We start from the raw sequence: 227453 nt of genomic DNA on the forward strand, positions 1-227453 counted from the left end.
GGTCAAGGACCTGGTGCACGACGGCTACGACCTGGCGATACGGATAGGCCGGCTGACCGACTCCTCGCTGATGGCGCGCAAGCTGGCGCAGCGCCGCCACCACGTCTGCGCGTCGCCCGACTACCTGGCCCGCTGCGGCGAGCCGCGGCGGCCGCAGGATCTGCAGCATCACCAGTGCCTGCAGATAGGCAAGGAAGGCTGGCATCTGCAGGTGAACGGCCGCCGCCAGACCTTCCGCGTGCAGGGGCGGATGCGCTGCAGCACCGCCGCGCCGCTGGCCGAGGCCGCCGTGCGCGGCATGGGGCTGGCGCAGCTGCCCGACTACTATGTGGCGGCCTACCTGGAGAGCGGCGCGCTGACGGAAGTGCTGGCCGACTACGCGGAACCGGAGGAGGGCATCTGGGCGCTGTATCCGCACAACCGCCAGCTCAGTCCCAAGGTGAGGCTGCTGGTGGATTTCCTGGCCGACAGCCTGGCCGGCGGCGCTTGCCAAGGCGGCGGTCCGCGACAATAATCGCCCATTCTTTTGCGGGAGCGCGGCGATGGTGATAGCGGAATCTAGAGTGGAATGCATGGTGGTGCACCGGGTGGGCAACCCCACGCGCGGCGAGCCGCTGCAATTGTCCGAGCGCACCACGGCGGTGGACGAGGCGGTGTCCGGCCTGCTGCTGGACGGCTATCTGAAGGGCATCGTGTCCGATCGCAAGAAGCACCAGTTCGTCCACGAGACCGATCTGAACCTGAACGAGGTCTACCACTACACCCGCCAGTTCTTCCGCGGCGAGGTCGATTTCCTCGAGGTGTCGCAGCGCATCGCCAAGCATCTGTACGGTCGCTCGCAGCACCCCAACATCAGCGCCGGCGACCTGCTGGTGATCCAGTTCGCCGGCTTGTCCGACGGCGACCGCGAGGTGCGCGCGCTGGGCGTGTTCAAGTCCGAGATCCGCGACGATTTCCTGACCATCATCGAGGGCGGCGGCGTGTTCGACATCAGCCACGCCTCCGGCATCAACCCGCGGCTGATCGACAAGGGCGCGCTGATCCTGGAGCATGGCCCGACGGTGTACGCGGTGGATAGATTGAGCCGCGAGGCCAAGTTCTGGCTGGACGATTTCCTGAAGGCGCTGCGGGTGCCGGACAAGGCGTCCAGCAGCAAGATGCTGGCCAGCGTGGTGGAGCAGCTGTCGGGCGAGATCGAAGATCCGGTCGAGCAGGCGCGCTTCAAGGACGAGCTGCTGACGCTGGTGGAAAGCCAGCCGGAAGAGGTCCAGGCCAAGGCGCTGACCGCCGCCGCCGAGCGCTTCGTGCCGCGCGAGCAGGTGGAGGTGGCGCTGGGCAGCGCGGCGGAATCGTACGGTTTCGAGCTGGACGACGAGGCGCGGCTGCCGGCCAAGGGCGTGGCCAGGCAGTTGGAAAAGACCTTGTCGCGCTACGGTGTCGGCCACGGCATCAGCGTGCTCTTGCCGTCCGGCGTCACGCTGAAGAATATCCAGTCGCAGAACGACGGCGAGGGCGGGCTGACGCTGACGCTGTTCCTGAACAAGCGCGACCACTGATTTCCTGCCCATTCCAATGACGGCGGCGGTCGCGGAGCGGCCGCCGTTTCGCATTCAGCGCGCGGCCAGCCACAGCGCCAGCAGCGGCGCCAGGTTGAACACGAAGACCAGGATCTTGTACAGGCCGATGCCGCCGTAGTTGAGCAGGTCGAACGCCGGTTCGGATAATCCGAACCAGCGGCGGTGCAGCCGGTACAGCCGGCCGCGACAGAAGAAGAACAGGCAGAACCAGAGAATCAATACTGCGTAGTGGACGAGCAGGCTGACCAGCAGCAGCCGTTCGGCGTAGGCGATGTCCATGGCGGCTTTCCCGGCGGAAGACGCTTCCAGCATAGCCCTTCCAGGCGAAACGCCCCGCGTGGGCGGGGCGTCCGGGAGCGCTTCAGGCCTGCAGCGCCAGCGTGCCGCTGCGGCCGGGGATCTCCCCCATCACCACCCGGCCCGTCGGCAGCGCGGCGAGGTCCTGGCTGTCGAACAGATCGACGCAGCTGACCAGCTGATAGCCCTGCCGCTTCCAGCCGGCGAGCAGGCGCTCGAACGTCTCCATCAGCCGCATGCCTTCCAGCTCGGCGTGCAGCGTATAGACATGGCCGGTGGCGGTTTCGGCCTCGGTCAGTTTCAGCAGATGCTCGTGGACGTTGTCGCTGGTCAGGCCGTCCAGGCCGATCAGCTCGTCCAGCGTCGGCAGCGTGGTCGGCAGTTGCGGCACGCCCAGCGGCCGGCCGGCGGCGTCCAGCGGCTGGAACGGGTGGCTGCCGCGGCCGTCGGACGCGTAGCGCATGCCCAGCTCCTGCTGGTAGGCCAGCGCCGCGTCGTTGATCTGCCAGCCGGCGGCGCCGTGGGTGCGGGCGTCCTCGCCGAAGATCTCGCGGAAGCGCCTGGCCGCCTTGTGCATCTCGGCGCGGGTCCAGGCGGCGTCCTTGCCGGCGACATAGTCCTGCCACTTGATGTGGTCCCAGCAATGGATGCCGACCTCGAAGCCGGCGTCGCGCACGCCGCGGAGCAGATCCGCCTCGCGGCGGCCTATGTCCGGCCCCGGCAGCACGGTGCCGTACAGCAGCGTGCGTATGCCGTAGTGCTCGACGACCGAGGTCCGCGACACCTTGGACAGGAAGCCGGGGCGGAACACGCGCTTGATCGCGCGGCCGGTGTGGTCCGGTCCCAGGCTGAACAGGAAGGTGGCGCCGGCGTCGTGCCGCCGCAGCGCCTCCATCAGCCGCGGCACGCCTTCGCGGGTGCCGCGCCAGGTGTCGACGTCTATCTTCAGTGCGAGTTTTTTCATTGTTCTGGGAGGTTCAAGTGTTCGGAATCGCCGGCGAGTTTACCGCGCGGCGCGCTTGCCGTGCGGTTTTCCGAACGCCGTGGCCAACACGGAGGCGATAAAAGCGCTCTTGGCGTCGGTATAGGCGGCGCGGTCATCGCCGTGGTTTTGCGCCAGTTTCCGCTTCAAATCGGCATAGCGTTCGGCGAGATGGCTGTCGGCGCGCAGCGCGTCGCGGAAGGCCAGCTTGTCGCGCCAGAAGTCGCTGTCCAGCGCCACTGCGTGCAGATGGACCTCGCGCGGATGGGCGGCTGGTTTGGCGAAGTAATGTCGCTCCGGCATCGCGGTCGCCATCTGCGACTGAAGATGGAAGCCTACGGTTTGAAGCGTGGGGATATAGGGTGTGATGTCGGTCAGAACCGGCAGGCCCAGCATGATGTCGATGATGGGTTTGGCGGCGAGGCCGGGCACCGCGGTGCTGCCGATGTGTTCGATGATGCAGGCGTCGGCCAGCGGGCCGAGGGCGGACAGTATCTGCTGGCGCTCAGTCAGGAAGCGTTGCAGCCAGGCCGGGGCGTAGACACAGATGTCGATGTGGGTTGTCATGGCGGTCTATGTGGTGCTCTTGGGCAAGACTATTTGCGGGTGGCTTGGATGAGGTGAATTTTTTGTCGATCGCCACCCTTATCCCCTTCGGCCCGTGCCGGCAAAACAGCTAGAGGCCAGGGGGGGTTAAGCCGCCGTTTTTTTGATCGGCGGCGCCTGGACTCTGGCTGTTTTGTCGGGGTTTCTCGGGCTGAGGGGTCGCCTAGGGGTGTCGGGGAGCTGGCGAGACAGCTCCCTGACCTGCCCGGCGGGCAGTCCCGCCATGTAAATATCGGTCCGCGTAGCGGACACAAGAGGCTTGATCAGGCATTAAAAATGCCGCCGACCTCTTTCGGGGGTGAGCGGCATGCTGACGGACCGAACCTCGGCTGGCGCCGATATTACTCCGACAGATCGCGGCTGGCCGCCACCTGGTCGCGGTAGTAGTCGTAGATGCCCTTGAGCGCGTCGGCCATCGTCACCGTCGGCTTCCAGTCCAGATCGGCCATCGTGTTGGCGATCTTCGGCACGCGGTTCTTCACGTCCTGGTAGCCGTTGCCGTAGTAGGCGCCGGACGTGGTTTCCACCACCTGCACCTTGTCGGCGTTCAGCTGGTATTCCGGGTAGACGCGGGCCAGGTCGATCATCATCTGCGACAGCTCGCGGATCGAGTAGTTGTTGGCCGGGTTGCCGATATTGTAGATCTGGCCGGAAGCCTTGCCGTCCTTGTTCTCTATGATCTTCATCAGCGCGGCGATGCCGTCGTCGACATAGGTGAACGCGCGCTTCTGGTGGCCGCCGTCGACCAGCTTGATGGTCTCGCCGCGGACGATGTGGCCGAGGAACTGGGTGATCACGCGGCTGGAGCCTTCCTTCGGCGTGTTGATGTTGTCCAGGCCGCCGCCTATCCAGTTGAACGGGCGGAACAAGGTGTAGTTCAGGCCTTCCTGCATGCCGTAGGCGTGGATCACGCGGTCCATCAGCTGCTTGGAGCAGGAGTAGATCCAGCGCGGCTTGTTGATCGGGCCGCAGATCAGCTCGGAGTTTTCCGGATCGAACTCGTCGTCGTGGCACATGCCGTAGACTTCCGAGGTGGACGGGAACACCAGGTGCTTCTTGTACTCGACGCACTGGCGGACGATGGGCAGGTTGGCCTCGAAGTCCAGCTCGAACACGCGCAATGGATTGTTGACGTAGGTCGACGGCGTGGCGATGGCCACCAGCGGCAGCACCACGTCGCACTTCTTGACGTGGTATTCGATCCACTCCTTGTTGATGGTGATGTCGCCCTCGAAGAAGTGGAAGCGCGGATGGTCCTTCCACTCGGCCACGCGGTCATCGTGCATGTCCATGCCGTAGATGTGCCAGTCGGTGGTCTCGATGATGCGCTTGGTCAGGTGGTGGCCGATGAAGCCGTTCACGCCCAGTATCAGTACTTTTTTCATTGGATGTCCTCAACCGCCGTCGGGCGGAAAATCGAATTCGGTAATCGGTTCACAGCGTCAGCGCGCCGGAGGCTACGCGGGCGGCGAAGTTGTCGGCGGAGAGCGGCTGGCCGTCCAGCTCCGCCTCCAGCACCGCCAGGCGGCCGCCGTCGGCGCAGTGGAGCCACAGTTTGCCGTCGGCGCAGCAAAGTTCGGCGCGCTCGGTCGGCGCGGCGTTCCCGGCCCGCAGCGTCTTCCACAATAGCAGGCGGCCGGCCCCGGTGTCGGCGAAGGCGCCGGGGAAGGGCCGGGTCAGCGCGCGGACGAAGTCGTGCAGCCGTTCGGCCGGGGCCAGCGCGTCGATGCGGCCGTCCTCGGGCTTGCGGCCGCCGAAATAGCCGCCCTGGCTCAGATCCTGCCGCACATGCGGCGCGCTGCCGTCTATCAGGCCGGGCAGGCTGCGCCACAGCACCATCTCGGCGGCCACCGTCACCTTGGCGAACACCTCGTCGGCGGTGTCGTCCGGCAGGATCGGCACCGCCATCTGGTCGACGACGGGGCCGTTGTCCGGCTTGACGTTCATCTGGTGCAGCGTGGCGCCGGTCTCGCTCTCGCCGTGGATGATCGCCCAGTTGATCGGCACCCGGCCGCGGTACTTCGGCAGCAGCGAACCGTGCATATTGTAGGCGCCGCGCTTGACCGCTTCCAACAGCGGGGCCTTCAGCATGTGGCGGTAGTAGAAGGAGAACAGGAAGTCGGCCTGCGCCGCGCGCACCCGCTCGACGACTTCCGGCGCGTTCGGATCGTCCGGCGCGATGAAGGCAATGCCGTGTTCCTGCGCGACCTGGGCCACACTCTCGAACCAGATATGCTCCTCCGGATTGTCCTCGTGGGTGACCACCAGCGCGACATCGACGCCGCGGCCTATCAGCGCTTTCAGGCAGCGCACGCCGACATTGTGGTAGGCGAAGACGACGGCGCGGCTCATGGCGTTTCCTTCCGCTCCAGCACCGCCTGGATCACGTAGCGCGGACGCGAGCGGACTTCCTGGTAGATGCGGCCGATGTATTCGCCCAACAGGCCGATGCCGAACAGCGCGATGCCGATCAGGAAGAAGGCGACGGCGAACAGCGTGAACACGCCGCCGACTTCCGGACCGAGGATCAGCCGGCGCAGCAGCAGGTAGACCACCAGCAGGCCGGAGCCGGCCGACACGCCCATGCCCAGCAGCGAGAACCACTGCAGCGGCATCAGCGAGAAGCCGGTCATCAGGTCGAAGTTCAGCCGGATCAGGCTGTACAGCGAGTATTTCGATTCGCCGGCGAAGCGCTCCTCGTGGCCGACGACGACTTCGGTCGGATTCTGCGAGAACTGGTAGGCCAGCGCCGGGATGAAGGTGTGCAGCTCGTTGCACTGATTGATGGTGTCGATGATGCGGCGGCTGTAGGCGCGCATCATGCAGCCCTGGTCGGTCATCTTGATCCGGGTCAGCTTCTCGCGCAACCGGTTCATCGCCCGGCTGGCGACGTGGCGCCACAGGCTGTCGTTGCGCTGGCGGCGGATCGAGCCGACGTAGTCGTGGCCCTTGTCCATCTCGGCCAGCAGCACGGCGATGTCCTCGGGCGGATTTTGCAGATCGGCGTCCAGCGTCACCACGCGTTCGCCGCGGCTGTGCTCGAAGCCGGCCAGGATGGCCCGGTGCTGGCCGAAGTTGCCGTTGAACAGCACCACGCGGGTGACGTCGGGGCGCAGGCCGAACTGGTCGCCCAGCATCGCCGCGCTCTTGTCGCGGCTGCCGTCGTTGACGAAGACGATCTCGTAGCGGAGGTTCAACGCGTCCAGCGCCGGGTAGAGCCGGTCGAACAAGGCCTGCAACACGTCCTGCTCGTTGTAGACCGGGATGACCACGGAAAGGTTGATGTCGGTATTCATGTTTTTCAGTGTAAAACGGCGCGCAGCACGGCGCTGACGGTTTGGCAGACGCGGATCACGTCGGCGTCGCGCATCGCCGGGAACAGCGGCAGCGTCACGGTGCGCGCGCCGATGTCCTCGGCCGCCGGATATTGTCCTTCGGCGCCGCCCCGTTCGCGGAACAGCGCGAACAGATGCATTGCCGGGTAGTGGACGCCGACGCCGATGTGTTCGGCCTTCATCCGCGCGATGAATTCGCCGCGGTCTATGCTCATCTTCTCAAGCGGCAGCAGCGGCTGGAACATATGCCAGTTGCTGTTTTCGAAGTCCTCCGGCGGCAGCTCGCAGCCCAGCGAGCGGTCGAAGTGCCGGAAGTACAGGCGGGCCAGCTCGCGGCGACGGGCGTTGAAGCCGTCCAGCTTCTTCAGCTGGCCCAGGCCGATCGCCGCGGCGATGTCGGTGAGGTTGGCCTTGCCGCCCAGCACGTCGACGTCCATCGTGCCGTCCGGCAGCCGGGTGACGCCCTGCAGCCGCAGCTTCTCGAACAGCCGCGCCTCGTCGGCGTTGTTCAGCACCAGGCAGCCGCCTTCGCCGCTGGTCATGTTCTTGTTGGCGTGGAAGCTGAACGACACCAGGTCGCCGAAGCTGCCGATGGACCGGCCGTTCCAGCCGGCGCCCATGGACTGGGCGGCGTCCTCGACCACCCGCAGCTTGTGGCGGTCGGCGATGTCGTACAGGCGGTCCCGGTCCACCGGCAGGCCGGCCAGATCGACCGGGATGATGGCGCGGGTGCGCGGCGTGATCGCCGCCTCGATCTTGTCCAGGGCTATATTGCGGGTGACCGGATCGGCGTCGACGAAGACCGGCGTGGCGCCGACCTTGAGAATGACGTTGGCGGTGGCGATCCAGCTCAGCGGGCAGGTGATCACCTCGTCGCCGGGACCGACGCCGGCGATCTGCAGGGCCATTTCCAGCGCGGCGGTGGCCGAGGCCGCCAACCGCACCGGACGGCCGCCGCAAAAGGCCGACAACTCGGCCTCCAGCTGCTGGCAGCGCGGACCGGTGGTGATCCAGCCGGAGCGCAGCACCTCGGCCACGGCGGCGATGGTGTCCTCGTCTATCGCGGGACGGGTGAAGGGCAGGAATTCCATGTCGGACCTTTGCGAGAATCAGCTGCGGGCGACCAGCACGACGCCGACGATGATGACGGCGATGCCGATCAGCTTCTGCGCGCTGAGGGCCTCGCCGAACATCCAGTAGGCCAGCATCGCGTTGACCACATAGCCTATCGACAGCATAGGGTAGGCGACGCTGACCTCGACCCGCGACAGCGCCATGATCCACACCACGACGCTGACCGCGTAGCAGGACAGGCCGCCTATGATGGGCAGATTGGTGGCCAGCGACCAGCCTATCGGCAGCGCGTTGGCGGCGGAGAAGTCGAAGTGGCCGATCTGGCGCACGCCGGCCTTCAGGCACAGCTGGGCGGCGGCGTTCAACAGCACGCCGAACAGTATCAATCCGAATTCAATCAGTTTCATTCATTCCTATCCAAAGCTTGCTCCCCTCTCCCCTCCAAGGTGAGGGGCCGGGGGAGAGGGGCCTAAGGCTTGGCTATCACCAGGCGCCGCGGATCCCGGTAGATCACCTTCATCGGCAGGCCCTGCCGCAGCAGCAGCGAGTAGGTGTCGTCGGTCAGCATCGCCACCGCCTTCGGCGCGGCGCGCCAGGCTGCGGTGAATTGTTCGATACGCGGCATCCAGCGCCGCGGCTCCTGCGCCTCGCCGAATTCGAACTCATCGACGAAATCCACCAGCGTCACCGGCCGGCCGACGTAGTAGGGGAAGGTCTGGTCGTAGTAGCGCACCGAATAGACCTGGGCATCGGCCGCCAGATACGGGCGGATCTGGGCGACGATTTCCCGGCTGCCCTTCAGGCGGCCGTAGCTGTCGTGGCCGCAGGCCGCCAGCGTCACAGCGGCCAGGCTGCCGAAGGACAGCGCGGCGGCAGCCGCCAGCAGCCGGCCGCGCCCCAGCGCACGCCAGGCGCAGACGGCGCCGATCAGGAAGACCGCCGCGCCGGCGGCGATGAAGCGGGCGAACGGGATGATCACGTCCGGCGGCGAATCGACGCTGGCGAAGCGGCCGGCGAACGGCCAGGCGGCCAGCAGGGCCAGCCACAGCAGCGCCGGCGCGATGAGGTGTTTCTTCAGCTCGTTCGGCGCCATACGCGACAGGCTGTGCGCCAGCATCAGCGCCAGCGCCGGGAACATCGGCAGGATGTAGGAAGGCAGCTTGGAGCTGGACTTGCTGAAGAAGGCGAAGATGAACACGCTCCAGATCAGCAGCAGCCGGCCGACGCGCAGGCCGGCGGCGCGATCGGCCCAGGCGTCCTTGACGATGCGCGGCAGCAGCGTGGTCCACGGCAGCAGGCCCAGGATCAGATAGGGCACGAAATACCACGGCGCGCCGGTGCGCTTGTGCTCGGTGGTCAGGAAGCGCTCGAAGTGCTCGCGGATGAAGAAGAAATGGGCGAAGTCCGGGTTGCGCTCGGAAACCAGCACGAACCACGGCGCGGTCAGCGCGAAGAACAGCGCGAGCCCGCTGAGCCAGTGCATCCGCTTCCAGAACGACCATTGCCAGTTGACCAGGCTGTACAGCACCAGCGTGGCGCCGGGAATCAACAGGCCGATCAGGCCCTTGCTCAGCGTGGCGCCTGCCATCGCCGCCCAGGTCAGCCACATCGCCCGGCGCGTCTCCTCGCGGTCGGCCCCCTCGCGCTGCGCCAGCAGGAAGCCGCACAGCGCGGCAGTCAGGAAGAAGCTGACACCCATGTCCAGCGACAGGAAATGGCTGTTGGCGACGATCCAGACCATGCCGCCGGCGGCCAGCGCCGCGTAGCGGCCGGCGTCGACGCCCCATAGCCGGCGGGCGGTCAGCGCGACCGCGGCCACGCTGAGGAAGCCGGTCAGGCCCGGCCAGAAACGGGCGGCGAATTCGTTGACGCCGAAGGCGGCGAAGCTGGCCGCGCCGGCCCAGTACTGCAGTATCGGCTTCTCGAAATACAGCAGGCCGTTCAGCCGGGGCGTGATCCAGTCGCCGCTGTGCAGCATGAACAGCGAGATCGTCGCGTAACGGCCTTCGTCGGCGTGGATCAGGCCGCGGTAGCCGAGGCTGCCGAACCAGATCAGCGCGAACAGCAGCCAAAGCGCGATCTCCAGCGCGCGCGGCACGACGGTGGCCTTGGTGTTTTGCATCGGTATTCCGGAATCCCTTGAGCAAATGATGCGAGCGAACTCGCTAGGATACCCGATCCGGCCGCCGCTGTGTGCAAAGGGGCCGGGCCCGCGGCCCGCGGACCGGTTCTCAGACCCAGTCGCGCGGCGGCAGGAAGTCGGTGTACAGCCGGGCCTCCGGGCTGCCGGGCTCGGGCTGGTAGCCGTATTCCCAGCGCACCAGCGGCGGCATCGACATCAGTATCGACTCGGTGCGGCCGCCGGACTGCAGGCCGAACAGCGTGCCGCGGTCCCAGACCAGGTTGAACTCGACGTAGCGGCCGCGGCGGTACAGCTGGAACTGGCGCTCGCGGTCGCCCCAGGCGGCGGCCCGTCGTCTGGCGACGATGGGCAGGTAGGCGTCGAGATAGCCGTCGCCGACGGCCCGCATGAAGGCGAAGCTCTTGTCGAAGCCCCATTCGTTCAGATCGTCGAAGAACAGGCCGCCGACGCCGCGCGCCTCGTTGCGGTGCTTCAGATGGAAGTATTCGTCGCACCAGCGCTTGTAGCGCGGGTAGACGTCGGCGCCGAACGGCTGGCACAGATCGCGCGCCGTCGCGTGCCAGTGCACGACGTCTTCGGCCACCGGGTAGAACGGCGTCAGGTCGAAACCGCCGCCGAACCACCATACCGGCGCCTCGCCGTCCTTCTCCGCGATGAAGAAGCGCACATTGGCGTGGCTGGTCGGCACATGCGGATTGGACGGATGGATCACCAGCGACACCCCCATCGCCTCGAAGCGGCGGCCGGCCAGCTCCGGCCTGTGCGCGGTGGCCGAGGCCGGCAGCGCGTCGCCGTGGACGTGGGAGAAGTTGACGCCGGCCTGCTCGAACACCGCGCCGGCGGTCATCACCCGGCTGCGTCCGCCGCCGCCGGCTTCGCGGTTCCAGGCGTCCTCGACGAAGCGGCCCTGGCCGTCTGCCTGTTCCAGGGCGGAGCAGATGCGGTCTTGAAGGTCCAGCAGAAAGGCTTTTACGGCATCGCTGTGCGGGTGGCTCATGGCGGCGTCTGTCTCGCAGGGAAGTAGGGGCCGATTGTAGCAGAGCTGCCTGGCGGGATCGCGGAGATGAGGGGGAGGGGAAATGAAAATTGCCCGCCGGGAGGCTAATGCCAGTCAGCGTTAACTGACTGGCATTACGCTGGCGGCGGGCGTTCTGACGACGGGGAGGGGGCTCAGGCTGCCGCGAATGCGGTCCAGCCGCAGGCTTGCTCGACGCGTTGCGGGCGCGGCGCGCTGTTGAAGAACTTCAGGCTGCGCTGCAGCACCTCGGCGCGTTCGTTGTCGACCATCACCATGTGGTAGCTGTTGGACAGCGGCATGAAATCCACCGGGCCGCCCAGATGCTGCACCAGGTGGTGGGCGGAGCGCGGGCTGGTGATGTCGTCCTCGTCGGCGTGGACGATCAGCGTCGGACAGGTGATTTCGGCCAGCCGCGACATCAGCTGGCGGCGCAGGCGGTCCACCTCGCGTATGCACATCAGCGGGATATAGGCGTAGTGGAAGCGGTCGCCGCGCTCGAAGCGCTGCTGGATCGCCTTGCGGATGCGCGCGTTCTTGATGCCGAACGGCGAGACTTCCGGCACGCGCATCTTCTGCGCCAGTCTCGGAATGCGGTAGACGATGTGGCGGGCCCAGGTCATCTTGGGCAGGCTCCAGCCGTCGAGGAACATCGGCGGCGCGTACAGCGCCAGCCTGTCCTGGTGGTTTTCGCGGCGGGCCACTTCCAGCGCCACCAGTCCGCCCAGGCAGACGCCGGCCAGATGCACGACCTTGTGCCTGGCCTTCAGCGCGCGGTATTCATTGCGAATGCTTTCCACCCAGTCCTCCCAGCCTACGCCGAGCAGGTCTTCCGGCGAGCCGCCGTGACCGGGCAGCACCGGGGAGTGGGTAACGATGTCGGCGTCTTCCAGCGTGCGGCCCAGCGCGCCCAGATCGTAGGCGGTGCCGCCGAGGCCGTGTACCAGCAGCGCCGCCGGTCGTGAGGAAACCATTCTGTATATTCCTGATATTGCGATAATCGGCATTATCGGCAAGCGGGCGCAAGCAGTCTGTGGGCTTCCTGTCGGCGCTTTGTGACGATGAGTGACTTATATCGTCTCGGGGGCGGGCTGCGCAATGATCATGCGGAAGCGCGCGCCGCCCAGGTCGCTGGGGCCGGCGCTGGCCTGACCGTTGTGGTGTTCGGCGATCAGCCGTACGAAGGACAGGCCCAGGCCGTGGCCGCCGGTGGCGCGGTCCCGGCTGCGGTCCAGCCTGAGGAACGGTTCGAAGACCTTGTCGCGGTCTTCGGCCGGTATGCCGCAACCGTCGTCGTCGACCTCGATGATCAGTTGCGCGCCCTGGTGGTAGACCGTCATCCTGACCTGGCTGTGCGCGTACTTGAACGCGTTCAGCAGCAGATTGCGGGTGGCGATGTACATCAGCTTGCGGTCGAAGGCGCCGCCCTCGCGCGGGCAGTCCAGCGACAGCGTCAGATCGGCCGGCTTCAGCGGCGTCACCAGGTCGATCAGATCGTCGAACCAGTCGAACAGGTCGACCTCCTCCAGGTGCAGCGGCACTTCGCTGCGCTTCAGCTTGGCGAACTCCATGCTGGTGCTGATCAGCTCCTCCAGTTCCAGCATGTCGCGCTCCATGCCGTCGCGGTAGCGTTGCCACTCGGCCGGATCCTCCTCCTCTTCCAGCATCGTCAGGCCGAAGCGCAGACGTGCGATCGGCGTGCGGATCTCGTGGGCGATCGCGTGCGAAAGCGCCTGCCGCGTTTCCAGCTGGCGTTCCAGCCGCGACGCCATGCTGTTGAAGGCCAGCGGCAGCGGCGCGAACAGCCGGCTCTTGGCCGAGCGGGCGCGGGCGCTGAAGTCGCCCTCGGCGAACACCTCGGCGGTGCGCCTGACCTCCAGCAGGTCCTTCCACAACGGTTGCAGGCTGAAATAGAGCAGGGTGCCGAAGGTGGCGCCGGACAGCAGCATCCAGATCAGCAGCACCTCGATGTCCTCGCTGATCCAGTTGCTGTCGCTGGACTGCATGTCCAGCGGCCCCAGCACCAGCAGGCGCTTGTCCGAAGGCATGGCGACGTAGAGCAGCTGCTTGTCGATGTCCAGGTAGGGCTTGCCCTGGCGCAGCAACGGGCGGGCGGCGGCCTCGTCCTCGTCCGGCAGCCGGTCGGCCAGCCGGATCGGGTAGCTGAAGCGGCTGGCGATCGCGGCCAGCTCGGCGTCCCAGCGCTGCGGCGGCTGCTTCTGCAACTGTTCGCGTATCAGCGTGACGGTGCCGTTCATGAACTGCACCTTGCCGGCCTTGTCGCTGTTCTCGTACAGCTTGGTGACCAGGAAGCCGAAGCCGATGATGATCAGCAGCTCCACCAGCATGGTGGCGAGGAAGTAGCGGGCGAACAGCGTGCCCAGCGACGGTTTGAACCAGCCGCGCAGGTTTTTCGGCATCGCCTATTCCCAGTCGCTGCGGGAGAACAGATAGCCCTTGCCGCGCACCGTCTTGATCCGCGCGGGCGCGTCCGGATTGTCGCCCAGCTTGCGGCGCAGCCGCGAGATGCGGGCGTCTATCGAGCGGTCCAGACCGTCGAAGCCTATGCCGCGCAGCTCGCCCATGATGTCGTCGCGCGACAGCACCTGGCCGGCGTGGGTGGCCAGCAGCCACAGCAGGTCGAACTCGGCGGTGGTCAGCTCGATCTGCTCGTCGCCGAGCAGGGCCTCGCGCGTGCCCTGGCTGATGCTGAACTGGCCGAAAGTGATGCTGTCGCTGTCGGCGGCCGCGTTCTGGCTGTCGGCGCGGGCGCCGCCGCTGCGCCTGAGCAGCGCGCGGATGCGGGCCAGCAGCCGGCGCGGCTCCACCGGCTTGGCCAGGTAGTCGTCGGCGCCCAGCTCCAGGCCGAGGATCTCGTCGACGTCCTCGTCGCGCGCGGTCATCATCAGGATGCGGCCGCCGTAGTGCGGCCGCACGTCGCGGCAGACGTCGAAGCCCTCCTTGCCCGGCAGCATCACGTCCAGCACGACCAGGTCGGGGCGCGCCTCCAGGATGGCGGCCGGCGCGGTGTCGCCGCGGCCGTGCAGGCTGACCTGGTAGCCGTGCTTGGTCAGGTAGGCGGCCACCAGCTCGGCCAGCCTGGCGTCGTCTTCGACGATGAGGATATGTTGTGCCATTGCGTCGGTGCTTTGAACAGGCTCTCGTTGATGCGTCGGGGAAAATAGTAACACGCGTTCGGGCGCTTGGCAGGCTTGTGTTTCCGCCGACATGCCGACAGAATCAATAGTGTAGAACCACACCCGGACGCAGAGCCGGCAGATGGGCTGCCGCCGCGCAAGCTGGGGGAGATAGAGAACAGGGACTTCCTTATGCAACAGATCAAGCAGTGTGTCGTCTGGCTGCTGGTGGCGCTGGCGGGGGCGACCGCCTTCGCGATGGTGGCCTTGAACCGCGGCGAGACGATCAACGCGGTGTGGCTGGTGGTGGCGGCCTTGTCGGTGTACGCGATCGCCTACCGCTTCTACAGCCGCTTCATCGCCGACAAGGTGCTGGAGCTGGACGCGCGGCGGCTGACGCCGGCGGAGAAATTCAACGACGGGCTCGACTATGTGCCCACCAACAAGTGGGTGGTGTTCGGCCACCACTTCGCCGCCATCGCCGGCGCCGGCCCGCTGGTCGGCCCGGTGCTGGCCGCTCAGATGGGTTATCTGCCCGGCACGCTGTGGATACTGGTCGGCGTGATGCTGGCCGGCGCCGTGCAGGACTTCCTGACGCTGTTCCTGTCGATGCGCCGCGACGGCAAGTCGCTGGGCGAGATGATACGGCAGGAGCTCGGGCCGGTGGCCGGGGTGATCGCCTCGATCGGCGTCTTGATGATCATGGTGATCCTGCTGGCGGTGCTGGCGCTGGTCGTGGTCAAGGCGCTGGCCGACAGTCCTTGGGGCACGTTCACCATCGCCTGCACGATACCGATCGCGCTGTTCATGGGCGTGTACAGCCGCTTCATCCGGCCGGGCAGGATAGGCGAAGTGTCGGTGCTGGGCTTCGTCCTGCTGGTGCTGGCCATCGTCTACGGCGGCGACGTCGCCAAGAGCGCCACGCTGGCGCCGCTGTTCACGCTGAAGGGCACGACGCTGGCCTGGACGCTGATAGGCTACGGCTTCATCGCCTCGGTGCTGCCGGTATGGCTGCTGCTGGCGCCGCGCGACTACCTGTCCACCTTCCTGAAGATAGGCACCATCGTCGGCCTGGCCATCGGCATCGTGGTGGTGGCGCCTCAGCTGCACATGCCGGCGCTGACCCGCTTCATAGACGGCAGCGGTCCGGTGTTCGCCGGCAATCTGTTCCCCTTCCTGTTCATCACCATCGCCTGCGGCTCGGTATCGGGCTTCCACGCGCTGGTGGCTTCGGGCACCACGCCCAAGCTGATCGAGAGCGAGAGCCATGCGCGCATGGTGGGCTACGGCGCGATGCTGGTGGAGAGCTTCGTCGCCATCATGGCGCTGATCGCCGCCTGCGTGCTGGATCCGGGCGTCTATTTCGCGATGAACAGCCCGGCGGCGCTGATAGGCAAGACCGCCGTCGACGCGGCCCAGGCGATTTCAGCCTGGGGCTTCGTCGTGACGCCGGACACGCTGACCCAGCTGGCCGCCGACGTCGGCGAGCACAGCGTGCTGTCGCGCGCCGGCGGCGCGCCGACGCTGGCGGTCGGCATGGCCCACATCCTGTCCGGCGTCATCGGCGGCAAGACGATGATGGCGTTCTGGTACCACTTCGCCATCCTGTTCGAGGCCCTGTTCATCCTGACCACCGTCGACGCCGGCACCCGCGTGCTGCGCTTCATGATCCAGGACCTGCTGGGCATCTTCATCAAACCGATGGCCGACACCGAATCGTGGGCGGCCAACTTCGTCGCCACCGGCCTGGCCGTCTCCGCCTGGGGCTATTTCCTGTACCAGGGCGTCGTCGATCCGCTGGGCGGCATCAACACGCTGTGGCCGCTGTTCGGCATCGCCAACCAGATGCTGGCCGGCATCGCGCTGACGCTGGCCACCGTGGTGCTGGTGAAGATGCAGAAGACGCGCTATGTGTGGGTGACCGCGTTGCCGACCGCCTGGCTGCTGCTGGCCACCCTGACCGCCGGCTGGCAGAAGCTGTTCGATTCCAGCCCGAAGATCAGCTTCCTGAGCCACGCCGAGAAGTTCTCGGCCGCGGCCGCCAACGGTCAGCTGCTGGCGCCGGCGAAGAGCATGGCGCAAATGCAGCAGATCATCTTCAATGATTATGTGGACGCCACGCTGACCGCGCTGTTCATGGCGGTGGTGCTGGCGATGCTGGTGTCCGGCATCCACGTGATCCGCAAGTCGCTGGCGGTCAAATGGGTGACGGCGAAGGAGGTGCCGGCGGTATACCGGCAGGGAGGCGCCAATGGCTGAGTGGTGGAGGGCGGCGGTGCTCACCGCCCGCTTGATGGTGGGGCAGCGCGACTACGATCTGTATGTCGGCCGCCGCCGTCGTTTCGATCCGGAGGCGCAGGTGATGAGCCGCGAGGAATTCTTCCGCTATTGCCAGGAGCAGCGCTACGGCGGCAAGAGCGTCAAGAAGTGTCCGTGCTGATCGGATGGATTCAAATGCAAACCGCCCGGCTTTGGCCGGGCGGTTTGCATTGGGCGGATCAGTCTGCGTGGGTGCTGAGGGGCAAACCGCCGGCCCCGGCGTAAAACACGAGCAACTCCACAGCCTCGTCGCCAGTGACGCCTCGATGCGGGGTGCCGACCGTTTCGGCCAGCGTGTCGCCCGCATGCAGTTGACGCCGATGCTTGCCATCGCGGGTTTCCACCGTCAGGGTCCCCTTGACGACATAGGCGGCATTCGGCGATGGGTGGCTGTGCCAGGGAAGGCTGGAATGGGCGGGAATGATGATACGCACCAGCGTCAGCTCTGGCTTGCCGGACGGGTAGGCCTTGTAGGGCTCGCCGTCCCAGGATTTTTCCGTCTTGAGCAGGGTTTGCATCTGCACCGTTGCCTCATCCGCGGCGAGAGTCAGGGACGGTGTCAGCAGCGCGGCAAGGAGGGCGAGGGACAGTTTGATCGAGCGGTTTTTCATGCATTTTCCTTATCGTTTACGCAGCACGTATCCGTTGTCGGTGAAGCGAAGGAGAAACGAAAGTCCCCCGCAAGGGGGGGACCGAAAATGCTAGGTGAAGTTCAGCGCAGCAGCGCCAATACGCCTGCGTTGATCAGGCCGCCGCCTACGATCAGCCAGCCGAAGAGCGCGCTGGCCAGCAACAGCGGCTTGGCGCCGGCCTGGCGTATCGCCGAGACGTGGGTGGTGACGCCCAGCGCGGCCATCGCGGCGGCCAACAGCAGATTGTCCAGCGCGATGATCCGCTGCAGCAGCGGATGCGGCAGCAGGTTGAAGGAGTTGAGGCCGGCCACGACGAGGAAGGCGACGGCGAACCAGGGGATGGAGATGGCCTGCTTTTCCTGATGGCCGCCGCTGTGCTTGTTCGCCAGCCAGGCCGACAGGCCGATCAGGAACGGCGCCAGCATCATCACCCGTATCATCTTGGTGATCACCGCGGTGTTCATCGCCGCGTCGCTGATCGATTTGCCGGCCGCCACCGCCTGCGCCACCTCGTGGATGGTGGAGCCGGCGAACAGGCCGTAGCTGAACTCGGAAATGCCGAGGTGGCGCACCGCGTCGTACATCAGCGGCCACAGGAACATCGCTGCGGTGCCGAACACCACCACGGTGGCGACGGCCACCGCCACCTTCTCGGCGTGAGCCTTCACCACCGGCTCGGTGGCCAGCACCGCGGCCGCGCCGCAGATCGAGCTGCCGGCGCCGATCAGGATCACGCTCTGCTCGTCCAGGCCCAGCTTCTTGCGGCCCAGCCAGAATGCCAGCAGGAAGGTGGATGTCAGCACCAGCGCGTCGATCAGCACGCCGGAGAAACCCACCGCGGCGATGTCCTGGAAGGTCAGCTTGAAGCCGAACAGGATGATGCCGGCGCGCAATAGCTTCTGCTTGGCGAAGGTCACGCCGTGGTGGCTGGGTTCGGCGACGAAGCGGTAGACGGTGTTGCCGACCAGCATGCCGCCGATGATGGCGATGGTCAGCGCGGAGAAGCCCAGGTTTTTCATCGCCGGCAGCTCGGCGGCCCAGATGCCGGCGCCGGCGAGGCCCAGCGACAGCGCCAGGCCGGGAATCAGGTTGCGATATTTGGTCATATGCTAATGCCTCTTTGATATATGTCCAAGATACGCTACTGTTGATAAGTAAAAAAACGGATAAAATTAATAGATATCATTAATAAAACTGCTTAGGAGCCGGCATGAGCCTGCGCATCAGCCTGAGGGAGCTGGAGGTGTTCGCCGCGGTGGCGGAGTCGGGCACGGTGACCCGGGCGGCCGAGCGGGTGGCGCTGACGCAGTCAGCGGCCAGCCAGGCGCTGGACAAGCTGGAGCAGGGCCTGGGCGCCAAGCTGTTCGACCGCGTCGGCCGTCGCCTGCTGATCAACGAGCACGGGCGGCTGCTGCTGCCGCGCGCCCGCGCGCTGCTGGACGCGGCGGCCGACGTGCAGGACTTGTTCCAGGGCGGCGAGCTGGCGCTGCGCATCGGTGCCAGCACCACCATCGCCAACTACCTGCTGCCGCCGCTGCTGGCCGCTTTCCGCCGGGATTGGCCGCAGGCGCGGCTGGAGCTGGAAGTGGCCAATACCCGAGACATCGTCGAGGCGGTGGCGGCCTTCCGCGTCGATTTCGGTTTGATAGAAGGGCCGTGCCACCATCCGGAGCTGCTGGCCAGCCCGTGGCGGCAGGACGAATTGCTGGTGTTCGCCGCCGCGACCCACCCGCTGACCGGGCGCAAGGTGGCGGTGGTGGAGCTGGCCGAGGCGGAATGGATATTGCGCGAGGCCGGCTCCGGCACCCGCGAGGAGGTGGAGCGGGTGCTGCTGCCGCATTTGATGCGGCTGTCCATCAGCATGGAGCTGGGCCACTCGGAGGCGATCAAACACGCGGTGGCGGCCGGGCTCGGCGTCAGTTGCCTGTCGCGGCACGTGGTGGCCGACTTGCTGGCGGCCGGCAGCGTGGTCGAGGTGGACGCCGACCTGCCGCGGCTGACCCGGACGCTGTATCGCGTCCAGCACCGGGACAAGGCGATAGGCCGGGGCATGGAAGCCTTCGGCCGGCACCTGCAATGAAAACGGGCAAGACCGTCAGGTCTTGCCCGCTTGCATTCCGAGGCAAGGCGCGCCGCCGCAGGCAGTGCTTATCGCACGACCAGGCGGCGCAACGCGGCATCGGGGCTTCTCTTGTCCTGTCCTAGTGCGCGCCGCTGTCGCCGCCGGATGCCGTGAACGGCGGCTTGGCGAACCAGACCAGCCCGATCAGCAGCACGAACAGGATGCCCGAGACCCAGAAGATCTCGTTGGCCGCCATGATGTAGCCCTGTTTGGTGATCTGCAGCTGGGTCAGCGCGTGTTGCTGGCTGTTGCCCAGGCCCAGCCTGCCCATCGTGTCGAACCACGACACCGAGGCCGGATCGTATTGCGTCACGTGCTCGGTCAGCTTCGAGTGGTGCTGCGCCTCGCGGCGGTCCCACATCGTCGTCGTGATCGAGGTGCCTATGCTGCCGGCCAGGATGCGCAGGAAGTTCGACAGGCTGGACGCGCTGGCGATCCGCGACGGATGCAGGCCGGACAGCGTGATCGTCGTCAGCGGCATGAAGAAGCAGGCCACGCCTATGCCTTGCACGACCTGGGGCCACACCACGTAGGAGAAGTCCATGTCGGTGTTGAAGTTGCTGCGCCAGAAGAAGCAGATCGCGTAGACGCTGAAGCTGATCGTCACCAGCCAGCGCATGTCCCAGCGGTGCGCGTTCTTGCCGATGATAGGCGACAGCACCACCGGGATCAGGCCTATCGGCGCGGCCGCGAGGCCGGCCCAGGTCGCGGTGTAGCCCAGCTGGGTCTGCAGCATCAGCGGCAGCAGCACCACGGCGCCGAAGTACAGCATGAAGCCCAGGCTGATCGCGATGGTGCCGACGGTGAAGTTGCGCTGGCTGAACAGCGACAGGTCGACGATCGGGTGTTCCTCTCCGAGCTCCCAGATCACCAGATAGACCAGGGACAGGAAGGCGACCACGGCCAGCGTGACGATCTCGGCGGAGTTGAACCAGTCCAGCTCCTTGCCGCGGTCCAGCATCATCTGCAGCGAGCCGACGCCGACCACCAGCAAGGCCAGGCCGAGCTTGTCTATCGGCAGGTCCACGATGGCGGTTTCGCGCGGCTTCAGGATGCGCCAGGAGATGAAGGCCGCCGCGAGGCCCACCGGCACGTTGATGAAGAAGATCCAGCCCCAGTGCCAGTTGTCGCTGATCACGCCGCCGAGTATCGGGCCGAACACCGGCGCGACGATCACCGTCATCGCCCACAACGCCAGCGCCATGCCTTTCTTGGCCGGCGGATAGCACGACAGCAGCAGGCTCTGCGACAGCGGAATCATCGGACCGGCCACCGCGCCTTGCAGCACGCGGAACAGGATCAGCATTTCCAGGCTGCCGGACATGCCGCACAGCCAGGAAGTCAGCACGAACAGCAGCGTGGAGGCGGTGAACAGCCTGACCTCGCCGAAGCGCTTGGCCAGCCAGCCGGTCAGCGGCACGGCGATGGCGTTGGCGACGCCGAACGAGGTGATCACCCAGGTGCCCTGGCTGGTGGCGGCGCCGAGGTTGCCCGAGATGGTGGGCAGCGCCACGTTGGCGATGGTGGTGTCCAGCACCTGCATGAACACCGACATCGACAGCGCCAGCGTGATCCAGACCAGTTTCGAGCCGGTCAGTGGCGGATGGTTCATCGGGGCGTCCTCAGTTGGCGTTGGCAGCCAGGATTTCCGCCACCAGCTTGTCGGCCTGCTTCAGGTCCGGCAGCGTGCCGTTGTGCTCGCTGACGACGGCCGGCGGCGCGGCCTCGGCCAGCGACTTGCCGTCCTGGTTGCTGGTGTCCACCACCGCGTCTATCGACAGGCCGACGCGCAGCGGATGCTCGCGCAGGTCCTTGGCGTCGAGGGCGATGCGCACCGGCACGCGCTGAACCACCTTGATCCAGTTGCCGGTGGCGTTCTGCGCCGGCAGCAAGGAAAAGGCGCTGCCGGTGCCGGCGGACAGGCCCTGCACCTTGCCGTGGTAGACCACCTTGCCGCCGTACAGGTCGGACTTCAGCTCCACCGGCTGGCCGATGCGGATCTTGGCCAGCTGGCCTTCCTTGAAGTTGGCGTCCACCCACAGGTTTTCCAGCGGCACCACGGCCATCAGCGGCGTGCCGGCGGCGACGCGCTGGCCGACCTGCACATTGCGGCGGGCGACGGTGCCGGTCACCGGCGACTTGATCTCGGTGCGCTGCAGCGCCAGCCAGGCTTCCTTCAGGCGGCTGGCGGCCGCCTTGACCGCAGGCTGCTGCGCCAGCGCGTCCTTGCCGACCAGCGCCAGGCCGGCTTTTGCCTGTTCCTGCGCGGCCGTCAGCGCGGCCTGGGCGGCGGCGGCGGCATCGGCGGCGTGGCCCAGCTCCTCGGCCGACATCGCCTCGCTGCCGGCGATCTGCTTGCGGCGCTTCAGGTCGGCTTCGGCGCGGGCCAGCTCGGCCTTGCGCAGCGCCACCTGGGCGTCCAGCTGCTGGCTGTTGGCCATCAGCTGGCGGGTCTGGCGCACTGTCTGGGCGAATTCGTTGCGGGCGCGCTCGAAGGCCAGCTGGGCGTCGCTGTTGTCGTAGCTGACCAGTACCTGGCCGGCCTTGACCGTGATGGTGTCGTCGACCAGCACCTTGGCGACGGTGCCGCCGACTTCCGGCGTCACCTGAACCAGGTGGCCGCCGACATAGGCGTCGTCGGTGTCTTCCTGGTGGCTCAGCACCAGCGCCCAGTAGGCGCCGTAGCCGATGGCGATGGCGGCGAACACGGTGGTGGCCACCAAGAGATTGCGTTTGCGGCTTTGCGCGGTTTCTACTTTCTGATCCATTTCGATGTGTCCTTAGCGGGAGGCGGGCTGTGTGGCGAAGCCGCCGCCCAATGCGGTGTTCAGGGTGGCCCAGGCCAGGCGGTTGGCCGCCTTGGCGTCGGTGTAGGCCGATTGCTGGTTCAGCAGCGCGTCCTGGGCGTCGAGCAGCGACAGCTTGTTGACCAGGCCGGCGCGCAGGCGGGCGGCCATCGCGTCATTGGCCTTGCGGCTGCTGTCCAGCGCGCTCTGCGCCTGCTTCAGCTGACGCTGGCTGTTCTGCCAGCCGGACACCGCGTCGGCGGCGTCGCGCAGCGCGTCCAGCACGGTCTGGTTGTATTGCTGCACCGCCATGTCGTAGCCGGCCTGTTGCTTGGCGAGGTTGGACTGCAGCTGGCCGGAGTGGAACAGCGGCAGGCTGATGGCCGGCATCAGGCCCCACAGCGTCGATTCGCTTTTCCACAACTGATTCAGTTCCAGCGAGCTCTGTCCGGCGAACACCGTCAGTTTGACGTTGGGATAGAACTCGGCGCGGGCCTCCTTGACCGAGCTGTCCGTGGCCTCGACGCGCGCGCGCTGGGCGGCGATGTCGGGACGGCGGCCCAGCAGATTGGCGTCCAGGCTGTCCAGTTGCGGGGCCGGCGTGGTCTCCAGCTTGCCGGCCTTCAAGCCGGCCTGGGTCTGGGGCGCCTGGCCGGTCAGCGCCGCCAGCGCGTGGCGGGCGCGCTCGATGTCGTTGTCCAGCGCGCTTTGCTGTTGCTGCAGCTTCTCGATCGAGACTTCGTTGCCGCGCTGGTTGTCGCCGGGCAGCAGGCCGGCGTTGATGCGGGCCTGGGTCAGCTTCTGGCGGCTCTGGGCGACGGCGAGGCGCTGCGCCAGCAGTTCGGCCTGCGCCTGGCTGCGCTGCAGCTGGGTGTACTGGGCGACGACGGCCTGGGTCAGCATCAAGCGGGTCTGCTGGCCTTCATAGGCGATGGCCTGTTGCTGGCCGAGTGCGGCGCTGACGGCGGCGTGGTTCTTGCCCCAGAAGTCGAATTCCCAGCTGCCGACCAGCGCCGCGGTGTAGGCGGTCAGGTAATCCTTGTGCAGCAGCGGCTTCAGCGGGTCGTAGTGCAGGTCGACGGCGTTGGCGGTGGCGTCCAGCTGCGGGCCGTCCTTGCTTTCGACGATGCCGACGGCGGCGCGGGCCTGGCGCAGCCGGGCGGCGGCCAGCTTCAGCGACGGCGAGTCCTTCAGCGTGGCTTCCACCAGCTGGTTCAAGGCCGGATCGTTCAGTTGGCGCCACCAGTCGGCGGCGATACTCTGCTGGCCGGATGCGGCCAGTTGAAGCTGTTCGGCGCTCAGGGTCCGGTCGGGGACGGTATCCGGGCCGAAGCTGGCGCAGCCGCCGAGCACGGCGCTGATCAGCAGCACCCCGGCGGTCTGTGGCCAAGATTTCTTGTTCACCTTGTCGGTCTCCATCAATGATGCATGCATTGCTGTGATATATCTGGTGATAATCACACAGGTTACTATTTGGCCGAAAAAAGCGGGGTCAACCACCCAGCTTGCTGAGCAGTTTGCGCATCAGCTTTTCCATCTGCTGTTTTTCCTCCTCGTCGAAGTCGACCCACAGCTGGCGGTGGATTTCACGGGAGTACGGCAGCAGGCGCTCTACCAGCGCGATGCCGGTCGGCGTCAGTTCCAGCACGATCTTGCGGCGGTCCTCGGCGCTGGAGGACCGCGCGGCCCAGTCGTTCTTCACCAGCTCGTCGGCGATGCGCGTGGCGTTGGTGCGCGACGAATCCAGCGTCTCGCTGATCTCGGACGGATTCAGCGTCTGGTTCGGACAGGCGTACAGCGCCAGCAGGGCCATCCAGAGGGTCTCGTTCAGGCCGTGCTGTTTCAGCGTCTCGCACATGTGGCAGGACAGACGCGGCACGATGTGGAAGATCAGTCGGGTCAGGATCACTTCCTGGCGCGGCACGCCGGGAAAGCGCGCCTGTACTCGATCGACCGCCTGTTCCAGTTGGGCAAAGGACTTGTTTGGGCTCATACCGCATGATAGTAACGTGCGGTACTATTTAGCAAGAAATAATAACCTCACTAATTAATAAGGCGCGCCGGCTGTGGCGTAATGTCAACGGAATGGACGTGGAGAGGCGGGGAGGCCGGAGAGCGCCGGGCCGCTTTCAGCCGGCGCATGGCTTTGTCAAACGTCTGTCGCGGTGAGCGACACTGCGGCGAGCCGCTTTCCCCGCCCTGCATCCGGCAAAAAACGGCCGATGCCGGAAAAAGATCGTGAACAGGTTCTCATTCGCCCAGCAGCGTCAGGACCTGCTCCGGCGGGCGGCCGATGACGGCCTTGTCGCCGACGATGGCGATCGGGCGTTCGATCAGATTGGGATTGTCCACCATGGCGGCGATCAGATGCCTGCGCTCCAGCGTGATGTCGTCGAGGTAGAGATCGGCGTACTCCTCCTCCTTCTTGCGCATCAGCTCGCGCGGCTCCAGGTCGAGCAGCGTCAGCAGGCGATCCAGCTCCTCATGGCTGGGCGGGTGTTTCAGGTACTCGACCACCTCGACCTCGGCTCCGGCCTCCTCCAGCAGCGCCAGCGCGGCGCGCGATTTCGAGCATTTGGGATTGTGGTAAAGGCGGATCATGTCGCTTCTCCCTGGTCTGCGGTGCCTGGACGGCCGCGGCGCGGCGGCCTCTGTCGTTGTGGAGTGGGAAGATGGCGGCATCGTGGCATGAAAGCGCGGCGCTGCCAAGCGCTGGCGTTTGGCAAGCGCCGCGCTTATCGTTAACATGCCGATATTACTTATCATTCTCGCGTCATGTCCGCTCCCTCGCGCAGTCATCTCGGTCTGGCCTTCCTGTTGGCGGCCCTGTCCACCCTCGGCCCCTTTTCCATCGACACCTTCTTGCCGGCGATGCGCGCCATCGGCGACAGCCTGGCGGCGTCGCCGCTGCAGATGCAGCAGGCCCTAACCGTCTACCTGTTCTGTTACGCGCTGATGATGTTGTGGCACGGCTCGATTTCCGACGCGATCGGCCGCCGGCCGGTGGTGCTGGTCACCTCGCTGCTGTTCGGCCTGGCCTCGGTCGGCTGCGCGCTGTCGCAGAGCCTGGGCGCGCTGCTGCTGTTCCGCGCCCTGCAGGGCCTGTGCGGCGGCGCCGGCCTGGTGGTCGGACGGGCCATCATCCGCGACAAGCTGGACGGCACGGCGGCGCAGCGGTTGATGTCGCAGGTGACGATGCTGTTTTCCCTGTCGCCGGCGATCGCGCCGGTGGTCGGCGGCTGGCTGTACGGCGCCTTCGGCTGGCATTCGATCTTCATCTTCATGGGACTGATCGGCTTCGCGCTGTTCGCGCTGTGCTGGTTCGGCCTGGAGGAGACCCATCCGGCCCATGCGCGCCAGCCGCTGCGCGCCCGCCAGTTGCTGGCCAATTACTGGCAGGTGGCGAGGGCGCGCGATTTCCAGCTGCTGACCGCGGCGGTGTCGTTCAACTTCGCCGGCTTCTTCCTGTATGTGCCGTCGGCGCCGGTCTTCCTGATGCAGCATCTGCATCTGGGGCCCAGCCAGTTTCTGTGGCTGTTCGGCCCGGCGGTGTGCGGCATCATGTTCGGCGCCTATCTGTCGGGCCGGATGGCCGGCCATTTCAGCCAGCGGGAGATCGTGACGCGCGGCTACTGGCTGATGTTCGCCGCGGCGGGCCTGAACCTGGCCTACAACCTGTCGGTCGACCAGCTGACGCTGCCATGGGGGGTGCTGCCGCTGGCGTTGTACACCACCGGCATGTCCTTGGCGGCGCCGTCGATCACGCTGAACCTGATGGACCAGTTCCCGTCGCTGCGCGGCACGGTGTCGTCGTTGCAGGGATTCTTCCAGACCATGATGTCCAGCCTGGTGGCCGGAGCGCTGGCGCCGCTGGCCTGGGCCAGCCCCTTGAGGCTGGCCGGATCGATGTGCGCGCTGTTGGCGCTGGGCTTCGTCTGCCGCATGTGCTATCGGCGGCGGATGCGCGCGCGGGGCGGCTGAGCGCGCCGCTCAGCTTTCGCCGCGCAGCGCCAGCGCCGGCCGGCCGTCGCGGCGCTGGCGGCCCTGCTCGGACAGCTGCGCGCGTAGCAGCGCCGCCGCGACGCCGATCACCGCGCCGGCGAACAGCGCCATCAGCATGATCATCGCCCGCTTCGGGCGGCTCTTCCTTTCCGGCACCACCGCCGGATCCAGCACCTGGATCAGAGAGGAATCCTTGGATTCGTCTATCCGGGCCAGCTCGTACTGCTTGGCCAGCAGCTCGAAGATGGTTTCCTGGTATTTGACGTCGCGCAGCCGGCGCAGGTATTCCAGCCCGCTTTGCGCCACCTTGCCGGTCGGCACCATCAGGTCGCCGCCGCTGCTGTTGCCGGTCTCCAGCTTGGCCAGCTGCTCGCGCAGGCCGGCCAGTTCCTGCTCGGTGCGGATGTACAGCGGGTTCTGCGCGGTGGCGTAGCTTCGCATCGCCTCCAGCTGGACCTCCTTGGCGGCGATATTGGCGCGCAGCTGGGTGACCGAGCCGACGATGGCCGGCAACTGGCCTTCCAGCTGTATCATGCCGGTCTTCTCCTGGGTCTTGCGCAGCGCCGCCTCGGCATCGGCCAACAGATCCTTGGTCTGTTTCATCTGCTGTTCGAAAAACAGCCGGCGCTTGGCGGCGTCGGTGACCGCCAGCGACTGGTTCACCGTCTTCAGCTCGTCGACATAGCCGTTCGCCAGCGAGGCGGCGAATGTCGGATCGGCGTCGTCGACGCTGATGGTGATCAGGCCGTCCTTGCCGCTGCTGAATTGCGAGAGGGCGCGCAACTCGATGCGGGTGCGGTCCTGGGACCGGATGTCGTAATGCCGCTTCAGCTGGAAGCGCCGGATCAGCCCGTCGGCCACGGTGCGGCTTTGCAGGATGCCGATATAAAGGTCGTTCGGCGTCTTCAGGCCGGCGAGGGTGCCGGCGCCGCCGGCCAGGCCGCCCAGCTGGCCCAGCAGCATGCCCATGCTGTTGTTCTGCTGTTGCGGCGGCATGATGGTGGCGGTGGCGGTGAAGACCGGCCTGGCCGCCAGGCAATAGATCAGCGCCAGCGCGCCGAACAGCAGCGTGCTGGCGACGACCCATCGCCGGTGCAGCCACAGCCGGTTCCATACCGTCAGCAGATCGACTTCATCGTTGCCCTGCGCCGGATTTGCGGTTTGCATCTGCGTCTCCTTGGCTTTTACTTCAGCACTTTCAGGCCGGCCGCGCCGAGGCCGAACTGGTAGAGGATGGACGTCCACTCCTTCAGCGACTGCGTCCAGCTGCCGGCGTTCAGGTCCTCCGGCACGACGATGGTGTCGCCGGGATTGACGCGCTGACCGTTGATGCCGGTGAACCAGCCGCCGTTGTTGCTGCTGGCGACGGTGCCGTCGGCGCGCAGCACGTAGGTGGACGATTTGTCGCCGCTGTCGACCACGCCGCCGGCCAGCCCCAGATAGTCGCTGACCGAGCGCTGCGGCCGGTAGATGAAGGCATTGCCCTGATAGACGGCGCCCAGCACGTTGACGGTGCCGGGGCGGCGCGGAATGTCCACCTTGTCGCCGTCCTGCAGTTCGAGATCCGGCAGATCCTTGACGGCGGCGCCGCCGTCTTTCAATTCCAGTACCACCCGGCCTTCGGCCTTGACGGTACGCAGTTTGGCGGCGATCTGCCGCTGACGCTCCACTTCGGCGCTGACCGAGGCGATGGCGTCCTTGTCGGTCAGCTTGGACAGCCGGCCGGCGGCGCTCTGCTCCAACTCCTTCTCGAAGCGGGTGGCCACCTCGTCCAGCCGCTGCTGCTGCATCTGTCGTATGCTTTCGCGTTTCAACTCGGTGGCGAACACATAGCCGTCGTCGGTGACGCCGCCCAGCCGCATGATCAGCTGGCGCAAGGTTTCGCCCTTGCGGATCTGGAAGGTGCCGGTATGCGAGACCTCGCCGCCGACGCTGACGTATTCGTCGGTTTTCAGCACGCTGACCGGCTGGGCGCCCGGCGAGTGCAGCCGGAAGATGTCGCCGGCCCGCAGCGGAATGGCGGCCAGATCGCCGTCGGCATCGCGGGCTCTCAGCAGGTTGACGAAGCGGTTGTCGACGCTTTTCTCCACGACGACCTCCTTGCCTTCGGCCGTGGATTCCAGCCCGCCGGCCCAATGCAGCAGGTCGCCGGCGGTTTCGCCGCGGCGGAATTCGTAGATCGCCGGCGTCTTGACGTCGCCGAGCAGCGCCACCCGAGGGCCGGCCGCCGGCACCTGGATCACGTCGCCGTCGCGCAGCGTCTGGTCAGTCGATTTGTCGCCGTTGACCAGGATGGCGTACAGGTCCACCCGGGCCACCGTCTTGCCGTCGCGCACCAGCGCGACATTGCGCAGGCTGCCGCTGTCGTCCGGACCGCCGGCCTTCAACAGCGCGTTCAGCAATGTACTCATCGCGTTCAGCGTATAGCTGCCGGGCTGGCGCGCGTGCCCGACCACGTATACCTGGACCGAGCGGCTTTGCAGCAGGCTGACGCTGAGATCGAAGTTGTTGAATACCCGGCTGACGCTCTTCTTCAGCACGCCCTGAAGATCGCGGTAGCGCACGCCTGCCACCGCGATGCTGCCGACGCGGGGCAGGTAGACGGCGCCGTTGCGGTCCACCGTCAGCGTCAGGTCGATGTCGACCATGCCCCAGCCCTTGACCTGCAGTTGGTCGCCGCTGCCTATCACGTAGTCCGGATTGACCTGCACGCCGTCCGGCGCGTCGAAGTTGTTGCCCGGATTGAGAAAGAGGCGGCTGCCGAACAGCGGCAGCGTCTGCTCGGTGGCCTTCTTGACGAAGTCAGCGAACGGCGGCAGTTTGGGTTTGCCGTCGAACGGGTTGATTTCATAGCCGTTGTCGTCCAGATAGCGCCTGGGGTAACCGTTGCCCGGCGGCATCCCCTGCTGGCGTAAGCCCTGTTGCGATTGCGGATTGCGTTCGCCGCCGACGGGGATCGCGCCGGCCGGCAGATTGCCTATGGACGGCAGGCCGTTGGCGTTGTCGGTCTCGTAGCCGGGCATCGTGGTGTTCGGATAGCTGACATTGGCGTTGGCGTTGCCGGCCGCGTGCAGGCCGGCGCTGCCGGCCAGCAGGCACAAGGCCAGCAACGATTTCGCTCCCGATTTCAGAATGCTCGCAGTCATGATTGGTATCCCCGCAATGGTGGCTTTATCGGAGTGGGACATCGATACGGACCCCCACCTGTTTTGGACCGGCGGTCAGGCCGCCGCGGTAGCGGCTATCGTCGCGCTGGGCCTGCCATAGCCAGTTGCCTGTCAAATAGCCGAGCAGGCCGCCGACGACGACGTCGGACAGCCAGTGATCGCGGCTGGCCAGCCGCCCGCCGGCGCCCAGCGCCGCCGCGCCGTACAACCAGGGCTGGTCGTATTCCTTGGCGAACGGCGTGACGGCGGCGAACAGCATGGCCGAGTGGTTGGAGGTGAAGCTGCTTTGCAGCCGGGACTGACCGGACGGCTGGCCGCGCCACGGACTGTCGCTGTCGCCGGGACGTTGGCGGTTGACGGCGAATTTCAGCGCCGCGCTGCCGGCCAGCGCGGCGGCGCTCGATTCCAGCGCGATCAGGCCGGTGTTGCTGAGCCTGTCGTCCCCGAGCGCGAAGGCGGCGCCGGACAGCGCGGCGGCGGCGTAGGGCAAGCCCTTGCCGACGCGGCCCCAGTCCTTCATCAGTCGATTGTCCTGATGGTTCTGGAATGCGCGGTTGATCGGGCGGTCGAGTCCGGCGGCGGCCAGCGACAGTACTGCGGCGGTGCCCAGCGCGGTGGCCTTGTCGTCGAACTGCAGCCATTGCCGGCCGCTGTCCTCCAGCCGCAGCCTGACCATCGGCCACGGGTGGTAGCTTGGTTGCGGCGGCGTCACCTGCGGCAGGCTCTGCTCGTCGGGGCGCTCGGCGAAATTGCCCAGGCCGTCGTAGGCGTCGACGTCGCGCCTGGGGTCGCTGACGATGTCGTACAGGTCGCCCGGCGTCATCACCATCTGGCCGACGTCGCGCGTCCATGGCGACAGCGAGAAATCGCCGACGGTGCGCGCGTCGAAGGTCAGCAGGCTGTTCAGCGGGATCGAGAAGAACAGGCCCTTGTCGTAGTAAGGCTTGGACGGCGTGCCCGGGCTGGTGATGTCGTGGCCGTTGGTCTTGGTGTACCAGAAACCGGCCTCGACGCCGGAACGGAAGCGTCGCTTGAATTCCACGCGCGCGCCGTCGTCCTTGGCCAGGAAGCGGCCGGCGCGCACGGTGGCGGTGACGCCCAGCGGCAGCCGGTAGTGCATCGAGGCGATGGCGGTGACGGTCCGGTAGTCCCGCGTGCCGAACCAGCCCTGATAATCGCGCTGCTGCAGCGCATCCACCGCCAGATCGACTGCCCAGTTCCTGTCCGCGCCGGGGTAGTACAGCACCTGGCCGCCGGCGCCGCGGAACATTTCCTCGTAGATGCCGGCCGAGGCGCGGGCATAGACCTCGGGGCCGAAATTCATGTATTGGTTGATCAGGAAGCGGTTGAGCTTGGGCGTCTTGACGCGCTTGTAGTCGGCGATGTCGGAGCGCACGTGCGGCAGCAGGCTGTTGGACGGTTGCGTCACCGCGGTGATGGTGTTGTAGAGGTCGGCGCTGAGCCCGCTGTCCAGATACAGTCCCCGGCCCAGCCTGCGCTTGTAGTTGGCCTCGGCCATGATGTCGTAGTGGAAGGCGCCGCTGGGGTCGTTGAAATACACGCCCATCTTCGGCGCCAGATGGAAGCGGTTGTCTTCCGGATCGTTGCTGGTCACCTGGACCAGATCGCCTTCCTGGTTGGTCAGCGCATTCACCGCGATATCCTCGCGCAGCGCCGTGGCCAGGTTCCTAGCCTCCAGCGGCTGCAGCTCCTCGTCGCGGCCGGGCTTGATGCTGACGGTCTCCAGGAAGCGCGCCCGCGGCGTCTTGCCCAGCAGGTAGTCGTTGAGCACGGCCATGTCGTAGAAGCTGTAGGTGGCGATCGGCTGTTCCAGCTCGGTGTAGACGACGCGGATCTCGCGGGTTTCCAGCGGCGCGAAGTACCGGGCGGTGCGCACCGCGCGGCCGACCGCGCGGCCGACATTGGAGATGCGGCTGTTGCTAAGCTCCAGCACCAGCGTGTCGCGCTGCATCGCGATGCGGATGTTCTTGTAGTCCTGCCTGGCCAGCGATTCGGCCAGCAGCCGGGCGCGGTCCGGCTCCTCGCGCCATTGCGCCAGCGTCGGCCGCGACGGCAGATCCGGTCCGCCGCCGAAATAGGCCGGTTCCTGGATCTTGGGCACGAACTCCTTGACGTTCAGCGGGATGTCGATTCGGGCGTTGATGCTGGCGTGGCTGCGCTGATGCGCCAGTTGCAGCCCCAGCCAGCCCCATTGGTATTCGATACCGACGGCGGGACCTTTCTTGCGCTGGGCGGCGAAGGTGCTGACTTCGTACGGGTCCTTGCGGTAGTCGTTGGCGTCGTATTCGGCCACCAGCGACCAGTTGGGCAGGAAGCCGGGCGTGTAGCGCACGCCGCCGAACACGCCCTGTATGCGGCCGCTGCCGTAGCCTATCGAAGTTTCCAGGCCGGGCATCCAGTTCTTGCTGGCGACCAGGTACTTCCCTTTCCACAAGCGGTTGCCGACGATGTCGGCGGCGCCGACGGCGATCTCCGGCATCAGGGCCGACTCGTCCCACAGCTTGAATTTGAGATCGATCGCCTTGTCCTTGTAACGGCCGTAGCCGCCGCCGTAGGCGGGATCGTCGAAGCCGGGAATGCCGGAGATGGAGGTATAGCGGCCGGAGACCTCCAGCCACGGCAGCACGGTGGTGGATGTCCATAGGATGCCGTACGGCTTGTCGTAGCCGTAACCGAGGCTGAAGGTGCCGTCGTCGCCGACCCGGGCCGACGGCATGTTGATATAGCCTATCTGCCCGGTCAGCGACGGCTGCGCCAAAGCGCCGCAGGCGAACAGCAGCGGCAAGCCCCCTTGCAACATTCCTGCGGACAGATAGCGTCTGGATCTGTTGTGCATTACAGCAGTCCGGGTTTATTGGATGCAGCTGTCGCTGCTTATTGCAAGCCTGCCGGAATAGGCGGCCCCCCTGGTCGGTGCGCGGCGCCGGGATCGCAAGAGGGCGGGAGGAGAGTATCGGACGATCAGGCGCGGCGTACGCGTTGGCGATGCCGGGTGGCCTGGCTTCCTGTGCAGCCCCTTGGATACGTCGGCGAGCCGGCAGCCTGCGCTGCCTGACGCACGTCGATTCAGCCTTATTGAAAATCGTTTGCCGAGAAAGCCGGCTTATTTGTAATTGTCGCCAGGCGCCGACGGAACATCCGCCGGACCGCCTGGCGCGTACAACGATGCTGCTGTCGTCGCCCGCACCTAGTGGTGGGTGGCGGCGGAGTGGCTGGACGAGGAGTTGCTGTTGCTGGAGACGGCCACGGCGGCGGCCACGGCGGCGCCGATGGCGGCGATGGTGCCCACGCTGAGGCCGGCGATGCCGGCGGTGGTGCCGGCGACGCCTGCGGTGCCGGCGGTGGCCGTGCCTGCGGTACCGGCGCTGCCGGCGCTGCCGGCCGTTCCGCTGGTGCCGGCTGCGCCGGTTTCTTCAGCGGCGAAGGCCGGGGCGGCCAGCGCGGCGGACAGGGCGATGACGATGAGGGGTTTTAGCAGCATGACGAATCCTTTGCTCGAAATGGAACGACGGAAACCATGAAACTTTCACTACTCACCACTGATGGTATGTGAAAAATCACATTTTTCAAGCCCAATCCTATGACAGATGTGTGAATGGCGTCGGCCGGCCGTGCTCAGTCCAGCCAGAAGTCGGCACGTCGGCGATGCGCCAGCAGCAGCCGCTGAAACACCGCCGGATCCTTGGTATACGTCAATTCCCCGCTGGTCGGTTGGTACAGGTCCTGCAAGCGGGAAACCCAGAAGCGCAGCGCGGCGGCGCGCAGCATCACCGGCCAGGCGTCGCGCTCCTCCTGGCCTAATGGCCGTTCGGATTGGTAGCCGGCGAGCAGGGCGCGCGCCAGTTCGTCGTCCAGCTCGCCGTCGTCGCGGCGGGCCCAGTCGTTGACGGCGATGGCCACGTCGTACAGCAGGATGTCGTTGCAGGCGTAGTAGAAGTCGATGAAGCCGGCGATCGCGTCGCCGTTCATCAGCACATTGTCGCGGAACAGGTCGGCGTGGATCACGCCGGCCGGCAGGTGGTCGAAGCGGTGGCCGTCCTGGAACTGGATTTCCTCGCGCAGCGCGTCGGCCAGTTCGGCCGGCAGCTGCGGATACAGCTGCTGGGCCGTGCGGCACCACCAGCGCGGTCCGCGCGGATTCTCCATCCTCAGCGGAAAGGTGGCGCCGGCCTTGTGCATCTGCGCCAGCATTTCGCCGACCGCGCGGCACTGGACGGCGCTGGGGCGCTCGACGTCGGCGCCGTCCAGGCAGCTGACCAGGCAGGCCGGCTTGCCGGCCAGCGGCGAGGCGAAGCTGTCGGTGTGGTCGGCGATGGGCGCCGGGCAGCCGACGCCGTGCTTCGCCAGATGGCTCATCAGCGACAGGTAGTACGGCAGTTCGTCCAGCCGCAGCGTTTCGAACAGCGTCAGCACATAGCGGCCGTGGGTGGTGGTGACGAAGTAGTTGGTGTTGGTGATGCCCGCCGCAATGCCCTGCAGGTCCAGCAATTGGCCGAGCGCGTAGCCTTGCAGCCATTGCTGAAGGCTGTCGCGGCCGACCGTGGTGTAAACCGACATGCCGCCTCCGTCAGAAACGCACCAGGACCCAGCGCGGGATCACGATGCGAGTGGCCGGATCGATCTGTTTCATCACGCCGGAGCCGTTGTCGTCTATCAGGTAGTAGGGCACGCCGTGCGACGGCGTCACTTTGACCATGTACAGCTGGCCGTTCAGGCGATACTCCTCGATCTTCTCGTCGCCTTTCTGGATCAGGCGGACCTCCGGTTCCGGTTCGGCGGCCGCGGCCGGGCTGATCGCCGGCGGCGGGGGCACGACCGCCTTGGCCGGCGCGGAGGCGTCGGCGGCGAAGGCGGGGGCCAGAGGCAGCAGAAGAAGCAGGGCGGTGAGACGGCGCATGGTTTGTCCTTTTTGTATATTTGGTCTTGGCGTCCGTCCACGGTCGGGGAACGACCGTGGACGGACGATTACAGATTGAGCAGCTGCTCGCGCTCTTCGGGCAGCGCGTCGAAGCCGCGGGTTTCGTAGTGCTTGAAAATGGTGTCGACGATCTGCTGCGGATCGTCTATCAACTGGATCAGGTTCAAGTCGTCGGGATTGATCATGCCCTCGCTGACCAGGCGCTCCTTGACCCAGTCGAGCAGGCCGGCCCAGAACTCGCTGCAGCACAGGATGATCGGGATCTTGCGGCTCTTGCCGGTCTGGATCAGCGTCAGCGCCTCGAACATCTCGTCCAGCGTGCCGAAGCCGCCGGGCATCACCACATAGGCGATCGCATGCTTGACGAACATCACCTTGCGGCTGAAGAAGTGGTTGAACTTGACCGCCAGGTCCTGGTAATCGTTGGGCTTCTGTTCATGCGGCAGCACGATGTTCAGCGCAACGGACGGACTTCTGCCGTAGAATGCCCCCTTGTTGGCGGCCTCCATGATGCCGGGACCGCCGCCGGATATCACCGAGAAGCCGGAGTCGGACAGGCGCCGCGCCACATCCTCGGTCAGTTTGTAGTATTTGTGATCGCGCGGCGTGCGTGCGCTGCCGAATATGCTGACGGCCGGCGTGATGCCTTGCAGCTCCTCCGCCGACTCGACAAACTCCGACAGGATCTTCATCACGTGCCAGGCTTCGCGCGAGCGGAAGCGCTGCATCATGGCGTGACGGTCGCTGGTCTGCGGTAATTTATCGGACAAGCTCATACTCTGCCTCTTATGAAAACATTGTTATTGATCGACGGCTCTTCTTATTTGTACCGCGCCTTTCACGCGATGCCCGATTTGCGATCCCCGGATGGCCGCCCGGTGGGAGCTGTCTATGGCATGGTCAACATGCTCAGGCGGCTGGAGAAGGAGGTTGAGTTCGATTATAGCGCCTGCGTCTTTGACGCGAAGGGCAAGACCTTCCGCGACGACCTGTACCCCGAATACAAGGCCAATCGCCCGTCCATGCCCGAGGAGCTTGCTTCCCAGATTACGGCGGTCCACGACGTGGTGCAAGCGTCCGGCTGGCCGATGCTGGTGGTGCCGGGCGTGGAGGCCGACGACGTGATCGGCACGCTGGCGCGCACCGCCGCCGCCGCCGGCATGAAGGTGATCGTCTCCACCGGCGACAAGGACATGGCGCAGCTGGTGACGCCGGCGGTGACGCTGGTCAACACCATGACCAACGAACTGCTGGACGAGGCCGGCGTCAAGGAGAAGTTCGGCGTGCCGCCCAGCCTGATCATCGACTATCTGACGCTGATAGGCGACAAGGTGGACAATGTGCCCGGCGTCGACAAGTGCGGGCCGAAGACCGCGGTCAAGTGGCTGGAGGAATACGGCAGCCTGGACGCCATCGTCGCCCAGGCCGCCAGTGTAGGCGGCAAGGTCGGCGAGAATCTGCGCGCGGCGCTGGACTGGCTGCCGATGGGCAGGCGGCTGATCACCATCGATTGCGAGGTCGATCTGGCGGCGGACCTGCCGCAAGGCCTGCCGGGCCTGCAGCACGGGCAGAAAGACAAGCCGAGGCTGGCCGAGCTGTTCAAGGACCTGGGCTTTCGCACCTTCTACCGCGAAGTGACCGAAGGCGAGGAAATGCCGGCGGTCGCCCAGCGAAGCGAGGATGCGCCCGCCGCGGCTCGGGGCGGCGAGGCCCAGGGCGACATGTTCGCCGAACCGGCCGCGCCCGCGGTATCGGTCGCCCAGCCCGAAGGCGCCTTGGCGCGCCATTACGAAACCATCCTGACCGAAGCCCAGCTGGACGCCTGGCTGGCCAAGCTGATGTCGGCCGAGGTGGTGTCGTTCGACACCGAAACCACCAGCCTCGATCCGATGCAGGCGCGCATCGTCGGCGTCAGCTTCTCGGTGGAGGCCGGCCATGCCGCCTACCTGCCGCTGGAGCACCATTACGCCGGCGCGCCGGAGCAACTGCCGCTGGATGCCGCTCTGGCCAAGCTGAAGCCGTGGCTGGAGGACGCAAGCAGGAAGAAGTGCGGCCAGAACCTGAAGTACGACTGCCATGTGCTGGCCAACCACGGCATCGCCCTCGCCGGCATCGTCGACGACTCTATGTTGGCCTCCTACGTGCTGGAAAGCCACCAGCGCCACAATATGGACGACCTGGCGCGCCGCCATCTGGGCGAGAACACCGTCAGCTACGAGGACATCTGCGGCAAGGGCGCCAAGCAGATCGGCTTCGGCGAGGTCGACGTCGACATCGCCGGCAACTACTCGGCCGAGGACGCCGACATCACGCTCAGGCTCAACCAGTACTTCGCAGGCGAGCTTTCCGGCGATCTGGAAAAGGTCTACCGTGACATCGAGCTGCCGGTGGCCGAGGTGCTGTTCAAGATGGAACGGCACGGCGTGCTGATAGACCGCGACAAGCTGGCCGCGCAGAGCCACCAGCTGGGCAGCCAGATGCTGGAGCTGGAGCAGCGGGCCTACGAGCTGGCCGGCCAGCCGTTCAATCTGAACTCGCCTAAGCAGCTGCAGGAAATCCTGTTCGGCAAGCTGGCCATCCCGACCAAGGGCGTCAAGAAGACGCCCAGCGGCGGCTATTCCACCGACGAGTCGGTGTTGGAGCAACTGGCGCTGGACCATCCGCTGCCGAAGTGCATCCTGGAATACCGCGGCCTGGCCAAGCTGAAGTCCACCTATACCGACAAGCTGCCGACGCTGATTTATCCACAGACCGGCCGCGTGCACACGACTTATGCACAGGCGGTGGCGATCACCGGCCGGCTGGCCAGCAACGACCCGAACCTGCAGAACATCCCGGTGCGCACCGCCGAGGGCCGGCGCGTCCGCGAAGCCTTCATCGCGCCGGCCGGCTGGCAGATCGTCTCGGCCGACTATTCGCAGATCGAGTTGCGCATCATGGCCCACCTGTCCGACGACGAGGGCATGCTGAAGGCCTTCGCCAGCGGCGAGGACATCCACCGCGCCACCGCCGCCGAGGTGTTCGGCGTCGAGCTCGCCGCGGTCACGTCCGACCAGCGGCGCGCCGCCAAGGCGATCAACTTCGGCCTGATCTACGGCATGAGCGCGTTTGGACTCGCCGCCCAGCTCGACATCGAGCGCAGCGCCGCCCAGCAGTACATCGACCGCTACTTCATGCGCTACCCGGGCGTGGCCGAATACATGCAGACCACGCGCGAGAAGGCGCGGGAACAGGGCTATGTCGAAACGGTGTTCGGCCGCCGCCTGTACCTGCCGGACATCAAGCTGAGCAACCCGGGCCGCCGAGCCGGCGCCGAGCGCGCGGCGATCAACGCGCCGATGCAGGGCACCGCCGCCGACCTGATCAAGCTGGCGATGATCGCGGTGCAGGCCTGGCTGGAGCGCGACGGCTTGCAGAGCAAGCTGATCATGCAGGTGCACGACGAACTGGTGCTGGAAGTGCCGGACGCCGAACTGGAACTGGTCAAGCGCCGTCTGCCGGAAATCATGGCCGGCGCCGCCGAGCTGAAGGTGCCGCTGCTGGCCGAAGTCGGCGCCGGCGGCAGCTGGGAGGCCGCGCACTGAGCCGGCATCGATGTTGCTGAAATGAGAACGGCGCCGTCAGGCGCCGTTTTCGCGTCCATCCCGGCCTGCGCTTTGGGCTGGATTTCCGTGTCGACAGCAGGGCTTTGGTACAGGTATCGATGGTGAAGCGCGGGCCCGGCTTCCATAATCATTCCCTCCTGCATGGACGTTGGAGTGTTGCGATGGGCCGGATGCAGCAGGCCGGACTGAACTGGCTGGAGTTGACGGCTGCGCTGGCGATCGCCGCCATCGTCGCCTGCCTGGCCTGGCCCGAAATGGCCGCGGCGCGGGAGCGGCAGTCGCTGCGAGGCCATGCGCTGGCGCTGCTGGGCGGCCTGGACCATGCCCGCGGCGCGGCCTTGCAGCGCAAGCGGCCGGTCCACCTGTGCGCGGCCAATCTGAAAGTGAACCGGGAGTTGCAGGGCTGTTTGCCGCCGGACCGGGGCGACAGCCAGTCGTGGCCCGAGGGCGCGCTGGTGTTCGTCGACAAGGGGGTCGGCAACGGCCGCTACGATCGCGGCGAGCGGCTGCGGCTGGCGATGTTCGACGGCGGCAGGATACGCGTCAGCGGACCGACGCGCGTGCTGACGCTGAGCGCGGAGGGGCGCCTGCAGGGCGCCCGCCCTCTGGTTTTCCTGCTGCGGGGGCCGAGCCAATGCCTGCGGCTGACCGTGGGCGCCGATGGCCGGGGGCGGTTGGGCGAGATCGGCGATGGCTGCGTCTGAGCGCGGCTTCGGCATGGTGGAGGCCTTGCTGGCGCTGACCATCTGGGCGGTGGCGATGCTGGCTTTGGCCGGCGTCCAGGGGCGCATGCTGCTGGAAGCGCGCGACGCGGAGGCGCAGGATCGGATCGAAGAGGCGGTGTCCAATCTGGCCCAGGCGATGCATTCCGGTCCGGAGGCCTGGCTGCCGCATTATCTGGAAGGCGCCTACGACGACGATGGTCGCCCGGCGGCGGACTGCGTGGCCGATTGTTCCGCCGAGCAGTTCGCCGCCGCCGGCCTGGCCCGCTTCCGGCGGGAGTTGCGCGAGATCGGCCGTGGCGTCAGGGCCAGCGGCGTCGTCTGCCGCGCGGACCGCCGTACGCGTCCCCGGCAGGGCGCGCCCGCGTGCGACGGTCGCGGGCCGCTGGCGATAAGGGTGGCGTGGCGCAGCCGCCGCGGCGGCGCCTGGCGGGAACATGCCGGTGTCTGGCCCTTGCAACCGTAGCCGGCTGCGCGGTTCGCTGCTGCTGGGCATCTTGCTGGCGGCGGCGTTGACTTCGCTGGTACTGGCCCTGTCGCTGGCGGCCCTGGCGGCGATACAGCGCGAGGCGCGCGACGCCGAGCACCGGCTGAGCCGGCGGCAGGACGCGCGCTGGGCCGCGCGGGAGCTGGCGCGGGACCTGCTGCGGCATGGCCGCTTCGGATGCGGCGTCAGGCCATGGCAGGCCGGCGATTTCGCCGCCGGCGCATGGCATTTGCGGCTGCCGGGGCGGGAACTGGAAATCGGGCGTGTCCGGCACGACGCGGCGGGACGGCTGGAGGCGGTGGAACTGGCCGGGCCGGCGCCAGGCATCTGGCGGTCCTGGCCGCGCTTATGGCTGGGCGATTGCGGCAGCGCCCGCGAGCTGGGCGGCAAGGACGCCTACTGGCGGGGCGAGGCCGCGGCGCCGACGCTGCGGTTGACGCCGGCGCTGCCGGTGTCGCCGGCGGACGATGGCGTGCATCTGCCGTCGCTGCAACTGTGGCTGCCGCGGGAGAGGCGCTACCGGCTGGCGGCCGGCGGGCGCGCCTATCAATTGTTGGTGCGGGAGCGGGACGGCGGGCCGGCCGACGGCGAAGAGCGGCTGTTGCTGGACGGCGTGCACAGCCTGAGCCTGCAACTGCTGGTGGCCGATGGCTGCGGGGAGACGGCGCGCTGGAGCTGGCGCGCGCCGTCCGATTTGCGTTCCGGACGGCCGCCGCAGGCGGCGAGGCTTGGACTGGCATGGTATGCCGGCCGCGGGGAGGATGAGGTGGATCGCTTGAGCCATGATCTGGCGCTGGAACCGGCTTACGCTTGCCGGGAGGCGTCGTGAGCCCGGCGCGCCATGGCGGCGGCGCGCTGCCGCTGGTCCTGTCGCTGCTGGCGGTGCTGGGGCTGCTGGTGCTGTCGTCGTCTCAGCAGCTGGTCAGCGTCCAGCGGCAGGCGGACAACGCGCAGGACAGGCAGCGGGCCCAGTTGCTGGCCCGACGGGCGCTGAGGGGCGCCGAGCAATGGGTGTGGCGAATGGATCGCCGGCTGGCGCTGGCCGCGGCCGATCCCGGCGAGCTGTACGGCGAGGGGCGGCTGTTCTCCCCCGGCTGCAGCGGGCCCGAGGGCCGCGGCTTGTGCGAGCCGCAGCAACCGCCGCAGCGACGCCGCCTCGACGGCCATCCATTGCTGCACCCGTGCGGCCGCAGCAGGGAATACGCGCTGGAGGACATGGCGCCGCAGACCGGTTGCCCGCATCGGGTGCGCAGCGGCGCGCTCAGCTGGGCGAATCCGCGCTATGTGGTGGAACTGGTCGACCCGCGTTTCGGCGCCGCCGGGGACAGGGGCCGGCTGTACCGGATCACCGTGCGGGCCTGGGGGCATCATCCGTTCAGCGTGGCCACGCTGCAAAGCTGGTACCGCGTCGGCGGGGAGGCCGAGCCGGGCAGGCGATTGTCGTGGATGGAGGTGGCGGAATGAGGCGCGGCGGCGGCTTCAGCCTGACGGAACTGCTCAGCTGCCTCGCGATCGCGGCGGTGCTGGTCGCGCTGGCGGTGCCCGGCTACCGGCAGTATCTGCAGCGGGCGCGGCTGGAGGAGGCCAGGGCGGCCTTGATGGAGAACGGCCATTTCATGCAGCGCTGGTACCGCTTGCGCGGCGCCTATCATCAGGACGGGCCGCCGGCCTGGCCCCTGTTGCCGGTGCTGGATACCGCGGCCTTCGTCATCGGTTTCAGCAGCGTGGCGCCGTCGTCGGACAATATCGATCAGGCCAGCTTCATCATCGAGGCCAGGCCGAAGACCGGTTCCGGCCTCGAGGAATGGCTGCTGAAGCTGGACCAGGACGGCAATATCCGCCAGTGCCGGCAGCAGGACGGCGTCGAGAACTGCCGGCTGTAGCGGCTCAGGCTTTCTCCGACGCCGGATCGTCGCCCCAGGGGGCTACCCGGACCAGCAGCATCATGCCCGGTATCGCCAGCGCGGTGCACAGGAAGAAGAAGGAAGTCCAGCCGACCGAGTCGACGATGTAGCCGGTGGCGGCGTTGGCAAGCGTCCGCGGCACCGCGGCCAGGCTGGTGAACAGCGCGAACTGGGTGGCGGTGTAGGCCGGGTGCGTGCTGCGGGCGATGAAAGCGACGAAGGCCGCGGTGCCGAGGCCGACGCCCAGCGCCTCGAAGCCGATGACCACCGCCAGCATCGCCAGCTGTTCGGCGCCGACGCTGTCGAAGCGGCCGTAGCTGGCCAGCCAGGCGAAGCCGAGTATCGACACCACCTGAACGGCGCCGAAGGCCCACAGCGCGCGGTTGATGCCGAGCTTGATCATCCACAGCCCGCCGAGCAGGCCGCCGATCACCGCCGGCCACAGCCCGGCGTGCTTGGCCACCAGGCCGATCTGCGATTTGGCGTAGCCCATGTCCAGATAGAACGGCGTCGCCAGCGAGGTGGCCATGCTGTCGCCCAGCTTGTACAGAAAGATGAAGCCGAGTATCCACAAGGCGTCTCGCCAGCCCCGGCGGGCGAGGAACTCGTGGAACGGCTCCACCACCGCTTCGCGCAGCGTCTTGGGACTGCCGGAGGTCTGAGCCGGCTCCTTCACCATCAGCGTCATCGCCGCGCCGGGCAGCATGAACAGCGCGGTGACGACGAAGACGCTGCCCCAGTCCAGATGGTCGGCCAGGATCAGCGACAGCGAGCCCGGCACCAGGCCGGCCAGCCGGTAGGCGTTGATGTGCACGGTATTGCCGAGGCCGAGCTGGGTGTCGTTGAGGATCTCGCGGCGGAAGGCGTCCAGCACGATGTCCTGGCTGGCGGAGAAGAAGGCCACCGCCAGCGCCAGGCCGGCGATGCTCCAGATGTCCTGGCGCGGATCGAACAGGCCGAACAGCGCCAGCGCGGCCAGCAGCGCCAGCTGGCTGGCCAGCATCCAGCCGCGGCGGCGGCCCAGCAGCGGCAGCGCATAGCGGTCCAGCAGCGGCGACCACAGGAATTTCCACGTGTAGGGCAGGCCGATCAGCGCGAACAGGCCGATGGACTTCAGGTCGACGCCCTCGCTGCGCAGCCAGGCCGGCAGCAGGTTGAGCAGGGTGTACAGCGGCAGGCCGGAGGCGAAGCCGGTGAACACGCAGACGAGCATGGTGCGCGAGAACACGTCGCGCCGCCAGTTGATGGTGGCCAGGGTCATGTGCTTGTTGTCGTGGTGGTGGACGGGCCGTCCGCGCCGGTGCGCGGACGGATGTCGGCGGAGGCGGGCGAGGGCCCGCCGGGGACGGTCTCAGCGCCGCAGCGCCTGGGCTATCTTCTGGTCGGTCTTGTACTGGCTGAGCGAGTATACCGACCACAGCGCGGCCGGCAGCCAGCCTATCAGCGTCAGCTGCAGGATCAGGCAGAACAGGCCGGCGAACGGCCGGCCTATGGTGAAGAACTGCAGCCAGGGCAGGAAAATGGCCAACAACAGGCGCATGCGTCTCTCCTATCGCGATCCGGAATCAGTCGCGCGCCACCCGGTAGAATGCCAGGCTGCCGCGCAGGTTCGGCAACAAGGATACCCGCTTGCCCTTGTCCATGACCACCCTTTCCCTCACCCGGACGCGGTTCTTGGCGCACAAGGCCTCGAAGTCGCCCAGCATGCACCAGTGTATATTGGGGGTGTCGTACCACTGGTACGGTATGGTGTCCGACACCGGCATCCGGCCCTGCAGTATCTGCCGGCGGTTCTGCCAGTAGCCGAAATTGGGGAAGGTGACGATGGCCTCGCGGCCGACGCGCAGCATCTCGTTCAGTATCGCCTCGGTATGGCGCATCGCCTGTATCGTCTGCGACAGCACCACGTGGTCGAAGCGGTGGTCCTCGAAGTCGGCGAGGCCGGTTTCCAGGTCGCCCTGGATTGCGTTGACGCCGGCGGCGACGCAGCGCACCACATTGGCGACGTCCAGGTCGACGCCGTAGCCCAGCACCCGTTTGTCGCGCTGCAGCGCCGCCAGCAGCTGGCCGTCGCCGCAGCCGAGGTCCAGGACCCGGCTTTCGGGGGCGATCCAGTCGGCGATCAGCCTGAGGTCGGGGCGGAGAGTCTCGATGGCGCTCATGCGTTCACCTCCTCGGCGACGCGGTCCAGGTAGGCGCGCATCAGGTCGACATACGGTTGGTCGGTCATCAGGAAGGCGTCGTGGCCGTGCGTCGATTCGATCTCGGCGTAGCTGACGCGCTTGCCGGCGGCGATCAAGGCCTTCACCGTCTCGCGCGATCGTTCCGGCGAGAAGCGCCAGTCGCTGGTGAAGCTGGCCACCAGGAACTGCGCCTGGGCCGGCTTCAGCGCCGCCGCCAGATCGCCGCCGCAATCCTTGGCCGGATCGAAGTAGTCGAGCGCCTTGGTCATCAACAGATAGGTGTTGGCGTCGAAATAGTCGGAGAACTTGTCTCCCTGGTAGCGCAGATAGCTCTCGATCTCGAATTCGACGTCGTAGCCGAAGCGGTATTCGCCGGAGCGCAGCATGCGGCCGAATTTCTCGCCCATGCCGTCGTCCGACAGATAGGTGATGTGGCCCAGCATCCGCGCCAGCCTGAGGCCGCGGCGGGGGACGGCGCTTTGCTGGTAGAAGTCGCCGCCGTGGAATTCCGGATCGGTCAGTATCGCCTGGCGCGCGACGTCGTTGAAGGCGATGTTCTGCGCCGACAGTTTCGGCGCCGACGCGATCACCAGCGCGTGGGCGACGCGTTCCGGGTAGGCGATGCTCCAGTGCAAAGCCTGCATGCCGCCGAGCGAGCCGCCGATGACCGCCGCCCAGCGCGCGATGCCGAGACGGTCGGCCAGCCGCGCCTGCGAGGCCACCCAGTCCGGCACCGTCACGACCGGGAAGGCCGATCCCCATGGCCGGCCGGTGGCCGGATCGACGCTGGACGGGCCGGTGCTGCCGTGGCAGCCGCCCAGATTGTTGACGCCGACGACGAAGAAGCGGCGGGTGTCTATCGGCTTGCCGGGGCCTATCATATTGTCCCACCAGCCGACGGACTTGTCGTCGTCGTGGTAGCGGCCGGCGACGTGGTGGTGGCCGGACAGCGCGTGGCAGATCAGGACGGCGTTGCTCTTGTCGGCGTTCAGTTCGCCATAGGTTTCGAAGCGCAGCTGATAGCCGGGCAGCGCGGCGCCGCTGGCGAGCGGCAGGGGGGCATCGAATACGGCATCCTGGGCCGCGACGATGCCTACCGAACAGTTGGTGTCGGTCATGAGGGCCTCTTCTATTTGTCCGCGTCCGCCGCCCTCTGCCGGGGCTGGTCTGGATACGGTCTCCTGCGGCTACCGGTCGATTATATCCATTTGGGGTCTTTTTGCGAGCCGAGCGGCCTTCCGGTGGCGTTTCCCGCGGGAGCCGGCGGCGATGGCCGGGCTGTCGACGCTTGCGCGGCAGCATGGCGCGCCGGGATAATCGGCCGGGTTTTCGTCACGGTCGCCATCATGTTCGGACGCCTGTTCAAATTCTTTGTGCTCTGCCTGCTGCTGTGGGCCGCGGCCCGCTGGCTGTTCGGCCCGGGACAGCGTCGCGCATTGCGCGAGCTGGTATCCACGCTGGCGATCGCGCTGCTGCTCAGCGCCGGCGTGTTCTGCATCTTGTACTGGCTGGGATGGCATCAGCTGTAGGGCGGTTTCCGCCTCGGCGCCGGCGATCGGGAAGCGAGCCGCTGCGCCTGCCGGACGCCCTGCCGTGTCTGCGCGCGGGCCGCGGATGGCGGGCATGGGCATGAAAAACCGCCCGGGAGGGCGGTTGAAGAGGCTTATTTGGCTTCGCTGGCGGCGGGCTTGTCCGCCGCGGTGTCGAGATCGGTGCGCTTGCCGCCGATGAATTTGACCAGGTTGGCCGCCCAGTGGTTGACGATGGGGTGGATTTCGGCGCCGAACTGAGTCTGTTTGTAGTTCAGATCCACGCTGGAACCGTAGCGCAGTTGGTAGCCGGTCGCATCGTAGACGACGTCGAGCACCAACTCATGGTTGCCTTTGACGTGCTTGAGCGACAGTTTGCCGGGCTGGTCGGCTACGACGGTCCAGTCCAGCATCGCGCCGGCCTTGAGGATGGCGTTCTTGTTCTGGTTGATGTCGCCGTTTTCTGCGGCCAGCGCGATGCGGCCCGGCAGCGCCAGCGGTTCATGGCGGGCGAAGGCGGGTTGGCAAAGCAGGAAGCCGAACAGGGTCAGGGCGAGTGCGATGAGCTTTTTCATGAGACGGATTCTAAATCAAGGGAAAGAAAACCCCGTGATGCGGGGGCTGGCGCGGCAGGTCTGGGCATGTCCGCAGCATCTGGCGATTTTATCAGAACCACGGGCTCGGTCATTGCATGCATTATTGTCAATATTGAGATTGTCGTGAGATCGTCGGCTTGCTTGAACGGATGTCGGCATCGACTGTCAGAATCGGCATCTTGATCCGACCAAGTGGAAACGACAGGAGCACCGCCATGCTGATCAGGAAACCCGCCGACTGCTTGCCGTCGGAAATCACGCCGGAAACCGTTTATTTCAATCGCCGCGCCTTCATGCTCGGCGCCGCCGGGCTGTTGCTGTCGGCCGAGGGGGGCGCCGCCCTCAATGCGAAAAAGAGCCCGCTGTCGCAGCTGGCCGCCAACGACAAGCCCAATTCGCTGCGCGACATCAGCAGCTACAACAACTTCTACGAGTTCGGCACCGACAAATCCGACCCGGCCGCCAACGCGCATACCTTGCATACCCGGCCGTGGAGCGTGCTGGTCGACGGCGAGGTGGCCAGGCCGCGGCGCTTCACCATCGAGGAGCTGCTGAAATTCCCGCTGGAGGAGCGCGTCTACCGGCTGCGCTGCGTCGAAGGCTGGAGCATGGTGATTCCCTGGGTGGGCTTCCCGCTGGCCAGCCTGATCAAGCAGATGAAGCCCACCTCGCGCGCCAAGTACGTGGCGTTCGAGACGCTGCAGCGGCCCAGCGAAATGCCGGGCCAGCGCCAGGCGGTGCTGGACTGGCCGTACCGCGAAGGCCTGCGCATCGACGAGGCCATGCATCCGCTGGCCATCCTCGCCGTCGGCCTCTACGGCAATACGCTGCCCAATCAGAACGGCGCGCCGATCCGGCTGGTGGTGCCGTGGAAATACGGTTTCAAGAGCATCAAGTCCATCGTCCGCATCCGGCTACAGGAAGCGATGCCGGCCACCAGCTGGAACCTGGCCAACGCCCATGAGTACGGCTTCTATTCCAATGTGAATCCGGATGTCGACCATCCGCGCTGGAGCCAGGCTTCCGAGCGCCGCATCGGCGAATTCTTCAAGCGCAAAACATTGCCTTTCAACGGCTACGCCGAGCAGGTGGCCGGCCTGTACCGCGGCATGGACCTGAGGAAGAACTTTTGATGACGATGCTGCGCATGAAACTGCCCGCCTCTTTGGCCGACCGCCGCCTCGCCGTCGGCAAGGTTTTGTTGTTCATCGTCTGTCTGCTGCCGCTCGCGCGCGCGGCGTGGATCGTGATCATGGGCGAAGCGGTGAACCCGGTGGAGTTCATCACCCGCTCCACCGGCACCTGGACGCTGGTGTGGCTGCTGGCCACGCTGTCCATGACGCCGCTGCGTCGTCTCAGCGGCCAGGCCTGGCCGCTGCGGTGCCGACGGATGCTGGGCCTGTTCGCCTTCTTCTACGCCAGCCTGCACTTCACCACCTATGTCTGGCTGGACCAGTTCTTCGACTGGCCGCACATCCTGAGGGACATCGCCAAGCGGCCGTTCATCACCGTCGGCTTCGCCGCCATCGTCTTGATGTCGCCGCTGGCGCTGACCTCCACCCAGGGCTGGATGCGGCGTCTGAAGCGCAACTGGGGCAAGCTGCACCGGCTGGTGTACCCGGTGGCGGTGCTGGCGGTGGTCCATTACTGGTGGCTGGTGAAGAAGGACATCACCCTGCCGCTGATCTACGCCGCCGTGCTGGCGGCGCTGCTGGGCCTGCGCGTCTGGTGGCGCGCGCGCAAGGCTTGATCCCGCCGCTTGGCAAGGGGGCGGGCGGGTTTTAAAGTGTGGCGTTTTGTATCGGAAAGAACGTCATGTCCAGCAAGGCTCCCGTCACCCAGGCCATCCGCGTGCTGCGCGAGCACAAGGTCGATTACACCGAACACCTGTACAAGTACGAGGAAAAGGGCGGCACCACGGTGTCGGCGCGCGAGCTGGGCGTCGACGAGCACGCGGTGGTGAAGACGCTGATCATGGAGGACGAGAACCGGCGGCCGCTGATCGTGCTGATGCACGGCGACCGCGAGGTCGGCACCGGCATGCTGGCCAAGCAGGCCGGCGTCAAGAAGATCCAGCCCTGCGATCCGAAAACCGCCGACAAGCACAGCGGCTACCAGGTCGGCGGCACCAGCCCCTTCGGCACCCGCCACGAGATGCCGGTGTATATGGAGGCCAGCATCGCCGAGCTCGACATCATCTATATCAACGGTGGCAGGCGCGGTTTCCTGATCGGCCTCAGTCCGCGGGAGGTGATCCGCGTGTTACAGCCGACGCTGGTCCACGCGGCAGCGTAGATTCGACGAGGCGCTGGTAGATCGTCTTCAGGCTGCCGTCCTTGTCCATCTGCGCCAGCTCCCTGTCGAAGTCCTCGCGTATCCGCGTCGCCTGCGGATAGCTGCGCGAGAACATCAAGCCCAGCGGCGTGTCCTTTTCCGCCGGTATCGGGATGTAGCCGAACTCCTGCTCATGCCCCGGCATCACGCGGCGTATCAGGAACAGCCCGCGTTCCCGCACCATCGGCACCAGGTCCAGATGCCCAAGCTGCAGCAGCCGCAGTGCGTTGACTTCGTCGCTGGTCAGCAATGTGTTCAGCTTGTGTTGCTGAAACAGCGGGATATACCAGTAACCGAGCTGGATGGCGATACGGTAGCCGCGCAGCTCGTCCAAAGACTTGAACTGTTGCGGCGGATGCGGCATCCGGGGCTTGTAATAGAACAGATAGGTGCTGGGCGACATCAGCGGGGCGGAAAAGTCGAAATCCTTTTCCCGCTCCGGCGTCGGCCGGTAGGGGAAGGCTGCGGCGACCTTGCCGGTCTTGGTCTGCCATTCGGTCTGCGGCCAGCTCTGGAAGGTCAGCTGCACCCGGTAGCCGGCGCGGCGGAACACTTCGCGGACGATTTCGGTGAATACGCCCTGGGCCGGCAATTGCTGGGAGACATAGGGCGGGTATTCTCCGGTGGCCAGTTCCACCGTCGGTTCGGCCGCCGGCGCGCGCGGCGCCAACGTCAGAGCGAAGGCGGATAGCAGCAGACGCCACATGGCCATTCCTTGGAAGGCGGAAATACTGTGTTATCGCACAGCCTTCCGCCTTAACCAAGGCCTGGGGGCCGTTCATAGCCTTTATTGCCAGCGGGGGAAGCGGTCGCCGCCGGAAAAGATCGTGAACCGGTCCTTACCACCACCAGAACATGAAGCCCCAGGCGCAGTCGACCAGCGCCAGTGCGCCGCAGAACGGCAGCAGCGCGATCCAGCGGTGCAGGCCGTCGTTCCAGCGCGCCAGGATGGCGCGCGCCAGGTACAGCGCCCACAGATTGGCGCCGGCGAGCAGCGCGAGGCGCGCGTCGTTGACCCAGTGCATGCCGAAGCCCTCGGCCTTCAGCAGCGTCACCGTCAGCGCCGACAGGCCGAGGAAGACGCCGCAGCCGGCCAGCGGGATCAAGGCCTGCGCCAGATGATGCAGACGCTGCGTCCGCCAGCGGCCGGACGCGAGCACCGCCAGCGCCAGGGCGACGAGGATGCCGCTGCCGAGAACCAGCGCGGTGGCGGCGACGTAGGCGATCAGCGCCATGCCGTCCAGCCAGGAGAATACATCGTTGTGCTGAGGATAATGGGTCAGCAGCCACCACGGGGCGCCGGTGTCCAGCGGCCACATGATGTCGCGGTCCACCAGCCATTCGGCGGCGGCCTGTTTCAGCGCGACGAACCACGGGCTGACGGTCCAGTGGAAGGCGCCCATCGCCACGCCCAAGAGACCGTAGGCGATCAGCGCGGTCTGCCAGCCGTCGGCCTCCTTCTCCGCGACGCGGACCACCTCGTCGCTGGACGGGCGCAGGCTCAGGTCTATCGCGCCGCGGTGATCGCTGCAGCGGCCGCACATATGGCAGCCGCTGCCGCCCTGCATATGCCTGAGCGGTTGCAGCGGCGCGCAATCGACGGCCGGCGTCCGCTGATGGGAGGCCTTCCAGGCGGCCTCGTCGACGCGGTAGTACAGCGGCGCCAGCTTGGACAGCAGGCCGAACACGCCGTTGACGGGGCACAGGTGGCGGCACCAGGCCCGCTTGCCGCGGGTATAGACGAAGCCGACGGCGACGGCGGCGACGGTGGAGCCGCCCAGCACCAGGAGGGCGGCTTTCGGATACTGGTAGACGCTGACCAGCTGGCCGTAGACCGTGGTCAGCACGAAGGCGACGAAGGGCCAGCCGCCCCAGCGCATCCAGCGCGGAATCGGTTTGCCCATGCCCTTGCGTGCCGCCCATTCCGACAAGGCGCCCTCGGGGCACAGCACGCCGCACCACAGCCGGCCGAACAGCACCATGGACAGCAGCACGAACGGCCACCAGATGCCCCAGAACACGAACTGGGCGAAGATGGTCAAATTGTCCCACATCCGCGCGGTGTCTTCGGGAAGCGCCAGGCAGGCCGGCACGATCAGCAGGAAGGCGTAGACCAGCACCACCGCCCATTGCAAGCGGCGCAGCAGGGTCGCGTGATCGCGCAGCCAGTCGCCCGCGAGCGCCAGCAGGCCGCGCGGCCGGCGCTCCGGGCTACAGGAGCCGGCGCCCGACGGGGCGGCGACGATGGGGATCACCCGCTGCGGCGGGCGGGCGGGACGGCCGGCTTTCATGCCGAGGCCGCCTGGCGGCGGTTGCGCCATTGGAACAGCGCCCAGATCGCCGCCCAGAACAGCGCGTAGGCGATCAGGCTCATCAGCGCCGGATGCGAGCGGTAGCCGGTCAGCGCGGCCACCAGGCCGCCGACCGGGCTCATGTCGTCAAGCAAGGCCGAGCTGTCCCACAGCGGGTCGATCAGCGGCGGCAGCAGGTCCATAGACATCAGCCGCTCGACGCCGTTGAGGAACAGCGAGGCGCCGAGCAGCAGCAGCATCACCTCGGTGACGCGGAAGAACAGCCGCCACGACAGCACCTTGCCGCCCAGTTGCAGCAGATAGAAAGTCAGGAAGGCCAACGCCAGGCCGGCGAGGCCGGCCACGCCCATCTTGGCCAGCTCCATGCCGTGGGCCTCGGCCAGCATGCCGTACAGGAAGACCACGCACTCGCTGCCCTCGCGGGCGATGGCCAGCGCGGCCAGCACCGTCACGCCCCACCAGTTGTTGCCGGCGGCGCGTTCAGACAGGCCGCTCTCCAGTTCCTTCTTCAGCGTGCGGCCGTGCTCGCGCATCCACAGCACCATCTGCACGATCAGCGCCGCGGCGATGAAGACCATGCCGGTCTGGAAGTAGTCCTGCGCGCCGGCCATCAGCGTGCCGGCGGCGAACAGCGCGACGGCCAGCGCCACCGCCATCGCCAGGCCCAGCGCGACGCCGCCCCACAGATAGGGCTTGCCGGCGCGGCCGGCCGGGTTGTGGTTCATCCAGGCGTTGAGGATGCCGACCACCAGCAGCGCTTCCACGCTCTCGCGCCAGACGATGAAGAGAACCTGTCCCATTGCTTGTTCCTTGTCAGTATTACTTGGCGACGATCACGCCCTGGCCGGTCTTCGGATGGAAGTCGTCGAAGAATTTGTACTCGCCGGGGGAGAGCGGCTGGAACACCAGGAACGATTCCGCGCCGGGACCGAGCACCTTTTCCTTGCGCAGCGGGATGCTTTCGAATTCGGCCGGCGTCTTGCCGACGTTCATCACTTCGATCTTGAATTTCTTGCCGGCCGGCACCATCAGCCGGGCGGGGTTCAGCTGGCCGTCCTTCATTTGCAGCTTGAACACGGGCATGTCGTCGGCGAGGGCCGAGGCGGAAAGCAGGCCGGCCAGCAGGGCGGCGGCCGTCAGGCGCAGAGAGGTCATCGAAGTCGTCGTTCCGGAATGAGAAACAGCGCGGGTCTCGTGCCCGCGCCGTTTCATTGTATCGAAATCAAGAATGCTTTGCGTTCACATTCTCGATACGCGGATCAATAGCCGCCCTTCTTGCCGATGCCGGCGTAGGTGAACTCGTAGTTCACTTCGAAAGGCTTGAACCACGGGCCGACGCCGGTTTCCTTGTCGACGTGGCGGCCGAAGTGGGCGTGCTCGTTGGCGGACGGCGGCATGATGGTGTATTTCAGCTTGTATTTGCCCGGGCCCTGCAGCTTGACGTTGTCGCCGTAGTGCGGGCCGTCGTTGGCCACCATGGGCATCAGATCGCCCTTCTGGGTCTTGCCGCCGATCTTGGTCAGTTCGTATTTGACCACCAGGTACGGCATCCAGGCGCCTTCCTCGAAGCCGTTCGGATTGTTCTTGGTCGCGTGGATGTCGGCTTCCAGGTGCACGTCGGACGCTTCCGGCTTCAGCATCATGCCGTCCGGCTCCATCTTGGTCGGCTGCAGATAGACGGCGCCGATTTCCATGCCGTTCTTCAGGGCGGGCTTGCCGATCGGGTATTCCTTGGCCATGGCGGCGAAGGAGGCGGACAGGGCGACGCTGGCGATGGCCAGCTGGCAGACAAAGCGACGCATTATGTTTTCCTTATAGAATGGCCCGCGCGTACAGGGCGCTGAAATGCATGATAATGCTAGTAATTATCGTTTGCAAATTTGCCGGCGCGGCGACGGCCTGGTGTCGCGGCGAAACAATTATTTAAATGTCATTTTACGTGCGATAAAGAGGCGCCATTGGATTATAGCGCCGATTCGGCATGGCCATGCCGCCGGTGGGGAATAGAGGGCTGAGAGGAGAGCGGCGCGCCCGCGCGGGCGCGCCTCCGAGATGCGGACTCAGGCCGCCTTGCGGCGCAGGTCGGGCAGCGCCATCGCGACGACGCCCAGCAGCGGCAGGAAGGAACACAGCAGGTAGACGAACTCTATGCCGCGGCTGTCGGCCAGTTGGCCCAGCACGGCGGCGCCGATGCCGCCTATGCCGAAGGCGAAGCCGAAGAACATGCCGGACACCATGCCGACCTTGCCCGGCAGCAGCTCCTGCGCATAGATCAGGATGGCCGGGAAGGCCGAGGCGAGGATGAAGCCTATCGGCAGCGACAGCATCGCGGTCCAGAACAGGCTGGCGTGCGGCAGCATCAGCGTCAGCGGCGCGACGCCGAGTATCGAGAACCAGATCACCCGCTTGCGGCCGATGGCGTCGCCTATCGGGCCGCCGAGCACAGTGCCGGCGGCCACCGCGAACAGGAACATGAACAGGTAGAGCTGGGCCGACTGCACGCCGACATGGAAATGGTGTATCAGATAGAAGGTGTAGTAGCTGGTGATGCTGGCCAGGTAGAAGTGCTTGGAGAACACCAGCAGCAGCAGGATCAGCAGCGTCAGCTTGACCCGCGCCGACGACAGGTCCGGCCGGGAGACGGCGGCCTGTTTCTTAGCCTGGCGGTGCTGGTGCGAATACCACTGGCCGACGCGGTACAGCACATACATCGCCAGCAGCGCGGCCAGTCCGAACCAGGCGACGCTGTGCTGGCCGAGCGGAATGACGATCAGCGCCGCCAGCAGCGGGCCGGTGGCGCTGCCGGCGTTGCCGCCGACCTGGAATATCGACTGGGCGAGGCCGGGCCGGCCGCCGGAGGCCATCCGCGCGACGCGCGACGATTCCGGGTGAAAAATGGACGAGCCGGTGCCGATCAGCGCCGCGGCCAGCAGCAGCAGCGCGAAGCTGCCGGCATTGGACAGCAGCAGCAGGCCGGCCAGCGTCGAGCCCATGCCGAACACCAGCGAATACGGCTGCGGCCGCTTGTCGGTGTAGATGCCGACCACCGGCTGCAACAGCGAGGCGGTGCACTGGTAGGTGAAGGTCATCAGGCCGATCTCGGCGAAACTCAGGTGGTAATTGCCCTTCAGCAGCGGATACAGCGCCACCAGAAGGGATTGCAGCATGTCGTTGAGAAAATGCGAGAAGCTGATGGCGCCCAGCACGCGGAAGCGCGTGTCCTGGGTCGGGGCGAGGGTCTGGCTGCTGGTGGTCATCAAACGGTGCTCGATACGGTGGGTCGCATGATGCTAGCAAGCGTAATCGCGCCAGTCCTGCGAAAATGAGGCAATCATCTTGTTGAAAGAGGCAGAGTGGACAGTTTCGACCATCTGAACGAGTTCGACCTCGGCCTGCAGCCGGTCGTCGGCAAGCCGCGCGACTATCCGGCCGGCCTGGAGACGCCGCGCCACAACCATCCGACCGCCCAGCTCTTGTGCGCGGTGGAGGGCCTGATGCTGGTCGGCACCGAGCGCGGCCAGTGGATCGTGCCGCCGACGCGGGCGATCTGGCTGCCGATAGGCACCTGGCACGAGGTCAGGATGGTCAGCGCGGTGCGGATGCGCAGCATCTACGTCCGGCGCGACCGGCTGGCCGGCCTGCCCGAGGACTGCTGCGTGCTGGAAGTGTCGCCGCTGCTGCGCGAGCTGGTCGTCGCGGCGATGACGGTCAAGGCGCCGTGCGCGCCCGGCGGCCGCGACGAGCGGGTGATGGACTTGCTGCTGAACGAGATCCGCCGCGCCGAGGTGCTGCCCTTGTCGCTGCCGCAGCCGGCGTCGCCGGCGCTGCGGCAGTTGTGCGCGGTCTGGCTGGAAAAGCCGGACGACGCGCGCGGCGCGGCCGAGTGGGCGCGCGAGCTGGCGCTTGACCCGCGCACCCTGCAGCGCCGCTTCCGCCGCGAGACCGGCCTGAGCTTCGGCCAGTGGCGGCGCCAGGCCAGGCTGATGCTGGCCTTGCAGCGGCTGGCCTGCGGCGACAGCGTGTTGAAAGTGGCGCTGGACCTCGGCTATGCCAGCCCCAGCGCCTTCGCGACGATGTTCAAGCGCGAGCTGGGCGCGCCGCCGAGCAGCTTCTTCGCCGCGTCCTGATGTGGACTTTCTTTCTCTTGTGGAAGGGGGACCGGGTAGGGTGCGTCACCCCAAAAGGGGCGACGCACCGAATGTGTCCGCTTCGCGGACGATGTTTTAGACGCCGGTTCCGCCCGGCGAACGGGCGAGGGGGGCTGCGCGGCCAGCCCCCCTGCACCCCCAGGCCGCCCCTCATCGCGCGAAACCCCGGCAAAAAAACGCCGGACGAGGCGCCGCCGGAACTAGCCGCGCGCTAACGTCGCGCGGCGTCGAACAGCCGGCGTCTTAAAACCTCGTCCGGCGCTTTTTTACCGGCGCGCTCCGAAGGGGACAGGGGGCGCGTCGCATCCGTTCTAAACATCTGGGATAGGGGTGCAATGAAATACTCCACCCCCGATTCGATAACTTGGAACCGAACCGACGCACCCCATCCCCATCAGCGCAAGCCGGCTCCGAAGCCATTCCCAAGGTTTTAAGCCGCCAACTGTTTGAGCGGGGCGACGTTAGCGCCCCGCGAGTTGGGCGGCGCCTTGGGAATGGCTTCGGAGCCGGGGTTTCGCAGCGCTGTTGGGGCGGCCTGGGGGTGCAGGGGGGGCTGGCCGCGCAGCCCCCCCTGCCTGCCCGGCGGGCAGCCCCGCCATGAAAATTATCATCCGCGAAGCGGATTCCATTCACCACTACATCATTTCACCGCCAACTTCACCGCCAGCTCCGCCAGCCTTTTCCCCTGCGCCAGCGCCAGCGCCTTCTCGTGTTCGCTGATCGGCTGGCGATTGTCCAGGCCGGCGACGTGGCTGGCGCCGTACGGCGTGCCGCCGCTCTGCGTGGCGGCCAGCGCCGCTTCGGAATAGGGTAGGCCGGCGATCACCATGCCGTGGTGCAGCAGCGGGATCATCATCGTCAGCAGCGTCGACTCCTGGCCGCCGTGCATCGAGGCCGAGCTGGTGAACACGCAGGCCGGCTTGCCGGACAGCGCGCCCTGCATCCATTCGCCGCTGGTGCCGTCGAGGAAGTATTTCATCGCCGCGGCCATATTGCCGAAGCGGGTCGGGCTGCCCAGCGCCAGGCCGGCGCAGTCGACCAGGTCCTGGCGCTCGACATAGGGCGCGCCGTCGTCGGGAATGGAGGATTCGACGGCCTCGCAGACGGCGGAGACCTTGGGCACGGTGCGCAGCCGCGCCTGGCAGCCGGGCACGGCGTCCACGCCGCGGGCGATCAGCCGCGCCAGCTCGCGGGTGGAGCCGTGCTGGCTGTAATACAGCACCAGGATGTCTAGCATGATGACCTCGTGTAGCGTTCGATCGCCGCATGATAGGGCAAAGCGGCGAACCTTGCCTCATCGCCGCTTTGGCTTTACCTTTGCGCCCATGCAAGTCCAACGCCTAGAACCCTATTTGGGCTTCGCCCGCTTCCTCTCCCGCCGCATGGGAGGCCTGCGCGTGCTGCAGGTATCGGGCAGCCTGACCTTCACCACGCTGCTGGCGCTGGTGCCGCTGTTCACCATCGCGCTGACGGTGCTGTCGGCGTTTCCGGTGTTTTCCGACTACAGCGCCCGCTTCAAGATCATGCTGCTGTCGACGCTGGTGCCGGAGTTCGCCGGCAAGGTGATCACCGTCTACATGCGCCAGTTCGCCGACAACGCCGAGAAGCTGACCGCCGCCGGCATCGTGATGCTGGGCGTCACCGCGCTGATGCTGATGTCCACCGTGGAGCGCACCTTCAACGCGATCTGGGGCGTGCGCCGCGGCCGGCCGTGGCTGCAGCAGAGCATGGTGTACTGGACGGTGCTGACGCTGGGGCCGCTGGTGCTGGGCGGCGGCCTGCTGTCGTGGCGCTGGCTGTTCCGGGTCACCCGCTTCGAGAAGAATCTGCCGGTACTGGCCAGCCTGGTCGAGGCCGGCGGCAGCATCGTGCTGACCGCGCTGGTGCTGTCCTTGCTGTACCGCATCGTGCCCAACCGCTTCGTGCCCTTCCGCCACGCGGCCTGGGGGGCGCTGGCCACGGCCTTGCTGCTGGAGTGCACCAAGGCCGGCTTCGGCTTCTATATCGGCCAGATCGCCAGCTACCAGCTGGTCTACGGCGCCTTCGCCAGCATCCCCATCTTCCTGCTGTGGGTCTATTGCCTGTGGCTGGTGGTGCTGGCCGGCGCGGTGTTCACCTCGGCGTTGTCGTACTGGGAGGGCGGCGCCTGGCGCCGCCGCAACGAGCCGCACCGCCGCTTCCTCGACGCGCTGGAAGTGCTGCTGCTGCTGGACCGGGCGCAGACGCGCGGCGAGGCGCTGACGCCGCCGCGGCTGCGGCAGGCGGTCAAGGTAGGCTACGACGAGCTGGGCCTGGTGCTGGACCGGCTGGCGCAGCGCGGCTATGTGCAGAAGGGGCACGGCGACGCCTGGGTGCTGATGAAGCGGGTGTCGGCGATCTCGCTGGCGGAGTTGTTCGAGCTGTTCGTCTACCGCCGCGACGGCGGCCGCGGTGACGCGGTCGACGCGACGCTGTCCGAGCTGCTGGGGCCGCTGACCGACCAGCTTCAGGCGGTGACGGTCGAGGACTTCGCCCGCCGCGTCGGGCAGAAGTAGGCGGTATTGTCGTAGAAGGCCGGATCCTCGTTGCCCGGCCACCAGCCCGGTATGCCCAGCAGCGGCAGCGGGCACAGCGCGCGGGGCGCCGGCAGCTCGGCGTCGTCGTCCAGCAGCGCCGCCAGCCTGGCGTCCAGCGCCAGCCTGCGCGCCGCGTCGTCCAGCGCGAAGAAGCCGTCGTCGACCTCGACGATCCAGGCCTTGCCGCACCAGCCTATATGCGGCGTCAGTCCCATTTCCATCACCGCGTGGCCCAGCGTGAACGCGTCGACGCGCCGCCCCCAGTCGGCGCGCCGCTCGACGAACAGCCGCCTCCATTGCATATCGTCCAGCGCCCGGCCTAGCGCCGGATCGGCGACGGCCACGATCACCCCGCACTCGTCCAGCAGCGTCGCGGCGTCGCGCAGCGGCCCGCGCTTGGCCTCGCCGCCGGCGATCGCGCGAAGGTGGCGCCGGTTCAGCGCCGCCTTCGCGAGCGGCCAGGCCAGCCAGGCGAGCGCGTTGAACCAGTCGTGCCAGTTGTCGCGGCGGGTCGGCACTTCGCCGGTCGCGCCGATATGGCTTTCGTAATAGGCCTCGGGTTCCAGTTCGCAGACGAAACGCAGGCCGGACGGCAGCGGCGCGCCGCCGGCGCGGGCGGCCGCGAGCAGCGCGTCGTAACCGGCCTGGTCGGGCCAGCCGGACAGCGGCGGCACCAGGTGCCGCACCGGGCGGTACAGCGGATGATCGAGATAGTCGGTATGCCAGCGGTCCATGGCGGGAGCAAAAGGCGGCATTCTAGCCGGAAACCGCAGACGGCGGGCTGGCGCCTACGATGCGGTTGCGGCCGTCGCGCTTGGCCTGGTATAGCAGCTTGTCGGCGCGGCTGAGCACCTCGTCGATGTCGTTTTCGCCGGGCTGCCGCTCGGCCACGCCGATGCTGACGGTGTAGGTCAGCGGACCGTTCTCGGTCGGCACCTCGGCCGCGGCGACGGCGGCGCGCAGCCGCTCCGCCACCATCAGCGCGTCCTCGGGCCGGGTGTCCGGCAGCACGGCGGCGAACTCCTCGCCGCCGAGCCGGCCGCACAGGTCGCTGGCGCGCAGCGTCTCGCGGCACAGACCGGCGAAATGGCGGATCACCGCGTCGCCGACGGCATGGCCGTGGCGGTCGTTGATCTCCTTGAAATGATCAAGGTCCATCATCATCACCGCCAGCGCAGACGGATGGCGGCGGCTGCGTTCGAATTCGCGGCCGGCCAGCTCGATGAACTGGCGGCGGTTGTGCAGCTCGGTCAGGCTGTCCTGCGTTGCCAGCCGGTACAGCTGCTTTTCGTGCACATGGCGCTGCAGCGCGATGGCGACGATGTGGGTGCTGCGATGGGCCAGCGCCAGCTCTTCCGCCGTCGGGCTGCGCGGCTCGCGGTAATAGCTGGCCAGCGTGCCCAGCAGCCGGCGGTCGCTGGAAAAGATCGGCACCGACCAGCAGGCGCGCAGGTCGAACGGCCGCACCTTGTCCAGCGCGTGCGCCCACAGCGGGCTGTTCAGGATGTCGTCGACGACGATGGTGCGCTTCCAGTGCGCCGAGGTGCCGCAGGAGCCGTTGGACGGGCCGATGGCCACCCGTTCCACCAGCTTGCGGTAGGCCGGCGGCAGATTGAGCCCGGCTCCGAAGCGCAGCGACTGGCCGTCGCCGTCCAGCAGCATGATGCTGCACATGCTTTCCGGCTGCTGCGATTCCAGCATCTGGCAGATCTGTTCCAGCGTCTGCGCCAGCGGATGGTTGCCGGCTATCATCTCCAGCACCGCGTTTTCCTCGGCCAGCAGCCGCTCGCCCTGGCGGCTGGCGGTGACTTCGCGGTCCACCGACAGGATGGACTTGAGCATGCCGGCGCTGTCGAACTCGGGGAAGAGGCGGATCTCGAAGGTGTGGCGCTGGCCGTCGCGGAACAGGTCCAGCTCGAAGCTGCGCGCCTCCCAGCTGTTGATCAGCTGGCGGCATTCCTGCTCGAAGCGGGTGCTGGCCTCGTCTGTCCAGCCTTTCTCGCGCGGCGTCTTGCCCAGGTGGTCTTCCAGCGGGAGATCGGAGAAGCGCGACACGCTGCGGTTGATGAACAGGCAGTGCAGCTCCAGGTCGTAGCGGGCGATGATGTCCTCGGAATTCTCCACCAGCGTGCGGAACTGCTGCTCGCGGCGCAGCATCGCCGCCTCGTCGTGCTTGCGGGCGGTGACGATGCGGCAGATCGCGGTGAGCCGGCTGACCTTGCCGGCGCGCCAGGCCGGCTGAAGCGTCAGCTCCAGCCACTCCCAGTGGCCGCTGTAGTGGCGGACGCGGAATTCGTGGCCGGCCTCCGGCATGTGGGGCGGCAGCTCCAGCACCTGGGCGAAGCGCGGCCGGTCTTCCGGATGCAACAACAGCAGCCAGCGGGGGAAATCCATGTCCCGGGTATGGGCCGGCATGCCGAGCAGCCGCTGCAGCGAGTGCACGCTGCCGCGCATGTGGCGGCGCTGCAGGTCGAATTCCAAGAGGCCGAGGCTGGCGTCCTGCACCGTGGCGCGCGCCTGGCGGTGTTGGCGACGGCTTTGCAGCCATAGCGCGGTGGCGGCCAGCGCCAGCAGCCAGCCGGCTTGGGCGGCGAGCGGCGCGCCATGGCCGTTGCCGGCCTGCGCCGGCTGCGCCCAGAGCGGCAGCAGGCCGCCGAGCATGGCCAGGGCCGGAAGGAATGAACGGTGAATCAAACAGCGCTCCACGAAAACGGCGGCGGGTCGAAACAGGAATTCTGACATCAGCGGCGGGGTGTTCCGCGCGGCGCCAGTCGCGCCGCGAGCCAAGCGTCGTATTTATGCAACAAATACAGTATGCTTGATGACGAAAGGGCGGAAGATTCCGCGATGGCAAGCAAGTTGGCTGGCGCACGCTACACGGCGGCGCGGGTGTGGGGTGTTCGAATGGATTTCTTTCCGATTTTTCTGAAACTGGGCGGCCAGCGCTGCCTGGTGGTCGGCGGCGGCGAGGTGGCGCTGCGCAAGGCGCGTCTGCTGCTGGCCGCCGGCGCCAGCCTGCAGGTCGCGGCGCCGGAACTGGTGCCGGAGTTGGCGCAACTGGCCGAACGCGGCGAGCTCGAGCATCTGTCCGGTCGCTACGCCGCCGGACAGCTGGACGGACAGCGTCTGGTGGTGGCCGCCACCGACGACGAGGCGGTCAACCGCCGGGTGGCGGCCGACGCCGAGGCGCTGGGCGTGCTGGTCAATGTGGTCGACGACGCCGAGGCGTCGCGCTACATCAGCCCGGCCGTCATCGACCGCTCGCCGCTGATGATAGCGGTGGCCAGCGGCGGCAGCGTGCCGGTGCTGGCGCGCTTGATCCGGGCCAGGCTGGAGAGCCTGATCCCGGCCGGCTACGGCCGGCTGGCGCGTTTCGGCGCCTCCTTCCGCGACGCGGTCAAGGCGCGCTTCCCCGATGTGGACGGTCGGCGGCGTTTCTGGGAGACGGTGCTGGAAGGACCGCTGGCCGAGACGGTGATGAACGGCGACGAGGCGGCGGCGCGCAAGGAGATGGAGAAGCGCATCGCCGCCGGCGGCGACGTCGGCGCCGGCGCGGTCTACCTGGTGGGCGCCGGGCCGGGCAATCCCGACCTGCTGACCTTCCGCGCGCTCCGACTGATGCAGCAGGCCGACGTGGTGCTGTACGACAAGCTGGTGGCGCCTGCCTTGCTGGATCTGGTGCGGCGCGATGCCGAGCGGGTCTATGTCGGCAAGGCGCGCGCCAATCACGCGCTGCCGCAGGACGACATCAACCAGCTGATGGTGGATCTGGCGAAGCAGGGCAAGCGGGTGCTGAGGCTGAAGGGCGGCGATCCGTTCACCTTCGGCCGCGGCGGCGAGGAAATCGCCACGCTGGCCGAGCACGGCATCGCCTTCGAGGTGGTGCCGGGCATCACTTCGGCCAGCGGCGCCGCGGCCTACGCCGGCATTCCGCTGACGCACCGCGATTACGCGCAGTCGGTCACCTTCGTCACCGGCCACAAGCAGGACGGCACGATACAGCTGGACTGGCCGGCGCTGACCCGGCCGCAGCAGACGGTGGTCGTCTACATGGGCGTGTCGACGGCGGCGGAGCTGTGCCGGGCCTTCGTCGAGCACGGCCGCGCGGCCGGAACGCCGGCCGCGGCGGTGGAGTGGGCCACGACCGAGCGGCAGCGCACGGTGTGCGGCACTTTGTCCAGCCTGCCGGGTCTGATGGCCTCGCACGGCATCGCCTCGCCGGCGCTGATCATCGTCGGCGAGGTGGTGGAATTGGCGGACAAGCTGGCCTGGTACCGCCGCAGCGAGAATTCAGCTGTTACAATTCAGGAAGATTGATCGCGCGGATGCGCGGGCCCGGCCCGCGCAGGTTCGAGCTTTGCTCAAAATAACGCGGCAGGTAAGTCTGTTCCGCCGCACCACATTCGAAGACTCAGGCATGGTAGGTGTTCTGATAATTGCACATGGAGACCTGGGACGCAGCCTGGCCGATTGCGCCAAGCACATCCTGGGCCGGGAGCCGGAAAATCTGGCTGTGATGGCGGTGGACAAGACCGAGGACCCGGAGCGCAAGCTGGCCGAGGCACAAAGCCTGGTGGACGGACTGGATCATGGCGATGGCGTGGTGGTGCTGACCGATATGTACGGCGGCACCCCCTCGAATATCGCCAGCAGGCTGATCCGGCCTGGCCGCGTCGAGGCGGTGGCCGGTGCCAGCCTGCCGATGCTGGTGCGTGCGTTGTGCTACAGCAGCCAACCGCTGGAGATCGTCGTCAGCAAGGCGATCACCGGTGGTCTGGAAGGCGTGCTTTATATTATTCCGGGGGAAGGTAATGCTGCGATCTGAAGTCGAAATCATCAACAAGCTTGGCCTGCACGCGCGCGCGTCCAGCAAGTTCACCCAATTGGCCAGCCGCTACAAGAGCGATATCTTCATCGCCCGCAACAATCGCCGCGTCAACGGCAAGAGCATCATGGGCGTGATGATGCTGGCGGCGGCGAAGGGCGCCCGGGTGGAGCTGGAGGTCAGCGGCGAGGACGAGCAGCAGGCGCTGGAGGCGCTGATCGCGCTGATCAACAATCGTTTCGACGAGGCGGAATGACGCGCCATTGAGTGGGAGGCCGGCTTGCCCCGGCTTCCAGGGAGCCCGCTTGGGGCTGCCGACCGGCATCAGCGTGCCGTCCGGGACGTGGGCGGCGACAGACGGTCGGGCGGCGCCCTCAGGGCGGAGACAACGGCAGGCATAGCACAATAACACCGGCCTGCCGGAGGAGGGGGCAATGAGCATCATCCTGCACGGTGTGGCCATCGGCGGCGGCATCGCCATCGGACGGGCCCACCTGATTTCGCGCAGCATGGACGATGTCGCGCACTATCTGCTGGAAGAGGATGAGATTCCGGCGGAAAAGACGCGCTTCGACGAGGCGGTGAGGGCGACCCGCAAGGAGCTGGAAATGCTGTGGGGCAGCATTCCGGAGAACGCGCCGGCCGAGCTCGGCGCCTTCCTGTCGCTGCACATCATGCTGCTCGGCGACGTCACCATCTCGCGCGAGCCGCGCGAGATCATAGAGAAGCAGCACTGCAACGCCGAATGGGCGCTGAAGCTGCAATGCGACCACCTGGTCGAGCAGTTCGACGCCATCGAGGAAGACTACCTGCGCGAACGCAAGAACGACGTGCTGCAGGTGATAGAACGCATCTTCAACAATCTGGACGGCGACGCGCCGCAACTGCCGGCGCCGGAGGATCTGGTCGAGGACCACATCCTGGTCGCGCACGACCTGTCGCCGGCCGACATGGTGTATTTCAAGGATTCCAACTTCGCCGCCTTCATCACCGACGTCGGCGGCGCCACCTCGCACACCGCCATCCTGGGGCGCAGCCTCGACCTGCCGTCGGTGATCGCGCTGCACCACGCCCGCGAGCTGATACGCGAGGACGAGATGATCATCGTCGACGGCCAGCAGGGCGTGGTGATCATCAATCCGGACGCGCTGGTGCTGGCCGAGTACCGCCGCCGTCAGCGCGCCTGGCGCGGCGCGCGGCGCAAGCTGTCGTCGATACGCAAGTCGCACGCCGTCACCCGCGACGGCACGGTGATCGAGCTGTACGCCAATATCGAGCGGCCGCAGGACGTCGAGGACGTCCGCGAGTCCGGCGCCGTCGGCGTCGGCCTGTTCCGCAGCGAGTTCCTCTTCCTCGGCCGTGACACGCTGCCGACCGAGGACGAGCAGTTCGAGGCCTACCGCCATGTGGCGGTGGCGCTGAAGGGCATGCCGGTCACGATACGCACGATGGACCTGGGCGCCGACAAGAGTCCGAAATGGCTGAACCACTGCCAGGCCGACAATCCGGCGCTGGGCCTGACCGGCATCCGCTTGTGCCTGGCCGAGCCGCTGATGTTCCGCGCTCAGCTCAGGGCGCTGCTGCGCGCCTCGGTGCACGGCAAGATCCGCGTGCTGTTCCCGATGGTCAATTCGCTGCCGGAGCTGAGACAGGCGCTGGCGCAGTTCGAATACGCCAAGGAGGAGCTGCGCGACGAGGGCATCGCCTACGCCGACGACATCGAAGTGGGCGCGATGATAGAAATCCCGTCGGCGGCGCTGGTGGCGGGCAGCTTCACCAAGCATGTCGACTTCCTGTCGGTGGGCACCAATGACCTGATCCAGTACACGCTGGCGATAGACCGCAACGACGACACCGTCAGCCATCTGTACGACCCGATCCATCCGGCGGTGCTGAAGCTGATCCTGCACACGATCAAGACCGGCATCAAGGCCGACGTCCCGGTGTCGGTATGCGGCGAGATGGCCGGCGACGCCAGGCTGACCCGATTGCTGCTCGGCATGGGCCTGCGCAAGTTCTCGATGCATCCGGCCAATCTGCTGGCGGTCAAGCAGCAGGTGCTGACCAGCCATCTGGGCGAGATCGCGCCCGTCGCGACGCGCATGCTCAGATCGGAGGACCCTGATAAAATAGCCGATCTATTGCAACTGCTGAATGCAGAGCCGGGTGAATAGCCCGGCTTTTTTAATCGATGCTCAACGACCCTATCGACCTCGCCGCCGTTCGGCGCGCGCTGGTGATCAAGCTGCGCCATCACGGCGACGTGCTGCTGGCCTCGCCGGTGTTCTCCGCGTTGCGGGCCGAGGCGCCGCAGCTGGAAATCGACGCGCTGGTCTATCACGACACCCGCGAGATGCTGAGCCTGCATCCCGACATCAGCGAACTGCACACGATAGACCGCGCCTGGAAGAAACGGGGACCGCTCGGCCAGCTGCGCGCCGAGCTGGGGCTGCTGGCGCGCCTGCGCGCGCGGCGCTACGACCTGGTGATCACGCTGACCGAGCACAACCGCGGCGCCTGGCTGGCGCGCCTGCTCGCGCCGCGCTGGGCGGTCGGGCCGGATGGCCCGTACGGGCGGTTCTTCCGGAAGAGCTTCAGCCATCGCTATCTGCAGGTGCCGGGCAACCGCCGCCACACGATAGAAGTCCATCTGGACGCGCTGCGCCGCATCGGCGTTTATCCGTCCGAAGAGCAGCGCCGGCTGGTGCTGGTGCCGGGCCACAATGCCGAGGCGACGCTGGCGGCCAAGCTGGCCGAACGCGACTTGGCGCCCGGCGGCTATGTGCTGGTGCATCCGACCTCGCGCTGGTCGTTCAAGAGCTGGCCTGCCGAGCGGATGGCGGCGCTGATCGACGCCCTGACGGCCCGCGGCGAGCGGGTGGTGCTGTCCGCGGCGCCCGGCGCCGAGGAAATGGCGATGATCGCCGACATCGAAGGCCGGCTGGCGAGGCCGGTGGCCAGCCTGGCCGGCCAGCTTTCGCTGAAGGAACTGGCGGCGGCGATAGACCGGGCCCGTCTGTATATCGGCGTCGACTCGGTGCCGATGCATATCGCCTCGGCGATGACGACGCCCTGCGTGGCGCTGTTCGGACCGTCCGGCGACATCGAATGGGGGCCGTGGCGGGTGCCGCACCGGGTGGTCCGCGCCGAGCTGCCGTGCAGGCCCTGCGGCAACGCCGGTTGCGGAGGCGGTTGGCGCAGCGAGTGCCTGGAGCGCATCGGCGTCGACCAGGTGCTGGCGGCGGTCGACGCTTTGCAAAAGGAAACACAATGAAGCGTCTGGCCATCGTCAGGCAGAAGTACAATCCGGCCGGCGGGGCCGAGCGCATCGTCAGCGCCATCATCCGCCAGTTGCGGGGCAGGGACGGCATCCAGCCGGTGCTGATCAACCGCAATTGGGAGGCGCTGGACGGCGTGGAGGCCGTCAGCGTCAAGCCGTTCTATCTGGGCAGCGTCTGGCGCGACTGGGGGTTCGCCGGCGCGGCGCGGCGGGCATGGCGAAGCCTGGGCGCCGATCTGGTGCAGTCGCATGAACGCATTCCCGGCAGCCATGTCTATCGTGCGGATGACGGCGTGCATGCCGCCTGGCTGGCCGCCCGCGTGCGGCAGAAGGGATGGCGGGCGCGGCTCTCCATTTGTTTCAACCCGTATCACCACTACATGTTGCGGGCCGAGAGGCGGATGTACCGCCACCCCGATTTTCGCGCGGTGATCTGCATCTCCGAGATGGTGAAGCAGGATGTGATCCGCCATGCGGGCATTCCGGCCGAGCGTTGCGAGGTGATACACAACGGCGTCGACAGCGAGCACTTTTGTCCGGACGCCGCTCGCGCCGGCCGCGACGAATTGCGCGGCAGGCTAGGCATTCCCGCCGACGCGCCGGTGCTGGTTTATGTCGGCTCGGGCTTTGCCCGCAAGGGGGCGGCCCAGGCGATACGCGCCATCGTGCCGCATCGCGAGGCGAGGCTGGTGCTGGTCGGCAGCGACAAGCAACTGGAGCGCTACCGGCGGCAGGCGCAGAGCCTGGGCGTGGCCGAGCGGGTGTATTTCCAGGGCGCGCAGCGCGATGTGCGCGCCTATTACGGCATCGCCGACGGCTTCATCCTGCCGTCGGTGTACGAGCCGTTCGGCCTGGTGGTGGCCGAGGCGATGGCCTGCGGCCTGCCGGTGCTGACCAGCACCCGTTGCGGCGCCGGCGAGCTGGTCGATGAGGACGAGACCGGCTGGCTGGCGGCGCCGGATGACGACGCGGCCTGGCAGCGCAATGTCGGCCGTTGGCTGGCGGCGCGCGATCGCTGGCCGCGAATGGGCGAGCGGGCCCGGCAGCGGGTGCTGCCGTTGACCGAGGCCGCGATGGTATCGCGAATGCTGCAGTTGTTTGAACGCCTGCTGGGGGCCGCCTGATCGGCCCGGCCGGTCCGGCGATGGAGTCGATTTGATGGATAGCACACGATGAGGCCGGGGCGCTTTCCCGGCCGTTTATTGATTTTCGCTGCCTTGTTCCTGCGCCTGTTGGCGCAGCCGTGGCGTCGCCGGCCGGAGTCCGGCTCGGTGCGCCGGGTGCTGGTCCTGCATCAGTTCCTGCTGGGCGACGCCTTGATGGCGACCAGCTTGCTGGCGAAGGCGCGTCAGCGCTTTCCTGACGCCGAAATCGCGCTGGCCTGTCCGCCGGCGCAGGCGCCTCTGTACGCCGGACGGCCCTATGGCGTGCGCCCGCTGGCCTGGCAGCCGCGCGATTTCGCGTCGATCCGCCGGCTGTTCGCCGAACCGCGATTCGATATCGTCTATCTGATGGGGGAGAACCGTCTGAGCTTCCTCGCGCGGGCGCTGGGCGCGCGCTGGGTAGTCGGCTTCGCCGGCGAGGCGCCGGCCTACAAGAACTGGCTGGTGGACGAGGCGGTGCCGTACGCGGCGGAGCCGGAGGCCTGGACCGACACGGCGTCGCGCTTGATAGACGGACCGGAGCCGGCGCCGTTCGATCCGGCCGATTGGCCGCTGGAGGCCCAACTGCCGATGGCGCTGCCGTCGGACTACGTGGTGCTGCATGTCGGCGCCAGCTCCGCCACACGCTATTGGACCGCCGCGGCCTGGAATCGCGTGGCCCAGGCGGTGCGCGCCGGCGGTTGCCGGGTGCTGTGGTCCTGCGGTCCGGGCGAGCAGTCTTTGCTGTCCGGCATCGAGGTCGCCGAGCGCGATGTCCTTGTCGCGGGGACGCTGAACCTGCCCCAACTGCGCACGGTGCTGGCCCGCGCCCGCGCCTGCGTCTGCCCGGATACCGGCATCGCCCATCTGGCCAAGGTGGCCGGCGTGCCGTTATTGATGTTGTTCGGCCCGGGCAGCGAGACGCTGTTCGGCGCCAGCCGGTTTTTCCGCAATCAGGTCTGCCTGGGCGCCGGCCCGGCCTGGTTCCCCTGCCGCGGGCAGAACAGCGTCCATCATCGCGAGGTCGAATGGGCGCTGCGCTGCGGTCGCAAGCTGGGCGAGCGCGAGGGGGAATGCCGTCGCGCCGCCTGCATGGAGGCGATAGACGTGGACGATGTTATTCGGAAATTGATGGGATTGTTGGCATGAGAGTTGATTTGAGACGGCTGTTGCAGCTCGATACCGTGCTGGTTGCGCTGGCGCTGGTGTTTCTGACGATGGCCAATGTGTCGCATACCGTGGCCTTGCGCTACGCCATCCTCGGCGTGCTGCTGCTGGCCTGCCTGCCCGATTTGAGGGTGGATCGGCCGCTGCGGCTGCCCGCCCTGCTGTTGGGCGGTTTCGTCGCCTACGCGGTCTTGCACGCGGTCCTGCTGTCGCATTGGACCGAATACGCGCTGACGGAAATCTACAGCCAGCTGCTGATCGGCGCGCTGTGGTTCGTCGTCGGCGCGATTCTGTTCCGCCGCCGCCTGCCGGTGTCCATCATGGACCTCGTGGTGATGGCCGGCATGTCGCTGGCGGCGGTGGAGTTCCTGCACGGCGCCTACCAGTTCTGGACGAGCGGGGAGTGGCCGTACATGGTGACGTTCACGACGGAGACCAAGCTGGAGTTCACCTTTTTCATGAATTTCGTGCTGGCCTTCGTCGCCACCGCCTTCTGCTTCGACGGGACCGGCAAGGAGCGTCTGTCCTGCCTGCCGCGTTGGGCGCTGGCGGCGATCGGCCTGCTGATCCTGTTCGTCAGCCTGAAGGCGGGCGCCCGCAACGGCATGATAGGCCTGGTCTATCTGTGCTTCTCCATGCTGGTGATTTTCATGTTGTTCGACGGGGCGAGGCTGGGCTGGCGCAAGGCGGTCCTGCTGGCGGTCCTGGTGGTGGCGGCCGTCGGCGCCGTGGCCGGCTATGCCTTCAAGGAGGACACCCGGAACCAGGTTTTCCTCGAATCGGCGCGCGCCGGCTGGAATTATCCCGCGACCAAGGCCTGGTTGCGGATAGCGCCTTATCCGCTGATGCATGACGGCCGGACGGTCGACGAATCGGCCTACGAACGGGTGGCGTGGATACACAGCGGGCTGGATTTGATCATCGCGCGTCCGGAAGGCTACGGTTTCGCCCGCAACGCCTTCTCGCTGGCGCTGTCGGAAACCGGCCATCCGAACAATGTCGGCCACAGCCACAGCGGCTTCATCGATTGGGGCGTGGGCCTGGGGCTGCCCGGACTGTTGCTGTGGCTGGCGTTTTGCGCGACCCTGCTCGGCTTTGGCTATCGGGCCTTCCGCCAGCGGCGGGAAATCCTGGGCCTGATGCTGATGCTGGTCACCGCCGGCTATCTGGGCCGAATGCTGATGGAGAGCGTCAACAAGGACCACATGCTGTATCTGTTCCTGTTCACCGCCGGGGCGCTGCTGGCGGAAATCCACCGGCGCGATCCCGCCCTTGCCGCCGGTAACGGCGGCCAAGCCCGGCAAATGATATAGAATCTAGCGCTCGAAACAGGAAGTCCGCCCCACCATGCGTGATCTAGCACAATTCACCGTTGGCGAGTGGCTGCGTCTGCAGCCCTGCCAAGACGCCTTGAAGCAATGGCGCAACGATATCTGGCAGCGCCATTACCAGTCGCTGCGCGCCGAGGGGCAAGCGTCCTTTCTCGACGGATTGGCCGGCCAGGCGCAGGGCCTGGGCCTGGTGGTGGCTTTCGAGCAGCCGTGGGCGCTGAACTGGCAGCTGAAGATGGCGCGCGTCCATCTGTCCGACATGCGCCTGCTGGTGTTCGACAATTCCAGGCGTCCCGAGATGCGACGCCAGATCGCCGACGTGTGCCGCGCCAACGAGGTGCCCTATCTGGGCCTGCCGGCGAATCCCACCCGTCACGTGAACCGCTCGCATGGTTTCGCGATGAACTGGATCTACCATAATGTGGTCCGGGAACTGCGGCCGGCGCATTTCGCCTTCATCGACCACGACATGATACCGGTGCTGGACAGCTCGTGCTTCCGTCCGCTGGCGGCGCAGCCGGTGTACGGCCTGCCCAACGTCAGCGAATGGGCCTGGCAGCTATGGGCCGGCTACTGCGCTTTCGACGGCGCTTTCGTCGAAAATCGTGCGCTGAACTTCTTGTATGATTTTTCCAATGGCCTGGATACCGGCGGACGCAATTGGCGTCCGGTGTACCGGACGCTGCCGCGTGAGCAACTGAAGATGGCGGACCGGGCCTTCCCGGAAGTGGCCGATCCGCTGAGCGGCGCGCTGGCCAAAGTCGAGATGATAGACAACAGCTGGTTCCATATCGGCAATATCAGCTATAACAATGTTTTCCAGCAGAAGGCCGAACTTTGCCAGAACCTGGCGTCGGCGCTGGACGAGGGGGCGACGTGGCTGGAATTGTGCCCGGCCATGGCCGTCGGTCGATCGGAATAGGATACTAGATGGTCAAGCACTCTCTCCAATACAACTGGAAAGTCTATAGGCGGCTGCTGGGCTACCTGCTCGGCTATTGGCAGGTCCTGCTGTTGTCGGTGCTGTCGATGATGCTGGCGGCGCTGACCGAGCCGGCGCTGGCGTGGCTGATGAAGCCGCTGATCGACGGCGGCTTCGTCAACAAGGACCCGCATACCATGGTCTGGGTGCCGATGGCCATCGTCGGCGTCTTCCTGGTGCGAGGCCTGACCAGCTTCGTCAACGAATACTCCGCCAGCTGGCTGACCGGCCATCTGGTGCAGACCTTGCGCCAGCAGATGTTCGCCAAGCTGGTCCGCCTGCCGGTGCCTTATTACGACGAACACCAGTCGGGCCGGCTGATGTCGCGCATCGCCTACGATGTCAATCAGGTCACCGAGGCCGGCTTCAACGTGATCACCGTCACCGTGCGGGACGGCGTCACCGCCTTGTCCCTGCTGAGCCTGCTGTTGTGGATAGACTGGCAGCTGACATTGATCTGCCTGGTGGTGATGCCGGCGGTGACGTGGTGCATGCGGGTGGTCGGCAAGCGGCTGCGCGGCCTGGCGCGTGAAAACCAGCAGAGCATGGCGCAGATGACCCAGATACTGGGCGAGAGCATAGACGGCCAGCGCGTGGTCAAGGTGTACGGCGGGGAAGGGCAGGAGATCGCCCGTTTCAACCACTCGGCCGAGTCCCTGCGGCGCAACCAGGTCAAGCAGAGCGCCGCCAGCTCGGCCAGCACCGGGATCACCCAGTTGCTGATCGCCTGCGCGCTGGCGGCCATCCTGTATTTCGCCGCCTTGCGCGCCCAGCACGGCAATTTCAGCGCCGGCGGCTTCATGACCTTCCTGACCTCGATGATGGGGCTGTTCGCGCCGATCAAGCGCATCACCGGCGTGTCGCAGGCGATGCAGCGCGGCCTGGCGGCCGCCGAGTCGGTGTTCGCGTTCCTGGATACCCCGGAGGAGCCCGACCATGGCCGGCGCCTGATGCCGCAGACCCGCGGCGAGCTGGCTTTCGACGGCGTCTCCTTCCGCTATCCGGGTTCGGAGCGCATCGCGCTGCAGGACATCGAGCTGACGGTGCGGGCCGGCGAGACGGTGGCCTTGGTCGGATCGTCCGGCAGCGGCAAGACCACGCTGGTCAGCCTGGTTCCGCGCTTCTACGAGCCCGACGCCGGCCGCCTGCTGCTGGACGGCGTGCCGCTGACCGACATCCCGCTGGCCGATCTGCGCGGCCACATCGCGCTGGTCAGCCAGGACGTGCAGCTGTTCAACGACAGCGTGGCCGCCAACATCGCCTATGGCCGGCAGGGCCGGGTCCCGCGGGAGGAGATCGTCGCGGCGGCGCGCGCCGCCAATGCGCTGGAGTTCATCGAGGCGATGCCGGAAGGCTTCGACACCATGATAGGCGAGAACGGCGTGCGGCTGTCCGGCGGGCAGCGGCAGCGGCTGGCCATCGCCCGCGCCTTGCTGAAGAACGCCCCGCTGCTGATCCTGGACGAGGCGACCTCGGCGCTGGACACCCAATCGGAACGGCTGGTGCAGGCGGCGCTGGAAAACCTGATGCAGAACCGCACCACCATCGTCATCGCCCACCGGCTGTCGACGATAGAGAACGCCGACCGCATCGTGGTCATGCACCAGGGGCGGCTGGCCGAGCAGGGCAGGCACCAGGAGCTGCTGGCCAGGGGCGGCCTGTACGCCCGTCTGCACAGCCTGCAGTTCCGCGAGCAGGACGAGGCCTGAGCGCCCGCCCGAACGACAAAAGGCCGCGATTGCGGCCTTTTGTCTTTGGCGGAGCGTTACAGCTCCATCGAGAACAACGGATCCTGCGGGTCCAGTTGGCGGCCGTTCTCCTGGATGGTGCGCCATACCGGCTGTCCCTGCACCTGTTCCCGCACGTCGCGGGCCAAAAGCGCGTAGGCCTTGCGGTTCCTGTCCCGCGAGTAGACGCGCAGCAGGGCCACCTTGGCGTGCAGATTGTCGGGGTCGTCTTTCAGGGAATCCTTCAGGACCCGCACCGCTTCGCGGGTGCGGCCGTAGGCGAGGTAGACTTCGGCTTCCCCCACCGGATCAATGCCGCGATGGGTCGGCTTGGTGTATCGCAGGCGTCGCCAGAACTGGCGCAAGGAATAGTAGACAAGCATCAGGGCCAAGCTGCTGGCCAGTGCCGTAAAAACATCCATTCTGTTTCTCCCCCTCGGTGGTACAACATCTTATGTAGTCTGTTGATTATTCTGACGAGGAGGGCGGCTTGGCAATCCGTATAAATCCGTAAGCCGCCCGGCAGCCCGGAATCAGTTGTTCGCCCGCAACGTCCGCTCCAGCAGTTCGGGCGCCAGGCCGGGCTGGATCACCGCCCGGCCCAGTTCGCGCAGCAGCACGTAGCGTATCGTGCCGGCCTCCACTTTCTTGTCGTGCGCCATCAGGCGCAGCCATTGCTCGACGGGCATCTGCGGCGCACGGACCGGCAGGCCGGCGGCGGCGATCAGCGTTCTCACCCGGTCGACGTCGGCGGCGGACAGCCAGCCCAGCTCGGCCGACGCGGCGGCGGCCAGCACCATGCCGGCGGCGACGGCCTCGCCGTGCAGCCAGACGCCGAAGCCGAGGCCGGCCTCGATCGCGTGGCCGAAGGTGTGGCCCAGGTTCAGCAGCGCGCGCACGCCGTTTTCCTTCTCGTCCTCGGCGACGATGGCGGCCTTCATTTCGCAGCTGCGTTTCACCGCGTATTGCAAGGCCGCGCTGTCGCGGGCGCGCAGCGCGGCCATATTGTCCTCCAGCCAGGCCAGGAAGTCGGCGTCGCCGAGCAGGCCGTACTTGATCACCTCGGCCAGGCCGGCCGACAGCTCGCGTTCCGGCAGCGTCGCGAGCAGGTCCATGTCGGCGATCACCGCTTTCGGTTGGTAGAAGGCGCCTATCATGTTCTTGCCGAGCGGATGGTTGATCGCGGTCTTGCCGCCGACCGACGAATCCACCTGCGCCAGCAGCGTGGTGGGAATCTGGATGAAGGGCGCGCCGCGCTGGTAGCAGGCGGCGGCGAAGCCGGTCATGTCGCCGATGACGCCGCCGCCCAGCGCGATCAGCGTGGTCTTGCGCTCGGCGTTGCCGGACAGCAGTGCGTCGAAGATCAGGTTCAGCGTCTGCCAGTCCTTGTGGACCTCGCCGTCGGGCAGCGTCACGGCGACGCAGGACACGCCGCGGGCTTCCAGCGCCTGTTGCAGCCGGGCCAGGTAGAGCGGGGCGACGGTTTCATTGCTGACGATGGCCGCTTTCGGCAGCGGCAGGTGGGGCAGCAGCAGATCGACCTGTTCCAGCAATCCATGGCCAATATGTATCGGGTATCGGGTATCGGGCAGGATCAGGTCGAGGGTGATCACGAATCAGCTTCCTTGGCTTGGATGGCGAGCCTGCAACTGGTCCACCAGGCGGGCGACCAGCAGGTTGACGTTCTGTTGGGTGGTGTCGACGATGATGTCGGCGATTTCGCGGTATAGCGGATCGCGTTCGTTGAACAGCGTTTCCAGCTTGGCGCGCGGGTCGGCGATCTGCAGCAGCGGGCGGTTCTTGTCGTGCTGGGTGCGGGCCAGCAGATCGTCGATGGCGGCGCGCAGATAGATGACGGTGCCGTAGCGCGCCAGCACCTGGCGGTTCTCCTCGCGCAGCACGGCGCCGCCGCCGGTGGCCAGCACGATGTCCTGCTGGCGGGCCAGGTCTAGGATGACGCAGGCCTCGCGATTGCGAAAGCGCAGTTCGCCCTCGATGTCGAAGATGGTGGCCACGCGCACGCCGGTGCGCGCCTCGATTTCCTGGTCGGAATCGTAGAACGTCTTGCCGGTGCGGCGCGCCAGCGCCCTGCCCACCGTGGTCTTGCCCGCGCCCATCAGGCCGACCAGAAAAAAGTTGCCTGCCAATTTCTCCATGGCAGGCATTGTAGCCGATAGCCGTCGGCTCTGTCTTGGCCCCGTCAGCTGCCGGCGGCGATCAGGTCGTTGACCACTTTGGGCGTGATGAAGATCAGCAGTTCGCTGCGTTTGTCCACCTTCTGCGTGCTGCGGAACAGCGCGCCCAGCAACGGTATGTCGCCGAGCAGCGGCACCTTGTTGGTCACATTGTCCAGCTGCTGCTGGTAGATGCCGCCTATCACCACGGTGCCGCCGTTGTCGACCAGCACCTGGGTGACGATCATCTCCGTGGTCAGCGACGGCGTGCCGTTGACCGTCTGCTGGAAGTTGGCGGAGTCCTTGTTGACGGTGACGTCCAGCAGCACGTGGTTGTCCGGCGTGATCTGCGGCTTCACCTTCAGGCTCAGCACCGCCTTCTTGAACGATACCGAGGTGGCGCCGCTGGAGCTGGCCTCCTGGTAGGGGATTTCGGTGCCCTGCTCGACGGTGGCCTCCTGCCGGTCCGAGGTCATCACCCGCGGGCTGGAGATGATGCGGCCCTTGTCCTCGGCCTGCAGCGCCTGCAGCTCCAGGCCGATGATGCCGGACTGGCCGACGCTGTACAGCGCGGTCAGCGAGCCGGCCGGGTTGCTGATCGGCAGGTTGACGCCCGGCGTCACCGCGTACGGCGTAGGCGTCGCCGACTTCACCGGCGGAATGCGGCCGTTGGCGTTGGTGATGGAGTTGGCGAGGCCGCTGCCGCTTAACAGGCCGGTGCTGCCCACGCGCTCGTAGGCGAGGCGCACGCCGAGATCGCGTTCCCAGTTGTCGGTGGCTTCGACGATGCGCGCCTCGATCAGCACCTGCTTCACCGGGATGTCGGTCTTGGCGATGATGTCGCGCAGCTTGTCGATCACGGTGCCGATGTCGTTGACGATCACCGTATTGGTCTTCGGGTCGATCAGCACGCTGCCGCGCTCCGACAGCAGGCTCTCCTTCTTGCCGGAGGTGTTGTCGCCGTCCAGCACCTTCTTGAAGTCCTCGGCCGAGCGGTAGCGCAGCACGAAGGTTTCCGAGCGCAGCGGCTCCAGCGTCGCCAGTTGCTGGCGCGCTTCCTGCAGCTGCTTGTCGCGCGCCAGGAGTTCGTCGCGCGGGGCGATCTGTATGATGTTGCCGTTGCGGCGCTGGTCCAGGCCCTTGGTCTGCAGGATCAGGTCCAGCGCCTGGTCCCAGGGCACGTCCTTCAGCCGCAGCGTGATATTGCCGCTGACCGAGTCGCTGGTGACGATGTTGAGCCCGGTGAATTCGGCGATCACCTGCAGCACGGTGCGCACTTCGATGTTCTGGAAGTTCAGCGACAGCTTGTCGCCCTTGTACTGCGGCTTGCCGCTGCCGGTGTCGGCGACCAGGTCCGTCGACGGGCGGCGCACCTCGATCACCAGCTTGCCGTCGGTCTGGTACGAGGAGTAGTCCCAGTCGCCCTGCGGCATGATCAGCAGCCGGATGTTGTTGCCCTGGTTGACGGCGTCCACCTTGGCCACCGGCGTGCCGAAGTCGGTGACGTCGAGCCGGCGCACCTGCTGGCGCGGCAGCGCGGCGCCGATGACGTTCACCACCAGGTTCTTGCCGTCGCGGCGGATGTCGACCGGGGTGTTGGGGGCGGGCAGCGTCAGCGCCACCTGGCCCTCGCCGTTGCGGCCGCGGCGGAAGTCCAGGCTGGCGTCCGTCGACGCGCCGACCATCGGCGACGCCGGGTTCTGCAGCGGCAGCTGCTCGACCGGCGTGGCCCCCTGGCCCGGCGACAACGAGCCGTCCAGCGTCAGCAGCAGCTTGTTGCCGCTGAGCACGCTGCGGTAGGAGGCGTTGCGCGCCAGGCTGAGCACCAGCCGCGAGCGGCCGGTGGCCTCGACGGCGACGGCCGACCGCACCAGCGCGCTGTCGATGTTGACCGCAGGCTTGGCCAGCTTGACGCCGGTGTCGGCGAAGTCCAGCGCGATGCGCGGCGGATTGGACATGGCGAAGCTGTTGGGCCGCACCGCCGGCCCGTCGAAGGTGATCTGAACCGTCTGCTGGTTGCCGTCCACCTTGCCCATCTCTATCGCGGTGATGGCCGGCCCCGCCGACGCGGCTTCCGCTGCCAGGCCCAGCGCCAGCCCGCCCAGCAATGCGATGGAAAACTTGTTCATTTGTTCTGCCCTTGTTCGTCGAGATGCAGGCTGCTGTCGCGTTGCACCCATTCCCCATTCAGGTCTTCGACGGTTTCGGAAAGCATGACTTGGGATTCGTCGATGGCGGTGACCTTGCCGAAATTGGGACCGATGTAGTTGCCGGTCTGCACCCGGTAGATCGAGCCTTCCGGCGTGCGGATCAGCGCGTACATCGCATTGCCGCGTCTGAGCGTGCCCACCATGGCCAGCTTGTCCAGCTCATAGTTTTCCAGCGCTTCGCGCGGCCGCTTCAGGTCCGGGGCGTTGGCCGAATTCTGCGTCTTGCCGGCCTGCAGCTTCTGCGCGTTGAACGGGTCCATCAGGTCGAAGGCCTGATAGGTGAACGGCTTGTAGGTCTGCACCTGGGGCAACGGTTCGATCTGGCCGCGCAGCCCCTGGCTGTTGGTGACCATCCAGGCCTTCAGGTCTTCGGTGCCGGGGCCGCCGCAGGCGCATAGCAGCAGCGCCAGGGGAAGCAGTCGGACCAGTCGTCTGTTCATCGCGGCGGCCCCCTCACTTGGCCGGCGCCGGCGCCAGTCCCGCCCGTTCGCTGGGCTCCAGCGCGCGGTAGGTGTGGGCGGTGGCGTCCATGGTCAACCGGTTGTCCTTGCCGTTGCTCGGATTGAGGCTGATGTCGCTGATGGTGACGATGCGCGACAGCTGGGCCACGTCGTTGACGAAGGCGGCCAGGTCGTTGTAGCTGCCGGACAGGCGGATGGTGATCGGCACTTCGGCCATTTCCGCCGAGCGCGTCTCGGTGCCGGGCTTGAACAGATCGAACTGCAGGCCTCGGCCGATGCCGGCCTGGTTGATCTCGGTCAGCAAGGTGTCCATGTCGGACTTGGTCGGCAGTTGTTTCAGCAGCGCGCCGAACGACGCGTCGATTTCCTTCAGCTGCTGCTGCAGCGCATCGAGGTTGACCGCCTGGCGTTTCTTGTCGATGAAGGTCTGCTTCAGCTGCTCCTCGTGCTGGCGCGCCTGGTTCAGGTGCTCGTTCTGTTCGCCGAGCACGAAGAAATACCCCAGCCCGATCACCAGCAGCGACAGCAACAGCAGCATCAGACCCTGCGCCTGCAGCGGCCAGTTGGGCATGTCCTTCGGGTCGAGCGCGCGCAGTTCGTCCAGCGTCATGGCTTGGCTCCCGGTGGTTTGCCGCCCGGCGGCGCGGCCGGGGTCTGCCGCAGGCTGGCGTTCAGGGTGAAGGCGCTGACGCGCTGGTTGTTGACGATGGTGGCCGACACCTCGACCAGCACCGGGGCCTCGAAGCTCTCCGATTGGCCGAGCTGGCGCATATAGCCGGACACGCGCGCGCCGGACTGGGCGTAGCCGGTCAGCGTGACCTGGTTGCCGGTCTGCTTGAAGGTGCGCAGATAGACGCCGTCCGGCGTCTGGCGGACCAGTTGGTCGAACAGGTGCACGGCCTCGTTGCGGCCTTCCTGCAGCCGTTCCACCAGTTGCTTGCGCGCCAGCAGGTCGTCGCGCTGCTTCTTCAGCTTGCCGATGTCCTTGATCTGGCCGTCCAGCCTGCCGATCTCGGCCTGCAGAAACTGGTTGCGCGCCTCCTGCTGCGCGACCTGGTGGTCCAGCACCAGATAGGCCGCCATCACCAGCAGCAGCGAGACCGCGGCGGTGGCGCCCAGCATCAGCTGGAAGCGCAGCCGGTGGGCGGCCTTCTTCTGCTCGCGGTGGGGGAGGAGGTTGATCCGTATCATTCAGTCGAACCTCCGGAGTGCGAGGCCGCAGGCGATCAGCAACGAAGGCGCGTCCATCAACAATTCCTTCAGCCTTATCGTCGGTGACTGCACCATGGTGGTGAACGGATTGGCGATCATGGTGCTGATCTGGGTGCGGCCGGCCACCGCGTCGTCGAGGCCGGGCAGCATGCTGCAGCCGCCTGCCAGCAGGATGTAGTCGACGCGCAGGTACTGGGACACGCTGACGGTGGTGTAGAAGAACTGCAGCGCGCGCTGGATCTCCTGGGCCAGCGAGTCGATGAACGGATGCATCAGCTCCGGCTCGTAGCCGTCGGGCAGCGCCATGCTGCGCTTGCCGTTCTCGGCCTCGTCGAAGCTGATGTTGTAGCGGCGCTGGATGTCGCGCGTCAGCTGGTGTCCGCCGAAGGCCTGCTCGCGATAGTAGATCTGCTGGCTGTTGCGGATGATGTTGCAGTGGATGCGGGTGGCGCCGATGTCGAACAGCGCGAAAGTCTGGTTCATGCCCTGATCGGGCAGCTGTTGCTGGATCTGCTCGAAGGCGGTCATCATCGCGAACGACTCGACGTCGACCACCTGGGCGCGCAGGCCGGCCATCTCGACCACCGCCACCCTCTCCTCGACCTTCTCCTTGCGCGCGGCGCACAGCAGCACTTCCAGGTCGTCTATGCTGGACGGCGACGGGCCGAGCACCTGGTGGTCGAGATTGACCTCGTCGAGCGGGAACGGAATGATCTGGTTGGCCTCGGACTCCAGCATCTGGTCGAGGTCCTCGGTCTGGCTGACCGGCACCAGCAGCTTCTTGTAGATGGCCATCTGCGTCGGAATGGCGATGGCGGCGCTGCGTATCGGGCTGCCCAGCCGCTTCCAGGCGTGCCGCAGCGCTTCGGCGATGCCGTCGATCTCCACCAGATTGCCGTCGTTGACGGCGTCCTTGGGCAGCGACTCGATCACATAGCGCTCGACCTGGTAGTTCTTGCCGTTTTTGGACAGTTCCACCAGCTTGATCGCGGTATTGCTGATATCCAAGCCCAGCAGCGGCGCGTTGCGGGATTTCCCGAGTCCCAGTTGTGCGAGCCACGGCTGTCCGAACCTCAGTTTGTCGAATAGCATCTGCGCCTCAATCCCGTCTCTTCGCAACAGAATTTCGAACTGTTGCCGCCATTGTTTGTCTTGTTGGCTTTCACAAGACGTTATAATCCGGTTTCCAGTGAAAGCCCATCGTAAATATGCTCAGACGATTTCTTGCAATATTGGCAGGCGTGTTTCTTGGCGGCGTGGTACTGCTGGCGGGCGCCGCAGCCATTGCTGTCATCATAACCTACCCGCGACTGCAAAGCCTTGATGTAATCACCGATTACCGGCCAAAAATCCCGCTTCGCGTCTATTCCGCCGACAACCAGCTGTTGGGCGAGTTCGGCGAGGAGCGCCGCTCCTTCTCCCGCATCCATGAAGTGCCGCAGCTGATGAAGCAGGCGGTTCTGGCCGCGGAGGACGAGCGCTTCTATCAGCATAGCGGCATCGATTATCTCGGCATCATGCGCGCCGCCGTCGGCAATCTGGTGTCCGGCCATGCCCGTTCCGGCGCCAGCACCATCACGATGCAGGTGGCGAAGAACTTCTTCCTGTCCAGCGAAAAGACCTTCACCCGCAAGTTCAACGAGGCCTTGCTGGCGTTCAAGATCGAGCACACGCTGAGCAAGGACCAGATTCTGGAGCTCTACTTCAACCAGATCTATCTGGGCCAGCGCGCCTATGGCTTCGCCGCCGCCGCGCAGGCCTACTACGGCAAGCCGCTGAACCAGCTGAGCGTCGCGCAGATGGCGATGCTGGCCGGCCTGCCGAAAGCGCCGTCGGCCTACAACCCCATCGTCAACCCGGACCGCGCCAAGCTGCGCCAGCAGTATGTGTTGCGCCGGATGCGCGAGCTGAACTTCATTACCCAGCAGCAATATGATGAAGCGCTGAACGAGCCATTGCAGCTGGCCAGTCAGGCGGCCGACACCAGCCAGCCCGGCCAGTATGTTGCGGAAATGGTACGCCAGGCGATGTACGAGCGTTACAAGGAGGCCGCGTACACCGAGGGCTTCAAGGTGTACACGACGCTGGACAGCCGCCACCAGAAGTGGGCCTACGACGCCTTGCGCGCCGGCCTGGTCGATTACGACCGCAAGATGGGCTATCGCGGACCGGAAAGCGTGCTCGATCTGCCGTCCGGCGAAGGCGAGGACCTGACCGAGGCGCTGGACGAGGCGATGGGCGATCTGCGCGACAGCGGCGACATGCTGCCGGCCATCGTGCTGTCGGCCAGCCCGTCCGAGGTGCGCGCCTATATGCGCGGCGGCAAGACCGCGGTCATCAAGGGGCCGGGCCTGGAGTTCGCCCGCCGCGCGCTGAGCGGCAAGGCCTCGGCCCAGCAGCAGATCCGCCGCGGCGCGGTGATCCGCGTGCAGGCCAACGCCAAGGGTTACTGGGAGATCGTGCAGATGCCCGAGGTCGAGGGCGCCTTCGTGTCGCTGGACACCCGCACCGGCGCGATCAAGTCGCTGGTCGGCGGCTTCGACTTCAACCGTCGCAGTTTCAACCACGTGACCCAGGCCTGGCGTCAGCCCGGCTCGTCGTTCAAGCCATTCATCTATTCGGCCGGCATCGAGCGCGGCATCACGCCGTCGACGCTGATCAACGACGCGCCGCTGTCCGTGCCGGGCGTCAACGGCCAGCTGTGGACGCCTAAGAACGACGACGGCAAGTTCTCCGGCATGATCACCCTGCGGCAAGGCCTGACCCGGTCCAAGAACCTGGTGTCGGTGCGCGTGCTGATGGCGGTCGGCACCGACTACGCCCAGCAGTACCTGCAGCGCTTCGGTTTCTCCGCCAAGCAGCACCCGGCCTATCTGCCGATGGCGCTCGGCGCCGGCTCGGTGACGCCGCTGCAGATGGTGGAGGGCTATTCGGTCTTCGCCAACGGCGGCTACCGCACCAAGGCCTATTTCATCGACCGCATCGAAGACCAGTCCGGCCGCGTGCTGGCCAAGACCGTGCCCACGGTGGCCGGCCAGAACGCCCAGCAGGCGATAGACCCGCGCAACGCCTTCATCGTCCGTTCGATGCTGGGCGACGTGGTGCGCTACGGCACCGGCTTCCGCGCGATGAGCCTCGGCCGTACCGACCTCGCCGGCAAGACCGGCACCACCTCGGACTGGAAGGACGCCTGGTTCGTCGGCTTCAATCCCAATCTGGTGGCGGCCACCTGGGTCGGCTTCGACCAGCCGCGCTCGCTGGGCCGCTACGGCTACGGCGGCACCGCGGCATTGCCGATCTGGATCAACTACATGGGCAATGCGCTGAAGGGCCAGCCGGAAGTGGAACTGCCGGTGCCGCAGGGCATCGTGGTCAAGCCGGGCGCCGGCCAGCGCGGCGGCGACGAGTACTACTACGAGGAGTTCCAGAAGACCAATCCGGAGCTGCACATCGACAACCAGGGCTCCGTGCCCGGCGGCGACGAAGACGCCAGCGCGCCGAAGTCCGATACCGACGGCGGCAAGCCGGCCGCGCAGGACGCGGTGGAGAACGTCAAGGACCAGCTGTTCTAGACGGCGGCGCGGCAATGAACAACCCCGGCGGAATCGCTTCCGCCGGGGTTTTTTTATGCGCGGCCGTGTAAGACTTCGAACAGGTTTTCAGCGCTGGGCCGGGCAGCGGTTCAACAGCCGCTGGATGTCGGCCGGCTGCAGCACGTCGTGTTCCATGCCGCGCTGCAATAAGGCCATCAGGTAATGCCGCCCGAAAATGGGCGAACCCTCCCACTCGCTGCCCCGTCCGCCGAGAATGGTCGGCAGCGTGATCAGCACTTTTTCTCCGTTGATGACGTCGATCGCGAATTCGTCTTCGCGAATGGATTCAGGGACGTTTTGGCTGTGCATGGCGGATCGACCTCGGAGGGCGGATGTTATCGACGGTGCGCGCGCTGATGGGAGTCGCGTAAATATTTTAATGTAGCTTGGCGATATTATATTATCATGCGGCAGGCGGCAATGGAGAAAACGCTGACGAAAGCGAATTGATTCAATTCGATAATGTCCTAACAAGATATATTTCCATTTATTTTATTCGCCCGTTTATTTAGGGAATATGGAATTGGCTTTCGTTTGCGCTGGTGATTTCGCCGCTTTATATTTGGCGGTCCGTTATCAGCCGGTACCGCAGCATCGCGCTTTCCCGATGGAGTCGGCGTTGCGGCATCGATATCGGGAAAGGGCCGTTTCAACCATATTCGGGATAGGCGAATGGCGAAAGGCATGGAAAGGGGGCTGCAGGAGGATGGGAGCCTGCTGGCGGCGGTCGCCCGCAATCTGGCCAGCCTGATGAGCAGGCATGGCGTCGATGCGATGCGGCTGAGCGATGAAACCGGCCTCGGCATCGCCACCATCAATAATCTGCGGCGCGGCGTCGGTAATCCCACGCTTTCCACGCTGGGCGAGATCGCCCGCTATTTCCAGGTGGGCATAGGCGAATTGACCGCCGACGATCTGGATGCCGCGGCGGAACGCGGCCCGGCCGTCTTTTCGATGCCGCTGACCGGCATAGGCCGCTTGGGAGACTTCATCGACGCCGGCGTCGCGGATCTGGGCCATTACTGCGCCGAAGTGGCCGGTTACGCCGGCCGACCGCTGTTCGCGGTGCTGGTCAACAACGACACGCTGTACCCGCATTATGCGCAGGGCACGGTGTTCATCATGGTCAGGGAAAGCCGGCCGCAGGACGGCGATATCGTGTTGGTGCGGATAGGCGACAACCCGCCTTGCCTGCGCCGGGTATACGTGGAGGAGGAATTCTTGCTGTTTCTGTCGATTTCGGCGCTGAACGACATGGCGCCTTCGCTGTATAAAAACTACCAGGTGCTGGCGGTGGTGCTGAAGGCCATCAAGACCTTGTCGGGGGGCGCGCGATGAGCGAATTCCGCCTGTACGGCCTGATCGTCGGCCTGACGGTCACCATCATGATTGTTTGCGATTCGCTGGTGTACAAGACGGTGGATATCTACAGCCTGAAAATCACCGCCAGCGGCATCGTGTTTTCCTTGTGCTACCTGCTGTCCACCATTTCCACCGAGGTGTACGGCTACAAGCTCGGCGGGCGCACCGTGTGGATCATCGTCATCTGCCAGACGCTGTTCGTGCTGATCCTTAACGCCTTCGCGCTGATCCAGCCGGACAACAACGCCATTTCCAAGCAGTATTATCAGCTGTTCCACGAATTCTGGCGGGTGATGGTGGGCACCTGGATTTCGGTGCCGGCCTCGTATTTCTGCAACGGCTTCATCGTGTCGAGGCTGAAGATATTTTTCGCCGGCCGCTTCTTCTTCGTCCGCTACCTGATCGCCTCGATGCTGGCGCAGGCGGTGCTGCTGCTGACCGCCTATCCGATCAGCCTGTCGTCGAAATACAGCGGCGCCGAGCTGGTCAACATCATCGCCACCACCTGGTCGTACAAGGTGTGCATGTCGGTGCTGCTGCTGCCGCTGGGTTACTACCTGGTGGCGGTGATCAAGAAGATAGAGCGCACCGACTATTTCGACTGGGAGGTCTCCTACAATCCGCTGACGGTCTTCCGCGACAACGGCGACGGCGTCGAGCGCAATCGTTTCGGCAGGGCCCGCGCATGAACATCCTGCAATTGACCGATCTGCATCTGTTCGCCGAGCGCGGCGGCCGTCTGCTCGGCCGCGACACCCATGCCGCGCTGCACAGGGTGCTGGCGGCGGTGAAGGCGCTGGGGCCCGACGCCGCCGACGCGGTGCTGCTGACCGGCGACGTGTCGCAGGACGAGTCCGAAGGCTCGTACCGGCTGGCGGCCGAGGCGCTGGCCGGCCTCGGTCTGCCGGTGTACTGGATAGCCGGCAACCACGATGTCCGGCCGACGATGGAGCGGGTGTTCGCCGACTACGCTTTCCTGCGCCCGCTGGACGCGGTGGAGCTCGGCGGCTGGACCTTCATCGGCGTCGACAGCTGCGTCGCGGGGCAGGACGCCGGCGAGATATCGGAAGCCGAGCTGACACTGCTGCGCAGGCGTTTGGCCGCGGCCGGGAACGGCAAGGCCGCGGTGGTGCTGCACCACCATCCGCTGGCGGTGGGCACGCCGCTGCTGGACGACTGCATGCTGAGGCAGAGCTCGCGCTTCTGGCGGGCGGCGACCGCCGCCAGGCTGCCGCTGGTGATCTGCGGCCATGTGCACGGCGCGCACAGCCTGTCCTACCGCGGCTGCGCGCTGGAAGTGGCGCCGGCCACCTGTTTCCAGTGGCGAGACGGCGCCTGCGATATCGAGATCGACGACAGGGCCGGCTACCGCCTGTTCCATTTCGACGCCGACGGTTACCGCGTGGCCAGCTTATTTGCGTGAGCGCAGCGGCACCACGTTGTCGGTCTCGGCGCCCGCCTCGGCGCGGCCCTGCGCCGCCAGCGTGCGCAGCTGGCCTGAAACCTTGCGTCCCTTGCTGAAGCCGGTTTCGTAGGCGATCTTGCAGATTTCGTGCGGCGGCAGGCGCTGGAAGAGGTCGATGTTGCCGCAGATGCTCTCGCCCGAATACACCTCCTCGCGGCCGTGATTGGCGATGCGGTACTGGTTGCCGCGTATCGCCTCGGTGACCCGGCATTCGCCGGCGCTTTCCTTCAGGCTGTTCTCGTACAGCGCGATGCCGATCAGGTCCTTGGGATTGATCGCCGACAGGATCTGCACGTTTTCGACGATGTCGCGGTGGCGCAGCTTGATGATGTCGTGAGTGCCGTACTGCTTGAACACGTAGACGGTGGCCCCGCCGTCCAGGCCGGGCACGATTTCGCACAGCGACAACTGATAGGGCGGATTGAAGACGGCCGCGATCCAGTTCTTTAAATTGCGCAGGCTTTGAAACGGCATCGGGCTCTCGTCGTTGCAGTGAAACCGCCGACGGTCTGCCGGGAGCGGGTTTCGGTTTGGGGGCGGGGCAGTCGCCATCTGCCCGGTCGCGCGATCGGCGCGAAGCTGGGCGCAGTATAAACCCGCATCCGACAAAATGTCCTTGGCATTTTATTGTTTCAGTAAGAACAAACTCAATGCTCCGGTACGCCGGTAACGCAGGCGGCGGGCGTCGCGCCAGGGAATTCCAGCCGGATTTCTTGGTCAGATCAACTGACCTTTATTATTAATTTTGTCGCCCGGGCCTGCGTTGACGGCCGCATCGTTCTACAATGTCGGGCTAGTCTTGCAGGAGTACCCGATGCCTTATACCAAGATCGCGGTGGTCGCCATTTTCGTGCTGTCCACCCTATACGTCCATTTCCGCGGCCGCGTGCGGCTGGGGTTCTGGCGCCAGCTGAGCGACCACTCGACCATCATGGCGCCGATCAACTGCTTCATGTATCTGTTTTCCAAGGTGCCGCCGAAGCCCTATCTGCCGGTGGAGCGCTTTCCCGAGCTGCAGGCGCTGACCGCGAACTGGGAGAAGATCCGCGAAGAGGCGGTGGCGCTGTACGACCGCGGCAACATCAAGGCTTCGGACAAGTACGACGATCTCGGCTTCAACTCCTTCTTCAAGACCGGCTGGAAGCGTTTCTATCTGAAGTGGTACGGCCAGGATCACGCGTCGGCGCAGGCGCTGTGCCCGTACACAACCGAGCTGCTCAAACAGTTTCCCAACATCAAGGCGGCGATGTTCACCGCGCTGCCGCCGGGCAGCCGCCTGGTGCGCCACCGCGACCCGTTCGCCGGTTCGGTGCGCTACCATCTGGGCCTGATCACGCCGAACGACGACCGCTGCTATATCGACGTCGACGGCCAGCAATACAGCTGGCGCGACGGCGAGGCGGTGATCTTCGACGAAACCTATCTGCACTACGCCGAAAACACCACCGACCAGAACCGCATCATCCTGTTCTGCGACGTCGAGCGGCCGATGTGGTTCTGGCCGGCGCGCGTGGTCAACCGCATCGTCAGCCGGGTGCTGGTCGGCGCCGCCAACTCGCCGAACGAGGCCGGCGACCGCACCGGCGCGTTGAACCGCGCCTTCCGCTACATCCAGCAGGTGCGCCTGTTCGGCAAGAAGATCAAGGCGCAGAGCCGCTTCACCTACTATCTGCTGAAGTGGCTGATCCTCGGCGGCCCCATCATGCTGTGGCTGTTCTGGGGTGCCTGGCGCTGAGGACGGGCCGGTTGCAGCCGTTGAATCGGTTGCGAGGCTTGGCCGCTGGCCCTGGCTTTATGAAGCCGTGCTTGGAAACAGGCCGGCCTTGCAATGAAAAAGGCTGCTTTCAAGTCTGAAAGCAGCCGTCAGGGTATCGACAAAATCAAGGCCCCGCTCCATCTGAAGCCAAGACCCGGTTTGCAGGCTACGGTTTTGTCGAGGTTCTAGATTACCAGTGGTAGCGCGCGCCGAGCATGCCGCCCACGGCGTAGCCGGCGTTGCCGCCCAGCGCGTGGCGGTAGTTCAATTCCGCGTATGTATCCACGGTACGCTTGGCATTGCTCCAGTTTCCTCCCACTCCCAGCTCCATGCTGTTTCTGGACGACTGGAACGCCAGAGGCGTGCCGCTGAACGTCACCAAGCCGCTGTTCTGGAAGCTATGCAGCAGATCGGCCTTGATATAGCCGTTGAGGCCGCGTCCTTCCGCCTCGGGCTTGGCATAGCGCATGGCCACGCCGAGACGGCCCGTCAGATTGCGGTCATTGTCGGCCTGCTGCTTGACGCCGTTGGAGTCGGTATAGCCATCCAGGCGGTTGTCCTGCCAGACCAGTTGCAGTTGGGGAACCACGCTCCAGTCGCGGCTGATGGCGCGCTGATAGCCGGTTTCCAGGCTGAATAATGCGCTGCGGCTATCGGGGCTGCCATTCACGCCGGTGGCCGCCAGCCGGGTGCCGATGCGGCTCCATTTGCCAAGCATGTCCAGGTAATAGCCGTTATTGCCATACCAGGTCGCCGCCAAGCCCAGGCTGTTGCTGCTGAGGTCGGCGCGGCCATCCGCGCCATTTTGCAGCTTCATGCTGCCATTGCCATGGCTGCCGAACAGGCTGCCGATCCAGGATCCCTTGTCGCTTTGCCACAAATGGCGGTCGGCGCCGATTTCGATGAAGTCGTCGTTCAACTGGTACGAGGAGGCGTAGCTGAAGCCGTTGCCGGCGATGCTGCCTTCGGTGTAGCCGCGGTGGCCGCCGGCGCGCACCCACACCGCCGGCCGGCCGGCTTCCTCCTGTTGCTGCGGCTGGTAGCGGCGGCTTCCCACCCGCTGCCACAGCGTGCCCAGCGTATCCAGGCCGTATTGGCTCAGCGCCACCGGCAACATGGCTTGCACCTTGGCAAGCGGCACCAGGTCGGTCGTTTGCAGATACCAGTTCTGGCCATCCGCTTGACGCAGGCTGTACTGGAACGCTCCCGCCCCCAGCGGCGCCGCCAGGGAGAACGCATTGGCGGCCGAGTAGCCGGCATCCAGCACCTTGATCAACTCGATGCCGTCGCTGGGGCCATTGCCGGTGTAGCCGCCCAGGCCTCCCACATTGTTCACCGACACCCGGGTGGCGCCGCCGCTGCCCACCGCAGTCCGGTCTACCACCAGCATGTCGTTCAGGCTAGCCGCGCCGCCCTGGTTCAGCACCGCGTCCAGACGCAGCTGGCCGCCATTGGAGGTGTAGGTGCCGCCGCCGGAGGCGCCTGCGGCTTGGCCGCCGGTGATGACCAGCAGCTTGCCCGCCACGGCTTGCGCCGCGCCGATATCCGCGCTCTGCAGGGTGATAGTGCCGCGGTTGTTGAAGTTGCTGACGCCGGTCAGCTGGCCTTGCACCACGCCATTGCCCGGCAGCTGGCTGCCGGCGGTCTGCCAGGCGCCAGCGTTATTGACGCTTTGCGGCGCATTCACCGCCAGCACGCGCAGCACGCCGTCGGCGTTGTTGTTGAACACGCCATTGATCTGCGCCACGGCCACGTTTTGCACGCCGGCGACGTAGTTGCGCAGGTCCAGGGAGTGCGAAGAGTTGTTGTTGAAGGTATTGCCGCTGCCTTGCAAGGTCACGTAGCCGGTGATCGTGCCGTCGTTGTTGACGGTGACGTTCCCATTGCGGCCATTGATGGCGAAATCGCCGGCGCCCGCCAGCAGGGCGCCGGCATGGTTGTTGACGATGGCGCTGCCGGCATTCACGTCCACCGCTGCAACCGAAACGCTCTGGGTCGTCGCGTTGGCGTAATTGTCCACGGTGGCCTGGACCGCATTGGCGACCTGCAAGGCCGCGCCGGACAGCTGGTTGCCGCTCAAGGCGACGGCGCCGGTGCCGGTGGTATTGGCATTGGCTGTCAGCGCCACGTTGCCGCTGGCGGAACTGCCGCGGATGGCGGTGACGCCGGTGACGGCGCCGTTGGCGGTCACGCTGACATTGCCGCCGGCCGAGCTTGCGCTGATGCCGTGGCCTTGCTGGCTGGCCAACGCGGCCTGGCTGACGATGGAAACATTCCCGTTGCCCGCCGTCGAGCCGGCGATGGCCGTGCGCACCGCGTTGACGGTGTTGTTCAGCTGCATCTGCACGTCCGCATTGTTGCCGGAGGCCGTGATGCTGCCGATGACGCCGTTCCTGACGGCTTGCGCGCCGCCTATCGTGCCGTTGGTCGTCACGCTGATGCCGCCGTTATTGCCCTGGGAGGTAACGGCGATGCCTGCAAATGAGGTGCTGATATCGGTGCCGGCTGCCGTATTCAACGATACCCCGCCCGCGTTGGCATTGCTGCCGGTGTAGGTCACCACTACGGCGTTGCTGTTGCTGGCTATATTGCCCACCGTCGCCTGCACGCCGCCATTGTTGGCGGTGACGAAGATGCTGCCATTGACCGATCCGGCGCGGGTATCAATGCCGACCTGCCCGCCGTTGCTGTTCACGCCGATCGCGGCAGCGGCGGTGCCGGGCTGATTGATCGTGCCGCTGCTGTTGATGGTGATGTTTCCCGCGCCGGTATTGCTTGCCGTGATCGCGGTTCCGCCGGCCACGACCTGGCCGTTATTCTGGATGGCGATATTGCCGCCATTGCTGGTGCTGTTGATGCCGGAGGCGTTGCCTGTGGATATCGCGCTGCCGTTGTTGACGATCACGGTGTCGCCGGATGCGCCATTGCTGTGCGTATCGATGGCGTTTCCATTGCTGGCCTGCGTCTGTCCGCCCGACGCGTTGGTGATGCTGATGGAGCCGCCCGCCGCAGTCGTGGCGCCCAGCCCGGACTGGTTGTTGCTGACAACCGATCCGCTATTGCTGAGCGTGATGGAGCCGCTCCCGTTGTTCCACGTCAGCAGGCCGCCCTTGCCGCTGACGCTGGCGGCGCTGTTGAGCAGGATATCCCCGGTATTGCTGGTGCTGGTCGTGAGCGAAACCGCGCCTGATCCGCTGTTCGGGCTGGTGACTTGACTCGCCGCGTCGAGACTCATGCTAAGCGCGCCATTGGCGTTGTTCACGGAGAAGGCTTGGCCGGTATTGGTCGACAGGGTGCTGCCGCTGATCGTGATGACGCTGGGCCCGGTCGGATTATTCCAGGTGACGGTGCCGCTGAGGTTGGCGTTGACGAGGTCGATCTCGCTCGTGCCGCTGCCGTAGCTGAGGCTGCCGCTGAGGCTGCCGGTACAGCTGACGGTGCTGCTTCCGGAGCATGCCGCATGAGCTTGTTGCGGTACGCAGAATGCAGCGGCCACTGCCAGCGAGGTGATTTTGAACAGTGGGGGAGGCGCGATCTGTCCTTTTACTGGAGCCTGTTTTTGTTGGTACGTTTTCATGTCCCGATGAATCTCTTTGTTTATTGTGAAGAAAACCCCGAAATGGCCGTGGCCACGGTGTCAGCTTCCCCTTAGTGAAATGCCGCGGCATGCCGCGGCGCGGCTCCTCGAGGGAGTCTTGTTATGAGAATGTTTCCGACAGCAGCTTCCTGAGGAATGGGGGGACCGCGAGTCGTGCTGGAAGGCGAGGCGCATCAGGCAGGATCGCCCGCTCCGCGCGCGTGGCGGGACGGAAGGCATCCGCTGGCAGGCCTCGATTCGGCGCGCCGGGCTTGCCGGAATAGCGATCGTCGCCGGAGAGAACGTTGAGGATGGGGCAGACCGAAGCCATTGCTTGCTTGCCCCGCGAAATCGCTGTCCTCGCACGTCCAGGGACAGTTCTGGCGGCCCAGAAACCGGCGACAACGCCAGCGGGCCACGGCGATGGCGCCCCCGCTGCTGCCGGCGAGGAATCGTTTGGGGCTATCCACCCAAGGCGGTTGCGGCAAGGCATCGATTGTTGCGCGGATTTCCGCCAGTCGCGGGCGACGCGCGGCTTCGTCATCCTGCTTGCTGGCAGGGGCCGGGTAGCGTGGCGCCCCTGCCTGGGCAAAATAGCCCGGCGCCAGTGCGGCGATTCCGAACGCCAAGCTCAGCCAACGCTGGAACTGCGTCGTGCGCTCATGCAAATCAGACGAACCGTGCAGAGACAGCAAGGGGGGCAGTAGATGTAGGTTTGGCGCTGGCGGCATGTCGCAGGGCCTGCCAAACCAAGGGGAACTATCGGTGGGAATGGATGCTTCCGCCTGCTGCAATATCGAAAGCAGTTTCTTTTCGCCGCCTGATCTCGTCAGGCTCACCCTCGACAAATCCTCTGTACCGCCCAGTTCCATCTACGAAATTACCCGATCAATCAATAACTAAGTTACTGAAGTTAATGGGTAATTTTCGTCTTTATATCATTTGGTGTAAAATGAATTAATAGAATGGATTAAGTCGATTTCCCCATGAATCCGCCCCTGGACTCGGGTGTTGTTGCGGCTATCGCGCAGCTAGCGAATGGATGCCATGACGCGGCATCCGTGCCCGACCCAGTCGGCACGGGGCCGCCAGTCGGAACGGGTGATAAGAGCCGCTAACAAAACCGCGCAGCGTACCTGAGTCAAGGCGCGCCGACGCAGGCAGTACAAGTAGTACGACAAGGAGGCGCAACGCAGGATCAGGGGTTTTGTTAGCGGGTCTAAGGGGAGGTGCCGGCGGGCGCGACACGCGTCTGGTGGCCGACGCCGGGGCACGCGCTGCGTGGCACCACATCAGGGACGATGGATTCGGGGAGGGTTTTCCACGCGCATGACGAAGGCGTGAGAACCCGGTTCCCATGCGCTTTCTCGCTTCCAGCCATCCTGGACGGGATGCGCCGCGCTGTGCCGTTGAGGCCGGCGCCGATGGGGACTTGCTCAAGTAGTCGCTGGCGCCCGCGCGGCGGATACGGCATTGCGCGCGGAGGATTCGCGTATTTTTGGCTTTATATGCTGTTTGTATTTTTATTCTGGCAATATTTCATCCCGCTCTTGCCGGACAAGATCGTATTTCTTGCCAGATTTCATCTGCAAACCTGCTTGATCTGGTCAATCATTCAAAGCATCTGGCTCCGGATGGACTTCCATTTCAGCTTTATCTGTATAAAATGAATTAACAATATCAATCAATTCAGCTTTGGCTCATGACCGTATCCCTACGCCACCTGCGGGCTTTCGTGGCTGTTGCCCAGGTAGAGAGCTTCACCATTGCGGCAAAGAATCTGTGCCTGACTCAGTCCACGTTGACCAAAACCATTCGCGAACTGGAACAGGCTGTCGGCCTATCGTTGTTTGAGCGGACGACACGCAAAGTGGTGCTGACCGCGCATGGCAATGCTTTCCTGCCGAATGCGCATCGCCTGCTCAATGATTTCGAGTTGACGCTGTCCGACCTCAGCGAGCAGTCGGCAGGCAGCAGCGGCAGCGTGCAAGTCGCTTGCGGCATGGCTTTCGCCTCCTGCGTTTTGCCGGAGGTGCTCAAACGGCTGAGAAAGGATTTTCCAGGCATACATGTGCGGCTTGTGGATGACACGAGCGGTGGGGTGCTGCGTCGCATCACATCGGGGGAAGTGGATTTGGGGATCGCTTCTTGCGTCAACTCGGTCGGCAGGACCTTGGACAAGCGTCTGTTGCTTACGGCCCGATTGGGCGTGATGTTTCCACCTGGCTATCTGCTGCCGGAAGGTCCCTTGACGGTAGAGGGATTGCGAGAACTGCCGCTGCTGCAAGATGATGCTGACTCCAGCATCATGTCGGCGTTGGGAGCCGTTCAGCCTGAGCTTTGGCAGCATGTGAACAGCAGGGTGGTCGTAACCAATCTGGACACCCAGGTTTGCTTGATCCGCGCGGGCATCGGCCCCTGTGTGCTTTCTGCCTTGGCGGCGTCGCACCCCTTTGTGCAAGCATTGCCATACCGCCTGATTGATGAGCCGGCCATCAGGCGGGAAATCTATGTCTTTACGCGCCACGGCGTGCCCTTGTCCCCCGCGGCCTTTACCTTCCTGCAGGTTTTGGACGAAGTCCTGCCCGGCATTGCCTTGCATCCGGGTGTGGAGCTGCTGCCGAAGTCGCAGTTGCTCAGATGCGGCGTCTAATCTTTCCCTGCCATTCTTTTGGCGACGCGCTTAACGGCGAGTGATCAGCAAGGCCGTCAGCCTCAACCGCGTTTTCCGCTACATCCCGCGGGTGAGCCTGCTGGGCAAGAGGATCAAGGCGCAGAGCAGCTTCACCTAACTATCTGCTGAAGTGGTTGATCTTGGACGGCCCCATCGTGCTGTGGCCGTTCTGGGGCGCGTGGCGCTGAGATATGGCTTCGCCGTGGAAAAGAAAACCGCGCTGATGGGCGCGGTTTTTCATCGGACGGGCGCGTCCGTTTCCGCCGACGATCAATCGTCGATCAAGCCGCCGCCCAGCGCCTTGTACAGCGCGACCGCGTTGCCGAACTCGCCGCGTCGCAGGTCTAGCAGCGTCTGCCGGGCGGCGTACAGCTGGCGCTGGGCGTCCAGCAGTTCCAGCCGTCCGTCCAGACCGGCGCGGTAGCGCTGGCCGGACAGATCGGCGCGGCGCTCGGCGCTGGCCACCGTCCTGTTCTGGGCGGCGATCTGCCGGCCGAAGGTCTCGCGTCCGGCCAGGCCGTCGGCCACTTCGCGGAAGGCGGTCTGGATCGCGCGCTCGTATTCGGCGACGGCGCCGGACTTGCCGATCTCGGCCAGCCGCAATTCGGCGCGCAGCCGGCCGTTCGGGAACAGCGGCAGCGAGAGCTGCGGAGCGAAGTTCCAGGCGCGGTGGCCGTCGTCGAAAAGTCCGCGCATCGCCGGGCTGGCGAAGCCCAGTGAGGCGGTCAGCGACAGGCTGGGGAAGAAGGCCGCGCGCGCCGCGCCGATATCGGCATTGGCGGCCACCAGCTGCTGTTCCGCCTGCAGGATGTCCGGCCGGCGCAGCAGCAGCTCGGACGGCAGGCCCGCCGGCAAACGCGTCGCCACCGGCTGGGTCTCCAGCGGAAGCGGGGCGGGCAGATCGGCCGGCGGCTCGGCGCCGGTCAGCAGCCGCAGCGCGTTGCCGGCCTGCGCGAGGGCGCGGGCGCGCGCCTCCAGGTCCGCCTCGGCGCCGGCGACCTGGCCCTCGGCCTGGGCCACGTCCAGGCCGCTGCTCTGATGGCCCGCCTTCAGGCGGCGCGCCAGGTCCAGCGATTGCCGCCAGTCGTCCAGCGTGCGCTCTGCCAGCTGTTTTTGCTCGTCGGCCAGCCGCTCGGCGAAGTAGGCGTCCGCCACCGCGCCGACCAGCGAAATCTGCGCGGCCCGCCGGCCCTGCTCGCTGGCCAGGTAGCGGGCGAAGGCGGCGTCGGACAGCGCCTGCATGCGGCCGAACAGGTCGATCTCGAAGGCGCTCAGCGCCACGTTGGCGTTGTACTGCGTCTGTGTGGCGGCGGGCGTTGCGCCGTTCGCCGGCGTGCGCTGGCGCGCGGCCCCGGCCACGCCGTCCAGCTTGGGCAGCTGTTCGCTGCGCTGGATGCCGTAGCGGGCCTGGGCGGCCTCGACGTTCAGCGCGGCCAGGCGCAGGTCGCGGTTATTGGCCAGCGCCAGCTCGATCAGCCGCTGCAGCCGCGGATCGCCGAACATCGAGCGCCAGCCCAGATCCGCCGCGCGGAGGCCGGATTCGTTGCCGCCGGCGGAGGGAAAGGCCGCGGGAACCGGCAGATCCGGCTTGAGCAGCGGCTGGGTCAACGAGCAGGCCGACAGGGCCAGGATGACAGGAAGAATGACGAATCTCATGGTTCAACCCTCTTGTCCGCGGCCGGGCGCGGCGTCCGGGCGGCGGGATTTCAGCCACCGTCCCAGACGCTCCTGCGCGCCGATCACGAACACGAAGAAAACGGGAACGAAGAAAACGGCCAGCACGGTGGCGGTGACCATGCCGCCGAACACGCCGGTGCCGATGGCGTTCTGCGTTTCGGCGCTGGCGCCGCTGGCCGTCATCAGCGGCACCACGCCGAGGCCGAAGGCCAGCGAGGTCATCAGTATCGGTCGCAGCCGCAGCCTGGCCGCCTGTACCGCCGCCTCCGTCAGGCTCTTGCCTTCCTCGTGCAGCTGCTTGGCGAATTCGATGATCAGGATGGCGTTCTTGGCCGACAGGCCGATCACGGTAATCATGCCCACCTTGAAGAACACGTCGTTGGGCATGCCGCGCAGCATCACGGCGGCCAGCGCGCCGATCAGGCCCAGCGGCACCACCAGCATCACCGACAGCGGGATGGACCAGCTCTCGTACAGCGCGGCCAGCACCAGGAAGACCGCGATCATGGACAGCGCCATCAGCATCGGAGCCTGTGACGCCGACTGGCGCTCCTGCAGCGACTGGCCGGTCCACTCGACCGCGAAGCCGGGCGGCAGCTGCGCGGCCAGCCGTTCCATCTCGGCCATCGCCGCGCCGCTGGAGTGGCCGGGCGCGGCGCCGCCGGAGATGCGCGCCGCCGGGTAGCCCTGGAAGCGCACCAGTTGCAGCGGCGTCTCGGTCCACACCGGGCGCGCCAGCTCGGACAGCGGCACCATGCCGCCGGTCGCGTTGCGCACGTGGAGCTTCAGCACATTGTCTATCTGCATCCGAGCCGGCGCGTCTGCCTGGATGATCACCTGTTGCATCCGGCCGCCATTGGGGAAATCGTTGATGTAGGCCGAGCCCATCGCGGCGGACAGCGTGTCGCTGACGCTGGCGAAGGGCACGCCCAGCGCCTCGGCCTTCTGCCGGTCTATGTCCAGTCGTATGCTGGCGCCTGCCGGCAGGCCGTCCGGGTAGACGCCGGCCACCACCGGGCTTTGGGCGGCCAGCTCCAGCAGCTTGGCCTCGGCCGCCTTCAGCGCGGCGGGGCCGCGGTTGGCGCGGTCCTCCAGCCGCAGCGTGAAGCCGGAACTGGTGCCCAGCTCGTCTATCGCCGGCGGCAACAGGGTCATTACCGTGCCTTCGGTGGCGCCGGCCATCGCCTGCTGGACGCGCAGGCTTTCGTCTACGGTCGACGCGCCGCCGCGCCGGTCCCAGTCCTTCAGTACCGCGAAATTCAGCGCGGCGTTGGCGCCTGAGCCGGAGAAGCCGTAGCCGACGATGGAAATGCTGGACTGGACCGCCTGGCGGGTGGCCAGGTGGCTGTCCAGCTTTTTGACCAGATCCCGCGTGCGTTCGGCGGTGGCGTCGGCCGGCAGCAGGAAGCCGGTCATGAAATAGCCCTGGTCCTCTTCGGGCAGGAAGGACGACGGCAGCGCCTGGAAGCCGGCGGCCATCGCGCCGGACAGGGCGACGAAGACCAGCATCACGCGGCCGGAGCGGCCGATCAGCCGGCCGACGCGCGTCTCGTACCAGTCGGTCAGGCGCGCGAAGCGGCGGTTGAACCAGCCGAAGAAGCCGCGTTTTTCGTGGTGGCCTTGGGGAATGGGTTTCAGCAGCGTCGCGCACAGCGCCGGCGTCAGCGTCAGCGCCAGCAGCGCCGAGAACAGGATGGACACCGCCATCGCCAACGTGAACTGCTGGTAGATCACGCCGACCGAGCCGCTGGACAGCGCCATCGGAATGAAGACCGCGGTCAGCACCAGCGTGATGCCGACGATGGCGCCGGTGATCTCCTTCATCGCCTTGGCCGTCGCCTCCCTGGGCGACAGGCCTTCCTCGGCCATCAGCCGCTCGACGTTCTCGACGACGACGATGGCGTCGTCGACGATGATGCCTATCGCCAGCACCATGCCGAACATCGTCAGGACATTGATGGAGAAGCCGGCGGCCAGCATCACCGCGAAAGTGCCCAGCATCGCCACCGGCGCGACGATGGACGGGATCAGCGTGTAGCGCGCGTTCTGCAGGAACAGATACATCACCAGGAAGACCAGCACCATGGCCTCGAGCAGCGTGTGTATCACCTTCTCGATCGAGATCTTGACGAAGGGCGCGGTGTCGAACGGGATGGAGTGGCGTATGCCGGCCGGCATCGCCTTGCCCAGCTCGGCCAGCCGCGACCGCACCGCCTCGGCGGTTTTCACCGCGTTGGCGCCCGGACTCAGCTGCACGCCGGCGAAGGTGGCCGGCTTGCCGTTTTCGGTGCTGACGAAGTTGTAGGACTGCGAGCCCAGCTCGACGCGCGCGACGTCGCCCAGCACCACCTTGGCGCCGCCGGCGTTGGCGCGCAGCACGATGGCGGCGAATTGCTCAGGCGTCGAAAGCGTGCCCTGCACGGTCAGCGGCACGGTCACCCGCTGACCCGGCAGGGCCGGCGACGCGCCCAGGCTGCCCGGCGCGATCTGCGCGTTCTGCTGGGCGATGGCGGCGGAGAGCTCGCTCATCGTCAGGCCGTAGGCGATCAGCTTGGCCGGGTCCACCCAGACGCGCATCGCCTGTTCGGCGCCGAACAGCTGCACGCGGCCGACGCCGTCTATGCGCCGCAGCTCCTCGACGATGTTGCGCGCCATATAGTTGCTGAGCTCGGCCTCGTCGACGCGGCCGTTGTCCGAGCGCAGGCCGATCAGCATCAGAAAGCCGGACGAGGCCGACTCCACCATCACGCCGTTCTGACGCACGGCGGCCGGCAGCCGCGGCTCGACGGCTTTCAGCTTGTTCTGCACGTCAACCTGGGCCATTTCAGGGTCGGTGCCCGGCTTGAAGGTGATGGTGATCTGCGCCGCGCCTGAGGTATCGGCTGACGATTCGAAATACAAGAGATCCTTGACGCCGGAGAGCTCCCGCTCGATAAGGCTCAGCACGCCGTCGCTCATGGTCTGCGGCGTGGCACCGGGATAGACCGCGGTGATGGTGACCGTCGGCGGCGCGACCGACGGATAGCGGGAGATCGGCAACTGGGGGATGGCGATCACCCCCAGCAGGATGATGAACAGCGCGATGACCCAGGCGAAGACCGGGCGGCGGATGAAGAATTGGGACATGGAGAGGCTCCCTTCGCTCAGCGCCGCGCCGGCGCGGCGTCGCCTGCGGCGACCAGCGCGCCTTCCGACAGGCGCTCCATGCCCTCGACGACCACCTTCTGGCCGGCGCGGAGACCGGCCTGGATCCGGTAGCGGCGATCGGCCAGTTCTCCGAGCTCGACGTCGGCGAGGCGCGCGTGGTTCTTCGCGTCCACGGTCCACACCTGCGGCTTGCCGCCTATGCGGATCACCGCCTGCTGCGGCACCGTCAGCGCGTCGGCATAGCTCGCGCGCGGCACGCGGGCGCGGACGAACATGCCCGGCAGCAGCCGCCGCCTAGGATTGTCCACCAGCACGCGCAGCAGCACGTCGCCGGTGCCGGCGTCGACATTGACGCCGGAGAACAGCATGCGGCCGACCTCGTCGTAGGATGTGCCGTCGTCGCGCAGCAGCGTCACGGGCAGGCCGCGGCCGGCCGTCCCGGCTTGAGCCGCCAGCGTTTGCCGCAGCGATTCCAGCGCTGCCGCCGGCTGGCGAACGTCGACATAGACCTGGTCTATCTGCTGGATGCGCGCCATCGGGGAGGCGTCGCCGGAGGCGACCAGCGCGCCCTCGCTGACCAGGGCCTGATCTATGCGGCCGGAGATCGGCGCCGCGACGGCGGCGAATTTCAGATCCAGCCGGCGGCGGTCCAGCGCGGCGCGGGCCTGGGCCGCGTCGGCGGCGGCCTGGTCTCGCTGCGACACCGCGTCGTCGAAGACCTGGCGGCTGACGGCGTCGGTTTCGACCAAGGGCCGCAGCCGGGCGGTTTGCACGCGCGCGCGCGCCAGCGCGGCCTCGGCCCGCTGCAGGGCGGCGGCGGCGGTGTCCACTTCGGCCTTGAACGGCGCCGGATCGATCTGGAACAGCGGCTGGCCGGCCTTGACCTCGCTGCCCTGTTCGAACAGCCGGCGCAGTACGATGCCGCCGACCTGCGGGCGGATTTCCGCGACGCGCACCGCCGCGACGCGGCCGGGCAGGTCGTCGCTCAGCTTCAGCGGGGCGGGGGCCAGCGTCGCGGCGGCGACCGGAATCGCCGTCGGGGCGTCCTGCGGCGCCGGCTGCGAGCAGCCGCTCAACATCGCGACGGCCAGCGCGCAGGCGCCGCCGTAACGGCGGGCTTGCATATTGTTCATGGGGACTCCATAGCGTTCAAACTTGCGATGGGCGGCAGTGTGCCCGCGCAGGATGGGGATTGCCGTGTGGTAGCATGGAGATTCGATGGAGATACGCAATGGATGCGAAACCGCCAGCATGAGCGACACAATCCGACCGGCGGCCCAGGGGCCCCAGGCCCTGGTGCTGATAGCCGAAGACGAACCCGAGATCGCCGAAATCCTCGCCGCCTATCTGTCGCGCGGCGGCCTGCGCAGCGCGCACGCCGCCGACGGCAGGAAGGCGCTGGAGATGCATCTGGCGCTGAAGCCGGACCTGGTGCTGCTGGACGTGCAGATGCCGCACGTCGACGGCTGGCAGGCACTGGCCGAGATCCGCCACCGAGGCGACACGCCGGTGATCATGCTGACGGCGCTGGACCAGGACATCGACAAGCTGATGGGCCTGCGCATCGGCGCCGACGACTACGTGGTCAAGCCGTTCAACCCGGTGGAGGTGGTGGCGCGCGCGCAGGCGGTGCTGCGCCGCTCGATGGCCGCCCCGCGCCAGGCCGAGCAGCGCGTGCTGCGCGCCGATCCGTTCGAGATCGACCTGGAGCAGCACGAAGCCGCCGTTCTGGTCGGCAAGCGGCGCCACGCGCTGAGCCTGACGCTGACCGAGTTCAAGCTGCTGGCGCAGCTGGCGCGCGCGCCCAGGCGCGTGTTCAGCCGCGCCGAGCTGCTGGCCGCCTGCCTGCCGGAAGGCGACACGCTGGAGCGCACGGTGGACAGCCATATCAGCAAGCTGCGCAAGAAGCTGGAGGAATGCGGCGTCGAAGGGATGCCGGCCGGCGTCCGCGGCGTCGGCTACAAGCTGTGGAGCGGCGAATGAGGCTGGAGGGACTGAGCCGCCAGATTGCGCTGTCCATGGCGGCGATGGCGCTGTGCGTCACGCTGCTGATGGTGGCGACCGGCTACGCCTTCTACTACGTGGCGCTGACGTACTGGCCGGTGCACTTCGAACAATCGGGCTGGTGGCTGACGGCGCCGGAAGTGCTGTGGCTGGTCTCCAGTACCGCGACGGGCCTGGCGCTGTCCTTGCTGATGGGCATCCGTCTGGCTCGCCGCATCCTGCTGCCGCTGAATTCAGTGGCCGAAAGCATGCGCCGCGTCGCCGACGGCGACCTGAACGCGCGCGCCGCCGCCGGCGATCGTTCGCTGCGCGAGGCCGCGATGCTGGCCGACGATTTCAACGCCCTGGCCGATCAACTGCAGCTGATGAGCCGGGAGCAGGCGTTCTGGAACGCCGCCATCGCCCACGAACTGCGCACGCCTCTCACCGTGCTGCGCGGCCGGCTGCAAGGCCTGGCCGAGGGCGTGTTCACGCCGGACGAGGGCCAGTTCCGCAGCCTGCTGGCCCAGGTGGAGGGGCTGGGCCGGCTGATCGAGGACCTGCGCGCCGTCAGCCTGGCCGAGAGCGGCCACCTCGATCTGCAACTGCAGGAGACCGACCTCGCCGCCGAGGTCCGGGCCGTCGTCGAAGTCTTCGGCGACGCGCTGCGGGCCGCCGGCCTGACGCCGGTCCTGGAGCTGGATGGCCGGCCGGCACGCTGCGACCCGGTCCGCATCCGCCAGGCGCTGCTGGCCCTGCTGGACAACGCCCGCCGCTACGCGACGCCCGGCGCCATCCGCATCCAGGCCCGGGTGGAGGGCGGCCGCTGCCGTCTGCGCGTCGAGGACGACGGCCCCGGTATTCCCGAAGACCTGGCCCCGCATGTGTTCGAGGCGTTCCGGCGCGGAGACGGCGCCCGCCAGCGCGGCAGCGGAGGCAGCGGCCTGGGTCTGGCTGTGGTGGCCGCCATCGCCCACGCCCATGGCGGTGAGGCCCGGTGCGGTACCGGCACGGGCGGCGGCGCCCGCTTCGAGTTGAGCTGGCCGGGCTGAGCGGCGCGTAGAAGGCCGCAAGCAGGCGCTAGGCCAGCTGCGCCGCCATGTCCTCCAGCAGCGCGAGGCAGGCGCGGGCGGCGGCGCTTTGGTAGCCGTTCTGCCTGCGCAGCAAGGCGGCGGTGCGCGTCGGCAGCGGCTGGCGCAGCGCCAGCGCGCGCAATGCCGGATCCTGCCGGGCGATGGCCTCCGGCAGGATGGTGGCGATGGCGCCGCGGCGCACGATCTCCAGTATCGCGCCTATGGTATTGGCCTCGACGGCGATGCGCGGCGCGACGCCGTGCCGGCGGAAGTGGTCGTCGATATGGTTCCGGGTGGCGAAATCGGCGCTCAGCAGCGCCAGCGGCGCCTGTTCCAGCTCCTCCGTCTCCAGCGGCCGATCCCGTTCGCGCCAGGGGTGGCGCGGGCCGGCCACCACACAGAGCTTTTCGGCGAACAGCGGCTGCCCGCAGATGTCCGGCGAGCGCATCGCATCGAAGGCGATGCCCAGATCCAGCTCGTCGGCCGCCAGCGCCGCCTCCATCGCGTCCTGCGTCATCTCGCGTATTTCCAGTTCCACGCCCGGATGGCGCGAAGCGTAGCGCTCGGCCAGCGTCCCCAGCAGATAGCAGGTGAAGGTCGGCGTCATCGCCAGCCGCAGCCTGCCGCGCGACAGGTCCGCCACGTCGCCGATGGCGCGTTCCGCCGCCGCCAGTTCGCGCAGCGCCCGCCGCGCGTATTCCAGATAGGCCGCGCCGGCGTCGGTCGGCCGCACCGTCCGCCCGCCGCGGTCCAGCAGCGGCGCGCCCACGATGTCTTCCAACTGCCGTATCTGTTGCGACAGTGTCGGCTGCGACACGTGTAGCGCCTCGGCGGCCCGGGTGAAGTTGCCGTGCTCGGCCACCGCGATCAGGTAGCGGATATGTCTGAGTATCATCGCAAAAACTATAGGAGTTTCTTATGGTGTTTATTGTATATCGGTCTTGGACGCTATAGTTGAATCGGTTCATCCTTGCGCCATCGTTTCACCGCCAAGGAGAACTCCATGCAAGCCATCATCGACGGTTTCCTCAAGTTCCAGCAGGACGCCTTTCCCAAGCGCTCCGAGCTGTTCCGCAAGCTGGCCACCAGCCAGAACCCCAGCGTGCTGTTCATCACCTGCTCCGACAGCCGGGTGGTGCCGGAGCTGCTGACGCAGCAGGAGCCGGGCGACCTGTTCGTGATCCGCAACGCCGGCAATATCGTGCCCGGCTACGGTCCGGAGCCGGGCGGCGTCACCGCCACGGTGGAATACGCGGTGGCCGCGCTGGGCGTCAGCGACATCGTCATCTGCGGCCATTCCGACTGCGGCGCGATGACCGCCATCGCCAGCTGCGCCTGCCTGGACCACATGCCGGCGGTGGCCGGCTGGCTGCGCCACGCCGACGCCGCCAAGGCGGTCAACGCCGGCCGCGGCCACGAATCGGCCCAGGCCAGGCTGGACGGCATGGTCAGGGAAAACGTCATCGCCCAGCTGGCCAATATCAAGACCCATCCGTCGGTGGCGCTGGCGCTGGAACAGGGCCGGCTCCGCCTGCACGGCTGGGTCTACGATATCGAAAGCGGAACGATAGAAGCGCTGGACGGCGCGGCGAAACGCTTCGTCCCGCTGGCCGACTTTCCGCAAACCCGCGCCGCCTGATCGTCATTGGCGCCCGGCAGGGCGCATCTCGTAAAAGAAAGGAAATCCCATGCGTCAATCCCATACCACCCAGGACGCCCGCGTCGAGCTGAGCAGCCGCATCGTCGTCGCCAAGGCGCTGAAGGACCTGAGCTGGGAACAGCTGGCCGACGGCACCGGCCTCAGCCTGGCCTATGTCACCGCCGCGCTGCTGGGGCAGCACGCGCTGCCCAAGGCCGCCGCCGACCTGGTGTGCGACAGGCTGGGCCTCGACGAGGCGGACTCCGCCAATCTGCAGACCATCCCGCTGCGCGGCAGCATCCCGGGCGGCATCCCCACCGACCCCACCATCTACCGCTTCTACGAAATGATTCAGATCTACGGCACCACGCTGAAGGCCCTGGTGCATGAGAAGCTCGGCGACGGCATCATCAGCGCGATCAATTTCCGGCTGGACATCCAGAAGGTGGCCGATCCGGACGGCGGCGAGCGCGCGGTGATCACGCTGGACGGCAAATTCCTGCCGAACAAACCGTACTGACGGGGTCTTGCCGGGCGGCCGCGCATCGTGCGCGGCCGTTTTGATTTCCCACATTCTGAAAGATGGACATGGATACACCCGCTCCCGGCCTGGGCCGCGGCATGGCGCTGTTGTTCGCCGTTTCCTGCGGCGCCGTCATCGGCAACATCTATTACGCCCAGCCGCTGCTGGCCGTCATAGCCGGCGGTTTCGGCGCGCAGACGGCCAGCCTGGGCTTCATCGTCACGCTGACCCAGCTAGGCTATGCCTGCGGCCTGCTGTTCCTGATACCGCTGGGCGACGCGCTGGACCGCCGCAAGCTGATCGTCGCGCTGCTGGGCTGCAGCGTGCTGGCGCTGGCGGCGGTGGCGCTCAGTCCCGGTCTGGCCTGGTTCGCCGCCGCCTGCGCGGCGCTGGGCCTGTGCACCTGCGCCGCCCAGCTGCTGGTGCCGTTCGCCGCCTCGCTGGCGGCGGAGCGAGAACGCGGCCGGGTGGTCGGCACGGTGATGAGCGGCTTGCTGCTCGGCATCCTGCTGGCGCGTACCTTCTCCGGCCTGGTGGCCCAGATGGGCGGCTGGCGGCTGGTGTACTGGCTGGCCGCCGCCGTCGTGCTGCTGTTCACCGCCATCCTGGCGCGGGCGCTGCCCGGCGACCGCCGCAGCGAGCCGCTGCGCTACGGCGCGCTGCTGGCCTCGCTGCTGACGCTGGTCCGCGTCCATCCTGCGCTGCGGCGGCGCTCGCTGTACGGCGCGCTGGCCTTCGCCTGCTTCAGCCTGTTCTGGACCGGCCTGACCTTTCTGCTCAGCCAGCCGCCGTACGGCTACGGCGAGGCGCAGATCGGCGCCTTCGGCCTGGTCGGCGCGGCCGGCACGCTGGCCGCCGGCGGAGCGGGGCGGTTGTCCGACCGCGGCCACGGCGGGCGCGTCACCACCGCTTGCTGCCTGGGCATACTGCTGGCCTTCGGCCTGCTGTGGCTGGGCGGCCGTTCGCTGGCGGCGCTGCTGGCCGGCGTGCTGTTGCTGGATATCTGCGTGCAGGCGCTGCACATCTCCAACCAGAGCGTGATCTACGCGCTGGCGCCGGAGGCCCGCAGCTGCGTCACCACCGTCTATCTGGTCAGCTACTTCCTCGGCGGCGCGCTGGGTTCCGGCGCGGCCAGCCTGGCCTACGCCCACGCCGGCTGGACCGGCGTCTGTCTGGCCGGGGCCGGCCTGGCGGCGCTGCTGCAGTTGGCGCGGTTGACGGCGTCGGCCGAAGAGACGGACCCGAGTGAGCGGCTGGGGGAGGCTTCGGCCTGAGGCGCGCCGCGTCGATGGCGCGAATGCAGAAAACCCGCAGAGCCTGGCGCTGTGCGGGTTTTTGGACTGCTAGGGAAAAGCGGGTGGCGCCCCCGACAGGAATCGAACCTGTAACTGCCCCTTAGGAGGGGGCCGTTATATCCATTTAACTACGGAGACGCGACGGAAAACTGGGTGTGATCAGGCGCTGCGGTCCACAGACAGGCGAGCCAGCTCGATCAGGGCCTGGCGGGTTTCCGACTCGGGAATGGCCTGCAGGGAGGCGATGGCCAGCTCGGCCATCTTGACGGCTTCGTTCTTGGCATATTCCAGCGCGCCGCTGGATTGTACCGCATTCAGCACATCGTGGAAACGGTCGCGGCTGGCGTTTTCCAGCGCGTCGCGCACCAGGGCCGACGCTTCGGCGCTGCCGTTGCGCATCGTGTAGATCAAGGGCAGCGTCGGCTTGCCTTCGGCCAGGTCGTCGCCGAGGCTCTTGCCTATCGTGTCGGCGTCGCCGCTGTAGTCCAGCACGTCGTCGATGATCTGGAAGGCGGTGCCGAGGTACATGCCGTAGTCGGCCATCGCCTGCACCTGTTCGGCGGAGGCGTCGGCGATCAGCGCGCCGACGCGGGCGGCCGCTTCGAACAGCTTGGCGGTCTTGTACTGGATGACCTTCAGGTATTCGTCCTCGCTGACGTCGGTGTTGCCGATGTTCAGCAATTGCAGCACCTCGCCCTCGGCGATGATGTTGGTCGCCTCGGCCATCACTTCCAGTATGGTCATATTGCGGGTGGTGACCATCATCTGGAAGGCGCGGGTATACAGGAAGTCCCCGACCAGCACGCTGGCGGCGTTGCCGAACAGCGCGTTGGCGGTCTTGCGGCCGCGGCGCAGATCGGACTCGTCGACGACGTCGTCGTGCAGCAGCGTGGCGGTGTGAATGAACTCTATCATCGCGGCGAGTTCAAACAGGTGTTCGCCCCGATAGCCGAGGGCGCGGCCCGACAGCAGGGTCAGCACCGGACGCAGGCGCTTGCCGCCGGCGGAAATGATGTATTCCGCCACCTGGCGGATCAGGACGACGTCGGAGTGCAGCCGGGAGCGGATCACGCCGTCTACCGTCTGCATGTCGTCGGCAATCAGGGTTCGGAAAAGCGGGGTGGACATTTCAACCAGTTTATCGTTGCGATGATGGCTACGCCAAAGCACTGGATGTTACCAGAAAAGCCCCCGCGGCCGCCATGCCGCCGTGTTGGCCGCTTAAGTCGATGAAATCATTGACAAGTTGCCGCCAGGCCCGTATAGTCTCGCGTTCCCTTGCGCATCAGGCGCGGGGGATCCATTTATCAGGAGCTCATGCGAATGTATGCGGTCATAAAAACCGGCGGCAAGCAATACAAGGTTGCCATCGGTGAAAAACTCAAAGTAGAACAGATACCTGCAGACGTCGACAGCCAGATCGTACTCGAAGAAGTGCTGATGATTGCTGACGGTGAACAGGTTGTTGTTGGCGCCCCGCTGGTTTCCGGCGCCACCGTGAAGGCCACCGTTGTTTCCCACGGTCGTGGCGAAAAGATCCGCATCTTCAAGATGCGTCGTCGTAAGCACTACCAGAAGCATCAGGGTCATCGTCAGAACTACACCGAAATCCGCATCGACGCGATTTCGAAGTAAGGATAAACAGTCATGGCACACAAAAAAGCAGGCGGCAGCTCCCGCAACGGTCGTGACTCCGAAGCCAAACGCCTGGGCGTTAAGGTTTACGGCAGCGAACTGATTCCGGCTGGTTCCATCATCGTGCGTCAGCGCGGCACCAAGTTCCACGCTGGCGAAAACGTCGGCCAGGGCAAGGACCACACCCTGTTCGCCAAGGTTGACGGCTACGTCGAATTCACCGTTAAGGGCGCGCAACAGCGCAAGACCGTTAACGTGGTTCCGTACACCGGTGTAGACGGCGAATAATTCGCTTTCTGACATCCGAGAAAGCCCTATCCTTGCGATAGGGCTTTTTTCATACCCGAGGGGCAAGGCGTGAGGGCTGGCATAGGCAGTCCTGACTCCTGACTCCTCGCAAGACAGAGGTTGAGTGCAATGAAGTTCATCGATGAAGCCCGGATCGAAGTGATGGCCGGGCGCGGCGGCAACGGCGCCGCCAGCTTCCGCCGCGAAAAGTTCGTGCCCTTCGGCGGCCCGGACGGCGGCGACGGCGGCAAGGGCGGCAGCGTGTACGCGATCGCCGACGAGAACGTCAATACGCTGGTCGAGTACCGCTTCGTCAAGAAATACCTGGCGCAGCACGGCGAGCGCGGCCGCGGCGCCGACTGCTACGGCAAGGGCGGCGACGACATCGAACTGAAGATGCCGGTGGGCACGGTGATACACGACGCCGACACCGGCGAACTGGTGGCCGACCTGGCCCATCACGGCCAGCGCGTCATGATCGCCAAGGGCGGCAAGGGCGGCCTGGGCAACATCCACTTCAAGTCGTCGACCAACCGCGCGCCGCGTCAGTCCACGCCGGGCGAGGAAGGCGAGCAGCGCACGCTGAAGCTGGAACTGAAGGTGCTGGCCGACGTCGGCCTGCTGGGCATGCCCAACGCCGGCAAATCCACCTTCATCCGCTCGGTGTCGGCCGCGCGGCCCAAGGTGGCCGACTATCCGTTCACCACGCTGCACCCGAATCTGGGCGTGGTGCGGATGGACGATACCCGCAGCTTCGTTGTCGCCGACATTCCGGGCCTGATCGAAGGCGCGGCCGAGGGCGCAGGCCTGGGCCACCGTTTCCTGAAGCATCTGCAGCGCACCGGCCTGCTGCTGCACGTGGTGGACATCGCCCCGTTTGATCCCAATGTTGATCCGGTTCGCGAGGCGCGCGCCATCGTCGAGGAGTTGAAGAAGTACGACGAGGAGCTGTACAGCAAGCCGCGCTGGCTGGTGCTGAACAAGGTGGACATGCTGCCGGAGGACGAGCGCGAGCTGACGGTGTCGGCCTTCCTGAACGCCTACGGCTGGCCCAAGGAGCAGCCGGACGACTCGCTCGGCTTCGACACCAAGGCGCCGCGCGTGTTCTCGATCTCCGCGCTGAACCATGAAGGCACCCGAGAGCTGACCTTCGCCATCATGTCCTATCTGGACGTGGTGCGCGCCGAGGCGCGCAAGGAAAGCGAGGCGCTGCAGCAGCAGGCCGCCGCCGCCAAGCAGAAGCTGATCATGCCGGAGGCGCCGGCGGACGAGGCCGGCGGCGACGCGTAAACGCATTGTCGTCTGATTGTGTTAAAGGGCGGGCTGGAGGCATATCCAGCCCGTTTTTTTATTCCATCCGGGCAAAATATGGGGGTTTGGCGAATTTTTGCCCATTTTTGTCGCTTTGCTGTACACCGATCCTTTCACCCGCCGTTACTTCTCAAGTTGATTGAATGTTGTATTTTGTCATCAGACAAAAACGCCATCGGACCGCCGGTTTTCAGCCGGTCATGGCATGAATTCTGCGTGGCTGAGCGCACCGTGCCCGGCTAATGAGCATGGCATGGCCGGAAAATCTGGCTTGCTAGACAAATTGCTCTAACTATATAACATGGTGCAGCCACCACCGGCCTCTGGGGCAGGCTGGCAGCGGCATGGTTCGCAGTTTGCCGTACCGGTCCGGGGCGATTGCCCGGGTGACCAAGCGTCCGGCGTGCCGGATGACCAACAAAGACGTTCGCTTTGATGAGGAGAATCACATGAAGAAGGCTCTTGCTGCGCTGGCTGTCGGTCTGATGGCTGCTTCCGTGGGCGCTTACGCCAAGGACTGGAAGGAAATCCGTTTCGGCGTCGACGCCAGCTACGCTCCGTTCGAGTACAAGGCGCCGAACGGCCAGGTGGTCGGCTTCGACATCGATCTGGGCAACGAGATCTGCAAGCGCATGAAAGCCAAGTGCGTGTGGGTGGAGAACGATTTCGACGGCATGATCCCGGCGTTGAAGGCCAAGAAGTTCGACGGCGTGCTGTCGTCGATGTCGATGACCGAGGCCCGGATGAAGGAGATCGCCTTCTCCGCCAAGCTGTTCAACACCCCGACCCGCATGGTCGCCAAGTCCGGTTCCGGCCTGATGCCGACCCCGGCCTCGTTGAAGGGCAAGCGCGTCGGCGTCGAGCAGGGCACCATCCAGGAAGCCTACGCCAAGAAGCACTGGGCGCCGGCCGGCGTCGAAGTGGTGCCGTACCAGAACCAGACCCTGGTGCTGGCCGACCTGACCGCGGGCCGTCTGGACGCGTCGCTGCAGGATGCGGTGCAGGCCGACATGGGCTTCCTGAAGAAGCCTGAGGGCAAGGGCTTCGCCTTCGCCGGCAAGGACCTGGTCGACCCGCAGACGCTGGGCGAGGGCGCCGGCATCGGCCTGCGCAAGGAAGACAAGGATCTGAAGGCCGGCATCGACAAGGCCATCGCCGACATGCTGAAGGACGGTACCTACAAGAAGATCGAGAAGAAGTACTTCTCCTTCGACGTGTACGGCGGCTGACGCCGTTTCGGGCGTGCGGCCGGTCCGCGCGCCCGCGCTGTGATGCGCCCCGCCTTGCGGGGCGTATTGATCTGGAGGGCCGGCTTTCATTCGGCAATATAAGCCGAAGGGGCGGGCCGCTCGACAAGGGGAACATATGTTTCTGGATGGATTCGGTCCCATTATCTGGCAAGGGACCCTGGTGACGCTGGAGCTGTCGGTGCTGTCGTTGCTGCTGGCCTTCGTCATCGGTCTCGTCGGCGCCGGCGCCAAGCTGTCGCACAACCCGCTGCTGGGCGGGATTTCCACCGTGTACACCACGCTGGTGCGCGGCGTGCCCGACCTGGTGCTGATGCTGTTGATCTTCTACAGCCTGCAGATCGGCATGAACAAGATCACCGACCTGCTGAGCATCGATCAGATCGACCTCGACCCGTTCGTGTCCGGCATCGTCACGCTGGGCTTCATCTACGGCGCCTATTTCACCGAGACGCTGCGCGGCGCCTTCCTGTCGGTGCCCAGGGGCCAGATCGAGGCCGGCATCTCCTACGGCATGAGCGGCTGGCAGGTGTTCCACCGCGTGCAGTTCCCGCAGATGATGCGCTTCGCGCTGCCGGGCATCTCGAACAACTGGCAGGTGATGCTGAAGGCCACCGCCCTGGTGTCCATCATCGGCCTGGCCGATGTGGTGAAGGCCTCGGTCGACGCCGGCAAGAGCACCTACAAGGTCTTTTTCTTCACGCTGGTGGCCGGGGCGATCTACCTCGCGCTGACCACCGTGTCCAATTTCGTCCTGATGTGGCTGGAGCGCCGCTATTCGATGGGTGTGCGGGAGGCGGAGCTATGATGGACATCATCCAGCAATTCTGGAAAACCTTTCTGTGGACCGACGGCTACCACCTGTCCGGCCTGGCCGTCACCATGTGGCTGCTGGTGCTGTCGATCGCCTTCGGCTTCGTCGTGTCCATCCCGCTGGCGGTGGCGCGCGTGTCCAGGATCAAGTGGCTGTCCCGGCCGGTGTGGCTGTACACCTATGTGTTTCGCGGCACCCCGCTGTACGTGCAGCTGCTGTTCTTCTACAGCGGCATGTACAGCCTGGACGTGGTGCGCGAGGTGGGCTTCCTGAACCACTTCTTCCGCGAAGGCTACAACTGCACCATCCTGGCGTTCGCGCTGAACACCTGCGCCTACACCACCGAGATCTTCGCCGGCGCGATCAAGGCCACGCCGTACGGCGAGATCGAGGCCGGCCGCGCCTACGGCATGAGCCCGTTCACGCTGTACCGCCGGGTGATCATCCCGTCGGCGCTGCGCCGCGCCTTGCCGGCGTACAGCAACGAGGTGATCCTGATGCTGCACGCCACCACCGTGGCCTTCACCGCCACCGTGCCGGACATCCTGAAGGTCGCGCGCGACGTCAACGCCGCCACTTACGACTCCTTCAACGCCTTCGGCCTGGCCGCCTTGCTCTATCTGAGCATCACCTTTATTCTGGTCGGCTTGTTCCGCAAGGCCGAAGCGCGCTGGATGGCTTATCTGCGCCCGACCAAGAGCTGAGAAATTCTGGGGATTCAATGATGGACAAGCTGAACATCAGCAATATTCACAAGAGCTACGGCGACCACGAAGTTCTGAAAGGCATCTCGCTGAAGGCCAAGGCCGGCGACGTGATCAGCATCATCGGCTCGTCCGGCTCCGGCAAGAGCACCTTCCTGCGCTGCATCAACTTCCTCGAGAAGCCGAACGACGGCACCATCGCGCTGAACGGCGAGGAAATCCGCCTGTCGCGCAACAAGCAGGGCGAGTTGGTGCCGGCCGACCAGAAGCAGCTGCAGACGATGCGCACCCGGCTCGCGATGGTGTTCCAGCACTTCAATCTGTGGGGCCACATGACGGTGCTGGAAAACGTCATCGAGGCGCCGGTGCACGTGCTGGGCATCCCGCGCGACGAGGCCGTCGCCCGCGCGAAGAAATATCTGGCCAAGGTCGGCCTGGACGAGCGCGCCCAGGCCAAGTATCCGGCCCACCTGTCCGGCGGCCAGCAGCAGCGCGTGGCGATCGCCCGCGCCCTGGCGATGGAGCCGGAGGTGATGCTGTTCGACGAGCCGACGTCGGCGCTGGACCCGGAGCTGGTCGGCGAGGTGCTGAAGGTGATGCAGGCGCTGGCCGAGGAAGGCCGCACGATGATAGTCGTCACCCACGAGATGGGCTTCGCCCGCAATGTGTCCAACCACGTGATGTTCCTGCACCAGGGCCGCGTGGAGGAAGAGGGCCATCCGGACGAGGTCTTCGGCAATACCAGAAGCGAAAGACTGAAGGCATTCCTGTCCGGTAGTCTAAAGTAAGACTATCCCTGCCAAAGGGGGTAGGAAACCCGCCGGAGCGGTCAGCCGGCGGGTTTGTTTTTTGGCGCGCCGGCGACGGCTGTGGATAAATCCGGATTTGACCAGAAGCTGTGGATAAGCGCCGTTACGGCGCCGTCGGCGCCGGACGCTGCGAGCGGAACAGCGTCCATTCCTCGACCGAGCGGCCGTCCGGCAGCTGGCACAGCGCGTATTCGTTGCCGGCGGCGTCCTTCTGCGGCAGCAGCTTGCCGCCTTGCTGCGCGCAGTACACCGAGGCGGGGTTGGCCATGCCGACCGCAGGCTGCTGCGCGGCGGGGCGATTCTGCGCGCAGGCGGCCAGCAGCAGCGCCGGCAGCGCGACGACGATGGGAGTCAGTGTTTTCATTTCCAGTTCGGATCCTGTTTCAGTTGCTTCATCAGATAGTCGCGCTGTCCCTTGTCCGGCTTGCCCAGCCAGCGGTAGCTGGCGTGCTTGGCCGGATGGTCGACGGCATCGGGCACGTCGGCCACCGTCACCAGCAGGCCCGTCGCGCGGCGCTTGTCCGCGCTGAACAGGCCGAGGAAGCGGTTGGACGCGCAGTCGTGCGGCTTGCACATCTCGCCGGCCAGATAGCGTTTGCCGGCGATGGTCGCCGCATGGTACGGCGCGCTGGTGGCGCGGGCTTCGCGCAGCCACTCCGGCGTGTTCCCGGCGCCGGCCAGCATGCCCATCCAGGCGGCCTGGTAGGCGGGTTGGTGCGCCAGCTCGGCGAACACCGCCTCGGCCGCCGGCGCGGAGGAGGCCGGGGCGGCGGAGACCGCCGGCGACAGGATGGACAATGACAGCAATAGCGGGACTAGCGTTTTCATGCGTGGGACTCGGCGGCGGTGCAAAGTCATTGGATCGCCGCCGGCGATGAAAATTCCGTCAGGCGGTCAACAGCTTGCCGGTCTTGTAGGCGCTGGCGCCGGCGACGCGGGCCAGCCCCAGGCCGGCGGTGGCGTATGGGCGGTCGCTGGTGGCATACAGCACGCCGCCGCGCTGGGTGCAGACCTGGGTGACGGTGTCGGTCAGCGGGTCTATCACGTCGGCCACCAGGTCGCCGGGGACCAGATGGCTGCCCGGTTCGGCGCGGTAGGTCACGACGCCGGCGTGAGGCGCCAGCAGATCCTCCGAGCCGGCCAGCGGCGTCGCCGGATGGCGCAGCGACGGCAGCGGCGGCGGATCGCCGGCGATCACGCCGCGGTGCTGCAGGAAATGAACGATGGCCTCCGCGTCCTTGGCGGCGTATTCGTGATTGACGTCCCATTCGCCGCGCAGCTCTATCGTCACCGCCAGGCAGGCCATTTCGATCGGCGCGGACAGCCCGGCCTGGGCGGCCAGCTCGCGCAGTTGCCACCACGGCTGGCTGCAGGATTCGTCGAACGGGTAGTCGCCTGAGTCCTCGGCCAGCAGGCTGGCGCAGACGCCCAGGTAGCGGGCCAGCGGCTCGCACTGGTCCCATAGCGGCGTGCCGGTGTACAGGTGGATGTCGGCGCGGCTGTCGCAGTGCAGGTCCAGCATGATGTCGGCGTCGAAGGCCAGCGTGTGCAGCGTGTGGCGCAGCGACTGCAGCTCGGTCTGCGGTTGCTGGCGCGCCAGTTCGGCCCGCATCGCCGCGCGTATCAGCCGGGTGTTGGCCTTGGCGTCGGCGCCCAGTTGCTGGCGCACGGCGGCGAACACCGGTTCGGCCAGCGGCAGATAGTGGCGGTTGAAGTTCTGGCCGCTCATCGCCTCGAAGCGGCCCAGCAGCCGGTTGCTCTGGTTCTGGTTCAGGCCTATCGGGTTGGCCACCGGCAGCACGACGATTTCGCCGAGGACGGCGCCCTCGCTTTCCAGCTGGCGCAGCCGCTGTTTCAGATGCCAGGCCACCAGCATGCCGGGCAGCTCGTCGGCGTGCAGGCTGGCCTGGATGTGGACCTTCTCGCCGTGGCCCTCCCGGCCGAAATGGAAGCTGGTCAGCGAGCGCTGGCTGCCCAGGCTGGGCGACAGCAGGGTGTGGTGGCGGGTGAGCATGACGTCTCCTCTATACGATTGTTATCACTTGCAGCCAGGATAAAACGCGCCGCCGCGTTGACGAAGCGGCGGACCGCCGGGACAATCTGCGCTTTGATTCCCCCAGCTTGTGGAGCGCGCTTGGATTCATTGTCCGATTTCTTCCAGCCCGGCATCGAGCCCGGCTCGCTGCAGGCCGTGTCGCGGCTGCAGGGCGCCTGGGGCTATCTGTCCGTTTTCGTCACGCTGTTCCGCGGCGGCGACGAGGAAGTGCTGATGCGCCTCTTGGTGCTGCGAGAGCTGGGCGGCCGCGCCGAGGCGCCGTTGTGGACGCCGCAGGAAATCGCCCAGCGCTTCTCCTACCTTAACGATACCAAACTGGCCACGATTCTGGGGCGGCTGCGCGAAGGCGATCTGCTGGTCTACGACAGTGACGGCGGCGTGTACCAGCTGTCCGAGGGCGCGCGGGTCGCGCTGGCGGCGCTGGCGACGGTGGTCGACTTTTCCGGCGACGACGTCGAGCTGGGCTATCTGGCCAGCCAGGTGGCAGCCGGGCAGGCCGTCGGCCAGGTGTCGGACGAGGCGCTGAAGCACCTGCTGGCGCGCTTGAACGAGTTGTACGCCGAATTCGAGGAGGCGCTGGAGTCGCAGTCCGAATTCCGCATCCGCGCCGCCCAGCACCGGCTGGAGGCCGTGTGGCGCTGGGTGGCCAAGTCCACCGAGGTGGTCAGGAGCCTGACCCAGGACGACACGCTGAGCCTGACGGTGCTGAACCAGGCGCAGGCCATCGCGCTGGCGCAAAGCCGCATGCTGGCGCTGGCCGGCACCTTCGAGCGCCGGCTGGCCCAGCTGGCCGCGCAGCGCGTGCACCTGGGCAATTCCGGCCTGACCTCGACCGACATCGCCGACTGGCTGCGCCGTCAGGGCGCGGCGACGCTGGCCGGCAAGCTGGCCGGTGGCTGGTCCATCTGCCCGGAGCCGGCCTTCCTGTCGACGCCGGAGCTGGCCGACGTGGCCGAGTTCGAGCTCTTGGCGCGCGAGCGCGCCAAGGCCGGCGCGCACGTGCTGCCCGGCGGCGAGGCCGCGCCGCTGGCCGACGCGCCCGAGATGGAGCGGCTGCTGGAGGCAGAGGAAATGTACGACCTGCTGCTGGAGCTGGGCATGAGCGGCAAGGCCGACGCCCATATCAGCCAGGCGGTGCTGGCCGGCAGCTACAACGAAACCGCGTACCGGCTGTCCCTGCTGTCGCTGATCGGCGACCCGGAAACCAGCAACGACCAGAGCATCGTCGCGGCGCTGGCCAAGCTGCCGTTCAGCCTGCAGGGCGGCGACGGCGTGATCGCGCCGGACCACCCGGAAGTGGCGACCTTGTCGGACGCCCGGCTGGTGGCGAACGGCGGCCGCGCCGGCCAATGATGGAGACGCCGCGCGCGGGTCATGCCGGGCGGGCAAGCAAAGAATAGACATGGAACACGAAATCAAGACCCTGACCGCCCGCCTGCTGGCCCACCGCGTGGTGCCGCGCGCCGACGCGCTGGCGCGCAAGGCGTTGCTGGACGATATCTTCCGCGCCGAGCTGGACAAGAGCCTGGCCGCGGTCGGCCTCCGGCTGGTGGAGAACCCGTACGCCGAACACATCGCCGCGGCGCTGCTGCCGGAAATGACCGAGCCGGTGTTCGGCTCCGGCGACGCCTGGCTCAACAACAATCTGGGCCTGCCGCGCGACGGCGTGGCGCTGCTGGTCATCCTGTGGGCGCTGATCATCCTGCCCAAGCGCGAGCGGCAGATCGCCCGCGTCGAGGCCGGCAAGGAGAACCAGAGCGATATGTTCGGCGCGCAGAAGCCGCTGGAAACCGGCGAGGCGGTGTCCACCGGCATTTCCGAGGACGCGCTGTACGCCGACTTCGGCAAGGCGCTGGGCGGCCGCACCCGCTTCAACGCCAATCTGGGCCGCCTGGTCAACCTGGGCTTCATCGTCCGCCGCAACCGCTGGCTGGACGAGGGGCCGATGCTGGATCTGATGATCGACTACGCGCAGCTGGCGCCGCGCATCATCGAAGGCGCGCTGGCCGACGTGCTGCTGCGCCGCGAGGGCCGCGAGGCGCTGGTCGACAAGCGCGTCGACGACGATATCGAAGAAGAGGGCGGGGACGACGGCATCGCGTCGGACGGCCCGCTGTTTGACCTGCCGCCTGACGACGCGGCCGACGGGGAGGCTCGCTGATGTTCCAGATGAAATCGGTGGAAATGGTGCACTGGGACTTCTGGCAGCGGCTGAGCGTGCCGCTGGACGCCCAGATCGTCACCATCATCGGGCCCAACGGCTCCGGCAAGACCACCTTGCTGGACGCGATGCGCACGCTGCTGGCGATCAAGTGCTCCGGCAAGCGCGACTACAAGCGCTACGTGCGCAACAACAAGGAAGCCTTCGCCTATCTGCGCGGCGTCGTCGACAATCCGCGCCGTCCGTCCGGCGGCCTGTACCCTACGCCGTTCTTCCCCATCGTCTCCGAGTCGGTGACGCTGCTGTGCCGGATCAAGAAGCAGGGCGGCGACTGGGTGCGTCACTACGCGATCCTGGACGGCGACATCGCGCTGGAGCACGCCGAGGGCCAGGCGCAATGGCTGGGCGTGCACGAATACCGCCGCCGGCTGGAGGCGGCCGGCCTGACGCCGGCGGTGGCCGAGGTGCTGGCGCTTGAGCAGGGCGACACCGACAAGTTGACCGAATACAGCCCGCGCCAGCTGCTGGACCTGGTGTTCCAGGTCTTCGGCGACAAGGACGTGCTGGACAACTACCAGCGCGCCCGCGACGAGCAGCGCGCCACCGAGCTGGAGCTGGAGGCCCTGGGGCGGCAGGAGGAGGCGCTGCAGGTGCGGGTGGAGGCGATGAAGGGCCGAGCCAACCGTTATCTGGAGTGGAAGCAGCTGCAGACCGGCATCGCCCGCTTGCGCGACGAGGCGCTGCCGGTGCTGGCCTATCTGGACGCCAAGACCGCCTTCGGCAAGCAATGGGGCGATTATCGCGCCGGCTACCACGTGCTGAACCAGGCGCGGGCCGAGCATGCCGACACGCTGGACCTGGTGGCCAAGCTGAAAGCCGCCGAAGTGAGCGCCGCCGAGGCGCGGGCCGCGGCGGAGACGGTGCGGCTGGCGGCCCAGGACGCCTTCATGAAGGCCAAGGGCGAGCACGCCGGCGTGGCCGGCCAGCTGAAGGAGCGCGATCGTCTGCAGGCGCTGGCCGGCAAGGAGTACGGCGCCGACGCCGCCCAACTGGCCGACAAGCTGGCGGCGCTGCGCGCCGAGGCCGATCAGCTGAAGGACGGCCTGCGTGAATTGAAGAAGCAGCGCCAGGACAGCCAGCAGCATCTGGAGGCGCTGGAGATAGGCCGCGGGCGCTCGCCGGAGGACGTGCGCCAGTTCAAGGCGGCGCTGGACGAGGCCGGCATCCCGCACGCGATGCTGTCCGACATCGTCGAGGTGATGGATTCCAACTGGCAGGGCGCGGTGGAGGCGCTGCTGCGCGGCTACCGCCACGTGGTGCTGCTGGACCGGGAGTCCGACCGCCGCGAGGCCTGGAAGATAGGCGAGAAGCTGCGCTACCGGCACTTCGTGGTGCCGGAACGCGCCGCGCCACCGCGCGCCAACAAGGGCAGCCTGCTGGAAGTGGTGCGTTTCTCCGCCGATGCGCCGGAGTGGCTGTACCGGCAGATGAACGGCGTGACGCGGGTCGAGAACGCACTGGAGGGCGCCAGCGCTGAAGGTGACTGGATCACCCGCGACGGCTATTTCCGCGAGCGCCGCGGCGCGCGCCACATCGGCGTGCCGGCGCATGAGTTCGCCTTCGGCGAGGCGGCGCGGCAGTCGCGTCTGCTGGCGGTGCGCGACGAGCTGAAACAGCTCAATGTGCGCATCCTCGGCGACGAGGAGCGGCTGGTGGCCGCCACCCGCGAGGCGGCCGGCCTGGCCGAGTACCTGGGCGGCATGGACGCGATACGCCAGCTGGACAGCCGCGCCGACGAGTTCGCCGCGCTGGAATCGCGCAAGGCCGAGCTGGAGGCCGAGATCGCCCGCCAGGGCGCGGCGCTGGCCGACGCCGGCGCGGAGAGGGACGCCGCCGACCAGCGCTACGGCGACGCGCGGCTGGCGCACGACCGCGTCTGCCAGCGCGAGATGGAGAGCCTGTCCAAGTACAACCAGAAATTGCAGGAGGTCGAGCAGGCGCGCCGCCAGCTGCGCCGGCTCAGCGGCGAGCTGCGCGAATGGGCGGAGAGATTGTCGGCCGACGCGCTGGCGCCGGAGCATGTGGCGGCGCTGGAGGACGAGTTCGACACCGCCGCCGACGCCAAGCACCAGTTGAACTACCTGGAGGAGAAGCTGCAAAGCGGCGATTGGGAGCAGGACGACTCGGTGCTGGCGCTGAAGGACAAGCTGGTCGAGGATCTGACCTCGCTGGACCGCGAGCGCCAGCGCCGCCAGGGCGAGGTGGACCGTTCGCGCGAGCTGACCGACGAGGCGCGCGCCGCCTATATCGGCAAGCTGCGCGCCACCGTGCGCGCCTACGGCCAGAACGTCAAGCGGCTGGGCGAGCTGGCCGGCATCCAGGTGGAGGTGGAGCTGCCGCAGCTGTCCAACGACGACGCGGTGCTGGCCCAGGCCGGCCTGGTGCTGAAGTTCAACTTCGATCAGAAGGGCATGATGGGCATGAACGACGGCGAGGCGTCCGGCGGCCAGCAGGTGATGAAGTCGCTGATCCTGCTGATCGGCCTGATGATGGACGAGTCCAATCCGTCCGGCTTCGTCTTCATCGACGAGCCGTTCGCCCACCTCGACATCTTCAACATCGACCGCGTCGCCGGCTTCCTGAAGGCCACCGAGGCGCAGTACCTGATCACCACGCCCAACACCCACAACATCAACATCTTCGCCCCGTCCGAGCTGACGCTGGCCACCCGCAAGAAGCGGCCGGGCGAAACCTGGGCGCCGCCGATACTGCAGACGCGGCGCCGGGTCGACGGCGGCGAGCAGGCCCCAGGGATGCCGGCCGAGACGCCGGCATCGCGATGAGCGGGGGAGGGCGCCGGCGTCAGCCGTCCCTTTCGCGGTCTTCCCTGTCGGGAGGATAGGCCTTGAGAAACAGCGCGTCGGTCTGCTCTTCCAGGACGCCGCCGGTCAGGACCAGGGACTGGTAAAACGTCGAGGCGCGGGCGACGCGCTCGGCGGGAATCAGGATCTGCTGATATCCCGCCTTGATCAGGCCGTTGATCGAGGTGCCCCACACCACGCGGGGGATGCCGGACCACATGATCGCCGACATGCACATCGGACAGGGCTCCGCCGTGGTGTACAGCGTCGTTTCGCTGAAACCGCGATTGCCATGGCGTTGGCAGTAGTTTTGAATCGCCGCCATCTCCCCATGCAGAAACGGGACGGCGCCGCTGTTGTTGACGCCTTCGGCCAGTACGCGGCCGCTTTCCTCGTGAACGATGACGGCGCCGAATGGATAGCGCGTGTTTCGTCGCGCCTGCTGGATCGCCAGGCGCATGAAGTCCCGGTGTCGGTCCGAGTGCCCGGACGCCCAGGCGGGCGAGGCCCGCGCATAGAGCAATGCGGCGGCGCTGCCCAGCAATATGGTGCGACGATCCATGGTGTGGCTCCGATAAGGTTTTCGGCAGACGGGGGGCCGGTGCTGGGCGCCTCCCCGGCGCGCGCTGGGCCGGCTGGTCCTGTATCAGTCAATATATCGGCTTCCGAATTATCAGTAGTTGATTAATCATCACGCTATAGCCGAGCTGTCGGTACCGGCCATGACGAAAACCGGCGTCTGGATCGGCCGCTTCGCGGCCGCAGCGCTTTGGGCATGCCGCGGTTCCCGCCGCGCGACGGCCGGCCGGGGCCGACGGCGCTCAGTCGCCCGTCGGGTCCGCGCCCTGCCACCAGTCCGGCGCGGCGCTGCCGTCGCCGATATGGCCGTCGCGGCGCAGGTAGTGGCGTACGTCCCGTCCCGGCTCGCGCAGCGCCGGGTCGCCGGACAGCGCGCGTTCCAGCCACTCCGCGCCGTAGCGGAAGACTTCGGCCGCCACGCCGCCCAGCGGGTGGAACTCGTTCTCGTAGACGCGCATCTCCTTGGGCGCGCGGATGCGCCGGTAGCAGGCCAGGGCCTGCTCCAGCGGCGTCAGCTCGTCGAACTCGCCTATGCCCAGCAGCACCGGGATGCGGATGTCGGCGGCCATCGCGTCCAGCGGCATGCGGTCGCGCATCTCGCGGTCGAACAGGGCCTCGTCGCGGTAGCCGCTCATATACATGTAGTTTTTCTTGAAGCTGGGCTGGGCGCGCTCGAAGATGGTGAGGAAGTCGCCGCACACCGGCTCGTAGGCGGCCAGCGCGGCCAGCCGGGTGTCGCCGGCGGCGGCGCGCATGCCCCAGTAGCCGCTCATGCTGATGCCGAACATGCCGATGCGGCCGGCGTCCACTTCGGGCAGGCCGGCCAGGTAGCCGGCGTAGGCTTCCAGCGCCCGCTCGTAGTTGTCCAGCGTCACCGCCAGGCCGCCGGCGCGGCTTTCGCCCTGGCCGGGGCCTTCTATCGACAGCGCCACCATGCCGCGCGAGGTGTAGTAGCGTTCGGCGGCGTACAGGTAGTCTTCCTTGATCATGTCCATGCCGGGGCCGAGGATCACCGCCGGCGCCTGGCGGATTTCACCGTCCGGCAGGTGCAGCAGCGCGTGGATGACGCCGCCCTCGAACGGAATCTCCACCCGCCGCACCCGGCCGTCGCGCAGTTCGCCGATGCGCGCCACGCAGTGCTTGCAGCGCGCGCGCAGCATGGCCTTGCGCGGATCGGCGGTATCGAAGATCGAATACTGCGCGCGGCCCCACATCACCGCGGCGCGCAGGTAGAGGTCGGCGGCGGTGCGGCGGTGGCCGTCGCGCTCGTAGTGGGCGGCGCGGCGTTCGGCGCGGGCGGCCACCTCGGCCCAGGCCTTGGGCAGCATCGCGCCGCTTTTCACCTGTTCGAACACGGCGTCGAAATCGGCCGGATCGTGCCCCAGCTGCAACAGGGTGTTTTTGCCTTCCGGATGCAGGGCGTCGAAGCCGCCCTGGGCCAGCGCGATGTCCAGCGACCAGCTTTGCGCTTCTGAACGTGACATAATTTTCACCTCGTAAATTGATCGTACCGAAAAATAGCTAAGTACTTAGTTATATTATTGTGGAGCTGGAACCGATGTCAACCAAGACCCAGGGGGATGCCTTGCCCAGCGAAGCGGGAGAAGCGCGCCTGCAGGCGCTGGCGAGGCTGAGCCGCGCCGCCTACAGCCTGAGCGCCGCCGACGCGCGGCTGCGCGGCCGCGCCACGCGCCAGGCCGGCGCGCTGTCGCTGTCGCATGCGAGAGTGCTGCGGATACTGGCCGAGGAGGGCGCGCTGCCGGTGGCGCGGCTGGCGGAATTGACCGAGACCACCGGCGCCGGCGTCACCCAGCTGGTCAACGGCCTGAGCGAGCAGGGCTATGTGGAGAAGGAGAAATCGCCGGCGGACAAGCGCTCGGTGCTGGTCCGATTGACCGAGCTGGGCCTCGCGCGGCACCGCGAGCGCGAGCGCGTGCTGGCCGAGGTGTTGCAGCGCGCGCTGACGGGCATCGACGACAGGACGCTGGACGCCGCCGCCGAGGTGCTGCGGGCGCTCGGCGGCGTCTACGACCAGCTGTGAGTCCGGCGGGGCTCAGGCCTTCAGGTTGCGCTGCGCGAATTCCCAGTCGATCAGCTTGTCCAGCACCGCGTTGACGTAGTCGGCGCGGCGGTTCTGGTAGTCCAGGTAGTAGGCGTGTTCCCACACGTCGACATTCAGCAGCGGGGTCAGGCCGGCGGTGATCGGGTTGTCGGCGTTGCCGGTTTTCACCACCCTCAGCTTGTCGCCGTCCTGCACCAGCCAGGCCCAGCCGCTGCCGAACTGGGCGATGGCGGCGCCGGCCAACTGCTGCTTACAGGCGTCCACGCTGCCGAACGACGCTTCCATCCTCTCGCGCAGCGCCTGAGGCGGCACGCCGCCGCCCTTGGGCCGCATGCTGCGCCAGTAGAAGGTGTGGTTCCACAGCTGGGCGGCGTTGTTGAACACGGCGGGGTTGCCGGACGGACCGAAGGAGCGGGTGATGACGTCCTCCAGCGGCAGTCCGGCATAGTCGCCGCCGGCGATCAGCTTGTTCAGATTGTCCAGATAGGCCTTATGGTGCTTGCCGTAGTGGAAGCCTATGGTGCGGGCCGATATCACCGGCTCCAGCGCGTTGTCGGCATAGGGCAGCGGCGGCAGCGTCTGGGTCGAGGAGGCGAGGGCGGGCAGCGTCGGCAGCGCGAAGGCGGCGACGGTGCCGGCGGCGGCGAGCAGGAAGCCGCGGCGGTTCAGTTCGGCGGGCAGGTCGGACATGGCGATCTCCAGAGGAGGCGCCGCACGCGGGAGGCGCGCGGCGCCGATGCCGGCATGCAAGCACGGTTCGCGCCGCCTGAGTTGTCGCCATGGCAGGATGGACAGGTGGCGGAACCAGGCGCCGGGCTTAGCGCAGGTTCAGCGCCTTGGCGGCGTGGCGCACTTCATCGGACAGCTGGACGTCCTGGCCTATCACCTCGGTCCAGTGGCCGTGTTGCAGGAAGGCGTAGCGGGCGCGCGAGCCGTTGTCGGCCTGCCAGCCGCCCTTCAGGTGGCCGTCGAAGTGGAAATCCTCGCCCAGCAGCGAGTGCGATTGCTGCTGGCCGTGCTGGGCTTGCGCCTGCAGCAGGTTGTGGCCGGCCAGGAACAGCTCGATGCCGCTGCTGATTTCCTCGTAGCTGCCTTGCACCGCGGTCTTGAATACCAGCGGCTGCTGGGTGGCGTGGGTGATCACGGCCTCGCCGCTGACGCGGCGCGCCGGCGGATAGACGGACAGCCTCAGTTGCAGATTGTAGCCGCCGGCGACGCCGGGCTTGAAGATGTTGTAGCTGACGATGAACAGTCCGGACTTCTGATCGCGATCCAGTTGGTTGGCCATATTAGGACTCCTTGATGAAATCGGATGACAGTCGACGGCGCCGGTAAGCGTCCGTCCCGGGTGCCTCTTACGCGGCGCCACGGTAGCGGTGCCGCATGCACTTTATATAACGAATAAAAATAAAAATCGCCGTCATTTAGATCAGTTGGGAATTTAGTGCCGATGGGGACGGTAGGACGGTAAGCGGTCGCGACGGCAACCATGCGCCGGACGGGGTTGAATTCCACCGGCTTTGCCCCACACTATCGCCATCTCAACCCCGATGAGGACTGAAGACATGGCAACCGTAACCCTGCGCGGCAATCCGGTGGAAGTGGCGGGCAAGCTGCCGTCCAAAGGCGAGCAAGCGCCGGCGCTGCAACTGACCGGCGGCGATCTGGCCGAGGTATCGCTGGCCAGCTACGCCGGCAAGCGCAAGATCCTCAACATCTTCCCGAGCGTGGACACGCCGACCTGCGCGATGTCGGTGCGCAAGTTCAACGAGAAGGCGGCTTCGCTGAGCGACACCGTGGTGCTGTGCGTGTCGGCCGACCTGCCGTTCGCGCAGAAGCGCTTCTGCGGCGCCGAAGGCATAGAGAACGTGGCCACGCTGTCCACCTTCCGCAACCCGGCCTTCGCCGAAGCCTACGGCGTCAAGCTGGCCTCCGGTCCGCTGGCCGGCCTGACCGCGCGCGCCGTGGTGGTGCTGGATGCCGACGACAAGGTGCTGCACAGCCAGCTGGTGGGCGAGATCGCCGACGAGCCGGACTACGCCGCCGCCCTGGCCGCGCTGTAAGCTTTCCGCCGACCGCGACGATCAAGCCGGCTGCGATGGCAGCCGGCTTTGTTTTTGTTCCGCGCCGGGCTGTGCATGGTTGATATTGATAATCATTATTAATTAATATGCGGGCTCGGAAAGACAATCAAGGCGGAACGACGTGAAACGATGGATGGGAACGATTTTGCTGCTGGCGGGGCTGGCGGGCTGCGCGACGCCGCCCGCGGAACAGTCGGAGGGCCCGCCGACGGGGCGCATCGTGGAGACGGCCGGCGGCAGGACGCTGAGCCCGGACGAATTGCTGGCCAGGCTGGCGCCGGCCGACATGCTGCTGCTCGGAGAGAAGCACGACAACCGCCACCACCACCGGATAGAGGTCTGGCTCGCGCGGCGGCTGGCCGCGAGCCGGCCGCAGGGCAGCGTGCTGCTGGAGATGCTGACGCCCAGCCAGCAGCCCAGGGTGGACGAGGTGAAGGCCTGGTTGCGGGGGGATCCGGCCGTGCGCCCGTCGCGGGTGCGGGAGCTGCTGGGCTGGCAGGCCGGTTGGCCGTGGGCGCTTTACGGCGAATTGGCGATGACGCTGATGCGCGGGCCCTACCCGGTGCTGGCCGCCAATCTGGATCGGGATCGGATGCGCGCCTACTACGCCAGCCGCGAGCGGCCGCAGGGCCGGGCCACACGCGATCCTCGGGCGGCGGGCCGCTTGGAGGAGGTGATACGCGGCGAGCACGGCGGCAAGATGGACGACGGCATGCTGGCTTCGATGCTGGCGGTGCAGCAGCAGCGCGACCGTCGGATGGCCGAGGGGCTGCTGGCCGCGCCCAAGCCGGCGATGCTGATCGCCGGCGCCTACCACGCGCGGCGCGACGTCGGCGTGCCGTTGCACCTGGCCGATCTGGCGCCGGAGCGGACCGCCGCGGTGCTGGTGCTGGCCGAGGAGGGAGCGGCGTTGGACCGGGAACAGGCCGACTATGTCTGGTATACCGCCGCGGATGGGGAATGAACGGGTGCGGATGGTTTCGATTCCGCTAATTGATAATGATTATCATTAATGATAGAGTGGGGCATCTCCACCCACACAGCTAGTCATTGATGAAGCCCAGTACTCGTTTCAGGCCGTTGCCCGGCATCGCAGGCAGCGGCCTTTCGCTTTATCCGCTCCATGTCTTGGCCGCGCAGCCGGCCGCCGACGCCGGCCTGTCGCCGCTGGCGATGTTCGTCGCCGCCGATCCGGTGGTGAAGGGCGTGATGCTGGTCTTGCTGACCGCCGCCTTCGCCTGCTGGCTGGTGTTGCTGGTCAAGGGGGCGGCGCTGTGGCTGGCCGCGCGCGAAGGCCGCCGCGGCCATGCGGCGCTGGCAGGCGCCGCGACCTTGGCCGACGCCGACGGACGCGTCCAGCCGTTGCCGGCCCACGGCCTGGCGCGCAGCCTGCTGCGCGAGGTCGACGCCGAGATCGCCCAGTCGGCCGCCGACGCGCCGCGCGAGGCCTTGCAGGCGCGCGCCGCGTTCCGGCTGGAGCAGGCGCAGGGGGCGCGCGCCCGTTCGCTGGCCCGCGGCGTCGGCTTGCTGGCCACCATAGGCGCGGTGGCGCCCTTCGTCGGCCTGTTCGGCACGGTGTGGGGCATCATGCGCAGCTTCGCCGGCATCGCCGCCAGCGGCAATACCAGCCTGGCCAGCGTCGCGCCCGGCATCGCCGAGGCGCTGCTGGCCACCGCAGTCGGCCTGGTGGCGGCGATTCCGGCGGTGGTGATCTACAACCTGTTCAGCCGCTGGCTGCAAGGCCACAAGGGTCTGCAGCAGCAGGTGGCGGGCCAGCTGCTGCTCTTGCTCAGCCGCGAGCTGGACGCGCGAGCGGCGAGGCGCTGAGCGATGGGCGGCTTTCCTTCCGGGGGCGACGACGAGCTGGCCGAACTGTCCGAGATCAACGTCACGCCCTTCATCGACGTGATGCTGGTCTTGCTGATCATCTTCATGGTGGCCGCGCCCTTGTCCCGCGTCGACCAGAAAATCGAGCTGCCGGCCTCCAGCGTCAAGCCGGCGCCGCGGCCGGACAAGCCGCTGATCATCACCCTGCAGCCGGACCGCGGCCTGCTGCTCGGCGACAAGCCGGCGCCGCTGGCGCGTCTGGGCCAGGATCTCGACGCGGCCACCGGCGGCCGCCGCGACACCCCGCTGTTTTTCCAGGCCGACCGCGCCGCCGCGTACGAGGACGTGATGGCGGTGATGGACGCCCTGCGCGCGGCCGGCTACCTGCAAGTCGGCCTGGTGGGCCGGGAGGCCGGCTGATGGCCGCGGTCGGGCGCAGGCCGCTGCCCGTCGTCGGCTGGGGCAGCGGAACCCTGCTGCTGGCGCTGCTGCCGCTGCTCTGGGCCTGGCAGTGGCTGCCGAAGGCGCTGGCGCCGTCGCCGCCGTCCGAGGCGGCGGTGGTGCAGCTGGTGGCCTTGCAGGCGCGCGCGCCGACGCCGGAGGCGGACCAGCCGGTGGCGCGGCGGCAGCGGACGGCCAGCGCCGCGTCCCGCGCCCGAGCCGGCGAGCGCGCGCCGGTGAAGCTGGCGCGCGATGACGAAGCCAGGAAGAGCGTGGCCTTGCCGGCGCGGCGCGACGGCGCGCCCGGCGAGGCCGACGCAGACCGCGCCAGCCGGGCGGCCGACAGCGCCGAGTCGGCGTCGTCGGCCAAGGCGCCGCAGCGCGCCGACGACACCGCCGCCGCGCAGAATAGCGACGGCAACGCGCGCAACGTCGATTGGGAGGGCAGGGTGCTGGGCCATCTCGCCGGCCACAAGCGTTACCCGGAAGACGCGATCAGCCGCCGCCGCGGCGGCGTCGCCAAGGTGGAGGTGACGCTGGATGCCGGCGGGCGGGTCCGCGCGGCCAGCCTGGCGGCCGGCAGCGGCACCCTGTCGCTGGACCGCGAGGCGCTGGCGGTGCTGCGCCGCGCGCAACCGTTGCCGGCGCCGCCGCCGGAGCGGCTGGTCGACGGCCTGATCCGCATCGTGTTGCCGATACATTTTGACCTGAACCAGGCCGGCTGACCGGCCGCCGCGAGCGACGATGAACCCTATTCCTTCCCTTGCCGCGCTGGCGGGCCTCTGCCTGTGCGCCGCGCCGGCGCGCGCCGACGCGCCGCCCCGGGCCGAGACCCGGCCGCAAATCTTCAGCGCCCACGGCGACGCCCGCGTCGACCCCTATGCCTGGCTGCGCGACGACAGCCGCAGCCGGCCCGAGGTGCTGGCTCATCTGAACGCGGAGAACCGCTACGCCGAGGCCTTGCTGGCCGGCCAGCAGCCGCTGCGCGACACGCTGCTGGCGGAGATGCAGGCGCGCGGCGCCGGCGGCGAGGCGTCCTTGCCCTACCGCGAAAACGGCTGGGAATACCGCGAACGCTACCCGGAGGGCGCGCAGCAGCCGGTGTACGAGCGCCGGCCCATCGCCGGCGGCGACTGGCGCGTGCTGTTGGACGCCGCCGAGCGGGCCAGGGGCCAGCGCTACTACCGGCTGGGCGGTTGGCAGCTGTCGCCGGACGGACGCTACCTGGCGGTGGCCGAGGATGTGAGAGGCGACGGCGCGCAGCGGCTGGCGCTGCGCGACCTGGCCAGCGGCCAGTGGCTGCCGGTTGCCGAAGGCGGAGCGGGAGGCGAGATGGTCTGGTCCGCCGACGGCCGCGCGCTGTGGTATGTCGTCGTGGACCCGGACAGCTACCGGCCCAGCCGCGTCTACCGCCATGCGCTGGATGGGAAGGAGGACGCGCTGGTGTTCGAGGAGAAGGACGAGGCCTACACCGTCAGCCTGTCCGCCAGCGCCTCGCGCCGCTACGCGCTGATCGCCGTCGCCGGCAGCGACAGCAGCGAGGCCTGGCTGCTGGACGCGAGGGCCCCCGCCGCGCCGGCCGAGTTGTTCGCCGCGCGCCGGCCGGGCCGCGAATACTATCTGGACCATTACCGCGGCGCCTTCTATCTGCGCGCCAATCCGGAGCCGGCCGGCTTCGGCCTGTATCGCAGCGCCGCGCCGGGCGGCGAGTGGCGAACGCTGGTCGCGCCCGGCGCAGACAGCGAGGTGGAAAGCTTCCTGCTGCTGAGGCGCCATCTGATCGTCAAGGAGCGCCGCGACGGCCTGAGCCGGGTGCGCGCGATCGCCTGGCGGGGCGGCAAGAGCCGGACGCTGGCGTTACCGGACCCGGCCTATCGCGTCTGGTTCGACCGCCATCCGGACCCGGACGGCGGGCGGCTGCGCTACCGCTACTCGTCGCTGACGACGCCGACCTCCACCTGGGAGTGGAATCTCGCCGACGGCAAGACCCGCGCGCTGTGGCAGCCCCGGCTTGCCGGCTACCGCGCCGCCGACTACCGCAGCGAGCGGCTGTGGATACGCGCCCGCGACGGCGAGCGGGTGCCGGTATCGCTGGTCTACCGCCGGGGCCTGCTGGCAAAAGGCGGCAATCCGCTGCTGCTGTACGGCTACGGCGCCTACGGCATGGCGATGGACGCCGCCTTCAGCGCGCCGCGCGTCAGCCTGCTGGACCGCGGCTTCGTGTTCGCCATCGCCCACGTGCGCGGCGGCGGCGAGCTGGGCCGGCGCTGGCACGAGGCCGGCCGCTTGGCCAACAAGCGGAACAGCTTCAATGACTTCGTCGACGCCGCCCGCGAACTGTCGCGGCGGGGCTATGCCCGGTCCGATCAATTGTACGCGATGGGCGGCAGCGCCGGCGGCCTGCTCGTCGGCGCCGCCTTGAACCAGGCGCCGGGCCTGTTCCGCGGCGCGGTGGCCCAGGTGCCCTTCGTCGACGCCTTGTCCAGCATGCAGGACCCGTCCTTGCCGCTGACGGTCGGCGAGTACGGCGAATGGGGCGATCCGGCCGACGCCGGCGCCTACCGCCGGCTGCGCGGCTACAGCCCGGTCGACAACGTCGGCGCCGGGCCGTATCCGCATCTATTGGTGACTGCCGGCCTTCACGACCGCCAGGTGCCGTACTGGGAGCCGGCCAAGTGGGTGGCGCGGCTGCGCGAGCGGCAATGGCCGGGCCAGCAGCTGGCGCTGATCACCGAGATGGACGCCGGCCACCGCGGCCGGTCCGGCCGCGTGTCGCGCTTGGCCGCCCATGCCCGCGAATACGCCTTCCTGCTGACCTTGTCCGGCTGGCGCGAGCCGTGAGCCTGGCCCATCGGCGGGGCGGACCGCCCCGCATGACCGCGGTTTCCACGCCGCTCTCCTGTTTCGTGCTGTCCGAACGCGTGCGCCCCTGGCAGGGCGGTTCGGACAGCGATCACTTTGGAGAGTCAGGCAGTGAACAAGAAAATGATGGCGCATTGGGTCGGCGCCGCGATGGCCATGGTTGGACAGGCGGCGCTGGCGGCCGACGGCAAGATCGAGTTTAGGCCGCTGGTGGTCAGCGGCAGCGCGGCGGGCGGCGCCGAGGCCGAAGGCGACCGCGCCGAGAAGCGCGCGCTGGAGAAGGCGGGCGCGTTCAGCAGCCGCGGCGAGAACACCCGTTCCGAATCGCTGGACGCCGTGCTGCGCGGCATGCCGGGCGTGTACACCCAGATCGACCCGAACCAGGGCGCGGTCAGCGTCAATATCCGCGGCATGAGCGGCCTGGGCCGGGTCAACACGATGATAGACGGCGTCAGCCAGAACTACTTCGGCAGCGCGCCGTCGGAGCTGGCCCACGGCGCGGTGCCGACCAGCGCCTTCGGCGCCTTGATCGATCCGAACTTCATCGTCGGCGTCGACGTGGAGCGCGGCGGCTCGGCCGGCGCCAACGGCATCAACGCGCTGGCCGGCAGCGCCAACTTCCGCACGCTGGGCGTGGACGACGTGCTGCGCGAAGGCCGGCGCTACGGCGCGCGGGCCAAGTACATGAGCGGCAACAACGGCCTGGGCCGCAGCGGCATGGTGGCCGGCGCGACGCGCCAGCAATTGGGCGACTGGGGCGAGTTCGGCCTCATCGGCGCGATCAGCAGCAGTTCCAGCAGCGGCACCTACCGCAACGGCGCCGGCGTCGACAGCACCGAGTTCGGCTTCGGCGGCGACCAGAGCTTCAGCCAGAATCCGCAGTCGCAGCTGTTCAAGGCGGAATGGCGACCGAACGCCCGCCACTTCGCCGAGCTGTCGGCGCGGCGCTACCGCAACCACTTCACCAAGCGCGACATCCAGAGCGACGATTACGCGCTGAAGTACCGCTACACGCCGCTGACGGAGTGGGTGGACCTGACGGTGCTGGCCAGCCATGGGGCCGGCAAGCAGAGTTATATGCCGGGCTCGCTGTTCACCTTCAGGAACAGCAGCGCAGAGAACATCGGCGACAGCCTGGTCGTCGACAACGCCAGCCGCTTCGACCTGTGGGGCGGCGACGCCACGCTGCGGACTGGCGCCAAGTGGCAGCGCAACCGCTTCGTACGCACCGTGCACAGCGAGATAGACGATGCCGAGACGGCGCGGCAGGCGGAGGAGAACAATGTGTTCGCGCCGGCAGGCCGGCAGGACATGCGCTCGCTGTTCGCCAGCCTCGATTACCGCTACGGCGTCTTCAATGCGGTCGGCGGCTTCAACTACACCCGCTTCGAACTGTCCGGCCACAAGCCGGCCTGCCGCGACGACGTGCGCTGCTTCCCGCAGGGCGCGGCCGACATCGGCCTGAAGGAAAGCTATTTCGATCCGTCGCTGCTGGTCTTGGCCGAGATACGACCGTGGTTCCAGCCTTTCGTCAGCGCGGCGCGCACCTCGCGCGGGCCGAATCCGCAGGAGGTGTTCTTCGCCAACTCCGGCGCCGATTCGATGAACCCCTTCCTGAAGGGCGAGCGCGCCGATACCGTGCAGCTGGGCTTCAACTCGATGTTCCACGGCCTGCTCGGCCGCGACGACACGCTGCGGCTGAAGCTGCTGGGCTACCGCTCCAGGATAGACAACTACATCGGCAGCACGATGTTCCGCATCTGCAAGGACGGCGCGCGCTGCAGCTACGCCGACGTCAACACCGGCAAGGCGGAGGAGGCGGACGTCAGCGACACCATGTACATCTACACCAACTCGGCAGCGCCGGTGCGCACCCGCGGCTGGGAGCTGGAGGCCAATTACGACGCCGGCTTCGTCTACGCGCGGCTGTCGTACAGCCGCGAGCGCACCAGCCAGCCGCCGTCGATCGCCGCCGCCAACTTCAACTTCGGCGACATCGGCGAGCTGCCGTCCAGCTATTACGCGCTGGACGTCGGCGCGCGGCTGCTGGAGCGCAAGCTGGAACTGGGCGCGATCTTCCGCAAGGACGGCGACAGTTACCGCATCAGCGCCGACCGCACGCAGGACGACGTCACCGGCGATGTCGAGAAGGAGCCGATGAAGGCGATGCCGACGCTGATCGACCTGTACGCCAACTACAAGCTGAACAAGCAGCTGACCTTGCGCGCCGGCGTCAGCAATCTGACCAACCGCAGCTACTCGGCGCCGTTGAACGTGATGAACGCGATGCCGCTGCAATCGACCGATTGGACGCCCAACGCCACCGGGCGCGGCCGGGCCTATTCGGCCACCGTCGAGTGGCGCTACTGATCGTCGCCGGACGGGTTGCCGCATGAAAAAAAGCCGACTGCGCAGGCAGTCGGCTTTATTTTTCGCGGGCCGGGGAATCAGCCGCGCTGGACGGCGGGCTTGCCGGACGGCGCATTGTCGCGCTGCATTTCCTCGACCAGCTTCGGATCATGCTCGTCACGCAGGTAGCGGGTGTACCAGCCGCTGTTGACGCCCCAGAAATAGAAGCCCAGCGAAGCGGCGGCCACCACGGCCATGTCGACGCCGTACGGAAGGATGCCGATGCCGCCGAAGTCGGTGCTGCCTATCCAGGACAGCAGCGCCATCGCCGGCAGATAGAGCACCATCCACAGCGCGCCCTTCAGTTCGCGGGCGAATTCCGGCCAGCCGGCCTTGGCCTGGTACCAGATGTAGACCGGCAGCGCGGCCACGATCAGGAACAGGATCTGGCCGGTCAGCGGCCAGCGCGCCCAGTACAGCACCAGCGAGGCGCAGACGAAGGCGAACGGCGCGACGACGGACAGGCCGGCCAGGCGCAGCGGGCGCGGCAGGTCCGGCGCGCAGCGGCGCAGCGCGGCGGCGCTGATCGGGCCGGTCAGGTAGGAGATCACGGTGGCGACCGAGATCACCGCCGCCAGCGTGCCCCAGCCGCGGAAGAAGAACAGGAAGACGAAGGACACCGCCAGGTTGAACCACATCGCCGGACGCGGAATGCGGTACAGCGGATGGATGCGGCCGAAGATCTCCGGCATCGTGCCGTTGCGCTGCATGCCGTAGATCATCCGCGAGGTCGACGCCATATAGGTGGCGCCGGTGCCGCTGGGGCTGACGAAGGCGTCGAAGTACAGCGTCATCATCAGCCAGTTCAGGCCCAGCGCCATCGCCAGCTGCGCGAACGGCGAGCTGAAGTCCAGGCCCTTCCAGCCGTGCGCCAGCTCGGACGGCGACAGCGCGCCGAGGAAGGCCACTTGCAGCGCGACGTAGATCACCGCGGCCAGGAGGATGGAGCCGACCACGCCGAAAGGCACGCTCTTGCCCGGATTGCGGGCTTCGCCTGCCAGGTTGATCGGGCTCTGGAAGCCGTTGAAGCTGAATACGATGCCGCTGGTGGCCACCGCCGTCATCACGCTGGCCCAGCCGAACGGCGCGAAGCCGCCCAGCGCCGGGTTGTTCAGGTTTTCAGAGTGGAAGCCGCTGTAGACCAGCGCGCCCACCGTCACCGCCGGCACGATCACCTTGAAGATGGTGATGGCGCTGTTGGCCTTGGCGAACAGCTTGACGCCCCAGTAGTTCAGCAGGAAGTAGGCGATCACCAGCACGGCGGCGAAGGACAGGCCGACGGTGCTCAATTCGCCGTTGTGGTACAGGTTCTGCGCCCACGGGTAGGGCCAGGTGCTCATGTACTGCACCGAGGCCTCGGCCTCGATCGGAATCACCGACACGATGGCGATCCAGTTGGCCCAGGCGGCGATGAAGCCGAGCAGCGAACCGTGAGAGTAGCGGGCGTAGCGCACCATGCCGCCCGATTCGGGGAACATGGCGCCCAGTTCGGCGTAGCTCAGCGCGATCGAAAGAATGATCACCATGCCGACTATCCAGGCGACGATGGCGGCCGGGCCGGCGATCTGCGCGGCGTGAGCGGCGCCGAACAGCCAGCCGGAACCGATGATGGAACCAAGACCGGTCAGCATCAGCGCGATAGGGCCGATGTGGCGGGAGTGTTGTTGTTGCAAGGGCGAATCTCCTGTCATTTGAACGATGACGGGCAACGACTCTCCCGCGCTGGCGCGCACGCGCCGGGCGTGTCAGGAGGAAGTTGCCCACATAGCCGGGTGGGCCCGGTCTTATGTAAATCGCGCCTGCCTGCCGGACAGGCGGACCGCGTCGGCGGTAGCGCCGCAGCGGCCTGGGTGTGTCGAAACGGCCGGAATCGGCCGACGACGGAAATCATGATGTTGCGCCCGACTGCGGGCGTTTCCCTGAATTTTGTCTGACATACCGACCCGAATTTACGGGTGCGCGGATTGTAACGTAATGTGAACATTTTTTGCTACAACTTATATGTCTTGAAATCTTCGTGTCATCAACGGCGGCTAGGATGAGGGCCCCGAAGTCTCGCGCAACACCCGACATGTCCCTGATCAAACGCCTGTGGCTGACCATCGCCTTCACCCTCGCCAGCCTGGCGCTGGCGATGGCGCTGACCGGCCAGCAGCTGTATTCCTTCACCCGCCACGTCGACAACTACAATCGCCTGCAGCAGCTGGCGGCCAATCTGCAGCGGTTGAAGGCGGTGGCGCTGTCGTTTTCCCGCGCCGATCCCTTGCTGCCGGAAACCGCCGAGCGCCTGAAACAGGCCGAGCGGCAGGTGGCGGGCCTCCAGCGCGACATCCACGACGCCTTGCCTGCGGCCGACGCCGGCGTTTTTGACGGCACGCTGCGCGGCCATTGGCAGGCTTACGCCGCCAATCTGGGCAGCGCTGTCCGCATCGCCGAGACCGCGCCGCAGGACGCGTTGTCGATTCCGGAGCAGGCTTATCAGAACGACCTCGCGCCGCTGGTCGCGCAGATCGACGTCCAGTTGAAGAAGCGGGATGGCGAACTGGCGGAGGAGAAGGCTGGCCTGGCCGCGGCGCTGTCCCGGCTGGCGCCGTTGATCCTGGGACCGCTGGCCTTGGCCAGCGTGCTGGTGGTGCTGATCCAGCTGACGCTGGCGCGCCGGCTGCGCCGCCAGCTGGCGGCGATGGCCCAGGCCGCCGACGCGCTGGGCGAGGGCAATCTGGCCGCGCGCCTGCCCGACCGCGGCGGCGACGAGCTGGCGCACGCGGCGTCGCGGATCAACCGCTTTCTGGACCATCTGGCCGGCTTGCTGGACGAAGTGCGCCGCCATGCCGGCGCGAATCAGGACGACAGCCGCCGCTTGCAGCTGTTGACCCGGCAGAGCGCCGACGCCAGCCGGCAGCAGACGCAGAAGAGCCAGCTCAGCAACGAGGCGGCGGCGGAGATCGCCGGCCACGCGGAGCGGGTGGGGCAGCATATCGAGGCGGCGCAGGACTGCACGCGCGGCGCGGCGGCGGCCACCGCCCAGGCGCGCCGCCAGGGCGAGCACAATGCGGCGACGATGGGCCGGCTGGCCGAGCGCATCGCCACCGCCAATCAGGAAATGCAGACGCTGGGCCAGGCGCTGTCGGCGATCGGCCAGATCAGCGCGCTGATCCGCGATGTGGCCGAGCAGACCAATCTATTGGCCCTGAACGCGGCGATCGAGGCGGCGAGGGCCGGCGAGGCCGGCCGCGGCTTCTCGGTGGTGGCCGACGAGGTGAGGAAATTGTCCGAGCGCACCGCCTCGGCCACCAGCGGCATTTTCGACAGCCTGCGGCAGATGGAGCAGGCCAAGGGCGCGCTGGGCGAAGCGGTCGCCGCCGCCGGAAGGGCCGGCCAGGACGGTCTGGACGCTCAACTGGCGCTGGACGGGGCATTGTCGGCGGTGGACGGCGCGCTGTCGGGCCTGGGCGAGCTGATGGCCGACATCGGCGCCGCGCGTGAACTGCAGACCCAGGCCGGCGGCAATATCCGCCAGCACGGCCATGAGTTGGCCAGCCTGGCCCAGCATATCGAGCAGCAGATGCGCGAGGCCGAGCCGTTGATGGAAGAACTGGCGGAGTCGGCCGGCGGGCTCAATCAGGCGCTGGCCTGGTTCCGGCTGGACGCGCCAGCCCGCGCCGAGCCGGGGCGGACGGAGATGCCGCGCGGCCGGCTGGCGCCGGCTTAGCGGCGGCCCGGAAAGGCGGCCGGCTGCGGCTTGCGGCGCACCACCACGGTGCGCGCCAGCTTGTCGTGCCAACCCTGCTTGCGAGCGTCTAGGCCGACCCAGAACAGGCCCAGGCAGAACGGAATGATGGAGACGAAATAGCCGAGGTAGCGCAGCGTCGCCTGGCCCGGCGTCAGCGGCGCGCCGGTGTCGGCGTCCACCACCCGCGCGCCCAGCATCATCTTGCCCGGCGTCGCGCTCTTGTAGATCCAGAACAGGATGACGGCCGCCGCCGGCAGCAGGTAGTTGATCAGGAATTCGCCCAGCGAGCCGACGCCGCCGAGCTCGGCCAGGCTGGGCATGCCGTCGGCGCTCGCCGCTTCCCGTCCGACCAGCAGCCACAGCAGCGGCGCCGACACGAGCAGCAGCAGCACGGTGTCGACCAGGCTGGCCAGCACCCGCGCCCAGAAGCCGACATATTCCAGTTCCTCTTCACGATCGGGCTGCTCCATCGCTCAATCCTCCAGATTGACCTTGTGCTTGTCGGCCACGCGCAGATAGTGCTCGGCCGAATACCTGAAGTAGGCCAGCTCCTTCTCGGTCAGCGGCCGAGCCTGCTTCACCGGGTTGCCCAGGTAGAGATAGCCGGATGCCAGCCGCTTGCCCGGCGGCACCAGGCTGCCGGCGCCGACCAGCACCCTGTCCTCTATCACTGCGCGGTCCAGAACGATGCTGCCTATGCCTATCAGCACCTCGTCGCCTATCGTACAGCCGTGCAGCGTCACGTGGTGGCCTATGGTGACGTGGCGGCCTATGATCAACGGCGCGCCTTCCGGATCGGCGGCGCTCTTGTGGCTGACGTGCAGCATCGCGAAGTCCTGGACATTGCTGTTCTCGCCGACATGGATGCGGTTGACGTCGCCGCGCAGCACCGCGAACGGCCATACCGAGGCGCCGGCCTCCAGCGTCACCTCGCCGACGACGACGGCGGCCGGGTCGACGTAGCAGCCGTCGGCGATGGCCGGGTGATGGCCGTCGTACTGGCGGATATTGCTTTTCATCGTTTCGTCCTTATCTCTGCAATGATGCATTGTGCCGGCCCCGCGCGCCGGCGCGCAAATTCCCTTATCATAATCAGTCCGCCCCGACAGGATGTCGAAGCCATGAGCCAGAACCCCTTACTTGATTTCTCCAACCTGCCGCGTTTCGAGGACATCCGTCCCGAACACATCGGCCCCGCCATCGACACGCTGCTGGCGGAGGCGCGCGCCGCGGTGGCCAGGCTGACGGCCGACGGCGGCGAGCCGGGCTGGGACAACTTCGTCAATCCGCTGACCGACGCCACCGAGCGGCTGTCGCGCGCCTGGGGCGTGGTCGGGCATCTGAACGCGGTGGTCAGCACGCCGGAGCTGCGCGACGCCTATAACGCCAACATCGCGCGCGTGTCCGAATTCTGGACCGAGATGGGGCAGAACCTGGCGTTGTTCGCCCGCTTCAAGGCGCTGGCGGCCGGCGGCGAGTACGCGTCCTATGGCGCGGCGCGCAGGAAGATCGTCGAGAACGATCTGCGCGACTTCCGCCTGTCCGGCGCCGAGCTGGAGACCGCGGCCAAGGAGCGCTTCGCCGCCATCCAGACCCGGCTGGCCGAACTCTCGGCCAAGTTCGAGCAGAACGTGCTGGACGCCACCGACGCCTTCAGCCTCTATATCGAAGACAAGGCCGAGCTGGCCGGCGTGCCCGACGATTCGCTCGAGCTGTTCGCCGCCGCCGCCGAAGGCGACGGCAAGACCGGCTACAAGATCACGCTGCAGTTCCCGTTCTACTTCCCGGTGTTGCAATACGCCGACAACCGCGCGCTGCGCGAGAAGCTGTACCAGGCCTATGTACAGCGCGCGTCCGAGTTCGGCCCGGCCGAGCGCGACAACGGCCCCATCATCCGCGAGAAGCTGAAGCTGGTGCGCGAGGAGGCGCAGCTGCTGGGCTTCGCCAACTTCGCCGAGCTGTCGCTGTTCACCAAGATGGCGGAAAGCCCGGAGCAGGTCATCGCCTTCCTGCGCGATCTGGCGGCCAAGGCCAAGCCGTTCGCCATCAAGGACAGGCAGGAGCTGGAAGCGTTCGCCGGCGCCGAGCTGGGCCTGGGCGAGCTGCAGGCCTGGGACCTGGCCTACGCCGCCGAGAAGCTGCGCGTCGCCCGCTACGCCTTCTCCGAGCAGGAGGTGAAGCAGTACTTCCCGGAAGCCAAGGTGGTGCAGGGCCTGTTCGGCGTCGTCAACAAGCTGTTCGGCGTCGAGGTGCGCGCAAGCAGCGCGCCGGTCTGGCATCCGGACGTGCGCTTCTACGACATCCTGAAGGACGGCGAGCTGCTCGGCAGCTTCTACTTCGACCTGTACGCCCGCGACGGCAAGCGTTCCGGCGCCTGGATGGATGACGCCCGCGGCCGCCGCAAGGCCGGCGGGACGCTGCAGACGCCGGTCGCCTACCTGACCTGCAACTTCAGCCGTCCGGTCGGCGACAAGCCGGCCTTGTTCACCCACGACGAGGTGATCACGCTGTTCCACGAGTTCGGCCACGGTCTGCACCACATGCTGACCCGCGTCGACGAGCTGGGCGTCTCCGGCATCAACGGCGTCGAGTGGGACGCGGTCGAGCTGCCCAGCCAGTTCCTGGAGAACTTCGCCTGGGAATGGGACGTGCTGCAGGGCATGACTTCGCATGCCGAGACCGGCGCGCCGCTGCCGCGCGCGCTGTACGACAAGATGCTGGCCGCCAAGAACTTCCAGAGCGGCATGGCCACCGTCCGCCAGCTGGAGTTCGCGCTGTTCGACCTGACGCTGTACAGCGCCTTCGACGCCGACAACGGCGACTGGCTGGAGCTGCTGGACCAGGTGCGCCGAGAGGTGGCGGTCAACTTCCCGCCGGCCTACAACCGCTTCCCCAACAGCTTCGGCCACATCTTCGCCGGCGGCTACGCGGCCGGCTACTACAGCTACAAATGGGCCGAGGTGCTGTCGGCCGACGCCTACGCGGCCTTCGAGGAAGTCGGCGGCGCCGACGCCGAGACCGGTCGGCGCTTCTGGAACGAAATCCTGGCCGTCGGCGGCAGCCGCCCGGCGCTGGAGTCGTTCCGCGCCTTCCGCGGCCGGGATCCGCAGATCGACGCGCTGCTGCGCCATTCCGGCATGGTCGCCGACGCGGCGTAAAAAAACTTTCCGGCACCGGAACTCCCCCGGAGACGCCCGGCTCTAATCAAGTGCTCAGGGTTGTCTTCCGGAGCAGCAAGCGAGCCAGACGCGTATCAGGGGTAGTGATATAGTGTCTATTCCACGCCTCCGCCAACAGCGGGGGCGTTTTTTTGTCCGGCCCCCTGCACAGCGGCGCGCGCGGCTGTTATGGTGTCGGCCTTTAAGCCCGTCATGGAGAGAGCGCCGATGCGTTTCGCCACCTGGAACGTCAATTCGCTGAAAGTCCGACTGCCGCAAGTGCTGCAATGGCTGGCCGACACCGGCGTCGAAGTGCTGTGCCTGCAGGAACTGAAGATGGACCAGGACGCCTTCCCGCTGGCCGAGATCGAGGCCGCCGGCTACCGTGCCGCCTGGTTCGGCCAGAAGACCTATAACGGCGTCGCCATCCTGGTCAAGGCGCCGCTGGAGATGAGCGACGTCGTCGCCGGCATTCCCGGCTACGGCGACGAGCAGCGCCGCGTGATCGCCGCCACCGTGAACGGCGTGCGGGTGATCTGCGCCTATTTCGTCAACGGCGAGGCGGTCGACTCCCCCAAATACCCGTACAAGCTCGAATGGCTGTCCAAGCTGGAGGGCCATGTCGCCGCCGAGCTGGCCCGCCATCCGGAGCTGCTCTTGCTGGGCGACTACAATATCGCGCCCGAAGACCGCGACGTCTACGATCCGGAAGGCTGGCGCGAGCAGGTGCTGTGCAGCACGCCGGAGCGCGACGCCTTCCGCCGGCTGATCGCGCTGGGCCTGTCCGACAGCTTCCGCCTGTTCAACCAGGAGGAGAAGCAGTACAGCTGGTGGGATTACCGGCAGATGATGTTCCGCCGCAACAAGGGCGTGCGCATCGACCACATCCTGGTCAGCGACGCGCTGAAGGCCCGCGCCGAGGCCTGCGAGATAGACAAGGCGCCGCGCAAGTGGGAGCGCCCGTCCGACCACACCCCGGTGGTGTTGACGCTGGCCGACTGAGCGGCCCGTTTTCCCGCCCGACGGCCCGGCCCTGCGCCGGGCCGCTTCGTTTCCGGTCGGGCCGGAGGAGCGCGGTCGGGGCAAGGTTTGGCCTGGCTCAAGCCGGCCGGCCGGAGGGCTTGCTAAGCTGCTTCCATCCAATAACATCGAGCGGCAGCCCGCCATGACCACATTGCACACACGCACCACCGTCGATCCCTATTACCGCGACGTCCCCGACTATATGGTCGAGGTGTACGACTGGGCCTACGTCAACCCGCGCAAGGCGCGGCTGCTGGACCGCAAGCTGGTGGTCAGCACGCTGCTGTTCGGCAACGACCGCCGGCTGATGCGCGCCTATCTGGACCTGATCCGGCCCGGCGACAAGGTATGGCAGGTCGCCCATGTCTACGGCGACCTGGTGGCGCGCGCCGCGGCGCGGGTCGGCGCCGCCGGCCGCTTCACGCTGACCGACGTCACGCCGATACAGGTGGAACTGGCCGCCGGCAAGCTCGCCGGCCTGCCGCAGGCGCGGCTGGAGCGCGCCGACGCCGCGATGTTCCGGCCGGAGCAGCCGCAGGACCTGGTGTGCAGCTTCTTCCTGCTGCACGAGGTGCCGGAGGACAAGAAAACCGCCATCGTCGCCAATATGCTGGCCCAGGTGGCGCCGGGCGGCCGGGCCCTCTTCGTCGACTACCACCGCCCCCGTCCGTGGCAGCCGATAGGCTGGTTGCTGAAGTGGGTGAACCGGCGGCTGGAGCCGTTCGCCGAGGCGCTGTGGACGCGGGAGATCTCCGGCTACGCCGCCGAGGCCGGCGCTTTCGAATGGAGCAAGCGCACCGTGTTCGGCGGCGTCTACCAGATCGTCGTCGCGACGCGGCGCGATTGAAAACCGGGCTTGCCGCAGCGTACCGGAGCCGCTGAGCCAAGGCGCGCCGACGCGGACAGTAGCAATCGTACGGCAAGGAGGCGCAACGCGGGATCTGCGGCTTGCTTGGCGGCGAAAGGCTGTACGTCGCGTTACATGGGCTTACAAGGCGCTAACAGACGGGTGGAGGGGGGAGGGCTAGGATACGACTCAAGGAAACACCAAACACGGTGCCTTACGGCGAACGAAAGCCGCCGTTACCGACCTGGAGATGAATCATGAAAAAGCTGACCGTTCTTGCCCTGTCCGCCGTCTTTGGCCTGAGTTCCGCCGCTGGTTTCGCCGCCCAAGCCATCACCGCCTCCGCTCCGGCGGCCAAGGTCGCCCCGGCCGCCAAGAAGGCCGATAAGAAAACCCCGGCCAAGATCCACCACGCCAAGAAGGCTGAAAAAGTGACCGCCTCGGCCCAGAAGGCCCAGGCAGCGAAGGCCGAGGCCTCCGCGCCGGCCGCCAAGAAGGCCCACAAGCACGTGGCCAAGAAGCACGCCGCCAAGAAGGAAGCTTCCGCCCAGAAGGCCCAGGCCGCCAAGTCCGACGCCTCCGCCCCGGCCAAGAAGGCCGCCAAGAAGAAAGTCGGCGTGAAGAAGCATGCGTCCGCTCCGGCTGCCCAGAAGGCCCAGGCCGCCAAGGCTGACGCGTCCGCTCCTAAGGCCAAGAAGGCCAAGAAGCACGCCGCCAAGAAGGAAGCTTCCGCTCAGAAAGCCCAAGCCGCCAAGGCCGACGCTTCCGCTCCGGTAGCGAAGAAGGCTCACAAGCACCACGCCAAGAAGCACCACGCCGCCAAGAAGGAAGCTTCCGCCGCTCAAAAGGCTCAAGCCGCCAAGGCCGACGCTTCCGCCCCGGTAGCGAAGAAGGCCCACAAGCACGCTGCGAAGAAGCACGCCGCCAAGAAGGAAGCTTCCGCCGCTCAAAAGGCTCAGGCCGCCAAGACCGACGCCTCCGCCCCGGCAGCGAAGAAGGCCCACAAGCATCACGCGAAGAAGGCGCACAAGGCAGCCGCTTCGGCCGCCAAGTAATCAAACAGACCACCGTCTGGCTCGCATAAAAACAGGGGAGGCTTAGGCCTCCCCCTTGTTTTGCCTGCAGGCGGAATAAAACAGCCCCGCGGCCTGGCCTGCGGGGCTGTGCGCGTTCCGCCGGAGCGGGGCGCCTTATTTCTCGACGAAGGCGCGTTCGATCGCGTAGTCGGCCGGTTCGCCCATCCGCGGCGATTCCTTGAAGCCCATGCCGTTCAGGATTTCGCACAGATCGTGCAGCATGCTCGGGCTGCCGCAGATCAGCACGCGGTCGTGTTCCGGATTCAGCTGCGGCAGGCCGATGTCGGCGCACAGCTTGCCGTTGGTGATCAGGTCGGTCAGACGGCCCTGGTTGCGGAACGGCTCGCGGGTGACGGTCGGATAGTAGATCAGCTTTTCACGCACCATCTCGCCGAAGAATTCGTTTTCCGGCAATTCCTTGGTGATGTAATCGTGGTAGCCCAGCTCGCTGACCCAGCGCACGCCGTGGGTCAGGATCACCTTGTCGTAGCGCTCGTACACCTCCGGGTCCTTGATGATGGACATGAAGGGGGCGAGGCCGGTGCCGGTCGACAGCAGATACAGGTTCTTGCCCGGCAGCAGATTGTCCTGCACCAGCGTGCCGGTGGGCTTCTTGCTGATCATGACGGTGTCGCCGACCTGCAGATGCTGCAGCTTGGAGGTCAGCGGGCCGTCCTGCACCTTGATGCTGTAGAACTCCAGGTGCTCTTCGTAGTTGGAGCTGACGACGGAGTAGGCCCGCATCAGCGGCTTGCCGTTGACTTCCAGGCCTATCATGACGAACTGGCCGTTGATGAAGCGCAAACCCGCGTCGCGGGTGCAGGTGAAGCTGAAAAGGGTGTCGTTCCAGTGGTGGACGGACAGGACTTTTTCAGCGGTCAGATTGGGAGAGGACATGTCTTGTGCGGCTCACTCAATAAAGATCGGAAAATGTTGCGTCGCAATGATTTTAACCCGTTTGCCAGCCCCCTGCTCGTACGTGCGGCGTCGGGTGTTGTGCGACCGCATGGCGCGCGCCATGCGGCAGTGTCTTGGGACGGCGCCGGCCGGCGGCCGGACGCGATCGTGAAACGGCGCGGACGCAGTTCCGCGCGGATAGCGCATGTTACCCGACAGCGGCGGCCGGCCGGAAGATTGTTTGATGATTTTTTTAGCGCTGGACGTTATTTGCGGCGACGCCGGCGAAGCGGTTTGGCCATAAACGAAAAGGGCGTCCCGGTGATGGGACGCCCTCTGGATGATTGCCGGGATGCGCTCAGCCGCGTCTGAGATCGATGCCGGACGCCGGTCTGGCTGTGCGCATCGGCCCTCGCCGCGACGGGCGGGACCGTGTTGAAGCGGGGGGCGGCTGCCGGCACTGCCTATCCTGCACGCCGCCGGTACGTCATCGCTGGCCCTCGTATGGGCGCATTTCCGGAAACGGGGTTTCCGTCTGGTCTAGCTGTGTGAAACTTCGATTCATCGTGCCGGTTGCGAATCGGCGAGTGCTGCCTGGCCGGCTGGCGGCTTTGAAAAGATGGCGCATCCGTCCTGGATGCTGGTTCGGGCATTGCGGACACCTCCGGTGCCGGCCGTCGCCGCTGTCTGGGCGCGGCCTCAATGCCGTGTTAAGCGCAAGGTCGCCTGGCCGTGTTGCCTGACATATGCTTCATCCTCCCTGCCGCTTCAACTTTTCCAATATAGCGCTTACAGCTGCTGAATCAAGCGTTTTTCAATCGGCTGTCGCGGCGGCCGCTGCGGCGGTGGCCGCATTCGGCCGGAGATGGGATTCGAACTGGCGGCTGGCCGCCTGCCAGGAATAGCGCTCGGCCACCCGGCGCACCAGGTCGCGGTCGATTTCCAGCGCCTTCAGGCAGGCCGCGCGCAGGTCCCAGTCCAGCGCGCCGGCGCCGCTGTCGCCGACCACGTCCAGCGGACCGGCGACCGGGAAGGCCGCGACCGGCGTGCCGCAGGCCATCGCCTCCAGCAGCACCAGGCCGAAGGTGTCGGTCAGGCTGGGAAACACGAAGACGTCGGCGGCGCGGTAGAAGCGCGCCAGCTCCTGCTGCGGGAACACGCCGGCGAAGTACACGTCCGGGTATTCCTGCTTCAGCCGGGCCAGCAGCGGACCGTCGCCGACCACCCATTTGCTGCCGGGCAGGTCCAGTTTCAGGAAGGCCTCGATATTCTTTTCCACCGCCACCCGGCCGATGTAGACGAAGCGCGGCGGAGCGGATTCGTCCAGCCGCTGCCGTTCGCCGGGGGAGAACATCGCGGTGTCGACGCCGCGGCTCCACAGCTTGATGTTGTCGAAGCCCCGCGCCGCCAGGTCGTCGGCGATGGAGCGGGTCGGCACCATCACCGCCTGCGAGGCGTTGTGGAAGCGCCGCATCCAGGCGTAGCTGATGTCCAGCGGCAGCCGGCAGCGGGCGTGGATGTATTCGGGGAAGCGGGTGTGGTAGGCGGTGGTGAAGGCCAGGCCGCGGTTCAGGCAGTAGCGCCGGGCGGCCAGGCCCAGCGGTCCCTCGGTGGCGATGTGGACGGCGTCGGGCGCGAAGCCGGAGATCCGTTGCGCCACCTGGCGGTACGGCAGCAGCGACAGCCGGATGTCCGGATAGGTGGGGCAGGGTATCGTGCGGAACTCCAGCGGCGTGATCATATTGACCTGGTGGCCGAAGCCGTCCAGCTCGCGGACGGTCTCGGTCAGCGAGCGGACCACGCCGTTGACCTGCGGCTTCCAGGCGTCGGTGACGATCATGATGCGCATGACGACTCCTCGGGGGACGGGATGGGGTCGGTCTCGGCCGCGAGCTCGGCGGCCGCGGCGGGCCGGAGCGGCGCGGTCCAGTGCAGCACCTGCAGGCGCCCGTCCGGGTGCTCGACCAGCGCCGACAGGCTTTCCACCCAGTCGCCGCTGTTGCCGTACAGGATGCCGTCTATCATCCTGACTTCCGGCTTGTGGATGTGGCCGCAGATCACGCCGTCGAAACCGCGCCGCCGCGCCTCGCCGGCCAGTATGGTTTCGAACTGGCTGATGAAGTTCACCGCGTTCTTCACCTTGTGCTTCAGGTATTGCGACAGCGACCAGTACGGCAGTCCCAGCCGGGTCCGTACCCAGTTGAAGCCGCGATTCAGCTGCAGGATCAGCGTGTACAGATTGTCGCCGAGATAGGCCAGCCACTTGGCGTACTGGATCACGCCGTCGAATTCGTCGCCGTGCAGCACCAGGAGGCGCTTGCCGTCGGCGGTCAGGTGTTCGGCCTCGTGGCGTATCGCGACGCCGCCGAAGTCCAGCCCGCAGTATTGCCGCGCCGCCTCGTCGTGGTTGCCGGGGATGTAGATCACCTGGCAGCCCTTGCGCGCCTTCCTGAGCAGCTTCTGCACCACGTCGTTGTGGCTCTGCTTCCAGTACCAGGATTTTCTCAGTTGCCAGCCGTCGACGATGTCGCCGACCAGATACAGGTAGTCCGATTCGTGTTCGCGCAGGAAATCGAGCAGGTGGTCGGCGCGGCAGCCGGCGGTGCCGAGATGGACGTCGGAGATCCAGATGCTGCGCAGTCGGCGGGGGGCGTCGGAAGCGGAGTCTGGCTGCATGGCGAAGTCCGTGAGACGTGATGACTATCTCATGCTGCAATGCCGAGGTGACAGACGCGTGAGGCTTTGTTGACGGCAAAGTGAATAGTAGGAGGCGGAAATATGACGCGGCCTGCGACAATCGGTCGCAGGCCGGTGGCGGCGCGCTGCGGTATGCTGTGAAGGCTCGGGCGCGACAGGCGTCCGGCAGACAACGGTTGCCAGCCCGCCCTTGCCGGGCGGGCTTTTTTTTTAGCTATCAGCCATGACCTGGCGGCGGTTGCTGTAGTGGGCGCGGACGATGTCGCGGACCTCGCAGCTGACCATGGCGACGTCGGGCAGCCAGGCGCAGACCGTGCGGACCAGGCTGTCGGCCAGCCGGCCTTTCTGTTCGTCGCTGCGTCCGGCCAGGATGTGGCAGACGATGTGGACGAAGTCCTGGTCCTTGCCGCCGACCAGATAGTCCTCGTAGGGCAGCAGCCTGACCTTGATGTCGTGGCTCTCGAACAGGCCGCTGGCGTCGGCGGCCTGGTGGGCCGATTGCAGCAGCCGGTCGATGTCGGGCTGGGCGGCGATCTGGGCCGAGCATTCGATTACGCAATGGGGCATGGGCTTCTCGCTATCAGGGGGCGGCGGGCGCGCCGAAGCGCATCCGCCAGAACAGCGCGTTGCAGACACCGCCGGCCATCGCGCCCAGATACATCGTCATCCAGTCGTTGTACAGCAGCGGTTCGGCGACGCGGGCGTACAACAGCGTCACGACGCTGCCGCTGAAGGCGCCGGGAACGAAGGCGGCCAGCGCCAGCAGCCAGGCCGGCCACAGTTCCCGCCAGCGACCTATCGGGCCGTCCATCGCGATCCGCAGCAGGCATAGCAGCAGGCCGAAGACCAGCGCCGGCACCGCGCCCATCAGATAGGCCATCATCGGCACCACGCCGCTGGCCAGCAGCGCCACCAGCGGGCCCAGCAGGATGAACAGCGTCAGCCCGCAGGCCAGTATCTTCAGGTAGGGAGTCTTCATCCGGGTTCGGCAGGTGGCAAAAGGCTTCCAGCGTAGCAGACTGGCAGGCCGCCGTCATCGACCGGCTTCGGGTACGGCGGCGAACGGGTCGGCCAGCCGCGGATCGACGGTCAGCGTCTCGTCGGTGAGCGTCTTCAGGAAGGCGACGATGTCGGCCTGTTCGGCCGGCGTCAGCCGGATGCGGTCTATCAGCGGATCTTTCCAGCGGTTGCGGCGGCCGTCGCCGCGGCCGTGTTCGGCGTGGACGCGCACCGCCTCCTCCAGCGTCGCGACGCTGCCGTCGTGCATATACGGCGCGGTCAGCGCGACGTTGCGCAGGCCGGGGCTGCGGAAGCGGCCCATGTCGGCCGGCCGGCCGCTCAATTCCAGCGCGCCGCGGTTGGGGAAGGGATAGCCGCCGTCGCCGTCGATGTCGTACAGGCCGATGTTGCGGAACGGCAGGCCCCGGCCCTGACCGGCCATCTGCTCGTCGAAATCGGCGCTGCCGTGGCAGCGGAAGCACTGGCCCCGCTCCGAGCGGAACAGCGAGAGCCCGCGCAACTCGGCGGCGGACAGCCGGGCCGTGCCGGCCTGGTGGCGGTCGTAGCGCGAGTCGAAGGATACGATGCCGCGCTCGAAGCTGGCGACGGCCTTGACGATATTGGCCAGCGTCAGCGGCCTCGCCTCGCCGGGAAACACGCGGGCGAACTCGCGCCGGTACAGCGGATCGGCCGTCAGCCGCGCCAGCACCGCCTGCCGATTGCCGTCGTTGATGCCCATCTCGACCGGATCGGTGCGGAACAGCGGCCCGTCCATCTGCCGCTCCAGCGTCGTCAGCGAATAATTGGCCCAGGTGTAGCTCTTGCGCCAGGCGACGTTGGCCAGCGGCTGGGCATTGCGCAGCGTGCGCTCGCCGGTGGCGCCGACGGACAGCGCGACGCCGTCGCTGAAGGCCAGCCGCTGCTGATGGCAGCTGGCGCAGCTGACGCCGCCGTTGCCGGACAGGCGCTTGTCGTAGAACAGCCGCCGGCCCAGCTCGAACTTGGCCAGGCTCATCGGATTGTCGGCCGGCACCGGCGGCGGCGCCACGCCGGTCGGCAGCTTCCAGCGCCAGTCGCCGGCCGGGGCCGGCGGCGCCAGCGGCTCCCGGCCGCCGGCGGCGAGCAGGACGGCCAGCGCCAGCGCGGCGAGCGGCTTCATCGGGCGGTCTTCTCCAGCCGGAACACGCGCGAATGACGGCCGTCGTCCAGCGGCCGGCCGCCGTCGCCGGCGCCCGGCGCGCTGTCGTTCAGCCTCAGGCCCAGCCGCTCGAAGATCGGCCGGCACTCGGCGTCGGTGGCGTTGGATTTGCAGCCGAAGTCGGCGCTGTCGTCGCGGCCGATGTCGTTGCCGGCGAACAGCGATTGCAGGTCCAGCACCACCTGGTCGGACTTCGGATCGAAGCGGTCGAACACCACTTTGAAGCGGTTGGGCTTGCCGCAGCGGTAGCCGCCGACGGCGGCGGCGTCGGCCTGGCAGTCGGTGGAGCCGAGGTGGAAGGCCCAGCGGTCGCCGGTGCTGCCGTCGGCGCGCCTGACGCCGCCCTCGGGCGCCAGATCGACGCGCATGAAGCGGTGGCCGGACTGCCATTCCCACATCAGCCAGTAGACGCCGAGTATCGGGTGCGGCGGGCTGTGCGCCGGCTGGTGGTTCAGCGCGACGTCCTCGCCTTTGGCGTTCTTGGCCGACACCGGCACGCCGACCTGGAAGCTGAGGCCGGTATAGGTATCCGCCGGCACGCTGCCGACCACCTCGCTGTTGCCGCCGGCCAGCGGCTGGTAGACCGGGGTGTCGCCGTCGTCGCGCGACGGGTCCTTGCAGCTGCCGCCGGCGAAGTCCAGCAGCGCCAGGTTCAGGTATTGCCATTTGCTGCCCTGGTCCAGCCGCAGCGGCACTTCCTGGCCGCGGCTGTTGATCAGGGCCACGTCGTGGACGTAGAGCATGCCCTCGGCCAGCGTGGCCTGGGTCTGGCCGCTACCGATGCCGGCGATGCGGGTATGGCAGCCCACCGGCTGGCCGCCGGCCTTCAGCGCGAAACGGACGATGGTGTCGCCGCCGCCGTAGCCGGGGTCGGGGCGCGCGGCATCCTGATTTTGATCGCCGCTGCTGTTGACGCCGCCGCCGAGGCAGGCGGCCAGTCCCAGGCACAGGCCGGGCACGAGAATCCAGTTGCGCTTCATCTTGATCTCCCCTTGGGTATTACCAATGCGCCTGCAGCTTCATCCACAGCGTGCGGCCCGGCTCGTTGACGCGCAGGGCGCGATCGTAGCCGGCGACGTCGGCGCCGCCGCTGCTGACGTGCTCGGCGTAGCCGCGGTTCAGCAGATTGTCGATGCCGGCGGTCAGCTTCAGCGCCTTGCTGATCCGCCAGCCTCCGTTCAGCGACAGCACGGCGAAGCCCGGCGTCGGGCCGAGATCCTGGCTGGCGATATTGCCCTGGCCGACGGCGTAGCGATCCTGGCCGGCGGCCACGCGCCAGACGGCGGCGGCGGCCCAGGTCTGGTTATCCCAGGCCAGGCTCAGCGTGGCGCTCAGCGGCGGCGTCTGCGCCAGCGGCCTGTCGTCGGTGGCGTTGGCGCCCCAGCTGTAGGCGGCGCTGCCGGCCAGCCGCCATTCCGGCGCGAATTGCCAGGAGGCGTCTGCCTCGAGGCCGTAGCGGACGGCCTGGATGTTGCGGGTGGCCTGGGCGGCGGTCCGGTCGACCAGCAGGAAGTCGTCGATGCGGCCTAGGTAGGCCGACAGCGAAGCGCTGAGCTTGTCGCCGTGGTACAGCGCGCCGAAGTCGAGCTGGGTGTTGCGCTCAGGCTGCAGCACCGGCCTGCCGGCGGCGACATAGCTGCGTTCCCAGTAGTCCGGCGCGCGCTGGGCGACGCCGACGCCGGCGTACGGCGTCCAGTCGCCCAGCTTGTATTCGTAGCGGGCGAAGCCGCTGTACAGCCGGTAGTCCTGCAGCTGCTCGCCGCGGCCGGCGGCGGCGTCGTAATAGGCGCGCACGCGGTCGTGGCGCCAGCCGGCCACCAGCTTGCCGCCGTACAGCGGGGCGCTGCCTTCGGCGTACAGGCCGGCGCGCTGCAGATGCTGGTCGGCCACCCGCGGCAGGACGGCGTAGTCGAGTCCGCCGGCGCGGCTGGTGTGGCGGTCGTTCTGCCAGTCGACGCCGATGGTCAGGTCGATGTCGGAGAACGCCAGGTCCGCTTCCAGCTTGGCGGCGTCGGTGTTGCGGTCCGGGTTGCTGGCGCGCGGCGGCCTGCCCGGCGCCAGCGGCCGCAGCGAATAGTTGTCCATCACGTGGTCGGCGTAGCTGTGGTTGGCCGCCAGCCTGACCGCGTCCAGCCACGGCGCGATATTGCGCTGCTCGGCCTTGAAGCCCCAGGCGCTGCGGTCGAACTGGCTGCCGTCCATCATCCGGTCCGCGTAGGCGGCGTGGCCGCGGCCGAAGTCGCCGGACAACTCCAGCGTGGTGTCGCGGCCCGGCGTGAAGCCGGCGATCACGCTCTGGCTGTCGCGGCGGTAGGCCGAGTGGACCTTGCGGCCGTCACCGTCGCGGTAGTCGCCGGCCTGGTTGTGCGAATCTATCAGCCGCAGATAGCCGAGCGGACCGCCCAGCGTCAGGTCGGCGTAGCCGTCGTAGCGCTCGGCGGAGCCGGCCAGCGCGCTGCCGTCGAAGCGCAGGCCGGCCTCGTCGAACGGCCGGGTCCGGCGCTCGAAGCTGACGGCGCCGGCGATCAGCGCGCCGCCGTATTTGACCGACTGCGGCCCCTTGATCACCACCAGCTTGTCGTAGGCGTCGGGAAACAGATAGGCGGTGGGCGGGTCCATCCGGCCCGGGCAGCCGCCGTAGACGAAGCCGCCGTTGGCCAGGATGTTCAGGCGGGAGCCGCCGAGGCCACGCAGCAGCGGGTCGCCGGAGCTGCCGCCCTTGCGCACCACGTCGAAGCCGGGAATGGTTTTCAGCAGGTCGGCGCCGTCGCCGGCCGGCACCGGCTGCCGCGGCGCGCGCGGATCGGTCTCGACCCGCAGCGGCTGCTCGGTCCTGACGGCGGTGACGACGATGGTGTCGGCGTGGAATTCGGGCAGATCGGCGCCCACGGCGGCGCCGGCCGCCAGCGCCAGCGGCACGGGCAGCAACAGGGGATTCAGGTTCATCGCGGAATGTCGGGCTTATGGTTTTATGCCGGCGATGCTAGTGGAAACTGTTCTGGTGAGGAATGCGGCATATTGTCGCAGCCGCGGCGGGGGCGGGCTTGGTGTACAGTGGCGGCATGAAACGGAATGCGATATTGGAGGCCGAACCGGCCGGGGACCCGCTGCAGGCCGGCCGCCGCGTCAGCCGGCTGCGCTGGCTGATGCTGCTGCTCGCGCTGGCGATGCTGGCCGGCTGCGCGCTGGATGGCCTGGCGCTGCCGTGGCTGCTGGTCGGCCAGGCGCTGGCGACGCTGGCCCTGGTCAATCTTGTGCTGTCGCGCTTGCCCGGCTGGGGGGTGAAGGCCGAATCGGCGCTGCGGCTCGGCCTGCTCTTCGACGTGCTGGTGTTGACCGAGCTGCTGGCCTTCAGCGGCGGCGCCGCCAATCCGCTGGCCTCGCTGTACCTGCCGCCGGTGCTGTTCGCCGCGCTGCTGTCGCCGGGCTGGTTCGCCTGGCTGCTGGCGCTGCTCAGCGTGACCGCCTACGGCCTCTTGTTCGAATGGCATCTGGATTGGCCGCTGAACGGCGGCAACGCCGCCTACGCCTTCAATCTGCACCTGTCCGGCATGTGGCTCAGCTTCGCGCTGTCGGCGCTGCTGATCGCCGGCTTCGTGTCGCGGCTGGCGCGGCAGCTGCGCCATCAGGGCGACGCGCTGGCCCAGGCGCGCGAGACCCAGCTGCGCGACGAGCAGCTGCTGGCCGTCGGCATGCAGGCGGCCGGCGCCGCCCATTCGCTGTCGACGCCGCTGAACACGATGACGCTGCTGGTGGACGAATTGCTCGGCGAGCGCCATGGCGACGAGGCGCTGCGGCAGGATCTGCTGCTGATGCGGGCGCAGCTGGGCAGCTGCCGTTCTGCGCTGGCCAGGCTCAAGCACGGTTCCGAGCCCAGCCCCGGGCCGCAGCCCCTGTTCGCCGCGCTGGCCGAGCGGCTGGAGGGCTGGCGCAGCCTGCGGCCGGACCTGAGGCTGGACTGGCGGGCGCCGGACGGCGACGATCCGCCGGTCAGGCTGGATACGGCCTTCTGGCCGGCGCTGTTCAATCTGATCAACAACGCGGCCGAGGCCGGCGGCGGCGCGGTGGAGGTGACGGCGCGGCTAGACGGGCGGACGCTGAGCCTGGACATCGTCAACCGCCGGGGCTGTCTGAGCGGGGCGCAGCTGGCCCGAGCCGGCTTGGCGCCGCTGGAATCGGCCAAGCCGGCCGGCCTGGGCCTGGGCATGCTGCTCAGCCACGCGACGCTGGCGCGGCTGGGCGGCACGCTGAGCCTGGACAACCGCGCCGACGGCGGCGTGCGCGCCCGCATCGAACTGCCGTTGGCGCTGGAGGAGGACGCGTGAGCGCTTTTCTGCTGATAGACGACGACGAGGCCTTCGCGACGGTGCTGGCGCGCTCGCTGACGCGGCGCGGCCATGCGGTCGCCTGGGCCAGGAGCGCCGACGAGGCGCTGGAGCGGGCCGCCGAGCGGCCGGCGCGCATCCTGCTGGACCTGAACCTGGACGGCGACAGCGGTCTCAGCCTGCTGCCGGCGCTGCGGGCGATCAGTCCCGACAGCGCCATCGTCGTGCTGACCGGCTACGCCAGCATCGCCACCGCCGTCGAGGCGACCAAGCTCGGCGCGGTGCAATATCTGGCCAAGCCGGCCGGCGTCGACGAGATCCTGGCCGCCTTCGACCAGCAGGCGGCCAATCCGGCGCTGCCGGTGGCGCCGCAGCCGATGTCGCTGCGCCGCGTCACCTGGGAGCATCTGCAGCGGGTGCTGGCCGAGCACGACGGCAATATCTCCGCGACGGCGCGCGCGCTAAACATGCACCGCCGTACCTTGCAGCGGATGCTGGCCAAGCGGCCGGTGAAAAGCTGAGCCGATTAATGACAAATATATAAATTGGACGGTAGTCGGCCATCAGAAAATATGATTGGAGCGAATGCTCCAGCGCGGCGTAACGTGTGGACTCATACCGATAAAAGGGGAGATACGTGATGCTGCATGGACAGATGATGGACCGGCCGTTGCTGATTTCCGACCTGCTGGCGCATGCCGAGCGCTTCCACGGCGACACCGAGATCGTGTCGCGCACCGTCGAGGGGCCGATACACCGCTACCGCTACCGCGACGCCGCCCGCCGAGCCAGGCGGCTGGCCAAGGCCCTGGGAACGCTGGGCGTGGCGCCCGGCGACCGGGTGGGCACGCTGGCCTGGAACGGCTACCGCCATTTCGAAATCTATTTCGCCGTGTCCGGCAGCGGCGCCGTGTGCCACACCGTCAATCCGCGGCTGTTCCCGGAGCAGATCGCCTGGATCATCAACCACGCCGAAGACAAGGTGCTGATGTTCGACGCCTGCTTTCTGCCGCTGGTGGCGCAGCTGGCGGACAAGCTGACGACGGTCGAGCGCTTCGTGCTGCTGGCCGGCCGCGACAGCCTGCCGGCCGACAGCGGCATTCCCGGCCTGCAAAGCTACGAGGCGCTGATAGACGGCCACGACGACGATTACGACTGGCCGCGGCTGGACGAGAACGCCGCCTCCAGCCTGTGCTACACCTCCGGGACCACCGGCAATCCGAAGGGCGTGCTGTATTCGCACCGTTCCACCGTGCTCCACGCCTTCGGCAGCTCCTTGCCCGACAGCTTCGACATCTCGGCGCGGGCAGTGGTGATGCCGGTGGTGCCGATGTTCCACGCCAACGCCTGGGGCCTGCCGTACAGCTGCGCGATGAACGGCAGCAAGCTGGTGCTGCCGGGGCAGAAGCTGGACGGCGCCAGCCTGCGGCAGCTGATCGTCGACGAGGGCGTGACGACGTCGATAGGCGTGCCGACGGTCTGGCTGCAGCTGCTGCAGTACTGCCAGCGCGAGAAGTTGTCGCTGGCGCCGTTGAAGCGGGTGATCGCCGGCGGATCGGCGGTGCCGGAAAGCATGATAGACGAGCTGGCCGCGCACGGCGTCGAGATGCGCCAGCTGTGGGGCATGACCGAGCTGTCGCCGTGCGGCACCACCTGCACGCCCAAGCTGAAGCACCAGGGACTGGCCGGCGACGAGGCGCGGATGCTGATGGCCAAGCAGGGCCGGCCGATCTACGGCGTGGACATCCGCATCGTCGACGACGCCGGCCAGCCGCTGCCGCACGACGGCACGACCTTCGGCAATCTGCAGGCGCGCGGGCCGTGGGTGCTGGCGCGATACTTCAAGCGCGAGCTGGACGACAACCACAGCGCCGACGGCTGGTTCCATACCGGCGACGTGGTGACGATAGACGCGGACGGCTATATGCGCATCACCGACCGCACCAAGGACGTGATCAAGTCCGGCGGCGAATGGATCAGCTCCATCGATCTGGAAAACATCCTGGTCGGCCACCCGGCGGTGGCGGAGGCGGCGGCGGTGGCGGTGCCGCATCCGAAGTGGGACGAGCGGCCGCTGATGGTGGTGGCGCTGAAGCCGGGCGCGAGCGCGACGCGCGCGGAACTGCTGGCCTTCTTCGAAGGTAAGATCGCCAAGTGGTGGACGCCGGACGACGTCGCCTTCGTCGACGAGCTGCCGCACACCGCCACCGGCAAGCTGCTGAAGATGAAGCTGCGCGAGCAGTTCCGCGACCATCGCTGGCCGGATAAATGAAAAATGGATTATTTGCTCTATCTCTATGGATTTTTGTAGAGCAATTACGTTAGAATGCGCCCTGCACTGAGAACCGCAAGGTTCTGAGGTGTTAGCCCCTCGAAATATCGAGCTGGCCGAGGCCGGTCCGATGTTTCTTCCTCGTGTTGACCCCTGCCGCATTGCCGCAGGGGTGTTTTTTTTCCCGCGCCGTTTTCCGCGCCCGTCCACTCTCTCCCGCGAGCCGCGCCGCCTAGCCGGAAGGCCGTCCTTGCGATGCGAATGTGGTATTCACATCGACTGTTCCCCGTGCGCCGCCTATCATATTTACAGCGGCATGAGCTGGGTCAAGCGGCGCCCGCCCGACCTGATTTAGCGTACTTGTGCCGTATTCGAATAAAACACCGTCGCGGGAACGGCAAGTCTTGTCCGGGCATGACAGCGTAGAAAAGGGAAACAGATGAAATCACTCCGCAGCCGCCTGATAGCGCTCAACGCCTTGTTGATGGCGCTGTTCGGCCTGGTCCTGGTGACCATAGTCTTCATGCAGATGCGATCGGAAATCCTGGGGGGCCTGGACAACGAATTCGCCGCCAGCCTGAAGGGCCAGAGCGCGGTGGTGACCACCTGGCTCGGCGAGAAGAAGCAGCAGATCGTCGCCCAGACCGGCGCCGCGGGCGAGGCCGACGCGCTGCGCTTCCTCAAGGTCGGCACCAAGGCCGGCGGCTTCAACGTCAACTACGTCGGCTACGCCGACGGCCGCACGCTGTTCTCCGACGACTGGCAGGCGCCGGCCGACTACAAGGTGGCCGACCGCGAGTGGTACAAGCTGGCCCAGGCCGCCGGCCAGCCCATCGTCACCGATCCCTATGTCGACGAGGCCACGAAGAAGCTGACCGTCACCATCGCCGCGCCGTTCAACCACAACGGCGCCTTCGGCGGCGTGGTCGCCGGCGACGTGATGGTGGACACGCTGGTGAAGTCGGTGCTGGCGCTGAAGGTGCGCGGCAACGGCTACGCCTTCATCGTCGACAAGAAGGGCACCATCATCGCCCACCCGCAGGCCGAGCTGACGCTGAAGCCCATCACCGGCGTGGTGCCGTCGCTGACCGCCGACCGGCTGGCCCAGCTGGTGCAGAACGACAAGGCCTCCGACGTCGACATCGGCGGCAAGGGCATGCTGATCGCGGCCCAGGCCATTCCCGGCACCAACTGGATACTGGCGCTGGTGTCCGACCGCGAGGTCATCCTGGCGCCGCTGGACACGCTGCTGTACACGATAGGCGGACTGACGCTGCTGGTGTTCGCGCTGATGATTCCGTTCTCCAGCCTGATCATAGGCCGGATGCTGGCGGGCCTGGTGCGGCTGAAGGCGGCGATGGAGGACATCGCCCGCGGCCAGGGCGATCTGACGCTGAGGCTGAAGGACGACGGCCAGGACGAGATCGCCGCCACCGCGCGCGCGTTCAACACCTTCGTCGCCCAGCTGGGCCATCTGTTCCGCGGCCTGAAGGGCGATGCGCAGGGGGTGGTCGGCGGCGTGCAGGACGCCAGCCAGCTGGTCGCCAGCGTCGCGCAGAGCTCGCGCCACATTTCCGACGTGTCCTCGTCCAATGCCGCGACGCTGGAGCAGATCACCGTCTCCATCTCCCACATCGCCGACAGCGCCCGCCAGGCCGACCAGCTGGCCAGCTCCACCGGCCACAACCTGGCCGCCAGCGCCGACAATATGCAGCGGCTGTCGTCCGGCATGGAGAACACCGTGCAGTCGGTGCGCGGACTGGAGGAGATGCTGTCCTCGCTGGACAAGCGCTCGCAGGAGATCTCCGGCATCACCAATGTGATACGCGACATCGCCGACCAGACCAATCTCTTGGCGCTGAACGCGGCGATCGAGGCGGCGCGGGCCGGCGAGCAGGGCCGCGGCTTCGCCGTCGTCGCCGACGAGGTGCGCAAGCTGGCCGAGCGCACCGCCCAGGCTACGCTGGAGATCTCCAATATGGTCGGCGCGATCCGCGAGGAGACCGGCCGCGCCGTCGGCGACGTCAACAGCACGGTGCAGGCGGTGGACGAGGGCGTCGGCCTGACCCGCGAGGCGGTCGAGAATATCGCCGCGATACGCGAGTCGATGCTGGACGTGGTGGCCAAGATGAGCGAGATCTCCAATTCCACCCAGGAGCAGCACAAGGCCACCACCTTGATCGCGCAGAGCTCGGAGGCGATCAACGGCCACGTGCTGGAGAACGACGACGTGCTGCAGAGCGTCAGCAGCACCTTGAGCGGACTGGCCGGCAATGCCGGCAAGATGGATGCCGAGTTCAACAAGTTCCGCTTGTAAGCCTCGATCCGTCTTCTCGAACGCCGCCTTGCCGGGCGGCGTTTTTGCGTCGATGATCCGGAGTGGAACGATTTCGGAAGCCGCGATGACCCTGCTTTCCCCCGATACGCTCGAAGCCGCCCGCCTGTTGGCCGACGGCGATCTGCAAGGCGCGCTGCGAGCGGCGCAGGACGGCCTGCGGGCCGAGCCCGGCAACGCGCCGCTGTGGAATCTGTTGGGCGTCTGCGCCGCGCGCCTCGGCCAGCGGACGCTGGCGGCGCAATGCTGGACGCAGGCGCTGGCGCAGGATCCCGCGACGCCGGACGCGCATTACAACCTGGGCTGCCTGGCGATGGAGCGGGACGACGCGGCCGAGGCCGAGGCGCACTATCGCGCCGAGCTGGCGCGCGACGCCGCCCATCGCTCCAGCCTGGGCAATCTCGGCAATCTATTGCAGGACGCCGGCCGCCCGGCCGAGGCCGAGGCCTGTTTCCGCCGCCGGCTGGCCGCCGGGCCGGACGCGAGCGCGCATTACCAGCTGGGCCGCCTGCTCGGCGAGCTGGGCCGGTCCGACGAAGCCGAGACGCATCTGCGGGCCTGCTTGGACGAGGAGCCGGACGATGTCGAGGCGCTGCAGCTGCTGGGGCGGCTGCTGGAGGAGAGGGGCGAGGCCGGCGAGGCCGAAACCATGCTGCGGCGCGCGCTGGAGTCGTCGCCGGACCATGTCGTCGCCGGCAACAATCTGGGCTTGTTGCTGATGGCCCGGCGGCGCTGGGACGAGGCCGAGCGGCATCTGCGCGCCGCCTACGCGGCGCGGCCCGCCGAGGTGCTGCCCAATCTGGCCTCGCTGCTGCTCGCCACCGGCCGCGCGGCGGAGGCGGCAAGCCTGGCGCGGCAGGCGCTGGCGGTAGAGCCCGGCCGAGCCGACTGGCTGAATCTGCTGGGACTGGCCTTGTGCGAAGAGGGGCGGGACGACGAGGCCAGGCAGGCATGGGAGCTGGGCCTGGCGTCGGCGCCGGAGCACCGCCGGCTGCGTCAGAACCTGGCTTATCTGCAATTGGCGCGCGGCGATTGGCGGGCCGGCTGGGAAAATCACGAGGCGAGGCTGGAGGCGGCCGCCTGCCCGGTCTTGCCGTCGCCGCGCTGGCAAGGCGAGAGCCTGGCGGGGCGGCGGTTGCTGGTGGTGTTCGAGCAGGGTTACGGCGACGCGATACAGTTCAGCCGCTATCTGAATCCGCTGCTCGAAAAGGGCGCGGCGCGCGTCGTCGCGCTTTGCCGCCGACCCTTGCTGCCGTTGTTCGCCCGGCAATGGCCGCAGCTGGAATGGCTGCCGATGGACGGCGGTTACCCGGCCGAGTTTCCGCCGCACGACTGCCATGTTTTTTCGATGAGCCTGCCATGGGCTTTGCGCGCGTTCGAACCGCCGACGGGCGAGCCGTATCTGCGGGCCGATCCGGCGCTGCGGCAGGCCTGGCGCGCCCGGCTGCCGGCCGGCCGCAAGATCGGCCTGGTCTGGCGCGGCCGCGCCGAGCATCCGTTCGACCACTGCCGTTCCTTGCCGGGGCCGGAGGCTTGGCTGCCGCTGCTGGCCGATCGCGGCGCCAACTGGATTTCGCTGCAGCCGGAGCCGGGCGAGGCCGAGCGGGAATGGCTGGGAAAGAACGGCGTGTTGGAACTGGGCGCCGGCTTGCGGGATTTCGCCGACAGCGCGGCGCTGCTGGCGGAGCTGGACGGCCTGGTGGCGGTGGACACCGCGATGGCGCACCTGGCCGGCGCGTTGGGCCTGCCTTGCCGGCTGTTGCTGGCCGGCGAGCATGTCGACTGGCGCTGGGGCGTCGATGGCGCGGCGACGCCGTGGTATCGGTCGCTGACGCTGGCACGGCGGCGCGGAGAGTCGTGGGAGGCGGCGATCGGCCGCTTGGCGATTTGAGTCGCGCCCCCTCTCCCGCCGGGGGGGGAGGGGGCGGGTTTACAACCACTTCCCCGGATTCATCAGCCCGTCCGGGTCCAGCGCCCGCTTGATCGTCCGCATCAGCTCCAGCGCCAGCGGGTCCTTGTAGCGCACCAGCCAGTCCTTCTTCAACTGGCCGACGCCGTGTTCGGCCGCCAGCGTGCCGCCCAAGCGGTAGACGTGGTCGTAGACGATGGCGTTGACGGCCGTCTCGTCGTCGAACAGATCGGCGTTGCCGGGCCGGGTATAGCTGACGTTGTAGTGCAGATTGCCGTCGCCGGCGTGGCCGAAGGCGACGATGCGCACGCCGGGAAACGCCTTGTCCAGATCGGCCGCGCAGTCGCGCACCAGCCGCGGCAGCGCCGAGGTCGGCACGGCGATGTCGTGCTTGATGCTGGGGCCGTCCTTGCGCTGGCTTTCCGATATCTCCTCGCGCAGCGTCCACAGCTTGCGCCGCTCGGTCTCGTTCTGCGCCACCACGCCGTCCGTCATCGTCTGGACGGACAGCCATTCCACCAGCGCGTCGTTCAATTGCGCCGGATCGCCGCCGTCGGACAGCTCGATCAGGACCAGCCACGGCGCGGTGAACGGCATCAGCGACGGATGGTGGCGCTGCAGCACCTGCTGGCAGTTCGCGTCGATCACCTCGAAAGCGGTCAAGCGGTCGCCGAAGCGGTGGCGCAGCCGGTTCAGCCAGTCTATCGCCGTCTCGATGTCGTCGACGCCGACCATCGCGGTGGCGTGGGCGCTGGGCAGCGGGAACAGCTTCAGCGTGGCGGCGGTGATCAGGCCCAGCTGGCCCTCGGCGCCGATGAACAGCTGCTTCAGGTCCAAGCCGGTGGTGTCCTTGCGCAGGCCCTGCAACTGGTCCAGCACGCGGCCGTCCGGCAGCACCGCCTCCAGTCCCAGCGTCAGGTCGCGCATCGTGCCGTAGCGCAGCACCGCGACGCCGCCGGCGTTGGTCGACAGATTGCCGCCTATCTGGCAGGTCCCCTGCGAGGCCAGCGACAGCGGGAACAGGCGGCCGGCGGCCTCGGCCGCCTGCTGTGCCTGCTGCAGCGTGACGCCGGCGTCGACGGTCAGCGCGTTGTTGTCGGCGTCGACGCGGCGGACGCGGTTCAGCCGGCGCAGCGCGACGACCAATTGGCGGCCGCTGCCGTCCGGCGTCGCCGCGCCGCAGGTCGAGGTATTGCCGCCCTGCGGTACGACGGCCACCTTGTGTTCGCGGCACAGTCTGATGATCTCGGCCGTCTCGGCGGTGTCGCCGGGCAGCGCCACGGCCAGCGGCGCGCCCTGGTAGCGGCGGCGCCAGTCCAGCGTGAACGGCGCGGTGTCGGCGTCGGCGCTCAGCACGTGTCGCTGGCCGACGATGGCGGCCAGCCGCGGCAGAAAATCGCTCATATCGTTTCCAGCAGGCTTTCGTCGACGACGGCATACAGCGCGGCAGGCGCGCCGCTGACGGCGGCCCAGTAGCGGTCGCCGTACGACCAGTGCCACCATTCGGATGGATAATTGACGAAGCCGGCGTCCAGCATCGCCCGGATCAGCACGGCGCGATTGGCTCGCGCCTGATCGGAGAGGCCCGGGCTGTCGGTGTGGCAGGCGCCGCCGGACTCCTCGCTGTCGGCGTTGAACGGGCAGCCCATGTCCAGCTCCATGCCGGCGGCGTCGATCAGCGTCAGGTCCAGCGCCGCGCCGGTGGGATGTGGGGCGACCGCCGGCGGCGCGACATAGAGGCTGGCCTCGCGCAGCAGCTGGGCTTCATCCAGCTCCGGTCTCCGCTCGCGCAGCCGGGCCAGGTGCTCGTCGTAGGAGCGTTGCTGGCGGGCCAACGGGCGGTAGGCTTCCTTGACGTACAGGCGCAGGCCGTCCGGCAGCCGGCGGGCGGCGTCGCGCAGGCGCTCGGCCACGGCGCGGCGGGCCTTGAGAAAATGCGGACTGCGGCTGGCGATCTGGCTGCGGCTCAGGTCCACCGCCCAGTCCGGATAATCGGCGAGATCGACGAAGGGGTCGGCATGGCCGGCCACGGGAATATCCAGCAAGGACGGGTCGGCTAGCGTCAGCATCTTGTCCCTGCTCCTCAGAAAGGTCCGTCGCTGTCGCGCAGCTTGTCCGGCAGGCCGTCGTGGCCGCCGTCCGGGCGGGACGGGACGTCGAACCAGTGCAGCGGGCCCAGGAACTGGTTGCGCTCCGGATGGCGCGGGTAGTGGATGCGGTTGTCCGCTCTGTCCGTGTCGCCGACGCAGAGCAGACGGACGATCTCGTCGGTATTGTTGATGAAGGTATGGGCCAGGCCGTCTCCGGCCTTGAAGCCGACCGAGTCCCCAGGCCGCAGCCGGTGCAGGGTGCCGTCCAGCCAGACGTCGGGCGTGCCTTCCAGCACATGGATGAACTCGTCCTCGGTTTTTTCGGCATGGGGCCAGCTGGTGCGACAGCCGGGCTCCAGCACTTCGTGGTGGATGCCGAGCCGGGCGAAGCCGTAGTGCTTGCCCAGCGCGCTGCCGCGGGACAGCGGCTCCTGGCTGCCGGAGTAATAGCGTGGTCTGTCGCTTTGCAACTCGCTCCAGTGCTTGATGCAGTCGGGACGGTTCATCGGTCTTCCTCTGTTGTGGCCAGGCTGTCGCAGCCGTGGCCGATGGCGAGATAACGGCGCGCCAGCCGCCGGAACAGCGGCTCGGCCCAGCGCGGCAGCCGGGGCAGGTGGTGGCCGGGCGAGCGCAGCAGGCCGCAGCGGTAGCGCGGCGCCTCCCATTCCAGCGCCGGGCACGGGCCGGCGCGGTGTTTCAGCAGCAGCCGCGACAGCGGGCAGGGGGCGGCGGCGCAGCAGACGCCGCAGCCGTTGCACGGCAGGCCCGGCGCCGGCTTGGCCGGCGCCTCCGCCTTCAACCATACCACCTGCCGCCCGGCCATGGCAGCCTCGCTTATTCCGGGATGTCGGCCGCCATCAGCTCGTCCGGATGCTGCCAGCCCGGTTGGGCGGCGATGCGGGCGAGCCAGGCCTGGATATTCGGCCAGTCGGCGATGTCCAGGCCGGCGTCGGACAGCCACCACAGATAGCCGCAGAGCGAGACGTCGGCGATGCTGACCTGGTCGCCGGCCAGGTAGCGGCGCTCGGCCAGCTCCCGCTCCAGCACCGCCAGGTCGGCGCGCAGCCGGCTTTCCAGCCAGGCCTCCACCGCCGGCTCATAGTGGGCGATCAGGCGCGAGTAGCGCAGGTTCGGCAAAGACAGCCCCAGCCGGTTGGCTTCCCAGCTCAGCCATTCGCGCACGCGCTGGCGCTCGCCCAGCGCGCCGGCCAGCGCGCCGTAGTTGTCGGCCAGCCACAGCAAGATCGTGTTCGACTGGCACAGCGGCACGCCGTCGGCGACCAGCACCGGCACCTCGCCGAATCGGCTGGCGGCGCGGAAGTCGTCGGGGCGCTGATCGCGCGGCAGCGAGATGTCGATGTGGGCGTAGTCGTGCGAGATGTCGGCCAGCATCAGCGCCAGCCTCACCTTGTAGCTGTGGCCGGAGTATCGGTTGCCGTACAGGGTCAGTGTGTTCATTGCGATTGCTTTCGGGAAAGTGTCGGGGCCATGCTCCGGCGCGAGCCCAGCCAGGCCGCGGCGAAGGCCAGCGGCAGCGAGAACAGCGTCGGATTGGCATACGGGAACAGCGGCTTGGCGTGGCCCAGCGCGGCGACCCACACGGCCGGGCCGCAGATGATCAGCGCCAGCGAGGCGGCGATGCCGGCCGCGCCGCCCCAGATGACGCCACGGGCGCTCAGGCCGCGCCAGTTCAGCGCCAGCACCAGCAGCGGGAAGTTGGCCGAGGCGGCGATGGCGAAGGCCAGGCCCATCATCAGCGCGATGTTCAGCTGCTGGAACACGGTGGACAGCAGCATCGCGGCCAGGCCCAGGCCCAGCGCGGCCAGCCGCGACACCGCGAGTTCGCGGCGCGGCTCGGCCCGGCCGCGCTTGAGCCAGCCGGCGTACAGGTCGTGGCTGACGGCGCTGGCGCCGGCCAGCGTCAGGCCTGCCACCACCGCCAGTATCGTGGCGAAGGCCACGGCGGCCACCAGCGCGCGGGCGAAGTCGCCGCCCAGGAGCTCGGCCAGGTGCAGCGCCGCCATATTGCCGCCGCCCAGCAGCTTGCCGTCGGCGCCGTGGAATTGAGGATCGGGGCCGACCAGCGCCAGCGCGCCGTAGCCGATGACGATGTTCAGCGCGAAAAAGGCCGCCACCAGCCAGGTGGCGAGGCCGACCGAGCGCCGCGCGGCGTCCTCGTCGGCGACGGTGAAGAAGCGCATCAGCACGTGGGGCAGGCCCAGCAGGCCGAGGCTCAGACCCAGGCCCAGCGACAGCATCTCCACCGGGTCGGACAGCGCCCGGCTAGGCAGGAAGGCGGCCGCGCCGCGCAGCCGCTCGACGGCGTCGAACAGCGCCGCCGGGCTGCCGCCGAAGCGGGCGAGGGCGCCGCCTGCCAGCAGCAGCGCGCAGACGAAGAGCAGGCTGGCCTTGCTGATCTGCACCCAGGTGGTGGCCAGCATGCCGCCCAGCGCCACATAGGCCATCATCAGCGCGCCGACCAGGCCGACGGCGGCCAGATAGGGCAGGCCGAACAGCAGTTCGATCAGCTTGCCGGCGCCGACCAGCTGCACGATCAGATAGCACAGCGTCACCGTCAGCGAGCAGGCGATGCCGATCAGCCGCACGCCGGCGTGGTCGAAGCGCTGGCTGAGCACGCCGGCGACGGTGTAGCGGCCCTGGCGCCGCAGCGGCCCGGCCAGCAGCAACAGCAGCAAGGGCCAGCCGGCCAGCGTGCCGACCGCGTAGGCCAGCGAGTCGTAGCCCTGGCCCAGATACATGCCGGCGGCGCCGAGGAAGGCGGCGGCCGACAGATAGTCGCCGGCCAGCGCCAGCGCGTTCTGCCAGACCGGGACGCGGCCGCCGGCGGTGTAGAAGTCGTCTAGCGAGGCGGTGCGGCGGCGGGCGGCGGCGGTCAGGCCCAGCGTCAGCAGGATCAGCGCCAGGAACAGCAGCTGGGCATGGCTCATCGCGGCGCTCCGCCGCGCCGACGGCCGTGCCGCGCGGCGATCAGGCAGAACAGCAGCATCGCCGCCAGCGCCAGCGCGATCGAGGCCGGCACGCCGGCCAGGCGGACGGCCAGCCAGGCCGGGCGCAGCGCCAGTATCAGGTAGTAGCCGAGGCAGGCGGCCGCGGCGGTCAGGACCGGCAGGAATGTCATGCGAACGTCACTTGGGCAAAAGACCGAGTGTAGCGCATGTCAGCCGGGCTGCCACCGCATCAGCAGCCGCGGCTCGCCGGGGCCGAAGTAGCCGTCGTCGAGGCCGCTCTCGACGAAGCCCATGCTGCGGTACAGCGCCGCCGCCGGATTGGCCGGGTCCACGGTCAGCTGGACGCTGCGCGCGCGCGGCCGCATCGCGTCCAGCGCCGCCTGCGCCAGCGCGCGGCCGACGCCGCGGCCGCGGCAGGCCGGCAGCAGCGCCAGCGACAGCAGCCACAATTCGTCCGGCCGCTGCGACGGCGCGCCCAGCGCGTAGCCGACGATGTCGCCGTCGCCGTTTTCCGCCAGCCAGAACCAGTCCGGCCACAGCTCCAGCGCCTGGCGGAAGAAGAAGTCGGGATAGACGTGACCGCCGAACACCGCCTGCTCGATGGCGAAGACGGCGGCGAGGTCGGAGAGCCGGGCCGGGCGCAAGGTCATGGGATGTCCAGGTGTACGAAAGAGGGGGACAGCGTAAACGATGCGGCGGGCCGGCGGAAGATCGCCTTTAATCAAAAAATCATATTCCTTCCGCACACTGCGCGCTGACCAGGATTGACACGGTCATTGATCTTGAACATTTCCGGAGCGTTGTCATGAGCGAGTTGTCACGTCGTGAGTTTCTCAAGCTGTCGGCCGCCGGCATGGCCGCCGGCGCGTTGCCCCCGGGACTGGCCGCCGCGATGGCGATCCGGCCGGCCGGCCGCAGCCTGTCCGCGGTCAAGCATGTGGTGGTGTTCATGCAGGAGAACCGGTCCTTCGACCATTATTTCGGCACGCTCAGGGGCGTGCGCGGCTTCGGCGACCGCAGCGCCCTGCAATTGCGCAGCGGCAGCAGCGTGTTCCGCCAGCCCAATCTGGGCGCCGGCGAATATCCGTTCCATCTGGACACCAGTCGCACCAACGCCCAGTACCTGAGCGATCTCGACCATTCGTGGACCGGCACCCACGCCGCGTGGAACCAGGGCAAGTACGACGGCTGGATCGCCGCCAAGGGCAGCCTGACGATGGGCTACTACGGCCGCGCCGACATTCCCTACCACTACGCGCTGGCCGACGCCTTCACCGTCTGCGACAACTATTTCTGTTCGGTGCAGGGACCGACCAATCCGAACCGCCTCTATCTGTGGAGCGGCATGGTGGACCCGGCCGGCAAGAACGGCGGGCCGGTCATCGACAACAGCGAGAAGGGCTACAGCTGGACCACCTATCCGGAGCGCCTGCAGTCGGCCGGCGTCAGCTGGAAGGTGTACCAGGTACTCGGCGACAATTACGACGACAACGCGCTGGCCTGGTTCAACCAGTACCGCAACGCCAAGGCCGGCAATCCGCTGTACGACCGCGGCATGAGCTCGGTGCCCAAGGTCAGCGGCAACTCGGTGCAGGACCTGGTGGCGGCCATCCGCAACGACGCGGTCAACGGCACGCTGCCGCAGGTGTCGTGGATCGTCGCGCCGGAGGCGTATTCCGAGCATCCGAGCGCGCCGCCGGCCGCCGGCGCCTACCTGCTGGACCGCGTGCTGCAGGCGCTGACCGCCAATCCGGACGTCTGGGCGTCCACCGTGCTGCTGCTGAACTACGACGAGAACGACGGCCTGTTCGACCACGTGCCGCCGCCGGTGCCGCCGGCCGGCACCGCCGCCGAGTTCATCGGCGGCAAGCCCATCGGCCTGGGACCGCGGGTGCCTATGTTGGTGCTGTCGCCGTGGAGCCGCGGCGGCTACGTCTGTTCGCAGGTCTTCGACCATACCTCGGTGCTGCGCTTCCTGGAAACCTGGACCGGTGTGCCGGAGCCCAATATCTCGGCCTGGCGCCGCCAGGTCTGCGGCGATCTGAGCACGGCGCTCGATTTCGGCAGCAGCAACGTCTCGGTGCCGGCCTTCCCGGACACCGCCGCGCTGCTGACCCAGGCGCAGCAGAGCAAGAGCTGGCCGGCGCCGACCGCGCCGGTGCCGGGCCAGATGCCGCAGCCGGAGGCCGGCCGCCGTCCGGCGCGCGCGCTGCCCTACCAGTGCAACGGCTATGGCAGCACCGACGTCGCAGGCGGCATCTTCTGGGTGCATATGCAGAACGGCGGAAGCCAGGCCGTCCACTATTCGATCTACGCCAACCAGTTCCGCAGCGACGGGCCGTGGCAGTACGATGTGGCGGCCGGCGGCGAGATCAAGGACTATTTCCACGCGCAGACCTACGGCGGCGGTTTCTACGACCTGACGGTCTACGGCCCCAACGGCTTCCTGCGCCGCTACGCCGGCAATCTGCGCAGCGCGATGGGCGTGCTCGAGGCGACCGGCACGGCCTCGTCGGTGGCTCTGGGCGTGCCGCAGCTGACGTTGCAGCTGAGCAATGGCGGCGGCAAGCTGGCGACCTTCCAGATCACCGCCAACGGCTACGGCGGCGGCGCGGCGCAGCAGGTGGCGGTCGCAGCAGGCGGCGGCCAGCTGCTGAGCTGGAACCTCAGCGCGACCTCGGGCTGGTACGACTTCACCGTCACCTGCAGCAACGACACCAACTTCGTCCGCCGCCTGGTCGGCCACGTCGAAACCGGCGTCGTCAGCGTCAGCGGCTGAGGTGCCGCCGTCGTCCTGGCGGGCGGGCGTCCGTCAGGACGACAGCTTGCGGCCCAGGCGTTTTTCGACCTGGCGCCGCTCCCAGTCCGGGCCCAGGACGGGCAGCAGCTCGAAGGTGCCGATCGCGTGCGCCAGCAGGCCCATGCCCCAGCCCAGCGCCGGCCACATCACCCACAAGTGGTGCGGCGAGGTCGCCAGGTTGATGACGGCGAGCGCGATCATCACCAGCACATACTGGATCAGGTGCCGGTAGAAACGCTTGAGACGGTTCACATATTGCAGCGCCAGCATGTCCTCCAGCTCGCGGGAGGCGGCGGGCGCGGCGACGGCGTCGGGGGTGGTCGGGTCCATCATGGCGGGCTCCTTGTGCAGTTCCGAGAAGTCGATCTCGAACACGGAGGCCAGCGACTTCAGCGACTCGACGCTGGCGCCCTGGCCGCGCTCGATGCGCTGGACGGTGCGCACGCTCAAACCGCTGAGATCGGCCAGTTGTTGTTGCGACCAGCCGCGTTGCAGCCTCAGTTTCTGTATCAGCATAAAACCTCCGTGCTATCACTGGCTGCAGTGTGGTTCGGCCCGTCGGGATGGACAAGGACAGCGGGGCGACAGTCAGGCGACAGCGGCACGCCAATGGCCGCCCGGCCTGGGTTTCCGGCCGGTGCCGACGGCGGCCGCGGGGAGCCCATCGGCATGATAGGGGCGCGGCCGGGCGGCTGGCAAGGCGGCGCGCCGCGATGAAAAACGCCGCCGTTCGATCGAACGGCGGCGCGGGGGAGGGCGTTTCAGCGCGGCGGCGTCACCACAGCACGCGGACCTTGCCTTCGCCCAGCCACTCGGACAGCGCCAGCAGCAGGCCGTCGTCGAGGCGCACGCCCCATTCCTGCGGCAGCATCAATTCGCCGCGCGCCTGGCCGTTGTTGTAGGCCAGCCGCACCAGGCTGCCGGCGTCCTGGCTTCTGAACGGATGCAGCTCGGCCTTCAGACGGGCGATGTCGGGCTTGGCCGGCAGCTGCAGCGCCAGGCCGCGGGCGTAGCGGCTGCGCGCCTCGCCCAGGCTCAGCAGCTTGTCGACGACGATGCGCAGGCCGCCGGAGAAGCTGTCCTCGCTGACCTTGCCTTCCACCACCAGCACCACGTCCTCCTTCAGCTTGTCGCGGTTCAGCTCGAAGCTTTCGGCGAACAGGCTGACTTCCAGCTTGGCGGTGCCGTCGTCCAGCTGGACGAAGGCCATCTTGCCGCGGTTGCCCACCTTCACCCGGATGCCGGTGACGAAGCCGGCCAGCAACTGCGGCTCCTTGCGCGGCGTCAGCCGCGACAGCGTGGTCTTGATGAAGCCGCGCACTTCCTTCTCGTAGGCCGAGAACGGGTGGTCGGACAGGTAGAAGCCTATCGCCAGTTTTTCCTCGGCCAGCTTGACCGCGTCGCTCCAAGGCCGGGTGGCCACCATCTCCACCGCCGGCGCGACGTCGTCGCCGAACATGTCGAACAGGCCGCCCTGGTTGGCGTTGGCGTGCGCCTGTTCGGCGGCCTCCATCGCCAGGCCGACGTTGGCGAACAACAGCGCGCGGTTCGGCTCGATGGCGTCGAAGGCGCCGGCGCGGATCAGCGCCTCGATCACCCGCTTGTTGACCAGCTTCTTGTCGGTGCGCTTGCAGAAGTCGAACAGGTCGGTGAACGGGCCGCCGGCCTCGCGCACCTCGACGATGTGGTTGACCGCCGACTCGCCGGTGCCCTTGATCGCGCCGAGCGCGTAGCGGATTTCCTTGCGGTTGACCGGGACGAAGCGGTAGAAGCCGTGGTTGACGTCCGGCGGCAGGAAGGCGATGCCGTTCTTGCTGTCCAGGCAGTCGTCGTAGAACACCTTCAGCTGGTCGGTGTTGTCCAATTCGGTGGACATCGTCGCCGCCATATAGGCCGCGCAGTGGTGGGCCTTCAGCCAGGCGGTGTGGTAGGCGACCAGCGCGTAGGCGGCGGCGTGCGACTTGTTGAAGCCGTAGCCGGCGAACTTCTCCATATAGTCGAAGATTTCGTTGGCCTTGGCTTCGGGAATGTCCTGCTTGGCCGCGCCCTCGACGAACATCGCGCGCTGGGCCACCATCTCCTCGACCTTCTTCTTGCCCATCGCGCGGCGCAGCAGGTCGGCGCCGCCCAGAGAGTAGCCGCCGATGACCTGGGCCGACTGCATCACCTGCTCCTGGTACACCATGATGCCGTAGGTCGGCGCCAGCACCGGCTCCAGCAGCGGGTGCAGGTATTCGAACTTGGCGCCGTGCATGCGCTGGATGAAGTCGGGGATCAGGTCCATCGGGCCCGGACGGTACAAGGCCACGAAGGCGATAATTTCCTCGAACTTGCTCGGCTTGGCCTCCACCAGCATCTTTTTCATGCCGGTGGACTCGAACTGGAACACGGCGGTGGTGTTGGCGGTGGCGAACACCTTGTATGCCGGCTTGTCGTCCAGCGGCAGGTGGGCGACGTCGACGTCCTCGCCGGTGGTGTCCTTGATATATTTCTGCGCCAGCTCGATGATGGTCAGGTTGCGCAGGCCCAGGAAGTCGAACTTCACCAGGCCGATCTGCTCGACGTCGTCCTTGTCGAACTGGGACACAGGCGACGCGCCGTCGCCGCTGGCGATGTACAGCGGGCAGAAGTCGGTCAGCCGGCCCGGCGCGATCAGCACGCCGCCGGCGTGCATGCCGATGCCGCGGGTCAGGTCCTCCAGCGTCATCGCCAGCTCGATCAGCTCGCCCGCGCCCTCGTTCTCGATGATCTCGCCGATCTGCGGCTCGACTTCCATCGCCTTCGTCAGGCTCAACGGTTTGTTGGCCTCCAGCGGGATCAGCTTGGACAACCGGTCGCACAGGCCGAAGGGCAGATCCAGCACGCGGCCGACGTCGCGTATCACCGACTTGGACGACATCGTGCCGAAGGTGGCGATCTGGCTGACGGCCTCCTCGCCGTATTTGCGGCGCGTGTATTCGATCACCCGCCAGCGGTTTTCCTGGCAGAAGTCCACGTCGAAGTCGGGCATCGACACCCGCTCAGGGTTCAGGAAGCGCTCGAACAGCAGCGCGTATTTCAGCGGGTCGAGGTCGGTAATGGACAGGCTGTAGGCCACCAGGGAGCCGGCGCCGGAGCCCCGGCCGGGACCGACCGGGCAGCCGTTGGCCTTGCCCCACTGGATGAAGTCCGCCACGATCAGGAAGTAGCCGGGGAAGCCCATCTGGATGATGGTGTCGCACTCGAACTTCAGCCGCGCGTCGTAGTCGGGCCGCTTTTCCTGGCGCTCGGTCTCGTCCGGGTACAGCTGTTTCAGCCGTTCCTCCAGGCCGCGCTTGGCCTCGTGGACCAGGAAGTCGTCCAGCGACATGCCGTCCGGCGTCGGGAACAGCGGCAGGTAGTTCTTGCCCAGCACCACCGAGATATTGCAGCGCTTGGCGATTTCGACGGTGTTGGCCAGCGCCTCCGGGATGTCGGCGAAGCGCTCGACCATTTCGTCGGTGCCGAGGAAGTACTGGCAGTCGTGGAAGGCGCGCGGCCGGCGCTTGTCGCCCAGCGTGTAGCCCTCGGCGATGCACACCCGCGCCTCGTGGGCCTTGAAGTCGTCCTTGTCCATGAACTGGATAGGATGGGTGGCCGCCACCGGCAGCGCCATCTCGCCGGCCAGCCACAGCGTCGCCTGCACCACGCTTTCCACCTGGGGGTTGTCCAGGCGCTGCAATTCCAGATAGAAGGCGCCGGGGAACAGTTTTTCCCAGTATTCGGCGCGGAGGCGCGCCTCGTCGCGCTGGCCCATGGACAAGGCGACGCCGACGTCGCCGAGGTGGGCGCCGGACAGGCAGAGCAGATTGCCGTTGTCGCCGGACGCCAGCCACTCGCGCTTGATCTCGGCGCGGCCGCGGTACTGGTTGTGGCTGAAGGCCTCGGTCAGGAGTTCGCACAGCCGGCGGTAGCCCTCGCGGTTCTTCGCCGTCAGCATCAGCCGGTACGGCTTGTCTCGGTCCTCCTCGTTCTCCAGCCAGATGTCGGTGGAGATGATGGGCTTGATGCCCTTGCTCCGGCAGCTCTTGTAGAACTTGACCATGCCGAACAGATTCATCAGGTCGGACATGCCCAGCGCCGGCATGCCGTCTCCGGCGGCGCGCTTGACCGCGTCGTCGAGGCGGACGATGCCGTCGGTGATGGAGAACTCCGAGTGGAGGCGAAGATGGACAAAGCGGGGTGCGTTCATCCGGGCATTTTAACGGCAGGCGGCGCGGCAAACCAGTGAATCCCCGACTGGCAGAGCGGTGCGCATGCGCATTAGAATGATGGCATGGCAATATTCACCGCAGGCGACCAGACAAGATGGAGTTCAATGTGCAGCAATTGGAGCGGACGAATCTGTATCAACTGCTGGTGGGCTGCATCCTGCCGCGGCCGATCGCCTGGGTCAGCACCCAGGATTTGAAGGGTGTCTGCAATCTGGCGCCGTTTTCCTTCTTCAACGTGATGAGCGTCAATCCGCCGCTGCTCGGCATCAGCATCCTGAAGCAGGCGTCGGAGAGGGACAAGGACACGCTGGCCAATATCAGGCTGACCGGCGAGCTGGTCGTCAACATCGTCAGCCACGAGCTGGCGGCGGCGATGAACGCCAGCTGCGGCAGCTATCCGGCCGAAGTCGACGAATTCCAGCTGGCCGGCGTCGGCAAGACGGCCAGTACGACAGTGAAGCCGCCGGGAGTGGCCGAGGCGCCGGTCAGGCTGGAGTGCACGCTGCACCAGTGCCTGACTTTCGGCCACGGCACCGGCGCCGGCAATCTGGTGCTGGCCGAAGTGAAGCTGATCCACGTGGCCGACCATGTCTGGCGCGACGGCGCCATCGACGATGTCGCGCTGCAGGCGGTGGGCAAGCTGGGAGGGGACCGCTACAGCCTGGCGCAGCCGGCGTTCAGCCTGGCGCGCCCGTAGCGGCGGCGCTTACAGGGCCGCGGCGGTCTGGGCGGCCAATTCGTCCAGGAGCGTGTAGCGGCGCTGGTATTCGGCGCGCTTCTTGCTGGCGATGTCGGTCAGCGCCTTGCGCGGCAGCGTCGGCGGGATGCGGAAGAAACGCTTGTTGTCGACCGGCTCCGCTTCCAGCGTCAGCCAGAAACTGTCGTAGTCGGCGAAGAAATGACGGCGGTAGCGCCAGGAGCTGTAGATGTGCTCGCTGTTGCCGACGGCCAGGATTTCGGTGGCGCCGATCCGGCGCGCCAGCGCGGCCAGCGCCTCGATGGCCAGCCGTTTCGGGAACAGGCCGTGGGCGGCCTTGGTCGCCTGCTGGACGTGTTCCGCGCCATGGGGCTTGGGCGGCCCCTGCAGGCCGCCGACCACGATGGCGACGGCGTCGTCGCGGCGGGTCAGCGTGAAGGTCAGCGTCGCCAGCGGCACGCGCTCGGCATTGCAAACCTGCAGCGACATCTCGCCTTCCTTGTCGAAACTGTGCTGCTGGGTCAGCAGCAGCAGCAATTCGGCGTCGTTCTTGCCGTTGAGGCGAGCCAGCGGCAGCGTCTCGCTGGACAGCAGCAAGCGGCGGGCGTGGGCGCCGAAGCACTGCTCCAGCAACTGGTAGTGCGCCTGCAGCGTCTGCAGCTTGCCCCTGATGCCCAGCGAGCGGTACAGATACGGACGGTGCAACTTGCATGCCAGCCGGGGATTGCGCCGCAAGTAGGTGTGCAGAGTCTGCGCGCGCAGCGTATCCAGCCAGCGCAGCGTCCACGGCAGCGTCAACATGCCGCGCAATGCGAACTTGAAGCGGTTCTTGCCTTCATCGAAGCCGTCGCGGCGGGAAAACTCGCCGCTGGCCAGCGACCAGAACAGATCCACGGAATTAATTACAGTCATGCCATACCTCATCCTATGAGTCGTTAGGATAGGGTAAATACGTACAATAAGTTGTTAAAAGTTGTTTAGTAGAGTGTGACTGTGTGTGACGTTAGGTCCCCATCCTATGATGGGGTATGCCGTTTTATGCGCCGTCGCCCGCAAGCGGCGGAACATGGGCCGCCGTGGGGCGGCGCAGCGTGAACGGCCGCTATGGCTGGCGGTAAAGCCGGAAGCGTTCCTTGTGGTCGCCGGCGCGCGCTACGCTGTAGACCGGTTCCCGGCGATCCCACGGTTCGGGAATCTGGTCGTGCAGCGTCTGCAGCAGCAGCCAGCGGCATTGCCGCGCCGCCTGCGGCTGGGTTTCCTGCCTCACCGTGCGGAAGGAGGCATAGTATTCCAGCAGCGCGCGCTGCGGCTCCCCCAATCCCAGGCTGGCGACGCAGCCGCCGTCGCCGGCGGCCGCTTCCAGCCTCGGTTTCAGCGCGGTGAAGGCCTCGCGATAGCGCATGCCGTGATCGAGCGCGGGCAGCCACAGCGTGGCCAGGCCGCACCACAGCAGCGTCATCGCCACGCTCCAGCGCCAGGCCAGGCGCGCGCCGCCGGGCAGCGGCAGGCGCCAGCACAGCGCCAGCGCCATCGCCATCGACGCGAACAGCAGCCAGCCGGCTAAGACGAAGTCCGGCGTCCAGCCGCTGAAACGATGGCTGAGCAGATGGCGGGTCCAGCCGGCGTCCAGCGGAAAACTCAGCGTCGCGGCGACCAGCAGCAGATTGGCGGCCAGCAGGGCCAGCAAGGTGTATTGGGGGATGGACAGCCAGCGCGGCGCGCGCGCATGGAACGGCAGGCCGGCCAGCGCCAGCAGCGCCAATGGCGGCAGCAGCGGCAGCGCGTACAGTTCACGTGCGTCGGCGGAGGCGACCAGCACCGCCAGCGTACAGGCGAACAGCGACAGCGGGGGCAGGATGGCGTCGGCCGCCAGCTTGCGGCGCTGGGCGCGCCAGACGGCGAGGCCGGCCAGCGGCCAAAGCGGCAAGGCGTACCACGGCAGCGTGCGGCCGTAGAACCAGCGCGGCGCGCGCGGTCCCAGATGGGAGCGGCCGCTGAAGCGGCCGAAGTTGTTGGCGTCCAGCCACAGGTGGAACAGCTCGGGGCTGCGCTGGTACAGCTCGTGCATCCACAGCGCCGGCAGCGGCAGGGCCACCAGCAGCGCGATCGCCAGCGTCTGCAGATAGCCGCGCCGGCGATAGGCCGGGTGCAGCAGCAGCGCCAGCGCGGTGACGCCGAGACAGCCGGGGCCGAGCAGCCCCTTGCTGAGGAAGGCGATGGCGGCGCCGGCGCCCAGCATCAGTCCGGCGCGCAGCGGCTGGGCCGGCGCATGGCACAGACCGGCCAGGCCCCAGCAGAAACCGGCCATCAGCGCGGTGTCGGTGATCAGCTGGTGGGCGCGCAGCGGCAGGCCGACGGCGCCGATCAGCAGCACCGGCGCCCAGCGGCCGAAACCGGGGCCGAGCAGCCGTCGCGCCGCCAGCGCCAGGCCCAGCAAGCCGAACAGTATCCAGGCGCCGGCGGCCAGCCGGGCGGCGTCGGGCGCGCCCAGCCAGCCCTGCAGCAGGCGCATCGTCAGGCTGGCGCTGATGAAGAACAGCGGCGGCTTTTCCAGGAAGGGCTCGCCGGCCAGCGTCGGGACGATCCAGTCGCCGGTCTGCGCGATATGCCGCACCAGGCCGAAGGTGTAGGCCTCGTCGGGCTTCCACGGCTCGTGGCCGACGAGGCCGGGCAGCAGCCACAGCAGCAGCAGCGTCGCCAGCGCGAGCCAGGGCAGGGCGGGCGCGCTATCGGGGCGTGGGGCCTGCACGCGTCAGCCGGCCGGCGAGTCTTTGGGACGCATGGAATGCAGCGCGGCCTTTTGCATTTCCAGCGTCTTGATCTGCATCGCCAGCACGCCGAGATTCATCGTCAGCCAGCCTTCGACCACTTTAAGCTCGGCCAGCTTGCGGTCTATTTCTTCTTCCGACATCGGCGGCAGAAAGGCCTGCATGCCGGGCGGCGTGGCTTGTTGCCAGAACTGGCGGAACAAGGCGAACGGATCGTTGGAATGGTCTTGGCTCATCGCGCATATCCTGCATCGGCATGAAAAAACGGGCAAGCGACGCTTGCCCGTTCAGTATAAGCCCAAGAGCCCGCCAGTGAGCGGACTCCGGCGGCTATCAGCCTTGCGCGGTCGCCTGGGCGTCCACCGAGGCCAGCGCCACCATGTTGACGATGCGGCGCACCGACGAGATCGGGGTCAGGATGTGCACCGGCTTGGCCATGCCCATCAGGATCGGGCCGATGGTCACGCCGTCGGACGCCGACACGCGCAGTAGGTTGTAGCTGATGTTGGCGGCCTCGACATTGGGCATGATCAACAGATTGGCCGAGCCCTTCAGCGTCGAGTCCGGCAGCGCCTGCTGGCGGATGCTTTCCACCAGCGCGGCGTCGCCCTGCATCTCGCCGTCGATTTCCAGTTCCGGCTGGCTTTCGCGGATCAGGTCGAAGGCGGCGCGCATCTTCTGAGCCGACGGCGTGCCCAGCGCGCCGAAGCTGGAGTTGGACAGCAGCGCGGCCTTCGGCTGGATGCCGAAGCGCTTGATCGACTCCGACGCCATCCGGGTGATCGCCGACAGCTGCTCGGCGGTCGGTTCGGCGTTGACGTAGGTGTCGGTGATGAAGATGTTGCCGGTCGGCAGGATCAGCGCGTTCATCGCGCCGGCCACCTTGTCCTTGTTGGCGTAGCCGAGCACGTTCTCCAGGATGTCGAAGTGCTGGCGGTACGGGCCGTAGGTGCCGCAGATCAGCGCGTCGGCGTCGCCGCGGCGCACCATCATCGCGCCGATCAGCGTGGTGTTGCCGATCACGCGGCGGCGGGCCTGTTCCTGAGACACGCCCTTGCGCTTCATCAGGTTGTAGTAGTCCTTCCAGTATTCGGCGAAGCGCGGATCGGACTCGTTGTTGACCAGCTCGAAGTCGATGCCGGGGCGCAGCTTCAGGCCGAGCTTCTCGATGCGCTTCTCGATCACGCTCGGACGGCCCACCAGGATGGGCTTGGCCAGACCCTGGGTGACGATCTCCTGCGTCGCGTGCAGCACGCGCTCGTCCTCGCCCTCGGTCATCACCACGCGCTTCGGATCCAGCTTGGCCTGGGCGAACACCGGCTTCATGAACAGATTGGTCTTGTAGACGAACTGCGCCAGCTGGTCGGCGTAGGCGTCGAAGTCCTCGATCGGGCGGGTGGCGACGCCGGAGTCCATCGCGGCGCGGGCCACGGCCGGCGCGATCTTGACGATCAGGCGCGGATCGAACGGCTTCGGAATCACGTATTCCGGGCCGAAGGACAGCTCCTGGTTGCCGTAGGCGGTGGCGACCACGTCGTTCTGTTCGGCCATCGCCAGATCGGCGATCGCGCGGACGGTGGCCAGCTTCATCTCTTCATTGATCGTGGTCGCGCCGACGTCCAGCGCGCCGCGGAAGATGAAGGGGAAGCACAGTACGTTGTTGACCTGGTTCGGGAAGTCCGAGCGGCCGGTGCCGATGATGGCGTCCGGGCGCACTTCCTTGACCAGCGGCGGCAGGATTTCCGGTTCCGGGTTGGCCATCGCCAGGATCAACGGATCGCGGGCCATGCTCTTCACCATGTCCTGGCTGACCAGGCGCGGGCCGGACAGGCCCATGAAGATGTCGGAGCCGGCCATCGCGTCGGCCAGCTTGCGCCAGCCGTTGTCCTTGATGGCGTAACGCAGCTTGGACTCGTCCAGCTTCTCGTCGCGGCCGACGAAGACCACGCCCTTGGAGTCGCAGATGGTGATGTTCTCGCGCTTGACGCCCAGTGCCACCAACAGGTCCAGGCAGGCGATGGCGGCGGCGCCGGCGCCGGAGCACACCACGCGCACGTCGCCGATTTCCTTCTTCACCAGGCGCAGGCCGTTCAGCACCGCGGCGGCGGCGACGATGGCGGTGCCGTGCTGATCGTCGTGGAAGACCGGGATGCCCATGCGCTCGCGGCACTTCTTCTCGATGTAGAAGCACTCCGGCGCCTTGATGTCTTCCAGGTTGATGCCGCCGAAGGTCGGCTCCAGCGAGCAGATGATGTCGACCAGCTTGTCGGGGTCGAGCTCGTTGACTTCGATGTCGAACACGTCGATGCCGGCGAATTTCTTGAACAGCACGCCCTTGCCTTCCATCACCGGCTTGCTGGCCAGCGCGCCGATGTTGCCCAGGCCCAGCACCGCGGTGCCGTTGGAGATCACGGCCACCAGGTTGCCGCGGGCGGTGTACTTGTAGGCGTTCAGCGGATCTTCGACGATGGCGTCGCAGGGGGCGGCCACGCCGGGGGAGTAGGCCAGTGCCAGATCGCGCTGGGTGGTCAGCGGCTTGGTCGGGGCAACCTGAATCTTGCCCGGGGTCGGGAACTGGTGAAACTCCAGTGCGCTTTGACGCAATTGCTCGTCCATTCGCAGGCTCCTGATTGAGAGATGTTCTTTTATGTTGGTAAGGGAGAATCAGCCTCGCATTATAAGACTTATGCCAGGCCCGGGCTATGCCGTGTCGGACAAAAGCCGCGACGGGCGGAGCCCATCGCGGCGGCATGGCGTTTGGCGCGGAAAACTCAACTCATCATGCCGAGCAGCCTCGGCAGCCACAGCGAGATTTCCGGGATGAAGGTCACCGCCAGCAGGAAGCCCAGCATGGTCAAGAGCCACGGCCACACGGCCACCGTCAGCTCGGTGATGCCCATCTTGGTGATTCCCGAGGCGACATACAGGTTCAGCCCCACCGGCGGGTGGCACATGCCGACCTCCATGTTGACCGCGATCAGGATGCCGAAGTGCACCGGGTTGACGCCCAGCTTCACCGCCACCGGGTACAGTATCGGCGCCATGATCAGCACGATGGCCGACGGATCCATGAAGTTGCCGGCGGCCAGCAGCAGCACATTGGTCAGCAGCAGGAAGGCGACGATGCCGAAGCCCTGGCTGGTCATCCAGGCGGCCATGGTCTGCGGAATCTGCTCGGACGCCATCAGGAAGGAGAACAGCACCGCGTTGGTGATGATGTACAGCAGCATCGCGCTCATCGACGCGGCGTTGACCAGCACCTTGGGCACGTCCGGCAGCTTCATGTCCTTGTAGACGAAGACCGCGATCACGAAGGCGTAGACCGCCGCCATCGCCGCCGCCTCGGTCGGGGTGAACACGCCGCTGTAGATGCCGCCTATCACCAGCACGATCAGCAGCAGGCCCCAGACGCATTCGCGGAAGGCGCTCCAGCGTTCGCCCCAGCTGGCCTTGGGCAGGCGCGGGTAGTCGAATTTCTTCGCGCGGAACCAGGTGGTCATGCCCAGGAGGAAGGACAGGCACAGGCCGGGCAGCACGCCGGCCATGAACAGCTGGCCGACCGAGGCGGTGGACACCGCGTTGCCGTCCGGTCCGGTGACGTTCATGCCGGCGGTGGCGATGCTGAACATCACCAGATTGATCGACGGCGGGAACAGGATGCCCAACGCGCCCGAGGTGGTGATGACGCCGGCGCCGAAGCGGGCCGGATAGCCCTGCTTCAGCATCGCCGGCAGGATGATGGAGCCGACGGCGACGACGGTGGCGACCGAGGAGCCGGTGATCGCCGCGAACAGCGCACAGGACACGACGCCGGCGAGGCCCAGACCGCCGTACCAGTGGCCGACCAGCGTCGTCGCGAAGCGTATCATCCGCCGCGCGACGCCGCCGTGCATCAGGAAGTTGCCGGCCAGGATGAAGAAGGGGATCGCCATGATCTCGAACTTCTCGATGCCGGTGAACAGCTTCAGCGCGACCGAGGTGACGGGGACCTCCGTCATCGTGAACAGATAGGTGAGGACGGTCAGGCCCAGCGAGATGGAGATCGGCATGCCGGTCAGCATCAGCGCCAGCAGCAGGCCGAAGATGATCAGCGCGCTCATGGACGGCCTCCGTGATTCATGTCGTGCGGGTGGAGATTGTCCAGCGTCTCATCGCCTTCGATGCCGTCGACGTGGCCGTGGTCGTGCTTGGGCAGCGAGCCGGTCCTGATGAAGTTCCAGGTCACCTGGAGGAAGCGGAAGCACATCAGCGTGGAGCCGGCGGGGATGGCCAGATAGACCAGCCACATCGGGGCCTCCAGGTCGGGCGAGGTCTGGTCGGTGTGGCCGATGTCCCAGACGAAGTTGCCGCCCATCACGGCGACGATGCCGGTAAACAGCGCGCCGGCCAGGAGGCCGAACACGATGAAGCGGCCGCGGGTCCGGTCGGGCAGCCGGTTGATCAGCACGTCGACGCCGACGTGGATGCCGGTGCGCACGCCGTAGGCGGCGCCGAACTTGGCCATCCACACGAAGAGATAAACGGTCAGTTCCTGCGCCCAGGACAGGTTGATGTGGGCCAGGTACGGTTGAAGAGCGGGAATGCCGGAGCCGTAGCGGTGCAGCACCGCGACGAAGGTGATCAGGGTGGCGGCACCCATCAGACAGGCAATCATCCACTCCTCGAGGTGGTCGAGGAATTTCAGCATGGCGGGATTTCCTATGCGCGCAGCGCGGCCGCGCATCGGACGATGCGCGGCCGTCGGCCTGTTACTTGGCCGGGTTGAAGCCGGTTTCCTTATAGATCTGCTTTAGCAGATCCGGACCGATGCGGGAAGCCATCTTCTGATGCACCGGCAGCAGCGCCTTCTTGAACGCCTCGCGTTCCTGCGGCGTCGGCACGTAGACCTTGGTCTTGCCGGAGGCCTTGATCGCCGCGACGGCCTTGTCGTTTTCTTCCTTGGCGATCTTGTTGGCGTAGACGGTGGCGTCCTGCACCGCGCTGTCCAGCTGGGTGCGGACGTCGGCCGGCAGGCCGTCCCAGAACTTCTTGTTGACGATCAGCGCATAGCCGAGGAAGCCGTGCTGGGTCAGCGTCAGGTTCTTCTGCACCTCGTAGGCCTTGCTGGTGTAGAGGTTGGACGCTTCCAGCTCGGTGCCGTCGACGACGCCGGTCTGCAGCGCCTGGTAGACCTCGGAGAAGGCCATCACCTGCGGCAGCGCGCCCAGCGTGCGCATTTCCTCCTCAAGCACCTTGGACGACTGGATGCGGATCTTCATGCCCTTGAGGTCGGCCGGTGTGTGGATGGGCTTGTTGGCCGAGAAATTCTTGAAACCGTTGTCCCAGTAAGCCAGGCCCTTGATGCCCTTGCCCTCCAGCTTGCCCAAGAGCTGCTTGCCGATGGCGCCGTGCATCACCTTGTTGACCTGGTCGTAGTTGTCGAACACATAGGGCAGGTCGAAGACTTCGAACTCCTTCACGCCCAGCGGGCCGAACTTGGCCAGGCTCGGCGCCAGCATCTGCACCGCGCCCAGCTGCAGCGCCTCCAGCTCTTCCTTGTCCTTGTACAGCTGGCTGTTCGGGTAGACCTGGACCTTGACCTTGCCGTGGGTGCGCTGCTCGGCCAGCTTCTTGAAGTATTCGGCAGCCTTGCCCTTGGGGGTGTCGGGCGACACCACGTGGCTGAACTTGATGACGATCTCGCCGGCGGCCTGGGCGAAGCCGGACAGGGTGAGGCTGGCGCAGACGGCCAGCGCGGCGTATTTCAGTTTCATGTGAGAATCTCCATCCGTGTTTGTAGCGTTGGCATATTTGTCCGGCTGAAAAACCGGTTATTGTTGGAGATAAAGTAGAAGCTCTACGCCTGTTTGGCCATTAGGGAATTCCAGAACATCAGCATGGGCCCCGCCTGCGGCCGGCCGCGGTATCATCGGGCGATACCCACACCGTACGTCGCCGCCATGTCCGCATCCTCCGCCCGTATCCGCCGCACGCCGCGCCTGCTGTGGCCCGGCGTCAGCCTGGCGCTGATCGCCCTGCTGCTGGCGCTGTGCAGCCTCAGCTACCTGGTGTACCGCGATTGGCGGGACGAGCAGCGGGACAATCTGATCCAGGAAGTGCTGTGGCTGGAGCAGTCGCTGCGCATGCATCTGGAGGGGCACCAGGAGTGGGCCGACGGCCTGGCGCGCGACATCGCCGCCGGCAAGGTGGACAGCCGGCGCTTCGCCCATCTGTCGGCCTTCTACATGCGGGAGAACCCGGAGCTGCTGACGATAGAGCTGGTCGACACGCAGCGGACGGTGCGCTGGGACCCGCATGGCACCCGCCGCGACGGACGCGAGCTGAATTCGTCCGAGTACGACGCCTTGTGGCGCGCGTCGCGGCTGTTGCGCCCAGGCTACGGCGCGCCCTACCAGGGCGTCGACGGCAAATACCGTTTCGACTTGGCGGTGCCGGTGGTGCAGGACGGGCGGCAGCAGGGTGGGCTGCGTCTGTCCTACCAGCTGGACGCGCTGCTCTACCACCAGGTGCCGTGGTGGATCGCGTCCAAGAACTACATCAGCATCCTGGACCTCGGCGGCAAGACGCTGGCGCAGAAATTCGACGCCGCCGAGCACCCGGGCAGCATCTCGCACCAGACCAGCTTCGATCCGCCCGGCTATGGCCTGTATCTGCGCGCGGTCAGCTACCGCAGCGGCCTGGGCCTGACGCTGCCGGTGCTGACCGGCGTCATCGTGCTGCTGCTGGCCACGCTGTGGTACGCGGTGTGGCGCATACGCCGCCACATGCGCGAACGGCTGCTGGCCGAGCAGCGGCTGGCCAAGGAGGTGTCGCTGAGGCAGGCGATAGAGGACTCGATGAAGAGCGGCCTGGTGGCGATAGGCCTGGAAGGCGAGATCGTCCGCGTCAACCGCGCCTTCTGCGACATGCTGGGCTTCGCGCCGGAGGAGCTGGTGGGCAGCCATCCGCCGCATCCGTTCTGGCCTGCGGATCAGCACGGCGTGCTGGCCGACGCGATGGACGCGGTGCGGGACCACCGCCAGCCGGAGCTGGGCTTCGAGTTGACGCTGATGCGCAAGCGAGGCGATACGCTGGTGGTGCGGCTGTTCGCCACGCCGCTGGTGGAGGAGGACGGCAGTCAGCGCGGCTGGATCGCGTCCTTGTTCGACATCACCGAGCGCCAGCGCCAGCGCGTGGCGCTGGGGGCCGCCCACCGCCGTTTCCTGACCGTGCTCAACGGCCTGGCGGCCGGCGTGTGCGTGGTCGACGAGGGTAGCGGCCAGCTCTTGTACGCCAACCCCGGTTTCGCCGAGCTGTGGCTGGACGGCGACGCCGACGCGCCGTACTGCGTGCTGCTGCCGGGGCTGAAGGCGGGCGAGGGCGGGGAGGTCGGCCAGGAATTCATCTTCACCGGCGACCAGCGCTGCCTGCTGATCCACCGCCGCCGCATCGAGTGGGTGAACGGCGAGGCCGCCTGGCTGGCGATACTCAGCGACGTCACCGCCGACCGGCGGCGCGAGGAGCGCGAGCAGGCGCAGCAGGAGCGCTTCCAGAACACCGCGCGGCTGATCGCGATGGGCGAGATGGCGTCGACGCTGGCGCACGAGCTGAACCAGCCGCTGACCGCCATCCACACCTACGCCGCCGGCGTCAGCCGGCGGTTGCCGGAAGAGCTGGAACTGCCGGCCGGCGTGCGCGACGCGATACACGCGATAGCCGAGCAGTCGCGGCGCGCCGCGCAGATCGTCAGCAGCATCCGCGCTTTCGTCAAGAAGCACGAGCCGCAGCTGGAGCGGGTGGACCCGGCGCGGGCGGTGCTGCGCGCGATGAGCCTGGCCGAGCCGCTGGCAGCCAAGTACGGCGTCAGCCTGCAACTGGCGCCGGACCGCCAGGCCTGCCGGGTGGACATGGACCCGGTGCTGATAGAGCAGGTCTTGCTGAACCTGATGAAGAACGCCGTCGAAGCGCTGGTGGAGGCCGACACGCCGCGCCCCGGCGTCGAGCTGCACACCTGCGTCGGCGACAACAAGTGGCGGGTGGAGGTCGTCGACAACGGCCCCGGCCTCGCTGCCGGCATGCAGGACAATCTGTTCACGCCGTTTTATTCGACCAAGCCGGAAGGCATGGGCATAGGCCTGAACATCTGCCGCTCCATCGTCGAATTCCACCGCGGCGAATTCGGCGCAGTCAGCAGCCCGCAAGGCGGCTGCGTGTTCTGGTTCAGTCTGCCGCTGGCCGGCGCGGAAGAGGGCTGAGAGGGACTGGTCAAGCGAAATGCCGTTGTGTTAGGATGCTCGTCGATGGGCCGATAGCTCAGCTGGGAGAGCGCTGCGTTCGCAATGCAGAGGTCGGGAGTTCGATCCTCCTTCGGTCCACCAAGGAATAGCAAGGGCTTAGCAGAGATTGTGACGGGAAGCATAAGTTGGCCGCAACGGCCAGCTTATACTTCCCGTTTAGTGTTTCTAGCCACTCCAACGTCCCACATTCATTCCATTTTTCCCCACTCCATACCTTGAAAGCATTGCTCAACAAGGCTTTTCTCGTTTGAAACGCCGTTCATCTTTTGGCCAGCTTATGGTTCCCAGCTAAAAAGTGTGGTGCTGGCTGAGGGGGCGTGGCTGCTGTTCGGCCGACGTCCCCCCGGTATTGACTCAGCTCCCGGTCTGCAATGCCCACAGCTTGGCATACTGGCCATTCAATTGGAGCAACTGCTCATGGGATCCGCTTTCAGTGATAGTACCTTCCTCCATAACCAAGATTCGATCCGCTGGGCGCAGCGTGTTGAGTCGATGCGCGATGCTGATGACTGTGCGTCCCTGAATGATCTCTGGCAAACGAGCCATGATTGCGGCTTCCGACTCATAGTCGAGCGCACTCGTGGCTTCATCCAGAATCAAAATACGTGGATCTGTGATCAAGGCCCGTGCCAATGCGATGCGTTGGCGCTGACCGCCAGAGAGGAGCCCGCCGCGTTCACCGACATCAGTCGCATAACCGCTCGGGAGATCAGCGATAAAGTCATCCGCCCCAGCCAACTTCGCGGCTGCCTGCACCTCGGATTCAGTCGCGTCTGGTTTGCAAAGGCGAATATTGTCCGCCACGGTACCCGTAAACAGCATGCTTTCCTGAGGAACGATACTCATCTGTCGACGTAACTCTATGGGGTCAGCAATCGCAATATCACCGCCATCGACTAGGATCTGACCTTGTTGAGGTAAATAGAGGCGTTGCAGTAAGCGCGCCAGAGTGGATTTACCGGATCCGGACGGGCCGGTGACACCGATAAAGCTGCCTGGCGGGATGTCGAGATTCAAGCCTTTGAGCACTTCAGGGCTGGTATCACTATAGCGAAAGCGAACCTGCTCAAAGGCCAGCGCACCTTCAACCGCGTGCAAGGCCCCGCCCCCTTCGCCAATCGCCTCACCCGGCTCATCGAGAATATCGCCGACACGGCGTAGAGCCACTTGGGTATGCTGAAAATCCTGCCAAATTTGTGCCAGACGCAACACCGGCTCCACCACATGGCTGGACCACATATTGAAAGCCACCAGCTCCCCGACGCTCATCTGTCCTTTCATGACGGCGTGTACGCCGAACCAGAGCATGATCGCCGACATGGCCTTTTGGATGAAGGTAATGACTTGCCCCGCTGTGATGCCAAGTCTTTTCATGCGAAATTGACTGCGCAAGTATGCTGTCAACCTCATTTGCCAGTGCGCGCCAAAGCGCTCTTCGGTCGCACAGGCCTTTAGGGTTTCAATACCGCTCACCGCTTCCATCAAGAAAGCATTGGCCTCTGCATTCTGTTCATACGTAGTCAGTGCCTGGGCACGTAATGGGGGCCCGAAGACCATCCACATCAAAAAGCAGACGATCAACGCAATCACCAGGATGCCGGTGAGCACAGCCGAATAGTTCAGCATGACCACGAGAAAGATAACTACAAAGATCAAATCCAACACTAGGGTCAAGGCCGAACCAGTCAGAAATTGACGGACATGATCAATCTCGCGCACGCGGGCAATCACTTCTCCAACTTGGCGCGTACGGAAGTAGCTGAGCGGCAATGCCATCAGATGGGTAAACACCCGCCCCTCCAGTTCGGCGTTGATCTTGCAGGCCAAGTTACCGAACAACCAGCTGCGCATAAAGGCAAACACCGGTTCGATCACCACCAAGCCCAGTAGCCCAATTGCCAGGACGTGCAAGCTATCGGCAGCACGGCTCACTAGCACCTTGTCCGTGACGCTTTGGAAAAACAAAGGACTGACCAGGGCGATCAGCTGCAGGAGGAGCGAAATTGCCATCACCCAATAGAATTGCTGGGTATGGCGCATGATCGAGGGGAGGAACCAGCGAAAGCCAAAAGGCACTTTTTTGCGCGGGTCACGCGGCTCGCCCAGCAACAGGAGTGGACCGCAACAAAGCGACACAAAGTCTGCCAATGAAATCGTCCGCTCATCCGACTCCCGAGGGATCCAGACCGTGGCGCTATCGACGTCGACTTTAACCAGCACCATAAATCCGGTAAGCCCAGGCACCAATGCTGGCGTAGGAATGTCTTGCAAATGCGCGATACTGAAATCGACAATGCGGGCGCGCAAGCCGATCCAGTGCGCCAATCGGCAAAGCTCCTGAGTAGTTGCCATGCCGTTTTCTCGGCCGAGATGATGCGCTAGCCGACGTGGCTCGATGGTGATGTCGAAGTGCTTTGCGGCATGTGCCAAACATAAAAGCCCGTCATCCGTCGCCGTGCTGTATGGTTCCATCATCATCCTTTCAACGTTCTCGCATGGCAGTTGCTTGATATTCGCGTACGGGGCTTAACAGGTAGTCGATGACGCGCCGCGTTCCCGTCTTGATCTCGGAAACGACGCTCATGCCTGCCTGAAGTGGTTTGCGCTCACCATCAACCAAGATGTAGGACCGCCTCAGACGCACATAGGCTGGAAAGACGAATCCCTGCCGCTCATCCTTGACCGCATCGTGCGAGACGGAAGTCACGACCGCGGGGACGGTGCCATAGCGGCTATAGGGGAAGGTATCGACCTTGACCTCGACCGTCTGGCCCGGGGTAATAAAGCCGATATCTTTGTTCAGGATATTGACTTGAGCTTCGAGTTCGGCCGCGTCTGGGACGACCACCAACAAGATTTGGGCAGCCGTGACAACCCCGCCAACGGTATGAACCGCCAACTGCTGCACCATGCCATCGACCGGCGCGCGCAGCTGTTGCAAACCGTGGCGTTCCTTAGCCTTGGCCAACTCTTGCTCCTGCTCGGCGAGCGTATTGGTGGTTTGCGTGAGTTTGTTGCTGTATTCACTGCGCATTTGCGTCAGATAGCTGCGCTTGCGATCACGTAAATTGATTCGTTGGGCGCTCAGCACTTTATGCTGTGCGCGTTGCTGTTCCTGGCGCTGTTCTAGCTCGAGCAGCTCCTTGGTTTTTTCCAGCATCGTGACTTTTGCAACTACGCCTTTTTCCGCCAGCACGCGTGCCGAGTTGACCCGTGCCTCCACATTGCTACGCAACTTATCCAACTCCGCCAGATCGTGACTCACGGCCAGATAATTGGCTTCAGTGACTTCGATTTCAGAATCCATGTCGCGCAGACGAGACTGGACAGCCTGCCATTCACTGAGCAGATGCTGACGTGTAGCATCGACTTCGCCTTGAGCAACACTCGACGGCGGCACAAAAGCTTGCAGTGGCTGGTCAGTCAACAAAGCTTTCAGGCGAGCCACCTCCAACCGATTGGCGGTGACCTGGTTATTCAAGCGTTGCACGTCGGCCGAAGCGCCAATCAGCTTAAGATCAATGAGAGGGCTGCCTTTCTTGATATGTTGACCATCCTGGACATGTATCGCCACAACCTCAGCCGGTTCCAGCGGTTGGACGAGCTTCGAGCGCGAAGAGTCAATGATTTGTCCCGTAGCACTGGCATTGATATCCAGGCTCCCAAGCACCGACCAGATGATGATCAGCACTAGCAACAGCGCCAGCCCCCGCGCCAATTGGCGTGACCAAGGTGATGGCGGGCGATGCAGGATTTCAAGATAGCCGGGGAGAAACTCATACGCCTCTTCGGGTGCGGTAGTCGCCTCAAAGCGGCGAACGCAAGCGCGTAGTACTTGCAATAGCCTGTCAATATTCATAATTGTGTTTCCGCAGAAAGATCTTCTTGTAGTTGCCACAGGCGCCGGTAAGTCCCTTCTAACGCCAATAGCTCGGCATGGCTGCCTGACTCTGTGATTTGTCCCTTTTCCAGAACGATGATGCGATCGCAATCCCGCACAGTAGAGAGACGGTGGGCAATCACGATGACGGTGCGGCCTTGAGCGATATGCGGCATATTTGCGCGAATGATCGCCTGCGACTCTTCGTCAAGTGCGCTCGTCGCTTCATCAAAAATCAAAATTCTGGGGTTGGTTAGCAACGCGCGCGCAATCGCCAGTCGCTGACGCTGTCCGCCAGAGAGTGAACTCCCTCCCTCCGCGATCAGCGTGTCGTAGCCCATCGGCAATTTGAGGATGAAATCGTGCGCGCCAGCCAGTTTGGCAACCCGCATCACCTCTTCCAGCGTGGCTGTTGGCGCTTGTAGTGCGATGTTGTCGCGAACTGTGCGATGGAACAGAAAGTTCTCCTGCAGCACTACGCCGATATGCTGGCGCAACGCCGCCGGTTGCAGTTCGGCCAGCGGCTCGCCATCAATCAGGATGGTGCCCGACTGCGGCAAATACAGCTTTTGTATCAGACGGGTTAAAGTCGATTTACCAGAACCAGAGGGGCCAACAATGCCCAATGTTTCACCTGACCGGATAGAGAGAGAAATACCATTCAGCGTCGGAGGGAGATTCGGGCGGTATGCGAACTGCACATCCTGCAATTCGATGCTCCCTTTGAGCTGTTCCGGCAAACGGCGCTGACCACCATCTGGCTCGACTGGCAAGTTCAGAATATCTCCCAAGCGATCCACTGCGACTCTCGCCTGCACGAACTGCTGCCATAACTCGACGAGCCGGCTGACCGGTTGACTCGCGTGGTTGGCCAACATATTGAAGGCAATCAATTGGCCCACCGTCAGATGCAACGTCAAGACCTCGGTGGCGCCTATCCACAAAATCAGCACCGAGACTAGTTTTTGTACCCACTGCACAGCCTGATTGATCAGAATTTGCAGATTCTGGGTCTGAAAGCCACTACTGACTTGATCACAGGTAATTTCCTCCCAGCGTCGCTGCATGCGTGGCTCTACCGCCAACCCCTTGATCGTCTCAATCCCGTTTAGCGACTCGGCCAACAGACTGGCACTGCGGGCTCCATGCCGGAACATGGTTTCAATCCGTTTTTGCAGGAAGGGCGTGCTGGTCCCAGCAATCAGGGCGTAAACCGGTAAGGACAACAGCACCAGGCAAGTTAGCTTGAGTGAGAACAGCGACATCACCAGCAAAAAGACCTGCGTGAAGAACAGGTCGACACTGAGTCCCATCGCCGCGCCGGTGAGGAATTCACGGATGGTATCGGCCTCACGGACCCGCGACACAATGACACCCACCGAACGGCTGCGAAAATACGTCAGGGGCAAGCCAAGTAGGTGGCGGACCAAATCCCCACCCAACTTGGCATCGATACGCATCGACGTATGGCTGAGCAGGTATTCGCGCAATCCTTTGAGCACCACCTCAAGTAGCGCCGCTGCGATCAAGCCCAAGGTAATGACATCCAGCGTAGCGAGTGCCTCGTGGACGATGACCTTATCCATCACCACTTGAAACGCCAAGGGCGATAACAGCGCGAGGATTTGCAACAAGAACGAGAACAGCAATACTTCCAGCAGCAAGCGTCTGTGCTGGGCGAAAGCTGGGATGAACCAACGTATGTCAAAACGCAATGCGGCTTGCTCAAGGGTCAGAATCTCTCCCATCCACTCCATCTCGAGTTGCGCCACGGTCATGATCACCGGCTGAGTCTGATCGGGTAATTGGATCAGTGCTTGCTCATCAGAAAGGCGTGCCAGAACGGCAAAGCTGCCATCCGACCGCCGATAGGCCAGCGGCAATTTTCCCGGCTTCAATTGGGTCCAGCGGCATGGCTTCAGCGCGAGCCTCACACCTGTGCGCCGGGAAAAGTCAGCCAGCGCGGCTTGCAAAGATGATGGGACGTCATCACCGACTTCATCGACATCTATGCCTGCCAACTGAAGCAGACAAGCAGCGCAAGCGAGCGCCGAGCTGATTTCTAAGGGTAATTTTTCAATCATCGAAAAACTTTCAATCACCGTGATGAGAGAATCATGAATGGAGGGCCGCATTAGCGATTTGCAAGTCTTGCAATGAAAGCTCACCAGTCGCGGCGGTCAGCTTCAGGCGGTTTTGTAGATAGTTGTAACGTGCTTCGGCCAAGTCTTTACGCGTGGAGTAAAGTTGTTGTTCGGCATTGAGCACATCCAGTGTGGTACGGGTTCCAACTTCACGTCCAAGTTTGATCGAGTGAAGCGAACTTTGTGCGGAGATCAATGCCTGTTTTAGCGCGGTAATCTGTGCAGCACCCGCCGTTACATCGAGAAAACCCCGCTTTATTTCCAGGGCGGTTTCCCTCCGTGCAGTTTCCAGTTCATCTCCAGCCTGGTCTTTCAGTGCCTGCGCCTCACGCAACTTGGAGCTATTGTGGCCGCCTGTATATAACGGAATGTTGATAGTGAGTCCGATGTAGTTTTTTTGTGTCTGACTGGAGGTATAAGTGTTACCATTCAGGCGATCATTGTTATAACCAGCCTGTAAATTCACGGTCGTCTCTCGCCAGGCACCATATTTATTCAACTCTGCCGCATTAATCGAGTAGGCGATACATTTTTCGCGAATCTTCAGCCCATTCGCTTGCCCCCGCACCAGCCACTGATTGAGGTTCGCTGGCTGCGGTCCACTGGCAACCATATGTTGATCGAGCTTGTTTAGCCCGCTGGCAGTGATTCCCGTCAGTTGAGTAAAGGTATTCTGACTGACTGTCAGCTCATTTTGCGCAGCGATCTCAGCGGCCACAGTACTGTCGTAACGCGCCTGCGCCTCTTGGACATCGATAATGGTCGAGACTCCGGCATCAAAGCTTTCCTTGGCCTGATCCAGCTGTTGCGAGATCGCATCCTTTTGCGCGTGCACCATTTCCAATTTGTCCTGCGATAACAGCACATCCAAATATACTTTGACAACACGTAAAATCAGGTCTTGTTTGGCACGCTCAAACTGAACCACGGCGAGTTTTGCTTGTTCACTCAGTTGTTGAGCACCGACACTGGCTTGCGCATCATAAATTGGCTGGCTAACGGAAATGCCGTATCCTGAAGTCCTATTTCGCTCATCCTGATTTCGAAAGAGCTGGTTTGTACTGACTTTTGTCTGACTTTTTCCCGCATTACCTGTTAAGTTAATTTTCGGCAACCACAAAGCTGTGGCTTGCTGGTTTTTCTCCTGCCCCGCTCGCAACGCCGCAGTTGCCGCCGCGAAGGCTGTATCATAATTTTGGGCTGCGTGATAAACCGAGAGTAAATCTGCGGCGGCCGCATTTTTGGTCATCAAGGAGAATACAAGAGCTATGAGTAACAAAATATATTTAAATGGTTGCAATTGATCACCTGCTATTCTGCAAAACATGGTTCTGATAATAAAAGGCTATTCTATTTAAAAACTGCTAGCGATACCTGCATTGCAATTTCAATTTTTTTGATTTCAATCTACTTGGTTGTGGAAATCATTGTCTTGTAATTTATAAAAAAACAAGAAAATGCAATACAATGCAATTCATTTAAATTAGAACCTGCACTAAACAGGTAGCCAATTCGTCATGTAAAATGACATTGGCATTTTGCTTGCCTGTGGCAATAGGATGAATTACGCACAAAGCAGTTATTTAGCAAATTCGGAGGAGTATGAATGGCAATGTAGGATTGTCAGGCGACTGCGTAAGATCATGACTTGGTTTGTAAGTTTTTCATTAAGCCATATCAGCAGTAATCGGATTGTTTATAAATGCTAGTCGGCATGAGTCCTGAGTAAATGAGAGATGCTTAATAAATTACCGCAACCCTTTCGGGCGGTGGCACGCCACCACCCGAAAGCGATCAGCGGAGCCAAAGGCTACGCTATTTGGCTTAAGCCCGCTTAAACGCTGCTTGTGTCACGGACAAGAGCTGCGTCAGAGGGGGGGGCAATGTGGGTTCGCTGGCATTACCTGCGACACCGTGTTGCACAAAGGTGCTCATCGCCTGGGTCAGCAGCGCAGTGTGCTCAGGTTGAGAGATGAGTGTTGTCAGTACAGGTCTGCTTGCCGACGCAACCAGCTGCAAGGTCCCATTACGGCCGTCGGCAACATAGGAATTACCATCCTGATCAATGGCGACGGTCCGCCTGAACATGTCGTAAACGTGGCCACTGTACTGTTTACCGTCGATGATCAAGCCATCGAAATCAAAACCAAAGTAGTCATCTTGACCTTTTTTTTCGCCGACTATACTAATCCCACTTTCGATCTCATGCCTTCTCACCAAGTCCGCAATGGAATGTACGGTTTTCCCGATGGGAGTTTTGAAATACTCACGACCATAACCTGTAACAGTCGCACCACTGCGGAGAGTATCTTTGCGCCAAGTTCTGCCATCTTGGCTCGAGCCGATGATACGCGGCATTCTATCGCCAGCAGTGAATTCCACCACTCCGTCGATACTCACACCCGACGCCACCTGCAGACCCTTGATTGTGATAGTGGAGTATTTATCGAGATAAGGCTTCAATTGTTGAAGAGTCATGCCCTTATACTGATCGAACCACGCTTGATTCAGCACACTCTGTCTCCAACCTCCATCAATCCAGGCATAGCCGATTCCTGAGCTGTTGCTAGCGCTCATAGTATGTGTCACGGCATCGTAATGTCCGTTCAGCCTTTCACCATTGACGTCACGTGGCATACCTTTTATCTTGAAGCTACCGGTCTGGCCACGTTGCTTCATATAATCGATCATTGACTCCATTGTGGCGCCAGGATGCTTGTTAAACCAGGCTTCAGTCAGACCGATTGCCACGCTAGAGTCCAGGCTTCCTTCGTATTGAATGAGTACGCCATCGTTGTCCACTGCCGTTATCGCCTTGGTACCTGGCATGAAGGAGCCACTGACTTGCTCACCCTTGCTGCTTTTCCAGTTAACCGAAATCGGGCCAGGCGCATCGTTGTGGTGTTCGCTGGCAAGGGATTCCAGTGCGGCATACAGGGTATTCATGCTCGATGAATGCGCAGAGACCCACTCTTGGGTCACACCGAGATGAGGGTTGACTAATTTGCCGTCGTCCTTCTTGCTGGCGGTAAGCTCATTACCAAACAGCAATACACCATTCTCGCGCTGCTGAATGATCAAGCCTGCCGACTTGACATAGACACCCTTGAAGCCATGGTAGTCAAGTGGGATGTTCTCCACCTTTTCGTGATCTGCCAGCGTCCAAAGGGCACTTGTCAGATTGCCCTTATTCTTGTCGATCCAGGCATTGCCCACCAGTGTCAGGGTCTTGGTATGGTTGGCGTAGTCAAGTTTCCAGGTAAGGTCATCTTCCTGGCTGACCAGCACGGTATTGCCTTTACCATAATCCCAAACACCACAACCATTAATGATAAAGTGTTTTCCTACAGCTTCACTATATTCGATAGCAGTGTTAAAACCCTTCACCCTCACAAGCCAAGTTGAATTGTCGCCTTGCAGAGTTGCCGTGCCGTATTGGCTGGGTACCAGCGTGTAAACGCCACCGGCGCCATGCAGGTAGTAATCCATCTGGTAGGAATTATTCGAGTAGTATCCTTTTAAATGCTTAAGGTCGGGCATCACCAAGATGACACTCTGGTCCTTTCCCAGCATGACCGTAGTGCTGGTTTTTAAATACTCCGGGTACATCTTAGTATACGTGCCCGCCGTACCCTGACGAGGTGAGAAGTAGATTTTGCGGAACGAGCCATCTTTATTCATCATCTCCTTATCGTTCATCCCTGCGATAAGGCCACTCGGGCTAGCTACCATCATTGGGTCGGCATTGAGAGAGATTCTTTCGTTCGGAGCGAATGGCAGGACTACCACATTGCATGTATTGTATTTTTCGTCAAGACTTACGGTGTACCAGTCGTCAGGATTTCTGCTACCATTGACGCCGAAACCCTCATGCAAATCCCACTCAAGATGGTCATAGTCGGATTTAAATGTATTTTTGCCGAAAGTCACTTTTTTATTGACCAAGTCCAGCACGCTAATCGGCACACCTTCTAACGGAATCATCCGTCCCTTTTCATCGAGCTTATAGCCGTGAGCTTGGTAGTTATTATGAAGCATATCGAAATAATCATTGATTTTTCCGTGGCCATCATAAAGCCCGACAACATCGCCAACCAGGGCACCGATGCCATAGCCAAGCGCTGCCAGCGGCGCGGCCAAATACCCCAGTGCCAGACCAAGAGTGGTTTCGCCTAATAGCACGGCAGTCAAATTCATCGCCGTACTGATCGTGTCAAAAGTGAGCGCGGTAGCGGCAGAGGCGCGCTGGATGTTTGTCTCAGCAAAGGCCACTTCTGCAGCATCACAGACAACGCCCACAGCGCTAGCCACAACAGTGCCCCCCTTGAAGAGCTTGCTGGCCATGCTCAACGACTCGCCCAAAGCTCCCAGCTCACCACCAGCCATTAACTCGGCCACTACCTCCACAATTTCGGTCGTCTTGCTCAATGTCTCGAAGGCCGCACCAGCCAATATGAAGTAACTATGTATCTCGATTGCACTTCTCAGGCTTTTTGACAGATCTTCGTTCAGCTCCCCCTCGAAGCCGTGGTACACGGCCGCATCTACTGCGCTGGCCCATGCAATAATCGCCGGCGCCTCGATGGATGGCGTAGTACCGCCCTCGATTTCTTCCTTTTCCCTGGTGACTTCTTCACCCATGATCTTTAGATTTTCGAGTGCATTGCGCATTTCTTCCGAGGGGGTTATTACCATCGTTTCAGGCTTGCCACCGCCACGCTTCAATAGGGTCAGCGTATGGTCATCCTTGTTATAGGAACCCAATATTGGCACCCAATCTTTTGCCGCTAGATTTTTCTCCTGGAAAATCTGAGCAAGACCTTTCCCTAGACTTTTCATCATAGCTTCGCCTTCTTGGCGACGCTTGCGTTGGTCTACCAATTTGTTGATTTCATTCTGTTCGTCTTTTGTAAAATTCGGCATGGCTTTAAATCCGGTTGAAATAAATAGTGTGATGTCGTTTATGCAATTGGTACAGTATCAGTAGCAGTAATTAACTCTCCTTTTTATGTGGTTGTAATTACACTCTGTTATTATCCAGTCAAGCCGGTAGATGATTTGTAGTTACCAACGCGAACTATCAGAACGATCGATTATTAACTTTTACTTGGGTATGGAAATTGATTTATTGCATTTAGGCTCTGAAAGCCCATATACCTTAATAAGTTCTCTTGCTAATGGTTTTTTATGTTTTATTGGACAATGTTGTTTAGTGCAGCAGATTCAGCGCCCCGGCATTTAGAAGCGGTAATTGCCTTTCAGCAACGGATACAGCGCAACCAGCCGCGATTGCAGCATGTCGTTGAGGAAATGTGAGAAGCTGATGGCGCCGAGCACGCGGAAACGCGTGTCCTGGGCTGGCGCGGTGACTTGGATGATAGCGGTCATTAGGCGAACTCTAATTCGGTGTATTCGACTATGCTAACAAGCACATTCACGCCAGTCCTGCGAAAATATGGCATTAATCTTATTGAAAAGGGCGATAACGGGTAACTTGAATCATCTGCATCAATATGATTAGAGACTGGAGCCGGTGCGCGGCAAGCCACGCGACTACCCGGTCGGGGTGGAGACGCCGCAGCACACTCACCCCATCGCCCAGCTGTGGTGCTCGGCGACGGGGCTGACGCTGGTCAGCGGGTGGTGCAGACGACGCGCACCATCTGATTGCTGAAAGACAGCTGGCACCAAGTGCGGATGGTTAGCGACATGCGGATGTGCAGCATTTACGTGCAGAAGGACATGCTGGGAGGGCTGCCTGGAGAGTGCTACGTGCTGGAAGTAACGCCGCTGCTGCGGGAACTGGCGGCGGCGGTGGCGGTGGATGTGTCGTGCGCGTCGGCATCGTGTGATGAGCGGGTGATGATGCTGGTGCGGGACGAAATCCGCCGGATCAGGATATTGCTGCTGCCCTTGCCGCAACCGTCGTCCGTCGCACTATGCCTCTGTGCGACGTGTGGCTGGCCCAACGGGCGACGAGCCCGGTGCGGCAGAATGGGCGCGTGAGCGTACGCTGGGCCCGCGCACGCTGCAGCGCCTCCTCCTCCGGCAAACCGGCTTCAGCTTCGGCCAGTGGCGGCGTCAGGCGAGGCTGATGCTGGCGCTGCACCGGTACTGTTGACCTCTGGGATGCAGGCAACCCTGCTTCTTCTGTACTGAGATGCGCACCCGCAGATCTTTCTGGCGGCGGGAAGGCGTGCAGAAGTCGGGAACAGCCCAGCCAGACGCAACATGCGCTCGACCATGCCTGTCGCTTGCCGTAACACCAGACCCAAGAAGCATTTGATGCTGAAACAGAACTGAATGGCAGCATCGGCGAAAATTGGTTTCCGCCTCTTTATGCCAGTGGCGGGCATCAGCCAGTTCATGTCTTTGTCGAGCCAGAGAAGCGGCGGCCCTCTTTGTTTTAGGGACTAGTTGTAGGGCTGCCAGTTGATGGCTTAGCACTTGGAAGAAGGGATCTGCTCATGCCGCGATTCTATCGAACGGACGCAAGCCCTGATTTGTGCAACAGAGCTTGGCATTTACGTCTTCCGCCTGCGCATCACACACCAGCCCAGAATAACAATCTGGATGATATGACCCAAAGTAGGCTTATTCATTTTGCAACTGGCGCTGGCATGCCGCGAATATCGCGCCAATAATCAAACATGCAGACGAATACATGAGACCACGCTCAAGCCCAGAGCCATCTGCGATGAGGCCTATCATCAATGGGCCAATAATCTGGCCCAATGCAAAAGTCATTGTGAAGGCGCTTATACCAAGCGTCCATTGTTCCGTTGCAAGATTATGACGAACAAACGCCGTGGTTGATGCAACAATCGCGAGAAAAGTTCCACCAAAAACCAAACCAGAGATAAAAATAAAAGCCGGATGCGTGAGAAATGCAGGCATCAAAGTTGCTAAGCCAAGGAGAGCATTCAGCACTGCCAGAGCAAGTCCCCCTCTGGCCCTATTCAATAGTCCAGACCAAATGCGCGAAGAAATTATTACGGCAACCCCAAGCATCGTATAGAAGATTGTTATGACCATATTGCTCATGCCCACTCCGCGTAACAAGGCAATAATAAAAGTCATATAACCAATATATCCGATGCCAAATAATCCATAGCTTCCCAATGCCCAAGAAAAGGATCGAATTCTCAGTCGACCGCTACTCGGCCTTCTCTTGTCCTTATTCCTTCCGGATTTTAATGCAATCGACTCCATGTCATTGGCCCAGTGTTCCACACGAAAAGCAGCTGGTATCGCAATCACAGCCATCAGTAAACAAATAATAGCTAACCCAAGCCATGCATATTGCCAGCCATGCTCAATGGGGGGTAATATTAGTGGTATTAGCAATGCGGATAAAACAATCCCCCATCCGGTACCACCATAGTAAATACCCACCACAAGACTACCATAGCGTGGAAATATCGTGGCAAGACGCAATGCTAACACTCCGCCACCTACAAAAACAAAAGCACTACTAATGCCACTCAACAAGCGTTGAACGAATATTGTCTCATTAGATATCAATGTTCCGGCCCAAGCCATCAGAGCGGCAGTCAAAAAACTACCGATAGCGAATGTACGTGGCACGCCACATGATCGCATAAGGCTAGGTGCCATTAATGCGCCAAGTAGATATCCAAGAGCATTAGCCGCATTCATCGTTCCTGCTTGTGCAAAGCTCCAGCCAAGATCTACTTTCATTGGAAGCAATAAAAGGGCATAAGAAAAACGTGCAATGCCAAGTGCAATTGCAGCACCAAGTGACAAAGCTATAGCAAGCCATATTTGATGAGGTGAGTCTTTTTTATGTGAAGATAAAAGCATAATAGAAATTCCTGAATTACCATAACATGGAGCACGCAATAATGGCTATTCCTAGCCTAAGTTGTGATGATTCCCGGGATGGAATACCCAGTCGGATCATATTTTATTCAGCCACTTCATATGTAACTACCCTTCTAATAAAGAGTAAATCCGATCCTGACAGGTATATTCCAATGCCTTGGTGGTTAATAAAAAACAGGGCATTCCTAATAGCAGCTTGGTCTGAGCCAGGAATGATATAAGGTCATGAATCACCAGTGCCAATACAATCGACGCACATCCCTTAAATAAATTTAACTTCTCACTAATAATCATCGCCCCAGATAACACCCTAATAAATGGAGCCAGATGGCTGTCCCGTGGAGAAAACTGGTCATGAGCGCTGAATAAAGATGGCATGCGTCACATAGGAAATGCCTGAGCACAACCCTCCGAGAACAATGAATGACATAATTGCGTCAAAAAGCCAAGGTGCGTTCAACAATATCGAAAGAATGCACAATGAGATATCTGAGACCAAAAGGATCTTACGCACTAAATGAATCGGCACATTATGTGTCATGTCATCATGCGTAACATGGTTACTCGCAAAGCTAGTTGCTGCTATGAATATCGAGAGTTCTGCAATTGTATTTTCCTGCTAATTCCCTTGCATTTCAGGAATTACCAAAATGGTCGCGCCGAGAAATCCAAGCAATATGCTTAGCGTAAACGTATGAAGTTAAATCAGATCCACTCATCAGGACACTGATCATCCCGTACGCAGCCTTGTGCAATCCAGGTCTCATGCAGATGTCGCCAATGCACTTGATTATTATCATCTGCAACAAATAGAGCGCTAGGCTGCCGACTCAGCACCACATAAATATCATGTAAAACTTATTGGTATGAAATCCACACGGATCTTCCTTCTGAATGAATGATCTTTATATTCGCAAGCTCTATTTTTAACTCAGGCTTGCAACCATGCATGTTGTTGAAAAAGGTTCTCAACATTGAAGTGTCTAAGCACTCTCCCCCTGCAGTACTCACACTGAAGTGTGGGTGAAATCGACTTAGCAAATCCTCCAAAAATGCAGCATCTGCTGCCTCGTCACCTCGCAACCATTTCTCAATCAATGTGTGTGAGTTTATGAGTTCATGGATTGCGGCCGCACAAACAGAGAAAGGCTTGGAAATCTCTTTCATTTCAAGTGCCTGTAATTAATGAATTTTGTGCAGTGCATGCGAAATAGCACACATTGTCAATAAGCACACCCAATACAAGAGGACTGATGGTGCTGCCGGCCGATCTTGGTGAAGCTGAGGTGGTAATTTGCCTTTCAGCAGCGGATACAACTCGACCTGCAGCGATTGCAGCATGGCGTTGAGAAGATCCGAGAAGCTGATGGAGCCGAGCATGCGGCAATGCGTGTCCAGAATCGGTGCGGCAACTGGAGAGGTGGCGGTCATGGGGCGATACTCTAATTCCGTGTATTTGACTATACTAACAAGCACATTTTTGCCAGTCCTGCGGAAAAATGGCATGAATCTTATTGAAAGGGGCAATCATGGACAGTTTCGATCATCTGCACCAATACGATCAGGGACTGGAGCCGGTGCGCGGCAAGCCGCGCGACTATCCGGCCGGACTGGAGATACCGCAGCACACGCATCCCACCGCCCAGCTGCTGTGCTCGGTGGAGGGGATGATGCTGGTCAGCGCCGAGCGTGGTCAGTGGGTGGTGCCGCCGACGCGTGCCATCTGGATGCCGATAGACAGCTGGCACCAAGTGCGGATGGTCAGCGACGTGCGGATGCGTAGCATCTACGTGCGACAGGACATGCTGGACGGGCTGCCTGGGAAGTGCTGCGTGCTGGAAGTGACACCGCTGCTGCGTGAACTGGTGGTGGCGGCGATGGACGTTGATGTGCCGTGCGAGTCGGGCTCACGCGACGAGCGGGTGATGATGCTGGTGCTGGACGAGATTCGCCGAGCCAGAGTGCTGCCGCTGTCTTTACCGCATCCGTCGTCCGCTGCACTGCGCGAGCTGTGCGACGTGTGGCTGGCCCAACCGGACGACGAACGCGGCGCGGCAGAGTGGGCGCGCGAGCTGGCGTTGGACCCGCGCACGCTGCAGCGCCGCTTCCGCCGCGAAACCGGCCTCAGCTTCGGACAGTGGCGGCGCCAGGCGAGGCTGATGCTGGCGCTGCAGCGGCTGGCCTGCGGCGACAGCGTGCTGAAAGTGGCGCTGGACCTGGGCTACGCCAGCCCCAGCGCCTTCACTACCATGTTCAAGCGCGAGCTCGGCGCGCCTCCGAGCAGTTTCTTCACCGTATCGTAGCCGTATAGAGCGGAAACCCAGCATGCCCAGGTGTTGCACCTGGTGCTACGGCGATGCAGCCTCTCTCTCCTCTCAGGAAAGGGCTCAGGGAGAGAGGGGCGATACTGGGGGCGTTTTGGGATAGCTGAAGTGCGGCGCCAAAATCGCTAGTTACGGATGGTCAGCTCGCCCTTTCTTTCCTTGCTTTGCCCCCCGCTAATGTCCACTCGCTCGAATTTCATGCGGAATGCTGACTTGTAGCGTTTGCTAACGCCGAGACTGTGTTCTGTCGTCCGGAGCGTTCAACTCAGATCTGTCCGTTTGAGCAGACTTTGAATGAAACCGATGGCTTGTCGTAATGCCGCTCCAAGCAGGTTCTCGATGGTCAGACTGACCTGAATGGCCGCATCGCTATAAATCTGCGCCCGTCCGCGGTTGCCCTGCGGGATCGCCAGTCTAGCATGCCCATGTTCAACCCGATGGACAGGGGGCACGTTGGATCGGGACTTGGTTGTAGGCTTTTCAGTTGGTGGTTCGGTAGTGTTTCGAAGCGGGGTTGATCATGCCGTTATCCTACCAGGCCGTTGCGCAGATAGATTTATACAATCAAGCCTCTTGGACGCAAGTGAGTTCAATGAAGGCGATGATCATAGCCGCGCCAAACTCAGCGGCATATCCAGGCCACATGTCAGACAGTATCAGCCTCGGGCACGGTATGATGCCACTTAACGCTGAGCTGCTCTCCGTGACGAAGACCAATAGTGAAGGGCTAGGTTTGGTGGGTTGTCATAGTCTTCCGATCCGCATGTTGATGGGCCAGGTAATACTGCGGAGTATGCTTCCATCACCCCATGCCGCTGAAATTTCGTCGGCAAAAAGCAGAAGTAGCTCTTCACGCCCTGCTTCCTGGACGTTGCGGACCGCAGACCAAGTGTGTAGATAACTCAAGAACTCAGAGAGGTCCCAATCGACCCTGATTTCCAGGGAAGGCGCAGTCAGCTCTTCGAAAGGGAAATCGATGGTCGCGTAGCCGGTATCGACCAGTTTGCGTTCCGGCGGCCAGTAGGGGCCAATCTCGTCCCAATAGAATTTCTGGAATCGCTCATTGAGTGCTGGTTCGAGATTGAGCACGCCATAGCTAATCAGCGCCAGCACACAGCCGGGTTCGGATATACGACGCACCTCCTGATAGAAGGCGGGTAGGTTGAACCAATGGGCCGCCTGTGCAGCTGTAATGAGGTTTGCGGAACCATCGGCCAGCGGCAGGACTTCAGCCGGAGCACATTGATAGGTAATGCGCTCATTGGGAACGATATTCGCAATCTGGTCTGCACTCGGGTCCAGGCCGACCACTGCATGGAAGTGTGCAGTAAGGAGTTTCGTCAGCTGCCCATTACCGCAACCCACATCGACCGCCAGCCGGTTGTCTGAAGCTACTGAAGCCAGGCAAGCTGCCAGTTGTGGCGGGTATTCGGGACGGAAGCGCGCGTAGGCTCGTCCGCCCTGTTCAAACCAGTTACGGGTGTTCTTTATATTACTCGACATTGACTTGACCCCCTGTGGTTAGTTCGCTTTTGACTGCTGTGATTCGGGCGGAGAATCCCTGCCCCTCCAAGGCATGAGCGGCGTCTTCCAAGGCCTGTCTGAGCGGATAGCCGATTTCCTCTTCAAGCCTGGCAATCGCGGCAAAGGTTGTAGCCCAGTGCACTTCAAGCTTGGCCACTAGGTCTCGCCCCGAGGAGGTAAGTTGAATCCCACTCTTACGTCCATCGTTGACCACATGGCGCGTAATGAGGCCATCACTTTCCAGAAGGGTAACAGTCTGACTGATGGCACCCTGAGTCAAATGGGTACGCGCGGTGATGTCGGTGACTGTCTGCGCGCCAGCATGTAAGGCACGAAGCACGGGTGTGTAACGAGCACGGTAATTCAGGCTCATCGTTTGGTAGTGCTCTTCTGCGCCTTGTTCGACCAGTTCACCGACGTAGCGCAGGAGTTCACCAAGGCCGGGTTTCTCTTTTGAGTTCATGCGCTGAATAATACATTAGCGCTAATGCAAAATTCAACGGTAAGTTTTTCAATCCGGGTAGTGGAGTCAGGTCTTAAAGCGACTTTGTTGTACAAATCTACCTGTGCAGTGGCTTGATAGGGTAATGGCATGATCAAATCCGTTTCGAAACACTATCGAACCTCCAACTGGAAAGCCTGCAATCAAGCCCCGATCCACCGTGGTTTTCTGTCTATCTGGTTGAACACGAGCATGTCAGGCGGGCGATCCCGTAGGGCAACCGCGGATGGGCGCAGATCTATAGCAATGCGGCTACTCAAGTTGGTCTGACCATCAAGAATCTGTTTTGGCTGGCGTAGTCCAGATCCCGCGCCACTTTTAGCACGCAGTCGCCGTAGGCCAGCTGCTGATCGTATTGGTGCAGATGATCGAAGCTATCCATAATTGCCCCTTTCGATAAGGCTAATGCCATATTTTCGCAAGACTGGCGGAAGTGGTCTGTTCCGATCCCCATGGACACTAACTTAAGGTGGATAATCCCCACCAAGGAGCAGTGTTCATGACCAAGACCAGACGTACTTTCCCAGAGGTCCTCAAGCGCGAAGCAGTTGAGCAGGTACTTGCCGGCACCCCGTTACGGCATGTTGCCCAAGCCTTTGACATTACCGAGTCACTGCTGGGCAAGTGGAAGCGTCAGCTCCAAGACGCAGGACCAGATGCCTTCCCGGGCCGAGGCAAACAGACCGGTGAAGCCGCCGAGCTCAAGCGACTGCGGGATGAACTGGCCCGCGTTACCATGGAGCGCGATGTCCTAAAAAAGGCGCTCGCCATCTTCTCGCAACCCACGAAGTGAAATTCCGCGCGATTCAGGCTCTGTCGGACCGCTACCCGATAGCCCCGATGTGCCAACTGTTTCGTGTGTCCCGCAGTGGCTACTATGCTTGGCTACACCGCCCACCTTCGGCGCGAGAGATGGCGAACCGACAACTACTACGTGAAATCCGGTAGGTGCATGCCGAGGTCAATGGTATTTATGGCCATCGGCGTATTCATGCCGAACTTCTTGCACAGGGCTTCGCCTGCGGGCGGCATCGCATCGCGGGCCTGATGCGGCGAAACGGTATCAGGGTTAGAACTCGTAAACATTGTCGACCCGTCAGTGGTGGTCAACACCTTCTACCTGTGGCGCCTAATCTGCTGCAGCGACAATTTGCTGTTGGTGGCGACATCAATCAGCGTTGGGTGTCGGATATGACCTATATCCGGACCGGTGAAGGGTGGCTGTACTTGGCGGTGGTGCTCGACTTGTACTCCCGGGCGATAGTGGGCTGGGCCATGCATCATCGAATGCAGCAAGAACTGGTGCATGCTGCCCTGACGATGGCAGTGGCGCGCCGCCAGCCTTCAGGAGAAGTGATTCTGCATTCGGACCGCGGGAGTCAGTACTGTGCCTTTGACTACCAGGCATTGCTGAAACGGCACGGAATGGTACCGAGCCACTCCCGCACCGGGAACTGTTGGGATACTCAGTCCAAAATGCTCTTTGAACGCGGGACCGATCTGACCCACTACCGGAGCTACGAGGAGGCGCGTACGGATGTGTTTGATTACATCCGCTTTTACAATCACCAACGCCGTCATTCGACCCTGGGGTATCTGACCCCAGTTGAGTTCGAACGCCGTCGTTCAGAGCTTAGTGCTTAACCCGCTGTCCACGGGGGCAGGGACAGACCACTTTTTCATGCCGTGGCGGACTTTTCGCCCCAAACTTGCCGCACCATCCCCCCTCCTGCCACAACCGTCATGCACGCTTATGCAAGGCGAGCATCATGGCGACGATTCGCAAACGCGGCGAATTGGACTGACCCGGCTGGTGCTCATCGACCTAGCGGTGGCGTGCGCGGCGGGATCATGCGCTTGCTGCCGGTGGCTTCGAATGCGCCAGCGAAGCGCAGCAGCGCGTTGTCATCATAGGCGCGCCCCGCAAAAGTCAGCCCCACCGGCATGCCGATATCGGCCATCACCCCCATCGGTACGGTAACCGTCGGGACGCCAAGATGGCGGATCGCGAGGTTGCCATTGGCTACCCAGATGCCGTTGCTCCAGGCGATGTCGGCGGAGCGCGGATTGACGTCTGCATCAGCCGGGCCGACATCGGCCACGGTGGGGAACAGCACCGCGTCCAGCTTCAGCTCATCCATCCAGTCTTCCAGATCCAGCTTGCGGGTCTTTTCCAGACCACGCAGACCATCCGGCACGCTTTCAATCTGGTCATAGGACTTGAGGCCCCGCTTGGCCATGTTGACGTATTCGTCCATGCCGGCGGCCAGATCGCCTTCGCGGTTTGGCAAGGTGCCCGGATCGTGCGGGAAGATCTTCGGACCATCCACGTCAGCCAGTTTGTTGAGCTTGGGGTCGCCGTTGGCGCGCAGGAACTCATCGAAGGCCCAACCGGACAGCTCCCACAGCTCGTCATTGAGGAACTCAGGCGAGACGATGCCGCGGTTGAATACGGTGGGAGCGCCGGGACGATCGCCTTCACAGTTGGAAACCAGCGGAAAATCCACTTCGATGACTTCTGCTCCGGCGGCTTCCAGTGCCTGACGCGCGGCCTCCCAGAGATCGATCACAGACGCGCGGGTATGGATGCGCTGTCCGGTCGGGCCGCCGATACCCGGTGTCTCGCTGGTGCCGGCCAGTTCGTCCTTGTTGATGTACATGCGTGGTACACCAAAGCGCTTGCCTTTGAGTATGTCCGGCTGAGCCAGCAGGTCGGAATAGGAATCCGGCCGAACCTCGGAGGCTTTGGGAATCTCCACCCAGGGCTGCAGGCGCCACAGGTCGCCACGGCTGATCGGGTCGTCTGCGACGATGACGTCGAGCACTTCGAGCAAGTCTGCCATGGTGCGGGCGTACGGCACGACAACGTCCATGGTCGGTGTCAATGGCCAGTTGCCGCGTACCGAGATGACCCCGCGAGATGGCGTATAGGCGCACAGACCATTGTTCGAGGCCGGGCCGCGGCCACTCGACCAGGTCTCCTCAGCCATGCCGAAGGCGGCGAAGCTGGCGGCCGTAGCGGTGCCGGCGCCATTGGACGAGCCGGAGGCAAACGGCGCCGTCAGGTAGTCGGCGTTGTAGGGGCTTTCGGCACGACCGTAGCAGCCGCGCTGCATGCCGCCATTGGCCATTGGCGGCATATTGGTCTTGCCCAGGCAGATGGCCCCGGCTGCGCGCAGGCGCGCGATGGTGAAGGCATCGTGTTGGGCTACCAGATCCTTGAACGCCGGGCTGCCTGAAGCGGCGGTCAGCCCCTTCACCAGATAGCTGTCCTTGGCGGTATAGGGGATGCCGTCCAGCGGGCTCAGCGTTTCGCCACGGGCGCGACGGGCATCGGATGCCTCGGCTTCCTTGATCGCATCCGGATTACGCACCACCACCGCATTGAGCCTGGTCTCCGTCGCGGGGCCATCGTAGGCCTCTATCCGCGCCAGATAGGCCTTGACCAGTTCAACCGCTGTCGAACGCCCGGATTCGAGCGCTGCGCGCAGCTCGGCAATGGATAGCTCGGTAACCTCGATCATGCTACTACCTCCACTAAAAAGACGGATTTCACTCCCATCGCGGTGACCGTTTTCTGCATGCGCAGGCGGGTCATGCCGCACGGCAGCCGGCGCACGCATGGGCTGTTCTGCAATATGGCGGCTAATCTACAAGAGATAGCGTCATGCGGGAAAATGATTCATTTTAATGCACTCATTCATGCGACGAATACCGAGGTCGCATCATGTCGTGCGCCGCATTATCGGATTCGATGAGCTTGCGCATCAAATCGCGCAGCCAGTGCAGCGCAGGATTACTATCCTGTACTGGGTGCCAGATGCAGTTAAGGTGATAGCCTGGCAACTCTTCCGGCAACGCAACGGTCTTCAACGGCCAGTAGCCCGCCATCATCGCCGCCACTTTCTTAGGCAGGATAAACAAATGATCGGTGTTGCTGACGATGGCGGCTGCAGCCATATAGCTTTGGCTGTGCACCGAAATCTTGCGCTGCAAGCCACGCTCGGCAAGAAAATCATCCATTGGCGACCCCAGATTGCCCAACGGTGCGTGGAAGACATGCGGCAAGGCAATCAGATCCGATAGTGTCAGCCTATCGCTCCGGAGAGGGTGGTCATGGCGCAAGATGCCGATCAGCGGCTCGTTCAGCCAGGTTTCGCGGCACAGATAGCTGGGGATGGACATGTATTCGTCAAAACCCAGCAGGAAGTCGATTTCACCGTCGGCAAGCGCCAGTTCCGGAATGTCTTCCCGCAGAATGGTGATGTCGATATGAACGTTAGGCGCTTCCTCCGCCAGTTTTTTCACCAGAGGCGGAATCAGCACGCACTCTACATAATCCGTGGTGCACAGGGTGAAGCGGCGCACCGATGTGGCCGGGTCAAAAGCCTCCGGCTGGCTGAAATGGCTTTGCAGCAGGCTGAGCGCCTGATGGACGCCCTGTTGCAGATAGAGTGCTTTTTGTGTCGGCAGCATGCCATGCGGCGAGCGCACCAGCAGCGGGTCGTCGAAGAATGTCCGCAAGCGATTGAGCGAGTGACTCATCGCAGGCTGGCTGACAAACAGTTTCTCTGCCGCACGTGTGACACTGCGCAGGCTGATCAGGGCATCCAGTGCCAGCAGCAGGTTCAGATCCAGTTGATGCAGTTTCACACCATTCACCGTATTTATGAAAGTATTCGTATTGTTCATTTGCTGAATAGTTTGGCTCTCCATAGACTGCATCTGTCAATCACTTCGTCGCTCATTGCAGAGGCAGTCTGAAGTGCGAGAAGGCTGATCCGCCCGGCGCATGTGCATTGGTCGAGCCTCCGCATCGCGCAGATCGGGAGACGTGCCGAGTCTGTCATCCGCAAATGCACGATCTATTGAATACTTCTGATGGCATTTATCAAGTCGATGGTGATCAAAATGAACAATACAACGCACAAGAGTCTACCTGCCGCCGACGGTTTTCACATGCCGGCCGAGTGGGCAGAGCATCAGGCGGTATGGATGATCTGGCCGCAGCGTCCGGATAACTGGCGCCATGCCGGCCGCGAAGCGCAACAGACCTTCGCCGCCATCGCCAAGGCCATTGCGGCGGCCACCCCGGTCTTCATGGCGGTGCCGCAAGCATGCATGGCCGAGGCCCGCGCTGTGATGCCATCCGAAGTGACGCTGGTGGAAATGAATAGCGATGACTGCTGGATGCGCGACAGCGGACCGACCATGGTGATCGATCAGGCGGGTCATCTGCGCGGCGTGGACTGGCAGTTCAATGCCTGGGGCGGCTTCAATGGCGGGCTGTACCATCCTTGGGATCAGGATAGTGAAGTGGCGAGCCAGGTGCTGGCCCACCATGGCTTTGATCGCTACGCGGCCCCGCTGGTGCTGGAGGGCGGCTCGATTCATGTCGATGGCGAAGGTACGCTGCTTACCACCGCAGAATGTCTGCTCAATCCCAATCGCAATCCGGATTTGTCCAAAGCCCAGATTGAGGCCTTGCTTTCCGAGTATCTGAATGTGACGCACTTCATCTGGTTGCCGGAAGGCGTGTTCATGGATGAAACCGACGGTCACATCGACAATATGTGCTGCTTTGCCCGTCCAGGGGAGGTGGTGCTGCACTGGGTCGACGATGAGCAGGATCCGCAGTATCCGCGTTCGCAGGCCGCCTACGAGGTGCTGTCCAAAGCGCGCGACGCCAAGGGACGTCAGCTCAAGATCCACAAGATGCCGGCCCCGGGCCCCTTGTTCTACGAGCAGGATGAAACGGCTGGCGTGGTGGCTAGCGGGCAGGCGGTGCCACGCGAGGTCGGCGAGCGCATGGCCGCGTCTTATGTCAATTTCCTGATCAGCAACGGACAGATTATTTTCCCGCTGCTTGATGAGCGTACCGATGCCGAGGCAGCCCGCCGACTGCAGGAGATCTTCCCTGAGTACCGAATTGTCGGCGTCCCGGCACGCGAGGTACTACTTGGCGGCGGCAATATTCATTGCATAACCCAGCAGATTCCGGCAGGCAAGGCCAGCTGAGGCATTATCGTACACGGCGGGTGAATTCCCGCCGTTTCTGTCCGCCATGAGCCGAGCCTGTGCAGAGTTTGTGCGCGGTCAGCCTATGGTACCCAAGTGCGGCCAGCATACACGCGTGGTTCGGCCGGTCGGCCGATCCGCGTGGATGTGCATTATGCCGGCCTGCCGGCGGCCGGCGACGCCTATTGCGGCCGCGCCACCCATCCCAGCGCCATCTGCACTTCTCCGGACGCGCATTCGAAGGCCTGGTCGATGCGCACCGGATCGTCCCCGGCCATCTGAAGATCGGCCTTCAGCCGCGCGCCTATGCCGGACAGGGTCTCCGTCACGTCCGCGCCGCGGTGGTTGAACCGCTCCAGCAGTTTGTGCAAGGGATAGTGCTTTCTGGCTACCGCCGAATCCTTGCCGGCCAGGTAGTTGCGCCCCACCGTTTCCGCCAGCGAGCACCCCTGCCGGTCGAACAGGTAGTCGATGTCGTTGAAGCGCTCCGCCTCGAACTCCGCGGCGCCGAACTTGGCGCGGCCGAAGTCTATCGCTTTCAGGAACACGGCGCCGTCCTCCTTGCGTTCTTCGTGTACCAGCAGATTCTGCATGTGCAAGTCGCGGTGGGACAGCTGCTTGCAATAGAAGGCCCTGGCCATGTCCACCAGCTGGGCCGCCACGCTCTTGGCCTGGTTCGGCGACAGCGTGGGCAGGGCCTGGTCCAGTTCGCGGCTGGTGATCTGGTCCTGGTCGTACAGCGGCACCTGGGCGTAGGCGAATTTGCCGCTGACGCCCTGCGGCGCGTCTATCTGCTGCTGGGTGGAGATGTAGTGCTGCAGATCCGCGTGCGATTCCGCGTATTGCTGCAGGCGGTTCTCGCGGACGAAGTCCTCGCGGCCGATATCGTCCCGGGCCTGCAGCACGCCGGTGCCGGCATGGAAGCGCTTGTGCACGCCGCCGGCGCCGAAATCGCCGTCCTTCAGTTGCTGCATCTGCTCCGGAGAGACCTCCCGGCGGTAGTCCTCCAGCGATACCGCCTGCGTTTGCACGTGTTCCGCGCCGGTGGGCAGGCCCAGGCGCGCCAGAATCATGTCCCGCGCCGCCGGCGACATCTGCTCCGTCTTCACCACATGGCCGTTGATGCAATAATTGATCCGGTAGTCCGCCTGCTCCGGCGAGACCGCCATGGTGAACAGCGTCCGGTTGTTCGGCGTGGCCATCCGGGCCAGCTGGTTGAAGGCGTAAAACGATTGGGAAGGGCCCCGCCAGGTGTTCGTCAGTTCGAACAGCGTATCCAGGGCCTGCTGCTTCTTCTCTGTCCGGAACAAGTCCTTGATCTTGTCCCACAGGCCCATGTGCGTGGCGGTCTGCTTGTCGCCGCTCATCATGCGGCTGACGCGTTCGTTGCTCAGGGAAAACGCCGTCTGGCGGGTATCGAGGCTGATTGAGGTGGACATCGTATTGGGTCCTGTCGGCGGAGTGCGGAAAAACGGGAGCCTGTCGCCTGGCGCCGGCCCGCGTCCGGGCGGGATCGGCGCCGACGACGCTTAGGCCATGTCCTTGGTCGCGCTTTGCTGTTGTTCCTCGGTTTCGAAGTTGACGTAACCGTCCGGGAACTTGAAGTGGGATTCCATCGCGGCCCAGAAGTCCTGGTTCTGCGGCTGCGAGCGGTCCCAGATCCGTTCCGCCAGCGATTGCGGGTCGTTGCGCATCCGTTCGGGCTCGCCCTGGTGGATCACCGTGCCCACCTGGCCGCGCAGCGCGTTGGGACCGGTGCCTTCGATCGTGCTCTTGTTGGGGCGGCTGAAGTAGCGGTCGCCGGCGAATTGGTTGCCGCGCATGCCCTGGTAGTCGTTGCCTATCTTGTCTATGAAGTCGGCCAGCATCCGGCTGCCCGGGTGGCTGGCCAGCAGGGCGTTGGCGAAGTACGGCGTCGAGCTGCCGCTGGCTTCGCGCTTGCCCTCGGCCAGGCCGACCAGCATCAGGTCCGGATGCGCGTTCAAGGCGCCGCTCAACGGCTGCGTGCACTCCAGGTCGATGTCGGCGTAGACGCCGCCGTAGGTATGCAGGATCTCGTAGCGGGCGATGTCGGAGGCGGCGGGGTAGGCGCCGTTCCGGCCGATGATTTCATGCTGGTAGGCGTCGCGGTTCTTCAACTGGATGTCGCTGGGATCGCTGAGGTCGCGGATATGGATATTGCCGCGATCGGCGAACTGCTCGCGCAGCGCCTGCAGCGCGTCGGTATCGCGCGGGCAGTCTCCGGCGCAGCGGTCCCAGGCCTTGACGGTCTGGTCCAGTATCAGGCGGTCGGCCTGCAGAAACTTCTCGTCGTTGCCCTGCGTCCGTTGCTGGAACGCCTGCAGGACTTTCTCCGCGTTTTGCGGCGTGACTTTGCCGCCGTCGGGCAGCAGCGCCTGCGACAGGGCACGGTTGTCTTCTGCGCCCAGCTCCTTGTTCAATTCGCCCAGGGCCTGTTTCTGCGCGGCGCGGTTGAGCGCCGTATCCGGCTGCCGCAAGGTGGTCTTCAACTGGCTGAACAAGCCGCGGAACAGTTTTTCCTGCTGGTACTGCTTGGCGTCCGGGAATAGCGCGTTGACCTGCTCCCTGACTTCCTTGTTCGCCGCGTAAGCGCCGAACTGTTTGGAGTCGACCCATAGATTGACCGCGCTGTCCGGGTTTTTATCGGACCATTCGCGCAGATATTGCTGCTGGCTGGCGCCCGGTTTGGAGCCGACCCAGACCATGTGAATTTCGGACGGCACCGTCTTGAAATCGCTTTTGTCGTAAACCTGGGCAAATCCGCGGTTTGCCTGGGTCGATTCGACGCCGGAATGGGAAGAGAGATTTTGAGGACGAGCGTTTACGGCCGAATTCACAATCATGTCAGCTCCTGTAATCAAGGGCGAAAATAAGTGAGTGCATTTAAACGCAGCCATAAATCAAGCGCTTACAAAAAGCGCTCACAGGAAACCCTGTTTGCGAAAAGGTCAAAATGAGGTATCGGCGACTTGCAGCGGCGCGTCGGCCGTCGCGGAGTTTCAGCCGCCGGCAGCAAGGAGAGGGGACGGGAAAGTCTGTGGGGAGGCCGGTCGGACTGGGGCCGGCGGCGGCGATGAAAACGGCCGCCGCCGGGAACGATGCGTTTCAGGTCCGCTCAGCGCATCCTGCGCCGGTAGCGGCGGGTCAGGCAGGCGTCGGACAGCTGTTGCGCGAGCAGTGCGCGCAGCGGCGATACGCCGGGATCGGGAGTCTGGCCGCGGCTGAGCTTGCGCAGCTGGAACTTGACGACGGCCATATTGGCCAGCGACGCCAGCGGCTTGTTCTTCCAGCGGATAGGCGGCAGCGCCGGCGAGCATTCCCCGCCGCTTAGCCAGTCGCGCGGCAGGTCCGGCTTGATGGCCAGCGCGGTGCCGATGCCCACCATGTCGACCCCGCTGTCTACCACTTGCTCGGCGACGGGCCGGCGGCGGATGCCGCCGGTGACCATCACCGGCATCCGCGCGACGGTGCGGATATCGCGGGCGAATTCGACGAAATAGGCTTCGCGTGCCAAGGTACGCCCATCGCGGGCCTGGCCCTGCATCGCCGGGGCCTCATAGCTGCCGCCGGACAGCTCGACCAGATCGACGGCCAGGTCGTTGAGCAGGATCACCACCTGCCGGGCGTCGTCGACGCTGAAGCCGCCGCGCTGGAAGTCGGCGGAGTTCAGCTTGACCGCGACGGCGAAGCCGGGAGAGACCGCGGCGCGGACCGCCTTGACGATTTGCAGCAGCAGCCGGGCCCGGTTTTCCAGCGGGCCGCCCCAGGCGTCGGTTCTCCGGTTGCTGAGCGGGGAGAGGAACTGGCTCAGCAGATAGCCGTGGGCGGCGTGGATTTCCACGCCGGTGAAGCCGGCCGTCTCCGCCAGTTGGGCGGTCCGGGCAAATCGGCCGATCACCTCGTCTATCATTTGCGGCGTCATCTCCTCCGGCGTGGCGAAATGCCTGGACAACTTGCCCAGTTCCAGCGGCACCGCCGACGGCGCCCAGGTTTTCTGACCCATCCCGGCCGGCATCTGGCGGCCCGGATGATTGATCTGCAGCCAGAACTGCGCGCCGTTGGCGCGGCCGGTCAGGGCCCAGCGCCTGAACCGGTCGAGATCCCGTCCATCCTCCAGCACCACGCCGCCCGGCCCTGTCATCGCGCGGCGGTCCACCATCACATTCCCGCTGATCAGCAGGCCGGCGCCGCCATCTGCCCAGGTCTGGTAGAGGCGCAGCAGGGCCTCGGACGGCGCGTGCCCGGCGTCCGCCATATTTTCTTCCATCGCGGCCTTGGCGATGCGGTTCGGAATGCTCGAACCATTGGGCAGCGCCAGCTTGTCGAATAGCTTCATGCATCGATCCTCCGATTGACTCCAGCTCAACCATAAGCTTAAAGTCAGGTTTAAGGTCAAGCGCTTTCGGGATGGTGCGGATGAGAATCGGAGAACTGGCGAAGCGCAGCGGCCTGACGGCTTCCCGCATACGTTTTTACGAGGCGAACGGGCTGATACAGGCGGTGGAGCGCCGGGCCAACGGCTACCGCGACTACGGACCGGAGGCGCTATGGATTTTGGAGATCATCACCGGCGCACAGCGTGCGGGCTTTTCGCTGGACGAGATACGCCATCTGCTGCCGGTAGCGCCGAACGCCTGGCGGCATGAAGCCTTGCTGGACGGTCTGAAGGACAAGGTCGCGGAGATCGAACGACTGCAGACGCGGCTGGAGCAGAGCAGGGCGCAGCTGCTGCTCGCCATCGACAGCATAGAGAACGGTCCCGGCGGGCTGGCGTGCGCCGACCGCGCGCAATGGGTGCTGGACCGGCTGCGCGACGACGGCGCGCGAGCGGGCTGAGTCCGCGGCGGACCGCGATCGCTTCCCGGCCCGCCCGAAATCCTTATACTGTCCCCTGCCGGTATTTTCCTCCTTCACCACCGCATGGGATCAAGCTCATATGCAACTGATCAGCCAGAACTTCCAGGACGGCCAGCCGATTCCGGGCGAATTCGCGTTCGCCGTGCCCGACGCGAACACCCGCATCGCGCTGTCGGCCAACCGCAATCCCCACCTTGCCTGGAGCGGCGCGCCGGCGGGCACCCGCTCCTTCGTCGTCGTCTGCCATGATCCGGACGTGCCCAGCCGCGGCGACGACGTGAACCAGGCCGGCCGCGTCGTGCCGGCCTCGCTGCCGCGCATCGACTTTTTCCACTGGCTGCTGCTGGACATTCCGGCCGGCACCGCCGAGATCGCCGCAGGTTCGCATTCCTCGGCCGTCACGCCGCGCGGCAAGCCGGGACCGGACGCGCCCGGTGGCCTGCGGCACGGCATCAACGACTACACCGCCTGGTTCGCCGGCGACGAGCAGATGGGCGGCGACTACTACGGCTACGACGGTCCGTGCCCGCCGTGGAACGACGAACGGGTCCACCATTACGTCTTCACCGTCTACGCGCTGGCCACGCCGACGCTGGACGTCGAGGGGCCGCCGACCGGCGCCAACATCCGGGCGGCGCTGGCCAAGGCTCCGGTGCTGGGGCAGGCCAGCCTGACCGGTCTTTACAGCTTGAATCCCGACGTGGACGTCCGCTGAGCGAAGGCGGCCGGGCGGGAGCGGCGCCGATGCGCCACCCCGTCAGCCTTCGAGTCTGTTCAAAGTCTTTTGGGCCGCTTTGGGCGCCCTGCATCCGGCAGAGGTGGCTGCTGCCGCAAAAAGACTTTGAACAGGCTCTTACTGCGGCATCGACGGCATGATGAGCCGCTGCGCGATCTCCCTGCCCTCGGGCGTGGCCCAGCTGCCGACCAGCTCGGCGATCGCCTGATTGGTGCTGGACAGCGTCGCGCCGGCCTTTTCCATCCGCCGCAGCGCCATGTTGTCGGCCAGCTTGCCGGGCGAGCCGCCGGCGTCGGCGATAACCTGGACCTGGTAGCCCATGCCTACCAGGCTGAGCACCGGAAACACCGTGCAGACGTCGTTGGTGACGCCGGCGACGATCAGTTTCTTGCGGCCGGTCGCCCGCACCGCGGCGGCGAAGTCCGGATCATCCATCGCGTTGACGATGCCGGCGCGTTTGACGCGCGCGTCGAACGCGGCGGGCAGGATGTCGGCCAGCTCGGCCAGCAACGGCCCCTGCGCGTAGTCTTCCATGCTGGAGGTCAGCACTGCCGGCATTTTCAGGATGCGGGCCGCCTGGGCCAGCATCAGCGCGTTGCGCTTCATCTCCTCGAAAGGCAGCGAGCGCACCCAGCCCATCGTTCCGACCTGATGGTCGATCAGCAATAGCGCCGCATTGTCGGCGGTATATCGTTCAAAACTCATGCTTGATGCTCCTGGTGTCGATACTGCGACGAAGTCAGGGGGCGCCCCCGGAAAAACACGATGCGGGCCTGGACCGAGATTGAGCGGGATCGGCCGTCGGCCGGGTAGACCGGCAGGCTCAGTCCGTCCGGCGTGAACGGCGTCCCGTCGACGGCGGTCTCGCCGGCGATGGGCAGCAGGAAGGCGCCGTCGCCGGCCGGCACGGCGAGCGCCACCGACGCGCCGTCCTCCAGCGCGATGTCCAGCAGCGTGACCGGCGTCGGCGGCGTCAACGGCGAAGCCCGGCCGTCGAGGCTCCCCAGCGCGACGCGGATGCTCGCGCCAGGCAGGCGGACCTGCGGCATGTCTTCCGGCTCCAGGCTGTGCGCCGATGGCGGACCGTTTTGGGCTGCCGGGGGCAGCTGCACGAAGATCTGCAGCGAATGCACGGTCTTGCCGGTCTCGGCCGGGTCTTCCTGGTGGACGATGCCGCTGCCGGCGGCGGTCCAGTGCAGGCCGCCGGGACGGATCAGATTGCGCGTTCCCAATGAGTCGCGGTTGTCGATGCCGGTTTCCGAGTCGGCGAACACATAGGACACCGCGGAGAAGCCGGCATGCGGATGGGCCGGGAAGGTCGGGGAGCTCATCCAGGCGTGGTCGACGCCGATGAAGGGGTCCAGCCGGCCGGCGGCGTCGCGCAGTCCATGGGCCTGGAAATGGTTGCCGCGGCTGACCGGGCGCAAGCTGACGATGACGGGCATGATGGCTTCCCGACTCAGTTCGGCGCGTTCAGCGCCGGATAGTCGGTATAACCCCTCGCGTCGCCGCCGTAGAAGGTGGCGCGGTCGGCCTCGTTCAGCGGCGCGTTCGCCTGCAGCCTGGCGACGAAGTCGGGATTGGCGAGAATCATCTGACCGTAGGACTCCAGGTCCGCCAGGCCGGACTCGACGTCCGAGCCTATCCGTTCGCGCGCTTGGCCGGGGCGGTTCAGGATCAGGTTCTGCTTCCAGAGCTGGCGCAGATCGCGCAGCAGGGCCTCGTCGCCCAGATGCATCAGGTGCAGATAGACCAGGCCGAGCTTGTCCAGTTCTGCGACTAGGTATCGATACAGCGCCGGGCCTTCCGGGCCTTCGTCTATGCCCCAGATCGGGGTGCCGGGCGACAGCCGGATGCCGGTGCGTTCGGGACCGATTTCGTCGGCGACGGCGGCGGCGACCTCGATGGCGAAGCGGGCCCGGTTTTCGATGGAGCCGCCATAGCGGTCGGCGCGCTGGTTGGCGCTGGGCGCCAGGAACTGCTGGATCAGATAGGCGTTGGCGCCGTGGATTTCGACGCCGTCGGCGCCGGCCTCGATGGCGCGCCGCGCGGCCAGGCGGAAGTCCTCCACGGTGCGGCCGATTTCGTCTAGGCTCAGCGCCCTGGGCGTGGGGATGTCCTGCATGCCGGTCGGCGTGAACATCTGGGCGCCCGGCGCGATGGCCGACGGCGCCACGGCCTGGCGATGATGGGGCGTATTGTCCGGATGCGACATCCTGCCGACGTGCATCAGCTGGATGAAGAGGGCGCTGTCGTGCCGGTGGACCGCCGCAGCGACGCTTTTCCAGCCGGCCACGTGCGCGTCGGTGTAGATGCCGGGCGTGGCCAGATAGCCCTGGCCGTCGTCGGAGGGCTGGGTGCCTTCGGCGATGATCAGTCCGACGCCGGCGCGCTGCGCGTAATAGGTGGCCGCCAATTCGCCCGGCGTGCCGTCGAAGCCGGCGCGACTGCGCGTCATCGGCGCCATGGCGATGCGGTTCTTCAGCGAGTGGCGGCCCATCGCGGCCGGCGTGAAAATCGTGTTCATGCGTCTTCCTTTGCAGTGATCCGTGTGCGGTCGGCAAATCCGATTTCTATCGATTCAGCAATCACGGCAAGCGGCTGGGCTGCTCGGCGATGGCGGGTTCGATTTGCCGGAGTTCATCATCTCCTTGTTTTTTAATGGGATAAATATGGTATTTTGGAAATGATTGATCCAAATATGGAGCAGTGAGTGGAGTTGCTGAACGATATGGCGCTGTTCGTCGAGGTGGTCAAAGCCAGGGGCTTTCGCGGCGCGGCGGAGGCCACCGGCGTGCCCAACTCGACGCTGTCGCGCCGGATCTCCGCGCTGGAAAAGGCCATCGGCCTGCGCCTCTTGCACCGGACGACGCGCAAGGTGGAGTTGACCGAAGCCGGACTGATCTACTACGAGCGCTGCCGCCGCATCGTCGACGAGGCGCGGCTGGCGCACGAGCAGCTGGGCGAGATGCTGGCCCAGCCTGTCGGGGTGCTGCGGGCCTCGCTGCCGGTTGATTTCGCGGTCGCCTACCTGGCGCCGCTGATCGCGGAATTCGCCAAGCGGCATCCAGGCCTGGCGTTCGACTTCGATCTGACGCCGAGGCGCGCCGATCTGGTCAGCGAGCCGTTCGACGTCGCGATCCGCATGGGCGAACCGGAGAATTCGCAGCTGATCGCGCGTCATCTCGCCTCGCTGCCGACGGAGCTCTACGCGTCACCGGGCTATCTGCGACAGCGCGGTGAGCCGGCGGAACCGGCCGAACTGGCGGGCCATGAATGCCTGGGCATGCAGAAGGCCGGCGCCGGATTCTGGAAGCTGGAGAATGGCGGGGAGACGGCCGGTGTCGCGGTAGGCGGGCGCTTCGCGCTGAACAGCGTCGGCCTGATGCGCCGCCTGGCGGTCCTGGACATGGGCATCATCCTGATCCCGGCGGCCGTGGTGGCCGACGAACTGGCCGTAGGCAGCCTGCAGCGCGTCCTGCCGGCGTGGTCCGGCGCGCCGATTCCGGTGTATGCGATCACCGAGACCCGGCTGATCCCGGCCAAGACCCGGCGCTTCATCGAGTTTCTGCGCGCGCGCCTGGCGCGGCGCTAGCCGCGGCGATGGGCGCCGCTTGCGTGCCGGCGGCCGCTTTCGTAGAATCGATGGCAACGGAGATGGCATTCCTCCTGTAACCGCTTACCAAAGCTGATGATGCCTACGGTATTCCCTGGACCGGGAAGCCGTGGGCGCGTGCTCCGCTTTTCCTCCGTCCAGGCCTGTTCAACGATGAGAACGACTGGACCCGCATGACCGCAAATCAACTCCCCGAACCGCTCGCCATCCTGCTCCATATCGTCAAATGGCTGCTGCTCGCCGGCCTGGTGGCCGCGCTGGCCGGCACGGCGTCCGCCTTCTTTCTGTTCGCGCTCGACTGGGCGACGGCGATGCGCTTGTCCCATCGCTGGCTGATCTGGCTGCTGCCGCTGGCCGGCTTTCTCGTCGGTCTCGCCTATTGGCGGCTGGGACGCGAGGTCGAGGCCGGCAACAATCTGCTGATAGACGAAATCCACGATCCCAGGAAGATGATCCCGCTGCGGATGGCGCCGCTGGTGTTGATCGGCACCGTGGCCACCCACCTGTGCGGCGGCTCGGCCGGCCGCGAGGGCACGGCGGTGCAGATGGGCGGCGCGCTGGCCGACCAGCTCAACCACCTGCTGCCGCTGCGGCCGGAGGACCGCCGCATTCTGCTGATGGCCGGCATCAGCGCCGGCTTCGCCTCGATATTCGGCACGCCGCTGGCCGGCGCCATCTTCGGACTGGAGGTGCTGGCGATAGGCCGTCTGCGCTACGACGCCATCCTGCCGTGCATGGCGGCGGCCATCGTCGCCGACCAGGTCGGACTGGCCTGGGGCGTGCATCACACGCATTACGCCATCCCCTTCGTGCCGGATCTGAGCGGCTGGAGCCTGATCGCCTCGGTGATCGCCGGCGCGCTCTTCGGCCTGACCGGCAAGCTGTTCGCCGACTCGGTGCACGCGATCTCGGCGCAGTTCAAGCGGCGGATCGGCTTCGCCCCGGCACGGCCGTTGATAGGCGGCGCCATCGTCGCGCTCGCCGCCGCGGCGATTCCGGCCGACGCCTACCTGGGCCTGGGCATCCCGACCATCGTCTCCGCCTTCCTGCAGCCGCTGCCGGCCTATGATTTCGCCGGCAAGCTGGCATTCACCGCGGTGACGCTGGGCGCCGGCTTCAAGGGCGGCGAGGTGACGCCGCTGTTCTATATCGGCGCGACGTTGGGCAATGCGCTGGCGCCGCTGTTGCACCTGCCGTTTCCGTTGCTGGCCGGCATGGGCTTCGTCGCGGTGTTCGCCGGCGCGGCCAACACGCCGCTGGCGTCGACGATGATGGCGGTGGAACTGTTCGGGCCGGAAATCGGCGTCTACGCCGCGTTGGCCTGCGTGGTCAGCTATCTGTGTTCCGGCCATACCGGCATCTACCGGGCGCAGCGCGTCGGCCACGCCAAGCGGCGCGGCGTGCCGGAGGGCGTGAGATTGTCGGAGCTGCCTACCCTGCGCCGCAACGCGGCTCGGGCGGCGGACAAGCGCGGATAAATACCGATATCGAGGCGTGGAATGCGCCGGCGCGGCGGGACAGCTTGCCTGGCCTTTCGGACAGTCCGGTTTGGAATGGTTGCAATCAAATCAATTGACACCCTGTGATAGACTGCGGCGTCAATATGCATGCGTGCAATACACCCTCGATACGAGGGTGTTTCTATTTCGGGCTTCCAGCATGGACATCAATCAACTCCTCGCCAGCTTCGCTTCCGCCTTCACCCAGGACCACCGTCTGCTGACGCTGGCGCTCGGCCACGGCGACATCGCCGCCGGGCAACTGTTGCCGCAGACGCTGGACGGCGAGGAGGGCGTGTCCCGACCGTACCGCTACACCGTCAGCTGCCTGTCGCCCGACGCCAATATCGAACTGAAGACCCTGCTCGGCCAGAGCGCCCGCCTCGGCATCGCCGACGCCCAGGGCCGCGAAACCGTCCGCTGCGGCGTCGTCAGCCAGGCCCGGCTCGCCGGCTCCGACGGCGGCTTCTCCCGCTACGAACTGACGGTGGAACCGCCGTTCGCGCTGCTGCGCCACCGCCGCGCCTCGCGCGTGTTCCAGGACCTCGACGTGCCGGCCATCGTCCGGCAGATCCTCGAAGAACACCAGGCGGCCAACCCGGCCTTCGCCCGCGTGCAGGCGCTGGACATCCAGGTCGGCCCGACCTCTCCCAGAAGCTACTGCCTGCAATACCGCGAAAGCGACTACGACTTCATCGTCCGCCTGCTGCACGAAGAGGGCTATGCCTGGCGTTTCGAACATCTTGATGGAGACAGCCCGCAGGTCAAGCTGGTGGTGTTCGACGACGTCTACGGCCTGCCGCCGGCCGAAGTCGAGCGCGTGCGCTTCCACCGCAGCGACGCGACGGAAGAGGAGGATGGTCTGACCGACTGGCAGGCGGCGCGGCGGATCGTGCCCGGCAGCGTCGCGCTGGCCAGCTTCGACTACCGACCGGTCTCGACGCAGCACAGCGGCGACAGCAGCCAGATCGAACAGGGCCAGGCCGGCCAGGCGCTGCAAGCCAGCCTGCAGGACTACGATCCGCAGGGCCTGTATTACGCCGGCGACGCCGAGCAGCTGGCGCACTACGCCCGGCTGCGTCAGCAGGCGCACGACGCCGAAGCCAAGACCTTCGAGGGAGAAGGCTCCATCCGCGGCCTGACCGCCGGCCAGTGGTTCCGCCTCGACGACCATCCGGCGCACGAAGGCGACGCCGCCGAGCAGCGCGAATTCGTCGTCACCGGGCAGACCCTGCAGGTGCGCAACAACCTGCCGACCGATCTGCAGTCCATCCTGCCGGCCGGCGAGCCCGCCGACGCCCCGTTCACCACCCGGATCCAGGCGCAGCGGCGCGGCATTCCGCTGACGCCGGCCTACGCCCACACGGAACAGGCCAGGCCGACCAGCCTCGGGGTGCAGACCGCCACCGTGGTCGGCCCCGCCGGCGAGGAAGTGCACACCGACGAGCAAGGCCGGATCAAGGTGCAGTTCCACTGGCAGCGGCCGGACGAACACCCGACGATAGGCGCCGGTCTGGACGACAAATCGTCGTGCTGGCTGCGGGTGGCGATGCCGTCGGCCGGGGCCGGCTGGGGCCACCAGTTCCTGCCGCGCATCGGCCAGGAAGTGCTGGTGGACTTCATCGAAGGCGACATCGACCGCCCGGTGATCACCGGGGTGCTGTACAACGGCAGCCACCCGCCGCCGGACTTCAGCGGCGCCGGCAGCCTGCCGGCCAACAAGACGCTGTCCGGCATCAAGAGCAAGGAACACCAGGGCGGCGGCTACAGCGAGCTGCTGTTCGACGACACCCCCGGCGAAGTGCGCGCCAAGCTGTCCAGCGAGCCGGGCAAGACCCAGCTGAACCAGGGCTTCCTGACCCAGCCGCGCAGCAACGGCAAGGCGCAGCCGCGCGGCGAAGGCTTCGAACTGAGGACCGACCACCACGGCGCGATCCGCGCCGCGCACGGTCTCTTGCTGAGCACCGAAGCGCAGAACGGTGCGTCCGGCAAACAGCTGGCCAGAGAGCACGCCCAATCGCAGCTCGACACGGCGCTGAACCTGGCGCAATCGCTGGGCGAGGCGGCGGCGGGCCAGCTGGCCGACACGATGGAAACCGGTCCGGACGGCATCGATCCGGACAACGGCAAGGCCGGCAAGAAGGCCGACGGCCACCTGCAGCACCACGCGGAGGCGCTGAAGGCCTGGGAAGCGGGCAGCAACACCGACAAAGATGGCAAGAGCGGCAAGGAGCAGGCGGGACAACAGCCGCTGCTGGTGCTGTCGGGTCCGGCCGGCATCGCCAGCGTCACCGAGCAAAGCCAGACCGTCTCAGCCGGGCAGAACCTGAACCTGGTGGCGCAGCGGGACGCGAACCAGGTGACGGGCCGGCGCTGGCTGCACAATGTCGGGCAGCACATCAGCCTGTTCGTGGCGGGGGTGAAGGACAAGGTGGCGCTGAAGCTGATCGCGGCGAAGGGCAAGGTGCAGGTGCAGGCGCAGAGCGATGCGATGGAGCTGACGGCCGACCAGGAACTGACGATCACCTCCGTCAAGGGCAAGGCGCAGATCGCCGCCAGCCAGGAAGTGCTGCTGACCAGCGGCGGCGGCTACATCCGCATCGCCGGCGGCAATATCGAAATCCACTGCCCCAGCGAGGTCAGCGTCAAGGGCGCCAGCCATAGCCTGAGCGGCCCGGCCAGCCTCAGCACCCCCACCCCGGCATTCGCCAAGCCCGGCACCGGCAATCTGCAGGTCATCCACGAATTCGCCAACGGCGTCTCGATGAACCAGGGCAAGTTTGTCGTCACCGACGCGCTGGGCGTCAAACACAAGGGCGTGCTGGACGAGGCCGGCAAGGCGATGGTGCACGGCTTGCCGGTGGGCCCCGCCCAGGTCGACTTCCTGGGCCGGCCGAACAAGGACAAGGCCGACATCTTCCCCTTTGTGCCACAGCCGGAAGAAGCGGTGAAACAGCTGGTGGGCGGAGAGGCGGTGAAGAAGCAGGCGATTAGCCAGCTCTCCAGCCTGGTGGGCAAGACCTTGCCGCCCGGCGTCGCCGCGGCCGCCGGTCAACTGTCCCAAGCCAAGAATACGCTGGACCAGGCCAAGCAAGTGGCCGGCCAGGCGCAGGCCATGCTGCAACAGGCGCGCGATGTGAAGCAACTGGCTTCTTCCGCCGCCACGGTCCCGAACGCAGCCAATCTGCTCAAAAAAATACTGTAAAAGATACTCGCCATCATGACGACCGCAGCCCTCGCACGCCCCGTAGCCGTTATTCCCGCCACGCCTCAAGCCGCAGCCCAGGCGCTGCAGCAAACCGGCCAAGACTTCGATAAATGGCTGCGCAGCATCAGCGACGGCCACCTGTCGGTGGAGAGCCTGAAAACCATCGCGTCCGCAGTGCCGGTGGTGGGCAACCTGATTTCCATCGGCGACGTCATCGTCGACATCGTCGACATGTCCAACAAGTCCCGCGCCAATCAGGAGGTCGATGTCTTCGACTGGCTGTTCCTGGGCGTGGACCTGATCGGCGTGATTCCGGCGGCCGGCGGCCTGTTCAAGATGGGCGCGCGGCCCACGCTTAAGCTGTGCGCCACCAGCCTGCGCCGCGCCGGCAAAGACTGGGCCAAGGGCGAGATCGAAGCGGGCCTGGCGGCCAAGCTGGTGACCATGCTGCCGGCCAGTTACCGCAACTCGCCGGCGGAATGGGTAAAGTATGTAGACGGCAAGATCCAGAACGAGCTGAAAGTCTGCGGCGCCAAAGGCGCCACCATCATCGCCGGCATGGGCGAACTGCTGACCAGCCTGGGCACCGGCAAGTTCGGCGCCTATGTGCAAAAGAACGTCAAGCATGCGCCGGTCCGGTACAACCTCAATAAAACCAATGACCAAGGCTTTTGGGGCACTGTCAGCGCCCACCTGCATTCTCTGAACCAGGCCGCTGCCGATGCCGGCACCGAGGCCGCCGCCGGCATGACGGTGGCCGCCGCCAAGCAGATAGACTCCATCCTGAAAGGCACGGTTTCCGCGCGCCTGATGCAGCGCCTGGGCGCGGCCATGGCCAAATGGGCGGGCATGCTGGTGGACATGCTGATGAAGATGTACAGCAGCCACCTGAAGCCGCTGCTGGACAAGCTGTTGAAAGCCTTCCTCAATCACCTGCCGAAAAAAGCGGCGGCGGTGGCGACCAAGGCGGTGAACACCGCCAAGAAAAAGGTCGAACAGGCCGTGAAGGAAGTTGTCGCCAAGCTCAAGCAGCTCGCCAAGCCAGGGCCCAAATGTGCGTGCGCTAGCACTCAGGCCTCCATCGGGTACGCTTTTGGCGACGAGTCGCTGCAACATACCGACTTCAGCCTTCCGGGTGTTCTTCCTATTGTTTGGACACGGCAATATCGTTCCAACTTCGGCGGCAACGATCAAAAAGGCGAGTTCGGCGCGCGCTGGAGTCTTGCCTACGCCGCCCGCTTCGACATTGAAGGCGGGCAGCTGAAATTCCACGACGACAGCGGCCGCACGCTGGACTATCCACTGCTGCCGGAAGGCGAGTCGCACAAGGACGGCATCGAGGGCTTTACCCTCACCCGCCTATCCGACACCCTGCTGTCGCAGACCTTCGGCCATGACTTGATCCAGCTGTACGAGCGCCACGGCGACAGCTTCCGACTGGCGCTGATCAAGGACCGCGCCGGCAACAGCATCGCGATGAACTTCCGCGATGGCCGCCTCAGCCAGCTGGTCAGCAGCGCCGGCTACGCGGTGGACCTGAGCCACGACGCCATCGGCCGCATCACCCGCGTTACCCTGCAGAATCTGGAAACCGGCCTGTCGCAACGCACGCTGGCCGAATACCGTTACAGCGATATCCCGCAGCTGGGCGGCGATGCCGGCGACCTGCTGTCCGCCACCGATGAAAACGGCGAAAGCTGGAGCTACCAGTACCAGCATCACCTGATCACCCGCTACACCGACCGCACCGGCCGCGGCATCACGCTGGAATGGGATGGCACGCATCTGGACGCCCGCGCCATCCGCGAATACGCCGACGACGGCAGCCTGGACGTGCGCCTGGCTTGGGACGAGAACATCGATCTCACCTATGTCACCGATGCCTATGGCCGCACCACCGAATACTATTTCGACGAAAAAGGCTACAACTACCGCATCGTCTATCCGGACCACAAAGAAGAGTGGTTTGAATTCGATGACGACAAGAAGCTGCTCAGCCATATTCGCCCGGACGGCACGCAAGACAGCTATGATTACGACGCCAACGGCAACCTGATCTGGCACGAGCGCGCCGACGGCAGCGAAGTGCGCTTCGCCTACGACGAACAGGACAATCTGGTCGAAATCATCGACCCGATGGGAGAGAAATGGCTGCGCGCCTACGACGACAAGGGCCAGCTGATAGAGGAAACCGACCCGCTCGGCCACAAGACCAAGTACGCGTACAACGAGCAAGGCCTGCCGGTGGCCATCACCGACGCCAAGGGCGGCGCCAAGAAGATCGCCTATCGTCCGGACGGCCTGCTGGAAAGCTATACCGACTGTTCCGGCAGCGCCACCCAGTGGCAATACGACGAACGCGGCCGCCCGCTGCTGATCGTCGACGCGATGGGCAACGCCACCCGCTATCAGTACGCCGCCAACGGCACGCTGCAGGCCATCGTCCAGCCGGACGGCCAGGCCACCCAGCTGGAGCATGATGCCGAAGCCCGCCTGTTGAAAATCACCGACCCGCTGGGCCGCGGCACCCACTACGAATACGACAAGGCCGGCCGGCTGCAAAAGCGCACCGACGCCAACGGCCACAGCCTGGGCTACCAGTACGACAAGCTGGGCCGCCTCACTGCGCTGCGCAACGAAAACCACCGCTACTACCGCTTCGACTACGACGACGGCGGCCGCCTGACGGCTGAAACCGGCTTCGACGGCAGCGCCACCCGCTATGTCTACGACAATGCCGGCCGCCTGGCGCAGCAAGTGGAAGGCGACGTCACCACCGATTACCGCTACGACCGCGCCGGCCGCCTGATCGAGCGCAGCGCGCCGAACAGCAAGGAAAGCTTCGGCTACGACCCGGCCGGCCGCCTGTTCCAGGCCAAGAACCGCTATGCCAGCCTGCGCTGGGTGTACGACCCTGTCGGCAACGTCGTCGAGGAGCATCACGGCTACCACGTCGCCGGCGTCAAGGAAACCTATCGCTGGCAACACGAATACGACAAGCTGGGCAACCGCATCGCCATCATCCGCCCGGACGGCCGCCGCGTGGACGTGCTCAATTACGGCAGCGGCCACGTGCATGGCCTGCTGTTCGGCCAGCGCGACATCTTCAACCTGGAGCGCGACAAGCTGCACCGCGAAACCCAGCGCGTGCTGGGCAATGCGCTGCAGCAGACCCTGGCCTACGACAAGGCCGGCCGCCTGTCCAGCCAGCGGCTGATGGGCGCCACGCAGTGGAGCCGACAGTACCAGTACGACGCCGCCGGCCAACTGGTCGGCATCGCCGACAATCGCAGCGGCCAGCTGAGTTACCGCTATGATCCGGTCGGCCGCCTGCTGGAAGCCGCCACCCCCAAGGGCGTGGAAAGCTTCCGCTTCGACCCCGCCGGCAACCTGCTGGACAACGCCCCGGCCGCCGACGGCCATCAGGACGACAGCCTGCTCGGCAACCTGCTCAGCCAGTACGCCGGCCGCCACTACCGCTACGACAGCCGCGGCAATCTGGTGGAGAAACGCGTCAACGGCAGCCTCACCCGGCTGGAATGGGACAGCCACAACCGCCTGTCCCGCCTCATCGCACCGGACGGCCAGCGCACCGACTACCACTACGACCCGCTGGGCCGCCGCATCGCCAAGATCAGCCAAGGCCAGGTCACACTGTACGGCTGGGATGGAGACGTGCTGGCCTTCGAAACCCGCGACGAGGAGGCGGTGCACTACCTGTTCGAGCCGGAAAGCTTCGTGCCGCTGGCCCAGGTGCACACCGACGCGATTCGAGGCGTCAAGGTGCCGGCCTGGAGCCAGCATAATCCCTACGACCCGGACAAGGATCCGCTGCGCCAGCCGGTGGCCGAGCCGGCTGCGCCCAAGGCGGTGTACTACTACCACACCGACCATCTGGGCACGCCGCAGGCGCTGACCGACGAAGAGGGCAGGCTCGCGCTGGAAATGGATTACCAGGCCTGGGGTCAAGCGCGCGAGATCATCGCCGACGCCGCCTCGAAGGCCGGCATCCGCAACCCGTTCCGCTTCCAGGGGCAGTACCATGACGATGAGTCCGGGCTGCACTACAACCGCTATCGTTACTATGATCCGGAGATAGGGCGGTTCATTTCGCGGGATCCGATAGGGCTAATGGGTGGGATTAATATCCATATATATGCCCCTAGCCCGGTTCAGTGGATTGATCCGCTTGGACTTACAAAAAGTAAGGCCCAACGAACCGCAGATCGGGCGCTATGTTCTGGGAAAGAGAAAGGGGCGGCGTCCGAGCTTCAAGTTGGCAATACATCCATTACTGGAATAAGTGGCGATCCTGGGGATTTGCATCCTGAGTTGAGGAAGGAGTTGAATAGTATTCCACCAGAGCAGCGTTCTGATTTTCATGGTTTTTGTGCTGAAGTTAGCTGCCTAAATAAAGCACTAAAACGAGGTGTCAAAGTACAGGGAGGTACAGTGACTACAGTTAATATCGGAAAATCAGGAAGAGGTCATGGTACTCCCAAAAAGGCATGTAAATCGTGTGAGAAACTTCTGAAAAAATTTCAAGTGTGTGATAATTATGGCGAATAAGTATTGTTTTGTAGAGAAATTGCTGTCCTCGCTCATCGAGTCTGATGATTATAAAAAATCGGTGGATTTTATGGGGAAGTGCTTGGAGGTGGTATATGATGATATGCCATCTGTTGGTCAGCAGGCATTTTCCACGTATCAGGAGTATTTAAACGGAACGGTGAGTTCGGAAGAGCTTACCAATGAAAGAGTAAAGTGTTGGAATTACTTGGATGAGAAAGATATAGCCTATGATGCCAAAAATAAAGAAAATAATTTATTAAGGGCAATAATGGGGGTGTTGCATGCAAGCAGGCCATCTGATGAACTGTCTGAATGCTTGGAATGGTTTATTGAATTTTTGATAAGGGCTGGCGTCGATCTGGAATTGATTGATAATGTTGCCGAAAAATTCATCAAGAAAAATTCTGCAGATGGAAAGTGTTTATAGGTGATGTTGCATGGGAAAGAGAAGCTTGTAGGAGGCGTTTTATTAGAATCGCTATGATTGTGGTGTGGGTCAATGAAAATGACTCTTAGCTATTTTTGTAGCCCTTAATTGCAATGAACAGTTGTCGTGCGGTTTCTCTAAAAGGGTTGGTTTTTACTGTGGAGTCCATTGTATTATTGTTTGTTGCAGTATCTGGGTGCTGAGGTTCATATCATCATCGTCTACTCTCATTGCTTATATTGGGCCTTTCTGCGACCACTTCATTGCAACAGGCTGTTCGCGTGCTTGTCATGATAATGTGATTGATATGTGATGGAGAGGCCGAGAGGGCTAGCCAGTACCTCCTCCAGGGAGGGATCGCCGCTCCGGAACGATGGCGCGTGACCACAGTCTATAGGCATGCCAAGGCGGGGAGCCTGGCTGGACTCCAGGGCGGGGCGGGCTCCCGGGCGATAATCTCCCATTTAGAAAAGCGATTCCAACCATTGAAATTGCTCAATGGTCTCCCACAGCCATCTTGGCTAAGCTGGTCGCAGGATGTCATTTGAACCCTTTGATCGAAGGAGTTTGTGATGAGTAACGCTTCCCAATGCCCGTTTCACCAGCGCGTCGACAATCCCGCCGTATTCAATGATGCCCGCTCCAACCGCGACTGGTGGCCCAATCAGCTCAATCTGGACCTGTTGCACCAGCAGCCGCCGGCGTCCAATCCGCTTGGCGCCGATTTCGACTACGCCGAGGCCTTCAAGAAGTTGGACTACGCGGCGCTGAAAAACGACCTTAAGGCCTTGATGACCACCTCGCAGCCGTGGTGGCCGGCCGACTGGGGCCATTACGGCGGCCTGTTCATCCGCATGGCCTGGCACAGCGCCGGCACCTACCGCATCGACGACGGCCGCGGCGGGGCCGGTTCCGGCAACCAACGCTTCGCCCCGCTGAACAGCTGGCCGGACAACGGCAACCTGGACAAGGCGCGCCGCCTGCTGTGGCCGATCAAGCAGAAGTACGGCGCCAGCCTGTCCTGGGCCGACCTGATGATTCTGGCCGGCAATGTCGCGCTGGAGTCGATGGGCTTCAAGACCTTCGGTTTCGGCGGCGGTCGGCGGGACATCTGGCAGCCTGAGAAGGATGTCTACTGGGGGGCGGAAACCAAGTGGCTGGCCACCAGCGACGAAGCCAACAGCCGCTACTCCGGCGACCGCCAGCTGGAAAATCCGCTGGCCGCGGTGCAGATGGGCCTGATCTATGTGAATCCGGAGGGGCCGGACGGCAAGCCCGATCCGGTGGCGTCCGGCCGCGATGTGCGCGACACCTTCGGCCGCATGGCGATGAATGACGAGGAGACGGTGGCGCTGGTGGCCGGCGGCCATACCTTCGGCAAGGCACACGGCGCCGGCGATCCGAAGCTGGTCGGCCCGGAGCCGGAAGCCGCCCCGCTGGAGGCGATGGGCCTGGGCTGGATCAACAGCTTCGGCAGCGGCCACGGCGAATACACGACGACCAGCGGCATCGAGGGCGCGTGGAAACCCAATCCGACGCGCTGGGACAACGGCTACTTCGACATGCTGTTCGGCTACGACTGGGAGCTGACCAAGAGCCCGGCCGGCGCTCACCAATGGGTGGCGAAGAACGTCAAGCCCGAACACATGATCCCGGATGCGCACAATCCGGCGAAGAAGCACCCGCCGATGATGACCACGGCCGATCTGTCGCTGCGCTTCGACCCGATCTACGAGCCTATCGCCCGCCGCTTCCACAAGGACCCGCAGGCCTTCGCCGACGCCTTCGCCCGCGCCTGGTTCAAACTGACCCACCGCGACATGGGGCCGAAGTCGCGCTATCTCGGACCCGAGGTGCCGGCCGAGGACCTGATCTGGCAGGATCCGGTGCCGGCGGCCTGTCATCCGTTGATCGACGGCAAGGATGTCGACGCGCTGAAGGCCAAGGTGCTTGCCTCCGGCCTGTCGATAAGCGAACTGGTGTCCACCGCCTGGGCATCGGCGTCCACCTTCCGCGGCTCCGACAAGCGAGGCGGCGCCAACGGCGCCCGTATCCGCCTGGCGCCGCAGAAGGACTGGGAAGCGAACCAGCCGGCGCAGCTGGCACGCGTGCTGACCGTGCTGGAAGGGATACGCCAAGGGTTCAACGCCGCGCAAAGCGGCGGCAAGCAGGTATCGCTGGCCGATCTGATCGTATTGGCCGGCGGCGCGGCGATCGAGGCCGCGGCCAAGGCCGCCGGCCACGCGGTGACGGTGCCGTTCGCGCCGGGGCGCGGCGATGCCGGCCCGCAGCAGACCGATGCCGAGTCGTTCGCGGTGCTGGAGCCGCAGGCCGATGGTTTCCGCAATTACCTGAAGCCGTCGTGCCAGGTGCCGGCCGAGGCGATGCTGATCGACAAGGCGCAGCTGCTGACGCTGAGCGCGCCGGAGATGACGGTGCTGGTCGGCGGCCTGCGCGTGCTGGGCGCCAATGTCGGCAACGCCAAGCATGGCGTGTTCACCGCCAAGCCGCAGACCTTGAGCAACGACTTCTTCGTCAATCTGCTCGATATGGGCATCGCTTGGCAGCCGGCCGCCAACGAGGCAGGCCTGTACGAGGGGCGGGAGCGCAGCAGCGGCCAGCTGAAGTGGACGGCCAGCCGCGTCGACCTGGTGTTCGGCTCCAATGCCCAGCTGCGGGCGCTGGCCGAGGTCTACGCGCAGAGCGGAGGCGGGGACAAGTTCGTCCGCGATTTCGTCGTGGCCTGGACCAAGGTGATGAATCTGGATCGCTTCGACCTGAAGTAGGGGCGGGAAGGGAGGGCGGACCGCGGCGAGCTGGCCGCAGCCGCCATCTCCATCCGGGTGTCCCGGTCAGGCGCGCTTCGGCGCGCTTATTTCATTTCCCAGTCGGTGACCTTGGCGACCGCCGCGTCGGCGTTCTTCAGATCGGTCTTGCCGAGGTTTAACAGCGTGCTCCACTGCTTGACGCGGTTCTTGCCGTTCGGCGGCTGGTTGTAGTCGTTGGTATCGACGATCTTGCTGCGCTGCGCGTAGAAGGTGGTCATGAAGGTCTTTTCGTCGCCGCTGTTGCCGGAACGGGACAGCAGGCCCTGCAGCGTGCCGGAATCGCCGGTCGCGCCCTGGTTCAGCGCGGTGTCGACGAAGGAGCCTATGGTCAGCGCGCTGCCGAAGCCGCGCTGGCGAGCCTGCGCCACGCTGTACTGGATGTACACCTTGTAGAAAGTGTTCCACATCGCCTGGCGCCAGGCGGCATTGCCCTGCAGGCCGCCTATCTTGCCGCAGAATACCTTGGCGCTGTCGCTGATCTTCAGAATGGAACCCTGCATCTTGCCGTGGACGCCGATGCGGGACAGCCCGCCTTCTATCGACGGATTGGCGGCGCCGCTGGCGGCGTCGAACTCCTTGAACAGCGTCGGGCCGTCCGGGCCTTCGTCGTTGGGGCCGCCGGTGGTGGCGCCGAAAATGCCTATGGTGTAGCCGCGCTTGTCGCCGATGTCCTCGCAATAGCCGTAGAACTTGGTCCAGTCCAGCGAGTCCTGCTCGGGCTTGTTGATCAGCTTCATGATGTTGTTCCACTGCTCGCCGTCGAGACCGGTGTTGGTCTTCAGGAATTTCAGCGTGGCCGGCGAGAAGTTGTCGTCCGGATTGGCCGCGGAGCCCTGGGCGTGGCTGGCGCCGGCCAGCAGGCCGAGGCCGGACAGCATGATGGCGAATGTCGATAGATTGCGCGTCACTGCGTTTTTCAAGAGTCTCTCCCGTATGGTTGATTGGCGTCGCCGCCTGACAGGCTTGATGAAACGGAGCCGCCTGACGGTCTCGCCGCGCGCCGTTGCGGCATGGCGGGGCTCGGGCAAGATCGCCGGCAGGCTATCTGGCAAAGACATCGGTTCGTACGTTCACGGCGCGGGCGCCATTCCGCGCCGCGGTGTAAATGATATCCGGGTTTAATTCAAATTGAATTATCTATTTGACATTTCATGCCGCAGTGTTGCGCGGATGGCCGCAGCTTCAGCCACGGCTCGCGCTGACGCCGCCGTCGGCCAGCAGCGCGCTGCCGGTGACGAAGCTGGACAGATCCGATGCCAGATAGAGGGCGGACGCTGCGATTTCCTCGGGCTCGGCCAATCGCTTCAGCGCGTGGAGGCCGCGGACGAAAGCCTGTTGCTCCGGCGTGGACGCGGCGGCGCGGCCCATCTCGGTATCGACGCCGCCGGGCAGCAGCGCGTTGACCCGCAGGCCGTGCGGGCCGTATTCGGCCGCCAGCGCGCGCGTCAGTCCCACCAGGCCGGCCTTGGCCGCGGCGTAGGCGGCCATGCCGGGAAAGCCGGCCGCGTGGCCGACAAAGGACGAGGTGAAGATCAGCGATGGCCGGCATCGCTGCAGCAGTGCCGGAATCTGATGCTTGGCGCAGAGGAAGGCGCTGGTGAGATTGTCGTCCAGCGCGCGCTGCCAGTCGTCGCGCGACAAGGCCGGCAGCGGTCCTGGCGTGCCCAGGCTGCCGGCGTTGTTGAAGGCGATGTCCAGTCCGCCGAAGCGGTCCTGCGCCAGGGCGACCATCTCCCGGGCGCAGTCCTCGCCGGAGGCGTCGCCGGCCAGAACCGCGGCCTGGCCGCCGCCGGCGGCGATTTCCGCGGCCAGCTCGTCGAGCAGGCCGCCGCGGCGGGCCACCGCCACCACCTTGGCGCCGTGGCGCGCGAACAGCAGGGCGGCGCAGCGGCCGATGCCGGCGCTGGCGCCGGTGACGATGGCGGTCTTTCCTTGCAGCAATTGCATGATGTTCTCCTCGTGTCCGTTGAGCGAGGAGAGAGTGTCGCGCCGTGCGCGCAACGCGGCATTCCGATTCTTGCCGACTTGCGGCGCGCTCCGTCAGTCGTTGCCGGGCGGCGCCAGCACGGTGTCCTTGGCCTGTGCCAACAGCTCCGGGAAATCGCGGCTGTAATGCAGGCCGCGGCTTTCCTTGCGCTCGAGCGCCGAGCGGACGATCAGCTCGGCGGTCTGGACCAGGTTGCGCAGCTCGATCAGGTCGTTGCTGACGTGGAAGTTG

General features: G+C 65.5%; 196 protein-coding genes, 2 tRNA genes, 2 pseudogenes and 1 riboswitch (2 of these 201 running past the window's edge). Of the genes and pseudogenes, 84 read left to right on the top strand and 116 right to left on the bottom strand.

The genetic code is table 11. The annotated features are described in order from the left end of the window. A protein-coding gene (locus tag WNM05_RS03535) for a LysR substrate-binding domain-containing protein (RefSeq protein ID WP_434632582.1) crosses the window boundary here: on the top strand, positions 1 to 514 show its 3' portion. Its footprint begins 389 nt before the window's first position; only the last 514 of its 903 coding nucleotides appear in the window; its start codon lies beyond the left edge, outside the window; it ends in the stop codon at positions 512 to 514. A gap of 28 nt (positions 515 to 542) precedes the next feature. Beyond that, positions 543 to 1556: a nucleoid-associated protein gene (locus WNM05_RS03540; RefSeq protein WP_434632583.1), complete on the top strand. Its 1014-nt coding sequence runs from the start codon at positions 543 to 545 to the stop codon at positions 1554 to 1556. Positions 1557 to 1610: 54 nt separating this feature from the next. Here the strand turns inward: WNM05_RS03540 and WNM05_RS03545 are convergent, their stop codons facing one another. From WNM05_RS03545 to WNM05_RS03605, 13 genes are all read right to left on the bottom strand, one after another. Further along, complete coding sequence (locus WNM05_RS03545; RefSeq protein ID WP_434632584.1) at positions 1611 to 1856, bottom strand: DUF6868 family protein; 246 nt, start codon at positions 1854 to 1856, stop codon at positions 1611 to 1613. 82 nt (positions 1857 to 1938) lie between these two features. Continuing rightward, complete coding sequence (locus WNM05_RS03550; protein WP_434632585.1) at positions 1939 to 2838, bottom strand: 4-deoxy-4-formamido-L-arabinose-phosphoundecaprenol deformylase; 900 nt, start codon at positions 2836 to 2838, stop codon at positions 1939 to 1941. 39 nt (positions 2839 to 2877) lie between these two features. Next, complete coding sequence (locus WNM05_RS03555) at positions 2878 to 3423, bottom strand: GrpB family protein (protein WP_434632586.1); 546 nt, start codon at positions 3421 to 3423, stop codon at positions 2878 to 2880. Positions 3424 to 3803: 380 nt separating this feature from the next. Continuing rightward, the gene (locus tag WNM05_RS03560; RefSeq protein WP_434632587.1) at positions 3804 to 4847 is read right to left on the bottom strand and encodes a bifunctional UDP-4-keto-pentose/UDP-xylose synthase; all 1044 of its coding nucleotides are present in this window, start codon (positions 4845 to 4847) and stop codon (positions 3804 to 3806) included. Positions 4848 to 4896: 49 nt separating this feature from the next. Further along, positions 4897 to 5814 carry a formyltransferase gene (locus WNM05_RS03565; RefSeq protein ID WP_434632588.1) on the bottom strand — a complete coding sequence of 306 codons (918 nt, stop codon included), beginning with the start codon at positions 5812 to 5814 and terminating at the stop codon, positions 4897 to 4899. Next, a complete protein-coding gene (locus tag WNM05_RS03570; RefSeq protein ID WP_434632589.1) occupies positions 5811 to 6758 on the bottom strand; it encodes a glycosyltransferase in 948 nt (315 codons plus the stop codon). Before WNM05_RS03570 ends, WNM05_RS03565 begins: the two co-directional genes overlap by 4 nt. A 5-nt stretch (positions 6759 to 6763) precedes the next feature. Beyond that, on the bottom strand, positions 6764 to 7888 hold the full coding sequence (locus WNM05_RS03575) for a DegT/DnrJ/EryC1/StrS family aminotransferase (protein ID WP_434632590.1): 1125 nt from the start codon (positions 7886 to 7888) through the stop codon (positions 6764 to 6766). Between the two features lie 18 nt (positions 7889 to 7906). Continuing rightward, positions 7907 to 8278, bottom strand: a complete 372-nt coding sequence (locus tag WNM05_RS03580) for an SMR family transporter (protein WP_434632591.1) — start codon at positions 8276 to 8278, stop codon at positions 7907 to 7909. A 62-nt stretch (positions 8279 to 8340) separates the two neighbouring features. Further along, the gene (locus tag WNM05_RS03585; RefSeq protein ID WP_434632592.1) at positions 8341 to 9993 is read right to left on the bottom strand and encodes a phospholipid carrier-dependent glycosyltransferase; all 1653 of its coding nucleotides are present in this window, start codon (positions 9991 to 9993) and stop codon (positions 8341 to 8343) included. Between the two features lie 109 nt (positions 9994 to 10102). Further along, on the bottom strand, positions 10103 to 11011 hold the full coding sequence (gene hemF / locus WNM05_RS03590) for an oxygen-dependent coproporphyrinogen oxidase (protein WP_434632593.1): 909 nt from the start codon (positions 11009 to 11011) through the stop codon (positions 10103 to 10105). 173 nt (positions 11012 to 11184) lie between these two features. Next, positions 11185 to 12003, bottom strand: coding sequence for an alpha/beta hydrolase (locus WNM05_RS03595; protein WP_434632594.1), 819 nt, complete (start codon positions 12001 to 12003; stop codon positions 11185 to 11187). A gap of 96 nt (positions 12004 to 12099) precedes the next feature. After that, entirely contained in the window at positions 12100 to 13449 is a 1350-nt protein-coding gene (locus WNM05_RS03600) for an ATP-binding protein (protein ID WP_434632595.1), read from the bottom strand. A 3-nt stretch (positions 13450 to 13452) separates the two neighbouring features. Then, positions 13453 to 14166 carry a winged helix-turn-helix domain-containing protein gene (locus WNM05_RS03605; protein ID WP_434632596.1) on the bottom strand — a complete coding sequence of 238 codons (714 nt, stop codon included), beginning with the start codon at positions 14164 to 14166 and terminating at the stop codon, positions 13453 to 13455. A gap of 192 nt (positions 14167 to 14358) precedes the next feature. Between WNM05_RS03605 and WNM05_RS03610 the strand changes: the two genes are divergently transcribed. Together WNM05_RS03610 and WNM05_RS03615 are read left to right on the top strand one after the other, a co-directional pair. Continuing rightward, positions 14359 to 16425 (top strand): carbon starvation CstA family protein, encoded by a 2067-nt coding sequence (locus tag WNM05_RS03610; RefSeq protein WP_434632597.1) that lies wholly within the window; start codon positions 14359 to 14361, stop codon positions 16423 to 16425. Continuing rightward, complete coding sequence (locus tag WNM05_RS03615; RefSeq protein ID WP_434632598.1) at positions 16418 to 16606, top strand: YbdD/YjiX family protein; 189 nt, start codon at positions 16418 to 16420, stop codon at positions 16604 to 16606. Before WNM05_RS03610 ends, WNM05_RS03615 begins: the two co-directional genes overlap by 8 nt. Positions 16607 to 16664: 58 nt before the next feature. Here the strand turns inward: WNM05_RS03615 and WNM05_RS03620 are convergent, their stop codons facing one another. Together WNM05_RS03620 and WNM05_RS03625 are read right to left on the bottom strand one after the other, a co-directional pair. Then, positions 16665 to 17096 (bottom strand): cupin domain-containing protein, encoded by a 432-nt coding sequence (locus WNM05_RS03620; protein ID WP_434632599.1) that lies wholly within the window; start codon positions 17094 to 17096, stop codon positions 16665 to 16667. A 101-nt stretch (positions 17097 to 17197) separates the two neighbouring features. Continuing rightward, positions 17198 to 18223, bottom strand: a complete 1026-nt coding sequence (locus WNM05_RS03625; protein WP_434632600.1) for a YeiH family protein — start codon at positions 18221 to 18223, stop codon at positions 17198 to 17200. A gap of 104 nt (positions 18224 to 18327) precedes the next feature. Between WNM05_RS03625 and WNM05_RS03630 the strand changes: the two genes are divergently transcribed. After that, on the top strand, positions 18328 to 19197 hold the full coding sequence (locus WNM05_RS03630; protein ID WP_434632601.1) for a LysR family transcriptional regulator: 870 nt from the start codon (positions 18328 to 18330) through the stop codon (positions 19195 to 19197). Positions 19198 to 19318: 121 nt separating this feature from the next. Here the strand turns inward: WNM05_RS03630 and WNM05_RS03635 are convergent, their stop codons facing one another. The 5 genes from WNM05_RS03635 to arsC form a co-directional block, all read right to left on the bottom strand. After that, the gene (locus tag WNM05_RS03635; RefSeq protein WP_434632602.1) at positions 19319 to 20851 is read right to left on the bottom strand and encodes a DHA2 family efflux MFS transporter permease subunit; all 1533 of its coding nucleotides are present in this window, start codon (positions 20849 to 20851) and stop codon (positions 19319 to 19321) included. Between the two features lie 10 nt (positions 20852 to 20861). Then, positions 20862 to 22007, bottom strand: coding sequence for an EmrA/EmrK family multidrug efflux transporter periplasmic adaptor subunit (locus WNM05_RS03640; protein ID WP_434632603.1), 1146 nt, complete (start codon positions 22005 to 22007; stop codon positions 20862 to 20864). Between the two features lie 12 nt (positions 22008 to 22019). After that, positions 22020 to 23429 carry an efflux transporter outer membrane subunit gene (locus tag WNM05_RS03645; protein ID WP_434632604.1) on the bottom strand — a complete coding sequence of 470 codons (1410 nt, stop codon included), beginning with the start codon at positions 23427 to 23429 and terminating at the stop codon, positions 22020 to 22022. An 88-nt stretch (positions 23430 to 23517) separates the two neighbouring features. Then, complete coding sequence (locus WNM05_RS03650; RefSeq protein WP_434632606.1) at positions 23518 to 24018, bottom strand: MarR family transcriptional regulator; 501 nt, start codon at positions 24016 to 24018, stop codon at positions 23518 to 23520. A 257-nt stretch (positions 24019 to 24275) separates the two neighbouring features. Further along, positions 24276 to 24626 (bottom strand): arsenate reductase (glutaredoxin), encoded by a 351-nt coding sequence (gene arsC / locus WNM05_RS03655; protein WP_434632608.1) that lies wholly within the window; start codon positions 24624 to 24626, stop codon positions 24276 to 24278. A gap of 174 nt (positions 24627 to 24800) precedes the next feature. Between arsC and WNM05_RS03660 the strand changes: the two genes are divergently transcribed. Next, positions 24801 to 26006, top strand: a complete 1206-nt coding sequence (locus WNM05_RS03660; protein WP_434632610.1) for a multidrug effflux MFS transporter — start codon at positions 24801 to 24803, stop codon at positions 26004 to 26006. Between the two features lie 9 nt (positions 26007 to 26015). Here WNM05_RS03660 and WNM05_RS03665 read toward each other — a convergent pair whose 3' ends face one another. The 7 genes from WNM05_RS03665 to WNM05_RS03695 all read right to left on the bottom strand — a co-directional run bounded on the left by WNM05_RS03665 (position 26016) and on the right by WNM05_RS03695 (position 34909). Further along, positions 26016 to 27194: a GumC family protein gene (locus WNM05_RS03665; RefSeq protein ID WP_434632612.1), complete on the bottom strand. Its 1179-nt coding sequence runs from the start codon at positions 27192 to 27194 to the stop codon at positions 26016 to 26018. Between the two features lie 17 nt (positions 27195 to 27211). Further along, the gene (locus WNM05_RS03670) at positions 27212 to 29173 is read right to left on the bottom strand and encodes an SLBB domain-containing protein (RefSeq protein ID WP_434632614.1); all 1962 of its coding nucleotides are present in this window, start codon (positions 29171 to 29173) and stop codon (positions 27212 to 27214) included. A 25-nt stretch (positions 29174 to 29198) separates the two neighbouring features. After that, complete coding sequence (locus WNM05_RS03675; protein ID WP_434632616.1) at positions 29199 to 32051, bottom strand: YjbH domain-containing protein; 2853 nt, start codon at positions 32049 to 32051, stop codon at positions 29199 to 29201. Positions 32052 to 32402: 351 nt separating this feature from the next. Beyond that, positions 32403 to 32696, bottom strand: a complete 294-nt coding sequence (locus WNM05_RS03680) for a hypothetical protein (protein WP_434632618.1) — start codon at positions 32694 to 32696, stop codon at positions 32403 to 32405. Positions 32697 to 32830: 134 nt separating this feature from the next. Then, complete coding sequence (gene thrB / locus WNM05_RS03685) at positions 32831 to 33772, bottom strand: homoserine kinase (protein ID WP_434632619.1); 942 nt, start codon at positions 33770 to 33772, stop codon at positions 32831 to 32833. 10 nt (positions 33773 to 33782) lie between these two features. Further along, positions 33783 to 34112, bottom strand: coding sequence for a DUF2782 domain-containing protein (locus tag WNM05_RS03690; RefSeq protein ID WP_434632621.1), 330 nt, complete (start codon positions 34110 to 34112; stop codon positions 33783 to 33785). Positions 34113 to 34180: 68 nt separating this feature from the next. Further along, positions 34181 to 34909 carry a TIGR00730 family Rossman fold protein gene (locus tag WNM05_RS03695; protein WP_434632623.1) on the bottom strand — a complete coding sequence of 243 codons (729 nt, stop codon included), beginning with the start codon at positions 34907 to 34909 and terminating at the stop codon, positions 34181 to 34183. Positions 34910 to 34921: 12 nt separating this feature from the next. Between WNM05_RS03695 and polA the strand changes: the two genes are divergently transcribed. The 6 genes from polA to WNM05_RS03725 all read left to right on the top strand — a co-directional run bounded on the left by polA (position 34922) and on the right by WNM05_RS03725 (position 40830). After that, entirely contained in the window at positions 34922 to 37717 is a 2796-nt protein-coding gene (polA, locus tag WNM05_RS03700) for a DNA polymerase I (protein ID WP_434632625.1), read from the top strand. A gap of 182 nt (positions 37718 to 37899) precedes the next feature. Then, the gene (locus tag WNM05_RS03705; RefSeq protein WP_434632626.1) at positions 37900 to 38442 is read left to right on the top strand and encodes a GspH/FimT family pseudopilin; all 543 of its coding nucleotides are present in this window, start codon (positions 37900 to 37902) and stop codon (positions 38440 to 38442) included. Further along, positions 38429 to 38926: a type IV pilus modification PilV family protein gene (locus tag WNM05_RS03710; protein ID WP_434632628.1), complete on the top strand. Its 498-nt coding sequence runs from the start codon at positions 38429 to 38431 to the stop codon at positions 38924 to 38926. The genes WNM05_RS03705 and WNM05_RS03710 overlap by 14 nt, the downstream gene beginning before the upstream one ends. Beyond that, complete coding sequence (locus WNM05_RS03715; RefSeq protein ID WP_434632630.1) at positions 38904 to 39776, top strand: hypothetical protein; 873 nt, start codon at positions 38904 to 38906, stop codon at positions 39774 to 39776. The genes WNM05_RS03710 and WNM05_RS03715 overlap by 23 nt, the downstream gene beginning before the upstream one ends. Then, positions 39773 to 40411 carry a pilus assembly PilX family protein gene (locus WNM05_RS03720; RefSeq protein WP_434632631.1) on the top strand — a complete coding sequence of 213 codons (639 nt, stop codon included), beginning with the start codon at positions 39773 to 39775 and terminating at the stop codon, positions 40409 to 40411. The genes WNM05_RS03715 and WNM05_RS03720 overlap by 4 nt, the downstream gene beginning before the upstream one ends. Continuing rightward, positions 40408 to 40830, top strand: a complete 423-nt coding sequence (locus WNM05_RS03725; RefSeq protein WP_434632632.1) for a type IV pilin protein — start codon at positions 40408 to 40410, stop codon at positions 40828 to 40830. The genes WNM05_RS03720 and WNM05_RS03725 overlap by 4 nt, the downstream gene beginning before the upstream one ends. A 4-nt stretch (positions 40831 to 40834) precedes the next feature. On the opposite strand, the gene WNM05_RS03730 is transcribed toward WNM05_RS03725, so the two are convergent. The 4 genes from WNM05_RS03730 to metX form a co-directional block, all read right to left on the bottom strand. Beyond that, entirely contained in the window at positions 40835 to 42112 is a 1278-nt protein-coding gene (locus WNM05_RS03730; RefSeq protein ID WP_434632633.1) for an AmpG family muropeptide MFS transporter, read from the bottom strand. 90 nt (positions 42113 to 42202) lie between these two features. Further along, positions 42203 to 42391 (bottom strand): YqaE/Pmp3 family membrane protein, encoded by a 189-nt coding sequence (locus tag WNM05_RS03735; RefSeq protein WP_434632634.1) that lies wholly within the window; start codon positions 42389 to 42391, stop codon positions 42203 to 42205. A gap of 25 nt (positions 42392 to 42416) precedes the next feature. Beyond that, a complete protein-coding gene (gene metW, locus WNM05_RS03740; RefSeq protein ID WP_434632635.1) occupies positions 42417 to 43013 on the bottom strand; it encodes a methionine biosynthesis protein MetW in 597 nt (198 codons plus the stop codon). Next, on the bottom strand, positions 43010 to 44152 hold the full coding sequence (gene metX, locus WNM05_RS03745; protein WP_434632636.1) for a homoserine O-succinyltransferase MetX: 1143 nt from the start codon (positions 44150 to 44152) through the stop codon (positions 43010 to 43012). Before metX ends, metW begins: the two co-directional genes overlap by 4 nt. A gap of 228 nt (positions 44153 to 44380) precedes the next feature. Here metX and WNM05_RS03750 point away from each other — a divergent pair, with 228 nt between their 5' ends. After that, the gene (locus WNM05_RS03750; protein ID WP_434632637.1) at positions 44381 to 44563 is read left to right on the top strand and encodes a protein MIGRI; all 183 of its coding nucleotides are present in this window, start codon (positions 44381 to 44383) and stop codon (positions 44561 to 44563) included. 134 nt (positions 44564 to 44697) lie between these two features. Here the strand turns inward: WNM05_RS03750 and WNM05_RS03755 are convergent, their stop codons facing one another. Beyond that, positions 44698 to 45138, bottom strand: coding sequence for a hypothetical protein (locus WNM05_RS03755; RefSeq protein WP_434632638.1), 441 nt, complete (start codon positions 45136 to 45138; stop codon positions 44698 to 44700). Positions 45139 to 45374: 236 nt separating this feature from the next. Between WNM05_RS03755 and msrP the strand changes: the two genes are divergently transcribed. The 3 genes from msrP to ybaK all read left to right on the top strand — a co-directional run bounded on the left by msrP (position 45375) and on the right by ybaK (position 47454). Continuing rightward, complete coding sequence (gene msrP / locus WNM05_RS03760) at positions 45375 to 46292, top strand: protein-methionine-sulfoxide reductase catalytic subunit MsrP (RefSeq protein ID WP_434632639.1); 918 nt, start codon at positions 45375 to 45377, stop codon at positions 46290 to 46292. Continuing rightward, entirely contained in the window at positions 46292 to 46909 is a 618-nt protein-coding gene (locus WNM05_RS03765) for a sulfite oxidase heme-binding subunit YedZ (RefSeq protein WP_434632640.1), read from the top strand. The genes msrP and WNM05_RS03765 overlap by 1 nt, the downstream gene beginning before the upstream one ends. Before the next feature lie 65 nt (positions 46910 to 46974). Then, a complete protein-coding gene (ybaK, locus tag WNM05_RS03770) occupies positions 46975 to 47454 on the top strand; it encodes a Cys-tRNA(Pro) deacylase (RefSeq protein WP_434632641.1) in 480 nt (159 codons plus the stop codon). On the opposite strand, the gene WNM05_RS03775 is transcribed toward ybaK, so the two are convergent. The 6 genes from WNM05_RS03775 to WNM05_RS03800 all read right to left on the bottom strand — a co-directional run bounded on the left by WNM05_RS03775 (position 47396) and on the right by WNM05_RS03800 (position 53062). Continuing rightward, positions 47396 to 48199: a substrate-binding periplasmic protein gene (locus WNM05_RS03775; RefSeq protein WP_434632642.1), complete on the bottom strand. Its 804-nt coding sequence runs from the start codon at positions 48197 to 48199 to the stop codon at positions 47396 to 47398. The two genes, ybaK and WNM05_RS03775, sit on opposite strands and share 59 nt — an antisense overlap. 133 nt (positions 48200 to 48332) lie before the next feature. Beyond that, entirely contained in the window at positions 48333 to 49784 is a 1452-nt protein-coding gene (locus WNM05_RS03780) for a 4Fe-4S binding protein (RefSeq protein ID WP_434632643.1), read from the bottom strand. Then, positions 49781 to 50605 (bottom strand): FTR1 family iron permease, encoded by an 825-nt coding sequence (locus WNM05_RS03785; RefSeq protein ID WP_434632644.1) that lies wholly within the window; start codon positions 50603 to 50605, stop codon positions 49781 to 49783. Before WNM05_RS03785 ends, WNM05_RS03780 begins: the two co-directional genes overlap by 4 nt. A gap of 19 nt (positions 50606 to 50624) precedes the next feature. Next, positions 50625 to 50960 (bottom strand): cupredoxin domain-containing protein, encoded by a 336-nt coding sequence (locus tag WNM05_RS03790; RefSeq protein ID WP_434632645.1) that lies wholly within the window; start codon positions 50958 to 50960, stop codon positions 50625 to 50627. A gap of 104 nt (positions 50961 to 51064) precedes the next feature. Further along, positions 51065 to 51607 carry an iron transporter gene (locus WNM05_RS03795; RefSeq protein ID WP_434632646.1) on the bottom strand — a complete coding sequence of 181 codons (543 nt, stop codon included), beginning with the start codon at positions 51605 to 51607 and terminating at the stop codon, positions 51065 to 51067. A 258-nt stretch (positions 51608 to 51865) separates the two neighbouring features. After that, positions 51866 to 53062 carry an MFS transporter gene (locus WNM05_RS03800; RefSeq protein WP_434632647.1) on the bottom strand — a complete coding sequence of 399 codons (1197 nt, stop codon included), beginning with the start codon at positions 53060 to 53062 and terminating at the stop codon, positions 51866 to 51868. 96 nt (positions 53063 to 53158) lie between these two features. Between WNM05_RS03800 and WNM05_RS03805 the strand changes: the two genes are divergently transcribed. Next, a complete protein-coding gene (locus WNM05_RS03805) occupies positions 53159 to 53932 on the top strand; it encodes an AraC family transcriptional regulator (protein WP_434632648.1) in 774 nt (257 codons plus the stop codon). 661 nt (positions 53933 to 54593) lie between these two features. Here the strand turns inward: WNM05_RS03805 and wrbA are convergent. After that, a complete protein-coding gene (wrbA, locus tag WNM05_RS03810) occupies positions 54594 to 55190 on the bottom strand; it encodes an NAD(P)H:quinone oxidoreductase (protein ID WP_434632650.1) in 597 nt (198 codons plus the stop codon). Between the two features lie 88 nt (positions 55191 to 55278). Between wrbA and WNM05_RS03815 the strand changes: the two genes are divergently transcribed. Beyond that, the gene (locus tag WNM05_RS03815) at positions 55279 to 56487 is read left to right on the top strand and encodes a YihY family inner membrane protein (protein ID WP_434632652.1); all 1209 of its coding nucleotides are present in this window, start codon (positions 55279 to 55281) and stop codon (positions 56485 to 56487) included. On the opposite strand, the gene WNM05_RS03820 is transcribed toward WNM05_RS03815, so the two are convergent. Together WNM05_RS03820 and WNM05_RS03825 are read right to left on the bottom strand one after the other, a co-directional pair. Next, the gene (locus WNM05_RS03820) at positions 56439 to 57242 is read right to left on the bottom strand and encodes a DUF3025 domain-containing protein (RefSeq protein WP_434632654.1); all 804 of its coding nucleotides are present in this window, start codon (positions 57240 to 57242) and stop codon (positions 56439 to 56441) included. The two genes, WNM05_RS03815 and WNM05_RS03820, sit on opposite strands and share 49 nt — an antisense overlap. A 22-nt stretch (positions 57243 to 57264) precedes the next feature. Next, the gene (locus WNM05_RS03825) at positions 57265 to 59202 is read right to left on the bottom strand and encodes a sensor domain-containing diguanylate cyclase (RefSeq protein ID WP_434632656.1); all 1938 of its coding nucleotides are present in this window, start codon (positions 59200 to 59202) and stop codon (positions 57265 to 57267) included. A 210-nt stretch (positions 59203 to 59412) separates the two neighbouring features. On the opposite strand from WNM05_RS03825, the gene cysG reads away from it, so the two are divergent. The 10 genes from cysG (at position 59413) to msbA (ending at position 70944) form a co-directional block, all read left to right on the top strand. Beyond that, the gene (gene cysG, locus WNM05_RS03830; protein WP_434632658.1) at positions 59413 to 60825 is read left to right on the top strand and encodes a siroheme synthase CysG; all 1413 of its coding nucleotides are present in this window, start codon (positions 59413 to 59415) and stop codon (positions 60823 to 60825) included. Positions 60826 to 60925: 100 nt separating this feature from the next. Beyond that, positions 60926 to 61333: a PTS sugar transporter subunit IIA gene (locus WNM05_RS03835; RefSeq protein WP_434632660.1), complete on the top strand. Its 408-nt coding sequence runs from the start codon at positions 60926 to 60928 to the stop codon at positions 61331 to 61333. Beyond that, positions 61320 to 61589, top strand: coding sequence for an HPr family phosphocarrier protein (locus WNM05_RS03840; RefSeq protein WP_434632662.1), 270 nt, complete (start codon positions 61320 to 61322; stop codon positions 61587 to 61589). Before WNM05_RS03835 ends, WNM05_RS03840 begins: the two co-directional genes overlap by 14 nt. A gap of 178 nt (positions 61590 to 61767) precedes the next feature. Continuing rightward, positions 61768 to 63507, top strand: a complete 1740-nt coding sequence (gene ptsP, locus WNM05_RS03845; RefSeq protein ID WP_434632664.1) for a phosphoenolpyruvate--protein phosphotransferase — start codon at positions 61768 to 61770, stop codon at positions 63505 to 63507. 17 nt (positions 63508 to 63524) lie between these two features. Beyond that, on the top strand, positions 63525 to 64607 hold the full coding sequence (gene rfaQ, locus WNM05_RS03850; RefSeq protein WP_434632666.1) for a putative lipopolysaccharide heptosyltransferase III: 1083 nt from the start codon (positions 63525 to 63527) through the stop codon (positions 64605 to 64607). Then, a complete protein-coding gene (locus WNM05_RS03855) occupies positions 64604 to 65737 on the top strand; it encodes a glycosyltransferase family 4 protein (RefSeq protein ID WP_434632667.1) in 1134 nt (377 codons plus the stop codon). Before rfaQ ends, WNM05_RS03855 begins: the two co-directional genes overlap by 4 nt. Positions 65738 to 65785: 48 nt before the next feature. Then, positions 65786 to 66904: a glycosyltransferase family 9 protein gene (locus WNM05_RS03860; RefSeq protein WP_434632668.1), complete on the top strand. Its 1119-nt coding sequence runs from the start codon at positions 65786 to 65788 to the stop codon at positions 66902 to 66904. Then, a complete protein-coding gene (locus WNM05_RS03865) occupies positions 66901 to 68235 on the top strand; it encodes an O-antigen ligase family protein (RefSeq protein WP_434632669.1) in 1335 nt (444 codons plus the stop codon). The genes WNM05_RS03860 and WNM05_RS03865 overlap by 4 nt, the downstream gene beginning before the upstream one ends. Positions 68236 to 68269: 34 nt before the next feature. Next, positions 68270 to 69175, top strand: a complete 906-nt coding sequence (locus WNM05_RS03870; RefSeq protein ID WP_434632670.1) for a hypothetical protein — start codon at positions 68270 to 68272, stop codon at positions 69173 to 69175. 8 nt (positions 69176 to 69183) lie between these two features. After that, positions 69184 to 70944: a lipid A export permease/ATP-binding protein MsbA gene (gene msbA, locus WNM05_RS03875; RefSeq protein ID WP_434632671.1), complete on the top strand. Its 1761-nt coding sequence runs from the start codon at positions 69184 to 69186 to the stop codon at positions 70942 to 70944. Between the two features lie 56 nt (positions 70945 to 71000). Here the strand turns inward: msbA and WNM05_RS03880 are convergent, their stop codons facing one another. From WNM05_RS03880 to WNM05_RS03915, 8 genes are all read right to left on the bottom strand, one after another. Beyond that, positions 71001 to 71384 (bottom strand): type IV pilus assembly protein FimV, encoded by a 384-nt coding sequence (locus WNM05_RS03880; RefSeq protein WP_434632672.1) that lies wholly within the window; start codon positions 71382 to 71384, stop codon positions 71001 to 71003. A gap of 111 nt (positions 71385 to 71495) precedes the next feature. Next, positions 71496 to 72575: a 3-dehydroquinate synthase gene (gene aroB / locus WNM05_RS03885; RefSeq protein ID WP_434632673.1), complete on the bottom strand. Its 1080-nt coding sequence runs from the start codon at positions 72573 to 72575 to the stop codon at positions 71496 to 71498. A gap of 3 nt (positions 72576 to 72578) precedes the next feature. Then, complete coding sequence (gene aroK, locus WNM05_RS03890; RefSeq protein WP_434632674.1) at positions 72579 to 73127, bottom strand: shikimate kinase AroK; 549 nt, start codon at positions 73125 to 73127, stop codon at positions 72579 to 72581. A gap of 35 nt (positions 73128 to 73162) precedes the next feature. Beyond that, positions 73163 to 75265 (bottom strand): type IV pilus secretin PilQ, encoded by a 2103-nt coding sequence (pilQ, locus tag WNM05_RS03895; protein WP_434632676.1) that lies wholly within the window; start codon positions 75263 to 75265, stop codon positions 73163 to 73165. Continuing rightward, the gene (locus tag WNM05_RS03900; RefSeq protein WP_434632678.1) at positions 75262 to 75786 is read right to left on the bottom strand and encodes a pilus assembly protein PilP; all 525 of its coding nucleotides are present in this window, start codon (positions 75784 to 75786) and stop codon (positions 75262 to 75264) included. The genes pilQ and WNM05_RS03900 overlap by 4 nt, the downstream gene beginning before the upstream one ends. A 13-nt stretch (positions 75787 to 75799) precedes the next feature. Further along, entirely contained in the window at positions 75800 to 76417 is a 618-nt protein-coding gene (locus WNM05_RS03905; protein WP_434632680.1) for a type 4a pilus biogenesis protein PilO, read from the bottom strand. Continuing rightward, entirely contained in the window at positions 76414 to 76998 is a 585-nt protein-coding gene (locus tag WNM05_RS03910; RefSeq protein ID WP_434632682.1) for a PilN domain-containing protein, read from the bottom strand. Before WNM05_RS03910 ends, WNM05_RS03905 begins: the two co-directional genes overlap by 4 nt. Next, on the bottom strand, positions 76999 to 78111 hold the full coding sequence (locus WNM05_RS03915; RefSeq protein ID WP_434632683.1) for a pilus assembly protein PilM: 1113 nt from the start codon (positions 78109 to 78111) through the stop codon (positions 76999 to 77001). 116 nt (positions 78112 to 78227) lie between these two features. Between WNM05_RS03915 and WNM05_RS03920 the strand changes: the two genes are divergently transcribed. Continuing rightward, positions 78228 to 80591, top strand: coding sequence for a penicillin-binding protein 1A (locus WNM05_RS03920; protein ID WP_434632685.1), 2364 nt, complete (start codon positions 78228 to 78230; stop codon positions 80589 to 80591). Positions 80592 to 80678: 87 nt separating this feature from the next. Here WNM05_RS03920 and WNM05_RS03925 read toward each other — a convergent pair whose 3' ends face one another. Further along, positions 80679 to 80921, bottom strand: a complete 243-nt coding sequence (locus WNM05_RS03925) for a hypothetical protein (RefSeq protein WP_434632686.1) — start codon at positions 80919 to 80921, stop codon at positions 80679 to 80681. Between the two features lie 363 nt (positions 80922 to 81284). On the opposite strand from WNM05_RS03925, the gene WNM05_RS03930 reads away from it, so the two are divergent. Genes WNM05_RS03930 through WNM05_RS03940 form a run of 3 tightly spaced genes read left to right on the top strand, consistent with a single transcriptional unit; the run spans position 81285 to position 83397 of the window. Further along, entirely contained in the window at positions 81285 to 81950 is a 666-nt protein-coding gene (locus tag WNM05_RS03930; protein ID WP_434632688.1) for a helix-turn-helix domain-containing protein, read from the top strand. After that, positions 81947 to 82663 (top strand): VUT family protein, encoded by a 717-nt coding sequence (locus WNM05_RS03935; protein WP_434632689.1) that lies wholly within the window; start codon positions 81947 to 81949, stop codon positions 82661 to 82663. The genes WNM05_RS03930 and WNM05_RS03935 overlap by 4 nt, the downstream gene beginning before the upstream one ends. Further along, positions 82660 to 83397 carry a metallophosphoesterase gene (locus WNM05_RS03940; protein ID WP_434632691.1) on the top strand — a complete coding sequence of 246 codons (738 nt, stop codon included), beginning with the start codon at positions 82660 to 82662 and terminating at the stop codon, positions 83395 to 83397. Before WNM05_RS03935 ends, WNM05_RS03940 begins: the two co-directional genes overlap by 4 nt. Here WNM05_RS03940 and WNM05_RS03945 read toward each other — a convergent pair. Then, positions 83386 to 83913: a hypothetical protein gene (locus WNM05_RS03945; RefSeq protein WP_434632693.1), complete on the bottom strand. Its 528-nt coding sequence runs from the start codon at positions 83911 to 83913 to the stop codon at positions 83386 to 83388. The genes WNM05_RS03940 and WNM05_RS03945 overlap by 12 nt on opposite strands. Positions 83914 to 84253: 340 nt before the next feature. Between WNM05_RS03945 and lpxO the strand changes: the two genes are divergently transcribed. Further along, positions 84254 to 85174, top strand: coding sequence for a lipid A hydroxylase LpxO (gene lpxO, locus WNM05_RS03950; protein WP_434632695.1), 921 nt, complete (start codon positions 84254 to 84256; stop codon positions 85172 to 85174). Between the two features lie 211 nt (positions 85175 to 85385). On the opposite strand, the gene WNM05_RS03955 is transcribed toward lpxO, so the two are convergent. After that, positions 85386 to 88772: an autotransporter outer membrane beta-barrel domain-containing protein gene (locus WNM05_RS03955; protein WP_434632697.1), complete on the bottom strand. Its 3387-nt coding sequence runs from the start codon at positions 88770 to 88772 to the stop codon at positions 85386 to 85388. A gap of 1702 nt (positions 88773 to 90474) precedes the next feature. Between WNM05_RS03955 and WNM05_RS03960 the strand changes: the two genes are divergently transcribed. Beyond that, entirely contained in the window at positions 90475 to 91425 is a 951-nt protein-coding gene (locus WNM05_RS03960; protein WP_434632699.1) for a LysR family transcriptional regulator, read from the top strand. 291 nt (positions 91426 to 91716) lie between these two features. On the opposite strand, the gene WNM05_RS03965 is transcribed toward WNM05_RS03960, so the two are convergent. Genes WNM05_RS03965 through WNM05_RS03975 form a run of 3 tightly spaced genes read right to left on the bottom strand, consistent with a single transcriptional unit; the run spans position 91717 to position 97403 of the window. Then, entirely contained in the window at positions 91717 to 93102 is a 1386-nt protein-coding gene (locus tag WNM05_RS03965) for an efflux transporter outer membrane subunit (protein WP_434632701.1), read from the bottom strand. A 3-nt stretch (positions 93103 to 93105) separates the two neighbouring features. Next, on the bottom strand, positions 93106 to 96249 hold the full coding sequence (locus WNM05_RS03970; protein ID WP_434632703.1) for a multidrug efflux RND transporter permease subunit: 3144 nt from the start codon (positions 96247 to 96249) through the stop codon (positions 93106 to 93108). A gap of 17 nt (positions 96250 to 96266) precedes the next feature. Continuing rightward, on the bottom strand, positions 96267 to 97403 hold the full coding sequence (locus WNM05_RS03975; RefSeq protein WP_434632704.1) for an efflux RND transporter periplasmic adaptor subunit: 1137 nt from the start codon (positions 97401 to 97403) through the stop codon (positions 96267 to 96269). 118 nt (positions 97404 to 97521) lie between these two features. Here WNM05_RS03975 and WNM05_RS03980 point away from each other — a divergent pair, with 118 nt between their 5' ends. Further along, positions 97522 to 98253, top strand: coding sequence for a response regulator (locus WNM05_RS03980; RefSeq protein ID WP_434632706.1), 732 nt, complete (start codon positions 97522 to 97524; stop codon positions 98251 to 98253). Then, positions 98250 to 99305: an ATP-binding protein gene (locus tag WNM05_RS03985; RefSeq protein WP_434632707.1), complete on the top strand. Its 1056-nt coding sequence runs from the start codon at positions 98250 to 98252 to the stop codon at positions 99303 to 99305. The genes WNM05_RS03980 and WNM05_RS03985 overlap by 4 nt, the downstream gene beginning before the upstream one ends. Before the next feature lie 28 nt (positions 99306 to 99333). On the opposite strand, the gene cynR is transcribed toward WNM05_RS03985, so the two are convergent. Beyond that, positions 99334 to 100221: a transcriptional regulator CynR gene (gene cynR, locus WNM05_RS03990; protein ID WP_434632708.1), complete on the bottom strand. Its 888-nt coding sequence runs from the start codon at positions 100219 to 100221 to the stop codon at positions 99334 to 99336. A gap of 108 nt (positions 100222 to 100329) precedes the next feature. Here cynR and WNM05_RS03995 point away from each other — a divergent pair, with 108 nt between their 5' ends. The 3 genes from WNM05_RS03995 (at position 100330) to WNM05_RS04005 (ending at position 102762) form a co-directional block, all read left to right on the top strand. Continuing rightward, entirely contained in the window at positions 100330 to 100965 is a 636-nt protein-coding gene (locus tag WNM05_RS03995; RefSeq protein WP_434632709.1) for a carbonic anhydrase, read from the top strand. A gap of 49 nt (positions 100966 to 101014) precedes the next feature. Further along, a complete protein-coding gene (gene cynS / locus WNM05_RS04000; protein WP_434632710.1) occupies positions 101015 to 101485 on the top strand; it encodes a cyanase in 471 nt (156 codons plus the stop codon). Between the two features lie 68 nt (positions 101486 to 101553). Beyond that, positions 101554 to 102762, top strand: a complete 1209-nt coding sequence (locus WNM05_RS04005) for an MFS transporter (RefSeq protein ID WP_434632711.1) — start codon at positions 101554 to 101556, stop codon at positions 102760 to 102762. Positions 102763 to 102846: 84 nt separating this feature from the next. On the opposite strand, the gene WNM05_RS04010 is transcribed toward WNM05_RS04005, so the two are convergent. Further along, positions 102847 to 102921, bottom strand: a tRNA-Arg gene (locus WNM05_RS04010). Between the two features lie 21 nt (positions 102922 to 102942). After that, positions 102943 to 103911, bottom strand: coding sequence for an octaprenyl diphosphate synthase (gene ispB, locus WNM05_RS04015; RefSeq protein WP_434632712.1), 969 nt, complete (start codon positions 103909 to 103911; stop codon positions 102943 to 102945). A 195-nt stretch (positions 103912 to 104106) separates the two neighbouring features. On the opposite strand from ispB, the gene rplU reads away from it, so the two are divergent. The 7 genes from rplU to WNM05_RS04050 all read left to right on the top strand — a co-directional run bounded on the left by rplU (position 104107) and on the right by WNM05_RS04050 (position 109570). After that, positions 104107 to 104418 carry a 50S ribosomal protein L21 gene (rplU, locus tag WNM05_RS04020; protein WP_011134403.1) on the top strand — a complete coding sequence of 104 codons (312 nt, stop codon included), beginning with the start codon at positions 104107 to 104109 and terminating at the stop codon, positions 104416 to 104418. 12 nt (positions 104419 to 104430) lie between these two features. Beyond that, positions 104431 to 104706, top strand: a complete 276-nt coding sequence (rpmA, locus tag WNM05_RS04025; RefSeq protein WP_011134404.1) for a 50S ribosomal protein L27 — start codon at positions 104431 to 104433, stop codon at positions 104704 to 104706. 129 nt (positions 104707 to 104835) lie between these two features. Next, entirely contained in the window at positions 104836 to 105996 is a 1161-nt protein-coding gene (obgE, locus tag WNM05_RS04030; RefSeq protein ID WP_434632715.1) for a GTPase ObgE, read from the top strand. Positions 105997 to 106466: 470 nt separating this feature from the next. Next, positions 106467 to 107246, top strand: a complete 780-nt coding sequence (locus WNM05_RS04035) for an ABC transporter substrate-binding protein (RefSeq protein WP_434632716.1) — start codon at positions 106467 to 106469, stop codon at positions 107244 to 107246. Positions 107247 to 107382: 136 nt separating this feature from the next. Next, complete coding sequence (locus WNM05_RS04040) at positions 107383 to 108072, top strand: ABC transporter permease (protein WP_434632717.1); 690 nt, start codon at positions 107383 to 107385, stop codon at positions 108070 to 108072. Continuing rightward, positions 108069 to 108782, top strand: coding sequence for an ABC transporter permease (locus WNM05_RS04045; protein WP_434632718.1), 714 nt, complete (start codon positions 108069 to 108071; stop codon positions 108780 to 108782). The genes WNM05_RS04040 and WNM05_RS04045 overlap by 4 nt, the downstream gene beginning before the upstream one ends. Before the next feature lie 20 nt (positions 108783 to 108802). Continuing rightward, positions 108803 to 109570, top strand: a complete 768-nt coding sequence (locus WNM05_RS04050; RefSeq protein WP_434632720.1) for an ABC transporter ATP-binding protein — start codon at positions 108803 to 108805, stop codon at positions 109568 to 109570. A gap of 124 nt (positions 109571 to 109694) precedes the next feature. Here WNM05_RS04050 and WNM05_RS04055 read toward each other — a convergent pair whose 3' ends face one another. Genes WNM05_RS04055 through WNM05_RS04065 form a run of 3 tightly spaced genes read right to left on the bottom strand, consistent with a single transcriptional unit; the run spans position 109695 to position 111605 of the window. Then, positions 109695 to 109955, bottom strand: a complete 261-nt coding sequence (locus tag WNM05_RS04055) for a putative hemolysin (RefSeq protein WP_434632721.1) — start codon at positions 109953 to 109955, stop codon at positions 109695 to 109697. Continuing rightward, on the bottom strand, positions 109952 to 110419 hold the full coding sequence (locus WNM05_RS04060; protein WP_434632722.1) for an inhibitor of vertebrate lysozyme family protein: 468 nt from the start codon (positions 110417 to 110419) through the stop codon (positions 109952 to 109954). The genes WNM05_RS04055 and WNM05_RS04060 overlap by 4 nt, the downstream gene beginning before the upstream one ends. 58 nt (positions 110420 to 110477) lie before the next feature. Further along, positions 110478 to 111605 carry a succinylglutamate desuccinylase/aspartoacylase family protein gene (locus WNM05_RS04065; RefSeq protein ID WP_434632723.1) on the bottom strand — a complete coding sequence of 376 codons (1128 nt, stop codon included), beginning with the start codon at positions 111603 to 111605 and terminating at the stop codon, positions 110478 to 110480. Positions 111606 to 111725: 120 nt separating this feature from the next. Between WNM05_RS04065 and WNM05_RS04070 the strand changes: the two genes are divergently transcribed. The 3 genes from WNM05_RS04070 to WNM05_RS04080 are packed head-to-tail and all read left to right on the top strand — an operon-like array spanning position 111726 to position 116651. Then, entirely contained in the window at positions 111726 to 113000 is a 1275-nt protein-coding gene (locus WNM05_RS04070; protein WP_434632724.1) for a hypothetical protein, read from the top strand. Between the two features lie 49 nt (positions 113001 to 113049). Then, positions 113050 to 113808, top strand: coding sequence for a hypothetical protein (locus WNM05_RS04075; protein WP_434632725.1), 759 nt, complete (start codon positions 113050 to 113052; stop codon positions 113806 to 113808). Beyond that, the gene (locus WNM05_RS04080) at positions 113808 to 116651 is read left to right on the top strand and encodes an ATP-binding protein (RefSeq protein ID WP_434632727.1); all 2844 of its coding nucleotides are present in this window, start codon (positions 113808 to 113810) and stop codon (positions 116649 to 116651) included. The genes WNM05_RS04075 and WNM05_RS04080 overlap by 1 nt, the downstream gene beginning before the upstream one ends. A 19-nt stretch (positions 116652 to 116670) precedes the next feature. On the opposite strand, the gene WNM05_RS04085 is transcribed toward WNM05_RS04080, so the two are convergent. Next, entirely contained in the window at positions 116671 to 117231 is a 561-nt protein-coding gene (locus tag WNM05_RS04085) for a nucleoside deaminase (RefSeq protein WP_434632729.1), read from the bottom strand. Between the two features lie 259 nt (positions 117232 to 117490). Further along, on the bottom strand, positions 117491 to 118732 hold the full coding sequence (locus tag WNM05_RS04090) for an alpha/beta hydrolase (protein ID WP_434632731.1): 1242 nt from the start codon (positions 118730 to 118732) through the stop codon (positions 117491 to 117493). A 74-nt stretch (positions 118733 to 118806) separates the two neighbouring features. On the opposite strand from WNM05_RS04090, the gene WNM05_RS04095 reads away from it, so the two are divergent. Beyond that, positions 118807 to 119289, top strand: coding sequence for a MarR family winged helix-turn-helix transcriptional regulator (locus WNM05_RS04095; RefSeq protein ID WP_434632733.1), 483 nt, complete (start codon positions 118807 to 118809; stop codon positions 119287 to 119289). Between the two features lie 12 nt (positions 119290 to 119301). On the opposite strand, the gene WNM05_RS04100 is transcribed toward WNM05_RS04095, so the two are convergent. Beyond that, complete coding sequence (locus WNM05_RS04100; protein ID WP_434632735.1) at positions 119302 to 120000, bottom strand: superoxide dismutase; 699 nt, start codon at positions 119998 to 120000, stop codon at positions 119302 to 119304. 127 nt (positions 120001 to 120127) lie between these two features. Then, entirely contained in the window at positions 120128 to 120598 is a 471-nt protein-coding gene (locus WNM05_RS04105) for a DUF1842 domain-containing protein (RefSeq protein ID WP_434632737.1), read from the bottom strand. A gap of 277 nt (positions 120599 to 120875) precedes the next feature. Here WNM05_RS04105 and tpx point away from each other — a divergent pair, with 277 nt between their 5' ends. The 7 genes from tpx to WNM05_RS04140 all read left to right on the top strand — a co-directional run bounded on the left by tpx (position 120876) and on the right by WNM05_RS04140 (position 128894). Next, positions 120876 to 121373, top strand: coding sequence for a thiol peroxidase (gene tpx, locus WNM05_RS04110; RefSeq protein ID WP_434632738.1), 498 nt, complete (start codon positions 120876 to 120878; stop codon positions 121371 to 121373). Between the two features lie 154 nt (positions 121374 to 121527). Then, the gene (locus WNM05_RS04115; protein ID WP_434632739.1) at positions 121528 to 122358 is read left to right on the top strand and encodes a ChaN family lipoprotein; all 831 of its coding nucleotides are present in this window, start codon (positions 121528 to 121530) and stop codon (positions 122356 to 122358) included. Positions 122359 to 122447: 89 nt separating this feature from the next. Further along, the gene (exbB, locus tag WNM05_RS04120; RefSeq protein ID WP_434632740.1) at positions 122448 to 123221 is read left to right on the top strand and encodes a tonB-system energizer ExbB; all 774 of its coding nucleotides are present in this window, start codon (positions 122448 to 122450) and stop codon (positions 123219 to 123221) included. Between the two features lie 3 nt (positions 123222 to 123224). Then, positions 123225 to 123641 carry a TonB system transport protein ExbD gene (gene exbD / locus WNM05_RS04125; protein WP_434632741.1) on the top strand — a complete coding sequence of 139 codons (417 nt, stop codon included), beginning with the start codon at positions 123225 to 123227 and terminating at the stop codon, positions 123639 to 123641. After that, positions 123641 to 124387, top strand: coding sequence for an energy transducer TonB family protein (locus tag WNM05_RS04130; RefSeq protein ID WP_434632742.1), 747 nt, complete (start codon positions 123641 to 123643; stop codon positions 124385 to 124387). The genes exbD and WNM05_RS04130 overlap by 1 nt, the downstream gene beginning before the upstream one ends. A 19-nt stretch (positions 124388 to 124406) precedes the next feature. Then, the gene (locus WNM05_RS04135; protein WP_434632743.1) at positions 124407 to 126503 is read left to right on the top strand and encodes a S9 family peptidase; all 2097 of its coding nucleotides are present in this window, start codon (positions 124407 to 124409) and stop codon (positions 126501 to 126503) included. Between the two features lie 132 nt (positions 126504 to 126635). Then, the gene (locus WNM05_RS04140; RefSeq protein ID WP_434632745.1) at positions 126636 to 128894 is read left to right on the top strand and encodes a TonB-dependent receptor domain-containing protein; all 2259 of its coding nucleotides are present in this window, start codon (positions 126636 to 126638) and stop codon (positions 128892 to 128894) included. 77 nt (positions 128895 to 128971) lie between these two features. Here WNM05_RS04140 and WNM05_RS04145 read toward each other — a convergent pair whose 3' ends face one another. Further along, a complete protein-coding gene (locus WNM05_RS04145; protein WP_434632747.1) occupies positions 128972 to 130606 on the bottom strand; it encodes an APC family permease in 1635 nt (544 codons plus the stop codon). Positions 130607 to 131004: 398 nt separating this feature from the next. Between WNM05_RS04145 and WNM05_RS04150 the strand changes: the two genes are divergently transcribed. Continuing rightward, a complete protein-coding gene (locus WNM05_RS04150; RefSeq protein WP_434632749.1) occupies positions 131005 to 132645 on the top strand; it encodes a methyl-accepting chemotaxis protein in 1641 nt (546 codons plus the stop codon). On the opposite strand, the gene WNM05_RS04155 is transcribed toward WNM05_RS04150, so the two are convergent. Next, entirely contained in the window at positions 132642 to 133136 is a 495-nt protein-coding gene (locus tag WNM05_RS04155; protein WP_434632751.1) for an RDD family protein, read from the bottom strand. The genes WNM05_RS04150 and WNM05_RS04155 overlap by 4 nt on opposite strands. 3 nt (positions 133137 to 133139) lie before the next feature. Further along, positions 133140 to 133685, bottom strand: a complete 546-nt coding sequence (locus tag WNM05_RS04160) for a gamma carbonic anhydrase family protein (protein ID WP_434632753.1) — start codon at positions 133683 to 133685, stop codon at positions 133140 to 133142. Positions 133686 to 133787: 102 nt separating this feature from the next. Here WNM05_RS04160 and WNM05_RS04165 point away from each other — a divergent pair, with 102 nt between their 5' ends. From WNM05_RS04165 to WNM05_RS04180, 4 genes are all read left to right on the top strand, one after another. Beyond that, positions 133788 to 135824, top strand: coding sequence for a M3 family metallopeptidase (locus WNM05_RS04165; protein ID WP_434632755.1), 2037 nt, complete (start codon positions 133788 to 133790; stop codon positions 135822 to 135824). A 228-nt stretch (positions 135825 to 136052) separates the two neighbouring features. Beyond that, entirely contained in the window at positions 136053 to 136826 is a 774-nt protein-coding gene (gene xth, locus WNM05_RS04170; RefSeq protein ID WP_434632757.1) for an exodeoxyribonuclease III, read from the top strand. A gap of 163 nt (positions 136827 to 136989) precedes the next feature. Continuing rightward, positions 136990 to 137694 carry a rhodoquinone biosynthesis methyltransferase RquA gene (gene rquA / locus WNM05_RS04175; RefSeq protein WP_434632759.1) on the top strand — a complete coding sequence of 235 codons (705 nt, stop codon included), beginning with the start codon at positions 136990 to 136992 and terminating at the stop codon, positions 137692 to 137694. 257 nt (positions 137695 to 137951) lie between these two features. Then, positions 137952 to 138749, top strand: a complete 798-nt coding sequence (locus WNM05_RS04180; protein ID WP_434632761.1) for a hypothetical protein — start codon at positions 137952 to 137954, stop codon at positions 138747 to 138749. A 135-nt stretch (positions 138750 to 138884) separates the two neighbouring features. Here WNM05_RS04180 and WNM05_RS04185 read toward each other — a convergent pair whose 3' ends face one another. The 8 genes from WNM05_RS04185 to WNM05_RS04220 all read right to left on the bottom strand — a co-directional run bounded on the left by WNM05_RS04185 (position 138885) and on the right by WNM05_RS04220 (position 147507). Then, the gene (locus WNM05_RS04185) at positions 138885 to 139667 is read right to left on the bottom strand and encodes a ferredoxin--NADP reductase (protein WP_434632762.1); all 783 of its coding nucleotides are present in this window, start codon (positions 139665 to 139667) and stop codon (positions 138885 to 138887) included. Positions 139668 to 140481: 814 nt separating this feature from the next. Next, positions 140482 to 141516, bottom strand: coding sequence for a glycosyltransferase family 4 protein (locus tag WNM05_RS04190; RefSeq protein ID WP_434632763.1), 1035 nt, complete (start codon positions 141514 to 141516; stop codon positions 140482 to 140484). After that, positions 141504 to 142343: a UDP-2,3-diacylglucosamine diphosphatase gene (locus WNM05_RS04195; protein ID WP_434632765.1), complete on the bottom strand. Its 840-nt coding sequence runs from the start codon at positions 142341 to 142343 to the stop codon at positions 141504 to 141506. The genes WNM05_RS04190 and WNM05_RS04195 overlap by 13 nt, the downstream gene beginning before the upstream one ends. Positions 142344 to 142574: 231 nt before the next feature. Continuing rightward, positions 142575 to 142931 (bottom strand): 5-carboxymethyl-2-hydroxymuconate Delta-isomerase, encoded by a 357-nt coding sequence (locus WNM05_RS04200; protein ID WP_434632767.1) that lies wholly within the window; start codon positions 142929 to 142931, stop codon positions 142575 to 142577. A 13-nt stretch (positions 142932 to 142944) separates the two neighbouring features. Further along, entirely contained in the window at positions 142945 to 143343 is a 399-nt protein-coding gene (locus tag WNM05_RS04205; RefSeq protein WP_434632769.1) for a hypothetical protein, read from the bottom strand. A 54-nt stretch (positions 143344 to 143397) separates the two neighbouring features. Then, the gene (locus WNM05_RS04210) at positions 143398 to 144522 is read right to left on the bottom strand and encodes an MbnH family di-heme enzyme (RefSeq protein ID WP_434632771.1); all 1125 of its coding nucleotides are present in this window, start codon (positions 144520 to 144522) and stop codon (positions 143398 to 143400) included. Continuing rightward, positions 144519 to 145541 (bottom strand): MbnP family copper-binding protein, encoded by a 1023-nt coding sequence (locus WNM05_RS04215; protein ID WP_434632773.1) that lies wholly within the window; start codon positions 145539 to 145541, stop codon positions 144519 to 144521. The genes WNM05_RS04210 and WNM05_RS04215 overlap by 4 nt, the downstream gene beginning before the upstream one ends. Positions 145542 to 145560: 19 nt before the next feature. After that, positions 145561 to 147507, bottom strand: coding sequence for a TonB-dependent copper receptor (locus tag WNM05_RS04220; protein ID WP_434632775.1), 1947 nt, complete (start codon positions 147505 to 147507; stop codon positions 145561 to 145563). A gap of 116 nt (positions 147508 to 147623) precedes the next feature. Between WNM05_RS04220 and WNM05_RS04225 the strand changes: the two genes are divergently transcribed. The 5 genes from WNM05_RS04225 to WNM05_RS04245 all read left to right on the top strand — a co-directional run bounded on the left by WNM05_RS04225 (position 147624) and on the right by WNM05_RS04245 (position 155384). Then, positions 147624 to 148886 carry an ATP-binding protein gene (locus WNM05_RS04225; RefSeq protein ID WP_434632776.1) on the top strand — a complete coding sequence of 421 codons (1263 nt, stop codon included), beginning with the start codon at positions 147624 to 147626 and terminating at the stop codon, positions 148884 to 148886. Then, a complete protein-coding gene (locus WNM05_RS04230) occupies positions 148883 to 149407 on the top strand; it encodes a response regulator transcription factor (RefSeq protein WP_434632777.1) in 525 nt (174 codons plus the stop codon). The genes WNM05_RS04225 and WNM05_RS04230 overlap by 4 nt, the downstream gene beginning before the upstream one ends. A 119-nt stretch (positions 149408 to 149526) precedes the next feature. After that, positions 149527 to 151158, top strand: a complete 1632-nt coding sequence (locus tag WNM05_RS04235) for a 3-(methylthio)propionyl-CoA ligase (protein ID WP_434632778.1) — start codon at positions 149527 to 149529, stop codon at positions 151156 to 151158. A gap of 439 nt (positions 151159 to 151597) precedes the next feature. Then, positions 151598 to 153475, top strand: a complete 1878-nt coding sequence (locus WNM05_RS04240) for a methyl-accepting chemotaxis protein (RefSeq protein WP_434632779.1) — start codon at positions 151598 to 151600, stop codon at positions 153473 to 153475. An 85-nt stretch (positions 153476 to 153560) separates the two neighbouring features. Next, positions 153561 to 155384: a tetratricopeptide repeat protein gene (locus WNM05_RS04245; protein WP_434632780.1), complete on the top strand. Its 1824-nt coding sequence runs from the start codon at positions 153561 to 153563 to the stop codon at positions 155382 to 155384. Positions 155385 to 155423: 39 nt separating this feature from the next. Here WNM05_RS04245 and WNM05_RS04250 read toward each other — a convergent pair whose 3' ends face one another. From WNM05_RS04250 to WNM05_RS04285, 8 genes are read right to left on the bottom strand one after another with little or no spacing between them, the layout of a single operon-like run. Beyond that, positions 155424 to 156806, bottom strand: coding sequence for an FAD-binding oxidoreductase (locus WNM05_RS04250; RefSeq protein WP_434632781.1), 1383 nt, complete (start codon positions 156804 to 156806; stop codon positions 155424 to 155426). After that, the gene (locus tag WNM05_RS04255) at positions 156803 to 157471 is read right to left on the bottom strand and encodes a M15 family metallopeptidase (RefSeq protein WP_434632782.1); all 669 of its coding nucleotides are present in this window, start codon (positions 157469 to 157471) and stop codon (positions 156803 to 156805) included. Before WNM05_RS04255 ends, WNM05_RS04250 begins: the two co-directional genes overlap by 4 nt. A 14-nt stretch (positions 157472 to 157485) precedes the next feature. After that, a complete protein-coding gene (locus WNM05_RS04260) occupies positions 157486 to 157998 on the bottom strand; it encodes a cupin domain-containing protein (RefSeq protein ID WP_434632783.1) in 513 nt (170 codons plus the stop codon). Beyond that, positions 157995 to 158315: a hypothetical protein gene (locus WNM05_RS04265; RefSeq protein WP_434632785.1), complete on the bottom strand. Its 321-nt coding sequence runs from the start codon at positions 158313 to 158315 to the stop codon at positions 157995 to 157997. Before WNM05_RS04265 ends, WNM05_RS04260 begins: the two co-directional genes overlap by 4 nt. An 11-nt stretch (positions 158316 to 158326) precedes the next feature. Further along, positions 158327 to 158950, bottom strand: a complete 624-nt coding sequence (locus tag WNM05_RS04270; protein ID WP_434632786.1) for a glutathione S-transferase family protein — start codon at positions 158948 to 158950, stop codon at positions 158327 to 158329. After that, positions 158947 to 160440 carry a sodium:solute symporter family transporter gene (locus tag WNM05_RS04275; RefSeq protein WP_434632788.1) on the bottom strand — a complete coding sequence of 498 codons (1494 nt, stop codon included), beginning with the start codon at positions 160438 to 160440 and terminating at the stop codon, positions 158947 to 158949. The genes WNM05_RS04270 and WNM05_RS04275 overlap by 4 nt, the downstream gene beginning before the upstream one ends. Next, a complete protein-coding gene (locus tag WNM05_RS04280) occupies positions 160437 to 160631 on the bottom strand; it encodes a hypothetical protein (RefSeq protein ID WP_434632789.1) in 195 nt (64 codons plus the stop codon). Before WNM05_RS04280 ends, WNM05_RS04275 begins: the two co-directional genes overlap by 4 nt. Positions 160632 to 160670: 39 nt before the next feature. Then, the gene (locus WNM05_RS04285; RefSeq protein ID WP_434632790.1) at positions 160671 to 161111 is read right to left on the bottom strand and encodes a GNAT family N-acetyltransferase; all 441 of its coding nucleotides are present in this window, start codon (positions 161109 to 161111) and stop codon (positions 160671 to 160673) included. Between the two features lie 155 nt (positions 161112 to 161266). On the opposite strand from WNM05_RS04285, the gene WNM05_RS04290 reads away from it, so the two are divergent. Next, positions 161267 to 163240 (top strand): phosphocholine-specific phospholipase C, encoded by a 1974-nt coding sequence (locus WNM05_RS04290; protein ID WP_434632791.1) that lies wholly within the window; start codon positions 161267 to 161269, stop codon positions 163238 to 163240. A gap of 33 nt (positions 163241 to 163273) precedes the next feature. Here WNM05_RS04290 and WNM05_RS04295 read toward each other — a convergent pair whose 3' ends face one another. Together WNM05_RS04295 and dnaE are read right to left on the bottom strand one after the other, a co-directional pair. Continuing rightward, complete coding sequence (locus WNM05_RS04295) at positions 163274 to 163777, bottom strand: 2TM domain-containing protein (RefSeq protein WP_434632792.1); 504 nt, start codon at positions 163775 to 163777, stop codon at positions 163274 to 163276. Between the two features lie 259 nt (positions 163778 to 164036). Beyond that, complete coding sequence (dnaE, locus tag WNM05_RS04300) at positions 164037 to 167471, bottom strand: DNA polymerase III subunit alpha (RefSeq protein ID WP_434632793.1); 3435 nt, start codon at positions 167469 to 167471, stop codon at positions 164037 to 164039. A gap of 116 nt (positions 167472 to 167587) precedes the next feature. Between dnaE and WNM05_RS04305 the strand changes: the two genes are divergently transcribed. After that, positions 167588 to 168190, top strand: coding sequence for a flavin reductase family protein (locus tag WNM05_RS04305; protein ID WP_434632794.1), 603 nt, complete (start codon positions 167588 to 167590; stop codon positions 168188 to 168190). A 9-nt stretch (positions 168191 to 168199) separates the two neighbouring features. Here the strand turns inward: WNM05_RS04305 and WNM05_RS04310 are convergent, their stop codons facing one another. From WNM05_RS04310 to WNM05_RS04340, 7 genes are all read right to left on the bottom strand, one after another. Next, positions 168200 to 169102, bottom strand: coding sequence for a VirK/YbjX family protein (locus tag WNM05_RS04310; RefSeq protein ID WP_434632795.1), 903 nt, complete (start codon positions 169100 to 169102; stop codon positions 168200 to 168202). A gap of 190 nt (positions 169103 to 169292) precedes the next feature. Next, entirely contained in the window at positions 169293 to 170939 is a 1647-nt protein-coding gene (locus tag WNM05_RS04315) for an ArnT family glycosyltransferase (protein ID WP_434632796.1), read from the bottom strand. Positions 170940 to 170942: 3 nt separating this feature from the next. After that, on the bottom strand, positions 170943 to 171194 hold the full coding sequence (locus tag WNM05_RS04320; protein ID WP_434632797.1) for a PhaM family polyhydroxyalkanoate granule multifunctional regulatory protein: 252 nt from the start codon (positions 171192 to 171194) through the stop codon (positions 170943 to 170945). Between the two features lie 97 nt (positions 171195 to 171291). Then, positions 171292 to 173574, bottom strand: a complete 2283-nt coding sequence (locus WNM05_RS04325; protein WP_434632798.1) for an NADP-dependent malic enzyme — start codon at positions 173572 to 173574, stop codon at positions 171292 to 171294. Positions 173575 to 173729: 155 nt separating this feature from the next. Further along, the gene (locus WNM05_RS04330) at positions 173730 to 175058 is read right to left on the bottom strand and encodes a TRAP transporter large permease (RefSeq protein ID WP_434632799.1); all 1329 of its coding nucleotides are present in this window, start codon (positions 175056 to 175058) and stop codon (positions 173730 to 173732) included. Beyond that, the gene (locus WNM05_RS04335) at positions 175055 to 175645 is read right to left on the bottom strand and encodes a TRAP transporter small permease (protein ID WP_434632800.1); all 591 of its coding nucleotides are present in this window, start codon (positions 175643 to 175645) and stop codon (positions 175055 to 175057) included. The genes WNM05_RS04330 and WNM05_RS04335 overlap by 4 nt, the downstream gene beginning before the upstream one ends. Before the next feature lie 61 nt (positions 175646 to 175706). Next, complete coding sequence (locus tag WNM05_RS04340; RefSeq protein WP_434632801.1) at positions 175707 to 176711, bottom strand: TRAP transporter substrate-binding protein; 1005 nt, start codon at positions 176709 to 176711, stop codon at positions 175707 to 175709. A 186-nt stretch (positions 176712 to 176897) separates the two neighbouring features. Between WNM05_RS04340 and WNM05_RS04345 the strand changes: the two genes are divergently transcribed. Then, entirely contained in the window at positions 176898 to 179192 is a 2295-nt protein-coding gene (locus WNM05_RS04345) for a PAS domain S-box protein (RefSeq protein ID WP_434632803.1), read from the top strand. A gap of 47 nt (positions 179193 to 179239) precedes the next feature. Then, positions 179240 to 179315, top strand: a tRNA-Ala gene (locus WNM05_RS04350). Between the two features lie 273 nt (positions 179316 to 179588). Here the strand turns inward: WNM05_RS04350 and WNM05_RS04355 are convergent. The 6 genes from WNM05_RS04355 to WNM05_RS04380 all read right to left on the bottom strand — a co-directional run bounded on the left by WNM05_RS04355 (position 179589) and on the right by WNM05_RS04380 (position 190646). Further along, positions 179589 to 181709 (bottom strand): type I secretion system permease/ATPase, encoded by a 2121-nt coding sequence (locus tag WNM05_RS04355; RefSeq protein ID WP_434632804.1) that lies wholly within the window; start codon positions 181707 to 181709, stop codon positions 179589 to 179591. A gap of 7 nt (positions 181710 to 181716) precedes the next feature. Next, on the bottom strand, positions 181717 to 183093 hold the full coding sequence (locus WNM05_RS04360; RefSeq protein ID WP_434632806.1) for an HlyD family type I secretion periplasmic adaptor subunit: 1377 nt from the start codon (positions 183091 to 183093) through the stop codon (positions 181717 to 181719). Further along, positions 183090 to 185249: a peptidase domain-containing ABC transporter gene (locus WNM05_RS04365; RefSeq protein ID WP_434632807.1), complete on the bottom strand. Its 2160-nt coding sequence runs from the start codon at positions 185247 to 185249 to the stop codon at positions 183090 to 183092. Before WNM05_RS04365 ends, WNM05_RS04360 begins: the two co-directional genes overlap by 4 nt. After that, on the bottom strand, positions 185230 to 186558 hold the full coding sequence (locus WNM05_RS04370) for a TolC family outer membrane protein (protein ID WP_434632809.1): 1329 nt from the start codon (positions 186556 to 186558) through the stop codon (positions 185230 to 185232). Before WNM05_RS04370 ends, WNM05_RS04365 begins: the two co-directional genes overlap by 20 nt. Positions 186559 to 187082: 524 nt before the next feature. Then, entirely contained in the window at positions 187083 to 190181 is a 3099-nt protein-coding gene (locus tag WNM05_RS04375; protein WP_434632811.1) for a TcdA/TcdB pore-forming domain-containing protein, read from the bottom strand. 315 nt (positions 190182 to 190496) lie between these two features. Continuing rightward, positions 190497 to 190646, bottom strand: a complete 150-nt coding sequence (locus tag WNM05_RS04380) for a hypothetical protein (protein WP_434632813.1) — start codon at positions 190644 to 190646, stop codon at positions 190497 to 190499. Between the two features lie 279 nt (positions 190647 to 190925). Here WNM05_RS04380 and WNM05_RS04385 point away from each other — a divergent pair, with 279 nt between their 5' ends. Beyond that, positions 190926 to 191264 (top strand): hypothetical protein, encoded by a 339-nt coding sequence (locus WNM05_RS04385; protein WP_434632815.1) that lies wholly within the window; start codon positions 190926 to 190928, stop codon positions 191262 to 191264. A 53-nt stretch (positions 191265 to 191317) separates the two neighbouring features. On the opposite strand, the pseudogene WNM05_RS04390 reads toward WNM05_RS04385, so the two are convergent. The 3 genes and pseudogenes from WNM05_RS04390 to WNM05_RS04400 all read right to left on the bottom strand — a co-directional run. Then, positions 191318 to 191653 (bottom strand): annotated as a pseudogene (locus WNM05_RS04390) (transposase); the annotation flags it as partial. 199 nt (positions 191654 to 191852) lie between these two features. After that, positions 191853 to 193082 (bottom strand): YbfB/YjiJ family MFS transporter, encoded by a 1230-nt coding sequence (locus WNM05_RS04395; protein WP_434632816.1) that lies wholly within the window; start codon positions 193080 to 193082, stop codon positions 191853 to 191855. Between the two features lie 1203 nt (positions 193083 to 194285). Then, a complete protein-coding gene (locus tag WNM05_RS04400; RefSeq protein WP_434632817.1) occupies positions 194286 to 194534 on the bottom strand; it encodes a hypothetical protein in 249 nt (82 codons plus the stop codon). Between the two features lie 98 nt (positions 194535 to 194632). On the opposite strand from WNM05_RS04400, the gene WNM05_RS04405 reads away from it, so the two are divergent. Next, positions 194633 to 195406 carry an AraC family transcriptional regulator gene (locus WNM05_RS04405; protein ID WP_434632818.1) on the top strand — a complete coding sequence of 258 codons (774 nt, stop codon included), beginning with the start codon at positions 194633 to 194635 and terminating at the stop codon, positions 195404 to 195406. Positions 195407 to 195655: 249 nt separating this feature from the next. On the opposite strand, the pseudogene WNM05_RS04410 reads toward WNM05_RS04405, so the two are convergent. From WNM05_RS04410 to WNM05_RS04420, 3 genes and pseudogenes are all read right to left on the bottom strand, one after another. After that, a pseudogene (locus WNM05_RS04410) lies at positions 195656 to 195949 on the bottom strand (transposase); the annotation flags it as partial. Between the two features lie 222 nt (positions 195950 to 196171). Further along, on the bottom strand, positions 196172 to 196930 hold the full coding sequence (locus tag WNM05_RS04415) for a class I SAM-dependent methyltransferase (protein WP_434632819.1): 759 nt from the start codon (positions 196928 to 196930) through the stop codon (positions 196172 to 196174). Beyond that, positions 196920 to 197414, bottom strand: coding sequence for a MarR family winged helix-turn-helix transcriptional regulator (locus tag WNM05_RS04420; protein ID WP_434632821.1), 495 nt, complete (start codon positions 197412 to 197414; stop codon positions 196920 to 196922). The genes WNM05_RS04415 and WNM05_RS04420 overlap by 11 nt, the downstream gene beginning before the upstream one ends. 538 nt (positions 197415 to 197952) lie before the next feature. Here WNM05_RS04420 and WNM05_RS04425 point away from each other — a divergent pair. Both WNM05_RS04425 and WNM05_RS04430 read left to right on the top strand, forming a co-directional pair. Beyond that, positions 197953 to 198246, top strand: coding sequence for a transposase (locus WNM05_RS04425; protein ID WP_434632823.1), 294 nt, complete (start codon positions 197953 to 197955; stop codon positions 198244 to 198246). Between the two features lie 155 nt (positions 198247 to 198401). After that, the gene (locus tag WNM05_RS04430; RefSeq protein ID WP_434632825.1) at positions 198402 to 199097 is read left to right on the top strand and encodes an IS3 family transposase; all 696 of its coding nucleotides are present in this window, start codon (positions 198402 to 198404) and stop codon (positions 199095 to 199097) included. Positions 199098 to 199270: 173 nt separating this feature from the next. Here WNM05_RS04430 and WNM05_RS04435 read toward each other — a convergent pair whose 3' ends face one another. Together WNM05_RS04435 and WNM05_RS04440 are read right to left on the bottom strand one after the other, a co-directional pair. Next, positions 199271 to 200977 carry an amidase gene (locus WNM05_RS04435; RefSeq protein ID WP_434632827.1) on the bottom strand — a complete coding sequence of 569 codons (1707 nt, stop codon included), beginning with the start codon at positions 200975 to 200977 and terminating at the stop codon, positions 199271 to 199273. Positions 200978 to 201149: 172 nt separating this feature from the next. Next, a complete protein-coding gene (locus WNM05_RS04440) occupies positions 201150 to 202169 on the bottom strand; it encodes a LysR family transcriptional regulator (protein WP_434632829.1) in 1020 nt (339 codons plus the stop codon). Positions 202170 to 202334: 165 nt separating this feature from the next. Here WNM05_RS04440 and aguA point away from each other — a divergent pair, with 165 nt between their 5' ends. Beyond that, positions 202335 to 203471 (top strand): agmatine deiminase, encoded by a 1137-nt coding sequence (aguA, locus tag WNM05_RS04445; protein WP_434632830.1) that lies wholly within the window; start codon positions 202335 to 202337, stop codon positions 203469 to 203471. A 182-nt stretch (positions 203472 to 203653) separates the two neighbouring features. Here the strand turns inward: aguA and WNM05_RS04450 are convergent, their stop codons facing one another. From WNM05_RS04450 to WNM05_RS04460, 3 genes are all read right to left on the bottom strand, one after another. Continuing rightward, entirely contained in the window at positions 203654 to 204910 is a 1257-nt protein-coding gene (locus WNM05_RS04450; RefSeq protein WP_434632831.1) for a hypothetical protein, read from the bottom strand. A 90-nt stretch (positions 204911 to 205000) separates the two neighbouring features. After that, positions 205001 to 206197, bottom strand: coding sequence for a TcdA/TcdB catalytic glycosyltransferase domain-containing protein (locus WNM05_RS04455; protein WP_434632832.1), 1197 nt, complete (start codon positions 206195 to 206197; stop codon positions 205001 to 205003). A 410-nt stretch (positions 206198 to 206607) separates the two neighbouring features. Continuing rightward, the gene (locus WNM05_RS04460; RefSeq protein WP_434632834.1) at positions 206608 to 207828 is read right to left on the bottom strand and encodes an NADH:flavin oxidoreductase/NADH oxidase family protein; all 1221 of its coding nucleotides are present in this window, start codon (positions 207826 to 207828) and stop codon (positions 206608 to 206610) included. Positions 207829 to 207908: 80 nt separating this feature from the next. Here WNM05_RS04460 and WNM05_RS04465 point away from each other — a divergent pair, with 80 nt between their 5' ends. Next, a complete protein-coding gene (locus tag WNM05_RS04465) occupies positions 207909 to 208328 on the top strand; it encodes a MerR family transcriptional regulator (protein WP_434632837.1) in 420 nt (139 codons plus the stop codon). A gap of 100 nt (positions 208329 to 208428) precedes the next feature. Next, entirely contained in the window at positions 208429 to 209064 is a 636-nt protein-coding gene (locus WNM05_RS04470) for a YbhB/YbcL family Raf kinase inhibitor-like protein (RefSeq protein WP_434632840.1), read from the top strand. Between the two features lie 138 nt (positions 209065 to 209202). On the opposite strand, the gene WNM05_RS04475 is transcribed toward WNM05_RS04470, so the two are convergent. The 3 genes from WNM05_RS04475 to WNM05_RS04485 are packed head-to-tail and all read right to left on the bottom strand — an operon-like array spanning position 209203 to position 211612. Then, positions 209203 to 209790 carry an isochorismatase family protein gene (locus tag WNM05_RS04475; RefSeq protein ID WP_434632843.1) on the bottom strand — a complete coding sequence of 196 codons (588 nt, stop codon included), beginning with the start codon at positions 209788 to 209790 and terminating at the stop codon, positions 209203 to 209205. Then, positions 209787 to 210530 (bottom strand): pirin family protein, encoded by a 744-nt coding sequence (locus tag WNM05_RS04480; protein ID WP_434632844.1) that lies wholly within the window; start codon positions 210528 to 210530, stop codon positions 209787 to 209789. The genes WNM05_RS04475 and WNM05_RS04480 overlap by 4 nt, the downstream gene beginning before the upstream one ends. 14 nt (positions 210531 to 210544) lie before the next feature. Further along, the gene (locus tag WNM05_RS04485; RefSeq protein ID WP_434632846.1) at positions 210545 to 211612 is read right to left on the bottom strand and encodes an alkene reductase; all 1068 of its coding nucleotides are present in this window, start codon (positions 211610 to 211612) and stop codon (positions 210545 to 210547) included. Positions 211613 to 211798: 186 nt separating this feature from the next. Between WNM05_RS04485 and WNM05_RS04490 the strand changes: the two genes are divergently transcribed. The 6 genes from WNM05_RS04490 (at position 211799) to katG (ending at position 225193) form a co-directional block, all read left to right on the top strand. Further along, positions 211799 to 212680: a LysR family transcriptional regulator gene (locus tag WNM05_RS04490; protein ID WP_434632848.1), complete on the top strand. Its 882-nt coding sequence runs from the start codon at positions 211799 to 211801 to the stop codon at positions 212678 to 212680. A gap of 49 nt (positions 212681 to 212729) precedes the next feature. Further along, a riboswitch (Fluoride riboswitch) is annotated at positions 212730 to 212793 on the top strand. An 81-nt stretch (positions 212794 to 212874) separates the two neighbouring features. Next, complete coding sequence (locus WNM05_RS04495; RefSeq protein WP_434632851.1) at positions 212875 to 214179, top strand: voltage-gated chloride channel family protein; 1305 nt, start codon at positions 212875 to 212877, stop codon at positions 214177 to 214179. A gap of 181 nt (positions 214180 to 214360) precedes the next feature. Continuing rightward, positions 214361 to 217405 (top strand): type VI secretion system Vgr family protein, encoded by a 3045-nt coding sequence (locus WNM05_RS04500; RefSeq protein WP_434632852.1) that lies wholly within the window; start codon positions 214361 to 214363, stop codon positions 217403 to 217405. A gap of 15 nt (positions 217406 to 217420) precedes the next feature. Then, positions 217421 to 221977 (top strand): RHS repeat-associated core domain-containing protein, encoded by a 4557-nt coding sequence (locus WNM05_RS04505; protein ID WP_434632854.1) that lies wholly within the window; start codon positions 217421 to 217423, stop codon positions 221975 to 221977. After that, a complete protein-coding gene (locus tag WNM05_RS04510; protein ID WP_434632858.1) occupies positions 221967 to 222407 on the top strand; it encodes a hypothetical protein in 441 nt (146 codons plus the stop codon). Before WNM05_RS04505 ends, WNM05_RS04510 begins: the two co-directional genes overlap by 11 nt. A gap of 572 nt (positions 222408 to 222979) precedes the next feature. Next, the gene (katG, locus tag WNM05_RS04515; protein WP_434632861.1) at positions 222980 to 225193 is read left to right on the top strand and encodes a catalase/peroxidase HPI; all 2214 of its coding nucleotides are present in this window, start codon (positions 222980 to 222982) and stop codon (positions 225191 to 225193) included. Positions 225194 to 225279: 86 nt separating this feature from the next. Here the strand turns inward: katG and WNM05_RS04520 are convergent, their stop codons facing one another. The 3 genes from WNM05_RS04520 to nadB all read right to left on the bottom strand — a co-directional run. Next, complete coding sequence (locus tag WNM05_RS04520; RefSeq protein ID WP_434632864.1) at positions 225280 to 226155, bottom strand: chitosanase; 876 nt, start codon at positions 226153 to 226155, stop codon at positions 225280 to 225282. 262 nt (positions 226156 to 226417) lie between these two features. Further along, complete coding sequence (locus WNM05_RS04525) at positions 226418 to 227182, bottom strand: SDR family oxidoreductase (RefSeq protein ID WP_434632866.1); 765 nt, start codon at positions 227180 to 227182, stop codon at positions 226418 to 226420. Between the two features lie 93 nt (positions 227183 to 227275). After that, positions 227276 to 227453: the 3' portion of an L-aspartate oxidase gene (gene nadB, locus WNM05_RS04530; RefSeq protein WP_434632868.1), read on the bottom strand. Its footprint extends 1406 nt past the window's final position; the window shows 178 of its 1584 coding nt (coding positions 1407-1584); the start codon falls outside the window, past its right edge; its stop codon occupies positions 227276 to 227278.

The sequence above is a fragment of the Chromobacterium sp. CV08 genome (assembly GCF_051129845.1).
GTDB lineage: Bacteria > Pseudomonadota > Gammaproteobacteria > Burkholderiales > Chromobacteriaceae > Chromobacterium.

What these genes read in the sequence shown, in the direction of transcription:
- WNM05_RS04450 (WP_434632831.1), bottom strand. Translation starts at nt 204,910, where the DNA reads ATGTCCACCTCAATCAGCCTCGATACCCGCCAGACGGCGTTTTCCCTG.
- WNM05_RS04205 (WP_434632769.1), bottom strand. Translation starts at nt 143,343, where the DNA reads ATGAAGACTCCCTACCTGAAGATACTGGCCTGCGGGCTGACGCTGTTC.
- WNM05_RS03900 (WP_434632678.1), bottom strand. Translation starts at nt 75,786, where the DNA reads ATGAACAGACGACTGGTCCGACTGCTTCCCCTGGCGCTGCTGCTATGC.
- WNM05_RS03540 (WP_434632583.1), top strand. Translation starts at nt 543, where the DNA reads ATGGTGATAGCGGAATCTAGAGTGGAATGCATGGTGGTGCACCGGGTG.
- WNM05_RS03575 (WP_434632590.1), bottom strand. Translation starts at nt 7,888, where the DNA reads ATGGAATTCCTGCCCTTCACCCGTCCCGCGATAGACGAGGACACCATC.
- WNM05_RS04420 (WP_434632821.1), bottom strand. Translation starts at nt 197,414, where the DNA reads ATGAACTCAAAAGAGAAACCCGGCCTTGGTGAACTCCTGCGCTACGTC.
- WNM05_RS04095 (WP_434632733.1), top strand. Translation starts at nt 118,807, where the DNA reads ATGTCAACCAAGACCCAGGGGGATGCCTTGCCCAGCGAAGCGGGAGAA.
- WNM05_RS04100 (WP_434632735.1), bottom strand. Translation starts at nt 120,000, where the DNA reads ATGTCCGACCTGCCCGCCGAACTGAACCGCCGCGGCTTCCTGCTCGCC.
- WNM05_RS04055 (WP_434632721.1), bottom strand. Translation starts at nt 109,955, where the DNA reads ATGAAAACACTGACTCCCATCGTCGTCGCGCTGCCGGCGCTGCTGCTG.
- WNM05_RS03570 (WP_434632589.1), bottom strand. Translation starts at nt 6,758, where the DNA reads ATGAATACCGACATCAACCTTTCCGTGGTCATCCCGGTCTACAACGAG.
- WNM05_RS03730 (WP_434632633.1), bottom strand. Translation starts at nt 42,112, where the DNA reads ATGACCCTGGCCACCATCAACTGGCGGCGCGACGTGTTCTCGCGCACC.
- WNM05_RS04335 (WP_434632800.1), bottom strand. Translation starts at nt 175,645, where the DNA reads ATGCTGAAATTCCTCGACCACCTCGAGGAGTGGATGATTGCCTGTCTG.
- katG (WP_434632861.1), top strand. Translation starts at nt 222,980, where the DNA reads ATGAGTAACGCTTCCCAATGCCCGTTTCACCAGCGCGTCGACAATCCC.
- WNM05_RS03815 (WP_434632652.1), top strand. Translation starts at nt 55,279, where the DNA reads ATGCAAGTCCAACGCCTAGAACCCTATTTGGGCTTCGCCCGCTTCCTC.
- WNM05_RS04505 (WP_434632854.1), top strand. Translation starts at nt 217,421, where the DNA reads ATGACGACCGCAGCCCTCGCACGCCCCGTAGCCGTTATTCCCGCCACG.
- WNM05_RS03905 (WP_434632680.1), bottom strand. Translation starts at nt 76,417, where the DNA reads ATGACGCTGGACGAACTGCGCGCGCTCGACCCGAAGGACATGCCCAAC.
- WNM05_RS03965 (WP_434632701.1), bottom strand. Translation starts at nt 93,102, where the DNA reads ATGAGATTCGTCATTCTTCCTGTCATCCTGGCCCTGTCGGCCTGCTCG.
- WNM05_RS04085 (WP_434632729.1), bottom strand. Translation starts at nt 117,231, where the DNA reads ATGGATCGTCGCACCATATTGCTGGGCAGCGCCGCCGCATTGCTCTAT.
- WNM05_RS04180 (WP_434632761.1), top strand. Translation starts at nt 137,952, where the DNA reads ATGAAAAAGCTGACCGTTCTTGCCCTGTCCGCCGTCTTTGGCCTGAGT.
- WNM05_RS03835 (WP_434632660.1), top strand. Translation starts at nt 60,926, where the DNA reads ATGGTAGGTGTTCTGATAATTGCACATGGAGACCTGGGACGCAGCCTG.
- WNM05_RS03955 (WP_434632697.1), bottom strand. Translation starts at nt 88,772, where the DNA reads ATGAAAACGTACCAACAAAAACAGGCTCCAGTAAAAGGACAGATCGCG.
- WNM05_RS04115 (WP_434632739.1), top strand. Translation starts at nt 121,528, where the DNA reads ATGGGAACGATTTTGCTGCTGGCGGGGCTGGCGGGCTGCGCGACGCCG.
- WNM05_RS03925 (WP_434632686.1), bottom strand. Translation starts at nt 80,921, where the DNA reads ATGCACAGCCAAAACGTCCCTGAATCCATTCGCGAAGACGAATTCGCG.
- WNM05_RS03910 (WP_434632682.1), bottom strand. Translation starts at nt 76,998, where the DNA reads ATGATACGGATCAACCTCCTCCCCCACCGCGAGCAGAAGAAGGCCGCC.
- WNM05_RS03640 (WP_434632603.1), bottom strand. Translation starts at nt 22,007, where the DNA reads ATGGATCAGAAAGTAGAAACCGCGCAAAGCCGCAAACGCAATCTCTTG.
- WNM05_RS03705 (WP_434632626.1), top strand. Translation starts at nt 37,900, where the DNA reads ATGGGCCGGATGCAGCAGGCCGGACTGAACTGGCTGGAGTTGACGGCT.
- WNM05_RS04440 (WP_434632829.1), bottom strand. Translation starts at nt 202,169, where the DNA reads ATGGAGAGCCAAACTATTCAGCAAATGAACAATACGAATACTTTCATA.
- WNM05_RS03550 (WP_434632585.1), bottom strand. Translation starts at nt 2,838, where the DNA reads ATGAAAAAACTCGCACTGAAGATAGACGTCGACACCTGGCGCGGCACC.
- metX (WP_434632636.1), bottom strand. Translation starts at nt 44,152, where the DNA reads ATGACCGACACCAACTGTTCGGTAGGCATCGTCGCGGCCCAGGATGCC.
- pilQ (WP_434632676.1), bottom strand. Translation starts at nt 75,265, where the DNA reads ATGAACAAGTTTTCCATCGCATTGCTGGGCGGGCTGGCGCTGGGCCTG.
- WNM05_RS03790 (WP_434632645.1), bottom strand. Translation starts at nt 50,960, where the DNA reads ATGACCTCTCTGCGCCTGACGGCCGCCGCCCTGCTGGCCGGCCTGCTT.
- WNM05_RS03870 (WP_434632670.1), top strand. Translation starts at nt 68,270, where the DNA reads ATGCGTGATCTAGCACAATTCACCGTTGGCGAGTGGCTGCGTCTGCAG.
- WNM05_RS04295 (WP_434632792.1), bottom strand. Translation starts at nt 163,777, where the DNA reads ATGCTGATACAGAAACTGAGGCTGCAACGCGGCTGGTCGCAACAACAA.
- WNM05_RS04310 (WP_434632795.1), bottom strand. Translation starts at nt 169,102, where the DNA reads ATGACTGTAATTAATTCCGTGGATCTGTTCTGGTCGCTGGCCAGCGGC.
- WNM05_RS03960 (WP_434632699.1), top strand. Translation starts at nt 90,475, where the DNA reads ATGACCGTATCCCTACGCCACCTGCGGGCTTTCGTGGCTGTTGCCCAG.
- WNM05_RS04355 (WP_434632804.1), bottom strand. Translation starts at nt 181,709, where the DNA reads ATGATGGAACCATACAGCACGGCGACGGATGACGGGCTTTTATGTTTG.
- WNM05_RS04435 (WP_434632827.1), bottom strand. Translation starts at nt 200,977, where the DNA reads ATGATCGAGGTTACCGAGCTATCCATTGCCGAGCTGCGCGCAGCGCTC.
- WNM05_RS04330 (WP_434632799.1), bottom strand. Translation starts at nt 175,058, where the DNA reads ATGAGCGCGCTGATCATCTTCGGCCTGCTGCTGGCGCTGATGCTGACC.
- WNM05_RS04500 (WP_434632852.1), top strand. Translation starts at nt 214,361, where the DNA reads ATGGACATCAATCAACTCCTCGCCAGCTTCGCTTCCGCCTTCACCCAG.
- WNM05_RS04340 (WP_434632801.1), bottom strand. Translation starts at nt 176,711, where the DNA reads ATGAAACTGAAATACGCCGCGCTGGCCGTCTGCGCCAGCCTCACCCTG.
- WNM05_RS04080 (WP_434632727.1), top strand. Translation starts at nt 113,808, where the DNA reads ATGTTCCAGATGAAATCGGTGGAAATGGTGCACTGGGACTTCTGGCAG.
- WNM05_RS03610 (WP_434632597.1), top strand. Translation starts at nt 14,359, where the DNA reads ATGCAACAGATCAAGCAGTGTGTCGTCTGGCTGCTGGTGGCGCTGGCG.
- WNM05_RS04005 (WP_434632711.1), top strand. Translation starts at nt 101,554, where the DNA reads ATGGATACACCCGCTCCCGGCCTGGGCCGCGGCATGGCGCTGTTGTTC.
- WNM05_RS04155 (WP_434632751.1), bottom strand. Translation starts at nt 133,136, where the DNA reads ATGGAGCAGCCCGATCGTGAAGAGGAACTGGAATATGTCGGCTTCTGG.
- WNM05_RS03690 (WP_434632621.1), bottom strand. Translation starts at nt 34,112, where the DNA reads ATGCGCCGTCTCACCGCCCTGCTTCTTCTGCTGCCTCTGGCCCCCGCC.
- WNM05_RS04405 (WP_434632818.1), top strand. Translation starts at nt 194,633, where the DNA reads ATGGACAGTTTCGATCATCTGCACCAATACGATCAGGGACTGGAGCCG.
- WNM05_RS03800 (WP_434632647.1), bottom strand. Translation starts at nt 53,062, where the DNA reads ATGACCACCAGCAGCCAGACCCTCGCCCCGACCCAGGACACGCGCTTC.
- WNM05_RS03660 (WP_434632610.1), top strand. Translation starts at nt 24,801, where the DNA reads ATGTCCGCTCCCTCGCGCAGTCATCTCGGTCTGGCCTTCCTGTTGGCG.
- WNM05_RS03985 (WP_434632707.1), top strand. Translation starts at nt 98,250, where the DNA reads ATGAGGCTGGAGGGACTGAGCCGCCAGATTGCGCTGTCCATGGCGGCG.
- WNM05_RS03735 (WP_434632634.1), bottom strand. Translation starts at nt 42,391, where the DNA reads ATGCGCCTGTTGTTGGCCATTTTCCTGCCCTGGCTGCAGTTCTTCACC.
- WNM05_RS04050 (WP_434632720.1), top strand. Translation starts at nt 108,803, where the DNA reads ATGGACAAGCTGAACATCAGCAATATTCACAAGAGCTACGGCGACCAC.
- WNM05_RS04320 (WP_434632797.1), bottom strand. Translation starts at nt 171,194, where the DNA reads ATGAGCCAAGACCATTCCAACGATCCGTTCGCCTTGTTCCGCCAGTTC.
- WNM05_RS04045 (WP_434632718.1), top strand. Translation starts at nt 108,069, where the DNA reads ATGATGGACATCATCCAGCAATTCTGGAAAACCTTTCTGTGGACCGAC.
- WNM05_RS03775 (WP_434632642.1), bottom strand. Translation starts at nt 48,199, where the DNA reads ATGTGGCGTCTGCTGCTATCCGCCTTCGCTCTGACGTTGGCGCCGCGC.
- WNM05_RS04065 (WP_434632723.1), bottom strand. Translation starts at nt 111,605, where the DNA reads ATGCTCACCCGCCACCACACCCTGCTGTCGCCCAGCCTGGGCAGCCAG.
- WNM05_RS03945 (WP_434632693.1), bottom strand. Translation starts at nt 83,913, where the DNA reads ATGCCGTTTCAAAGCCTGCGCAATTTAAAGAACTGGATCGCGGCCGTC.
- ybaK (WP_434632641.1), top strand. Translation starts at nt 46,975, where the DNA reads ATGTCCAGCAAGGCTCCCGTCACCCAGGCCATCCGCGTGCTGCGCGAG.
- WNM05_RS03765 (WP_434632640.1), top strand. Translation starts at nt 46,292, where the DNA reads ATGACGATGCTGCGCATGAAACTGCCCGCCTCTTTGGCCGACCGCCGC.
- aroK (WP_434632674.1), bottom strand. Translation starts at nt 73,127, where the DNA reads ATGCCTGCCATGGAGAAATTGGCAGGCAACTTTTTTCTGGTCGGCCTG.
- WNM05_RS03920 (WP_434632685.1), top strand. Translation starts at nt 78,228, where the DNA reads ATGCTCAGACGATTTCTTGCAATATTGGCAGGCGTGTTTCTTGGCGGC.
- WNM05_RS03600 (WP_434632595.1), bottom strand. Translation starts at nt 13,449, where the DNA reads ATGCCGAAAAACCTGCGCGGCTGGTTCAAACCGTCGCTGGGCACGCTG.
- WNM05_RS03680 (WP_434632618.1), bottom strand. Translation starts at nt 32,696, where the DNA reads ATGCTGCTAAAACCCCTCATCGTCATCGCCCTGTCCGCCGCGCTGGCC.
- msrP (WP_434632639.1), top strand. Translation starts at nt 45,375, where the DNA reads ATGCTGATCAGGAAACCCGCCGACTGCTTGCCGTCGGAAATCACGCCG.
- lpxO (WP_434632695.1), top strand. Translation starts at nt 84,254, where the DNA reads ATGCCTTATACCAAGATCGCGGTGGTCGCCATTTTCGTGCTGTCCACC.
- WNM05_RS03650 (WP_434632606.1), bottom strand. Translation starts at nt 24,018, where the DNA reads ATGAGCCCAAACAAGTCCTTTGCCCAACTGGAACAGGCGGTCGATCGA.
- rplU (WP_011134403.1), top strand. Translation starts at nt 104,107, where the DNA reads ATGTATGCGGTCATAAAAACCGGCGGCAAGCAATACAAGGTTGCCATC.
- WNM05_RS03625 (WP_434632600.1), bottom strand. Translation starts at nt 18,223, where the DNA reads ATGACCAAATATCGCAACCTGATTCCCGGCCTGGCGCTGTCGCTGGGC.
- WNM05_RS04425 (WP_434632823.1), top strand. Translation starts at nt 197,953, where the DNA reads ATGACCAAGACCAGACGTACTTTCCCAGAGGTCCTCAAGCGCGAAGCA.
- WNM05_RS03750 (WP_434632637.1), top strand. Translation starts at nt 44,381, where the DNA reads ATGTTCGGACGCCTGTTCAAATTCTTTGTGCTCTGCCTGCTGCTGTGG.
- WNM05_RS04345 (WP_434632803.1), top strand. Translation starts at nt 176,898, where the DNA reads ATGTCCGCATCCTCCGCCCGTATCCGCCGCACGCCGCGCCTGCTGTGG.
- WNM05_RS03970 (WP_434632703.1), bottom strand. Translation starts at nt 96,249, where the DNA reads ATGTCCCAATTCTTCATCCGCCGCCCGGTCTTCGCCTGGGTCATCGCG.
- WNM05_RS04360 (WP_434632806.1), bottom strand. Translation starts at nt 183,093, where the DNA reads ATGAATATTGACAGGCTATTGCAAGTACTACGCGCTTGCGTTCGCCGC.
- WNM05_RS04240 (WP_434632779.1), top strand. Translation starts at nt 151,598, where the DNA reads ATGAAATCACTCCGCAGCCGCCTGATAGCGCTCAACGCCTTGTTGATG.
- WNM05_RS04195 (WP_434632765.1), bottom strand. Translation starts at nt 142,343, where the DNA reads ATGCAGCCAGACTCCGCTTCCGACGCCCCCCGCCGACTGCGCAGCATC.
- WNM05_RS03725 (WP_434632632.1), top strand. Translation starts at nt 40,408, where the DNA reads ATGAGGCGCGGCGGCGGCTTCAGCCTGACGGAACTGCTCAGCTGCCTC.
- dnaE (WP_434632793.1), bottom strand. Translation starts at nt 167,471, where the DNA reads ATGAACGCACCCCGCTTTGTCCATCTTCGCCTCCACTCGGAGTTCTCC.
- WNM05_RS03975 (WP_434632704.1), bottom strand. Translation starts at nt 97,403, where the DNA reads ATGAACAATATGCAAGCCCGCCGTTACGGCGGCGCCTGCGCGCTGGCC.
- ptsP (WP_434632664.1), top strand. Translation starts at nt 61,768, where the DNA reads ATGAGCATCATCCTGCACGGTGTGGCCATCGGCGGCGGCATCGCCATC.
- WNM05_RS03935 (WP_434632689.1), top strand. Translation starts at nt 81,947, where the DNA reads ATGAGCGAATTCCGCCTGTACGGCCTGATCGTCGGCCTGACGGTCACC.
- WNM05_RS04480 (WP_434632844.1), bottom strand. Translation starts at nt 210,530, where the DNA reads ATGCCCGTCATCGTCAGCTTGCGCCCGGTCAGCCGCGGCAACCATTTC.
- WNM05_RS04135 (WP_434632743.1), top strand. Translation starts at nt 124,407, where the DNA reads ATGAACCCTATTCCTTCCCTTGCCGCGCTGGCGGGCCTCTGCCTGTGC.
- WNM05_RS03785 (WP_434632644.1), bottom strand. Translation starts at nt 50,605, where the DNA reads ATGGGACAGGTTCTCTTCATCGTCTGGCGCGAGAGCGTGGAAGCGCTG.
- msbA (WP_434632671.1), top strand. Translation starts at nt 69,184, where the DNA reads ATGGTCAAGCACTCTCTCCAATACAACTGGAAAGTCTATAGGCGGCTG.
- WNM05_RS03560 (WP_434632587.1), bottom strand. Translation starts at nt 4,847, where the DNA reads ATGAAAAAAGTACTGATACTGGGCGTGAACGGCTTCATCGGCCACCAC.
- WNM05_RS03940 (WP_434632691.1), top strand. Translation starts at nt 82,660, where the DNA reads ATGAACATCCTGCAATTGACCGATCTGCATCTGTTCGCCGAGCGCGGC.
- aguA (WP_434632830.1), top strand. Translation starts at nt 202,335, where the DNA reads ATGGCATTTATCAAGTCGATGGTGATCAAAATGAACAATACAACGCAC.
- WNM05_RS04395 (WP_434632816.1), bottom strand. Translation starts at nt 193,082, where the DNA reads ATGCTTTTATCTTCACATAAAAAAGACTCACCTCATCAAATATGGCTT.
- cynS (WP_434632710.1), top strand. Translation starts at nt 101,015, where the DNA reads ATGCGTCAATCCCATACCACCCAGGACGCCCGCGTCGAGCTGAGCAGC.
- WNM05_RS03620 (WP_434632599.1), bottom strand. Translation starts at nt 17,096, where the DNA reads ATGAAAAACCGCTCGATCAAACTGTCCCTCGCCCTCCTTGCCGCGCTG.
- WNM05_RS04220 (WP_434632775.1), bottom strand. Translation starts at nt 147,507, where the DNA reads ATGAACCTGAATCCCCTGTTGCTGCCCGTGCCGCTGGCGCTGGCGGCC.
- WNM05_RS04035 (WP_434632716.1), top strand. Translation starts at nt 106,467, where the DNA reads ATGAAGAAGGCTCTTGCTGCGCTGGCTGTCGGTCTGATGGCTGCTTCC.
- WNM05_RS03915 (WP_434632683.1), bottom strand. Translation starts at nt 78,111, where the DNA reads ATGCTATTCGACAAACTGAGGTTCGGACAGCCGTGGCTCGCACAACTG.
- WNM05_RS04305 (WP_434632794.1), top strand. Translation starts at nt 167,588, where the DNA reads ATGGAGTTCAATGTGCAGCAATTGGAGCGGACGAATCTGTATCAACTG.
- WNM05_RS04075 (WP_434632725.1), top strand. Translation starts at nt 113,050, where the DNA reads ATGGAACACGAAATCAAGACCCTGACCGCCCGCCTGCTGGCCCACCGC.
- WNM05_RS04485 (WP_434632846.1), bottom strand. Translation starts at nt 211,612, where the DNA reads ATGAACACGATTTTCACGCCGGCCGCGATGGGCCGCCACTCGCTGAAG.
- WNM05_RS04460 (WP_434632834.1), bottom strand. Translation starts at nt 207,828, where the DNA reads ATGAAGCTATTCGACAAGCTGGCGCTGCCCAATGGTTCGAGCATTCCG.
- WNM05_RS03865 (WP_434632669.1), top strand. Translation starts at nt 66,901, where the DNA reads ATGAGAGTTGATTTGAGACGGCTGTTGCAGCTCGATACCGTGCTGGTT.
- thrB (WP_434632619.1), bottom strand. Translation starts at nt 33,772, where the DNA reads ATGTCGGTTTACACCACGGTCGGCCGCGACAGCCTTCAGCAATGGCTG.
- WNM05_RS03930 (WP_434632688.1), top strand. Translation starts at nt 81,285, where the DNA reads ATGGCGAAAGGCATGGAAAGGGGGCTGCAGGAGGATGGGAGCCTGCTG.
- metW (WP_434632635.1), bottom strand. Translation starts at nt 43,013, where the DNA reads ATGAGCGCCATCGAGACTCTCCGCCCCGACCTCAGGCTGATCGCCGAC.
- rquA (WP_434632759.1), top strand. Translation starts at nt 136,990, where the DNA reads ATGACCACATTGCACACACGCACCACCGTCGATCCCTATTACCGCGAC.
- WNM05_RS03555 (WP_434632586.1), bottom strand. Translation starts at nt 3,423, where the DNA reads ATGACAACCCACATCGACATCTGTGTCTACGCCCCGGCCTGGCTGCAA.
- exbB (WP_434632740.1), top strand. Translation starts at nt 122,448, where the DNA reads ATGAAGCCCAGTACTCGTTTCAGGCCGTTGCCCGGCATCGCAGGCAGC.
- WNM05_RS03545 (WP_434632584.1), bottom strand. Translation starts at nt 1,856, where the DNA reads ATGGACATCGCCTACGCCGAACGGCTGCTGCTGGTCAGCCTGCTCGTC.
- WNM05_RS04190 (WP_434632763.1), bottom strand. Translation starts at nt 141,516, where the DNA reads ATGCGCATCATGATCGTCACCGACGCCTGGAAGCCGCAGGTCAACGGC.
- WNM05_RS04060 (WP_434632722.1), bottom strand. Translation starts at nt 110,419, where the DNA reads ATGAAAACGCTAGTCCCGCTATTGCTGTCATTGTCCATCCTGTCGCCG.
- exbD (WP_434632741.1), top strand. Translation starts at nt 123,225, where the DNA reads ATGGGCGGCTTTCCTTCCGGGGGCGACGACGAGCTGGCCGAACTGTCC.
- WNM05_RS03615 (WP_434632598.1), top strand. Translation starts at nt 16,418, where the DNA reads ATGGCTGAGTGGTGGAGGGCGGCGGTGCTCACCGCCCGCTTGATGGTG.
- WNM05_RS04270 (WP_434632786.1), bottom strand. Translation starts at nt 158,950, where the DNA reads ATGAACACACTGACCCTGTACGGCAACCGATACTCCGGCCACAGCTAC.
- WNM05_RS04470 (WP_434632840.1), top strand. Translation starts at nt 208,429, where the DNA reads ATGCAACTGATCAGCCAGAACTTCCAGGACGGCCAGCCGATTCCGGGC.
- WNM05_RS04280 (WP_434632789.1), bottom strand. Translation starts at nt 160,631, where the DNA reads ATGACATTCCTGCCGGTCCTGACCGCCGCGGCCGCCTGCCTCGGCTAC.
- WNM05_RS04165 (WP_434632755.1), top strand. Translation starts at nt 133,788, where the DNA reads ATGAGCCAGAACCCCTTACTTGATTTCTCCAACCTGCCGCGTTTCGAG.
- rfaQ (WP_434632666.1), top strand. Translation starts at nt 63,525, where the DNA reads ATGCTCAACGACCCTATCGACCTCGCCGCCGTTCGGCGCGCGCTGGTG.
- WNM05_RS04130 (WP_434632742.1), top strand. Translation starts at nt 123,641, where the DNA reads ATGGCCGCGGTCGGGCGCAGGCCGCTGCCCGTCGTCGGCTGGGGCAGC.
- WNM05_RS04105 (WP_434632737.1), bottom strand. Translation starts at nt 120,598, where the DNA reads ATGGCCAACCAACTGGATCGCGATCAGAAGTCCGGACTGTTCATCGTC.
- WNM05_RS04415 (WP_434632819.1), bottom strand. Translation starts at nt 196,930, where the DNA reads ATGTCGAGTAATATAAAGAACACCCGTAACTGGTTTGAACAGGGCGGA.
- cysG (WP_434632658.1), top strand. Translation starts at nt 59,413, where the DNA reads ATGGATTTCTTTCCGATTTTTCTGAAACTGGGCGGCCAGCGCTGCCTG.
- WNM05_RS03860 (WP_434632668.1), top strand. Translation starts at nt 65,786, where the DNA reads ATGAGGCCGGGGCGCTTTCCCGGCCGTTTATTGATTTTCGCTGCCTTG.
- WNM05_RS03855 (WP_434632667.1), top strand. Translation starts at nt 64,604, where the DNA reads ATGAAGCGTCTGGCCATCGTCAGGCAGAAGTACAATCCGGCCGGCGGG.
- WNM05_RS03795 (WP_434632646.1), bottom strand. Translation starts at nt 51,607, where the DNA reads ATGCGTCGCTTTGTCTGCCAGCTGGCCATCGCCAGCGTCGCCCTGTCC.
- WNM05_RS04465 (WP_434632837.1), top strand. Translation starts at nt 207,909, where the DNA reads ATGAGAATCGGAGAACTGGCGAAGCGCAGCGGCCTGACGGCTTCCCGC.
- WNM05_RS04225 (WP_434632776.1), top strand. Translation starts at nt 147,624, where the DNA reads ATGAAACGGAATGCGATATTGGAGGCCGAACCGGCCGGGGACCCGCTG.
- WNM05_RS04260 (WP_434632783.1), bottom strand. Translation starts at nt 157,998, where the DNA reads ATGAACCGTCCCGACTGCATCAAGCACTGGAGCGAGTTGCAAAGCGAC.
- WNM05_RS04400 (WP_434632817.1), bottom strand. Translation starts at nt 194,534, where the DNA reads ATGACCGCCACCTCTCCAGTTGCCGCACCGATTCTGGACACGCATTGC.
- xth (WP_434632757.1), top strand. Translation starts at nt 136,053, where the DNA reads ATGCGTTTCGCCACCTGGAACGTCAATTCGCTGAAAGTCCGACTGCCG.
- polA (WP_434632625.1), top strand. Translation starts at nt 34,922, where the DNA reads ATGAAAACATTGTTATTGATCGACGGCTCTTCTTATTTGTACCGCGCC.
- WNM05_RS03635 (WP_434632602.1), bottom strand. Translation starts at nt 20,851, where the DNA reads ATGAACCATCCGCCACTGACCGGCTCGAAACTGGTCTGGATCACGCTG.
- WNM05_RS03580 (WP_434632591.1), bottom strand. Translation starts at nt 8,278, where the DNA reads ATGAAACTGATTGAATTCGGATTGATACTGTTCGGCGTGCTGTTGAAC.
- WNM05_RS03665 (WP_434632612.1), bottom strand. Translation starts at nt 27,194, where the DNA reads ATGCAAACCGCAAATCCGGCGCAGGGCAACGATGAAGTCGATCTGCTG.
- WNM05_RS04210 (WP_434632771.1), bottom strand. Translation starts at nt 144,522, where the DNA reads ATGAAGCCGCTCGCCGCGCTGGCGCTGGCCGTCCTGCTCGCCGCCGGC.
- WNM05_RS03995 (WP_434632709.1), top strand. Translation starts at nt 100,330, where the DNA reads ATGCAAGCCATCATCGACGGTTTCCTCAAGTTCCAGCAGGACGCCTTT.
- WNM05_RS04150 (WP_434632749.1), top strand. Translation starts at nt 131,005, where the DNA reads ATGTCCCTGATCAAACGCCTGTGGCTGACCATCGCCTTCACCCTCGCC.
- hemF (WP_434632593.1), bottom strand. Translation starts at nt 11,011, where the DNA reads ATGAGCCACCCGCACAGCGATGCCGTAAAAGCCTTTCTGCTGGACCTT.
- WNM05_RS03755 (WP_434632638.1), bottom strand. Translation starts at nt 45,138, where the DNA reads ATGAAAAAGCTCATCGCACTCGCCCTGACCCTGTTCGGCTTCCTGCTT.
- rpmA (WP_011134404.1), top strand. Translation starts at nt 104,431, where the DNA reads ATGGCACACAAAAAAGCAGGCGGCAGCTCCCGCAACGGTCGTGACTCC.
- WNM05_RS03840 (WP_434632662.1), top strand. Translation starts at nt 61,320, where the DNA reads ATGCTGCGATCTGAAGTCGAAATCATCAACAAGCTTGGCCTGCACGCG.
- WNM05_RS04525 (WP_434632866.1), bottom strand. Translation starts at nt 227,182, where the DNA reads ATGCAATTGCTGCAAGGAAAGACCGCCATCGTCACCGGCGCCAGCGCC.
- WNM05_RS04290 (WP_434632791.1), top strand. Translation starts at nt 161,267, where the DNA reads ATGAGCGAGTTGTCACGTCGTGAGTTTCTCAAGCTGTCGGCCGCCGGC.
- WNM05_RS03595 (WP_434632594.1), bottom strand. Translation starts at nt 12,003, where the DNA reads ATGGTTTCCTCACGACCGGCGGCGCTGCTGGTACACGGCCTCGGCGGC.
- WNM05_RS04375 (WP_434632811.1), bottom strand. Translation starts at nt 190,181, where the DNA reads ATGCCGAATTTTACAAAAGACGAACAGAATGAAATCAACAAATTGGTA.
- WNM05_RS04245 (WP_434632780.1), top strand. Translation starts at nt 153,561, where the DNA reads ATGACCCTGCTTTCCCCCGATACGCTCGAAGCCGCCCGCCTGTTGGCC.
- WNM05_RS04185 (WP_434632762.1), bottom strand. Translation starts at nt 139,667, where the DNA reads ATGTCCTCTCCCAATCTGACCGCTGAAAAAGTCCTGTCCGTCCACCAC.
- WNM05_RS03695 (WP_434632623.1), bottom strand. Translation starts at nt 34,909, where the DNA reads ATGAGCTTGTCCGATAAATTACCGCAGACCAGCGACCGTCACGCCATG.
- WNM05_RS03565 (WP_434632588.1), bottom strand. Translation starts at nt 5,814, where the DNA reads ATGAGCCGCGCCGTCGTCTTCGCCTACCACAATGTCGGCGTGCGCTGC.
- WNM05_RS04380 (WP_434632813.1), bottom strand. Translation starts at nt 190,646, where the DNA reads ATGACCGCTATCATCCAAGTCACCGCGCCAGCCCAGGACACGCGTTTC.
- WNM05_RS03780 (WP_434632643.1), bottom strand. Translation starts at nt 49,784, where the DNA reads ATGAAAGCCGGCCGTCCCGCCCGCCCGCCGCAGCGGGTGATCCCCATC.
- WNM05_RS04285 (WP_434632790.1), bottom strand. Translation starts at nt 161,111, where the DNA reads ATGACCTTGCGCCCGGCCCGGCTCTCCGACCTCGCCGCCGTCTTCGCC.
- obgE (WP_434632715.1), top strand. Translation starts at nt 104,836, where the DNA reads ATGAAGTTCATCGATGAAGCCCGGATCGAAGTGATGGCCGGGCGCGGC.
- WNM05_RS03820 (WP_434632654.1), bottom strand. Translation starts at nt 57,242, where the DNA reads ATGGACCGCTGGCATACCGACTATCTCGATCATCCGCTGTACCGCCCG.
- WNM05_RS04040 (WP_434632717.1), top strand. Translation starts at nt 107,383, where the DNA reads ATGTTTCTGGATGGATTCGGTCCCATTATCTGGCAAGGGACCCTGGTG.
- WNM05_RS04455 (WP_434632832.1), bottom strand. Translation starts at nt 206,197, where the DNA reads ATGGTCTGGGTCGGCTCCAAACCGGGCGCCAGCCAGCAGCAATATCTG.
- WNM05_RS03585 (WP_434632592.1), bottom strand. Translation starts at nt 9,993, where the DNA reads ATGCAAAACACCAAGGCCACCGTCGTGCCGCGCGCGCTGGAGATCGCG.
- WNM05_RS04255 (WP_434632782.1), bottom strand. Translation starts at nt 157,471, where the DNA reads ATGCTGACGCTAGCCGACCCGTCCTTGCTGGATATTCCCGTGGCCGGC.
- WNM05_RS03670 (WP_434632614.1), bottom strand. Translation starts at nt 29,173, where the DNA reads ATGACTGCGAGCATTCTGAAATCGGGAGCGAAATCGTTGCTGGCCTTG.
- WNM05_RS03675 (WP_434632616.1), bottom strand. Translation starts at nt 32,051, where the DNA reads ATGCACAACAGATCCAGACGCTATCTGTCCGCAGGAATGTTGCAAGGG.
- WNM05_RS04265 (WP_434632785.1), bottom strand. Translation starts at nt 158,315, where the DNA reads ATGGCCGGGCGGCAGGTGGTATGGTTGAAGGCGGAGGCGCCGGCCAAG.
- WNM05_RS04215 (WP_434632773.1), bottom strand. Translation starts at nt 145,541, where the DNA reads ATGAAGCGCAACTGGATTCTCGTGCCCGGCCTGTGCCTGGGACTGGCC.
- wrbA (WP_434632650.1), bottom strand. Translation starts at nt 55,190, where the DNA reads ATGCTAGACATCCTGGTGCTGTATTACAGCCAGCACGGCTCCACCCGC.
- WNM05_RS03980 (WP_434632706.1), top strand. Translation starts at nt 97,522, where the DNA reads ATGAGCGACACAATCCGACCGGCGGCCCAGGGGCCCCAGGCCCTGGTG.
- WNM05_RS04275 (WP_434632788.1), bottom strand. Translation starts at nt 160,440, where the DNA reads ATGAGCCATGCCCAGCTGCTGTTCCTGGCGCTGATCCTGCTGACGCTG.
- WNM05_RS04475 (WP_434632843.1), bottom strand. Translation starts at nt 209,790, where the DNA reads ATGAGTTTTGAACGATATACCGCCGACAATGCGGCGCTATTGCTGATC.
- ispB (WP_434632712.1), bottom strand. Translation starts at nt 103,911, where the DNA reads ATGTCCACCCCGCTTTTCCGAACCCTGATTGCCGACGACATGCAGACG.
- WNM05_RS04495 (WP_434632851.1), top strand. Translation starts at nt 212,875, where the DNA reads ATGACCGCAAATCAACTCCCCGAACCGCTCGCCATCCTGCTCCATATC.
- WNM05_RS04090 (WP_434632731.1), bottom strand. Translation starts at nt 118,732, where the DNA reads ATGTCACGTTCAGAAGCGCAAAGCTGGTCGCTGGACATCGCGCTGGCC.
- WNM05_RS03605 (WP_434632596.1), bottom strand. Translation starts at nt 14,166, where the DNA reads ATGGCACAACATATCCTCATCGTCGAAGACGACGCCAGGCTGGCCGAG.
- WNM05_RS04325 (WP_434632798.1), bottom strand. Translation starts at nt 173,574, where the DNA reads ATGGACGAGCAATTGCGTCAAAGCGCACTGGAGTTTCACCAGTTCCCG.
- WNM05_RS04510 (WP_434632858.1), top strand. Translation starts at nt 221,967, where the DNA reads ATGGCGAATAAGTATTGTTTTGTAGAGAAATTGCTGTCCTCGCTCATC.
- WNM05_RS04365 (WP_434632807.1), bottom strand. Translation starts at nt 185,249, where the DNA reads ATGCGGCCCTCCATTCATGATTCTCTCATCACGGTGATTGAAAGTTTT.
- tpx (WP_434632738.1), top strand. Translation starts at nt 120,876, where the DNA reads ATGGCAACCGTAACCCTGCGCGGCAATCCGGTGGAAGTGGCGGGCAAG.
- cynR (WP_434632708.1), bottom strand. Translation starts at nt 100,221, where the DNA reads ATGATACTCAGACATATCCGCTACCTGATCGCGGTGGCCGAGCACGGC.
- WNM05_RS03630 (WP_434632601.1), top strand. Translation starts at nt 18,328, where the DNA reads ATGAGCCTGCGCATCAGCCTGAGGGAGCTGGAGGTGTTCGCCGCGGTG.
- arsC (WP_434632608.1), bottom strand. Translation starts at nt 24,626, where the DNA reads ATGATCCGCCTTTACCACAATCCCAAATGCTCGAAATCGCGCGCCGCG.
- WNM05_RS04160 (WP_434632753.1), bottom strand. Translation starts at nt 133,685, where the DNA reads ATGAAAAGCAATATCCGCCAGTACGACGGCCATCACCCGGCCATCGCC.
- WNM05_RS04250 (WP_434632781.1), bottom strand. Translation starts at nt 156,806, where the DNA reads ATGAGCGATTTTCTGCCGCGGCTGGCCGCCATCGTCGGCCAGCGACAC.
- WNM05_RS04235 (WP_434632778.1), top strand. Translation starts at nt 149,527, where the DNA reads ATGCTGCATGGACAGATGATGGACCGGCCGTTGCTGATTTCCGACCTG.
- WNM05_RS03880 (WP_434632672.1), bottom strand. Translation starts at nt 71,384, where the DNA reads ATGGATGTTTTTACGGCACTGGCCAGCAGCTTGGCCCTGATGCTTGTC.
- WNM05_RS03710 (WP_434632628.1), top strand. Translation starts at nt 38,429, where the DNA reads ATGGCTGCGTCTGAGCGCGGCTTCGGCATGGTGGAGGCCTTGCTGGCG.
- WNM05_RS04200 (WP_434632767.1), bottom strand. Translation starts at nt 142,931, where the DNA reads ATGCCCCATTGCGTAATCGAATGCTCGGCCCAGATCGCCGCCCAGCCC.